Here is a 225,005-nt window from a genome sequence, read left to right on the forward strand (position 1 = left end):
GTCCTCATTGCCGCCGCTCTCTTGGGCTGGAGCCAGTCGGGCACCTACTGGTTGCTTGCCGGCGCGGTGATCTATCTGGTCGGCAACCCTATCGTGACCATGGTCTTCAACGTGCCGCTCAACGATGCGCTCGCCGCCGTCGATCCGGCCAGCAGCAACGGCGCCGCCGTGTGGGCAAACCACCTGAGCCAATGGGTGATGTGGAACCACGTCCGTACCATTACCGCCATCGTGGCGATGGCGTGCTTTATCTTCGCATTGCTCTGAAGAGGTCTAACGAGACGCAGAAAAACTCCGCTCAGGCGGGGTCTTTCTGCGTGTCACCCTTGTGGCCTTTGCGGTCGGCGTGACCGAGATCCCGATCCGGATCGATCACGTCGCGGACCAGCTGCTTGAGTTTCGCCGCGTCCGGAAAGCCGCCGTCGCGCTTGCGATCCCAGACCAGCACTTCATTGCAGGAGATGGTGAAGATGCCGCCGGTGCCCGGCACCAGCCTCACCTCGCCGAGATCGGTGCCGAAGGTGGAGAGCAGCTCCTGCGCCATCCAGCCGGCACGCAGCAGCCACTGGCACTGCGTGCAATAGGTGATGCGGACGGCCGGCAACTCAGCTTTGCTCATGTCGGACGACCTTCGCTCACGCCGCGCTGAGCTTGGCCATCGTCTCGTCGTCGACTTCGAAGTTGGCGTACACGCTTTGCACGTCGTCATCGTCCTCGAGCGTGGCAACCAGCTTCATCAGCGACTGCGCCCGCTCTTCGTCGACCGGGACATTGTTCTGCGGCTTCCAGATCGCCTTGACCGATTCGGCCTCGCCGAGCGAGGTTTCAAGCGCCTTGGACACCTCGCCGAGAGTCTCGAAGGCGCAATAGATCGTGTGGCCTTCCTCGTCCGATTCGACATCGTCGGCGCCGGCTTCGATCGCCGCATCCATGATCTTGTCGGCGCTGCCGGCCGAGGCCGGATAGTAGATTTCGCCGGCGCGGTCCCACATGAACGACACCGATCCGGTTTCGCCGAGCGCGCCGCCGGCCTTGGTGAAGGCGGCGCGCACATTGGACGCCGAACGGTTGCGGTTGTCGGTCAGCGCCTCGACGATCACGGCGACGCCACCAGGCCCATACCCTTCGTAGCGCACCGCTTCGTAGTTTTCGGCGTCGCCCATCGAGGCCTTGTTGATGGCGCGCTGGATGTTGTCCTTGGGCATCGACACCGCCTTGGCGTTCTGGATCGCCAGGCGCAGGCGCGGGTTCATCGATGGGTCCGGCGTTCCGCTCTTGGCGGCGACGGTGATTTCGCGCGCCAGCTTGGAAAACATTTTCGACCGCACCGCGTCCTGACGGCCCTTGCGGTGCATGATGTTCTTGAACTGTGAATGGCCAGCCATGGCACCCCTGTCGTGTTCGGCTAGAGCGTCTTGCCGCGAGATGCGTCATCTCGCCTTTGCAAAAGGCTCGAATTCAATTTCAGAGCGTCCCGATGCGTCCGGGTGAACGTACGGCGCCCTGTGTCGGAATGGCCGGCTTATAGATAAATCGGCTCAATTCGTCCAGCCGCGCCGCGTTGCCGGGCACTCGGCATGCGGCGGCCCGGCAAGCAGGCTTTGCCCGGCCTTTGTCCTACCCTTAGAGATCGGAGTCCTACCCTTCCAGATCGGACTTCAGCCGGTCGATGATGCTGAGCGCATGGCCGGCATACTGGCTGATCCAGCGGTCGTGTATCTGCTTGATCGGCAACGCATTGAGACGGTTCCAGCGCTCGCGTCCGTCGCGGCGCGCGACGATCAGGTCCGCCTCCTCCAGCACCTTGAGATGCAGCATGACCGTGCAGCGGTCGATATCGGGAAAGGCTTCGCACAGCATGCCGGTGGTCTTTGGCTCGTCTTTCAACCGATCCAGCATTTCGCGCCGGCGCGGATGCGCCAGCGCCTTGAAAACATTGTCGTCCTGCGATCGGCTTGACATGTTATATTTCTATAACATAACGTTGGCTCGTTCAAGCAAGGAGCTGTGGATATGTCTCTTGGATTCAGCGTTTCAGGGCGCATCGGCAAACCGGTCGCCGAAGTCTTCGACGCGGTCGTCAACCCAAAGAAGCTGAGCGGCTATTTCACCACCATCGGCGGTGCCAGCGCGCCATTGGTGGCCGGTTCGGGTGTCGTTTGGTGGGGCAAGGTGCCGGTCGAGGTCGACGAAGTGGTCAAGGACAGCCGCATCGTGCTGCGCTGGGATGCCACCGACGCCGACGGCAAGCCCGCCTACAAACCCGCATCGAGATGAATTTCGAGCCGCTCGACGATGGCGGCACCTTCGTCACCATCGCCGAGAGCGGCTGGCAGGAAGGCGCGGTCGGCCTGAAGAAGTCCTACCTGAATTGCGAGGGCTGGTCGCAGATGCTGGCCTGCATGAAGGCCTATGTCGAATACGGCATCAATCTGCGCGACGGCTATTACCGCAGCGAGATGAAGGGCGAACCCGCCAGCGAAAACAACATTTGAAAAACGGAGCCCAGTCATGACCGCGAAGATCACCGGCGGCATCAACATCGCCATGAAGGTGCCATCGCACCAGTACGAAGCGACGATCGCCTTCTACCGCGATGTCGTCGGCCTCAAGCCGTTCACAGCCAAGGCGCCGGCCATCGGTTTCGAGTTCGGTCCCAACAGGCTTTGGATCGACGAGGCGCCGACGATGAGCCAGGCCGAGATCTGGCTGGAGCTTTTCACGCGGGATTTTCCGGACGCCGCGGATCATCTGGCCAAGGCGGGAATTGTGCGTTGCGATGCCGTCGAGCCCTTGGACGCGGGTTTCCGAGGTGGTTGGATCACCAATCCGGCCAACATCATCCATATGGTGCGCGAACCCGACGCCTGGTGAGGGCGTGTTCGAAAGGAGATCGCCATGGAAATCCGTGAGACACCGACGGCCGAAGCCGCCATGCTGATCCGGCGGCCGGTCGCTGAGGTTTTCGAAGCCGTCGTCGACCCGGCGATCACGACCAAATTCTGGTTCACCCATGGCAGCGGCCGGCTTGATGGCGGCAAACCGGTTCAGTGGGAGTGGCGCATGCATGGGGTCTCGACGACCGTCGAGGTCAGCGAGATCGTCAGGCACAAGAAGATCGTCATGACGTGGAGCGATCCGCCGACCACGGTGGTCTGGACCTTCACCGAAATGCTTGGCGAAGCGACATTCCTCGAGGTCCACAATTTCGGCTTTGCCGGCAATGGCGACGAGCAGGTGAAACAAGCGGTCGGCTCAACCGACGGCTTTGCGCTTGTGCTCGCCGGCGCCAAGGCCTGGCTGGAACAGGGCCTGACGCTGGGCTTGATGGGTGACCGCCATCCGAAGGGTGTTCCGGGGCACTAGGCTCGCCCCGGCCGACCAGTATCAGTGGCCGTCGCCGGTTTTCGCTTTCTTGCGCCGCCGCGCCAGCATGTTGAGCCCCTCGACCAGCGCCGAAAAACCCATCGCCGCATAGATGTAGCCCTTGGGCACATGATAGCCCATGCCGTCGGCGATCAGCGTCATGCCGATCATCAGCAGGAAGCCCAGCGCCAGCATGACGATGCTGGGGTTCTTGGCGATGAAGTCCGCCAGCGGTCCGGCCGCCAGCATCATCACGGTCACGGCCGCGATGACCGCGATATACATGATGGCGATCTCGTCGGTCATGCCGACGGCGGTGATGATGGAATCGATGGAGAAGACGAGGTCGAGCAGCAGGATCTGGAAGATCGCGCCGGCAAGCGAGATCTTGAGCGTTTCGCCCAGCATCGTGTCCTGATGGTCGTCGGGATCGACCGTGTGGTGGATCTCCTTGGTCGCCTTCCACACCAGGAACAGACCGCCGGCGATCAGGATCAGGTCGCGCCAGGAGAAGCCGTGGCCGAACGCCGTGAAGACCGGCGTCGTCAGTTGAACGATGATGGAAATGGTGGCGAGCAGCACCAGGCGCATGACCAGCGCCGCTGAGATGCCAAGACGCCGCGCGCGAGCTCTCTGCTCCACGGGCAGCTTGTTGGTGAGGATCGAGATGAAGATCAGGTTGTCGATGCCGAGCACGATCTCGAGCACCACCAGCGTCAGCAGCGCGACCCAGGCGGTCGGGTCCGAAACGAATTGAAAATGCGGCGCCAGGAATTCGATAAGCTGCATGGAGGTCGTCCCCTACGATCTAGAGCAGTGTCGCCGGCAATTAGGTACTGCGACCCCCTATATCAATGTCACGCCCAGAAGGACGGAGCCGTTTCTTCCAGCCTTGGCCCGCGACGAAACGGCGCGATCTTCTCGGTCAGCCCCGTGCGGTCGGAAATATCGACGCCGACGCCGCACAACGTCGCCGGTCCCGTCGCTGCCTCGAAACGCCCTTTCGGCACTTTCGACAGGAACCGGTTGAGCGGTTCTTCCTTGTCCATGCCGAGCGAGGAATCATAGTCACCGCACATGCCGGCATCCGACAGGTACCCGGTGCCGCCATTGAGGATCTGGTGGTCGGCGGTGGGCTGGTGCGTGTGGGTGCCGACGACGAGACTGGCGCGGCCATCGACAAAATGCGCGAAGCACATTTTTTCCGAGGTTGCCTCGGCATGGAAGTCGATCACCACCGCATCCGCCTGCTCGCCGAGCGGACAGGCGGCAAGCTCGCGTTCGCCAGCCTGGAAGGGATCGTCGAGTTCCGGGTGCATGAACACCCGGCCCATAATGTTGGCGACCAGCACGCGCGCGCCGTTTTTGGCGATGTAGACACCGGAGCCGCGCCCGGGCGTGCCTTTGGGGAAATTGGAAGGCCGCAGAAACCGCTGCTCGCGCGGCGCGAAGGCCAGCGCGTCGCGCTGGTCCCAGACATGGTTGCCGGTGGTCACGACATCGCAGCCCGCCGCGATCGTCTCACGCAAGATCTCTTCGGTGATGCCGAAGCCGCCGGCCGCGTTCTCGCCGTTGACGATGACGAAATCGAGTTTGAAGTCGAAGATCAGGCCAGGCAGTTGTTCCCACACCGCGGTGCGGCCCGTCTTGCCGACCATGTCCCCGAGGAAAAGAAGTCGCATCTATGCCTGATCCCGAAAAGTTGCATGACTTTTCGGCAAAGATCATGCGTTTCAAAGAACTATCTACAATTTTGGCGCAAAGCGGCGCAACCCGCTCTCGGTGAGTATTTCCGGGATGACCACGTCATGGGGCTCGTCTGGAACTTGCGAAACTTCTTGGCAGTCGAAGGCGATGCCGATCAGCCGGGGCGCGAGCCCCTGCTCGACGAGCTTCGCGATCGCCCGGTCGTAATAGCCGGCGCCATATCCGATGCGGTGACCGCGCGCATCGAAGGCGGCGAGCGGCACCAGCATGACCGAAGGATCGAGAACTTCGGCCTCGGCATGCGGCCCGACCGTGCCAAAGCCCATGTCGACCATCGGTGCGCCGCGAACCAGTTCGCGAAAGACGATGGTGGTCTTGTCGAGAATGGCAGGCAGGCAGAGCCGTGCGCCCTTCTCTCGCAAGGCGAACATCAGCGGCCTGACATCGACCTCCGAGCGCATCGGCCAGAAACCGGAGACGATCTGACCGGGCCCGATCTCCAGATGGTCGCGCGCCGTCTCCGCCATTTCGAGCGCAGCCTCCACCCGCCAGAATGCATCGAGACCGTCGCGGCGGGCGAGTGCCTCGAGACGCAGCTTTTTCTTCAAGTCTTTGGGAGAGGTCATGCGGCCAAGGTAGAAAAGGTCAGAGCTGTGCGGGGTCTCAAGTGCGACGTTTTCCACCGCATCATCCACCAGATGCGTGGATACGTTGCGACAAGTGACGATCCACACAACCGGTGGAGAGAGCGATCCCGGGAACCTACAAAGTAGGTGGGCGCCGTGTGAGAAAACCCACGGGTCTTCCCAGGGACAGCTCCCTAAGGATCGTTAAGGCCCCGGGGAAAATGTTCTCCTGCCGGGAAGCACAGACCGTCTTTTCCAATATAGGCTGCTGGTGGCTCAAGCGCCAGTGACGCAGGCAGTCTCGGCGGCTTTATTCGCCATCCGCACCGCACCCTTGCACAGCCGCGGCGGCGTCCTTACGGTCGCGACGACCAACCAAGGAGCAAAAATGCGTTTCGAAGGCACGGCGGCCTATGTCGCCGACAAGGATCTTATGGTGGCGGTCAACGCGGCGATCGCGCTGGAGCGGCCCTTGCTGGTCAAGGGCGAGCCCGGCACCGGCAAGACGGAACTCGCCCGCCAGGTGGCGGCGGCACTCGGCCTCGACCTGATCGAGTGGCACGTCAAATCGACGACGCGGGCGCAGCAAGGCCTCTACGAATACGATGCGGTGTCACGGCTGCGCGACAGCCAGCTCGGCGATGTCAGGTTCAACGACATCAAGAACTACATCAAGCGAGGCAAGCTTTGGGAGGCATTCGCGGCCGACAAGAAGGTCGTGCTTCTGATCGACGAGATCGACAAGGCCGACATCGAATTCCCCAACGACCTGCTGCAGGAACTCGATCGGATGGAGTTCTTCGTCTACGAGACCGGCGAGACCATCCGTGCCGCCGTTCGCCCGATCGTCATCATCACCTCCAACAACGAGAAGGAGTTGCCGGACGCTTTCCTGCGCCGCTGCTTCTTCCACTACATCCGCTTTCCCGACGTCGACACGCTGCACAGAATCGTTGACGTGCACTATCCTGGCATCAAGCAGAACCTGGTGCGCGCGGCCCTCACCCAGTTCTATGAAATCCGCGACGTGCCAGGCTTGAAGAAGAAGCCATCGACCTCCGAGGCGCTCGACTGGATCCGCCTGCTGGTCGCCGACGACATCGCGCCGGAGGATTTGCGCGCCGACCCCAAGAACGCATTGCCCAAACTGCATGGCGCCCTGTTGAAGAACGAGCAGGACGTGCATCTGTTCGAGCGGCTGGCATTCATGGCGAGAAGACAGCAATAGGGCAGCGCTTTCCCGGCTGTGGACCGTTGCCGCGGGCCAAAGAGAAGGTCAGCTTCGGCCAGAACCCTTCGGAGGAGATAAAAATGTCTGAGATCGTTGTCCGCCCGCTCGCGCAATCCGACCACGCCGACTGGCACCGCCTGTGGACCGATTATCTGACCTTCTACGAAACCAAGCTGCCGGAAGAGGTCTATGCCATCACCTGGAAGCGGTTATTCACCGAAGGCGAGTTCGAGCCGAAGGGTTTTATCGCCACATCGGACGGCAAGGCCGTGGGCCTCACCCATTATCTCTACCACCGCTCCGGCTGGTCCGAGAAAAACAACTGCTACCTGCAGGATCTGTTCGCCGACCCGGATGTGCGCGGAAAGGGCATCGGCGCGGCCCTCATCGAGGCGGTGAAGCAGGAAGCCGGCAAAATCGGCGTGAAGAACGTCTACTGGATGACGCACGAAGCCAATGCCACCGCCCGCAAGCTCTACGACCATGTCGCGCGCAGGACGGGCCTTATCGAGTATGATTTGCTGTAACCGGCCATGTTCATCTCCTTCTTCCTCGAGCTGAAGGCAGCGCGCGTTCCCGTCTCGCTCAGGGAATATCTCTCTCTGCTGGAGGGGCTGGACGCCGGGCTGGTCGATTACGACGTCGAGGGTTTTTATTATCTCGCCCGTGCCGCTTTGGTGAAGGACGAACGCCATATCGACCGCTTCGACCAGGTCTTCGCGCATGTCTTCAAGGGCGTCGAGGCACTGGGCGGGCCGGATGCGGTCGACGTCGCCAATATTCCCGAGGAATGGCTGCGCCGGCTCGCCGAAAAGCACCTGACCGAGGAAGAGAAAAAGCTGGTCGAGACGCTGGGCGGTTTCGACAGGCTGATGGAGACGCTGAAGCAGCGGCTCGAGGAACAGAAGGGCCGCCACCAGGGCGGTTCGAAATGGATCGGCACCGGCGGCACCTCTCCCTTCGGCGCCTATGGCTACAACCCCGAAGGCGTGCGCATCGGCCAGAACGAAAGCCGCAACCGTCGGGCGGTGAAAGTCTGGGACAAGCGCGAGTTCCGGAATTTCGACGATGCCGTCGAACTCGGCACCCGCAACATCAAGATCGCGCTGAAGCGCCTGCGCCGCTGGGTGCGCGAGGGCGCCGAGGAAGAATTCGACCTGCCCGGTACCATCCACGCCACCGCCGAGCACGGCTATCTCGACGTCCAGACACGGCCCGAGCGCCGCAATGCGGTGAAGCTCCTGATGTTCTTCGATGTCGGCGGCTCGATGGACGATCATATCAAGAGCGTCGAGGAGCTGTTTTCCGCGGCCCGCGCCGAATTCCGCCAGCTCGAATATTCTATTTCCACAACTGCCTCTACGAAGGCGTGTGGAAGGACAATCGCCGCCGCCATGCCGAGACGATCTCGACCTTCGATCTCATCCACAAATATGGCCCCGACTATAAGGTCATCGTCGTCGGTGATGCCTCGATGAGCCCATACGAGATCGCCCACCCAGGCGGCTCGGTGGAACACTGGAACCCCGAGGCCGGAGCCGTCTGGCTCGGCCGGCTGCTGCGGCAATGGCCGAACGCGGTGTGGCTTAACCCCGAGAACGAGAAGAACTGGGGCTTTACCCATTCGATCGCGATAATCCGTGACATCTTCGACGGCCGCATGTTCCCGTTGACTCTGGCCGGACTGGAAGGCGCCACGAGGCAATTGTCGCGCAAACATTGAGATATCCGGAGCGGTCGGACTGGGCAGGTCTGTAACAAACCCCTATCTTGTTGCGAATATCCGGTTGCAACCAAGAACGAGCCGCCAAGGCTGAGGAGATCAAATGGACACCCACACTTACCCCGTCACCCGCACCGACGCCGAATGGCGCGCCCGGCTGACGCCGGAGCAATACGCCGTCATGCGCAACCATGGCACCGAGCGGCCGGGAAGCTGTGCCCTGCTCTACGAGAAGCGTGCCGGTACTTTTTCCTGCGTCGGCTGCGACCAGCCGCTGTTCCAATCCACGCTGAAATTCGAGAGCGGCACCGGCTGGCCGAGCTTCAACGATCCCGTGCCGGGCTCGGTCGAGAACACCGTCGACCGCAGCTACGGCATGGTCCGCACCGAATGCCATTGCGCCCGTTGCGGCAGCCATCTCGGCCATGTTTTCGAGGATGGCCCGCCGCCGACCGGCCTGCGCTACTGCATCAATGGCGTAGCGCTGAAATTCGAGCCGGCCGCCTGAACAAGGCGTCATGCTTGCCAAGGGCGGCTCCGGCCGCCCTTTTTCGTACGGGCAGCTTCGTCAGACGACGATCGTGGCGATCAGCCAGAGTGCTGATCCCAGCATGAAGAGCGAAGCCTTGGCACCACCGGCCTTTTCAGCCGTGCGCCAGACCGCCAAAGCCAGGAAGATGCTGTAGGGCACCGGTGCGAAATGCACCGCCAGGACGAGGCCGAGCGGCATCTTCAGCCCAAGCAAGATCAGCGCCGCGGCAGACGACCCAATATTGATCGCGGTTCCGACAAGCATCATGTCGCGCCAGAACAGCCGGTCGATCGGCACCTCGCCAAGCCAACGCGAGCGGAAGAAATCCGCGATCACTTACCCCTGCCTCAGCACTTCGGTCACGGCGCACTCGACCCGCGAGCATTCCGTCACCAGCCAGTCGGTCATGGCAGGCCAGTTGTCCTCGGCAAAGCAATTGACGCGCCACATCGAATTGATGCCAAGGCCCTCGCAGCTTTGTTCCGGCCTGAGCTTCAGCCTGTCTTCGATCGCCGGCCGGAACGGCTCCAGCCGCGACCAGCTTTGCGTGGCGCCGAACTTCTCGTTGCGGCCGAAGAAGACGCCGACATGGTTCTGCGCCGGCGCGACATACATGGAAAGCACCAGAGCGAAATCGGGCAGTCCACGCTGCCAGAACCAGGGCCCGCGCCGCGCCAGCCGGGCTCTTTCTTCCGGATGCCGTTCGGCAAACAGCGACCAGAAGCCGCGATGGCGGAATTCCGAGGCGCGGCGGCCGCCGAAGTCGAATTCGCTCATGGTTCGAACCGTATCACCGGCAACCGCGTCGGGCACCGGCCGGTTAGCCTTACACCATGCCGAGGGCGGCCATGTACAGATCGAGGATGGCGTCCTCCTCCTGGCGCTCGGCCTGGTCCTTCTTGCGCAGACGGATGATGGTGCGGATTGCCTTGGTGTCGAAGCCGGTGCCCTTGGCTTCGGCAAAGACTTCCTTGATGTCGTCGGAGATCGTCTTCTTTTCTTCCTCGAGCCGCTCGATGCGCTCGATCAAGGCACGCAGCTGGCCGGCGGCAACAGTCTGGCTGGTCTCGGTGATATCGTCGGCCATGTTTTCTCCAAATCGGTTCCGCGCCGCGACTCGGGGAACGTGCCGCGACGAATTTCAGCGGTTCGATGCCCGACCGGAGCCGGCGGGTCAAGCCGTTATCGAACAGCTCGCCAAGGCCTGCCGTCATGAGCCGACAGCCTGCCCGTTCCTTGCGAGCCCTCAGTTGAAGGCGATCAGGAGATCCTTCGCATCGATCTGGTCGCCGGCCTTCACCAGCACCTCGGCGACGGTGCCGTCGCGCTCGGCGTGCAGCGCCGTCTCCATCTTCATCGCTTCGATGGAAAGCAGCACGTCGCCGGCCTTGACCGCCTGGCCGGCGGCGACCGAAAGTGCGGAGACCACACCCGGCATCGGCGCCCCGACATGCGCCTCGTTGCCGGGCTCCGCCTTGCGACGCGCCTTGGCCGCCGACGCGCCATGTGCGCGATCGGGCACCTTCACGCGCCGCGGCTGGCCGTTGAGCTCGAAGAACACCGTGACCATGCCCTTGTCGTCGACATCGCCGAACGCCTGGCAGCGCACGACCAAGGTCTTGCCCCTTTCGATATCGACGAAAATCTCGTCTTCCGATTTCATGCCGTAGAAATAGGTCGGCGTCGGCAGAACGCTGACCGGGCCGTAGGTCTCCTGCGCGGCGACGAAGTCGGAAAACACCTTCGGATACATCAGCCACGAGGCAAACTCGTATTCCGACAGCTTGCGCTCGAGCTTGTCCTCGATCTCCTTGCGGCTCTTCTCGAGGTCGGCCGGCTTGAGCAACGAGCCGGGCCGCGCCGTGATCGGCTTGTCGCCCTTGAGTGCCTTCTTCTGCAACGCCTGCGGCCAGCCGCCAGGGGATTGGCCAAGATCGCCGCGCAGCATCGAAACCACCGAGTCCGGGAAGGCGATGTCGCGGGCCGGGTTCTCGACATCGGCAACGGTCAGATCCTGGCTCACCATCATCAGCGCCATGTCGCCCACGACCTTGGAGGACGGCGTCACCTTGACGATGTCGCCGAACATCAGGTTGACGTCGTGATAGGTCTGCGCCACCTCGTGCCAGCGTGTCTCCAGCCCCAGCGAACGCGCCTGTTCCTTCAAATTGGTGAACTGCCCCCCCGGCATTTCGTGCAGGTAGACCTCGGAAGCCGGGCCTTTCAGGTCGCTCTCGAAAGCAGCGTACTGATTGCGAACGGCTTCCCAGTAGAACGAGATCTTTCGGATCCATTGCGGGTCGAGGCCTGGATCGCGCTCGGTGCCTTTCAGCGCTTCGACGATTGAACCCAGGCACGGCTGCGAGGTGTTGCCGGAGAAGGCGTCCATCGCCGCGTCGATGGCGTCGACACCGCTTTCCACGGCCGCCAGCACGGTTGCCGCCGACAGACCCGATGTGTCGTGGGTGTGAAAATGGATCGGCAGGTCGGTCGCCTCGCGCAGCGCCTTGAACAGCACGCGGGCAGCGCTCGGCTTCAATAGGCCGGCCATGTCCTTGACGGCGATGATATGGGCGCCGGCGGCCTGCAATTCCCTGGCGAGCCCGACATAGTATTTCAGGTCGTACTTGGCCCTCGCCGGATCGAGGATGTCGCCGGTATAGCACATCGCCGCTTCGATCAGCTTGCCCTCGGCGCCGACCGCGTCCATGGCGACGCGCATGTTCTCGACCCAGTTCAGGCAGTCGAAGACGCGGAACAGGTCGACGCCGCCCGACGCCGCCTGCTTGACGAAATGCTGCACGACATTGTCGGGATAATTGGTATAGCCGACGCCGTTGGCGCCGCGCAGCAGCATCTGCAGCAACAGGTTGGGGGCGGCTTCCCGCACCAGCGACAGCCGCTCCCATGGATCCTCGGTGAGGAAGCGCATGGCGACGTCGAAAGTGGCCCCACCCCAGCATTCGAGCGACAGCAACTGCGGCAAGGCGCGCGCATAGGTGCCGGCGATGCCGGCAATGTCATGCGTGCGCACACGGGTGGCGAGCAGCGACTGGTGGCCGTCGCGCATCGTCGTGTCGGTGACCAGCACTTCCTTCTGCTCGCGCATCCAGGCGGCGAACTTTTCCGGCCCGAGCACGTCGAGCTTCTGCTTGCTGCCGCTCGGCACATTGCCGTTGAGATAGGGCACCACGGGCGGAGCCGCGTCGGCCTTTGGCGTCGGTCGGCCGCGCGTTTCGGGATGGCCGTTGACGCTGACGTCGGCCAGGTAATTGAGCAGCTTGGTGGCGCGGTCCTGGCGCTTGACCTGCTGGAACAGCTCCGGCGTCGTGTCGATGAACCTGGTCGTATAGGAATTGTCGGCGAAGCTCGGGTGATTGATGATCGCTTCGAGGAAGGTGAGGTTGGTGGCGACGCCGCGGATGCGGAACTCGCGCAGAGCGCGGTTCATGCGGGCGATCGTCTCGGCCGGCGTCGGCGCCCAGGCCGTGACCTTCTCCAGCAGCGGATCGTAGAAGCGGGTGATGACCGCGCCGGAATAGGCCGTGCCGCCATCGAGGCGGATGCCGAAGCCGGTGGCGCCGCGATAGGCGGTGATGCGGCCGTAGTCCGGAATGAAATTGTGTTCGGGATCTTCCGTGGTGATGCGGCACTGCAAGGCATGGCCGTTCAGCCGGATGTCCCTCTGCGCCGGCACACCCGATTCCGGCGTGCCGATGGCGAAACCGTCGAGGATGTGGATCTGCGCCTTCACAATGTCGATGCCGGTCACCATTTCGGTGACGGTGTGCTCGACCTGGATCCGCGGATTGACCTCGATGAAGTAGAACTTGCCGGTATCCGCGTCCTGCAGGAATTCGACGGTGCCAGCGCCGATATAGCTGGTCTCGCGCGCGATCTTCAGCGCGTAGCCGCAAAGTTCCTGGCGCAGGTCCTCGCTAAGATAGGGCGCCGGCGCGCGCTCGACGACCTTCTGGTTGCGGCGCTGGATCGAGCAGTCGCGCTCGAACAGGTGCACTGCATTGCCGTGTGTGTCGCCAAGCACCTGCACCTCGACATGGCGGGCGCGCTCGATCAGCTTTTCGAGATAGACCTCGTCCTTTCCGAAGGCGGCCTTCGCCTCGCGCTTGCCTTCCATGACCTCGCGGGCGAGGTCGGCCTCGGAGCGAATGGCGCGCATGCCGCGGCCACCGCCACCCCACGAGGCTTTCAGCATGACCGGATAACCGACCGTCTTCGCGAGTTCCTTGACCGCCTCCATATCGTCCGGCAACGGATCGGTCGCCGGCACCACGGGCACGCCGACCTCGATGGCCAGATTGCGCGCCGCGACCTTGTTGCCCAGCCGGCGCATCGTGGCGGGCTTCGGACCGATGAAGGTGATGCCTGCTTGAGCGCAGGCTTCGGCGAATTCGGGGCTTTCCGACAGCAGCCCGTAGCCGGGGTGGATGGCATCGGCGCCTGAAAGTCTGGCGACGCGGATCACCTCCTCGATCGACAGATAGCTCTCGATCGGACCCATGTCCTTGCCGAGATGCGGGCCGCGCCCGACCTGGTAGCTCTCATCGGCCTTGAAGCGGTGCAGCGAGTATTTGTCTTCCTCGGCCCAGATCGCCACGGTTTTGAGGCCCAGCTCGTTGGCCGCGCGAAAGACGCGGATGGCGATTTCTGACCGGTTGGCGACGAGGATCTTCGTGATGGCCAAGGACTGGGCTCCAGCAGCGGAAGGAACGGGAAATCGGGGCAATGATTAGCGCGAAAATGCTGCAGTGCAAACAAAATCGACGCTGATTTAAACCGATTTAGATCGATTATCCGGCCAACACTCGCACGCATCGGTTCGAACGGACGGAACAATGGCGACAATTTCGATCCTGGATGCGATCTTCGTAAGGAAGGCTCGCCGTGACGTAACCCGGCTGCCGGGGCGCATCAAAAGAAAATGCCCGGCGCGAGACGCCGGGCATCGTTGGTTTCGGATCCGAATGAATTACGACTTCGGGAACCAGGAATACTTCCCGTCGTCCTTCTTCTTCCATTCGTACATGATGTAGCCCGGCAGCTTCGGATCGCCCTTGGCGTCATAGGCGAGATCGCCCAGAACGGTCGGGAACGGTCCGCTTTCATGCATCGCCTTGGCGACGGCCTGCGGATCGTTCGTCTTGGCGGCAGCGGCCGCCTCGGCGACCACCTGCACGGCGGCATAGGCGTAGAGCGTGTAGGCTTCCGGCTCGAAACCCTGCGCGCGGAACTTCTCGACGAGTTCCTTATTGGCCGGGATCAGACGCGGGTCGGGGCCGAACGTGTTGAGGGTGCCGGCGACAGCGTCGCCCGCGATGGCGGCGAGTTCGTCCGTCACGATGCCGTCACCCGACATCATCGGCGCCTTGAGGCCCTGGTCCGCCGATTGACGGATGATCAGACCGGCTTCGGTGTGCAGGCCACCCCAGTAGATCAGGGTGACGCCGGCTTCCTTCATCTTGGCGATCAGCGCCGAGAAGTCCTTGTCGCCGACATTGACGCCTTCATACATCACTTCCTTGATGCCGGCGGCGTTCATCGCCTTCTTGGTTTCGTCCGCGAGGCCCTGGCCATAAGGGGTCTTGTCATGGATCACGGCGACTTTGGCATCCTTGAAGTTCGCGGCGATATAGGCGCCAGCGATGCTGCCCTGCTGGTCGTCGCGTCCGCAGGTACGGAACACATTCCACAAGCCGCGCTCGGTAAACTTCGGGTTGGTTGCGGCCGGCGTGATTTCGACGATGTTGTTTTCGGCGTACACTTCGGAGGCCGGGATCGACACGCCCGAGTTGAAGTGGCCGATCACGAACTTGACGCCGTCGCCGACGAACTTGTTGGCGACCGAGATGCCCTGCTTCGGATCGGAGACATCGTCGCCGACTTCGAGCTTGATCTGCTCGCCATTGATGCCGCCCTTGGCATTGATCTCGGCGACCGCCGCTTCGGCGCCCTTCTGCAACTGTGCGCCGAAGGCCGCGTTCGGACCGGTGATCGGCCCGGCGACGGCGAACATTACATCAGCCCACGCGTTGCCGCCGAACGCGACGAGCGCGGTCAGGGCCACGGCGGACAAAAGTGACTTTTTCATTTAAACGCTCCCATTAACGGAGTGGGCGTGGATGAAGCTTTCATGCGATGCCCACCCTTATCGCAGAAAGCATAGTTTGCCGATTTTCAGGCACTTGTCACGCCGATTCATCCCTGACGCGGCGTTAATGATGAACGTCAACCTTTCGGTTTCCAGCTCAAGATTGAAGCTCTTTCGTAGAGCCAATTATACTGTGTGACCATCTGGTTGGTTCGTGTGTATTGATAGCCGACGAAGCCCAGTATCATCAGCACGATGGTGTCAACGATATAGTAATGCAGCGAGAACATCGTGCCGTCGAACAGCGCGTGATGGATGAAGCGGATTCCAATGCCGAGCCCGAGCAGATAGGCAAACAGCTGGATGAAGCTGCGCCATGTCTGGGCACTGGCCTTGCCGGTCATCCATGCCGCCCATCCGCCGAGCAGGCAGGTGACGAAGAAGAACTGCCAGATCGACGGTTCCTCGTAGAGAATGCCTTGCATGGGAAGTCTCCTGAACTCAGTGATGTCCGCCTTCGAGATAGGCGGCGCGCACTTCCGGATTGGCGAGCAGCTCCTTGCCGGTGCCGCTCATCGTCACATTGCCGTTGACCATCACATAGCCGCGCGTGGCGAGCTTGAGCGCGCCGAACGCGTTCTGCTCGACCAGGAACACGGTCAGCCCTTGGGTGCGGTTCAACTCACGAATGGCATCGAAGATCTGCTTGACGATCAGCGGCGCCAGACCCAGCGACGGCTCGTCGAGCAGAAGCAGTTTCGGCCGCGCCATCAGTGCGCGTCCGATCGACAGCATCTGCTGTTCGCCGCCCGACAGCGTACCGCCACGCTGGGCGATACGCTCCTTCAGCCTGGGGAACAGCGTGAACACCTTCTCGACGTCCTCGCCATAATATTTGAGGTTGTCGAGGCTGGCGCCCATCTGCAGGTTTTCCATCACCGTCATGCGCGGAAAGATGCGCCGGCCCTCCGGTGACTGAGCAATGCGCATGCGCGCGATTTCGTGTGTCGGCAACTGGGTGATATCGGTCCCGTTGAAAGTGATGGCGCCCGTGCGGGCGCGTGGAGCCCCGAAGATGGTCATCATCAGCGTCGACTTGCCGGCGCCGTTGGCGCCGATCAGCGCCACGATCTCACCTTGCTTGACGCTGACATTGACGCCGTTCAGCGCACGGATGTTGCCGTAATAAGTCTCCACGCCCTTGATATCGAGCAGCGTTGTCGTGGCCATCACTTGCCCCCTCCACGCTTGCCCTGAACGGGCTTGGCTGTGCTCGCCTTGGCTTTGCCGGACACATGACTGGTCGCCACCTTGCCTGCATCGACGCGGCGCGAGAATTCCGTATCCTTGCCTTGGCCGAGCAGCTTGGCCTGCTTGACCCACTCCTCGCGCGCGATGCGTCCGTCAAAGGCGAGATAGGCCTCGACCGCCTCGACATCTGCCTTCTTCCAGGCGCCGATCTGGTCGAAGTGGAAGATGCCGTGTTCGTTGAGCTTCTTCTCGTTGACCGTGCCGATGCCCTTGATGCGGGTCAGATTGTCGGCCTTGCCGCCACGGGGGGCAGCGAGGCGGTTCGAAACGCCTTCGGCCTTCGCGGCGGGCGCCTTGGCGGCCGTTTTCCTTGGTGCCGCTTTCTTCGCGGCGGGCTTGGCCGGCGCCGGTGTCGGGGCAACAGGCCTGCTTGCCACGCTGGCGCCGCGGGCATCGACCTGCGCTGCCTTCGAGGCGCCTTTCGACACGGTTACGCGTTCGCCTTGGCTATGGCCGACGGTGTCGCTCACCGGCCCGGCCAGATACGACGACGATGTCCCCGGGCCATGCGCGGAATCGGGGCCGATGTCGAGCTGTTCGATGACGTCCTCGTCGCCGACTTCGGTAAGTACGGTCTCCACCTCCTCGTCGTCGACGCCAAGATAGGCAGCGATGACGCGCGGGTCGGTGCGCACCGACTGCGGATTGCCGTCGGAGATCTTGCGGCCATATTCCAGCACCACGACATGGTCGGAGATCTGCATGACCACCGACATATCGTGCTCGATCAGGAGGATCGAGGTGCCTGTCGTGTGCTTGATCCCCATCAGCAGTTCGTTGAGAGCCGCCGATTCCTTCGGGTTGAGGCCGGCCGCCGGTTCGTCGAGGCACAGAAGCTCGGGACCGGTGCACATGGCGCGCGCGATCTCGAGCCGCCGCTGTGCGCCGTAGGGCAAGTCGCCGGCCGGATCGTCGGCGCGATCAACGAGATCGGCCTTTTCCAGCCAGTGCTTGGCAAGCTCCACCGATTCGGCCGAGGCCTTGCGGTAGCCGCTGAAGCCAAACAGGCCCAGGATCGTATACCCGGACGCCTTCATCAGCTTGTTGTGCTGGGCGACGAGCAGGTTCTCCAGCAGCGTCATGCCCGAGAACAGGCGGATGTTCTGGAAGGTGCGCGCCACCTTGGCGCGCGCCGGGATCTCATGGTTGGGCAGCCGTTCCAGCAGGTAGCTGGAGCCATCGGCCCGGTTGAGCGTGATCATGCCTTCCGACGGCTTGTAGAAGCCGGTGATGCAATTGAACACGGTGGTCTTGCCGGCGCCGTTGGGGCCGATCAGCGCGGTGATTTCGCCGCGCCTGGCAGTGAAGGACAGGTCGCCGATGGCGACCAGGCCGCCGAACTTCATCGACAGATGATCGACCTGCAGGATGGCGTCGTTCATTTGTGCGTTCGCATTCATCAGCCGTGACCCTCCTTGGTGAAGGAGCTTGAGACAGCCCTTCGCTCCTTGAGGAAGGCTGTCGGTTCACGACTGCCGACAAAGCCCCGCGGCTTCCACAGCATGACGATGACCATGGCCATGCCGAACAGAAGCATGCGGTAGAGTTCGGGGGTGAAATCTTGCCCGAAGACCTGTTTGAGGAAGTCGAGCTCGCGCAGCGCCTCGGTGCCGCCGATCATCACCATCGCGGCGACGGCGATGCCGACCAGCGACCCCATGCCGCCAAGGACGACGATGGCCAGGATGATGGCCGATTCCAGGAAGACGAAGGATTCCGGGCTGACGAAGCCTTGCCGCGCGGCGAAAAATGCCCCGGCAAAACCGCCGAACATGGCACCGGTGGCAAAGGCCGTCAGCTTGGTCGTGGTGGTGTTGATGCCGAGCGAGCGGCAGGCGATCTCGTCCTCGCGCAGCGCTTCCCAGGCACGCCCGACGGGCATGCGCCTCAGCCTGATGGTGACGAAGGCGGTGAGCATGCAAAGCGCCAGGATCAGGTAATAGAGGAAGATCTTGTAGTAGGCGCTCGAGGTCGCGAGGTGCAGGACCTTGGCGATGTAGTTGGGGTCCGAGACGTTGAAGGTCATCAAGCCGAAAAAGGTGACTTTCGGGATGCCGGAGATACCGGCCGAACCGTTGGTCACATCGCGCCAGTTGATCAGCACCAGGCGGATGATCTCCCCGAAGGCAAGGGTGACGATCGCCAGGTAATCGCCGCGCAGGCGCAGCACCGGAAAGCCGAGCAGCACGCCCCAGAAGGCGGCCATGGCGCCGGCCGCCGGAAGCAGTATCCAGAACGACAGGCCGTAGGTTGTGCCAAGCAGCGCATAGGCGTAGGCCCCGACGGCGTAGAAGGCGACGTAGCCCAGATCGAGCAGACCGGCGAGGCCGACGACGATGTTCAGCCCCCAGGCCAGCATCACGTAGATCAGGATCTGGATGCCGAAATTGTCGACCCATTTCAGCGAGCCCTGCAATCCGGTGGCGACCGACCACGACATCAGCGACAGCACGACGATGACAAGGATCGGATAGAGCACCAGCGCGGCAATGCCGAGCTTGGTGAAGTTGGCGTGGATGAAGCCGCGGTAATAGTAGATCACGCAGGCCAGCGCATAGATGATTGCGAGCGCGCGCAGGAACTGCAGATAGCCGGCCGCCTCTGCTCCTATCCATCCGGGAAGCGAGCCGTTGAACACGAACAGCAGCACCACCGCGATGATCGCCACGACAAACGCCGGCAACAGGAAGAAGCGCGACGCCGCACTGGCCGGCAACAGGCCGGTGGCGACATCGGCGATCTTCTGGTTGGCCATGAAGGGTTGACCATAGGCGACATAAAGGAAACGGCCGATAGCCGTGGCGATCACCACGGCGGCCAAGAGGCCCCAGCGCTTCACCAGGACCAGTTCATTGGAGATGTTCTGGTCTGTCTTGAGGCCGATGAACAGCACGAACAGGCCAAGCGAGATGGCGCCGGCATAGAAGCCCTCGCGCAGCGCGCGCTGCATGGGGCTGGCGACGGTGTCGCGCTCTGGAGATACGGTCACGGCCATGGTCTCAGACCTTTTCGACTTCTGGCCGGCCCAATATGCCGGAAGGCAGGAAGATCAGCACGATTGCCAGGATCGAGAACGCGGCGACGTCCTTGTAGTCGATCGAGAAATAGGCCGACCACATGCTCTCGATGAAGCCGATCAGGAGGCCGCCCAGCACCGCACCTGGCAATGAGCCGATGCCGCCAAGAACCGCCGCCGTGAATGCTTTGACCCCGGGGGTAAAGCCGTCCGAGAAGGCGATGACGCCGTAGTACATCAGGAACAGCGTGCCGGCGACAGCGGCAAGAGCGGCGCCCATGATGAACGTGATCGAGATGGTGCGGTCGACGTCGATGCCCAGCAGTGCGGCCATCTTGCGGTCCTGCTCGCAGGCGCGTTGCGCCCGGCCAAGCGAGGTCTTGTTGACCAGGTACCAGAACAGCGCCAACAGCAAAGCCGTGACGATGACGATGATGATCTGCTTCAGCGAAACGCTGACGCCGTTGATGTTGTAGACTTGGCTGACCATCGGCGGGATCGGCTTGTTGCGCGGGCCTTGCGTCACCTGGACGAAGTTCGACAGCGCGATCGACATGCCGATGGCGGTGATCAGCGGCGCCAGCCGGAACGAACCGCGCAGCGGCCGGTAGGCCACTTTCTCGATCGTCCAATTGTAGAGGCTGGTGAGCAGCATCGCCACGATCATCATGACCAGCAGCGCGATGACCACGGGCACCGAATAAAACAGCGCTCCGAGGATGAGGAAGACGATCAGCGCCGTGAAAGCGCCCACCATGAAGATGTCGCCATGGGCGAAATTGATCATGCCGATGATGCCGTAGACCATCGTGTAGCCGATCGCGATCAGCCCATAGATCGATCCCAGCGTCAGCCCATTGATAAGCTGCTGGACAAAGTACTGCATGTGTACATGGCTCCCCTGGAATGTCGCCCATGCAGACGCATTCCTTTTCGTATTTCCCCTAGTCGTAAAGTTTCGAGCCCGGATTGCAACGTGATTTTTTTGACCGCTCCGCGTGTTTGCAAGTCACGTCTTCCCGATCGCCCGCTTTTCGCACCCAGCCCCTGGACTATCGCGGACCCTATCATTGGCATAACGCAATGTCTTTGACGATTGAGCCGCATCATGCGCTCCGTTTCGAAGAAATCACCGTCAAAATTAGGTGATGAGAGGAATCGTTGCATTCCTGACACGGTTCGTTTTTTCGTCACACTCCTTTCCGCAGGGTCAGGATTCTCCTACTTGACCACGAAACCGTGCGCGAACGGATCGCGGTCGTCGATGAAGATCGTGTTCAGTCCAGTCATGCGGGCCCAGCCGCCGATCGAAGGGATGATGGCCGGCTTGCCGGCGACGGTGACGTCCTTTTCAACCTTGCCCTTGAACAGCGAGCCGATGATCGATTCATGGACGAACGCATCCCCCGCCTTGAGCTTGCCCTTGGCATGGAGTTGCGCCATGCGTGCCGAGGTGCCGGTGCCGCAGGGCGAGCGGTCGATCGCCTTGTCGCCGTAGAAGACGGCATTGCGGGCATCGGCTCCCTCGACCGTCGGCTTGCCGGTCCACAGCATGTGCGACAACCCGGTGATCCCGGGATTCTCCGGATGCACGAAGGAATACTTCTCGTTGAGCCGCTGCCGCACCACCGGGCTCCAGGCGATGAGGTCGCCGGCGGAATAGTCGGCCATATCGCGATAGTTCGCCTGCGGCTCCACGATGGCGTAGAAATTGCCGCCATAGGCGACATCGACGGTGATCTCGCCGAGCCCCGGACATTCAACCTTCAACCCTTCGGCATAAAGGAAGGACGGCACGTTGGTGATGCGCACCTCCTCGACATACTCGCCGACCTGCTTGTATTCCGCGATGACCAGGCCGGCGGGCGTGTCGAGCCGCAGAACACCTGGCGTCTTCGGCTTGATCAGCCCATGCTCGATCGCCATCGTCACCGTGCCGATGGTGCCGTGACCGCACATCGGCAGGCAGCCGGACGTCTCGATGAACAGGATGGCGATGTCGCAATCCTCGCGCGTCGGCGGGTAGAGGATCGAGCCTGACATCACGTCATGGCCGCGCGGTTCGAACATCAGGCCGGTGCGGATCCAGTCGTATTCGGCCAGGAAATGTGCCCGTCGCTCCATCATGGTCGAGCCCTGCAGCAGCGGGCCGCCGCCGGCGACCAGCCGCACCGGGTTGCCGCAAGTGTGGCCGTCGATGCAGAAGAAGGATTTCTTGGCCATGTCGCTCCTCGAGATCAAAACCGTTGTGGACTGAAGGGGGCCAGATCAACGGATGAAGTCTGCCCCAGAACGAATTCCCTGATCAACCGCCCGGTTGCCGCGGCCTGCGTCAGGCCGAGATGGCCGTGGCCGAAGGCGTAGATCACGGACTGGCTTCGCGCCGCCTTGCCGACGACGGGCACCGAATCCGGCAGGGAGGGCCGGAACCCCATCCATTCGCGCCCGCCCGAGGGATCGAGCCCCGGCAGGAATTCCCGCGCTTTCCGCAAGAGCGCCTTCGACCTGTTGAAATTGGGCGGCCGCTCGATGCCGCCGAGTTCCACGGCACCGCCGACACGCAGGCCGGTTTCGAGCGGGGTGATGACGAAGCCATGGCCGGAAAAGATCAACTGTCGCCTCACGTCGAAGGCGCTCGTCGGCAGCGTCGTGTTGTAGCCGCGTTCGGTCTCCAGCGGAATGCGATCGCCGAGTTGCCGCGCCAGCAGATGCGACCAGGCGCCCGCGGCAATGACTATGTGACCGGCTTGCCTGCTCGTGCCGTCGGCCAGCGTCAGTGTCGCGCCATACTGATCCGCGGCGACGCGGTCGATGCGGGCCATCTCGAAGCGGGCGCCCTTGGACTGCGCGTACGCCCACACCGCCTTGCCGAGCAGTTTTGGATCGGCGACCGTCTTCCATCCAGGCACGAAAGTGCCCTTGACGAAGCGCGGTGACAGCCCCGGCTGCAGGTCCGCCAGGATCTCGCCCTCGACATGGCGGAAGCCGATGCCGAAGCGCTCGCGCGCCGCCCAGCCCGACAGCGAGGCGCGGAACTCGGCCTCGCCTTCGTAGAGTTCGAGCGAACCGTCCTCGCGCAGCATCGGCCGGGTGCCGGAACGATCGAGCAGATCCATCCATTCGGCCTCGGCAAGCTTCATCATGCCGGCCTGCGCGGTCAGGCTCGCCTCGTATTTCCCAGGCGCGCCGGCGCGCCAGAACCGGATCAGCCAAGGCAGCAGCTTCGGCAGGTAGGCGGGCGGAATGCTGAGCGGGCCGAGTGGATCGGCGAGCCATTTTGGCAGCTGCCGGATCACGCCCTTGTGCGCCAGCGGCAACACGTCGGAGAAGGCAAAGGCGGCGGCATTGCCGGAACTCGTCTCCTCGCAGATACCCGTGCGGTCGAAGAGCGTGACGTCCAGTCCCGCCTCGGCAAGGAAGGCAGCCGCGCAAATGCCGATGATGCCGCCACCGACGATGGCGATGTCTCTCCCTTCTCCCCGTTCACGGGGAGAAGGTGCCCGCAGGGCGGATGAGGAGCGCCGCCCCTTGTCTGTCGATTTGGACTTTCCTTGCACCTGGGCGCTGCCTCTCATCTGGCTGCCGCCACCCTCTTTAGAACTGCGGCAGTGTCGGCCGCGCCGCCAGCGCATCCTTGATGATCTTCTCGACAGCCTTGCGGCGTTCGCCCGACAGCGGCATGCGCGGCATGCGCACGCGGTCATTGGTGTTGATTGCGAACACTTCGGCAAGCTTGATGTTCTGCACAAGATAGGTCGAGACATCGAGGTCGAGCAGCGGCCGGAACCAGCGGTAGATGGCGAGCGCCTCTTCGCGGCGCCCCTGCTTCATAAGCTGGTAGATGGCGACGGTCTCGCGCGGGAAGGCGGTGACCAGACCGGCCACCCAGCCGATGGCACCCACGGAGAGCGCCTCGAAGGCCAGGTTGTCGACGCCGGTGAACAGGTCGTAGCGGCTGCCCAGGCGGTTGATGATCTCGGTCGAGCGGCGGATGTCGTCAGAGGATTCCTTGATGGCGACGAAGCGCTTGTCCGACGCCAGCTCCTCCATTTGGTCGACGCTTACATCGACGCGGTAGGCGAGTCGGTTGGAATAGATCATGACCGGCAAGTCGCCGGCTTCCGCCACTGCGCGCAGCGCCGCCACCGTCTCTTCCGCGTTGGTGTGGTAGATCGGGCTCGGCACCACCATCAGCCCATTGGCGCCTTCCTTGGCGGCGCGCTTGGCGATACTGGCGGCCTCGCGGGTGCCGGCCTCGTTGACCGTCAGCAGCACCGGCTTCTTGCCAGCGATCTTCTGCGCGGTCTTCAGCACCTCGATCTTCTCGTCAGGCGACAGCATCGGTCCCTCGCCCAGCGAGCCGCAGACGATGATGCCATCGCAGCCGGCATCCATTTGCAGGCCGAAGCAGCGCTCCATCTCGGCGTGATCGAGCCGGTCGTCGGCGGTGAATTTGGTCGTGACGGCGGGTAAAACTCCGGTCCACATAGCTATCTCTCCATCTGATATATCAGCCGTATATCTGTTAGGAAAGCTGCTGTCAATGCGGAATCTGTTATGATATATTCTAGATATATCAGGAGAGAGCCTTTGATATCCATGGAAGCAAGCATCGTGTCGGAGCCCGCGGCGACCAAGGCCTATCGCGTCCTCGAAAACATGATCGTCACGCTCGAACTGGCCCCGGCGAGTTTTGTTACCGAGGGGTCCCTGATCGAGCGGCTGGCGCTCGGCCGCACGCCGGTGCGCGAGGCGATCCAGCGGCTGGCCTGGGAGGGATTGCTAGACGTCAGGCCCCGCGCCGGCATCGCGATCGCGCCCCTGCACCCCGGCGACTGGCTGCGCGTGCTCGACGCAAGGCGCGGCGTCGAGGTGGTGCTCGCCCGTTCGGCCGCACGCTTCGTTACCCGCGAGGCCGCCGACCTGTTCCACGAGGCGGCGCTCGCCATGCAGAAAGCAGTGATATCAGGCAATGTGCTCGCCTTCATCCAGGCCGACAAGGCGCTTGACGAGGCGCTGGCGCTGGCCGCCGACAACCCGTTCGCCGCCCGGCTGGCCGCCCCCCTGCAGACCCACAGCCGCCGCTTCTGGTTCCGCTACAAGGCCGACACCGGGCTGGCGGAGTCCGCCGAGCACCATGTTGCATTGATCCGCTCGATCCTGGACGGCGATGAGGAAGGCGCCGCCAAGGACGCCAAGAAACTGATGGCACTGCTGCGCGGCCATGCCGAGGTCGCCGCCACGCGCTAGTTGCAAGAGCGCGAAGGCAAATCGCTCAGGCGCCCGGCAAGGCCGCCTTGAGTGTCGGGCTGTCCCAGCCTTCGCCAACCGACAGGATACAACTCTGGCCTTTCGTATCGGAAGCCAAGACCGTCCAGCTGCCTTGTTCCGAAACGAAGACCTCGAGGACCACATTGGGGTTGATCAGGCCGCGCCCGGCTTCGCTTTCGTGGAAGTTCTCGCCGAGCGCCTTCACGATATCGGCGCGTGGCGCGCATTGCCCAGCTGCATTTGCCTGAGCAGCGCACGAGCACATCGCCATCGCCGCAACGAACATTGTCGCCGTAAGACGTCGTGTCATTTGACACCTCCTTGCGCCGGACGATGCAATGCCACCGGCCCGCCGTCGGCGCCCTGGTTGTCTGCCGCGCCTCCTCCACGGCAGGATTGCAGCCCTAAGTCGCGCAATCCCCCACCGGTTCCATCACATTAGCGTTTGCAAAAACAAAAGGCCTAAGTCCGGGGACTTAGGCCTCAGGTTCAATCGATCTTCTCATCCGCCCTGCAGCGAGGAAGACCAGATAAAAAAGCGTCCGGTCAATTCATCGTCGGGATAACGAACTCGGCGCCGTCCTTGATGCCGGACGGCCAGCGCGAGGTAACCGTCTTGGTCTTGGTGTAGAAGCGGAACGCGTCCGGGCCATGCTGGTTGAGGTCGCCGAAGGAAGACGCCTTCCAGCCGCCGAAAGTGTAATAGGCGATCGGCACCGGGATCGGTACGTTGACGCCGACCATGCCGACCTGGACACGGCTGGCGAAGTCGCGCGCGGCGTCGCCATCGCGGGTGAAGATGGCGACGCCATTGCCCATCTCATGGTCGTTGGCGAGCTTGATGGCGTTCTCATAGGTCGGCGCGCGCACCACCGAGAGCACCGGCCCAAAGATCTCTTCCTTGTAGATGCGCATATCGGCCGTGACATTGTCGAAAAGGCAACCGCCCATATAGTAGCCGTCCTCATAGCCCTGCATCTTGAAGCCGCGGCCATCGACGACAAGCTTGGCGCCTTCCTTGACACCGGTGTCGACGTAGCCCTTGACGCGCTCCAGCGCCTGGGCGGTAACCAGCGGGCCGAAATCCGCTGCCGAATCCGTCGAGGGACCGACCTTCAGGCTTTCGACGCGCGGGATCAGCTTTTCCATCAGCCGGTTGGCGGTGTCGTTGCCGACCGGAACAGCCACCGAGATAGCCATGCAGCGCTCGCCGGCCGAGCCGTAGCCGGCGCCGATCAGTGCGTCGACGGTCTGGTCCATGTCGGCGTCGGGCATGATGATCATGTGGTTCTTGGCGCCGCCGAAGCACTGCACGCGCTTGCCGGCCGCCGTGCCGCGCGAATAGATGTAGTGCGCGATCGGCGTCGAGCCGACAAAACCGATGGCCTTGATGTCGGGATCGTCGAGGATGGCGTCGACGACATCCTTGTCGCCGTTGACGACATTGAGGATGCCGGCCGGCAGACCGGCCTCGATGAACAGTTCGGCAATGCGCATCGGCACACCCGGATCACGCTCCGAAGGCTTCAGGATGAAGGCGTTGCCGCAGGCGATCGCCGGCGCGATCTTCCAAAGCGGGATCATCGCCGGGAAATTGAACGGCGTGATGCCGGCGACGACGCCGAGCGGCTGGCGCATCGAATAGACATCGATGCCGGGGCCGGCGCCGTCGGTGAACTCGCCCTTCATCATGTGCGGAGCGCCGATGCAGACCTCGACCACTTCCAGGCCGCGCTGGATGTCGCCCTTGGCGTCGGCGATGGTCTTGCCATGTTCGCGCGCAAGGATCTCGGCCAGTTCGTCATAGTCGCGGGCAACCAGTTCGAGGAACTTCATCAGCACGCGCACGCGGCGCTGCGGATTGGTCGCGGCCCATTTGGGCTGTGCGGCCTTGGCGTTCTCGACCGCCGCGCGCAATTCCGCCTGCGAGGCCAGCGCCACCGTGCCGCGCACCGTGCCGTCCATCGGCTGCATGACGTCCTGCTTGCGGCCGCTGGTGCCGGCGACACGCTTGCCGCCGATGAAATGACCGTAGTCGATCATGATTTCTCTCCCTGGGTTGTGATGTCGCATTGTCCGCCTTTGGGCGGCCGATGGCAACGCGAGGGAGAACGCAACCGTTGTGCGCAAAATAGATATCGATTGACGCGCGAGCATCAATTCTCGCAATACTCGCCCGAGATCGCCATCAGGGGAACGCCATGAACTGGGATGACGTCCGCATCTTCCTCGCCGTGGCGCGGGCCGGCCAGATCCTTGGCGCCGCCAGGCGGTTGGAGCTGAACCACGCCACGGTCTCGCGCCGCATCGCGGCCCTTGAAGACGCGTTACGCACGAAACTCTTCCGCCGGCTGACCACCGGCAGCGAACTGACCCCGGCCGGCGAGCGCTTCCTCGACATCGCCGAGCGCATGGAGGGCGACATGATCGCCGCCCGCTCGACCATATCGGGCGAAGGCGACGACGTGTCCGGAACCGTGCGCATCGGCGCGCCTGACGGCTTCGGCGTCGCTTTCCTGGCCAAGCGGCTGGGCGAACTCACCGCCCAGCACCGCGAACTCACCATCCAGCTCGTCCCGGTGCCGCGCTCCTTCTCCCTGTCGCGACGCGAGGCCGACATTGCCATAACCGTCGAGCGGCCGACCGAAGGCCGGCTGGTGGCGGGAAAACTGGTCGACTACTCGCTCGGGCTGTTTGCCTCCCGCGGCTATGTCGACGCGCATGGCCTGCCCAAAACCGCCGCCGAACTTGGCCAGCACACCCTCATCGGCTATGTGCCTGACCTGATCGTCAGCCCGTCGCTCGACTACGCCGCCGAATTCAGCGCCGATTGGCGGACCAGCTTTGCCATCTCCTCCGCACTTGGTCAGGCCGAAGCGGTGCGCTCGAGCGCCGGCATCGGCATCCTGCACACCTTCGTCGCCCGCTCGATGCCGGAGTTGGTCGCCGTCGATGTGGTCGCGCCCATCCGCCGCGCCTACTGGCTGGTCTATCACGAATCGGTGAGACCGCTGCGCCGCGTCCAGATCGTTGCCTCCTTCATCACCAAGGCGGTGGAACGGGAGCGGGGGTTGTTTACCTGATTTCGCCCAGATGCCTGCGGGTTTCGCGCCCTTCAGGCAGGGTGCCGACATCACAATAACGCGGGCCTGGATCACGCACGCCGCCTTTTCCTTGCCACAAAACCGACCAGTGTGGCATCAGGCGTGCGGTCGCCGGCCATGGGACAGGTCGGGTGGGGAAATCTTTCAGAAAGCTGGCGCGGATAGACATGCGAGCCGTTCTTGCCATCCTGCCGCTGCTGTTCGTCTCCGCATGCGCCAACCCGTGGACAAAAGTGCCGGAAGCCGAATTGCCGAAACCGATCCGCTACGCCATGGCGCGTCCCTCGCCTTTCGTCATCGGCAATTACTGCGGTCCCGGCACCCGCACCGGCGATCTGTCGGCCCGGCCTGTCGATCGCCTCGACGCCGTTTGCCGAACCCATGATGCCTGCTACATCGCCCGCCGCAACCATTGCGACTGCGACGGCGCCCTTGTCGCCTCGGCGAGGGCGATCCGCGATGACATGACGGCGCCCCGCAAGATGCGCGGCGAGGCGGAACTGCTGATCGCCACCTTCGCCATCCCTGTCTGCAAGGTTTTCCCGCAAGGTTTCATGCCGCCCCGCGACCCGGCGCAGTTGAGCGTCATGAAGGCCGGGGCGACGGGGTGAACATCCGCACGGCCATCCTCGCCCTGTTCGGGCTGGCCGCCCTTGCCGGCTGCGGTGCGGGCCGCAATGCCTGCGACCTATCGGCCGGGCAGGAGGCTTGCGCACGGCCCTCGCTGTCGGCTGGCACGCCCGGGTCGCGGGTCGCGACTGAGCAGTTCTTCGGCAATGACGGCGGCAGCGACTATGAAAGACGGTTCCTGGCACTGCTCGCCCACCACCAGCTCGGCGCCATGGACCGCGCCAACGGCACGGGCCCCTTCGGGCGCAACCGCCTCGATGTCCAGAACCGCGATTTCCAGGCGACCTATTCGACGCTCCAGCACCTGGCCGGACCAGTCGCCAACGCTCATCTGCCGCCGACCGGTGGGGGCAGCGGCGACGGTTATTTCGACGGCCGCTGGCGGGTGTCGCGGCAGACGCTCTATATCGATGCGGCAGCGCGGCCCTCGGCCCCCAGGATTTTCGATTTCTCCGGCTTGCAGGCACGCAGCACCGAAATCGTCGTACGCCAGGCGGGCAAACAGCCGGCCGACATCGAAGGCAGTTGCGACGGCGCATTGGCGCTCCGCGCTGGCGGAGCCTCACGCACCATCGCCGCCGGTGCGGCATTCGGCTTTCACCTCTCCGGCGGGGACGACACGGTCAGCCTGTTCCCGGGCGACGGCCTGAACCGGTGCACTGCGAGGATCCGCTCCAGCCTTGCGCCCACCGGTACACCGCTCACCATCCGGCGCGAAGAAACCGCGGATCCGGCGCTTGCCAGCTTGGACAGCCGCTACCAGCGCTGCCCAGTCCCCGGCGATGCAGGCCTCGATGCGCTCGAGCGCGCCTTCTATGCCAGCCGCTGGCTGTCGCAGACCTGCGCCATGCCGATCGGCGAGCCCAGGCTGCTGCGCAAGTCGCGCGACGGCTTCAACGCCAAGGTCGAGGCGCTGATGGGCGCGCCGCTGTCCAATGCGGCAATAGACAAGGGCGATCCGGAACTGCCGCTCGATTTCTCGAAGGCGCCAAGGCTGAAGCTGATCTATCTGTCCTCGCTGGAATTCAAGGCCGACTTTTCCGGGCGCGTCATCGAACGGCTGATCCGCCATCATGCAGCGCTTGGCACCAAGGTGCGCATCATGGTCACCGACGTGCTGGAGCGCGAAAAGGACGACGCCATGCTGCACCGGCTGGCCGCCGAATTCCCCAATGTGGAGCTGCAGGAATATCGCTGGCGGGCGGACCACGGCGCGCCGATCGACGAGCAGATTTCACAACTGCACAAGGTCCATCATGTCAAGATGCTGGCCACGCTGGCGCAGGACCCCGCGCGCTCGCGCGTCATCATCGGCGGCCGCAACATCCATGACGGTTTCCTGTTCCACCAGCCGATCGATCTGTCGCGCTATCCGGACCTCGAGCAATACGGCAAGACCGACGGGTTTTCGCTGAATTACTACTCGAACTGGAGCGACTTCGACATCGAGTTCGCCGACCGGGCGACGGTCGAGACGCTCGCCGCGCAGCTGTCGACGATATGGCTGCGCGACGCCGACACCAACCTGGCGCGCCCCTTCTCCATCCCGGTCCGCGGAGATGGCCCCCGGGGCAATGCCCGGCATTTCATCTCGATGCCCTATGAGGATGACCATGCGCTGGAGGCCTATTTCGTCGAACTGGTCGATGCCGCCCGGCACCATATCCAGATCGTCAACCCCTACCTCAATCTGACGCCGAGCCTCGCCAAGGCTTTTGACCGGGCGCTCGCCCGCGGCGTCAGGATCGACGTTGTCGGCCGCATCGACCTCAAGGGCGATATCGGGGGCAGGTTTCTCACCGCGCTCAACAAGCTGTTCGTCGAGAAATATGGCGACCGTATCGATATCCGCGAGTTCAAGGCGCCTGACGTGGTGCTGCATTCCAAAATCATGATGATCGATGAAAGGCTGGTTGCCATCTCCTCGGTCAACCTCAACAACCGCAGCTTCTTCCACGATTCGGAGAACGGCATGATGGTGCTCGACCCCGCCTTCTACGCCAGGATGAAGCCGGTCTATGACGACTACCTCGTCCACTCGAACCCGGTCGCCACCAATGTGACGATCCCGTGGGCCTACCGGCTGCTGTTCGACGAGGCGTGGGTCAGGCAGGCGTTCTGATATCGCCCCGGTTCCGGGGCAACGACATAAGCAAAGAATAAAGCGCGAGACGCGCGGCGGCTATTTCAGGTAACGCTCCTGGGCCAAGGCACGCACGTCGATATCGGGCACCCGGTTGGAGATGATGTCGGCCAGAACCTTGGCCGAGCCGCAGGCCATGGTCCAGCCGAGCGTGCCATGGCCGGTGTTGAGATAGAGGTTGGACAGCTCCGTGCGGCCGATCAACGGCGGTCCGTCAGGCGTCATCGGCCGCAGCCCGCACCAGAACGTCGCATCGCGCATCGCGCCGGCTCCCGGAAACAGGTCGCCGACCGAGTGTTCGAGCGTGCGCCGGCGCGATTCATGCAGCCTGAGGTCGAAGCCGGAAATCTCGGCCGTGCCGCCGACGCGAATGCGGTCGCCGAGCCGGGTGATCGCGACCTTGTAGGTTTCGTCCATCACGGTCGACACGGGCGCGGCGGCGGCGTCCTTGATCGGCACCGTGATCGAATAGCCCTTGACCGGATAGACCGGGATCGGTCGCTTCATCCGGCGCATGAAACCAGCCGAATAGCTGCCCAGCGCCATCACATAGGCGTCGGCGGTCAGCCAGCCCTTGCTGGTGCTCATATTGTTGACGCGGTTGCGGCTGCGGATGACGCGCCATATCGTCGTGTCGTATTCGAACTTGACGCCGCGCGCCACGCAGAGCTCGGCCAGCCTGTCGGTGAACATCTTGCAGTCGCCGGTCTCGTCGCCCGGCAGTCTCAGGCCGCCGACGAATTTTTCACGCACCCCCGCCAGCGCCGGTTCCGCCGCGATGCAGCCGTTGGGATCAAGGACCTCATAGGGCACGCCATATTTCTTCAGCACCTCGACATCGCCTCCGGTGCCGTCGAGCTGCTTTTGCGTCCGGAACAGCTGCAGCGTGCCCTGCGTCCGCTCGTCATAGGCGATGCCGGTCGCCTCGCGCAGCGCCTTCAGCGTGTCGCGGCTGTATTCCGCCAGCGGCACCATGCGCGATTTGTTGATCGCGTAGCGCTCGGCGGTGCAGTTGCGCAGCATCTTGACCAGCCACGTCCACATGTGCGGATCGAAGGCCGGCCGCACCACCAGCGGACCATGCTTCATCAAGAGCCACTTGATCGCCTTGAGCGGGATGCCGGGGCCGGCCCAGGGCGAGGCATAGCCGGGCGAAATCTCGCCGGCATTGGCAAAGCTGGTTTCCAGCCCCGGCCCTTTCTGGCGGTCGATCACCGTCACCTCGTGGCCGGCCTCGGCGAGATAGTAGGCCGTGGTCACCCCGATCACGCCACTGCCCAGCACCATGATTTTCATCATTCACTCCTTGCCGCGCCGAGCGTCCTCAGGACGCCCGTGGACGCAGCCGTATTTTTCGATTTGCGCATGATCCCGAGCGAAAATCGATGCCGATCTTCGAGACCACGCGCTGTTGCCCATTCACGCCGCCGAGGGACCGGGGTCGTCGTCTTCTGTCTGCCGCATTCCGGCCGTCTCGCCAAGAGGCCTCCAATCGGCTGCGGCACTGTAGACGAGCCTGAGCCCGTGCGGTCGCTGCGCGTCAGCCTGGTGTTTCTGCCTGACCGTGCGCCGGGCAGCCTCCGGCTGGTAAAGCACGGCCCGGATCAGGATCGACTCCCGCCGGCCGTCGGCGTGTTCGACCATTGCAGTCTGGCCTTGCGCCATGCCAAGCATGCAGAGCCCGCGCCTCGTTGCGACCGACAGGCTGGAGCCGACCGGCCCGCGCACCTCGTGCTGCACCAGGGTTCGCGTCTCCGCGGGACCGGTATCGACGCCGAACACCACCCTGCTGTTCAGCGTGACGATGTCGGGGCCGACCGAATCGATCGGCACGACATCGGCGCGTGAAAGCTTGTGTTCGAGCATGCGCACGATCGGATCCGCGAATGCCCGCCGGCGCTCCAGCATGACTTCGAGAACGGCAAAGTCCTTCGTCGTCAGGCAGCAATTCGTGCTCGTCATCACCGCCTCCGCCATCAAGCTCGTTGCGGGCCGGAAGCCGGCGTATCGACGGCTTCGACGGTCACGGACAGTTCCCGACCACCACGACCGTTCCAGCAAACCGCCTGCCCAACGCTCGCGCCGATGAGCGCGGTTCCCATCGGCGTCAGCACCGAGATCCGGTTCTCGGCTATGTCGGCCTCGCCCGGGTAGACCAGCATGATGCGCTGGGTGTCCCCGCTTTCGCCGCGCACCATAACCGTCGAGCCCATTCGCACCACACCGGCCGGCATCGCCGCCGCGTTCGTGACGACGGCCCGGTCCATTTCCGAAAGCAGCTCCTCGGCCCTCTCGGGCGCGCGATCGAGCAACGCCCTCGCCAGGCCGGTCAGCCTGTCATGGTCGGCTTCGCTGATCAGAATATGGCTGTTTGGACGCAGTTCTTTTGCATGTTGCATGGCAAACCTCATGGATCGGCGCATCGAACGGATGCGCGCCTGCCGCCGCACTGGCGGCGGCGTGATGAAAGGCCGGCAGCCGCGAAGGGCTGTTCGGCTTGCGCTTGTGGATGTATGGATGCCCCGGTACGGACGGACGCCAGAAGGCGGCCGCGCCGGGGCTACGATCCCGCGATCGGGCAGACCCTGAACAAAGTTGTGCTATAAGCGAGGTTGCTCATGCGCCGAACCTTGCCGACAGGCGTCCGCTTGTCAAGCGCGGCCAAACCGCTCAGCCGCCGACATAGCGCCGATGAAACCGCGTCCCAAAGCTGGCCAGGATTTCGTAGCCGATGGTGCCGGCATGGCCGGCGGCATCGTCGACGCTCTGTGAAGGGCCGAGCAGTTCGACGAGATCCCCTTCGCGGAGCCTGCCGGGCGGCAAGGCCGAGATGTCGAGAATGATCGAATCCATCGACACGCGTCCGAGGAAGGGCAGGCGCGCGCCCTCGAACCAGGCGGCCGACGCGGACCGGCGCAGCCAGCCATCCGCGTAGCCGAACGAGATCGTCGCCAGGCTGAGCGGCCCTTCCGCGTGGTAGGTGTGGCCATAGCCGATGCCGGTGCCCTTTTCGACGCCGCGCGTCTGCGCCACCTTGGCCTGCAGCCGCGCCACGGGCAGCATCGGGTTGGGTTCGGCAGGCGTCGGATTGATGCCGTAGAGCGCGGCGCCAGGGCGGGCGAGATCATAATGGTAGGACGGTCCCAGAAAGATGCCGGAGGAATTGGCGAGCGAGGCGGGCGCCCCGGGCAGCATGGCACGCAACCGCTCGAAGGCCCGCCGCTGCTGTTCGTTGGCGGGATGGTGCGGCTCGTCGGCGCAGGCCAGGTGGCTCATTACATACCTGATGGCGATGCCATCGAACGCGGCGGTGTCGCCGGCCATGGCCTCGACTTCGGGCGGCGCCATGCCAAGTCGCGACATGCCGCTGTCGACCTGGATGGCGGCCGGAAGTCTTTGGCCAACGCGATGTGCCGCCGCGCGCCAGGCTCTCAACTGTGCGCCACTGTTGATGACCGCGCAGAGACCATACGCGACCGCTTCCCCCTCGGAGCCTGGCGGCAGACCGTTCAGCACATAGATCGCGGGTCCGGCCCCGATCGCCTTGCGGAGCGCGATTCCTTCGTCCAGCAGAGCGACGAAGAAGATGTCGCAGCCTTCTTTCATCAGCGCCGATGCCACTTGGCTCGCACCCAGACCGTAGCCGTCGGCCTTGACCACGCCCGCGCAGCGCACGCCGCCCAGCCGCGCCTTCAGTCGCCGGTAATTTTCACGGATCGCGCCAAGATCGATGGTGAGGATTGCCCCGGCAGCAGCCTCGCTCGGGGCGTCGGCTTCCTCGGGCAGTGATCTTTTGGGGGCGTCGTACATGGCGGCCCTTCTTGTGACGGACAGACATCAAATCAATACGGCGGTCGAACCGGCGCGGCAACCGCGGGCGTTTGAACCGCGGCCGGAGCCCGTCCAGCTATGGCACAAGGTGACGGAACGCCCCCACCACCTCTTCATAGACCTTGCGCTTGAACGGCACGATCAGGTCGGGCAGGTCTTGCATCGGCCGCCATGACCATTTGTCGAATTCGGCTGTGTGGCCGCCCGGCGGCGGATTGATCTGGATCTCGCTGGCATCGCCATGGAAGCGGAAGGCGTACCATTTCTGCGTCTGGCCGCGATACCGCCCCTTGAAGGCGATACCGACCAGATGGTCCGGCAGGTCATAGTTGATCCAGTCCGGCGCTTCTGCCAACAGCGAGACGCTGCGCATGCCGGTCTCCTCGTAGAGCTCGCGCTCGGCGGCCTGCAACGGCTCCTCGCCCTTGTCGATGCCGCCTTGCGGCATCTGCCAGAGCTGCGTCGTGCCGGCGAACTCGCTGTCGGGTTCGGCAATGCGATGCCCGACCCAAACCAGCCCCTCGCCATTGAGGATCATCAGCCCGACACAGGGTCGGTAGGGCAGCGTTTCGCGGTCGACTTTTTTCGTCTGCGGCATCACTTAGTCTCTCCAGTCGCCTTCCGAAGGCCTTGGCTAACCCCTTTGCGGATCGACGGCCACCGCTGAAATCGGCACGATCTCGATGCCGCGCTTCTTGGCCTCGGCCACCCATGACGAGACCGTGTCGACCGTCAGGTCGAAAGCCGAGCCGATGCCGACGGCCGTGCCTTTGGCACGCGCGGTCGCTTCGAGACTGTCGAGCTTCTTCAGGATGGCGCCGCGATCCTGCACCGCATCGATCGCCGTGTCGCCGGCGACGAAAGGGACGCCATTCCTCAGCGCCATGTCCGGAGCCAAGCTGCGCGCCGACGAGCCGTCGTCGATATAGGCGAGGCCCCTTTTGCCAAGTTCGGCCATGAACGGCTCCATCGCCGCGGAGTCGGCGGAAAACCGCGCGCCCATATAGTTCATGACACCGGTATAGTTCGTCGTCCGCGACAGCGCCCAGTGCAGGTTCTTCAGGTTTTCTTCCGCGCTCGCCGCCACCGTCAGCGTGTTGCGGCCGGGGTTGACCTTGGGATAGTCGAACGGCTCGAGCGGCACCTGCATGACGACCTCGTGGCCGCTCTGCCTTGCGGCCTGCATCCAGCGGCCGATGCTGTTGCCCTGTGGCGCGAAGGCCAGCGTCACTTCCGCCGGCAGCTTGGCGATCGCCGCCTGGGTACCAGTCTGTGAAACCGCGAGCCCGCCGATGATGATCGCCACACGCGCGCCACGCGTGCCGGACCATGGCCGCGCATAGACGTCGAACGGTCGCCTTCCGTCGGCGGAGCGCATCGGCAAGGGCCCGGTTTCACTGGTTTCGATCAGCGCATTGTCGGGAATATGCGCGATCTTGAGGTTCTGGCCGACGGTCGATGGATCGCGAATGACGATTGCCGCCTTGGGCGGGCCATCGCCTTCTTCGGTCTGCACATGAATGATCTGCGGACCGCCCGTCTTGGCCGGCATCTCCACCTTTGGCGCCGCCGCCGGGGCCAATGCGGGAGGCGACGCGGCGGGCTCGGCCGCCGCGGTCACTTTCGGCGTCGAGACGGCGACTTCCTGCGGCTTTCGAAACGGCTTTTCCCTGAACGCGATCGCGGCCGAGACGCCGACCACGGCAAGCACGATCGCGCTCGCCGCGATCACACCGACGCTGATCTTGCCGGCGCCGCGAGGCGCCCGGACGGCCTGTCCAAGCGGGCGTTCGATGTCCTTGCCGATATCAGCCAAGCCCTATCCCCGATGCACGGTTCCGAAGGCGACCTCCTTCGGCAACACATGCACGAATTCATCAATCCTGGCGCCTGGGCGCCATATCTGGAGGCCTGGTCCTGCCCCCCGAATCAAACTGCCGGAACCTTTCGGTCCCGGCAGCATCGCATTGCTTCGTTCAACCGGCCAGACCGGTTGCCTTACTGGTTGAGCACGGCCTTTTCCGGATTGGGCGGGAAGGCCGGATCGGTCTTCTGGCCGCGCAGCAACTGCTCGGCATAGATGAGCTGCAGGTCGTCCTTCGGATCCGGTGGCACATAGGCCGCGGAGCCCGAGCCGGTCTTGCTCTCGTCGGCGCCCTTGATATGGCCCTTGAGATCGGATTCGCCGCGCGTCAGGTCCCTGCCCTGCAGTTCGGGCGGCAGGGGCTGGTCGACCTTGATGTCGGGCGTGATGCCCTTGCCCTGGATCGATTTGCCCGATGGCGTGTAATAGAGCGCCGTCGTCAGCCTGAGCGCGCCATTCTCGCCGAGCGGGATGATGGTCTGGACCGAGCCCTTGCCGAAGGACTGCGTGCCGACCACCGTGACGCGGCGCAGGTCCTGCAGCGCGCCGGCGACGATTTCCGAAGCGCTGGCCGAGCCGCCATTGACGAGCACGATCATCGGCTTGCCGTTGATATCGTCGGTCTGCTTGGGCTTGGCGTCGAAGCGGGTGACGTCCTTTGGATCGCGTCCGCGCGTCGAGACGATCTCGCCGCGCTTGAGGAAGGCGTCCGACACGCTCACCGCCTGGTCGAGCAGGCCACCCGGATTGAGGCGCAGGTCGAGCACATAGCCCTTCAGCTTGTCGTCCGGCACCTGCTTCTTGATGGTCTCGATAGCGTTCTCGAGGTCGTCATAGGTCTTTTCGGTAAAGGAGGTGATCTTCATGTAGCCGATATCGTTCTCGACCCGGAACTTGACCGCCTTGACCTTGATGATGTCGCGCACCACCGTCAGCTCGATCGGCTTGTCGGCGCCCTGGCGCAGGATGGTCAGCTTGATCGGCGTGTTGACCAGGCCGCGCATCTTGTCGACCGCGTCGTTGAGCGTCAGGCCGCGAACCTCCTCGCCGTCGATCTTGGCGATATAGTCGCCGGCCAGCACGCCAGCCTTGGCGGCCGGCGTGTCGTCGATCGGCGTGATCACCTTGACCAGGTCGTTCTCCATGGTGACCTCGATGCCGAGGCCGCCGAACTCGCCCTTGGTCTGCACGCGCATGTCCTGCGCCTGTTCGGCGTTCATGTAGGAGGAGTGCGGGTCGAGCGAGGAAAGCATGCCGTTAATGGCGTTCTCGACCAGCGACTTGTCGTCGGGCGGGGTCACATACTGCGCCCGCACCCGCTCGAAGATGTCGCCGAAGATCGCCAGTTGCTTGTAAGTCTCCGACCCCGCAGCGTTCGCCGCCGAGCCGGGTGCGCCATAGACAAGGCTCATGGCGGACGCGCCCATCAGCGCACCGGCAAACAGAAGCGACAGTTTCCGCATCATTTCACGTCCTTCCAGAAAAACGGTCCGCCCACCATGGGGCCGGATCGACGGGTTTTCCATCCTTGCGGAACTCGACATAGAGCTCCGGCGTGGCATTTCCATTCTTCGAAACCGAGGTGCTTGCCACCCGGGCTTCTCCCATCGCGCCGACCGGCTCTCCTGCAAGCACCGACTGGCCAGTCGCGACGCTGATTCTGCTCATCCCAGCCAAGACGACATGATAACCGTCGCCGGCATTGAGGATCAAGAGTTGACCGTAGGAGCGAAACGGCCCCGCATAAAGCACATTCCCATCCGCCGGCGCGGTAACGATGGCTCCCGATTGTGTCGCAACCATGTCCCCAAGCATCAAGGCGCCGTTACCGTCGTCGGCGCCAAACCTGAGTTTGATGCGGCCGGTGACCGGCAGGGCGACCTGTCCTTGCAGTGCCGAGAAAGGCGCCGCGGCGGTCAACCTGTTGCCTTCGGGAACCGGCAGCGATGCCGTCTGGTCGCCACCGGGCTCGGTGCCGCCGGCCTGGCCAGCGGCGGCTGCCTTTGCGGCATCCGCCGCCTTGCGGTTCTTGTCCGCCTGCGCTTCGAGCGAGGCGATCAGATCCTTCAGGCTGCTGGCTTTGGCCGCCAATTGCTCGGAACGCTGCTGTTCGGCCGCCATCTGCGCCTTCGTGTCGGTCTCGAGCTTCTGCTTGGCTTCGAGCAGCATGCCGAGCCGCTTCTTCTCCGCCGTCTGATCGCCGACCGCCGCCGTCAGCCGCGCCCGTTCGGCCTCGATCGAAGCCGTCACCCGGGTCTGCTCCTTGAGATCGGCCAGCAGGCTGTCGGTCTGCTGGCGCAATTCAGGCACCACGGCGCCGAGCAGGATGGCGCTGCGCACCGACGACAGCGCATCTTCCGGCTTGACCAGGATCGCCGGCGGCGGGTTGAGCCCCATGCGCTGCAGGGCGCCCAGCACTTCGGCCAGCACATCGCGTCGCGCCGCCAACGAAGTACGGATCTTCTGTTGCTGGCCCTTCAGCCCTTCCAGCTTGGCGCCGATGTCCTCGATGTCCTGGCCGAGCTTCTGCTCGGTCATCGCCGACTGGATGAGTGCCGCGGTGATCGAGGCGTGGTCCTTCTTGACCGCGGCGATATCGGCGGCGAGCTTGGCCAGCCGTTCGGACGACAGCGTTATTTCCTTCGAAACCTGCTCGTATTCGGCACGGCTCTGGTCCGGATCGGGCGCCATGTCGAGCGTGTTTTCGGCCCGCACAGCATGCAGCGACAGAAGCGCCGCCGCCGCGGCGATACCGCAGCGCACGCGCCAGGAGCCCCCCGTCGATGGGCCCGTCGTCGATTTCCAGCCTTCAGACATTCGCGATCGATTCTATCCGCGCCTTCGTTAACGAATCATCAACCATGTTAGCGCCTGTCGCCCAAAGGGTCGCAATAACGCAATGCAACGGAAAAACAGGCCCACGTCGAATCTTGCGCGGCATTTGGGGCCAAATTCGGTGCGATCCGGCGGCTTTCAGGACCTGTGGTAGGGATGACCCGACAGGATCGTCGCCACCCTGTAGAGTTGTTCACCCAGCATCACCCGCACCAGCTGATGCGGCCAGGTGAGCGCCCCGAACGACATCACCAGCTCGGCCTGGCCGCGCAGCGACGGATCGTGGCCGTCGGCGCCACCAATGGCGAGGACCAGCGCCTTGCGTCCGCCGTCGCGCAACTGTCCCAGACGGCCGGCGAAATCCTGTGAAGACAGGCTCTTGCCTCGCTCGTCGAGCAGGATGAGGGCCGTGCCTGGCTGCAGCTGTGCCTGCAGCCGCGAACCTTCGTCGCGCTGGCGCTCGGCGGCGCTCTGCGCGCGGCCCTCGACGATCTCGGTGATTCCGGCGAATTCGAGCCCCACGCCGGGTCCGCTCTTGGCGAACCGCTCGAAATAGCGGTCGGCCAACTCCCGCTCGGGGCCGGCTTTCATTCGGCCCACGGCATGAACTGAAATCTTCATCCTCGCCTCTATAAGCCCCGCGAAAGGCTTAGTGGAGGGTCTCTTCCTCGAGATCCGGCGCCTGCCACATCTTTTCGAGATTGTAGAATTCGCGGACTTCGGGGCGGAAGACATGGACGATGATATCGCCAGAATCGATCAGGACCCAGTCGGCGCCTGACAGTCCCTCGACGCGCGCGGTGCCGAGACCGGCATCCTTGAGCGCCTTGAGGAGATGGTCGGCGACAGCCGCGACATGACGGTGCGATCGGCCCGACGCAACGACCATGTAGTCGCCGAGGCTCGATTTTCCCTGAATGTCGATTGAGACAATGTTTTCGGCCTTGGAGTCTTCCAGACTGGCAAGGACTGTCTTGATGGCACGGGACACGGCGTCGTCTACGCTGATCCTGGCCGGCGAAGGCACGATGTCGGCCTTCTTCCGCAGTGCTGTTCTCAGTGTATTTCCTTTCGCAGCAAGAACAACCAAATCACCCCTTGAAGCAGGTGACACCACTTAGATAGGCAGAGTTCCGTTGCAGTTTCAAGACGGAGCCCCGATGGACGCGAACTCGCCGAGTGGAATGTTGTTCCACGGGTGACGCAAAAACATCGGAACCCAGGCCTTCCACAGCGGTTACCGGCTGACCGACCAACCGGAATCCCGCCATGCCGATCGACCCGCAAGACACCCTTCTCACCGTCCAGACCGGCCTCGCGCAGCTGAGTACGCTGATCGTCTCCTATTCCTTTTCCGCCATCGGCGCCGTCATCCTCCTGGTGGTCGGCTACATCGTTGCCAACCTTGCCGAGCGCTCGATCTCGGCTGGCCTCGGCCATATCCATGGTTTCGACGCGACGCTGCGGCATTTCTTTTCAAAGATCGCGCGCTACGCCATTCTGATCCTCGTGGCCATCATGGTGCTCGGCCAGTTCGGCGTGCAGACTGCATCGATCATCGCCGCGATCGGCGCCATCGGCCTCGCCATCGGTCTCGCCCTGCAAGGCACGCTGCAGAACATCGCCGCCGGCATCATGCTGCTCGCGTTGCGGCCATTCCGCATTGGCGAGTCCGTTGAGGTCGGTTCCATTGCCGGTTCGGTCGAGGAAATCGGCCTTTTCGCCACCAAGCTCAGGACCGCCGACGGCATCTACATATTGGCGCCGAATTCGACGCTGTGGAATCAGCCGGTGCGCAATTTCACCCGCAACGGCGTGCGCCGCACCGACATCACGCTCAGCATCGGCTCCTGGAACGACATAGACGGCGCCCAGAAGACATTGCTTGCCATTGCCGGTGCCGAGAAGCGCATCCGCCGCGAACCGGCGCCGATCGCCTTCGTGGCCGGGCTCGGCGATACGACCGTTTCGCTCACCTTGCGCTACTGGATCGCGGCGGCGGACCATTTCGCCACCCAGATCGACATGACGAAACGCGCCAAGCAGGCCTTCGACAGCGAGGGCATCTCGATCCCGCAGCCGCCTCCGCAGGCACCGCCACCCGAGGCCCGCAAGCAGTAAAATCAGTCGCCCCTGTGGCGGATCACTTCGTCCGGCGCGAAGGCGAGTTCGACCGGCAAGGGCGCTTGCGCCGACATCGGCGCGAAACTGCCCGTGGCGGCCGCCGGAACGCGGCCCGCCGCGATCACCCGCCACAGCACGAAAAGGCAGAATACCGAGGCGATGACGATGCCGACGTAGATGAAGGTTGCCGTGCCGAAGACGGCGGAAAGCGCCGTGACAATGCCCGGCACAATGAAGCCGGCGAGCGACCAGGCAAACAGCATCGAGCTCGACAGCGCCAGCAGTTCATCCTTCCTGGCGCGGTCGGCGGCATGCGCGCTGGAGAGCGCGTAGATCGATTCCGCCGCCCCGTCCCAGATCAGATAGATCACCACCAGCACCATCAGCGCACCGCCGTCGAAGGCGATGGCGAGCACGCTGGCAACGACCGCCAGCGCCGCGGCGCCGGCAAGCACGTAGCGCCGATCAGTACGGTCGGAGAGCCAGCCGAGCGGTATCTGCAGAATCAGCGTGCCGACCGGCATTGCCGACAGCAGCAGCGCGACATCGGCTTGGCTGTAGCCCTTGGCCGTGGCGTGGATGGGCGCGAAGCCGGAAATGATCATCGACAGGCCGCCGACCGCCAGCATGCCCGCGACGCCGACCGGCGAAATTCGCCAGGCTTGGCGCAGAGCCACCGAAGCCGCCTGCGGCGCCGGCGGCTGGGCAAGGCGTGTCATGCCGACAGGCAGGATCGACAGAGCGGTAAAGGCGATGCCGATCAGCGACGCGGCGGCCGTGTGGATGTCGATCACGGCAAGCGTCGCATAACCAACGCCAAGACCGGCAATGTAGGCGACATAGAACACGGCCATCACCCGGCCGCGTACGGCGTTCGGCAGCGCGTCGTTGAGCCAGCTTTGCGCGACGATGAACAGGCCGCATATGGCAAAGCCGTAAAGCGCGCGCGCCACGATCCACAGCAGCGGGTGCGGTCCGGCGCCGATGGCGGCATTGGACAGCGCGATCAGCGCCGACAGCACCATGAAGGCACGGGCGTGGCCGACCCTGCGCACCAGCGGGCCGGTCAGAATACAGCCGGCGAGGCCGCCGGCCGACAGGCCGGTGACGATCAGCCCTGCCCAGACCGGATCGAACCCTTCGACGCCGAGCCGGACGGGGATATAGGCGAACATCAGCCCGTTGCCGATGGCAATCAGCGCCATCGACACGATGACACTGGCAATCGCGATCAGCGGCGCAGGCGTGCTGCCCTGGTCGGGATCGATCGTGGGACGGGTTTTCTTGTGAATCGCCATGGCTGATCAGCATCGCCCATGGGTCAGGCGGACGCCGCTGTAAAAACGACATGGCCGGATGGACGAGACGCTCAACCCTTCGCCATTTTCCGGATCGCGCTCGACGACAGCAAGGAACGCGGACCGTGGATGAAGGTCCAGGCCGGCGCCTTCATCCGCGCAAGCCTTGGCGCGTCGCCTTCGTCGATGCGGGCGTAATCGAAGGTCTTGGCGACAACCGACGACAGAAAGGACAGCGTCGCGCCCGGGCGGTCGATGACAGCGATCGGAAAGGTCATGACGATCTCGCGCCAGCGCTGCCAGCGATGGAAGTCCCGCAGGGAATCGGCGCCCATGATCCAGACGAAGTCGACGCCGGGATTGCGCGCCTTGACCAGCGCCAGCGTGTCGGCGGTGTAGCGCACATTGTGTGCCGCCTCGAAGGCGGTGACCTTAATCTTCGGGTTCTTGGCGATCTTCTCGGAAAGCACGATGCGCTCGCCCAGCGGCGCCAGCTCGCGCGTGCTCTTCAGCGGATTGCCTGGGGTCACCATCCACCAAAGCTGGTCCAGCGCCAGACGCCGCAAAGCGATTTCGGCGACCAATGCGTGGCCGGCATGCGGCGGGTTGAACGAACCGCCGAACAGTCCGACGGCCAGCCCTTTCTCGGCATGCGGCATCTTCAGATAGCTGGAGGGTATCGCCGGTTCGGAAGAGGCCAGCATCGCTTCAGGCTCTGGCGACGAAAAGCTTCAAGGCCTCACCTGTCCCGACCCGCGCACGCGATATTTGAACGAGGTCAACTGCTCGACGCCGACCGGCCCGCGCGCGTGCATCTTGCCGGTGGCGATGCCGATCTCGGCACCCATGCCGAACTCGCCGCCATCGGCGAACTGCGTCGAGGCGTTGTGCAGCAGGATCGCCGAATCGATCTCGTTGAAGAACCGTTCGACCGCCTTCGCGTCCTCGGCGACGATCGCCTCGGTGTGGTGCGAGGAGAAAGTCTCGATATGCTCGATTGCGCCATCGACGCCGTCAACCAGCTTCACCGCGATGACGGCGTCGAGATATTCGGTCACCCAGTCGGCATCGGTCGCTGGCTTGGCGTCGAAGAACATTTTCATCACTTCTTGATCGGCATGGATCTCGCAGCCGGCGGCGCGCAGCGCGTCGAGGATCGGCACCAGATGGGTGGCGGCGACCGCACGGTCGACCAGCAGCGTTTCGGCGGCACCGCAGACGCCGGTGCGCCGCATCTTGGCGTTGACGGCGATCCGCACCGCCATGTCGAGCTCGGCGGAGCGGTCGATATAAAGATGGCAGATGCCTTCGAGATGGGCGAAGACCGGCACCCGCGCCTCGCTCTGCACCCGCCCGACCAGGCTTTTGCCGCCGCGCGGGATGATGACGTCCAGATTGCCGCCAAGCCCCTTGAGCATCTCGCCGACCGCGGCGCGGTCGGTGGTCGGCACCAGCTGGATGGCATCCGCGGGCAGACCGGCCGCCTTCAGTCCCTCGACCAGGCAGGCATGGATCGCCGAGGAGGAATTGAGCGAATCCGAGCCGCCGCGCAAGATGACCGGATTGCCGGCCTTGAGGCAGAGAGCGCCGGCATCCGCCGTCACGTTCGGTCGGCTTTCATAGATGACGCCGACGACACCGAGCGGCGTACGCACGCGCTCTATGTGCAGACCGTTCGGCCGCTCCCACGCGGCGATGACATCACCGACTGGATCGGGCAGGGCAGCGATTTCGCGAATACCGTCCGCCATGGCGCGGATGCGTGCCGGATCGAGCTTCAGCCGATCCATGAAAGAGCCGGAAAGCCCGGATTCGTGGCCATTCGAAACATCGATGGCGTTGGCGTCGAGAATGTCCCGCTCGCGAGAAATGATCGCGTCGGCCATAGCGACAAGCGCGGCGTTCTTGGCGGCGGCGGTGGCGATGGCCAGCGGTCGGGCGGCAGCGCGGGCGCGGCGCCCGATATCGGCCATCAGCGCCACGGTGTCGTCCCCGGATTTTTCATGCAGCTTCAGCATGGCTCATCCTCCGCTTGTGTCGCTTCCGGCGTGACTTACGACGAGATCGTCGCGGTGGATCATCGCCGAACGCGCCTCGTAACCGAGCACCGTCTCGATCTCGGCCGTCTTCAGGCCTGCGATCCTTACGGCATCGGCGGCATCGTAGGCAACCAGCCCGCGTGCGATCTCGCGGCCCTCGGGCGACAGGATCGCCACCGTGTCGCCGCGGGAGAAATTGCCGCTGACCAGCTTGACGCCGGCCGGCAGCAGCGACTTGCCCGAAACGAGCGCGCCGATGGCGCCGGCATCGACGGTCAGCCGCCCCGCCGGTTCGAGCTGGCCGGCGATCCAGGTCTTGTAGCCTTTCACCGGATTGGCGCTGGGCTTGAAGAATGTCGCGCGCTCGCCGCGCTCGATAGCCATCAGCGGCGACAGCCTTGTGCCGGAGGTGATGATCATCGCCGTGCCCGCCGCATTGGCGATCTTGCCCGCGTCGAGCTTGGTACGCATGCCGCCGCGCGACAACTCGGACGCGGCGGCTCCCGCCATCGCTTCGATGTCTGGCGTGATGCGGTCGACCACCGGAATGAACTTGGCACCGGGGTCCGAAGCTGGCGGCGCGGTGTAGAGCCCGTCAATGTCGGAGAGCAGCACCAGCAGGTCCGCGCCCATCATGGTGGCGACGCGGGCCGCCAGCCGGTCATTGTCGCCATAGCGGATTTCGGAGGTGGCCACCGTGTCGTTCTCGTTGATGACCGGCACCGCCTTCATCTTGAGCAGCGTCGATATGGTGGCCCGCGCGTTGAGATAACGCCGGCGCTCCTCGGTATCGCCGAGCGTCAAAAGGATCTGGCCCGATTTCAAGGCACCCTTGCCGAGCGCGTCAGACCATGCGCCGGCGAGCGCGATCTGCCCGACGGCGGCGGCGGCCTGGCTCTCCTCGAGCTTCAGGGCGCGCTTGCCAAGGCCAAGGATGGTGCGGCCGAGCGCGATGGCGCCCGACGACACGACGAGGATTTCGGCTCCTCCCTGGGCAAGCACCGCGATGTCGTCGGCGAGCGAGGCCAGCCAGTCGCGCTTCAGGCCGCTCGCGCGGTCGACGAGCAATGCCGAGCCGATCTTGACGGTGATGCGCCGGTATTTCCTGAGCGGCTGCATGGCCTTACTTTTCCCAGCGCGACTCGACCGGCGCGGCGATCCGCGCACGCGCCTCCGCGATGACAGCCATCAACGCCCGCTGCACCGCCTCGACGCCCTCGCCGGTGACCGCCGACAGCAGCATCGGCGCGCGGCCGGCGGCACGCTTCAGCGAGGCAACCTTCTTCTTGCGCGCGTCTGCGTCGAGCGTGTCGACCTGGCTCAGCGCCAGGATCTCGGCCTTGTCGGTCAAGCCGTGGCCATAGGCCTCGAGCTCGGCCCGCACGGTCTTGTAGGCCTTGCCCGGGTTCTCTTCCTGCGCGGAGACCAGGTGCAGCAGCACGCGCGTGCGCTCGACATGGCCGAGGAAGCGGTCGCCGATGCCGACGCCTTCATGCGCGCCTTCGATCAGACCTGGAATGTCGGCGATGACGAATTCGCGCGCATCGATGCGGGCGACGCCGAGGCCCGGATGCAGCGTCGTGAACGGATAGTCGGCGATCTTCGGCTTGGCCGCGGTGACGGCGGCAAGGAATGTCGACTTGCCGGCATTCGGCAGCCCGACCAGCCCGGCGTCGGCGATCAGCTTCAGCCTGAGCCAGATATTGAGTTCTTCGCCGGGAAGGCCGGGATTGGCGCGTCGCGGCGCCTGGTTGGTCGAGGTCTTGAAATGCTGGTTGCCGAAGCCGCCATTGCCGCCCTTGGCCAGGAGAAAGCGCTGGCCGACGACGGTGAGGTCGCAGATCAGCGTCTCATTGTCCTCTTCGAAGACCTGCGTTCCGGCCGGCACTTTCAGCGTCACATCGGCGCCCTTGGCGCCGGTCATGTTGCGGCCCATGCCGTGGACTCCGGTCTTGGCCTTGAAATGCTGCTGGTAGCGATAGTCGATCAGTGTGTTCAGCCCGTCGACCGCTTCCAGCCAGACATCGCCGCCGCGGCCGCCATCGCCGCCATCCGGGCCACCGAACTCGATGAACTTCTCGCGCCGGAACGACACCGAACCGGCGCCCCCGTCACCCGAGCGGACATAGACCTTGGCTTGATCGAGAAATTTCATGGGACTGCAGTTTCTTTTATTGGCCTTGCGGCATTGCTCTAAACCTTGGGCCTTGCTCTAAACCAAGGCGCGGCGAAGGGCGAGGCCGTTTTGTGACGATGGCCGCGCGGGGTTGGCCGGAGAGACGTCGGAATGAAGCTTGTAACCTACAACATCCAGTACGGCATCGGTCTCGATGGACGCTACGATCTCGGGCGCATCGCCGACGCGGTGCGCGGCGCCGACGTAATCGCGCTGCAGGAGGTCACCCGCAACAATCCCCGGAACGGCAGCCGCGACATGGTGGCCGAGATCGGCGAGGCGCTGCCCGATTATTTCGCCGTCTATGGCAGCAATTTCGAGGCCAATATCGGCTCGCGCATCGAGGACGGCCGCGCCATCACCACGACCTTCCAGCTCGGCAACATGGTCTTGTCGAAAACACCCATTCATCTGTCGCGCAACCTGCTTCTGCCGCGCAGCCGCAGCTTCGAGATGATGAACTTCCAGCGCGGCGCGCTGGAAGCCCTGATCGAGACGCCGCTTGGTTTCATCCGCTTCTATTCCATCCATCTCGATCACCGCAGCCCGGTCGAACGCGCCAGCCAGATCCAGTTCCTGCGCCAGCGCCTGTTGAATTATGCGCTCGAAGGCGGTGCGCTGTCCGGCGTCGCCGAGATCGGCCTGCCGGAACTGCCGCATCCGGAAGCCTTTGTCGGCATGGGCGATTTCAACATGCTGGCCGGCTCGCCCGAATATGTCGAACTGGCCGGCCGGCCGGACCATGAATTCGGCATGCCGCTGACCGCCGACTTCGCCGTCGATGCCGCCCTGCGCCTCGATGTCGCCGGCGACGATCTCGTCTCCTGGGTCGATCCCAAGGACCCCACCAACGCCAGCCGCCACAAGCGCATCGACTACGTCTTCACCAGCGCGTCGCTTGCCCGGACGCTGAAGCGCCTGTGGGTCGATAGACAGTCAGTCGGTTCCGACCACCGGCCGGTCTGGGTCGAACTGGGCTAGGCCCAAGTCTGGTCCCCAGCTGATTTGTCCTGTTCCGCCCCACGCGCCAAGGTGTGCCGATATTCAGGTCAGGCCGGCCCCACCTGAACATCGACGCACCTAGAAGTGGATCCAATTGCGCAGGCTCGTCCAGGTTTTCCTGTCGAGCCGGTAACGCTCGACCGGCACCTGGCCGGCAACGATCGAATTCAGCATGCCCTGGCCGGCATATTGGAAACCGCATTTGTGGATGACGCGGCGTGAAGCCGGATTGATGACCCTCGTCGAGGCCTGCAGCACCTGGATCGACGTCTTCTGGAAGGCGAGGTCGACCAGTGCGTGCGCTGCTTCCGTCGCGTAGCCCTTCTTCCAGTGGGGTTCGCCGATCCAGTAGCCGAGCTCAAGGCCGCGATCGGTGGCGTTCAGCCCGGCGCAGCCGACGAAAGTGTCGGTGCCTGCCAACGTCAGCGCATAGGCGATGCCGGCGCGGCGCGCCTTGGTCATGGCGAGGAAAGCACGTCCCTCGGCCTCGCCATAGGGGTGCGGCATGCGCGCCAGCATCTCGGCAACGTGACGGTTGTCGGCAAGTTCGACCAGTTGCGCGATATCCCGCTCATCGGGAGCGCGCATCACCAGCCGCTCGGTGACCAGCACCGGGCAGTCTATCGCATAACTTTCGTCTTCACTGTCTTCCGCTTCGGCAACCATTTCAAAGTCCTCCAGGCACAAGAAAAAGGGGAGATGGAAACCCATCTCCCCTGATCCTTTTCCTGGTTTTGCCAGACACCGGTCCCGAGATGGGCGCCGGTGTTCTAGTGCGGAACCGGCTACTCCGCGGCTTTGGTAATCGGGTTGACCGATACGTAGGTTCGGCCGTTGGCTTTTTTGTTGAACGTCACGGCGCCGGTTTCGAGCGCGAAAAGGGTGTGGTCCGTGCCCATGCCGACATTGACGCCGGGATGCCAGGTGGTGCCGCGTTGACGAATGATGATGTTGCCCGGGATGACGGCTTCGCCGCCGAACTTCTTCACGCCCAGACGCTTGGAATGCGAGTCGCGACCGTTGCGCGACGAGCCGCCAGCTTTCTTGTGTGCCATCTAACTAACTCCGATGCGCCCATGGGCGCTTGAATGGTCTTATGAACGCGTTCGCGTTCCGTTTCAAGTCCGATCCGGCGACGTTTCGCGCCGGTTCGCCTTACTTCTTAGCCAGTTCCTTCGCCTGCTCGCGCCAGTCCTTGATCTGGTCGGCGCTGAACGGCATGTTCTCGTCGATCTTGGCAACGTCCTTCTCGGTCAGCTTGGCGAGCTGCGCGAAGGTGATGATGCCCTGCTCGGCGAGATCCTTGGCGGCGACCGGGCCGATGCCCTTGATCACGGTCAGGTCGTCCGGCTCGCCCTTCGGCGCCTTGAACAGCGGCGCGGCGACGGCCTCGGCCCTCGCGTCTTCCTTGGGGGCGGCGTCCTTCTTGGCCTTGGCTTCCTTCGGCGCGGCCTCGGGAGCGACCTCAGCCTTGGCTTCCGCCTTGACGGCCGCCTTCTTGGCGGGCTTGGCGCCACCCAGCAGGATCTCGGAGATCCGCACGGTGGTCAAAAGCTGGCGATGGCCGATCTTGCGGCGCGAATTCTGGCGGCGACGCTTCTTGAAAGCGATGACCGTGCGGTTCTTGCCCTGCTCGACGACTTCGGCGGTCACCAGGGCGCCATCGACGAACGGCGCGCCGAACGTGACATTCTCGCCCTCGCCATGAGCGAGCACGTGGCCGATCTCGACGATGTCGCCGACATTGGCTTCGACTTTTTCGATCTTCAGGAGATCGTTGGCGGCAACGCGATACTGCTTACCGCCCGTTTTAATGACTGCGAACATTTTTTGCCTTTCGCTGTTCGGTCGGCCTTGATGAACCGCCTCTGGCGGTTCGGCCGTCTTTTTGTCAGTCTGCGGGTTCAAAAAACAAGCGGCGTGGAAGAACCCTCCACGCCGATTGCGCGCTGTCCCTAACCGAAGGTTGCGTGGGAGTCAAGGCAAACGGGCGGGGTTCCCTGCCATGCGGGCCAGACTCCTGCCGAGGACGGAGCGTGGCACTCCGAACGAGGCCCGTACAGGAAGCTGAATTTCCGGTGGATTTGGCCTTGTAACCTGCCCGTTCAGCCGTTATCTAGTGCGCCGCGCCGGCAACGGCCGACCATGACCGCGGAGAGGTGGCAGAGTGGTCGAATGCACCGCACTCGAAATGCGGCATGGGTGCAAGCCCATCGGGGGTTCGAATCCCTCCCTCTCCGCCATTCCCCCAAATTGAAAATGCCGGCGGCATCGGCTCACGCCAATTCGCTGGCTCGGCTCCAATTGGAGAGGCGCTGACATGCGTGCGGCGGGACGCGACCGGCTGTCGCGGGTCGGAAAATAAGAAGCGATGCCGAGGAACCAAAGCATGTCCCTCAAGTTCGATATCCGTTTCCAGGGGAGATCGAGTTCAGCATGCAAGGTCGAGGGCCAATCAAGGCAGCACTTCGAGCACAGGCCGATGAGGTACGCATCCGCATCGGCATCCTCCAGCAGGAGTTGACCACCAACCGCAAAAGCATGGGAGGCACATTGCGGTTGGGGTACGAGATAAAGTCGAGGAAAGTCCTTCTGGCGCGTCTGGAAAGGGTATTGGCGCAGTACTCGCCGGGCTGCCTGCTTGACGACGTCCCGACGCTGCGGCGCTCCGAGACAGGCCCGCGATCGCAAGGCTCCCATTGCAGCCTCTGACGCAGCAGCCGTTCGAGACAACGCCCAACCCAGACGGATGGTCAGGGCCTGACGGCGCTTTCTGCAGACAACTGTGCCGCACGGCAGCCTTCGCCGACGCGCTCGCGGGAACCTGCGTTACCGTGGAAAGTTCCTGCTGATGGCAAATCACCCCATTACCGGCGCGCTCACCTCGATCGGCACGTGGACCTCTCGTCCGGCAGCATTCCTGGTCCTGCTGGCCTATGCGATCTTCTGGATCGTTTTCGACCGGCAAAGCTTGAACTGGCATGGCGCGGCTACGCTCCTCACCTGGGCCATGACGCTCTTCATTCAGCGGGCTGAACATCGCGATACCCAGGCCATTCATGCCAAGTTGGACGAAATGCTGAGATCAAACAGTTCGGCTTCGACCATCACCCGCATCGACGATGAAGAGCCCGAGGACATCGAGAAACATCGCGATCGCAAGCAGCAGGGCGACTAACATGCGCGCTGCCGGTCTCGTGGCGTTCCTGAGGGGCGCGAAGCCAACGCGGTTGGATCGAAAATTCAGCCCGCTGCTCAAGGGATTAAGCTATGTGGCCGTTGCGGTTGTCGCCGGTCTGGCCACGTTGGCGGCCATAAACCTGACCCCTGAACCGCGGGTTTTGCGGACGATTGTCCCGCATCGCTTCGACGCATCGGATCCGCAGTTCGCGAGGTCGATGAGCAGCTACTCGCTGGGACAGATGTCAAACGCGAACGCGGTGCAGACCCTTGTGAACGGCGACGAGATTTTTCCTTCGATGCTCCAGGCGATCGGCGCGGCCCGGTCCACCATCGATTTTGAGACCTATATCTATTGGTCTGGGGCCGTTGGATATGAATTCGCACAAGCCTTGGCGGCCAAGGCGCGGCAAGGTGTGGAGGTCCGCGTGCTTGTCGACTGGGTCGGCAGCCTGCCTTTCGACGAAAACCTGATCCACATCATGACAGGAGCCGGCGTGAGGTTCCACCGCTACCGGCCGATCCATTGGTATACGTTGGACCGTGTGAACAACCGGACCCATCGCAAACTGCTCATTGTCGACGGACGAGTGGCCTTTACGGGCGGCGTCGGCATCGCCGACAAATGGCGGGGAGACGCCCGCAATCCGGATGAATGGCGCGAAACGCACTATCGGATCGAAGGGACCGCCGTACCTGCTTTCCAGGCAGCCTTTGCCGAAAATTGGTTGGAGACGACCGGTGAGACATTGCAGGGTCGGAAGTTCTACCCTCCGCCCGAACCGGCGGGGTCGCTCGGCGCCCAGCTGATACTTTCTTCGCAGCCAAATGGCTCGGAGAACATGGAATTGATGATGCTGGCCGCGATAGCCGCCGCGAGGGATCACCTGCGAATCGGAATGGCCTATTTCGTCCCCGACGATATCGCCCTCCAGCAGATCCTGGACGCCAGGAAGCGAGGCGTGTCTGTCGATGTGATCGTTCCGAACGCGCTCACCGACGTGCCTTTGGTTCGGAAGGGCTCGCGCTATTTCTGGGGCGACTTGCTTAGAGCTGGAGTGCGTATCTACGAGTTTCAACCCACCATGTATCATCCCAAGCTGCTGATCGTTGACGACATCTGGACGAGCTTTGGTTCCACCAATCTGGACGAACGCTCCTTACGGCTGAACGATGAAGCCAGTCTGAACGTCTACGGCAGGGATTTCGCGAACACGCAGATCGACCTGTTCAACCAGGACCTTGGGAGGTCCCGGCAAATCACCCTGGCCGAATGGGAAGCGCGTCCCCTGCGGGAAAAAATTTCGGACTGGCTGGCCAGCAGGCTGCGCTCCCAACTTTGATGACCTGGCTTTTACTGCTCATTCGACCAGCCTGATCAGCCCTACCGCTCGCCATCAAGCTTTCAATCAGGCTGTTGCGCGGCGATCGCGGCCAGGAAAACCGCGCCGAACTCCTTGAGCTTGGCCCCTCCCACGCCATTCACTTCGGCAAAGGCGTCGAGGTCGCGCGGGCGGCGGTCGGCCATGTCGATGAGCGTGCGGTCGGAAAACACCACATAGGCCGGGACCTGTCGCTCCTTGGCGAGCCGTAGCCGCAGCGACTTGAGCGCCGCCAGCAACGAAGCATCGACGCCCTCGGCTCCGGCGGCGGCGCCTTCCCCGGAACGCTTCCTGCCGCGCGCCAGAGGGTCCCGCGTCTCGACGCGATACTGGAATGCAATCTCGCCACGGCCGAGCGCGCGGCCGCTTTCGGAGATGGCGAGACCGCCATGGCCCTCGGGATCCGGCATCAGGAACCCGCCGGCCACCAGTTGCCGGACCAGCGACAGCCACACTGTCTTTCTGTGCGCGGCGCCGGTGCCGAAACTGCTGAGTGTTTGATGAGCTCTCGCCAGCACCTTCTCGGTCTCGTGGCCAAGCAGGATATCGATGACATGGGCCGCGCCGAAGCGCTCGCCGCTCTCTGTGACCGCCGCCAGGATCTTCCGCGCTTCGGCACTGCCATCGGCGCGCGGCGCCTGGTCGAGGCAGTTGTCGCAATTGCCGCAGGCCTGGGCCTCTTCGCCGAAATAGCCGAGCAGCACCTGGCGGCGGCATTGCGCCGTCTCGCAATAGCCGATCAGCGTGTCGAGCCGGCGGTGTGACCGCCTCTTGTGCTCTGACGAGGCATCCTCGTCGTCGATGAACAGCCGGCGCATGCGGATGTCGCCAAGGCCGTAAAGCATATGCGCCTCGGCCTCGCGTCCGTCGCGGCCGGCACGGCCGATTTCCTGATAATAGGCTTCCAGGCTGCCCGGCATATCGGTGTGGAAGACAAAGGCGACATCAGGCTTGTCGATGCCCATGCCGAACGCGATGGTTGCCACCATGACGACGCCGGACAAGGTCATGAAGGCGTTTTGATTGGCTTCACGCGCCTCCTTGCTCATGCCGGCGTGGTAAGCGAGCGCGGTGACGCCGTTGCGCTTCAGAAAGGCCGCGATCTCTTCCGTTTTGTTGCGCGACAAGCAATAGATGATGCCGCTCTTGCCCGCATGGCGCTCGATGAAGCCGAGCAGCTGGCGCTTGCTGTCCTGCTTGGGCGCGATGGCCAGCTTGATGTTGGGCCGGTCGAAACCGAGCACCAGCGTTTCGACCTGCTCGGCGAACAGGCGGGCGGCGATGTCGGTACGCGTGCTCTCATCGGCAGTCGCCGTCACCGCGATGATCGGCACATTGGCAAAGATACCGCGCAACCGGGACAGATCCTCATATTCGGGCCGGAACGCCGGACCCCATTGCGAGATGCAATGAGCCTCGTCGATGGCGATCAGGCTGACGTGGAGCCTGGAAAGGGCGTCCAGCATGCGCTCGGTCATCAGCCGCTCCGGCGCCAGATAGAGCAGCCGCGTCTGGCCAGATGCCACACGGCGCCAGGCCGCGACATTGGCCTCGCGGTCGAGCGAGGAATTGATCGTATCGGCCGCCACGCCGGCAAGCCGCAGCGCCGCGACCTGGTCCTGCATCAGAGCCACCAGCGGCGAGACGACGAGGGTGAGCCCGCCCAGAACTAGCGCCGGAACCTGGTAGCAGAGCGATTTGCCCGCGCCCGTCGGCATGACGGCCAGCACATGGCGCCCGCCAAGCAGTGTATCCATCACGTCGGCCTGGCCGGGGCGAAAATCGTCGAAGCCGAACACCTCCTTCAGGACGCGCCGCTTGGGATCCCCGGCCCTGATACCCGCCGCCTGCGCCGGCATCAGACAGCCGCCTGGCGGCAAGCGATGTTTCGCGTACGGGAGAGATCGGGCAAGATGGTCAAGGGCCACTCCTTGTGAGGCCTTGGAGTAGCCCACCGCTCATCCCATCACAACCGCCCTGTCAATACCCTCGGCAACACCGTCGGCGACGCCTTCCCCAGCGGCACACGCATCCCTGATGGATTCCGCCGCGTTGCGATGTAAGCTTGCCTCGCCGACACGCCACGGAGGGCGCGATGCTGCAGGTGAGACAGGATTTGCTGGGCGAACGGTTCCGGCTGCAGCGCGCCGCCTTCAAGGCACAACACTTTCCAGACCTTGGCGCCCGCAGGGATCGGCTGAGGCGCCTGCTGGCGCTGACCGAGCGGCACGAGACCGAAATCTGCGCTTCGATCGACGCCGACTTCGGCGGCCGCTCGGCGCATGAAACCCGTCTGGCCGAACTGTTCGTCGTGCGCGCCGGCATTCGCCATGCGCTCGCCCATGTCGGCGCCTGGATGCGGGAGCGCCGCGTTGCCACCACCTTGCCGTTCCTGCCGGGCCGGAATCGCCTCGTCCCGCAGCCGCTCGGCGTCGTCGGCATCGTCTCGCCCTGGAACTACCCTTTTCAGCTCGCCGTCGCGCCGGTTACGGCCGCGCTTGCCGCCGGCAACCGCGTGCTGGTCAAGCCTTCCGAACTGACGCCGGCTTTTTCCGGGCTGCTGACCAGGCTGGCTGGCGAACATTTCGCCCCGGATGAACTCAGCGTCATCGCCGGCGATGCCGATACGGGGAAAGCCTTCGTCTCGATGCCGTTCGATCATCTGCTGTTCACCGGTTCGACGGCGGTCGGACGCCAGGTTGCGATCGCCGCCGCCGCCAACCTGACCCCGGTCACGCTCGAACTCGGCGGGAAGTCGCCGGCGATCCTCGACCCCTCCTGCGATCTTGACACCGCGGTTGCCAGCGTCGCCTATGGCAAGCTGTTGAATGCCGGGCAGACCTGCATCGCGCCGGACTATTTGCTGGTGCCGAAGGGACAAGCAGGTACGGTCGCCGCGAAGCTCGCAATCGCCATGGCGCGGCTCTACCCCTCGCTGCGCGACAACCCCGACTATACCGCCATCATCAGCGATCGGCATTACCAGCGTCTGCGCGCCATGATCGCGGAAGCGCGCGACACGGGTGCCGATGTCACCGAGATCAACCCGGCCGGCGAGGACCTCGGCAATGCGGGCCGGAAGCTTCCGCCGACCCTGGTCAGCAACGCAGGCTCGGACCTGAAGCTGATGCGCGAGGAGATTTTCGGCCCGGTGCTGCCGATCGTCGAATACGCCACGCTCGACGACGCGATCGCTTATGTGAACCAGGCCGACCGGCCGCTGGCGCTCTACTGGTTCGGCAACGACGGCGGCAACCGCCAGCGCATCCTGCGCGAGACGGTCGCCGGCGGCGTCACCATCAACGACTGCATGCTGCATCTGGTGCAGGAGAACCAGCCCTTCGGCGGCGTCGGCGCCAGCGGCATGGGCGCCTATCACGGCGAATGGGGTTTCCGCACCTTCAGCAAGGAGAAACCGGTCTTCCTGCAGTCGCGCTTGAGCGCAGGGAGCCTTCTGCGGCCGCCCTACGGCAAGACGTTCGAACGGCTTTTCGGCCTGCTCAGGCGCATCACCTGACGCGCATTAAGTCTATCTTCACCATGATGCGGCAGCTTTCGCACTCTGCGGTGATGTTTTGAGTACCGCGGCGCCATTGGCGCCCAGGCAACAACCCGCGCTTGCCTGGAGGCGCGGGTTTTTCGTTGGCCGAGAAATCGTCGGCGACCCGGTCAGGCGAGGAAATCGGCGCGGTGCGGCGTAAAACTGTCGACCAGCCGCCCCGCCTCGAGCGCCTTGACGCCGTGCACCAGGCCGGACGGCACGATGAAGCTGCCGCCGGTCTCGACGATTTCGGTCCGGCCGCCGATGGTCACCTCAAAACGGCCTTCGGCGACATAGCTCGCCTGCACATGCGGATGCGAGTGCAAGGCGCCGACACCACCCTTGTCGAAACCGAATTCGACCATCATCAGTTCGTCGGTGGAGAGGAGAACCCGCCGGCGATTGCCATCCGGGGTCGGCGTCCAGGCACCCTGGCCGGCATGCGCGAAAATCTTCGGCTCGGTCATCGTCTTCTCCTCATCGCGCCAGCCATCCCCCATCCACCGGCACCACCGCGCCATGCATATAGTTCGAGGCCGGCGCCAGCAGGAAGACGGCAGCATCGCCAATGTCTCCGGGCTCGCCCCAGCGGCCGGCGGGAATGCGCCCGAGGATGGCCGCGCTGCGGTCGGGATCGGCGCGCAGCGCCTGCGTGTTGTTGGTGTCGATATAGCCCGGCGCTATGCCATTGACGTTGATGCCCTTCGCCCCCCACTCGCAGGCGAGCAGCCTGGTGATGCCGAGCACGCCATGCTTGGACGCCGTGTAGGACGCGACGCGGATGCCGCCCTGGAAACTCAGCACCGAGGCGATGTTGACGATCTTGCCCTGGCGTCCACCGGCAAGGACGCGCCGCGCAAAGGACTGACACAGCAGGAAGACGGACTTCAAATTGACGTCGATCACGTCGTCCCAGTCGGCTTCGCCGAGATCGATGGCATCGGCGCGCCGGATGATGCCGGCATTGTTGACCAGCCCGTCGATCGGACCGTTTTGATCCCAGACGAGGTCCAGCATCGGTCCGACTGCTGCCGTGTCGGCAAGATCGATGCTCACCGCCTCGAATTGGCCGCCCACAGCGCCGACCTTGCTCGCGGTATCGTCCATCGATGAGCGGCCGACGCCGATCACGGCGCCACCGGCGCGCGCGATCGAGATGGCAATGCCTTGGCCGATGCCGGTGTTGGCGCCGGTCACCAGGATGCGCTTGCCGGCCAGGCTGAAGGTGGAGAGGTCGCTCACCGCAGCATGTCCATCGCCACCGGATCGACATCGGTGTAGTCGACATTGTCGCCGGCCATCGCCCAGATGAAGGCATAGTTGGACGTGCCGGCGCCAGAGTGGATCGACCAGCCCGGCGACAGCACCGCCTCCTCGTTGCGCATGACGATGTGACGTGTCTCGTCCGGCTCGCCCATGAAGTGAAAGACGCGGGCCGCCTCGGGCAGGTCGAAATAGAGGTAGGCCTCCATGCGCCGGTCATGCACATGGCATGGCATGGTGTTCCAGATCGAGCCCGGCGCCAGCTGCGTCATGCCGACGACGAGCTGGCAGGTTTTTGTTCCCCCGGCATGAATGAACTGGAAGATCGAGCGCTCGTTGCAGGCCTCCTTGCTGCCGAGATCGAGGCGCTTGGCGTCATCGAGGCGGATCAGCCGGCTGGGATGAGCCTGATGCGCCGGCGCACTGAGCAGATAGAACTTGGCGGGGCCGTTCCTATCGGCAGAAGCGAAGGAAACCGTGTCGGTGCCCATGCCGAGATAGAGCATGTCGCGCGCCCGCAGGTCGAAGGACTGGCCGCCGGCTTCGATCGTGCCGGCGCCGCCGATGTTGACGGCGATCAATTCGCGCCGGTCGAGAAAACCCTTGGTGCCGGTCGGCTTGATCGCTTCCAATGGCAATGCCGTTGCCACAGGCACGGCGCCGCCGACGATCATGCGGTCGTAGTGCGTGTAGGTCAGGCTGATGCGGCCGGGCTGGAAGAGGTCCTCGATGTGGAAATTATGGCGCAGCTCATCCGTTCCCATGGCGGCGGCGGCCGCCGGGTCGATGGCGAAGCGCGATGTGTAGTCGGTGTGGTTCTGGCTCATTTCTGTCCTGGCTTTCGGTGGATCATTCGCCCGCGGCCGCCTTGACCGAGCTGGCGTAGTAGGCCTGCCGCGCCTGCAGCCGCTCGCGGTAACGCTGCTGGCTGGCGCCGAGATGGGTGCGCATCGCCTCGCGCGCGGCTTCGGCATCGCCCGCCGTGATCGCGTTCAGGATCACCAGATGCTCGCGCTGCAGCCCGCGCTGGTAGCTGTCGGACTGCGCCAGTTCGGTCGACCAGGGCGAGGTCACGTCGCACGGAATGGCGCGCCGGCCGAGCACGTCGAGCATCTCGACATAGAAAGGGTTGTTGGTGGCGCTGGCGATGGCGCGATGGAAGGCGAGGTCGGCCGGACCGGTCGGCTGGCTGTCGAGCAGCAGCCGCTCGAACTCGAAGAAGGCTTCCTGGATCGCCGCCTCCTGCGCGGCGTTGCGACGGATGGCAGCGAGCCCAGCCGATTCGATCTCGATCGCCAGCCGCACCTCGAGCACGTTGAGCGCGACCGAATCCTTGGCTCCCATGTCGGCGGCGAGCGCCCCGAACATGGTCGAAATATGCTCTGTGACGAACACCCCGGCGCCCTGTCGCGGCTCGACCAGACCGTCGGCGGCAAGCTTGGCCAGCGCCTCGCGGATGACGGTTCGGCTGACGCCGAAGGTTTCGGTCAGCTGGCCCTCGGTCGGCAGCTTGTGGCCGGGCAGGATCTCGCCCGCCTGCAACTGCTTGCGGATCGCCCCCACGACGGTTTCCGACAGCTTGGGTTTTCTCTCGACCCTGAGGTCGTTTGCGGTATCGGACACCTCGGTAACCTCCTAGTGCAATTCCACGAAAAGTGCGTAGCGGCTTTCCGCGTGGAATTGCGTAAACACAAAGAGTTAGAGCGGTTCAACGATTCCAACGATCGCCGAACCGCTCTAATGGAACAGGCCCGGCAGCCACAATGAGATTTCCGGCACGTAGGTGACAAGCATCAGCACGGCGAAGGCGGCGCCGTAGAATGGCCAGATCGAGCGCATCGCGGTCCAGATCGGAATGCGCCCGATGGCGCAGCTGACGAACAGAACAGCGCCGACCGGTGGCGTGCAAAGCCCGATGCCGAGATTGAGGATGAGGATCACGCCGAAATGCACGGGATCGACCCCATAGGCCATGACGACAGGCAGGAAGATCGGCGTCGTGATGATGATCAGCGGCGACATGTCCATGAAGGTGCCGAGAATGAGCAGGACGACGTTGATCAGCAGCAGGATCACCAGCTTGTTGTCGGACACCGACTGCAGAAAGGCGACCAGTGCCGCCGGTACCCTGAGATAGGCGAGCAACCAGCCGAAGGCCGCCGCGCAGCCGATGATCATCAGCACCATGGCCGTGGTGCGCACCGACGCCGTCGTCGCCGCGACGAAGTCGCCCCAGCTCATCGAGCGGTAGATGATCAGCGTCACCAGGAAGGCGTAGACGATGGCGATGCAGGAGCTCTCGGTCGCGGTGAAGACACCGGACCTGACGCCGCCGAAGATGATGGCGATCAGGATGAGCCCGGGAATGGCGGCGACAAGCAGCTGCAGGGCCCGGCCGAAGCCGGCGAAGGGCTCCGTCGGATATCCCCGGCGGCTGGCGACCCAATAGGCCGTTGTCATCAGCGACAGCGCCAGCAGCAGACCGGGCAGCACGCCAGCCGTGAACAGGTCGGCGATCGAGATACGGCCGCCGGCGGAGATCGAATAGATGATCATGTTGTGGGACGGTGGAATGAGAAGCGCGATGATGGCCCCGACCGAGGTGATGTTGACGGCATAGTCGACGCCGTAGCCGCGCGCCTTCATCTGCGGGATCATCAGCCCGCCGACCGCCGACGCATCCGCCACCGCCGAGCCGGAGATGCCACCGAACATGGTCGATGCGGCGATGTTGACCTGCCCCAGGCCGCCGCGCAAATGACCGACCAGGGAGCCTGCCAGCGCGACCAGCCGCGCGGCGATACCACCGCGCACCATCAGGTCTCCGGCGAAGATGAAGAACGGGATGGCCATCAGCGAAAAGACGCTGACGCCGGAATTCAGCCGCTGGAACACCACGACCGGCGGCAAGCCAAGCGTGAGGATCGTGGCAAAGCTGGCAACGCCGAGACAGAAGGCGATCGGCGTGCCGATGACCAGCAGGAACACGAAGGTGCCGAAGAGGACGATCAGGGCCATGGTTCACGGCTCCTCGCCGGTTGCATGTATATCGGCGTCGACGGGCAGGCCGGCAAAGCGCCCGGCCAGCCGTTCCAGCGAAAACAGGCAGACCAGCGCCCCACCCAGGATGACCGGCAGGAAGCTGACGCCGCCCGGCAGGGCAAGTGACGGCATGACCGTGTTCCAGGTCAGCCTGGCCAATTGCACGCCATAGACGATCATGCCGGCGCCGAAGGCCAGCACGACAAGGTCGGAAATGCTGCGCAGTACCGCCTTGGCCGAAACAGGCAGGACATAGAGCAGCACGTCGAAGCCGAGATGGGTGCGTTCGCGCACGCCGACGGCGGCGCCGAGAAAAATGAACCAGCCCATCAGCAGAACCGAGAAGGATTCCGTCCAGCTCGGCGAACGGTTCAGCACATAACGCGAGAAGACCTGCCAGAAGATGATGATCGTCATCAGCGTCAGGCCGGCGCCGCTGATCCAAAGCGCCAGCCTGGCAAGCCCTGACAGGACCCGCTCCGCACCCAGCCAGAATCCTCGCATGGCCGACACGTCCGAAGGCAGCGCGGGGGCCTCCGCGCTGCTCGATCCATTGCCCTTGCTGTTCATTTCTCGGCCTGTATGCGGGCGGCCAGATCCTTCAGTTCGGGCGTCGACAAGTACTTGTCGTAGACGGGCTTCATCGCGTCGATCAGCGGCTGTTTGTCGATCTCGCTGACCTTGACGCCCGCGGCCTCGACGATGCCGCGCGACTTCTTCTCCTGCGCGTCCCACAGTTCGCGCATCTTGACGACGCTGTCCTTGGCTGCCTGGCGCACGATCGCCTGGTCTTCCGGCGAGAGCTTGTCCCAGCTTGCCTTCGACATGACCAGCACTTCCGGCACGATCTGGTGTTCGTCCATCGTGTAATGCTTGGCCACTTCGTAGTGCTTGGCGGATTCGAAGCTCGGCCAGTTGTTTTCGGCGCCGTCGATGACGCCGGTCTGCAGCGCCGAATAGACTTCGCCATAGGCCATCGGCGTGGCGTTGGCGCCAAGCGCGTTGACCATGTCGACGAACACATCGGACTGGATGACGCGGAACTTCATGCCTTTCATGTCCGCCATCGAGGTAATGTCCTTCTTGGTGTTGTAGAAGGACCGAGCACCGGAATCGTAGAAGGCGAGGCCGACGAGATCATGCGCCTCGAACGCCTTCAGGATCTGGTCGCCGACAGCGCCGTCCATGACGTGGCGCATGTGCTCGACGGAGCGGAACATGTAGGGCAGCGACGGCACGGCGGTCTCCGGCACGATGCCGTTGAACGGTCCCATCGAGACGCGGTCGAGGTCGATGACGCCGGCCTGGGTCTGCTCGATTGTGTCCTTTTCCTCGCCGAGCTGCGCCGAGTGATAGACCTCGATCGAATAGCGGCCGGCGGTGCGCTGCTTGATCAGGTCGCCCATGTACTTGACCGCCTCGACGGTCGGGTAGCCGTCCGGATGGGTATCCGAGGATCGCAGCACGGTTTCGGCGTTGGCAGCGCCGATCAGCAGCGAACCGATGGCGAATGTCGCCGCCGTCAATTTCGAAAAATGCAACATGACTTCCTCCCTTTGAAAATCGAAACGCCCGGCTCAGAGCCGGTACGCATTCTTGGCAAGCGTGTAGGCAAGCTCCTTCGCGAGTTCATGCGCCTCGTCCTCACGCAGCCTGTGCTCGGCGACGAGACGCGCCAGGAACGCACAGTCGACCCGCCGCGCCACGTCGTGGCGGGCCGGTATCGACGGAAAGGCGCGCGTGTCGTCGTTGAAGCCGACCGTGTTGTAGAAGCCGGCGGTCTCGGTGGTCATCTCGCGGAACCGGCGCATGCCTTCCGGGCTGTCGTGGAACCACCAGGCCGGCCCGAGCTTCAGCGCCGGATAGACGCCGGCCAGCGGCGCCAGTTCGCGCGCGTAGCTGGTTTCATCCAGCGTGAACAGGATGACGGTCAGGTCGCGCTCCAGCCCGACGCAGTCCAGTAATGGCTTCAATGCCGTGACATAGTCGGTCCGGGTCGGGATATCGAAACCCTTGTCCCTGCCGAATTTCTGGAAAGCGGAAGCCGAATGATTGCGCATGGAGCCGGGATGGATCTGCATGACCAGCCCGTCGTCCCGGCTCATCTTGGCCATCTCGGTCAGCATCTGCGCGCGAAACAATTTTCGCTCGCGCTCATCCTGCGAGCCGGCGCGGACCCGGTTGAACAGCTCCTGCGCCGCCGCGTTGGAAAGATTGGCGGTCTCCGCCGTCGGATGCCCGTGATCCGACGAAGTCGCGCCGAAGCTCTTGAAGAAGGCGCGCCGCTGGCGATGTGCGTCGAGATAACCAGCCCAGATCCCGGTGTCGCAGCCGGTGATCTCGCCGAGCCGATCGAGATTGGCCGAAAAGCCTTCGAAATCGGGATCGACGACGGCGTCTGGCCGATAGGCAGTGACGACACGGCCCTCCCAGCCACTGTCGCGGATCATCTGGTGCCATTTGAGATCGTCGAGCGCGCCTTCGGTCGTCGCGATGACCTCGATGTTGAAGCGCTCGAACAGCGCGCGAGGGCGGAAATTCTCCCACTGCAGCAGCGTTGCGATCGTGTCGTAATGGCGGTCGGCGGTCGCGGCGCTCAACGGCTCTTCGATGCCGAACAGATGCGCAAGGACATGGTCGAACCACAATCGGGTCGGCGTGCCACGAAAGAGGTAATAGTGTTCGGCGAACAACCGCCAGATCGCCCTGCCGTCGGTCTCGACGGGCTCACCATCGAGGGTCGGCACGCCGAGAGCCTCCAGCCGCACGCCCTGACTGAACAGCATGCGAAAAATATAGTGGTCCGGCACGATGAGCAGTTGCGCGGGATCGGGGAACGGCTCGTTCAGCGCATACCAGCGCGGGTCGGTATGGCCGTGCGGGCTGATAATGGGCAGGTCCTTGATGCCGGCATAGAGAGCGCGGGCGATCGACAGCGGACGCGCCTCGGCTGAAAACAGCAAATCCGCATTGGTCAGTGCCACGGCCATCCTCCGGCTCCATGGGTAGGATCGGTCAGAAATAATGTCAACATACAAAAATCGGATTGTTGTATGATGACTCCTAGGCAAAGCTGAGCATTGTCGGCGGACGCCGTCAGTGTTACCCCGCAAATCGTTCCACGAGATGAGTGCCGAACCGATGACAGACCGCCGCCTTTCCAACCGCACGGCGCAGGCATTGCCGGCCAAGGTCGCCGCGCCTCGATATGATCGTGGCGCAATCACGCCGGGCATCGTGCATCTGGGCGTCGGCGCCTTTCACCGCGCCCACCAGGCCGCTTATATCGATGAATGCCTGGCGGCCGGAGAAACGGACTGGGGCATATCAGGCGTGTCGCTGCGCAGCGCCGATACGCGCGACGCGCTGGCGCCGCAGGACGGGCTCTACACCTTGGCGGTGCGTGGCAGCGGCGGCGAGAAGCTGCATGTCATCGGCTCGATCGGCTCGCTGCTGGTGGCGCCGGAAGACCCGGAAGCGGTTCTGGCGGTGCTGGCCGATCCGCGTACCCGCATCGTGACGCTGACGATCACCGAGAAAGCCTATTTGCGGGCGGCCGGCGGCGGATTGGACGCAGCGCATGCCGACATCGTCCACGACCTGGCCAATGCGCGAACACCGAAGACGGCGCATGGTTTTCTGACCGAAGCGCTCGCCCGGAGGCGGGGCGCTGGCACCCCGCCCTTTACCGTGCTTTGTTGCGATAACCTGCCGGCCAACGGCGCCACCTTGCACCGGCTGCTGATCGAATTCGCCACGCTGCGCGATGCAAGTGCCAGTTCGGCGGGCAATGCCGGAATGGCCGACCACATCGCCAGTCACGTCGCATTTCCCTCAAGCATGGTCGACCGCATTGTGCCAGCCACGACCGACGCCGACAGGGCGCGGATAGCGGGCGAACTTGGTATTGAGGACGCGTGGCCCGTGATGACGGAACCCTTCCGCCAGTGGGTGATCGAGGACGATTTCCCCATGGGCCGTCCCACCTGGGAAAAATTCGGCGTCACCATGGTTGGGGATGTCGCTCCCTTCGAGGACATGAAGCTGAGGCTGCTCAACGGCGCGCATTCGGGCATCGCCTATCTCGGCCTGCTCTGCGGCCACGCGACGGTCGACAGTGCCTTCGCCGATCCGGCGATCCGGCGGTTCGTCGACGCGCTATGGCAAGAGGCCATAACAACATTGCCGGACGACGCCGGCCTCGACCCATCAGCCTATACCGCCGAGCTTGCCGAGCGTTTTTCGAACACGGCACTTGCCCACCGTACGGCGCAGATCGCCAATGACGGCAGCCAGAAACTGCCGCAGCGCATTATCGCCTCGGCTGTCGAGTGCCTCGAAGCCGGCACCGAGCTGGTCCATCTCACGCTGGTGGTGGCTGCCTGGATCGCCGCCTGCGCGGCGCGCGGAAAGACGTTGCCGGAAGGCCATTTCACCGATCCGCTCGATGCGCCGATGACCGCGCTTTTGGACCAGCAGCTGCCGGCGAACGAAACCGTGACGGCGGTGTTTGACATGGCCGGCTTCGCCCGGGATCACGCCGAGCGCCAGACGCTGATCGAACTCGTGGCCGTCCATCTCGTCCACCTGCGACGAGACGGCCCGACGCTGGCCTTCGCCGCGCTCGGCATAGAAGCCGAAGGACAGTAAGGCGCGAGCGGTACGGAACTTGATGTCGCCGGGGCAGCGCCCCCTCTGTCCTGCCGATGTCGCGCAACTCCGGCACCGCCGCCACATCAACTCTCACGCCATAATGTCCCGACAAATAAAAAAGCGGGGCAATGCCCCGCTTTCAATCCGTTGTCCCGCGACGCGTTTCAGGCCGGCAGGATCGCGCCTTCCAGCGTGGTGAGCTGGCTAAGGAATTGTTCGGCCTTGCTGCGCGCCTGGTCGTCCTTGGCGTCGGCAGCATCTTCCCTGGCTTCCTGGATGCGGCGGGCGAGATCGGCGCGGTCGACGTCCTTCACCGCGACAGCGGATTCCGCCAGCAGCGTGCAGCCGGCCGGGACGATGTCGGCGAAGCCACCGAACACGACATAGCGTTCCTCGCTGCCCGAGGCGCTCTTCACCGTGACGACACCCGGCTTGATCGTGGTCATGACCGGCGCGTGATGAGCCATGACGGTCATCTCGCCTTCGGCGCCCGGGATGACGACCGACTCGACCTCGGCGGAAACCAGCAGGCGTTCCGGGGAAACCAGTTCGAACTTGAAAGCTTCAGCCATGTCAATTTAGCGAGTAGGGAATAGTGACTAGGGAGTAGGGCGAGAGAAATTATCCGACTCGCCCAACTGCTATTCACTACCGACTACTGACTACTCCCTATTCGCTTGATTTACGCCGCTTCTGCCGCGAGGCGCTGTGCCTTCTCGACCGCTTCCTCGATGCCGCCGACCATGTAGAAGGCGGCTTCCGGCAGGTGATCGTAATCGCCGTTGCAAAGGCCCTTGAAGCCCTTGATGGTGTCGGCGAGGTCGACCAGCTTGCCCGGCGCGCCGGTGAACACTTCGGCGACGAAGAACGGCTGCGACAGGAAGCGCTCGATCTTGCGGGCGCGGGCCACGGTCTGCTTGTCCTCTTCCGAGAGCTCGTCCATGCCCAGGATGGCGATGATGTCCTGCAGCGACTTGTAGCGCTGGAGGATCGACTGCACCTGGCGGGCGACGCCATAATGCTCGTCGCCGACGACCAGCGGGTCGAGCATGCGCGAGGTCGAGTCCAGCGGATCGACGGCCGGATAGATGCCCTTCTCTGCGATCGAACGGTTGAGCGTCGTCGTCGCGTCAAGGTGAGCGAACGAGGTCGCCGGCGCCGGATCGGTCAAGTCGTCGGCCGGCACGTAGATCGCCTGCACCGAGGTGATCGAGCCCTTGGTGGTGGTGGTGATGCGTTCCTGCAGCGCGCCCATGTCGGTGGCGAGCGTCGGCTGGTAGCCCACGGCCGACGGGATGCGGCCGAGCAGAGCCGACACTTCGGAACCCGCCTGCGTGAAGCGGAAGATGTTGTCGACGAAGAACAGCACGTCCTGGCCCTGGTCGCGGAAATATTCGGCGACCGTCAGGCCGGTCAGGCCGACACGGGCGCGCGCGCCCGGCGGCTCGTTCATCTGGCCGTACACCAGCGCTGCCTTGGAGCCTTCGCCGCCGCCCTTCTTGTTGACGCCGGATTCGATGAACTCGTGATAGAGATCGTTGCCTTCGCGGGTGCGCTCGCCGACGCCGGCGAACACCGAATAGCCGCCATGTGCCTTGGCGATGTTGTTGATCAGTTCCTGGATCAGCACGGTCTTGCCGACGCCGGCGCCGCCGAACAGGCCGATCTTGCCGCCCTTGGCGTAAGGCGCCAAGAGGTCGAGCACCTTGATGCCGGTGATCAGGATCTGGGCTTCCGTCGACTGCTCGACATAGGTCGGAGCCGGCTGATGGATCGAGCGCATTTCGATTGCGTCGACCGGGCCTTCTTCGTCGACCGGCTCGCCGATGACGTTGATGATGCGGCCGAGCATGCCTGGGCCGACCGGCACGGTGATCGGAGCGCCGGTGTCGCGCACTTCCTGGCCGCGCACCAGGCCTTCGGTGGAGTCCATGGCAATGCAGCGCACGGTGTTTTCACCCAGATGCTGGGCAACTTCGAGCACCAGGCGGTTGCCGACATTGGTCGTCTCGAGCGCGTTCAGGATCGCCGGCAGGTGATCGCCGAACTGCACGTCGACAACGGCGCCGATGACCTGGCGAACCTTGCCGACAACGCCGGTGGCTTTCGTGGCCATGGCCTGCGTCTTGGCGGCCACGGCCTTGGCCGGCGCCGCTGCTGCCTTGGCCGGAGCAGCCTTTGCCGCCGCTGCCGGAGCCCTGGCCGCTTTCACTGGGGCTGCTGCCTTGGGGGCTGCCGCCTTCGGAGTTGCCTTCTGGGGGGTCGCTGCTTTCGCCATCGTCTTTACCCTTTTCGTCCTTTGTTTCTCACGCGGTCCGGTTCGCGGGACAGTCACCCGCGGACCGCGCCTAGAGCGCCTCGGCGCCCGAAATGATTTCGATCAGTTCCTTGGTGATCTGCGCCTGCCGCTGGCGGTTGTAGGTGATCGATAGCTTGTTGATCATCTCGCCGGCGTTGCGCGTCGCATTGTCCATGGCGCTCATCTTGGCGCCCATTTCGCCGGCGGCGTTTTCGAGCAGCGCCCGGAAAACCTGCACGGAGATGTTGCGCGGGATGAGGTCGGAGAGGATTTCGCCCGGCTCCGGCTCATATTCATAGACGGCGCTGCCGCCATCCACCGCCGCGGCCGGAGCCGAAGCGGTGCTGGCCGGGATGATCTGCTGCGCGGTCGGGATCTGGCTGATCACCGACCTGAACTGCGAGTAGAACAGCGTGCAGATGTCGAAGGCGCCCTCGTTGAAGAGATGGATGACCTTCTTGGCGATCGCATCGGCATTGACGAAGCCGAGCGTCTTGACCTCGCGCAGATCGACACGGTCGATGATCATCGATGCATAGTCGCGGCGCAGGATGTCGAAGCCCTTCTTGCCGACGCAGATGATCTTGACCTGCTTGCCGTCGGTCAGAAGCCGGCGGATGTGATCGCGGGCAAGACGGGCGATCTGCGAATTGAAGCCGCCGCACAGGCCGCGCTCGGCGGTGCAGACCACGAGCAGATGCACGGCGTCCTTGCCGGTGCCCGTCATCAGCGCCGGGGCATCGCCGCCACCGCCGATCGCCTGGGTGATGTTGGCCAGCACGGAACCCATGCGCTCCGAATAGGGGCGCGCCGCTTCCGCCGCCTCTTGCGCACGGCGCAGCTTCGCCGCGGCGACCATCTGCATCGCCTTGGTGATCTTCTGCGTCGCCTTGACCGAGGCGATACGGTTACGAAGGTCTTTTAATGAAGGCATGCTTCAAACCTGATCCCGTCTTGTCTCATCCGGACTGGCGCTTCGCTCAGGCGAAGGTCTTGGCGAAGGCGTCGATCTCGGCCTTGAGCTTGGCGCGCAGATCGTCCGAAAGCGCCTTTTCCTTGCGGATGGCGTCGAGAACGTCCTTGCCCGCCGCACGCATGTGGCTGAGCAGGCCGTGCTCGAACTTGCCGACCTGGTTGACCGGCAGCTTGTCGAGATAGCCGTTGACGCCGGCGAAAATCACCGCGACCTGCTCTTCCGTCTTCAGCGGCGAGAACTGCGGCTGCTTCAGGAGTTCGGTCAGGCGCGATCCGCGGTTGAGCAGGCGCTGCGTGGCGGCGTCGAGATCCGAGCCGAACTGCGCGAAGGCAGCCATTTCGCGGTACTGCGCGAGCTCGCCCTTGATCGAGCCGGCGACCTGCTTCATCGCCTTGATCTGCGCGGCCGAGCCGACGCGGCTGACCGACAGGCCGACGTTGACGGCCGGACGGATGCCCTGGAAGAACAGGTTGGTTTCGAGGAATATCTGGCCGTCGGTGATCGAGATCACGTTGGTCGGGATATAGGCCGACACGTCGTTGGCCTGCGTCTCGATGATCGGCAGGGCGGTCAGCGATCCGCCACCCAGATCGTCGTTGAGCTTGGCGGCGCGCTCGAGCAGGCGCGAGTGCAGGTAGAAGACGTCGCCGGGATAGGCTTCGCGGCCCGGCGGGCGGCGCAGCAACAGCGACATCTGGCGATAGGCGACAGCCTGCTTCGACAGATCGTCATAGCTGATCAGCGCATGCATGCCGTTGTCGCGGAAATATTCGCCCATGGTGCAGCCGGCGAACGGCGCCAGGAACTGCATCGGCGCCGGGTCGGAAGCGGTGGCGGCGATGATGATCGAGTATTCGAGCGCGCCGCGCTCTTCCAGAACCTTGACGAACTGCGCGACGGTCGAACGCTTCTGGCCGACGGCGACGTAGACGCAGTAGAGCTTTTCCTTTTCCGGGCCGTTGTCGTGCACCGACTTCTGGTTGAGCATCGTATCGAGGATGATGGCGGTCTTGCCGGTCTGGCGGTCACCGATGACCAGCTCGCGCTGGCCGCGGCCGACCGGGATCAGCGCGTCGATGGCCTTGAGACCGGTCGACATCGGCTCGTTGACCGATTTGCGCGGAATGATGCCCGGTGCCTTCACGTCGACACGCTTGCGTTCGGTCGCCTTGATCGGCCCCTTGCCGTCGATCGGGTTGCCGAGCGCGTCGACGACGCGGCCGAGCAGGCCGGGGCCGACGGGAACGTCGACGATGGCGCCGGTGCGCTTGACGATGTCGCCTTCCTTGATGTCGCGGTCGGCGCCGAAGATGACGACGCCGACATTGTCGGCTTCGAGGTTGAGCGCCATGCCGCGGATGCCGCCGGGGAACTCGACCATTTCGCCGGCCTGGACATTGTCGAGGCCATAGACGCGGGCGATACCGTCACCGACGGACAGCACCTGTCCGACTTCGGAGACCTCGGCCTCCTTGCCGAAATTCTTGATCTGGTCTTTCAGAATTGCGGAAATTTCCGCGGCGCGGATGTCCATCAGCCGACCTCTTTCAGTGCAAGCTTGAGCGAATTGAGTTTGGTTTTGAGCGACGTATCGATCTGGCGCGAGCCCATCTTGACCACCAGCCCGCCGAGCAGCGACGGATCGACGGTGACGGAAATGGTCACGTCCTTGCCGGCAACGCCCTTCAGCGCCGCCTTGAGTTCGGTCTGCTGGGCCGCGGTCAGCTCATGAGCCGACGTCACGTCGGCGGCGGCCTCGCCACGGTGTTCAGCGGCGATCTGGCGGAATGCCTTGATCATGCCGGGCACCGCGAACAGGCGGCGGTTCTTGGCGACGACGCGCAGGAAATTGCCGGTCAGGCCGGTGATGCCGGCCTTGTCGGCGATCGCCCCGATGGCCTTGGCCTGGTCCTCGCTGGAGAATACCGGGCTGTTGATCAGCCGGGTCAGGTCGGCACTGCCCGCGAGCATGGCCTCGAAACTGGTGAGGTCGGCCTCGACCTTGGCCACGGAATTTGCCTGCGATGCCAGTTCGAACAGCGAACCGGCATAGCGTTCTGCGACACCTGAGATTGGCGATGACGATTGAGCCACGGACCGTCTTTTCTCTTGTCTGACAGGCCGCAGATTGTTGGCGCGAGCAAAAACTCTGGCTAAATCTTTGACCTTACTGCATTTTTTCAAGCACGGAGGCGCGGCTTCCGCTATCCCCGGCCGAAAGTCGATTGCCGTCTAGCACAGGCATTTTAAGACCGCAATGCGTCGTTCCGCATGGTTTTCAGGCACTATTGTCGCATCCGGCGAAAGATCAGCGTCCTGCGCGCCTGAATACCCCAGGATTCAGGGCACAAAGCCGAAGGCAAAGGCGAGCGGCAAGGCCGCGAGCGCCAATTCCACCACAATGGAAACCCAATTGAAAGGTGTATTGGCGCCGTCCGACATCATCGACAGCAGCCGGCCGAAGGCGGTGAACAGCCAGGAAAATCCGAGCGCCATGTAGACCAGCGGCTGCGCGAGCAGGATGCAGCACAGGCCGACTCCGAGATAGAAGCCCGACATGCGGCCGCGCCCCTCGGCGATCGCCGCCGCCTTCTCGGGTTTCGCCTGCAGGCGCAGGAAACGGAACGCCAGCCCCGGCGCCAGGAAAAACAGAAGACCGAGCAGCACGGTGAAGACCGCGCTCGACCAGGCCAGCCATTCGCCCTGGCTCGTCGGCCATGGAAGCGCAAAATCCATCGTGTCCCCTCGAAATGCCTGTTTTGAAAATCGCCGACATTCTAGCGAAGGAAAGAGCCGGCGCCAGATGGCTTCAGCCATTTTAGGAGACGCGCATCAACCGAGTGCGAATTCCACCGCCGCCTCGGCATGGATGCGCGTCGTGTCGAAAACCGGAATGTCGAAATCATCCTGGCCGATGAGCATGGTGATCTCGGTGCAGCCCATGATCAGGCTGTCGGCGGCTTCGTCGCGGCGCAAGCGGTTTGCCTCGGCGACATAGGCCGCCTTCGAGGCTTCGGTGACGATGCCCTGACAGAGTTCCTCGTAGATGACGCGATGCACCATGTCGCGCCCGGCCGAATCCGGCACCACTGGCGACAGGCCATATTTGTCGGCAAGCCGGCCCTTGTAGAAGTCCTGCTCCATGGTGAACCGCGTTGCCAGCAGCGCCGGCCGCCGCAGGCCGGCCTGCCTGACCGTGGCCGCGGTGGCGTCGGCGATATGGATCAGCGGGATCGACACAGCCGCCTGCACCTGGTCGGCCAGTCTGTGCATGGTGTTGGTGCACAGAAGCAGGCCCTCCGCACCGCCGGCCTCAAGTTTGTGTGCGGCATCGATCAGCAGTGCACGGGCACCGTCCCAGTCGCCATCATGCTGCCGGTCGGCGATCTCGGCGAAATCGAACGACCAGAGCAGCAGCTTCGCCGAATGCAGACCGCCCAGCCGCTCGCGCACGATCTCGTTGAGCAGGCGGTAGTAGATGGCGGTCGATTCCCAGCTCATACCGCCGAGCAGGCCTAAGGTTTTCATGAGATCTTCCGTTTCTCTCGTCGAGGCAGCTGTAGCTGAATTTGTGTTCCTACAAAAAGCTCTGCGGGTCGATGTCGACTTGCACCCGAACCGAGCCGCGCTGTTTCGGCCCGTTGGCCAGCATGGTGCGGATGAACCCCTGCATGTCGGCGCGCCGTTCGCCCTGGATCAGCAGGCGGAAGCGATGACGACCGCCGAGCAACGATAATGGCGCTTCCGCCGGCCCGAGCACGAACAGATCCGGCGCCTCCGGTGCGGAGCGGCGCAGGCCGCGTGCATGGCCTTCCGCTTCCGCCCGCGTCACCGCGCTGACGATGACGCCTGCCAGCCGGCCGAAGGGCGGCAAGGCAGCGCGTTCGCGCTCTGAAATCTCGCGCTGGTAGAAAGACTCGGCATTGCCGGAGACGATCGCCCGCATCACCGGATGGTCGGGCTGGAAGGTCTGCAGCAGGCCAAGGCTCTTCTTGCCGGTGCGGCCGGCACGGCCGGTCACCTGGCTGAGCAGCTGGAAGGTGCGCTCGGCGGCGCGCGGATCGCCATTGGCAAGGCCCAGATCGGCATCGACGACGCCGACCAGCGTCATGTTCGGGAAATTGTGACCCTTGGCGACCAGTTGCGTGCCGATGACGATATCGGCCTCGCCGTTGGCGATAGCCTCCAGTTCCAGCCGCAACCGTCGTACACCCCCCATTATATCCGACGACAGCACGATGGTACGCGCGTCCGGGAAATGCGTGACGACCTCTTCGGCGATGCGCTCGACTCCCGGCCCGCAAGCGACCAGATGGTCGAGCGTGCCGCATTCGGGGCAGGCTTCCGGACGGCGCTCATTGTGACCGCAGTGATGACACACCAACTGGCCGCGAAAGCGGTGTTCGACCAGCCAGGCCGAGCACACCGGGCAGCCGAAGCGATGGCCGCAGACCCGGCACAGCGTCAGCGGCGCATAGCCGCGCCGGTTGAGGAACAGCAGCGACTGTTCCTGCTTCTCCAGCGTCTTGCGCATATGGTCGATCAGCACCGGCGACAGGAAGCCGCCACGGGCCGGCGGCGCGCGGCGCATGTCGATCGACTTGAGATCGGGAAGTGCCGCCTCAGCGAAGCGGGCGGAAAGAACAGCCCTGGCATAGCGGCCCTGGCTTGCGTTGACCCGGCTTTCGACCGACGGCGTCGCCGACGCCAGGACCACCGGAAAGCTGCCAATATGCCCGCGCACGACAGCCATGTCGCGCGCATTGTAGAAGACACGGTCTTCCTGCTTGTAGGCCGGGTCGTGCTCCTCGTCGACCACGATCAGGCCAAGTTCCTTGAACGGCAGGAACAGCGCCGAGCGTGCGCCGGCGACGACACGCACGCCCCCTTCCGCCACTTGCCGCCAGACTTTTTCGCGCATCCTGGGCGGCAGATCGGAATGCCATTCCCCCGGCTTGGCGCCGAAGCGCTGCTGGAAGCGTTCGAGGAAAGCATGCGTCAGCGCGATTTCCGGCAGCAGGATCAGCACCTGTTTTCCCTGATCGAGCGCGGCCGCCACCGCCTCGAAATAGACCTCCGTCTTGCCGGATCCGGTGACGCCGTCGAGCAGCGCGACGTTGAACGTGCCGGCCGCCACATTGGCGCGCAGCATCGACGCGGCGTCGTTCTGGTCCGGCATCAGATCCGGCACGGCATAGCTTGGGTCGGGTGCGGCCACCACCGGGCGCGGCGGGATCATCACCGTTTCGAACACGCCTTGCGCTTTCAGCCCCTCGATCACCGTCGACGACACGCCGGCGGCATGCGCCAGCCCCGAGCGCGTCCAGGCCAGCCCGCCTTCGGCTGTCTCCAGCACCCGCGTCCTCGCATCCGTCATCCGATCGGGCATGACGAGCGTCCGCTGCAGCCCTTCGATCCAGGGTTCGGGATCGAAGGCTTCCGGCGCACGCAACAGCATGCGCGCCACCATGCCCGGCGCCGACAGCGTGTATTGCGCCACCCAGTCGACGAAGCGGCGCATGGCGCGATCGATCGGCGGACAGTCGAAAACCTGTTCGATCGGGCGCAATTTCTTCGCATCGACCTGCTCGACCACGCCGTCCCAGACGATGCCCGCGACCTGGCGCGGCCCGAGCGGCACGCGCACGATCGAACCCGGCACCACCCACATGCCGGCCGGCACGGCATAGGTGTAGGGGCGTTCGGCCGGCATCGGCACCAGCACCGGTGCGGCTGCGACAAAGGGCGAATCTTCGATCATGAGGCGTGACCTTGCCCCGACTTTGCTCTAGATCAAAGGGCAACGCTGAACGTGCCTTCGCAGGCGCCACGAAATCGTCAGGAGACCGCCATGAAATTTTTTGCCGACACAGCCGATATCAAGGAAATCCGTGAACTGATCGATCTGGGGTTGCTCGACGGCGTCACCACCAACCCGTCGCTGATCCTGAAATCGGGCGGCAAAATCGCCGAGGTCACCAAGCAGATCTGCGACATCGTCGAAGGCCCGGTTTCCGCGGAAGTCGTGGCGACCGAATACAAGCAGATGATGGCCGAGGCCGAGGTGCTGGCCAAGATCGCACCGAATGTCGCCATCAAGGTGCCGTTGACGCTGGACGGATTGAAGGCCTGCAAGACGATCCGCACCGAGATGAACCGCATGGTCAACGTCACGCTGTGCTTCTCGGCCAACCAGGCGCTGCTCGCCGCCAAGGCAGGCGCCTCCTTCATCTCGCCCTTCGTCGGCCGCATCGACGATACCGGCTCTGACGGCATGGAAGTGATCCAGGAGATCCGTCAGATCTACGACAATTACGATTTCCAGACCGAGATCCTGACCGCTTCCGTGCGCACAGTGAACCACGTGAAGCAGGCGGCGCTCATCGGCGCCGATATCGTCACCGCGCCACCCGCGACCCTGAAGGCGCTGGTCAATCACCCGCTGACCGACAAGGGCCTTGCCGCCTTCCTCGCCGACTGGGCAAAGACCGGCCAGAAAATCGGCTGAGCGAGCTTATGCCCGATACGAAAAAGGCCGGGCAACCGGCCTTTTTATGCGTTGCGGATCAAGGGGCCGATCGATCCGTGCCGTCATCCCCAGGGATGGTTACCGGTGGGCGCTTGCCCGCCATGATCTCGCGCTTGCCGACATGGTTCGGTGCGCCGACCAGACCCTCCTTCTCCATCCGCTCGACCAGTGAAGCGGCGCGGTTGTAGCCGATGCCAAGGCGGCGCTGGATGTAGGACGTCGAACATTTCTTGTCGCGCAACACCACCTTGACCGCCTCGTCATAGCTGGAATCGCCGTCCTCGGCGGCAACGGCTCCCTTGTCGAAGACCGCTCCCTGGTCGTCTTCCTCTTCCTCTTCATCCTCGTCGGCCGTTACGGTCTCCAGATATTCGGGGCGGCCCTGCGCCTTCAGATGCGCCACGACATGCTCGACCTCGGCGTCGGACACAAAGGGGCCGTGCACGCGGGCGATGCGCCCGCCGCCCATCATGTGCAGCATGTCGCCCTGGCCGAGCAGTTGCTCGGCACCCTGCTCGCCCAAAATGGTGCGGCTGTCGATCTTCGAGGTGACCTGGAAGGAGATGCGGGTCGGGAAGTTGGCCTTGATCGTGCCGGTGATGACGTCGACAGAGGGCCGCTGCGTTGCCATGATCAGGTGGATCCCGGCGGCGCGCGCCATCTGCGCCAGGCGCTGGATTGCGCCTTCGATCTCCTTGCCGGCGACCATCATCAGGTCGGCCATCTCGTCGACGATGACGACGATGTAGGGCATCGGCGCTAGGTCGATCTCCTGCTGTTCGAACAGCGGTTCGCCGGTGCCCTTCTCGAAGCCGGCTTGCACGGTCATGACGACCGTCTCGCCCTTGTCGCGGGCAGTGGCGGCACGCTCATTGTAGCCGTCGATATTGCGCACGCCGAGCCGCGCCATCTTGCGATAGCGGTCTTCCATCTCGCGCACCGCCCATTTGAGCGCGGTAACCGCCTTCTTGGGATCGGTGACGACGGGCGTCAGAAGGTGCGGGATACCGTCATAGACTGATAGTTCGAGCATCTTCGGGTCGACCATGATCAGCCGGCATTCTTCCGGTTTCAGCCGGTAGAGCAGCGACAGGATCATGGTGTTGATGGCGACCGACTTGCCGGACCCGGTGGTGCCGGCGACGAGCAGATGCGGCATTTTCGCCAGCTCGGCGATGACAGGTTCGCCGCCGATCGTCTTGCCAAGGCAAAGCGCCAGCTTGCAGCTGGTCTTGCGGAAGCCCTGCGATTCGATCAGTTCACGGAAATAGACGGTCTCGCGTGTCTCGTTCGGCAACTCGATGCCGATGACATTGCGGCCGGGCACCACGGCGACGCGCGCCGAGACCGCCGACATGGAGCGAGCGATATCGTCGGCGAGACCAATCACGCGGGAGGATTTGACGCCGGGCGCCGGTTCGAACTCGTAAAGGGTAACGACCGGGCCGGGGCGAACATGGATGATCTCGCCGCGCACGCCGAAATCCTCCAGCACGCTTTCCAGGAGATCGGCATTCTGCTCGAGCCGCTCCTGCGACATGTAGAAGCCCTGCCCTTCCGGCGGCTGCTGCAGCAGCTCCTCCGAGGGAAGCGCGTAGCCTTCGCCCGTCACCGGCTGCACAACCTTTCCGGCCATGGGCAGCGACGGCGAACGCACGGCGGGAACGGTTTCCTCCACGCGTTGCAAAAGTGGCGCCGGGGCGGCGCTGGTTGCGGCAGGCGCCGTCGCGGCCGTTGTCCGAGCCAGCCGGGCGGCTCTGCCCGCCGGGACGGCCGGCTCGACCACCACCTTGTTGGAGTTGGCCGGAAAGACGTCCGGCAGGGCAGGTGGAACCTGGCCAGGAAGGCATTCGATGACACGGAACAAGGCGGTGACATCGGCCACCGCCGGTCCTGAGACATCGGCCCGGGCGGCGGCAACCGGCGGAGCCGGCACCGGTGCACGCGGGACCGGGCTGACTTGGCGGGCGGGCGTCACGTCGACCAGAAGCGGCGCCAAGCCCTCGAAGAAGGCGTGATCCGAAAGATAGGGCCGCCGCGCTTTTTCAGCGGGGGCTGCTTTGGCCGGCGCGCCATTCCCGACAACGGGCGCCGGGCGCGTGGCCGCCCGTGCCGTTGCTGGCACCTTTAGAGCCGCCGGCGCAACGCCTTGCGCCGTCTCGCCGCTACGCGCCGGCTGAGCGGGCCCGGCCGGTGCCGGTCCGCGATGCATGACGGTGCCAGGACCGACCTGCTGCGTCGGGAGCGCCTGCCGTGCGTCCTGCTCGGCAACGTCGTCCTGCGGTTGGCGGTGCTTTGGCTCATAGTCCGGCGTGCGTGTAAAACGCACATTGGGCGCAAGGAAAAAATACTCTTGCCAGGCCGGGCTTTCGGTGTCGCCACCCTGCGGGAAAGAAGCGCCGGACTGGCGGACATCGACCTTGCCGCGCGGGCCGCCGGAACGCTCTCCTTGGGGGTCATCGGGCGCAGCTGTGTGCAACGAATTGATCCGAGAAAAACGCCTGGCTTCCATGCTCAAGACTCACTGTGAAACGACTGCCGAGCAATAGGGAGCGAGTGGTTAACAGTTGCTTCCCGTCAGCGTCGCTGGAGCGATCGAGACGCATCTTTCGCGGCGAAGCGCTGGGCTGGAAAGCGGGGCGAACCTTGGTCACGGGAAAAACCCGCGGACAGCATTCACATGGCGCCAAAAGCCCAGCTGCCGGCGCGTTTCCGTCACCCGGACACAGGATCGGGACATCGAGAGAATGAAAGAGGGCGTTCGGCCCTCTTTGAGACGGCGAACGCGCTAGCTGGCCGCCTTGCCGTGCCGGGCCAGATCCTGGGCGATCGACAGCTGCAGGGCTTCAGCCAGTTCGCGCGCGGCGCGGTTCTCGGCGTCGATCTGCGCCCGGTAGGAGGCAAACTCCTGACGTGGCCTGTCGAAGGACGAGGTGATCGCCCGCTTGCCGACGGCGATCACCGCGCCGGTTTTCACATCGGTCAGCGTGTAGCCCGCGGTCAGCGTCACCGAACCGGCGGTCGGCTCGTCCTGATCAGTTCCATTCTGTACCAGCGCCGAGGATTCAACGCCTTCGCTCACGCCGAGGTCGAGCGAATAAAGCGGCGAGGCGGGCTCGCCGGCGCCGCGCCCGAACCCGAAGATCAGATTGTTACGCACCTGCTGGGCATAGCGCGTCCGGACCGGCTTGACGGCGATCGATGCCATCTCGGCATTGGCGGTCGAGCCCGTCGACAACGGCGCGCTCGAATAGAGCGGCCGCACCTGACAGGCCGAAATGAGCGCCAGCGAACCGACGAGGCCGGCAAGCGCGATGCGGCGCAGCAGACGGCCCAGCTCTGTCTTTTCCCGATCAGGCAACGACATTGACGATCCTCTGCGGCACGATGATCACCTTGCGCGGAGCCTTACCTTCAAGTGCTTTCTGCACGAAGTCGAGAGCCAAGACCGCTTTTTCGACCGCACCTTGGTCCGCGTCGCGGGCAATTGTCAAATCCCCCCGCTTCTTGCCGTTGACCTGCACCGGATAGGTGACTTCGTTGTCGACGACCAGTGCCGGATCGAAGACCGGCCACGGCCGTTCGGCCACCAGATCGACGCCGCCCAGCGTCTCCCAGCACTCTTCAGCCAGGTGCGGCATCACGGGCGCGATCAGATGCACCATGATCTCGACCGCCTCGCGGCAGGCGCTTTTCAGCGCCGGAACGGCCTTGCCTTCCGCCACTTCGTTGAGCGGGGCTGTCAACGCGTTGGTAAGTTCATAGATGCGAGCAATGGCGCGGTTGAAGGCGAGCTTCTCGATGTCTTCGCCAACCGCCTTCAGGATCTTGTGCGCGGCCTTGGAAACCGCCCCGGCCTCGCCGTCATCGGCCGCCTTGGGCGTGACCCCTGCCAACGTCTCGGCCGCCGTCGACACCAGCCGCCAGATGCGCTGCATGAAGCGATGCGCGCCGGCGGCACCGTCGTCGGTCCACTCGACGTCGCGCTCGGGCGGCGAATCCGACAGCATGAACCAGCGCGCCGTGTCGGCGCCGTAGCCATCGGTGATGTCTTCCGGGCTCACCGTGTTCTTCTTCGACTTCGACATCTTCTCGAGCGGGCCGATGGTGACCGCCTCGCCGGTGGCGACGTCGATGGCGCGGCGCTTGCCGTCGACGTCCTCCAGACGAACCTCGGTCGGCGCCAGCCAGCGCCCATTCGACGCCGAGCCGACACGGTAGGTTTCGTGAACCACCATGCCTTGCGTGAACAGGCCTTTGAACGGCTCGGCCAGGGCAACATGGCCGGTCTCGCGCATGGCGCGGGTGAAGAAGCGCGAATAGAGCAGATGCAGGATCGCATGCTCGATGCCGCCGATATATTGGTCGACCGCCAGCCACTCGTTCGCTGCCTTGGGATCGGTCGGTTCATGCGCCCAGGGCGCGGTGAAGCGGGCGAAATACCAGGACGAATCCACGAACGTGTCCATCGTGTCGGTTTCGCGCCGCGCGTCCTTGCCGCATTGCGGGCACTTCACATGCCGCCAGGTCGGGTGACGGTCGAGCGGATTGCCTGGCCGGTCGAAATCGACATCGTCGGGCAGCTTGACCGGCAGATCGGCCTTCGGCACCGGCACCACGCCGCAATCCTCGCAATGGATCATCGGGATCGGGCAGCCCCAGTAGCGCTGGCGCGAAATGCCCCAGTCGCGCAGGCGGAAATTCACCTTGCGCTCGGCCATTGGCCGGTTGCCGATGGTCTTTTGCTCCAGCAGCCTGGCGACTTCATCGAAAGCGCTGTCCGGCGCCATGCCGTCGAGGAACCGCGAATTGATCATCGCGCCATCGTCGACATAGGCCTCGTCGACGATCTGGAACGTCTTGGGATCGGCGCCGTCAGGCATCACCACCGGCACCACCGGCAGGCCGTATTTGTTGGCGAAGTCGAGGTCGCGCTGGTCATGCGCCGGACAGCCGAAGATGGCGCCAGTGCCGTACTCCATCAGCACGAAATTGGCGACGTAGACAGGCAGCGTCCAGCTGTCGTCGAAGGGATGGACGACGCGGATGCCGGTGTCGAAGCCCTTCTTCTCGGCCGTCTCGAGCGCCGCCACCGAAGTGCCCATATGGCGCACTTCGTCGATGAACTTCGCCAGGGCCGGATTGGTCGCCGCGGCCTTCTTGGCCAGCGGATGATCGGCGGCGATTGCCATGAACGAGGCGCCGAAAATGGTGTCCGGCCTTGTCGTGTAGACTTCCAGCTCATGCTCGCCGGCGATTTCCGAGGCCAGCGGCCAGCGGATCAGCAGGCCTTCCGAACGGCCGATCCAGTTCTGCTGCATCAGCTTCACTTTTTCGGGCCACTCGTCGAGACCGTCCAACGAATCCAGCAAATCCTGGGCAAAGTCGGTGATCTTGAAGAACCATTGCGTCAGCTCGCGCTGTTCAACCAGCGCGCCGGAGCGCCAGCCGCGCCCGTCGATGACCTGCTCGTTGGCGAGCACCGTCATGTCCTCCGGATCCCAGTTGACCTTGGAGGATTTGCGCGTCACCAGCCCCTTCTCGACGAAGTCGAGGAACAGCATCTGCTGGCGGTGGTAGTAATCGACGTCGCAGGTGGCGAATTCGCGCGCCCAGTCCAGCGACAGGCCCATTACCTTGAGCTGCTCGCGCATGGCGGCGATGTTCTGGTAGGTCCATTCCTTGGGATGCACCTTGTTCTGCATCGCGGCGTTCTCAGCCGGCATGCCGAAGGCATCCCAGCCCATCGGATGCAGCACGTTGAAACCCTTGGCGCGCTTGTAGCGGGCCACCACGTCGCCCATCGTGTAATTGCGGGTATGGCCGATATGGATGCGCCCCGACGGATAGGGGAACATTTCCAGCACGTAGTATTTCGGACGCGGATCGTCATTGTGCGCTTCGAAAAGCTTCTTCTCGGCCCAGGCCTTCTGCCATTTGGGTTCTGACGCGCGCGGGTTGTATCGTTCGGTTGCCATGGGACGTTTTTCACTTAAAAGCATGCGGACTGCGGGCAAGAGCCCGGCAGTTCATGAAATGTGGTCCGGGTGTTCACCATGGTTTGGCAAACCCGTCAACCATATGGGCATCGCGGCTGACAAAAACGCGGGTCAAAACAGCGGGATTTGCATATGGGCGACACCGTTCAGCAGTTTTTCGCGGTCAAGGCGAAGATCGCCGCCGCCGAGCGGGAGGCCGGCCGTGAAGCCGGCGCGGTGACGCTGGTGGCGGTCTCCAAGACCTTCGACGCCGCCGACATAGGCCCGGTGATCGAGGCCGGCCAGCGCGTCTTCGGCGAAAACCGCGTGCAGGAAGCGCAAGGCAAATGGCCTGACCTGAAGGAAGCTTTCCCCGACATCGAACTGCATTTGATCGGCCCGCTGCAGTCGAACAAGGCGAGGGAAGCGGTGGCGCTGTTCGAGGTCATCGAGACGGTCGACCGCGACAAGATCGCCGCGGAGCTCGCCAAGGAAATTGTCCGGCAAGGCCGTGCGCCAAAACTCTATATCCAGGTGAACACCGGTTCCGAACCGCAGAAAGCCGGGATCGAACCGAGCGAGGCGGTCGCCTTCGTCAGACGCTGCCGGGAAGTGCATGGCCTCGGCATCGAAGGCCTGATGTGCATCCCGCCGGCGGACGAGAACCCCGGCCCCCACTTCGCCTTGTTGGAGAAACTCGGCAAGGAAGCCGGGGTCGCCAAACTGTCGATGGGCATGTCCGGCGACTTCGAGACCGCGATCGCCTTTGGCGCCACCAGCGTCAGGGTCGGTTCGGCGATTTTTGGAAGCCGGTAGTCCGAATTTCCAGCTTGCCGTGCATATCGCTGGGCCTGATCCACAAGCACCATTATACCAGTGCTTGAAACGAAACGTGCCGTTCCTATTTGCCTTGATGTCACCGCACATCTTCCTGGAGTCTCACGATGCGTTACAATCAGCTTGGAAACACGGGGCTATTCGTCTCCGAACTTTGCCTCGGCACCATGACCTTCGGCGCCGCCGGCCAGAACGCCCAATGGGGCCTGATCGCCAGCCTCGACCAGAAGGGCGTCAACGAGATCGTCGGCCGCTCGATCGCCGCCGGCGTCAACTTCTTCGACACGGCCGACGTCTATTCCGTCGGCGAGTCCGAACGCCTGCTTGGTCAGTCGCTTAGGGATCTCGGTGTTGCCCGGTCAAACGTGGTCATCGCCACCAAGGTCCACGGCGCCATGGGTGAGGGACCAAACCAGCGCGGCTCCTCGCGCGGCCATATCATGGATTCGGTCGACGCCAGCTTGGAGCGGCTGCAGCTCGACCATATCGATCTCTATCAGTTGCACGGCACCGATGCGGTGACGCCGATCGACGAGACGCTGCGGGCACTTGATGACCTCGTCTCCAGCGGCAAGGTCCGCTATGTCGGTGTCTCCAACTGGCAGGCTTGGCGCATCGCCAAGGCGCTCGGCATCGCCGACCGCAAGGGCTTTGCCCGCTTCGAGACCGTCCAGTCCTATTATTCGATCGCCGGCCGCGACCTCGAACGCGAGATCGTGCCGCTGATCAACGAGGAGAAGCTCGGCCTGATGGTGTGGTCGCCGATGGCTGGCGGGCTGCTGTCCGGCAAATATGGGCCCGGCGCGCCGGGCAATGGCGAGGGCCGCCGCGCGTCCTTCAACTTCCCGCCGGTCAACGAGGACCGTGCCTGGGCGGCGGTCGCCGTCATGCGGGAGGTCGCCGAGAAGCATGATGTCGGCGTCGCGACCGTGGCGCTCGGCTATGTCCTGGCAAAGCCTTTCGTGATGAGCGTGATTATCGGCGCCAGCCGCATGGACCAGCTCGAGCAGAACCTTGCCGCCACCAGCCTCAAGCTCGATGCCGACGATCTCGCCAGGCTTGACGAAGTGAGCGCACTGCCCGCCGAATATCCCGGCTGGATGGTCGAACGCCAGGGCGCCGGCCGTCGTCCGGGGCCTTTCGTGCCGAAGGCATAGCGCGTACCGCTGGCAAGTCGGTCCTTCAACGCCGCGCGTCTCATCGACGCGCGGCGTTGATTACAGCCGAACGGTCTCGGCAAGAAAGTCGAGAAAGGCCCGCACACGTGCCGGCAGGTGTTTGCCCTGGCCGACATAGACGGCATGCGTCGGCTCTTCGTCGCCGGGGTTGAAATCTTCCAGCAGCGGCACCAGCCGGCCGGCGGCAATGTCGGGTTCGACATGCCAGCGCGCCAGTCGGGCGATGCCGGCCCCGGCGACGGTCGTTTGGCGCATCGCCTCGCCATCGGTCAATGCCAGGTTTCCGACAACCGGGGTGATCACCGGCGCGCCTGCCGTATCGATAAAAGGCCAGCCGTCGATATGCCGCGCGAAACTGAAGGCGAGCATGTTGTGACGCCCGAGATCGGACAGCGTGCGCGGCGTGCCATGTGCTTCGAGATAGGAAGGTGCCGCGACCACCACCATTCGGCTTTGACCGAGCTTGCGCGCCACCAGCCTCGATTCGCGCAGCGGCCCGGCGCGGATCGCGACATCGGCCCGCTCTTCCAGCAGGTCGATCACGCTGTCGGTCAGCACAGCCTCGACGAAAATTTCGGGATAGCGCTCCAGAAAGCGCGGCAGCAGTTCCATCAGCCGGTGTTGGCCGAACGGCACGTAGCTGTTAACTCTCAGCCTGCCGCGCGGCGCGGCTCCTGCCGCCGCTTCACGCTCGGCCTTATCCATGTCGGCGAGCACGCGCACGCCGCTGTCGTAGAACGCCGTCCCTTCCGGCGTGAGCTGGAGCTTGCGCGTCGAGCGGCTGACAAGCCGCGCCCCAAGCCGGGTTTCGAGCCGTGCTATCAGCTTGCTCACCGCCGATGGCGTCATCCGCAGCCGCCGCGCCGCGGCCGAAAAACTACCGGCCTCGACGACGCGCACGAAGACTTCGATCTCGCCGGAACGGTTGATGTCGGGCCTGGCCATCTGTGAATCTATTTCACAAGAAGTATGCCTTGGGCAAGTCTGGTTCACAACATCGCGGATCACGATCTTCCGGGCCGGGGCGCGGACTGAGCGTCCTTCGCCGACAGATGGGACCATCGCCATGCCTCTTGCTCTTTATGCCCTCGCCGCCGGTGCTTTTGGCATCGGTGTTACCGAATTCGTCATCATGGGCCTGCTTATCGATGTCAGCAAAGACCTCGGCGTGTCGATCTCCGCCGCCGGCCAATTGATCTCTGCCTATGCGCTCGGTGTCGTCATCGGTGCACCCTTGTTGACCATCGCCACGGGCAACTGGCCGCGCAAAACCGTGCTGCTGGCGCTGATGGCGATCTTCACGATTGGCAACCTCGCTTGTGCGCTGGCGCCCGATTACTGGACGCTGATGGGTGCCCGCATCATCACCGCCTTCGCCCACGGCACCTTCTTTGGCGTCGGCTCGGTCGTCGCCACTGGTCTGGTCGCGCCCAACAGGAAGGCTTCGGCGATCGCGCTGATGTTCACCGGCCTGGCCATCGCCAACATCCTAGGCGTGCCCTTCGGCACCTGGCTCGGCCAAGCCTTTAGCTGGCGTGCGACCTTCTGGGCGGTGACCGCCGTCGGCCTGGCGGCCTTCGCCGTCATCCTCGCCCTGGTGCCGCGCGGCCAGGCAGCGCCCGAGAAGAGCGATCTGCGCGCCGATCTCGCCGTTCTGCGCCGCACGCCCGTCCTGCTCGGCCTCGCCACCACGGTGCTCGGCTATGCCGGCGTCTTCGCCGTCTTCACCTACATCGCCCCGTTGCTCACCGAGATCAGCGGCTTCAGCGAAGCCGCTGTATCGCCGATCCTGCTCGTCTTTGGCGGCGGCCTCATCGCCGGCAATCTCGCCGGCGGCAAGATCGCCGATCGCTGGCTGGTGCCGGCGGTGCTCGGCAGCCTCATGGTGCTGGCGCTGGTGCTTGCCACGATGAGCTTCGCCATCCACAGCCAGGTCATGGCCGTGATCTATGTCGGCCTGCTCGGCGCCGCCGCCTTCGCCACAGTGGCGCCGCTGCAGATGTGGGTGCTGGAAAAGGCGCAAGGCGCCGGCCAGAGCCTGGCCTCATCGTTCAACATCGCCGCCTTCAATCTCGGCAATGCGGCCGGCGCCTGGCTTGGCGGCGCGGTCATCGCCCATGGCCTTGGACTGGGTTCGCTCACCTGGGTCGCCGCGCTGCTGCCGCTCGCGGCACTCGCCGTGGCCGGACTGGCGCTCCGCCTTGATGGTGGCGCCGCATCAGGTGCGCCTGTCTCCGTCCGGTCGTGACGCCAGCCGGCACCCGAATCCTCTCGACCTCTTCACAAACCACCAGGAGCAAGAAAATGGACTATCGACGTCTCGGCGCATCGGGCCTGAAAGTCCCGGCGCTTTCATTCGGCGCGGGCACCTTCGGTGGCTCCGGCCCGCTGTTCGGCGCCTGGGGCAACAGCGATGCGCAGGAAGCGCGGCGGCTGATCGACATCTGTCTCGAGGCCGGCGTCAACCTGTTCGACACGGCGGACGTCTATTCGAATGGCGCCTCGGAGGAGGTGCTCGGCGAAGCGATCAAGGGCCGTCGCGATGCGGTACTAATCTCGACCAAGACAGCGCTGCCGATGGGCGACGGGCCGGGCGACTACGGCTCCTCGCGCTCGCGGTTGATCAAGTCGGTCGACGCCGCGCTGAAGCGCCTCGGCACCGACTATATCGACCTTCTACAACTGCACGCCTTCGATGCCGGCACGCCGATCGAGGAAGTGCTGTCGACGCTGGATGACCTCGTTCGCTCCGGCAAGCTGCGCTATGTCGGCGCCTCCAACTTCTCCGGCTGGCAAGTGATGAAGTCGCTCGGCCTGGCGGAGAAGCTCGGCTATCCCCGCTATACTGCGCATCAGGTATACTATTCGCTGCTCGGCCGCGACTATGAATGGGAGCTGATGCCGCTTGCCCTCGACCAGGGCGTCGGCGCGCTGGTCTGGAGCCCGCTCGGCTGGGGCCGCCTGACCGGCAAGATCCGCCGTGGCCAGCCTCTGCCGGAAAAGAGCCGGCTGCACGAGACGGCTGATTTCGGGCCGCCGGTCGGGGACGAGCATCTCTATCGGGTCATGGATGAGCTCGACGCGGTGGCGCAGGAAACCGGCAAGACCGTGCCGCAGATCGCCATCAACTGGCTGCTGCGGCGCCCGACCGTTTCCTCCGTCATCATCGGCGCCCGCAATGAAGAGCAGCTGCGCCAGAACCTCGGCGCCGTCGGCTGGACGCTAACGCCGGAGCAGGTGAAGAAACTCGATGCCGCAAGCGAAGTCACCGCGCCCTATCCGTACTTTCCCTATCGCCGCCAGGAAGGCTTCGCCCGCCTCAACCCGCCGGCGGTTTGAGCCGCGCTGGCGTTGAAGCTGCCATCTCCCCCCTTGCGGGGGAGATGTCCGGCAGGACAGAGAGGGGTGTGAAGGAACGCGGCGTTGACTAGAACCACTAGCGGCGAACGGCCCCATGGATAATTGCTGAGATGTCGACGGGACAGCACCCCCCTCTGCCCTGCCGGGCATCTCCCCAGCAAGGGGGGAGATCAGCTGTATCACCGCTCAATGCAGCACGAACTCGCCATCCACCTTGCGCCATTCATTCGGCGCGATCAGCTTCTGGTGCGTGTAGACCACCGAATGCAGTGGCCCGTCGAGCTTGGCTTTCCAGAATTCGATGAACCGGATCAGCACCGGAAACCTCGGAGCGATGTCGTAGTCCTGCCAGACGAAGCTCTGCAGGAGATGCGGGTGGTCGGGGAAATGATAAAGAATCTTGGCCGTGGTCAGGCCGTAGCCTTTGAGCATCAGGTCCATTTCAAGATGGTGGTGCATTATGGTCCCCTTGGGCGGTCCCCTGGTTGATTCTCCTTTCCTCCCAGCTGCCAATTGTGCGCGCCGTTACTTAACTGTCTATTGATTTTTGTTGATCTCAAAGGGGACTTTTCGCGTAAAAACATGCGGTTAGCAGCGAACCGCGTCGAGTGCTGACAGTTCCGGAAAGCGCCCCTGCGGCATCCCGCCGCGCGAATCCAACGTCTAATGTTGCCGTCGCGACGGAACTGGTAATAATGCCGCCGAATTCGCGGCTGCGTCGCCGCGATCCCGCGGGCGTTTCAAGCCGGCGGACTGGTTCGGGAGGAAAGCCAAGAAATGTCCGAGGTTCATGTCCATCGCGTCCAGCCGGCGTGGAAGAAGAACGCCCTGATCGACAATGACACCTACCTCAAATGGTATGCCGACAGCGTGAAGAACCCGGACAAGTTCTGGGGCAAGCACGGCAAGCGCATCGACTGGTTCAAGCCCTTCTCCAAGGTCAAGAACACCTCCTTCGACGGCAAGGTCTCGATCAAGTGGTTCGAGGATGGCCAGACCAATGTCTCCTACAATTGCATCGACCGCCACCTCAAGAAGCGCGGCGACCAGACCGCCATCATCTGGGAAGGCGACAACCCCTACGACGACAAGAAAATCACCTACAACGAACTCTACGGGCACGTCTGCCGGCTCGCAAATGTGATGAAGAAGCACGGCGTCAGGAAAGGCGACCGCGTCACCATCTACATGCCGATGATCCCGGAGGCGGCCTACGCGATGCTGGCCTGCACGCGTATCGGCGCTATCCATTCGGTCGTCTTCGGCGGCTTTTCGCCGGACGCCTTGGCCGGTCGCATCGTCGATTGCGAATCGACCTTCGTCATCACCGCCGATGAGGGTCTGCGCGGCGGCAAACCTATTCCGCTCAAGGAAAACACCGACAAGGCGATCGACATCGCCGCCAAGCACCATGTCAAGGTCAAGACCGTTGTGGTCGTGCGCCGCACCGGCGGCAAGATCGGCTGGGCGCCGGGACGCGATGTCTGGTATCACGACGAAGTCGCGACGGTTAAGTCTGATTGCAAGCCGGAGAAGATGAAGGCGGAGGATCCGCTGTTCATCCTCTACACGTCGGGCTCGACCGGCAAGCCGAAAGGCGTGCTGCACACCACCGCCGGCTACCTCGTCTATGTGTCGATGACGCACCAATATGTCTTCGACTATCATGACGGCGACATCTATTGGTGCACCGCAGATGTCGGCTGGGTGACCGGCCACAGCTACATCGTCTACGGGCCGCTCGCCAACGGCGCCACCACGCTGATGTTCGAGGGCGTGCCGAACTACCCCTCTCAGTCGCGCTTCTGGGAAGTCATCGACAAGCACAAGGTCAACATCTTCTACACCGCGCCGACGGCGCTGCGCGCGCTGATGGGTGCCGGCGACGCGCATGTGAAGAAGACCTCTCGCAAGTCGCTGCGCGTGCTGGGCTCGGTCGGCGAGCCGATCAACCCGGAAGCCTGGGAGTGGTATTTCAACGTCGTCGGCGACGGCAGGGTGCCGATCGTCGATACATGGTGGCAGACCGAGACCGGCGGCATCCTGATCACGCCGCTGCCGGGCGCCACCGACCTCAAGGCGGGTTCGGCGACACGGCCCTTCTTCGGCATCAAGCCGCAGCTGGTCGATAGCGAGGGCAAGGTGGTGGACGGTGCGGCCGACGGCAACCTCTGCATCACCGATTCCTGGCCCGGCCAGATGCGCACCGTTTATGGCGATCACGACCGTTTCGTGCAGACCTATTTCTCCGCCTACAAAGGAAAATACTTCACCGGTGACGGCTGCCGCCGCGACGCCGATGGCTACTACTGGATCACCGGCCGCGTCGACGACGTCATCAACGTCTCCGGCCACCGCATGGGCACGGCCGAGGTCGAATCGGCCCTGGTCAGCCATGACAAGGTTTCCGAGGCCGCCGTCGTCGGCTATCCCCATGATATCAAGGGCCAAGGCATCTATTGCTACGTCACCCTGATGGCCGGCGGGCAGCCGAGCGAGGATCTGCGCAAGGAGCTTGTCGCCCATGTCCGCAAGGAGATTGGCGCCATCGCCACGCCGGACAAGATCCAGTTCGCGCCCGGCCTGCCCAAGACGCGTTCGGGCAAGATCATGCGCCGCATCCTGCGCAAGATCGCCGAGGATGATTTTTCCGCGCTCGGCGACACCTCGACGCTTGCCGATCCGGCCGTGGTCGACGACCTCGTTGCCAACAGGCAGAACAAGAAGGGCTGATGCGGGAAGACGCGGTATTGGGCACCGTCACCCAGTTGTGGCGCTATCCGGCAAGTTCGCTCGCCGGCGAGCGCCGGGACACCATCCTGGTTGGACCGGTTGGCGTCGAGGGCGACCGCCTGTTCGGCCTCGTCGATGCCTCGGACAATGAGATCGCCCGGCCGGATCGCGACGTGAAATGGCACAAGGTGCCGCGCATCCGCACCCGGCTGAGCCGCGACAGCGAACTGGAAATCGCCGTCCCCGATGGCGACTGGCTCGCCGCCCCCGGCGCCGAATGCGACCGCGTCGTGTCGGCCTATCTCGGCTTCCGCGCCTCGATCCGGCCGTTCCGCGGGGAGAACGCGGCCGGCTATGCCGGGCCGCTGACCGCGGAGCGCTACCGCAAGGCGCCGATCCATCTCCTGACCACGGCCTCGCTGGCACGGCTGCAGGCGCTCCATCCGGAAGGGGCCTCCGATCCGCGCCGCTTCCGTCCCAACGTCGTCGTCGAAATGGCTCCGGTCGAGGGCTCGTTTCCTGAAACCGAATGGATCGGCAAGAAGCTCGCCATCGGCGACCTCGTCCTGACCATCTCGGAGCCGTGCCGCCGCTGCGGCTTCACCATCATCGCCCAGGATGGTTTCGACCATGACCCCGCCATCCTGCGCAATCTGGTCCGCCACAACGCCCACAATCTCGGCGTCTACTGCACCGTCGACCGGCCCGGTCGTGTCGAGACCGGCGCGCCGATGCGGTTCGTCTGACCTTCCGGCCCAAGCCTATCGATAAAGATCCGCCCGCGTCGGTGGCAGGCCGCTCGGGCCTCGCGCGCGTTTGGTGGCGACAGTCTGGAATATCTGCGCCGAGGCGCGTTCGAAGGTGATGGAGCAGCCGCTCAGGTAAAGCAGCCACAGCCGCGCCTTGGCTTCGCCGACCTCGGCGATCGCCTCGTCGAACCGCGCCTGCAGACGCTCGGCCCACAGCCTGCAGGTGCGGGCATAGTGCTCGCGCAAATTCTCGACGTCATAGACGAGGAAGCCGTGTGCTTCGAGATTGCCTGATGTCATGCCGATCGTGTCGAGTTCGCCACCCGGGAAGATGTATTTGATCAGCGCCTTGTATTCCGGCCCCTTGCGCAGGGTCTTCTTGACGTCGCCCTTGCTGCGCCTGGTGATGGCATGATGCAGATAGATGCCACCCGGTTTCAGCAGCCGGTGGACGGCGGAGAAATAAGCGGCATGGTTTGCCAGACCCAGATGCTCGAACATGCCGATGGACGATATCTTGTCGAAGGTACCGGTGAGCTCCGCGTAGGACTTTATCTCGATGGTGATCTTGTCCTCCAGACCCTCGGCGCGAATGCGCTCGCGCGCTAGTGAGGTCTGGGCTTGCGACAGCGAGACGCCGTGTCCGACGACTCCATAATGTTTTGCCGCGTGGATCAGCATCGCGCCCCAGCCGCAGCCGATGTCGAGCAATCTTTCGCCGGGTTTCAGCCGAAGCTTGCGGCAGATATGGTCGAGCTTGTCGACCTGCGCCTCGTCAATGCCGTTTGCGAAATCCTGGAAATACCCGCAGCTATAGACCATGCGCTCGTCGAGAAAGAGCCCGTAGAAGGCGTTCGAGATATCATAGTGATGCTGGATCGCCTCCTTGCTGGAGCCGCTGACGAACGGGTTGCGCCCTGCGAGATCAACCCGCGACGCCATCTGCTTTCTCGAAAACAGCACCGCCGGCAAGTCACGCAGAAGCGCCCGTTTCGGCAGCGCCTTCAGCTTCGACCGCAGCTTGCCCGTCGAAGGCAGGGCATAGAAATCGAACAGCGATCCGTCCTCGATGTCGACTGCCTTGGATATCCACATCTCGATAAGGGTCGACAGGGACGGTCGGCGAACGATCTGCCAGACAATATCGTGGTCGTTGATGACCAGCACGGGGCCGGTGGCGGGGCCGATCCGCTCGCCGGTCCACAGCCTGACCGCGAAGCCGGGCTTGATCGCCTCGACTACCGTTCGAACGATGCGCGCAGCTCTTTCGGTGGCGTCCATGCCCTTCCCCGCGGTCGATGACGCGATGTTGTCCTTTTGGGCCGCGGATCGCAAGCACGTCACGCTTTTTCCACCCGGCATCTTGTCATTTGCTGCAACGCACCCCATCATGAGTGTGTGTTCAACAAATCGAAAGGAGGTGATCCGATGTCGAGTGATTTCGTTTTCCAGAACGTGGGCTCAGCGGATTGCACTTTCGGGAAGCAGTCTTCCCGTTAAGGCGCGAGATGCGCGGTTGGTGACGTAAGCGTCACCACCATTGAGCCGCGCCATGGACGGAAACACGGAAGGCCGCCGGCTTCGAAAGAAGCGGCGGCCTTTTCCTTTTTACGTCTATTGGGTCAGTACGACCTTTTCGGTGTTGCGGATGATTTCCTGAAAGGCATTATCCAATTCCAGCCCGGTGGACACCTCGAAATAATGTCTCTCGGCGGCGGAGGCGTCTTTCGAAGAACAATCCTTTAGCACCGCCTTTGCCTGATCCCTCTCGGTTGCCGACATATCCTTATCGTTGAGGTCGAAGCCGATGGTGAAAATCTCGATGTCGTCATTTTTCATATTGTCGCACAGCGTTTCAGCATTGCCGCGCGCAAGATTGCCCTGGCTGTTGTATCTCCCAGCAACACCCGCGAAGGCGGTATTGAACTGGCCATCGGTCATCAGGATCGCAACCTTGGCGACCTTCTTCGCATCGGCGTTCGAAGCGCCGTTGCCGAGACCGGCATTCTCGATCGCAGCGCGCCATTGCGGCGACAGCATGTAATAGGTCCACTGAATGGCGATCGCGCCGGCCGTATAACCATCGGCCTGGAAGTCGTCGATCGAATCAAGCAATGCCTCCGAATCCGCGGTCAGCGGGATCACTTGCGCGTCAGGACACTTGTTCATTCCCTGGTCGCTGAGATGATCGTCCCGATTCACCAGGGCATAATATTTCTTGCCGTTCCTGTCTGTGCGAACCGTGTCAGGGCCATCGGCGCTCAAGTCGGCATCGCCGTTCTTATTCTTGCGCTCTGTGGCGCAATTATCCGGGTGTGGCATGGCCGCCCCAACAATGGAGACGTAGTCGCTGAAGGACGGCAGCAGATTTTTGCCCGTCTTGGCAACGAGAAGCGAACTGCCGGCGACGGGTGGTAGTTCAGAACTCCCTTGCTTCTCGGCATAGACGTTTTCGGCCAGTTTTCCGGCGTTCACGCCAGATGCATAGGGCACAATCGCGACACGGACGCGGGGGTTCTTCGGGTCTTGGTTCTCGAGCATCGTCTTGACGGCGTTCGTCGCAGCGACTTTCAGATCGCCGATCTTGTTGACGTTGCCCCGCCTGGCCATCGATCCCGTTATGTCGAGCATCATGGCCACCTCTATCTGCTTGTCGGAATAGAGCGCTTTGGTGGAAGCGCCGACGCGCTGCATGTCACCGGTGCTGAACAACGGGAAATAGAGGCCGACATCGACGTGGGCATCCGCCTGGACCGTGTTGGCGGTCCTGTCGACGATCAGCTTGTCGAGCACGATCTGGCCAGCGTGCAGAATGCCCCCCGTGCCGTTGGCGTCGAGAAAGGCCTGCACGGATTTGTTTGCGTCGGCCTCCTTGATGGCGCCGGTGGTCAGGTCACGTGCCGTCGATGTCACTGCCGCGTCGAGCACGCCCTGCAGGCTCGATCTGGCGTTGTAGAGCTGCGTGATATTGACCGAGAAGCCTGCGGCCAGCGCCAAGACCGAGGCGGTAAAGCCGAACAGGATCGCGAAATTTCCACTGCGGTCCCTGGCGAAGCCGCCGACCGCGTGAACAAGACCCCCGTAATTCCGCATCCAACAGCCTCCACTTGCCTCGGCCTCGTCGCCGCGTCGGGGGCAATGCAGGATTCCGGCCGGAACGAGAGGAGACCCGATCCGCGATCGTGAACTCGCCAGCAGAAGATTGCTTTTATTGGATTTTCACGGGGCAAGAAGGTGAACGGCCGGTAAACGTCAGCGTGTATCCGCGCGCGTCTTTACCGGACGCTTACCATGCCCATAGCGAAGTGCTGGTCCGGTGTCCGGCGACGTCTTGTTGCGGCACAGCATCTCTGTCCCGAAGCGGGCCAACTGTCGCAGGATGCGAAGCATGTCGAGGCACAAACCCGGCCAGGTGTCTTGAGATTCAGATCAGGCCAAGCCATTGCCAGGCCGGCCTCACCTGAAGCTAGGCTAGCATCCGCGCGCTGACCGTCCTGTCGATGCCGTGATAGGGTGGATTGAACAGCCTGCCTTCCTGTTCGTAGGTCCATACCTTGAACAAGCTGAGCCGGTGCGGGCCGAAACTGTGCAGCAAGGGAACGTCGGTGGCGTCGCGGCCGCGCGCAATGACGACGCGACCGGTCCTCGGCCGGTTGTGGCGCGGGTCGAACGTATACCACTTGCCGTCCAGGAAGGCTTCCATCCAGGCCGAGAAATCCATCGGCGCGGGATCCGCCGGCACGCCGATATCGCCGAGGTAGCCGTTCACGTAGCGCGCCGGAATGTTCATGCAGCGGCAGAGCGTGATCGCCAGATGGGCAAAGTCTCGGCACACCCCGACACGTTCCTCGTGCGCTTGCGCGGCGGTGCGGGTCGAACGGGCATAGCCGTAGCCGAAGGACAGGCGGTTATGGACATAGTCGACGATCGCCTGCACCCGCGCCCAGCCGGAAGGAAGATGGCCGAAGAGCTGCCAGGCAAGGTTACTCAGATGATCCGTCTCGCAATAGCGGCTGCCCAGGAGATAGAACAGCACCTCGTCGGGCAGCTCGGCGACGGGCATTTCCCGGGCCAGCGTATTGACCTCATCCGTCTCGCCGCTGTCCTCCACGACCGCGTCATAAAGGATGCGAAAGCCGCCGGCCGGCGCCGTGAAGCGGCGGCAGGCATTGCCGTGCAGGTCATGATAGAGTCTGGTCGGCACCGAAGGCGAGGTCAGGACACGCGTCTGCCGCTTGATGTCGGCCTGCCTGTCCTTGTGAATCTCGAGCAGCGAAATCACCGGAGTGGCCTCGGCGCATTCGATGGCAATCTCATAGCCGAGGCGTATCAGCATGGGCGTCGTCCCTTGGTTCGCGTGGTGGGAATTGTACGTTTGAAACGTTGCAAGGTGACGGTGGTTCCCTGGATCGCGCCCCAAATGCGCTCGCGCGCCTTTCCATGTCACCGCCTTGGGGTTACGGTTGCGTCCTCCCTCGACCCCTCCCCCGCACTTCAAGGAAAATCATGTTTGCTGGCAGAAAATTCGCCGCCTTCCTCTTCGATATGGACGGCACGCTCATCAATTCCATCGCCTCGGCGGAGCGGGTCTGGGGCGATTGGGCGCGGCGCCACGGCCTCGACGTCGCGGCCTTCCTGCCGACGATCCACGGCGTACGGGCGATCGAGACCATTACCGCCCTGGCGCTCCCGGGCGTCGACCCGAGACACGAAGCGGATCTGCTGCTGAAGGCCGAGGCCGACGATCTCGACGGCATCGTCCAGATCGCCGGCGCCGTGGCATTCCTCAATTCCCTGCCGCCGGAGCGCTGGGCGATCGTAACCTCGGCGCCACGCTCCTTGGCGCTTGCACGCATGAAGGTCGCCGGCATTCCCGTCCCCGCGGTCCTCGTCGCGGCGGAGGACGTTTCCCGCGGCAAGCCGGCGCCAGATTGCTTCCAGCTCGGCGCAAGACGGCTTGGCTTCGACGCGCACGATTGCCTGGTGTTCGAGGACGCCCCGGCCGGCATCGCGGCGGCGGAGGCGGCGGGCGCTTCGGTCATGGTGATCAACGCCACGCACCAGCATCCCCTGGCAACACAGCACGCCGCGATATCAGGTTATGACGCAATCGGCATCACCGTCGACGAGCGAGGCTGGGTTGCGCTCGAGCCGCAGCGCAACGCTGCTTGAGATCAGTCGCTAGAAATCACTGGTCAGGCCTTTGACCTCCCAGTCACCATAGCGGCCGGGCTCCTTGCCGCCACGGCCGCCGATCTCCCGCGGAAGTGCTGCTTCCTTGCGGCGGTAGTCCTGCCGCCTTGCCTCGGCTTCCTGCAGCGCGCGGCGGGCGGCGGGCGTCAGCTCCTGTTGCGGCGTGCCATCGTCCGGGCCGGGCAGCGTTTTACTGGTTTCGTCGTTCATGCGATATTTCCAGTGGATTGAAACGGGAACGGGCGTTTCCCATCATATAGCGATGACCTCACGAGGATCGAGCCTTTTTCACCACCATCCGGACAGGAGCAGACGATGAACACCATTCGCACCGCCATGCTTCTCGCCGCCATGACGGCGCTGTTCATGGGCGTCGGTTTTTTGATCGGCGGTTCGGGCGGCATGATGATCGCGTTGGTCATTGCCGCCGGCACCAATTTGTTCAGCTACTGGAACGCCGACAAGATGGTGCTGTCGATGAATCGCGCCGTCGAGGTCGACGAGAAAAACGCGCCGGAATATTACGCCATCGTCCAGGCGCTGGCCAAGCAGGCCGGCCTGCCGATGCCCAGGACCTATCTGATCGACAATCCGCAACCGAATGCCTTTGCCACCGGCCGCAATCCGCAGAACGCGGCGGTCGCCGCCTCCACCGGCCTGCTGCAGCGGCTGACCCATGAGGAGGTCGCCGCCGTGATGGCGCATGAGCTCGCCCATGTCCAGCACCGCGACACGCTGACCATGACCATCGTGGCCACCTTTGCCGGCGCCATCTCGATGCTCGGCAATTTCGCCTTTTTCCTCGGCGGCAGCCGCGAAAACAACAATCCATTCGGCTTTGTCGGCGTGCTGGCGGCGATGATCGTGGCGCCCTTCGCCGCCATGATCGTGCAGATGGCGGTCAGCCGTACTCGCGAGTACGAGGCCGACCGGCGCGGCGCCGAAATCTGTGGACATCCGCTGTGGCTGGCCTCCGCGCTTGACAAGATCGCCCGCGGGGCCGAACGCATTCCCAATCCCGATGCCGAGCGCAATCCGGCGATGGCGCATCTCTTCATCATCAACCCCCTGCATGGCGAGCGCATGGACAGTCTGTTCTCCACCCATCCGAGCACCGACAACCGCATCGCCGCGCTGCAGGCGATGGCACAGCGGATGGGCGAAGGCGCTCCGCCAGCCACGCAGCGCCAAGCGCCGATGTCAACGCAGGCTGACGAGCCGGAGATGACCGGACCGTGGGGCAAGCCAACCGCGCCAGAACCGGCGACCGGGCCGGCCAGCCCAAAATCCAATCCGTGGGGTCGCAATCCGACCGGGCCCAAGGGCCGGTGGTCGTGAGCGTCGCGGGCAGGGCACCTCGACGCACGGTTCCAGGCGATCAGGATCACAATGCCGGCGGCGAATTCGTTGCCGGCCTTGCCGCGCGCAAGGCGGCGGCGCGACTGCTGGCCGCCGTCATCGACGCCCGCACGCCGCTCGACGGCCTGACCGATCACGAGAACGGCCATCCGCAATACAAGGCGCTCGATCTGCGCGACCGTGGCCTGGTACGCGCCATACTGGTCACCGCGCTGCGCTACCGCATGGCCATAGCGGGGCTCCTGGCGCGGCGCCTGGAAAAGCCGCTGCCGCCCAACGCAACCGCCTTGTCCCATATCCTGCATGTGGCGGCGGCGCAGATCCTGTTCCTCGATATTCCCGACAGCGCCGCCGTCGACCTCGCGGTGACCCACGCCAAGTCCGATCCTCGCACGCAGCGCTTTTCCGGCCTGGTCAACGGTGTGCTGCGCACGCTCGCGCGGGCCAAGGAATCCGAGCTTCCGGCCGCGCTTGCCGCCACCGACGAAGCGCCGAAATGGTTTTCCGACCGGCTGAAGGCCGCTTACGGCGCCGAGAAGGCCCGGCGGATCCTGGCTGCCCACCGCCACGAGGCGCCGGTCGATTTCTCGGTCAAGGCCGATCCCGAACTCTGGGCCGAAAAGCTTGGCGGCATTGTCCTGCCGACGGGCACGGTTCGGGTGGAGAAGCTTGCCGGCGCCGTCACCGAATTGCCGGGCTTCGCGGAGGGTGCATGGTGGGTCCAGGACGCGGCCGCCAGCTTGCCGGCAAGACTGTTCGGCGATGTCAGCGGATTGCGCGTCGCCGATCTCTGCGCCGCGCCCGGCGGCAAGACCGCGCAGCTCATTCTCGCCGGTGCCAAGGTCACCGCCGTCGACACTTCGAAGAACCGGCTGGCGCGGTTGACGCAGAACCTTGCGCGCCTCGGCCTCTCCGCCGAAATCGTCCAGGCCGATCTGCTCAAATACGAGCCGGCGGAGTTGTTCGACGCCGTGCTTCTCGACGCGCCATGTTCCTCGACCGGTACCGTTCGGCGACATCCCGACGTGCCGTGGACCAAGACGGCGGCGGACGTCGAAAAACTCGCCGACCTGCAACGCAGGCTGCTCGCCCGCGCCGTGATGCTGGTCAGGCCCGGCGGCCGGATCGTCTTTTCCAATTGTTCGCTCGATCCGCGGGAAGGCGAGGAACTCTACCGCGCCTTCCTGGTCGACAATCCGGGGGTGACCACCGATCCGATCCGGCCGGGTGAATTTGCCTGTCTCGACCCGTTCCTCACATCCGATGGCGCGCTGCGCACCACGCCCGCCGACATGGTGCAGGGCGCACCCGCGATTTCCGGCCTCGACGGCTTCTACGCGGCCCGCATGCGGCGTGCCGGCTAAAGCAATCCCAGGAAAAGCGTGTAACGGTTTCCGTCCGGAATTGCGTGAAGACAAAGAGTTAGAGCGGGCGGCGATCCCATCGAGCGCTGAACGCTCTAAAGCATGTCATCAAGGCTCCAATGACTGCCCCAGCGGGCATCGATTTCGTCGTCGACATTCTGGTAGCGGATATCCGTCGACAGCCGGATCAGCCCATCGAGGCTCTGGTTGGTCGTCGAGGCATGGATCATGTAGGGCGAGTGAAGGACGATGTCGCCCGCTTCGAAATCCGCCATCAGCCAGCGCGTGTCGAACCGCTCCGCCATATCGGGCAGGTCCTTCGACACCCAGCCGCCCTCACTCATGTTGCGATTATAGGCACTGATGCGCTCCTGCGGACTGAGAGCGGAATTGTCCTTGTTGAACTGTCTCTCCAGGGCGGCGCCGACGGCGTGTGATCCCTCCAGGTAGACCAGGCCGCCCATGTCGATGGTCGTGTCGCCGATCGGTATCCAGGTCGTCACCACCCGGTTGGTGCCTCCGCGCAGATAAACGAGATCGTAATGCGCCGGCGTCGCGGTGGCCGTTCCAGGCAAGGTGAAGCGCATGATCTTGCGTTTGTGCAGATAGGATAGGCCGCCCACGAAACCATCCATCAAGCGCGACAGGCGCGGCTGCGCGCAGAAGCCTTCATAACCGGTTGACCGGACCACCGACATCAGCCGGCGCTCGGCGAGCTGACGGTCGATGGCACGATCCGAAGCGATGCCGAGCGAGGGATCCGTCCCGGGTTCCAAAAGCCCGCTCTCGGCAAGATGGGAAAGCACCCAGCCACGAAAATCGATCACTTCCCTGCGGGGCAAAAGGCCCTTCAGCCAGACATAGCCTTGGGTCGCATAAAGATGCCGGATGGCTTCAATGCCGACGGACGGGTCGGTCGCGGAAAGGTATCCGAGCCTGTTCGGCATTGTCGACAGCAGCTTGCCGTCAGCTGTGAGGGCAACCGGCGGGGTGTCCGGAAATGCCTGCTCATCCGTTGATACCGACATTTCAATCACCTGGATCGGTTCGACCTTGGCCGGAGAATAGCTTATCATTCGGCCCCTTCTATGGATAGGAAACCGACCTCCATCTGCTCACGCCGTTTCAGCCGCGCATCCTGTTCGCGAGGCAATTGCGGCGGCTACCGATTCGATCTAACGGTCGCGACGAGGGTCCATATCGGCGATGCCTTCCGCGTTCCGCGGCCCTTTCGGGACCGCGAAAACTGCTGGCCCAGCGCGTTTGGCCGCCGCCGCAAGAAGACATAAGTCGCAGGAAAACCGGCTGTATGGCCCGGAAAAGACGTGACTTTTTTAGGGGCGACCCGGCCACGGCCCCGTTGCGCGCCTTACCGAGGCGAAATCCGCCTTCGCATAAGTTCTTGAATCATATAAGCTTGTGCTTGGGATAGAGGACGACCAGGAGGGGTTTTGGCACTTGCTGCCGGCAACACGACGCGTCTGTGGACGCTGGTCGCGAAGGAGTTCTGGCGCAAGACGCGCCGGCGCCTGCGCGCCGGGCCGATCTATCGCTGGCGCTATTCGGGCCGCACGCCCGAACGTGTCCTGATCGCACCGCCGGACCTGCGCCTCGCCGATCCGCAGATCGCGCTCGAGATCTACTACGGCCGTTATCCCCTGTCCGGCCACCTGGTCGAGACCGGCGGCAAATCCCCTTTCCAGATCAATGTCCCCAATCACGGTTGGCAGAAAACGCTGCATGGCTTCCGCTGGCTGCGCCATATGCGCGCCGCCGGCACCGAGCTTGCCGCCGCCAACGCCCGTGCCCTGGTTTCGGACTGGATCGCCATGCATGGCAATCATATTTCGGGCGTTGCCTGGGAGCCAGGCACGACCGCCAAACGCATCATTGCCTGGCTGCAGCACTCCTCCATCGTGCTGCAGGGTGCCGAGTTCCCCTTCTACCGCGCTTTCCTGAAATCGCTGGCCATGCAAATCCGCTATCTCAGGTCGATGGCGCGCGAAATGCCCGACGGCAAGGACCGGCTGCGCGCCCGCATCGCGCTGGCCTTCGCGGCGCTGTCCCTCCCGGCGCCGGCCTCGGCGCTGCGCGGCGCCACCCGCAACCTCGCCGGGGAACTCAATCGCCAGATCCTTGCCGACGGCGGTCACATCTCGCGCAATCCAATGGCGGTGCTGGAAATCCTCGCCGACCTCCTGCCGCTGCGCCAGACCTATGCCAACCAGGCCGAAGCGCCGCCGCAGGCGCTGATCGGTGCCATAGACCGCATGTTGCCGGCACTGCGTTTCTTCCGCCACCAGGACGGCAGCCTCGCCCGCTTCAACGGCATGGGCGCCACCATCCATGACCGTATCGCCACCATCCTGCGCCATGACGACACCGCCGGCGCACCGCTGCTGCATGCGCCGCATTCGGGCTATGAGCGGCTGGCGATGGGCGGCACCACCGTCATAGCCGATACCGGCCTGCCGCCACCGGTCGACGTGTCCAATGCAGCGCATGCCGGCTGCCTTGCCTTTGAACTGTCGTCGGGCCGCCAGCACTACATCGTCAATGCCGGCATCGACACCTACGGCGCCGCCGAGTTCCGGCCGCTGGCCCGCGCCACCGCCGCGCATTCGACGGCCACCATCAACGACACGTCTTCGGCGCGTTTCACCCACGCGCTGCGGGTAAACGACCAGTTGGGTTCACCGCTGATCGGCGGCCCGCAGCAAGTGCAGTGCAAGCGCATCGACCAGAAGGGCGTCCACGGCTTCATCGCCCGTCACGACGGCTATCTCCAGCGTTTCGGCTTCCTGCATGAGCGCGAGCTGAAACTCTCCTCGGACGGCAATGTGCTGGCGGGCCGGGACCGGTTCCAGCGGCCGGGCAGCACAGCGATCCGCAACAATGGCCGCGATTTCATCACCGTGCGCTTTCACATCCACCCCGACATCAATCTGCTGCAGGACGAGCAGGAGCGGCTGGTCCTGACCGGCGACCAGGCCGATACCTGGGTGTTCACCTCCAGCGAAGTGGTGCCCGAAGTTGAGGAATCGATCTATTTCGCCGGTCTTGGCGGTCCGCGCCGCAGCCGCCAGATCGTGCTCGCCTTCAAGGCGTCGGAAATTGCCGATGTCCACTGGCAGCTGACCCGCACAAAGATCGCCGGTTATCCCGAAACAATTGAGCTTGCGGCGGCAATGGCATGCCGCGAAAAAGCCAACGCTTGATTTCCGAGCCTCATGTGCTACGGCGCGGGCACGCTCCTCCAGACATGAAAGGCCGCCCGCCATGGCCGTTCCTGCCAAGAACATTCCCGCCCCGGACCTCGTTCCGGTCCGCCGTGCGCTGCTCTCCGTCTTCGACAAGACGGGCTTGATCGACTTTGCCAGGGCACTGGCCGCGGCCGGCGTCGAGCTGGTCTCCACCGGCGGCACGGTAAAAGCGATCGCCGAGGCCGGCATGGCGGTGCGCGACGTCTCCGAGCTCACCGGCTTCCCCGAGATCATGGATGGCCGCGTTAAGACGCTGCACCCGTCCGTGCATGGCGCGCTGCTTGGCGTGCGCGATGACCCCGAGCACGCATTGGCGATGCGCAAATACGGCATCGAGCCGATCGATCTCGTCGTCTCCAATCTTTACCCGTTCGAGGAAGTCCGCCGCTCCGGCGCCGACTACGCGGCGATCGTCGAGAACATCGACATTGGCGGCCCGGCGATGATCCGCGCCTCGGCCAAGAACCACGCCTATGTCGCCATCGTCACCGATCCCGGCGATTACGCCGCTGTGCTCAACGCGCTGGAGATGAACATCGGCTCTCTGTCGTTGGATTTCCGCAAGAAGCTGGCGGCGAAGGCCTTCGCCCGCACCGCCACCTACGATGCGGCGATCTCGGGCTGGTTCGCCGAGGCGCTGGAGATCGAGCATCCAACCTGGCGCGCTTTCGGCGGCAGGCTGGCCGAGGTGATGCGCTACGGCGAGAACCCGCACCAGGGCGCCGGCTTCTACGTCAATGGCGACAAACGGCCGGGCGTCGCCACGGCGCGGCAGTTGCAGGGCAGGCAGCTATCCTACAACAACATCAACGACACCGACGCCGCCTTCGAACTGGCCGGCGAATTCGATCCCAATCGCTCGGCCGCCGTCGCCATCATCAAGCACGCCAATCCGTGCGGCGTAGCCGAAGGCACATCGCTGAAAGCGGCCTACGCCAAGGCGCTCGCCTGCGACCCGGTCTCGGCCTTCGGCGGCATCGTCGCCTTGAACCGCACCCTTGACGCCGAGGCGGCCGAGGAAATCGTGAAAACCTTCACCGAGGTGATCATCGCGCCCGACGCGACCGACGAGGCTGCTGCAATCATAGCTGCCAAGAAGAATTTGCGCCTGCTGGTCACCAGCGGCCTGCCGGACCCGCGCACGGCCGGCACGACGGTCAAGTCGGTTTCAGGCGGCCTGCTGGTCCAAGGCCGCGACAATGCCGTGGTCGACGACCTCGAACTGAAGGTGGTGACGAAGCGCGCGCCGACGCCTAGTGAAATGGCCGATCTCAAATTCGCCTTCCGCGTCGCCAAGCACGTCAAGTCGAACGCCATCGTCTACGCCAAGGACGGCGCCACGGTCGGCATCGGCGCCGGCCAGATGAGCCGGGTCGATTCCTCGCGCATCGCCGCGCGAAAGGCGATCGACGCGGCGGAGGCGGCAGGCATGGCCGAGCCGTTGACCAAGGGCTCGGTGGTCGCGTCGGATGCCTTCTTCCCCTTCGCCGACGGCCTGCTGTCGGCCATCGAAGCCGGTGCCACCGCCGTGATCCAGCCGGGCGGTTCGATGCGCGACGACGATGTCATCGCCGCCGCCGACGAACATGGCATTGCCATGGTGTTCACAGGCATTAGGCATTTCAGGCACTAACCTGCCGCTCGGCGGCCAGTGGGGTGAATTATCGAAGCATCTACTCCGGCCGATCCGCCGGATATGGCGTGCGAACCAGGATCGCCATGCCAATGGCCAGGAACAAAATAATCGCCGCCATGCCAAGCCGGGCCGAGCCGCCGGTGGCGGTAATCGTCGCCACCATGAACGGCGCCAGGAAACTGGTTGCCCGACCGGCCAGCGCATAGATGCCGAAATAGCGACCGGATTCGGCTGCGCTCACGCTGCGCGCCATGTAGGAGCGCGACGAGGCCTGCACCGGCCCGAAGGCCAGGCCGATCAGCAGGCCGTACATGATGTAGGCCTTTTCGGCCGCCGTACCGAACAGGCCGCCTGAATCGGAGGTCGAAAGCTGGATCAGCCCGAGCAGCGTGAATCCAGGCCCGGTCGAGACCACGCCGATAGTGGCGATGGACAGCATGACCAGCGAAATCATCACCACCGCCTTGGAGCCCAGCGCGGTGTCCAGGCGGGCGGCGACCCAGCAGCCGAAGATGGCGACGATATTGAGGATGATGCCGAACATCCCGATCTCGGTGATCGACCAGTGGAACATGCCCGCCGCGAAGGTGCCGCCCAGCGCCAGCAAGGCATTGACGCCATCCTGGTAGATCATGCGGGCGACGAGAAAGCGGAAGATGCCGCCGCGCTTGCGCACCTCGGCCAGCGTCGATTTCAGCTCCGACAGGCCCTCGCGCACCGCCGGCCCGATCGGGATGCCCTTGATGGCGTCGGGCGTAAAGAAAAACATCGGCAGGATGAACAGGAAATACCAGCCGGCCGACAGCGGCCCTGTGGCGCGAGCATCCTCGCCCAGCTGCGGATCGAGCCCGAACAGCGGGGTGATGCCGATGATCGTCTTGCCGGTCTCCGGCGAGCCGGCCAGGCAGGTGACGACGAAGATCAGTGCGATCATGCCGCCGAGATAGCCGAGGCCCCAGGCCATGTTGGAGATGCGGCCGATCTCGCTCTTCGGCACCAGCCGCGGCATCATGGAATCGTTGAAGACAGTGGAGAACTCCGCTGCCACCGAGGCCAGCGAGAACAGCGCCACGACCAGGAACAGGTTGGAACCCGGCGCGGCGAACCAGAGCAAGGTGAGACTGGTGATCTTGATCGCCGCGAAAAACGCGATCCACGGCTTGCGCGGCCCGGTCTGGTCGGCGATCGATCCGAGGATCGGCGATAGCACCGCGATGACCAGCCCGGCTGCGGCGATGCCATAACCCCAGACGGCCTGGCCAGTGGTTGGATCGCCCGCCATGCGCGAAACGAAATAGGGGCCGAAGATGAAGGTGGTGACGACCGTGAAGAACGGCTGCGCCGCCCAGTCGAAGAACATCCAACCCCAGATGCCGCGCCCGGATGCCCGCTGCACTGTCTCTACCGCCATAGTGATTCCCCCGGCGTCCGCTCCGCCCATTTCGGGCGCCATGTCTGCATGTTTCGAATGATCATGCAAACGGACAACCGCTGGCTCACATGCCCGTCAGATCGCTCATCAGCCCCGACGCAACCGACAGCCGCGACACGGTGATGTCGCCGCCCTCCGTCAACGCCTGCAGCCGTTCGCGGATGCGCGCCACCCGCTCGCCACCAGCTTCGAGCCAGGCCGCCACCGGATCGGCCGCCTCGGCATGGCCGGTAAGCGCGGCGATAGCGATACCGCGCCGCGCCGCGCCGATCGTGTCGGTGGCGCGGGACAGAGCGAGCTGGTCATAATAGTCCGATGGCGTGATCGAGCGCGCCGCATCCTCGACGCGCGGGATGCGGAAGGCATCGCTGACGGCGAAGAACGCCTTGGCCGCCGCGACGATATCGGCGCCGGCGGTGCGGGCCGTCAGCGCGACGTCGGGGATGAGCTCCGCCGCCTCGCTCATCGCCAGCTGCTCGGCCAGCTTTTCCGGTGCGCCCGCCTTGAACAGCCCGTGCCGCTTCTCCTCGATCCGCTCGCGCGAAAAAGCCGGCAGCAGCGAAACGAGCTTGGGCTCCAGCGCCTTGCGCGCATCCTGCAGTTCGGCGATGCGCTGGCCGAGCGGTGCCGTCCCGGCATCGTTCTTCAGATACCAGCCGCTGCTCATGTAGATAAGCCGGCTCACCATCTGATAGAGATCGAGTTGCACCTGGCCGTCGACCTGGTTGTCGAGCGCGTCGATCTCGCGATAGAGCGCAGGCAGCGCAAAGCCATCGCGCACCACGGCGAAGGTGCGCACTACATCTGCTGCGGTGCGCCCCGTCGCCTCCTGAAGCCGGTTGACGAAGGATGGCCCACCGCGATTGACCAGATCGTTGGTCACGACACGCGCGATGATCTCGCGGCGCAGCCGGTGGCCATGGATCTCGGAAGCGTATTTCTTCGCCATCCGGTCCGGGAAATAGCCCATCAGGTCGCGGTCGAAATGCGCATCGTCAGGCACGTCGCTGGCGACGATGTCGGAAAACAGCACGATCTTGGCATAGGCGAGCAGCACGCCGAGCTCGGCCCGGGTCAACGGCTCGCCGCGCGCCTCGCGCTCGGCAAGCGCTGCCGGCGACGGCAGTGTTTCCACGACACGATCGAGCAGGCCGCGTGCCTCCAGCGCCGTCATGAAGCGGCTCTGATGCGCGATGTCGGCGAGGCCGCGCTTGCGGGCAATCGAAAGCGCCAGCGTCTGCTGGTAGTTGTTGGACAGCACCAGCCCGCCGACCTCGTCGGTCATCTCGGCCAGCAGCTTGTTGCGCGCCGGCCGCGTCAGCGATCCCTTGCGCATTGCCGACGCCAGCGCGATCTTGATGTTGACCTCGACGTCGGAGCAGTTGACGCCGCCCGAATTGTCGATCGCGTCGGAGTTGCAGCGGCCGCCATTCATGCCGAACTCGATGCGCGCCCGCTGCGTCACACCCAGGTTAGCGCCCTCGCCGATCACCTTGGCGCGCACCTCGAGCGCCGTGATGCGGATGGCATCGTTGGCACGGTCGCCGACCTCGGCATTGGTCTCGGTCGATCCCCTGAGATACGTGCCGATGCCGCCGAACCACAAGAGGTCGACCGGCGCCTTGAGGATGGCGGTCATGATCTCGACCGGCGTGGCGGTCGTCTTGGCAAGTCCGATCGCCGCCGCCGCGGCAGCCGGCAAGGTGATCGATTTCTGGCTGCGCGAAACGATGACGCCGCCGTCCGACAGCTTGGTCTTGTCATAGTCCTGCCAGCTCGAACGCGGCAGCGCGAACATGCGCTCGCGCTCTGCCATCGAAGTCGCCATGTCGGGATCGGGATCGATGAAGATGTCGCGATGGTCGAAAGCGGCGATCAGCCGCGTTTTCGGCGACAACAGCATGCCGTTGCCGAACACGTCGCCCGACATGTCGCCGACGCCCACGACAGAGAAGGGCGAGGTCTGGATGTCTCGGTTCATCTCGCGGAAATGCCGCTTGACCGCTTCCCAGGCGCCCTTGGCGGTGATGCCCATCTTCTTGTGGTCGTAGCCGGCCGAACCACCGCTGGCGAAGGCATCGTCGAGCCAGAAGCCGTGCTTTTCGGAGATGGCGTTGGCGGTGTCGGAGAAGGTTGCCGTGCCCTTGTCGGCGGCGACGACGAAATAAGGATCGTCCTGGTCGCGGCGCACGACACCTGCCGGTGGAATGACGCCGTCCAGGCCGATATTGTCCGTGATCGAGAGCAGGCTGGAAACGAAGTTCTTGTAAGCCGATGTGCCGGCCTCGAAGATCGCGTCGCGTCCGGCGCTCATCGGCAGTTTCTTGGGATAGAAGCCGCCCTTGGCGCCGACCGGCACGATGACGGCGTTCTTGACCTGTTGCGCCTTGACCAGGCCGAGCACCTCGGTGCGATAGTCCTGGGCGCGGTCGGACCAGCGCAAGCCGCCACGCGCAACCGGGCCGAAGCGCAGGTGCAGGCCTTCGACCTCCGAGCCGTAGACGAAAATTTCGCGCCATGGCCGCGGCGCCGGCAATCCCTCGACCGCCTGCGACTCGAGCTTGATCGCCAGCGACTGGCCTTTCTCTTTCGTATCGGCAACGAAATGATTGGTGCGCAGCGAGGCTTCGATCAAATTGAGGTAGCGGCGGATGATGGTGTCGTCGTCAATGTTAGGCACATCCTCCAGCGCATCCTTGATCTTGGCCTTGAGGTGCTTTGCCGCCACCACGCCTTGGGTTTCGGCCGTCGGGCCGAGCCGGGCGATGAACAGCGCGTGCAGGCCGCGCGCGATCTCGGGATAGCGGTTGAGTGCGGCGGCGATGAAATCCTGGCTCTGCGGGATGCCGACCTGCTGCAGGTAACGGCCATAGGCACGCAGGATGGTGATCTCGCCCGACCACAGGCCGGCGGTCTGGGCGAGGCCGTTATAGCCGTCATTGTCGACGTCGCCCCGCCACACCGACAGGAAAGCGTCCTCGAACAGCGCACCGCCGTCGGCGAGGTCGATCGGCTTGCCGTAGCTGTTCTCCAGTTCCATGTCGTGGATGAAGACCATGCCCGACTGGTCGTCGCCGACTTCGAAAGTCCGCTCGCTGATGACGCGGAAGCCGATGTTCTCCAGCACCGGAACGCGCCGCGACAGTGCCACCGGGCTGCCATGGTGATAGATCTTCAGCGCCGCCTGGTGCGGCTTCTGCTCGGCATGGCGGTAATAATCGATGGCGATCGGATTGCCGGCGCTGATCTTGGCGATTCGTCCGGCATCGGCCAGCGCCACGCCAGCGCTGAACGTATCCCGGTAGCTCTCTGGCAGCCGCGCGGCGATGGCTTTCAACGCCGGGTCGCTGCCGCTGGCTTCGGCCGCATCGGCAAGCGCATCTTCCCAGGTGCGCACGATGTCGCGGATCGCCGCCTCTATCGTTGCCTGCTCGACCTTCGGCGTCTTGCCGCCGGAGCGGCCGATGATGAAGTGCACGCGCGCCAGCCCGCCTTCCGGGAAAGCCGGGTAATAGGCCGACAGCCGGCCCTCGAACGCGGTTTTCAGATAGGTGCCGATCTTCTCGCGCACGACGCTGTCGTAGCGGTCGCGCGGCACGAAGACGAGGATCGAGACGAAACGGTCGAACTGGTCGACGCGCACCAGCGCCCGCACGCGCGGCCGCTCGACCAGGCCCAGAATGGCAGCGGCATGCTTGCGCAGGATCGGCACCGGAACCTGGAACAGCTCGTCGCGCGGATAGCTTTCCAGCACGTTGATCAGCGCCTTGCCGGAGTGGTCGTGGCGGTCGAACCCCGACTTGGCGATAATGGTTTCGGCCTTGGACCTGAGATACGGGATCTTCATCACCGAGCGCGTGTATGCGGTCGAGGTGAACAGGCCGACGATGCGCAGTTCGCCCGCCAACGCACCTTTGGCGCTGTAGGTCTTGACGCCGATGTAATCGAGATAGATGCGCCGGTGCACCAGCGACTTGGCATTGGCCTTGGTGACGATCAGCGGCTCCGGTCCGTGCAGGAAAGCGCGGATTTCCGGCGTCGTCGTCACCGCCTCGGTGCCGCGTCTCAGCACCAGCACGTCCGGGTCGGTCAGGATGCCGAGGCCGGGTTTTTCGGCCCGCTCCAGATTGCCGCTTTCCTCGCCGCCGGTGTACTTGAATTCACGCATGCCAAGGAAAGTGAAATTGTCGTCGCGCAGCCACTCCAGGAAGGCGATCGCCTCGGCGACGCTCTTCTTGTCGAGCGGCACCGCCGAATAGCGGAATTCGGAGATGGCCTGATCGAGCCGGGCTAGCATCGGCCGCCAGTCGTTGACGGCGGCATGGACCTGGCCGAGCATCTTGCGCAGCCGCTCGGCCAGGCCATTTGCTTGTTCGGGCGTCAGCCGGGGAATATGGACATGGATCACGCTGAGCCGGTCGTGGCTGCCGTCATCCCTGGCGAAATTGCCATCGCCGAGGATTTCGTCGACACCCGTCTTGCCATGGCGGACCGTAATCACCGGATGGGTGACCAGGGTCGGTTCGCCGGCGGTTTCTGTAACCTCGCCGAGGATGGAATCGAACAGGAATGGCATGTTGTCGTTGACCACCGTGATGACGGTCACCGGACGGCCTTCGCGAACCACGCCCGAATCGGCGTCGACGGCGACGACGCACTCACCCTTTTTGTGGGCGGCGACCGCCTGGCCGGCGAGATCGGCGGCACGCTCGAGGTCGGCCACGTCATAGGCGGCGATATCCTCCGCCGGCGCGCGGGCGAGCAGGTAATCGGCGAGCCTGGCCGGTCTGTCATCGGCCTTTGCCGCAGGTGCCTTCTTCTTCGACTTAGCTGCGGATTTTACGCTAGCCATGACGCTTCTTCCCTCCCGTCGCATGCTTTTGCGACTATGGTAGCAGATGACCGCTGTTTGGCGACAAAGGTTTGACGGCTTGCCAAGAATTCTCGGAATTCGGCGGCAAGGCTTCGCATGACGAGGAGAAATGACACGATGACGGGCAAAATCACCGCGCTAGACCTGGCCGCCGGAGAGCTGAGCGAGCCGACAAAAGCCTATTTCACCAAATGCGAGGAAAAGCTCGGCCTCGTCCCCAACGTGCTCAAGGCCTATGCCTTCGACGACAAGAAACTGCGCGCCTTCACCGACATGTACAATGATTTGATGCTGGGCGAGTCCGGCCTGTCGAAGCTGGAACGCGAGATGATCGCGGTCGCCGTCTCCTCCATCAACCACTGCTACTACTGCTTGACCGCGCATGGCGCGGCGGTCCGCCAGCTCTCGGGCGATCCCCTGCTTGGTGAGATGATGGTGATGAATTTCCGCGCCGCCGACCTTTCGCCGAAGCAAACGGCAATGCTCGAATTCGCCGTCAAGCTGACCGAGGAGCCGGCCAGGATCGTCGAGGCCGATCGCGCGGCCCTGCGCCAGGCAGGCTTCAGCGATCGCGACATCTGGGATATCGCCTCGACCGCGGCCTTCTTCAACATGTCGAACCGTGTCGCGGCCGCGATCGACATGCGGCCGAACGACGAATACCACGCCATGGCGCGATAGGGCCACGCGCGTTCCACCATCGGTCCTACTTCGCATCAAGCGTTGACAGGCGAATGCCGCCGGCTAGTTTTCCGGGAAACAAAATTTCCGAGGGGTGAACTTGATGCCCGAGGCCAACGCTTCGTGAATGGGAGTCCCCCTATGCTTGATGCAATTGCCAAACCCGGGGTTTTTCTCCGCGCCCTGACCATGACGCTGGCGCTTGCCACTCCACCCGCCCACGCCTTCGAGGCCGTGACAGCCTACCAGCCCATTTTCGAGACAGCCGCGGCCAAGACGATAACGCTGACTGGCCATGACCTGACCGTCGAACAGGTCATCGACATCGCTCGCAACGGCGCCAAGGTCGAGCTCAGCCCCGAGGCGCTGCAACGTTCGGCGGACGCTTATGGCCTGCTGCTCGAAGGTGCTGCCGAAGGTGTCACCATCTACTGGTTCAACCGTGGCGCCGGCGACCAGCGCGAGACGGTGATCTTCTCGGGCGATCCGACGACGCCGGAAAACAGTAAGCTGCTCAAGGATCAGCAGCTCGCCCGCTTCAAGGGCGGCGTCAACAGAGGCTACGGGCCGGAGCTGCAGGAAGAAGCGCTGGTGCGCGCCATCATGGCGATCCGCGCCAACACCATGTCCTACGAGGCTGCCAGCCCGCAGCTGACGCATATGCTGGTCGACATGCTGAACAAGCGGGTGACGCCGGTCGTGCAATCGCGCGGCACGCTCGGCGAAGGCGACCTCGCGACGCTTGGCAATATCGGCGCGGCCATGGTCGGCGAAGGCGAAGCCTATCTCGATGGCGTCCGCATGCCGGCCACACAGGCCCTTTCGCAGGCCGGTCTGAAGCCTCTCGAGCCTTTCGCCGCCGACCAGGCCGCGCTGATCAGCACCAATGCCTACGCACAGGCACAGGCCGTGCTTTTGCTGGAGGACGCGCGAAAATTGCTGGAGTGGACCGACCTCAGCTACGCCATGGGGCTGAACGGCATGAATTCCAGCGTGACGCCGATTTCCGCACCCGTGCAATCCATGCGGCCTTACCCATGGCTAACATGGGATGCCGCGCGGGTCATGGACATGATCAAGGGCAGCTATCTCTTCGACGAGGATCAGGCCCGCATCATCCAGGATCCGGAAAGCATGCGCGCCTCCAGCCAGCGCCAGGGCTCGGCCTGGCAGGCCTGGGCGGATCTGCGCCAATCCGTGCTGCTCTCCATCAATTCGTCGGATCACAATCCGGCCGTGCTGCCGGGCCTGACGCCGCAGAGCTCGCCGGAGCTGAGCACGCCGCAATTCATGAAATATTATATCAAGGGCGGGCCGCTGAGCGGCGGCAAGTCCGGCTATATCTTCTCCAACGCCAACTGGGATCCCTATCCCATGGCCAATCAGGTCGAGGCTTTCACCATCTCTCTCACCAATCTCGGTGTCGCGGTGGCGCAGCGCATCGAGCGCTTCCGCAATCCCTTCTTCACCGTGATCAAGCCGACCGATGCGCTGAAGCCCGACGAGCGCAAGGACATCCCGACCTTCGACGGCTATCTGCCGACCGATCTCTGGCAGGAACTGGCCGACCTCGGCACGCCGGTGACGCCGAATGGCCAGGCGATCGTCGCCACCGTCGAAGACCTGGAAGGGCAGACCCGCGTCCAGACGCAACGCGCCCGCGAGGCGGTCGACATATCCTTCCATCTCTTGGCGCAGGACCTGTTGACGGCAAGCAATTGGATGGAAATCCGCAAGGCGCAGAACCCGCAGCGGAAATTCGGCGAGGCGCCAACCGCGGCGCTCGAGGCGCTGCGCCAGGTGATCCCCTGGCACCAGGCGGCATCGGAACGGCAAAAGCGGCCGCTCGGCATGGTCGCCTACGATTTCATGCAGGAGAACCCGGCCTCGAAATTCTATTCCGGCGGACCGCAGGCGCCGAAGGCGGCCGCCATGCCTGCGGCCGGCGTCTTGCCCAGATAGCCTTACCGCGCCGCGATGGCCGCCGCCGCACCGGCCATCGTCGTGGCGCTGACGCGGTTGGCGATCTTCATGGCGCGCTTGCTCCTGAGGAGCTTGCGCGCCTGCGAGGCGGCGAGCACCCAGGCGAGATCGATGGCGATCAGCACCACCGCCATGGTCGCCGTCAGTTCGACCCAGCCGACGAGACTGACCGAAGCGAGGTCGATGATGGTCGGCAACAGCGCCAGGTAAAACATCATGATCTTGGGATTGCCGAGCGTGACGGCCATGCCGGCGAAAAAAAGCTTGCCGGCCGAATCCTCACGCGGCATCTCGCCCTCCTTGGCGTCGACAGGCGCCGTCCACATCTTCCAGGCGAGATAGGCCAGGTAGAGAACGCCGATCCATTTCACGACGACGAAAGCGAGATGGAAGGTCTGCGCCACCACGGCCAGCCCAAACACCGCCAGCGACAGCCAGATGCCTTCGCCAATCCACATGGCAAGCAGGAACGGAAACACATCGCGAAACCCCTTCGAGATAACGCGCGCGACAAGCGCCGCGATCGATGGGCCAGGCGAACCGGCGGCCACGAACAAGGCGGCGGCGAAAATCAGCAGCGAGGCGAGGTGCATGGCGAGGGTCTCCGCGTCAGGGCTTCACCAACCACAATAACCCAACAGCTGCGTCTCTGGCAAAGGCAAGACAATATGGGCCATGGGCGCCGACCCCTACGGCGTGACTTGCGGAGCCCCTTGCAGCCCCAGCGTCACGCCGCTAGAAGGGCCGCCGCGAAACAATTTCGAGCTTCACTTTGCCCCAGTAACCACCGGTCTCGTCAACTCCCCCGACACACCTGCATGGCGCCGCATCAGCGGTGCCTGTTTGTTTTTTTGATGTGTTCCTCTGGGCGGCGGTTCGAGACCGGTTTGGCACTGCTGAACCGCTGTCGCTCGGCTTACCGCCAGCGACACCTGACGTCACAATCTCCGCAGCCGCCCGCCACGCCGCGCCCGCATGGGCATCTCGATAGCGCCGACCGGATGAACTTCCCAACGGGAAGGACTTACCGGCATGTCATCGGCCCTGCGCGTCCACTGGACGATCGCGCCTGAAATCGCACCACGACCCCTGATCAACTGCAATCGCTGTGGCTTCGTGAAAGCCTACCGCTGCAGCGAGAAATTCCGCGTCAACGCCAACGGCAAGCGCATCGACGTGTGGCTGATCTATCGCTGCGTCGACTGCGACAATTCCTGGAATTTCGGCATTTTCGAGCGCTGCAACCGGCGCGATATCGCGCCGGCACTGCTGGCGGCGCTCGAAAGCAATGATCCGGCACTGGTCCGGAGCCATGCCTTCGACATCGTCGCCCTGCGCAACCAGGTGGGACGCGTCGAAGAGTTCCCTGACGCCGTCGTGCGCAAGCAGGTGATCGGCGGGATTAAGCAAGGCGCGACGGTGCTGGATCTTCGGCTTGGTCTGGAAATACCGGTATCGTTGAGGCTCGACCGGCTGCTTGCCAACGAACTCGGCATCTCGCGGTCGCGCCTTCGGGCGCTGGACGAGCGGAGGCTGCTGACCATCGAGCCGGATGGAGCAAAGGCCCTGCGCAAACCGGTCCGAGAGGGAGCGACAATCCGCATCGATCTCGCCAGCGAGCCCGACCGGCGGACCATCATCTCGGCCGCTGGTGGATGAACGAAAGAGGGCGGAGAACAAGTGCTCCGCCCTCTCAAACTCTCGGAAAGGGAAACTTTACGCCGCGCCGACCGCCTTCGACGACTTCTCGAAACGCTTGCGCTCGTTCGGGTCGAGATAGAGTTTGCGCAGGCGAATGGTCTTCGGCGTCACCTCGACCAGTTCGTCGTCCTGGATCCAGGCCAGCGCGCGCTCCAGCGTCATGCGGATCGGCGGGGTGAGCTTGACCGCCTCGTCCTTGCCGGCGGCGCGGATGTTGGTCAGCTTCTTGCCCTTCAGCACGTTCACTTCGAGATCGTTGTCCCGGCTGTGGATACCGATGATCATGCCCTGATAGACCTTGACGCCGGGATCGATGACCATCGGACCGCGATCTTCAAGGTTCCACATGGCGTAAGCCACCGACTCGCCCTGTTCGTTGGAGATCAGCACGCCGTTGGTGCGGCCAGGCAACTCGCCCTTGTAGGGCTCGTAGGCATGGAACAGCCGGTTCATCACGGCGGTGCCGCGCGTATCGGTCAACAGTTCCGACTGGTAGCCGATCAGGCCGCGCGTCGGCGCATGGAAGACGATGCGCTGGCGGTTGCCGCCCGAGGGACGCAGCTCGACCATTTCGGCCTTGCGTTCCGACATCTTCTGCACGACGACACCGGCATGCTCCTCGTCGACGTCGATGACGACTTCCTCGACCGGCTCCAGCAATTCGCCATTCTCGCCCTTCTGCATGACGACGCGCGGACGCGAGACGGCGATCTCGAAACCTTCGCGGCGCATGGTCTCGATCAGGACGGCGAGCTGCAATTCGCCGCGGCCGGAAACGAAGAACGAATCCTTGTCGGGCGATTCTTCGATTTTCAGCGCGACATTGCCTTCGGCCTCGCGCAGCAGACGGTCACGGATGACGCGACTGGTCACCTTGTCGCCTTCGGTGCCGGCCAACGGGCTGTCGTTGACGAGGAAGGACATGGTCACGGTCGGCGGATCGATAGGCTGTGCATGCAGCGCCTCGGTCACCGCCAGGTCGCAGAACGTGTCGGCGACGGTGCCCTTGGACAGGCCGGCGATGGCGACGATGTCACCCGCCTGCGCTTCTTCGATCGGCTGACGCTCGAGGCCGCGGAAAGCGAGAATCTTTGAAATGCGGCCGGTCTCGATCTGGGTGCCGTCATTGTGCAGCACCTTGACCGCCTGGTTGGACTTCAGCGTGCCGCTCTCGATGCGGCCGGTGATGATGCGGCCGAGGAACGGGTTTGCTTCCAGGATGGTGCCGATCATCCGGAACGGGCCGGGATGAACGGTCGGCGCCGGCACATGCTTGATGACGAGGTCGAACAGCGGCGCAAGCTGCTGGTCCTTCGGGCCTTCCGGATTTTCCGACACCCAGCCGTCGCGGCCCGAACCATAAAGGATCGGGAAGTCGAGCTGCTCGTCGGTGGCGTCGAGCGCGGCGAACAGGTCGAACACCTCGTTGACCACCTCGACATGGCGCGCGTCCGGCCGGTCGATCTTGTTGATGACGACGATCGGTCTCAAGCCGACCTTGAGCGCCTTGCCGACGACGAACTTGGTCTGCGGCATCGGGCCTTCGGCGGCGTCGACCAGCACGATGGCGGAATCCACCATCGACAGGATGCGCTCGACCTCACCACCGAAATCGGCGTGGCCGGGCGTGTCGACGATGTTGATGCGCGTGTCCTTCCAGTCGACCGAGGTCGCCTTGGCCAGGATGGTGATGCCGCGTTCCTTTTCGAGATCGTTGGAATCCATGGCGCGCTCGGCGACGCGCTGGTTGTCGCGGAAGGAGCCGGACTGTTTCAAAAGCTGGTCGACCAGGGTGGTCTTTCCATGGTCGACGTGCGCGATGATCGCGATATTACGGAGGTTCATGATTCTGGTCTCGGAAGCGTTGCAGGCAGCAGGCCAAGGGCGCTGCCTCTTTCGGTTGCGCGGCTCATACAGGGTTTTTCGCAGTTGCGAAAGGGGACGCGCGACACCAAATACTCATCAAATCTTAAGCATCTGCGTGTGAAATGATTTTGTTAACCAAGGCGGGAACCTTTTCAGGGCCCGGACAGTTCGAACGTGATGACCGATAGACTCAACCGATTTTGGCCACTTATCGCGTCCGCCGCCTTTGCGATGCTGCTGGCGGCCAACGCCGCGCAGTCGGCCGCGACGCTGAAGGAAACGCGGCCTGCCCTGCCGACCGATGCGCCTTCCGCGCAACAGGCCTTTGCCGACGCGCCCGACGGCGTCGACCCCGTGGTGACCGGGCCGGTCAGTGCCGCCTTCAAGCAGAGACAGGCGAGCGCCAACTGCGACGCGGCGGTCTGGCCCAACATTCCAATGGTCTGCTACCCCGACTGACCGTTCGCGCCCGTTCTTACACGCTGAGGTGTGTTGAGATTCAGGTCAGGCCGGGCCGAAAATAATGGTTTTCGAGAGTCCGAGCGGAGCGTACATTTTGTACGTGAGCTCCGTTCTACTGCGACGCAGTAGAACGGAGAAGCGCAGGAATCCGCCGTTTGCAGGCCGGCCTCACCTGAATTATCGACGCGCCTCAAGCCGCCTGCGGTTCGGGATCGAAGGCCGGCCGGCTGGTGTTGATCAGGAGCGAAATACAAGCCGCCGCGATCGCCGTCATGCCGGCAATCAGGAACGCCAGTTCGTAGTTGCCCTGCAGTTCGCGCATGGTGCCGCCGAAGGCAGCAGCGGTGGCGGCACCCACCTGATGGCCGGCCACGATCCAGCCGAACACGATCGGCCCGCTGCGGTCGCCGAAGGCTTCGTTGGCGAGCCTTAAAGTCGGCGGCACGGTGGCGATCCAGTCGAGGCCATAGAGCACCGCGAAGATGATCAGGCTGGTTGCCGAGAAGCCGGAATAGGGCAAATAGATCAGCGACAGGCCACGAATGGCATAGTAGACGCCGAGCAGCTTGCGCGGGTCGTAGCGGTCGGTGAGCCAGCCGGACAGCGTGGTGCCGATCAGGTCGAAAATGCCCATCATCGACAACAGGCCGGCGGCCTGCACCTCGCCGATACCCATGTCGCCGCAGAAGGCGATCAAATGCGTGCCGACCAGCCCGTTGGTGGTGAAGCCACAGACGAAGAAAGTGGCGAACAGGTACCAGAAAACCCGCGTGCCGGCGGCGCGGCGCAGCGTGCTGAGCGTATGCGCCAGGAAATTGCCTTGTGATGCGGGCGAAGTCGGCGGCACATCATCCGCCTCGGCCCCATAACGCACCATTCCGATCGAGGCCGGGCGCTCCGGCACCAGCAACCAGACCAGAGGGATCAACGCCGCGGTGGCGATCGCGACAGCGATGACGACAGGCTGCCAGCCGCCTGACTGGGCGAGCGAGGCGATGAGCGGCAGGAAAATCAGCATGCCGGTGGCGCTGGAGGCCGACATCAGCCCCATGACAAGACCGCGATTGGTCTTGAACCAGCGGTTGACGATGGTGGCGCCAAGGACGCTGGCGACAGCGCCGGATCCGATGCCGGAAAAAACGCCCCAGGTGATGAACAGATGCCATGGCTTGGTCATCAGCAGGCTGAGCGTGGTCGAAGCCGACATCACCACCAGCGACGCCAGCAGCGTGCGGCGCAGCCCGATGCGTTCCATGAGCGCCGCGGCGAACGGACCGGTCAGCCCATAGAGCAGGATGCCGACGCCCGCGGCCAGCGAAATGACGTCGCGCCGCCAGCCGAAGCTGTTTTCGAGCGGCAGCATCATGACTGAAGGCGCCGAGCGCAGGCCGGCCGCGATCAGCAGGCAGAGGAAGATGACGCCCACCACCACGAAAGCGTAGCGCTGGCCAAAGGGACGGGATTGAGCTATCATGTTACTGACCGGTACGTTGCAAAGTAGGAGCATGTATACGTACCGATCGGTAACATTGTCAATCGAGTCCCATGATGCCAAGCGACAAAAATATTGAACTGACCATCAGCGACGGTCATGCGTCGGCGCCACCGAAGGCCGCCAAGAAGATCCTCGACGTGGCCTATGACCTGTTCTACCGGCGCGGTATCCGGGCGATCGGCGTCGACGAAATCGTCAAGCGTGCCGGCGTCACCAAGCCAAGCCTCTATCGCAGCTTTCCCTCCAAGGACGAGCTGGCCGCCTCCTACCTCAGGCAATACGATCTTGAATATTGGGAGCGTTTCGACGAGGCCGTCGCCGCCAACCCCGGCGACCCGCGCGCTCAGATCAAGGCTTTCCTGACCCGTATCGGCAAGCGAACGCAAGTGGCGGACTATCGCGGCTGCGGCATGACCAATGCGGCGGTCGAATATCCCGACCACAGCCATCCGGCTCGCGTCGTCAGCGAGGCCAACAAGCAGGAATTGCGCCGCCGCCTGCGCGCCATGGCGGCTGCGATGGGCGCGCAAGACCCCGACACGCTGGGCGACGGGTTGCTGCTGCTTATCGAAGGCGCCTATATCAGCGGCCAACTGTTCGGCCTCGGCGGCCCCGCGCAGTCGGTTGCCCGCAACGCCGACCTGCTGATCGAAGCCAGCTTGAAGAAATAGCGATTGGCGATACGCTGGGACGACCTCCAACTGAGATCTCCGCCATGCGCAGCCTGTTGATCCCGCTCACCTTGGCCGGCCTTTGCCAGGCGGCACAGGCCGGCGACATTTCCAGCACCTACACCGACCTCGACTGGAAGAAGGACTGCGTGACCTATGCGCAGGCCGAGCAGGGCGACGGCGACTGGGCCGACCTCGCCTGCTCCGGCTATCGCGGCTATCCAGTGCTGGTCGGATATGACGACGCCCGCGAATCGCTGTTCTATGGTTTTCCGCCCGGCGGCGACATGACGTCCGCCTGGGAAAGTTTTTCCGCCTTCAATTCGTCCGGAGCCAAGGTCGAGTGGCGCGTCGAAACCAATGGCGACAAAGTCGTGCCGTTCGCGGTCATCCACCGCCGGTCGATCAGCAATGGCGAGGACGAGACCAAGAAGACCGAGGTGCTGCTCGTCGCCAAGGTCGCCCAGATGGACGCCCGTGACGGCTGCACCGTCGGCCTGGTGTTGGCCACCGGTAACCCCGCCGCCAACGACCAGGCGCGCAAGATCGCCGACGAGAAGGCGAAAGGCTTCGCCTGCGGCAAGGACAAGCGCGTGGTGATTGGCGATGTGCCGGCTTTCGGCCGGGTCGATAACTGACCGCTCGAGCTACTTGCTCGCGTTCGCCCGGTCGATCGCGTCCATGATCATCTTCTTGGCGTATTTGGAATCATGCCAGCCCTCGATCTTGACCCATTTGCCGGGTTCCAGATCCTTGTAGTGCTCGAAGAAGTGCTGCACCTGCTGGCGCGTGATGTCGGGCAGCTGCGTGTATTCGGTGACGTTCTCGTAGCGCAGTGTCAGCTTCGGTGACGGCACCGCGATGATCTTTTCGTCCTGGCCGGCATTGTCTTCCATGATCAGCACACCGATCGGCCGCACGTTGATCACGCAGCCCGGCACCAAAGCGCGCGTGTTGCAGATCAGCACGTCAATCGGGTCGCCGTCGCCCGACAGCGTGTGCGGCACGAAACCGTAATTGCCGGGGTAGCGCATCGAGGTGTGCAGGAAGCGGTCGACGAACAGCGTGCCGGCCTCCTTGTCCATCTCGTACTTGATCGGCTCGCCGCCGATCGGCACCTCGATGATGACATTGACGTCCTCAGGCGGATTCTTTCCGGTGGCTATAGCTTCGATGCGCATGTCTTTTGTCCCTCTCTCGGTCGGCAGGAGATAGCGGGCGGCGCAAAATGGTGCAATGCGGCGAATGGTGCTTACAGGCGTCCGGCGAGACGCGATGGCGGTCGACCCGTTCAATCATCGGCACAAGATGTTTCAAGGTCGTGATGTGCGTGAGCCCGGGACCACACCTTCCGCGATTATCCCCAGGCGGTCACTCCCAGACGAAGGCGACCTTCTTCAGCGCCTTCTGCTCGAAAATCTCGACCCCCTCGGCGATGTCGCGGCCGCCGGCCCCGGCATAGAAGGCAAGTGCGTTCTGATTGTCTTCCAGCGCCCACACCACCATGCCTTTCAGCCCATGGTCGGCGAGACGTGCCCTGGCCGCCGAAAACAGCCGCCTGCCGAGCCCGATGCCCTGATATTCCGGGCGCAGGTACAATTCGTAGATCTCGCCCTGCTGCTTGAGTTCCTTGGCGCGGTTCTTGCCGACCGTCGCGTAGCCGGCGATCGTGCCGCCGATCTCGACGACCAGGACGGTGGCGGCGCGGCGGATGGCGTTGGCCCACCAGTCGCTTCCCCGACGGTTGATCATAGATGTCAGCGTGCGGTGCGGAATGATTCCGCTATACGCGCCGCGCCAAGCCTCGAGGTGCACTTCGGCGATGGCGCCGGCATCGCGCGGGTCTGCCTTCCGAATGTCGATCGTCAGCGTATTCATGATTTGTTAACCATAAACCCGCATCGCCCGATTGCAAGAGTCCCGGCGGCCGATGGTCCGCTTTCGCACAGACGATCATGACACTGCCGACATTGGCCAAAGCCTGCCTGAAAACGCGCTCAGCCGAGGCGGATGGCGTGGCTTTCGAGTACCGAAACCCAGCGGACTTCTAGGTCCGTGGGCATCGGAAGCGCAGAAAGCCGCGTCAGGCGTCCGGCTGAGTATGCAGGTAGGTCTTTTCAGATTTCGACCAGATGGTCGTCGAGCTCGTTGGTATCGCCCGAAGTAACCGGAAAGTGCTCGGCCAGCACGGCCCCGACCCGCTCGATCGCCTTGACGAAACCGTCCGCAAGCCGATCGTCGCCGGCATGCGCGGTCAGATCGCGCACCACGCCGTCCCAGACATGCTGGCCGACCTTGGCGTCGATGCCCGAATCGGCGACCACTTCGGCGTAGCGCTCGGCGATCGAGACGAAGATCAGCACGCCGGTGCGCGCCGTGGTGCGGTGGACGTTGCGGGCGAGGAACTGCTTGACCGCATTGGCGTGCGCGGCCTGATAGCGCAGCCGACGCGGCACCATATGGATGCGCAGGCCGGGCAGCGTCCACAACAGGGCCAGCACGCAGGCCATGGCCAGCAGCTCAGCTATGACGAAATGTGGCAGGCGGATGGTGAGCCACCAGGCCTCCAGCCCATAGGCGACCGCGAGACTGACGACCAGCATGCCGAGGGTCGCCATCAAGGCTGCGGGAGCGAAGTAGCCGTCGCTGGCATGCGCCACGACGCAGTAGATCTCGCCGTCGGTTTGCGCTTCGGCGGCGCGGATCGCAGCGGCGATGCGCTCATGATCCTGCGGGCTGATCGGTCGTGTCGCCATGATCTTGTCTCACCAGCTTCCTGAAGAACCGCCACCGCCGGACGAGCCGCCGCCACCGGAAAACCCGCCGCCACTGCTTGATCCCGACGACCAGCCACTGCCGGAACCACCCGAGGACCAGTCGCCGCCCGACGACCTTGTCGTCCAGCCGCTGGTTCCAGATGATCCGCCCGCACCCTGGCCATAACGAAACGTCATGCCCAGCCATCGATACACGCCCGGCGACAGCTTTGTGCCGAACATCGGCGGCAGGAAGGCCATTGCCAGGCCACCGAAGAACATCGTCGCCCACAGGATCAGGAACACCGCGACGACCGGATCCATGGGGGTGCTGCTGTCGGCGGGATTGCGCCGGCCGCGCGCCTCCAACTCCTCCGGATCGCCGTTCAGCACCATGATCATGTCGTCGACGGCCTTGGAGATGCCGCCCGGGAAATCGCCGGCGCGGAAGGCCGGCACCATGTCGTTCTCGATGATCAACTTGGTGTGCAGGTCGGTCAGCGTGCCTTCCAGCCCATAGCCGACTTCGATGCGCATCTTGCGGTCGTTTGGCGCGACCAAAAGCAGGACACCGTTATTCTCCTTGGCCTGGCCGAGCTTCCAGAAGCGGAACAGCCGGTTGGCGTAGGGCTCGATCTCCTCGCCGCCGAGGCTGGGAATGGTGGCGACGACGATCTGGTCGGAGCCCTTGGTTTCGAAGTCCGCCAGCTTCTGCGTCAGCGCGGCACGTGTGCCGGCATCGATGATGCCGGCATTGTCGACCACGCGGCCGGTGAGAGCCGGAAGGTCGGCGGCCACGGCGGCGATCGAGGCAAGCAGCAGAGACGCCAGGATGATTAAGGCCAGGCGCAGCCGCGAAGCGCATTGGCCGGGCATTGAAGGGACGGCAGCTCTGGCCATGGCCTTACCAGCCTCCCGAGGAGCCGCCGCCGCCGGACGAACCGCCGCCGCCCGAAAAACCGCCACCGGAGGACCCTCCGCCGGAGGACCAACCGCCGCCGCCGGACGACCAGCCGCCGGACGATGATCGCCGGTGCGGCTCGAAGGTCATGCCGAGCCAGCGATAGCGTCCGGGCCCGAGTTTCTGGCCGAAGATCGGCGGCAGGACCGAGGCCGCGATGCTGCCGAAGAAAATGATCGCCCAGATGCCGATAAAAATGGCGAAGAACAGGTCGTCGGAATTGAATGGTGCCTGCTCGTTGCGCTTGCCGCGCGCTTCCAGTTCTTCCGGATTGCCCTCCAGCACCATGATCATGTCGTCGACGGCCTTGGAGATGCCGCCCGGGAAATCGCCGGCGCGGAAGGCCGGCACCATGTCGTTCTCGATGATCAGCTTGGTGTGCAGGTCGGTCAGCGTGCCTTCCAACCCGTACCCGACCTCGATGCGCATCTTGCGGTCGTTTGGCGCGACCAAAAGCAGGACGCCGTTGTTCTCCTTGGCCTGGCCGAGCTTCCAGAAGCGGAACAGCCGGTTGGCGTAGGGCTCGATCTCCTCGCCGCCGAGGCTGGGAATGGTGGCGACGACGATCTGGTCCGAGCCCTTGGTCTCGAAGTCGGCGAGTTTTTGGGTCAGCGCCGCACGTGTGCCGGCATCGATGATGCCGGCATTGTCGACGACGCGGCCGGTCAGCGCCGGAAGATCGGCGGCGAAGGCGGCGAACGGGAGAAAGAGGATGCCGGCAAGAAGGCCAAGAAAGGAAAGGTGGGCGTTCCGTAGCGCCCCCCTTGAGGAGGAGATGTCCGGCAGGACAGAGGGGAGTGTTTGCACGCCGGCGGTCCGTCTTTTCGGGAATTCGTTCCGAGGACAGTCGCCGTTCACCCGCCCTGCTTCGTGCCGAAATCGACCTTCGGCGGCTGCATCTTGTCTTCGTCGACGGTGAAGTTGGCGAAGGGCTCGTTGCCGCGGAACCAGAATGTCGCCCACAGTACCGACGGGAAGGTCTTCAGCGTCAAATTGTAGTCCCTGACCGCCTGGATGTAGTCGCGCCGCGCCACCGCGATGCGGTTCTCCGTGCCTTCGAGCTGCGCCTGCAGCGCCAGGAAATTCTGGTTGGCCTTGAGGTCGGGATAGGCTTCCGACACCGCGATCAGCCGCGACAGCGCGCTGGTCAGCCCGGCCTGGGCATCCTGAAACTTCTTGAGGGCTTCCGGATCCTTCAGCGTTTCGGGCGTCACCGTGATCTGCGTCGCCTTGGCGCGCGCTTGGACAACCGCGTCGAGCGTGTCCTTTTCATGCGAGGCATAGCCCTTGACCGTCTCGACCAGATTGGGAATGAGGTCGGCGCGGCGCTGATACTGGTTCAACACCTCGCTCCATGCCGCCCTGGCGTTTTCTTCCGCCGTCGGGATCGTGTTGTAGCCGCAGCCGGCAAGCAGCGGCAGCACGATTGCCATCATCAGGAAGGCGGGCAACGTGCGAAATGTCGATGGTCGAGCAAGGCGCTGGGCAAGCATGAAGGGATCCCTCGATAGAAGTTGCATCCGAAGCATTACCACAATCGGCGCGCAAGAAAACGGCCTCGGCCTCTGAAGCAGGCTCGGCATGAATTGTGCCCGCGCAAGGCCCTGTGATTGGCCCGGTGAACGCGATAAGGTTCGATCAGAACGGGATATCATCATGGCGAAACGCCAGGACAGCGACAGCGAATCGCGCCGTATCCTCCAGCGCGTCGCGCAGGAGACCGATCCGGCCGGCAATTCTTTCGTGGCACGGACGACGAAAGGCATGCGCGACCACGTCTCCGCGGCCGATGCCGATCGCACGGATCCGATCGAAGTCTGGGGTACGCGTGTTGGCAGGATACTCGGCCTGCTTCTGGCGCTGGGCCTGATGGTCTGGCTCGTGCTTTTCCTCACCCGGGGCAGCTAGGAATCAAGAGACAATGAGCGCCGAAAAAGCCGACGCGCCGCGCGCGGTCATCGTCATATCCAGCCATGTCGCCCGCGGCTCCGTCGGCAACCGCGCGGCCGTCTTCGCGCTGGAGACACTGGGCTTTCCGGTCTGGGCCGTACCTACGGTCACCCTGCCCTGGCATCCCGGCCATGGCCGCGCGACCCGCATCGTGCCGCCGCTCGACCAGTTCAAGGCGCTGATGGCCGATCTGGAGCGCGCGCCGTGGCTGGGTGAGGTCGGGGCCGTGCTGTCGGGTTATCTCGGCGAGGCCGGCCAGGCCGAGGCGGTCGCCTCGCTGGTCGCCGCGGTCAAGGCGAGGACGCCCGATGCCGTCTATATCTGCGATCCGGTGATGGGTGATTCCGGCGGCCTCTACGTGCCCGAGCCCACCGCCGCCGCGATGCGCGACCGGCTGATGCCGATCGCCGACATCGCCACGCCCAACCGCTATGAGCTGGAATGGATGGCCGGCGCGCCGCTGCCCGACCTGAAATCGGTGATCTCGGCCGCACTCCACGCCGGACCGTCGACCATGCTGGTCACCTCGGCTCCGTCGATGATGTCAGGCGGCACCGGCAATCTGCTGCTTGACGGCACCCAGGCACTGCTGGCCGAACACCGCCTGATCGACAAGCCGCCGAACGGCCTTGGCGACTTGACGGCAGCGGTCTACCTGGCGCGCATCCTGTCCGGCCAGCCGGCGATCAAGGCGCTGCAGTCGACGACGGCGGCGGTCTACGAAATCCTGGCGCGCACCGCAAAACGCGGCGGCGACGAACTGCAGCTCGAAACCGACGCGCAGAGCCTGTCGCACCCGATGGCCATGGTCCAGCTTCGCCACCTCACGCATCCGGGGCGGGATCGCCGGGCGTGACCCCGGCCAAGGTCGTGCTCGTCGGCGCCGATGGCTGCAAGGCCGGCTGGATCGCCGTGCGGAGCGAACCCGGTTCGACACGTCGTGACCCAGATACGGCGCCTTCGGTCGATGTCTTCCCTTCGTTCGCCGCCCTGCTGGCGGCGATCCCCGATGACGCGATCGTCGCCGTCGACATGCCGATCGGTCTACCGGAATTTTCGCAAAAGGGCGGACGCGGGCCGGAAGCGCTGGTGCGGCCGCTGCTTGGCGCTCGCCAGTCCAGCGTCTTCTCGATTCCGTCCCGTGCCGCGCTCTATGCCGACACCAGCGGCTTCACCACGATCGAAGCCTGGTACGCGGCGCATATCAGGGCAAGCGAAGCGGCCAAGGCCACATCCAACCCGCCGCGCGGCGTTTCCATCCAGGCCTTCGGCATCTTTTCGAAAATCCGCGAGATCGACACATTGCTGATCGCGCGGCCCGAACTGCGCGGCCGCATCTTCGAATCGCATCCGGAAGTCGCCTTCTGTCGCCTGAACGGCGATCAGGCCATGCGGTTGCCGAAGAAGATCAAGGGCAGCGTCAATCTGGCCGGCATGGCGGAGCGCAAGGCGCTGCTTTGCCGGCACGGCTATGACATGGATTTCCTCGACCAGCTGCCGCCACGTGGTGCGGCCGCCGACGATTTCCTCGATGCGGCGGCCATGATGCTGATTGCCGGCCGCATCGCCAGCGGCGACGCGAAGCCGTTTCCCGACCCGCCTCGCGCTGACGGTTTTGGCATACCGGTCGCCATTTGGGCGTGACAATGTCGGCGGGCGTCCCGCTCTGGCGCATGGCATTTATAGCTAGCCCCTACAATTCTGCATTGCTCGTAACGGGTTTTTGCCGTTAGAGGCTTTCCTCGACCGCAACGAGCTGCCGCCTCCAACCCGGAAAGGCCTTAGCCGCCCATGCCTCATCTTCCCGAACACCTCCTCGCCGGCTACCGCAATTTCATGAACGGCCGCTACCTCACCGAGAGCGGCCGCTATCGCGAGCTCGCCCGCGAAGGCCAGGCGCCCGAGACCATGATCGTCGCCTGTTGCGACTCGCGATCCGCGCCCGAGGCGATCTTCGACGCCGGCCCCGGCGAACTCTTCGTCTTGCGCAATGTCGGCAATCTGGTGCCGCCTTACGAGCCGGATGGCGAGTTCCATTCAACCTCGGCCGCGCTCGAATTCGCGGTGCAGAGCCTCAAGGTCAAGAATATCGTGGTCATGGGCCACGGCCGCTGCGGCGGCATCCGGGCCGCGCTCGACACCAACTCCGCGCCGCTCTCTCCCGGCGACTTCATCGGCAAGTGGATGAGCCTGATCGCGCCGGCCGCCGAGACGGTGTCGGCCAGCACCTTCATGACGGCGACGGAACGCCAGACGGCCCTGGAGCGCATCTCGATCCGCTACTCCCTCGCCAATCTCAGGACCTTTCCCTGCGTCTCGATCCTCGAGGGCAAGGGGCGGCTGTCATTGCACGGAGCCTGGTTCGACATTTCGACCGGCGAGCTCTGGGTGATGAACAAGGAGACCGGCGATTTCGAGCGGCCGGTGCTGGAATGAAGGGTAGGGCGCGCCAGGCGATGAGCGTCCGGCCGGTCGTTTTCTCGGCGGCCGCGCTGATGATAGCGATCGTTGCCGCTCGCGCCGATGACCGCGCCATCATAAGCCGCTGGTATTCGGCGCTGCTGGTCGCCGATCGCACCGAGCTGGCGGACCTGCTCGCCGACGACGTCCGCATCAAGCTCGACGACCTCGGCGTTGTCCAGAGCAAGCAGGAATTCATCGCCTCGCTCGACGAATGGAAAGGTGCGGTTGCGGGAGCTGCGATCCGCCACCGCATCGAGAAGACCGAAGGTGGGGTCACCACCGTGATCGCCTGCTACGACTTCCCCGACAATGACATGCTGATGCAGGAGACCTTCGCGGTGAGCGACAACCGCATCACCGCCAGTTCGCAGGCGGCAATCGCTGAAAACTGCGAGGGCTACTGAGCGGAGCGGCCAACTGGCATATTGCGGGCCCGCGGACCGCGCCCTACATCGGTGACACCCTCCTTCCTGACGCCAGCGAAAGACCCTCCATGCCCTCTCCGAAAGCCGTCGATCTCGCCGCCCATCCGTTGACCGCGTGGCGAGGGCCGCTCGGCCTGCCCGATTTCGCCCATATCGGCGACGGTGATTTTTCTCCCGTCTTCGACGCCGCGCTGAAGGCGCATGAGGCCGAGATCGACGCGATATCAAGCAACAAGGATACGCCGAGCGTCGAGAACACGCTTGCCGCGCTTGAACTCGGCGGCGAGGCGCTGGATCATGTCTCGTCGATCTTCTGGTGCCGCGCCGGCGCCCACACCAACGAGACCATCCAGGCCCTGGAGCGTGATATTTCGCCGAAGATGTCGCGGCACTTCTCGGCCATCTCTATGAACGAGAAGCTGTTTGCCCGCATCGACGATCTCTACCGGCGCCGCGAGAGCCTTGACCTCGATCCCGAGACGCTGCGCGTCCTGGAGAAGACCTGGAAAGGCTTCGTCCGTTCCGGCGCCAAGCTCGACGCGGACGGCAAGACGCGGCTGGCCAAAATCAACGAGGAGCTGTCGTCGCTCGGCACGACTTTCGGTCAGAACGTGCTGGCCGACGAGCGCGACTGGGCACTGTTCCTCGACGAGGCCGATCTCGCCGGCCTGCCGGATTTCGTGAAAAGCTCGATGGCCGAGGCCGCCGAGATGCGCGGCCAGAAGGGCCGCTACGCCGTCACCCTGTCGCGCTCGATCTATGAGCCCTTCACGACCTTCTCCGAACGCCGAGACCTGCGCGAGATCGCCTATCGTGCCTTCACCATGCGCGGCCAGAACGGCGGTGCGTCCGACAACACGTCCGTGGTGCGCGACATGCTGAAGCTGCGCGCCGAAAAGGCGAAGCTGCTCGGCTACGCCTCCTTCGCCGCGCTGAAGCTCGACGACACCATGGCCAAGACACCGAAGGCGGTGCATGCGCTGCTCGACCCGGTTTGGGAAAGGGCACTGGAAAAAGCCGCCGCCGACCAGAAAGAGCTGGAGCGTCTGGCGGCCGAGGCCGGCAGCAACGAAAAATTCGCCGCCTGGGACTGGCGCTTCTACCAGGAGAAGCTGCGCGCCGAGAAGTTCGCTTTCGACGAAGCGGAGCTGAAACCCTATCTGCAGCTCGACCGCGTCATTGACGCCTGCTTCGACGTCGCGACACGGTTGTTCGGCATCACGTTCGAAGAGAAGAAAGGCATCGCCGCCTGGCATCCGGACGCGCGCGTCTTCGTGGTCAAAAATGCCGACGGCAGTGAGCGCGGCCTGTTCCTCGCCGACTATTTCGCGCGGCCGTCAAAACGCTCCGGCGCCTGGATGAGCGCACTGAAGTCCGGTTACAAGCTTGGCCAGGGCTCGAAGCCGGTGATCTACAACATCATGAACTTCGCCAAGCCGCCAGCGGGCGAACCGGCCCTGCTGTCGGTCGACGAAGCGAAGACCTTGTTCCACGAATTCGGCCATGCGCTGCATGGCATGCTGACCGACGTCACCTGGCCGTCGGTGTCAGGCACCTCGGTCAGCCGCGACTTTGTCGAACTGCCCTCGCAGCTCTACGAGCACTGGCTGACGGTGCCGGCGGTTCTGGAAAAGCACGCGCTGCATGTCAAGACCGGCAAGCCGATGCCGAAGGCGCTGCTCGACAAGATGCTGGCCACGCGCACCTTCGGCGCCGGCTTCGCCACCGTCGAGTTCACCGCCTCTGCCTTGATGGACATGGCCTACCATGCACGGCCAGAGGCGCCGGAAGAGCCGCTTCGTTTCGAGGCCGAAACGCTTGCGACGCTGCATATGCCGGATACGATCGCCATGCGCCATCGCACCCCGCATTTTGGCCATGTCTTCGCCGGCGAGGGCTATTCGGCCGGCTACTATTCCTACATGTGGTCGGAGGTGCTGGACGCCGATGCTTTCGCCGCCTTCGAGGAAACCGGAGACCCGTTCAACCCGGCGCTGGCCGAGCGGCTGAGGAAGAACATCTACGCCGCCGGCGGCTCGAAGGATCCGGAAGAGCTCTACACGGCGTTTCGCGGCAAAATGCCGTCGCCGGAAGCGATGATGGTCAAGCGCGGATTGGTGTAGGCAATCGCCGAAGTCGGCGCCGACGTTAACCTCGTTATCCTTGGCTGCCGACCCAAGGATCCCTTACCCTTGGCCACACCGGCCGCGTCAGCTTGGTGTAATTCGTCGTCGCCGGATTGCTGGGATAGGAACTCGGCGCCGCGACATAGATGATCTCGGCGGCGATCGGCTCGAAGCCGGCGTAAAAATGGTTTGTCGACTTGATCAGCAATATGTCCTTCGACAGCGGATCGATGCCGATGTTGGAGAAGACATCCGGCTCGAAGGTCTGGGTGCGGTTGGTGTTCAGGATCACATCGACTTCGGTGCCCTCGATGCGCACCACCGCTGATGGTCCCAATGTCACCCGGCTCGGGCCAAAACTCTGCCAGCCCTCGGCAACCGCTTTCAGTACCTTGACGCGTGCATCGATCGGTTCGCCGGCCTGCGGGCCGGCTTTGCCGCCGAAACGCAGGTCGATGACGGCACCCTCGCCGGCAGCCTGGCAGAAAGTCACCGCGATCGGATCCCAGATCGTCGCCACGCCGAACTTGTCCAGGCCCCGCGCCAGCATCTGGCGCAGCACGAAGGTGCCGTCGCCGGGAACGCCGCCGCCGGGATTGTCCCAGATATCGGCAATGACCACCGGCTTGCCCGGTCTTTCCTTGCGCACGGCCAGCGCCCGATCGATGCCGTCGGCCGTACTCAGCATCGTCATCGCGGTCGTTTCGCGCATGGCATAGAGCTCGCGTCCAAGCCGCTCCGCCAGCGCATCGCCCTTGGCCTTGTCATTGTCGGTAACGACAAGGATGCGCGTGCCCATTTCGGGCACGTCGGCGGCCATGAAGCCGTGGATGACCGAGACAGACAGCACGCCGTCCTTGCCGTGCAGCGCCTTGATGCGGTCGACGAAGGAGCGCATCGGTTCGCGGCTGGTCGGCAGCACCTGGATCATGCGGCAGTCGAAAGTTGAGATGACCGGCTTGATCTCGCCGCGCGCCGCGGCCAGGCCAAGCGCGACCACATGTTCGCCGCGCTCGTAGAAATCGGTGTGCGGGAATTCGAGAAAATAGGCCATGATGTCGGACGCCGCCACGCGCTTCGGCGTCAGATGGCTGTGCGGATCGAACTCGCAGGCAATCACCACGCTTGGCCCGACAATGCCACGCACGCGCTCCAGCAGGTCGCCCTCGCAGTCGTCATAGCCTTGCGCCACCATGGCACCGTGCAGGCCCAGAATGACGGCATCGACCGGCAAGGCGGCCTTGAGCTGGCCGAGGATTTCGTCGCGGAGCGCCTCATAGGTCTGCCGCTGCACGAGGCCGCCGGGCTCTGCCCAGGTGGCGGTGCCTTCGATCACGGTCAGGCCTTCGGCGGCCGCGCGGCGGCGCAGCGCCACCATCGGCGAGGAGCACAGGGTCGGCGTTTCCGGATGCTTGCCCGGCCCGGCATAGAACGCCATCTCGAAAGAGGCCCGGTCGGTTGGCACCGGCGAGAAGGTGTTGGTTTCCGTCGCCAGCGAGGCGGTGAAGATACGCATGAAAACTCCGTGGACTTCTTGTTTTCGCAATTCCGGACGGATAACCGCTGGGCACTTTTCCTGGAATTGCTGGGATTGCTATTTGACAGCCCCGAGCGCCAAGCCCCGGACAAGATAGCGCTGCAGCCAGATGAACAGGATCGCCACCGGCAGCGTCGCCAGCAGCGTCGCCGCCATGACATGGTGCCATTCGATCGTGTACCGCCCGGCAACCAGCGAGAACACCTGGATCGGCAGCGTATAGCTCTCCTGGCTGCGCAGCATGGTGAGCGCCACGACGAATTCGTTCCAGGCATTGATGAAGGTGAAGATCGCCGTCACCGCGATCGCCGGCAGGCAGAGCGGCAGGAACACTTTTCGCAGCGTCAGCCAGCGGCCGGCGCCTTCCATCCAGGCGGCTTCCTCGAGATCGCGCGGAATGGTGTCGAAATAGCTCTGCAGCATCCACACGGTGAAGGCGACGTTGAAGGCCATGTAGATGAAGCCGAGCGCGGTGGTCGATTCGACCAGTCCCCAGGCAGCCATCAGCCGGAACAGGCCGAGCACCAGCACGATCGGCGAGATCATCTGTGAGATCAGCAGGAACTGGCGGAACGCTCCATATCCGGCAAAGCGGAAGCGCGACATGGCATAGGCCGCCGGGACGGAGATGAGGATGGCGCCAACGGTGGCGATGACAGACACGTAGAGCGAATTGGCCAGCGCCCGGCCGAAGCCGGTCGCCACCCACATGTCGGCAAAATTCGACCACCGGAACTCGCTCGGCCACCAGGTCGGCGTCAGCACTTCGGTACGCGGCTTGACCGCAGTCAGGAACATCACCGCGAAGGGAAAGATCGTCACCACGATCAAGGGCGCCAGCAGCAGCCAGGCGATGATGGTGCGCTTCAGCTTGGCCTTCATGCGCGTTGCTCCCGCATGGCAAGGCGCACATAGATCATGGTGAAGATCAGCAATATGGCGAACATCACCAGCGAGACCGCCGACGCCTCGCCGAGTTTGCCGATACGGAATGCCAGCTTGTAGAGGTGGGTGACCAGTATGTCGGTCGAGTTGGCCGGCCCGCCCTGCGTCATCACCCAGATGATCGGGAACGAGTTGAAGACGTAGATGGTGTTGAGCACGATGGCGATGTTGATGAAGGGTTTCAGGAGCGGAAAGGTGATCTCGCGGAACTGCTGCAGCGGCGTTGCCCCTTCGAGCGCCGCCGCCTCGTAGAGATCGTCCGGGATCGACGACAGGCCGCCGAGAAAGATCGTCGTGGTGAACGGCACCGTCACCAATATGCCGATCAGCACCTGCATCGGAAACGCCGTCTCGGCGCTCGCAAGCCACTGGATGTTGTGGTCGATCAGGCCAAGTCCGATCAGCGCCGAATTCAGCATGCCGCTTTCACCGCTCAGCGCCCAGCGCCAGACCACGGCCGTCATGGTCAGCGACACTGCCCATGGCAGCATGATGATGACGCGGGCAAGGCCACGGCCATAGAAATCGGTGTTGAGGATCATCGCCACCGGGACCGAGAGGAGCAGCGCGCCGCCGACCACCAGCACCGTCCACAGCCCCGTGCGCCAGAGCGCGGCGACGAAGTCGGGATCGGCGGCCAGTGCGGCGAAATTGACAAGACCGCTGAACTCGCGCAGCTGACCAAAGCGATTGACGTCATGCGTGGCGATCTGGATCAGGTCCCAGACCGGCCAGAAGATGACCACCGCCGCCAGGAACAGACTGGGCAAGGTCAGGAGGTAGGGCAGGAAGCGATTTTGCATCGGCTGATTTTACACCGCGTTGCGAGGCATCAGTAGCACTGGTTGGCCAGTTGACCTGTTCTTCCCAGGCGCTCGGTTTCGAACTCTTCCCCGGCGTCGGCGCCGCCCCTCACCTGCCTGCCGGCATCCTCTCCCGTATAGAGACGGGGAGAGGGGCGCTTTCATCACCGCTTTCGCCAGTCACCAGCGTCCAGAAAGGGCTCCGAGATGCCGGCCGCCCTTTCTCCCCGTCTCTATACGGGGAGAAATGCCCGGCAGGGCAATGAGGGGCGGCGCTGACGTCGACAATTCGTCCAAAGTGGTTGCTTGTCAGTCTTCGTTATTTACGTGGAGCGCAGCCAAATGTCTGTTTGGAATGTGGCGCGCCCCACCTGAGTCGGGGGCGCGCCACGGGCGCAGGGAGATACGCCCTATTTGTGGGGCGCGGCCCCTACTTCTTCAGCACTGCGTTGGCCTTCGCCGCCGCTTCCTTCAAGCCTGCCTCGGGATCGCCGCCGAGATAGATCTTCTGCATGGCATCCGACGTGATCTGGGCAACTTCTTCCCAGCCTGGGATGACCGGCGCGAAACGGGCATCCGGCAGCAGGGCGGTAAAGGCGGCCAGGTCGGCGTTGTTGACGTAATAGTCCATCTTGGCCTCTTCCTTGTTCACCGGCAGGAAGCCTTCGCCCTGCGTGAACTTGGCGCGCTGTTCCGTGGTGAACAGGAAGTCCATCAGCTTCCAGGCCTCGTCCTTGTTCTTGGAGTTCTTGAACATGATCATGGAGTCTGTGACGCCATAGGTGCCGCGCGCACCGGTCGGACCGGCCGGAATGGCGGCAACGCCATATTTGAGGCTCGGCGCCTCGTCCTTGATCTGGTTGGACAGGAAGGGCGCCGTGATCATCATGCCGACCTTGCCCTGCTTGAACAGGTTCTGCACGTCCTCGCGATTGTTGGAGGTGACGCCGGGCTCCGTCAGCCCCTCGTCGATCATCGACTTGTAGAGCTTGGCCGCTTCGAGCGCGCCCGGCGTGCTCAGGCCCGACGTGCCGTCCTTGTTGAGGATCTCGGTGCCCTGCGACCACATCGCGTAGTAGTAATAGACGTCGGTCTCGATCTCCTTGCCCTGAAGGCCGAAACCGAAGGCACCCTGCGCCTTGATCTTGCGAGCATCCTCCTGCAATTCGGTCCAGGTTGCCGGTGGCTTGGCGATGCCGGCCTTCTCGAACAGCTCCTTGTTGTAATACATGGCGCGCGCCGAGGCGGCGATCGGCAGGCCGTAGGTCTTGCCGCCCATGATCGAGGGCGACAGGAAGGTGTCGATGAAGCGACCCTTGAATTCGGGCGTGATGTAGCTGTCGAGCGGCTCGGCGACGTCCTGCTGGACGAAGTCGATCAGCCAGCGCGTGCCTATGATGGAGAGATCGGCGTTGGTGCCGGCGGTGATGTCGGTGGTCAGCTTCTGCAAGAGCACATCCCACGGCACCACCTCGAACTTGACCGTGATGCCAGGGTTCTTCGCCTCGAATTCCTTCTTGACCTGCTCGAAATACGGACCGGTCTTGGCGCTGTATTCGGCGACGGTAACCCGCACTTCGCCGGCCTCTGCCTGCGCCGCGAAGGCCAGAATGCCCATTCCGGCCATCAGGCCGGCAGTCCATTTCGCAAGGTTCATCCGATCTCTCCCATTTGTTTCGCGCATTCGCGCTCCTTGAGCCGGTGCCGGCACAAGATTTATGTGACTTTCCTACATTATCGATGAATTCGCCGCGCGCAAGCGGATTAATATGTTGCTTAATTACATCCTGTTCTTTAGCCTCTCCGGCATCTGCCTGACCTGCGGGAGGAGCAAGCGCCGTGGTTTCGAGAGCCGAATTCGAAGGCAGGACCGCCGTCGTCACCGGCGCCGGTGGCGGCCTTGGCTCGGCGATCGTCACACTGCTGGCCGGCAGGGGCGCGCGGGTGGTCGGCTGCGACCAATCAGAGGAGGCGCTGGCGAGCCCGCACCTTGCCTCGCGCCATGTCTTCGACCTTCTCGACCGGGCTTCCATCGAGGCGGGGATCGCCGCCGTTCTCGATCGGGACGGCGTGCCAGATATCCTGGTCAACAATGCCGGCTGGACGCGCGCCGAAACGCTCGATGCGCTGACGGCGGACACGATCGAACATGAGCTCGACCTCAACCTGACCGGTGTGATGACTTTCGCCGACCCGCTGGTTAAGGCGATGGCTGCACGCGGTTCGGGCAGCGTCGTCTTCATTTCTTCCGTCAACGCCATCGCGCATTTCGGCAATCCGGCCTACGCCGCCGCCAAGGCCGGCATCAACGCCTATGCCAAGTCGATCGCCGTCGAGCTCGGCCGTAGCGGCGTGCGCGCCAATGTCGTCTGCCCCGGATCGATTCGCACCGCCGCCTGGGACCATCGCCTTGCCAAGAACCCTGACATAATCGGCAAGCTGCAGCGGCTCTATCCGCTCGGCCGCATCGTCAACGCCTCGGAAGTCGCCGAAGCGGTGGCTTTCCTTGCCTCGGACCGCGCCTCGGGCGTAACAGGCGTGGTGATGCCCGTGGATGCGGGACTGACCGCCGGCTGCCTGCCGTTCATCGACGACATACTGGGAGCGTGACCATGACCGACGTCGAGTTTCGCAACCTCTCGAAATCCTTCGGCCAGCACAAGATCCTCGAGGAGATCAGCCTCGACATCAAGAGCGGCGAGTTCGTCGTGCTCGTCGGCCCGTCCGGCTGCGGCAAGTCGACCTTGCTGCGCATGCTGGCGGGCCTGGAGACCATCAGTTCCGGTGACCTCCTGATCGGTGGCACGCGCGCCAACGACCTGCCGCCACAGCAGCGCAACATCGCCATGGTGTTCCAATCCTACGCGCTGTTCCCGCACCTGAAGGCTTCCGACAATATCGGCTTCGGTCCGAAAATCCGGGGCGAGAGCCGCGCCGCCATCGACCAGAAGGTCAAGAAGGCGTCCGGCGTCCTCAACCTGTTCTCCTATCTCGACCGGTATCCCCGCCAGCTCTCGGGCGGCCAGCGCCAGCGTGTCGCCATGGGCCGCGCCATCGTTCGCGAACCCTCGGTGTTCCTGTTCGACGAGCCGCTCAGCAATCTCGACGCGCAGTTGCGCGTGCAGATGCGCACCGAGATCAAGGCACTGCACCAGCGGTTGAAATCCACCATAGTTTACGTCACCCACGACCAGATCGAGGCCATGACCATGGCCGACCGCATCGTCGTGATGGACCGCGGCAGGATTCAGCAGGTCGGGCCGCCGCTGGAGCTCTATGACAGGCCGGCCAACAAGTTCGTCGCCGGCTTCCTAGGCTCGCCGTCCATGAGTTTTGTATCCGGGGCACTGAAGACGACGCCCGGGACGACCTGGTTCGAGTCGGTCGGCGGCGGCCGGCTTGCCCTTGCCGGCGACCCGGTGCCGGCAGGCAGTGCCGTTGAGGCGGGGATCCGGCCGGAGCATTTCATCGTCGGTGAAGCCACCGACGCCATGACGCTCAAGGTTGACGTGGTCGAGCCGACCGGCTCCGAAACCCATGTCTACGGCGCCATTGGCACCGATACGGTGCGCGCCGTGTTCCGCGACCGGGTGCCGGTGCGGCCAGGCGACCTGCTGCCGGTCTCGGTCGACCCCGGCAACATCCATCTGTTCGACACGGCGACGGGCCTGCCGCTGAGATGACGACGGAAACGCGGATATGAAGACGCCGGCCGATATCATCACGCGGCTGCAGCTGATGTCGCAGGACGGCACCAAGTCGGATCGCCGGCTGGCGAGCCTCGTCCTGTCCGACCTCGACTTCGCCTCCAAGGCCGCGATCTCCGAGATCGCCGCGCGGGTCGGCGTCAGCGAACCGACGGTCACCCGCTTCTGCCGCAATCTCGGCTGCGAGGGGTTGCGCGACTTCAAGTTCTACCTGGCCCAGGCCATCGCCATCGGCGGCCAGTATCTGTCGCCGGAGCCACTGAGCCGCGACGCCCGCGAACAGCGCATTGCCTCGACCATCACCGAAGCGGCGGTTACAGCCATCCAGCGCGCCAGCGAGAACCTCGACATGACGACGCTGGTCGACGTCGCCGCGCGCCTTGCGGCATCAGGCAATGTGCTGTGCATAGGTTCGGGTGGCATTTCCTCGATGATGGCGACCGAAATGCAGAACCGGCTGTTCAGGCTCGGCCTGCCGGTTCTGGCACAGATCGACGGACAGTTGCAGCGCATGTATGCCGCCGTTGCCACGCCAGACACCACGGTGGTCGCCTTCTCGGTCTCCGGCTATGCGCGCTCGGTCATCGAGGCGGTGCAGGTCGCCCAACAATATGGCGCCGCCACGGTGGCGGTCACCGCGCCCGACTCCGCACTGGCCAAGGTCGCCGACACTGTCATCCACCTGCAGCCGTTCGAGGACGGCAACATCTACAAGCCGACATCGTCACGTTACGCGTTGCTGGCGATCGTCGACATGATCGTGACCTCGGTCGCCGAGACACGCGGACCGAAGGTGCTGGAGAACCTGCGCCGCATCAAGCAGAGCGTGAACACGCTGAAGGTCGACGACCCGCGTTTGCCGCTGGGCGATTGACGAGCCGGCGCCGAAACCGCCAATTTCTCCCCAAGCGGGGATAAGGAGTGGTCCGCGCGGCGGACGGGAAGCCAATTGCTTGGCTTTCCGAACGACGACCACCCGGAGCGACAGCGCAGGACCGGGTCCGGCAGGACAGAGGGGAGCGCTGTCCTGCCTGCATCTCAATTTTGGAAAAGCGCTTCGACACCTGTTACCAGCGCCTCCGGATCACCCAATATTCGCAACGTCTTGAGGCGGGCTGTACCGCCGGCGACGACCGAAACGGCCGATGCCGGAACACCCAGCGCCTTGGCGACCAGCCTCTCCAGCGCTTGATTGGCGGCGCCATTTTCCGGCACGGCGCGGACCCGCGCCTTCACGTGACTTCGTCCGTCCGCCAATGTTTCGACAACGTCGAGCCGGTCCACGGAAGACTTCGGCGTCAGCCGCACGAACAGATCGACGCCGTTCTCGCGCATGCGGAACGGCGCGCTCATGCGATCGTCAGGCCAGCAGCAGCGGCGCGACCGTGGTGAGAATGAACTGCCTGAGGAAGAACAGGATCAGCAACAGGATGATCGGCGAGATGTCGATACCGCCAAGGTCGGGCATGAAGCGGCGGATCGGCCGCAGCGCCGGCTCGGTCAGGCGGTAGAGCATGTTCCCGATGCTGCCGACGAACTGGTTGCGCGAGTTGACGACATTGAAGGCGTAGAGCCAGGAAAAGATCGCCGAGGCGATGATCACCCACCAATAGAGGTCGAGCGCCATGACGATGGTTTGTATGAGGGCGAGCATGCCGGACTCCGATTGTTGCCGACATGTAGCCATTACGCGCCAAACCGGCAAGGGCAGGGTTCCGCCACGCGACCGGCAGCCGGTTTTCGGTGAAGCGCCGCCTTGACAGGAAACCGCGGCGCCCGATAAATGCGCCATCCGCTGGACGGGGCTGTAGCTCAGCTGGGAGAGCGCGTCGTTCGCAATGACGAGGTCAGGAGTTCGATCCTCCTCAGCTCCACCAGCGGAATAATCGTCGCGCTTTTGGCCCTTCCTGCAAGGCGCGACCGGCATCCGCCACGGCGCGATGCAAGGCGTAGCCCCGATCCCCCCAAAAATGGCCAAATGGCATTTCGCCGTTTCCAAGGCGAAATGGTTGTCAATTGGACTTATGGCGATGGCCGGTGTCCGGTTGGCGCTATTTTTTTTGGAAGCCGTCCCATTAGAGTGGCGTTCTCAAATCAGTTTTTTCTGTGTGTTGTGACAGGGCGTTTCGGCGGGGGCGACCGAAAGCGCTATACGGATTCCGAGTCGAAATGAAGTATCCGCCTGCGAAAGCAAACTAGTGTCCATTCGCCAGAATCTTGCTGCAAATCTCAGGCGGCTCTGCAAGGACCATGCTTCTGTCAGCGCGGTATGCCGCGAGCTTGGCATCAACCGCACACAATTCGAGCGTTACCTGCAAGCGCAGACCGTGCCCAACAAGGCCACCGCCAAGCTGATCTGCGATTATTTCCGCGTCGACGAAGCCGAGCTGTACCGGGACCCCGGCGCCCCCTCGCCCGCGGCTCCCGGTCTGCCGCCGATCTCCGAAAGCCTGTTCACCCAGATGATCCGGCCGCCCGCTCCGTCGATTGCGGGCGGCACCTATTTCACCTATTTTTCGATCCCCGGCAGATCCGATCTGCTGGTGCGGGCGATCACCTTCGTGCGTCGCGAAGCCGAGCTGGTCACGTTCCGCAGGGTCACCGGATGGTCGGAGCATCATGGCTCGACATGGGCGCGGGCACGCGGCAATCATTATGGCGTGGCGATCTCGCGCCTTAACTGGATCTATTTCAGCGGCGTCAACCGCCGCCAGACAGGCGAGCCGTCGCTGATCTCGGTGCAATGGGCGCCTATCTCCGAACCGGTGCTGACAGGCAAGGCCATGCTTCTGACCGAAGCCGGGCCGGCATTCGTGTCGGTCATCATGCGGCAGGATAGGTCCAATATCCGGCCCAGGCATGCGATCCGCATGGCGCATGTCGTCAGGCTCGATGATCCCAGCCTCGACCAGCTCGTCGTCAGCCTCGCTCGGGACGGGCTGGGTTAGCCGCTTGCTTACGCTGAATAAGAACAAGAATATCCCGAAAAAGCGTATGCCAGCGACTGCCTACTCCATATCCGAGTAAAATCGATTTTTTAGACTTTCTAGCCAAGAAAGATATTTTAGCTCATAGCTGTTTTACTACAGTTTTAACAAACCAGTAACTCTTCCGACCTTACCTTTCTTCCCGCGGATCCCTTTCCGGGATCTTTCAACAGATCCCTGGGGGTCGGGACGAAAATGACCAAGAAAGTGAACATTGGCCAGAACATGATGTTGGCGGCAACCAGGTACGGCTTGTCGGCCTGCCCCACGGCGGCGCTGAGCCATTCGGCGATCAAGCGCCTTCTGGGCGTCGACCGCCTCACCGACGCGCCCATCTATGCGTTGACCCTCTCAATCCCGGAACTTGATCCGCATTCGGCCGGTCGATCGATCAATTAGCCGGCGTAGTACATCTAGTGCAGCCAGTACGCATTCCCTAAAGTTCATTCGATGACAGGAGCAGAACATGTCAAATCAGGCCTTACGTCAGTCAGAGCTCGACAGTCTCCAATATATCGCGACGATGACCAATGAGCTGGTGCAGATGGCCGAAGCGAGCCGCTTCCCCATGATCTCCTATCTGCTCGGTATGGCCTATGCCGAAGCCTTCGACGTCTTGCGCGGCGCACGGCCGGCACGACACGCGCAGCTCAGCGGCAATCCGATGCACCCCAAGGCACACCCGAAAGACAACCACGCTCAGCCAAGAACAGCGTAGCGCGATGCAATTGTCGGGCTTGCGGGACGGCTGGCACGGATTTGAGGGGCATTAGTCCCGCAAACTGAACACGAATGGCGCTGTACGGCTGACGCGCGGGCCGAGTTCCGCCGGTGGCGCCGGCACGGTCGCGCCCTGCAGCACCGCAAGTGCTGCTCGGTCGAGTTCGGCATCGCCGGACGAACGGGCGACCCGGGCCGACAGGACCCGGCCGGATGGGTCCATTGTAAAAGTCACGTTCACATTGCCCTGCGCGCGCCGGGATTTCGCGGCGCTCGGATAGCGCTTGTGGCGATTGATCCACGCCGTCAGCCGCGATTCCCATTTGGCCGGGCTGACACCCGAGAACCCGGCCGCCGATCTCGGCGCCGCCGCCTTGGCGGCAGGCTTGGCCTCGGCTCTCGCGGCACTTGCCGTCTTCGGTGGCTCGGCCTTTTCCTTCTTCGGCCTTGGCTTGGGCTTGTCGACCGGCTTTTTAACCTTGGCTTCGGCCGGTTTCTTTTCCTTGCGCCGTTCCGTCGGCTTTGCCCGCGGCAGCGGAACGACAGCCTCCGGCGCGACGGTCTCGACAATATCGGGGACGACCTGTTCCAGCGGCGGCTGTTCGACCGGTTCGGCCTTCGTCATCTCCGTAGGCTCGTTCGGCGGCACCATCACGGCCTCGGTAACAGGCTCCGCTTGCTCGACCATCTTGTCAGGCTCGGCCTCGGCGGCCTTCTCGGTCTGTTCGACTGGCTCGGCCCGGTCGGGAATGGCCGCGTCGGGCATCGCGGCCTGTTCGGGCACCGACGGCGTCACCATCATCGGCGCCATCTCGACCACTAGGGCCGGCGGCGGTCCGCCATCCGACAGGTCGACTGGATTGAAATTCTGCACGGCATACGTGACCGCGACATGAGCCCCAAGCATCAGCACCGCCGCGCATGCCCATAGGCCAAGGTCGCGCCAGTCGAAGCGCGACAGCACCACCGTGGGCGAGGCGGCGGATGGCGTCATGGAGCGGCCGCTTTGCCTGGCGCCGGTGCGGCGATATCACCTGCCGGCGCGGCCTCCAGGCCGACCAGCGCGATCTTCAGATAGCCGGCGGCCCGCAGCAGGTTCATCGCCTCCATCAGCTCGCCATAGGCGACCGCCTTGTCGGCTCGCAGGAATATCCGCGTCTGCTTGTCGCCCTTGGTGCGGCTGTCGAGCGTGGCGGCAAAAGCCGGGCGCGGCACCGTGTCGTTGCCGATCGCCAGGCTGAGATCGTTCTTCAGCGTCAGGAACAGCGGCGTCTCCGGTCGCGGCGCCGGCGTCGCGGTCGAACCGGGCAGGTCGACATTGACATCCACCGTCGCCAGCGGTGCGGCGACCATGAAGATGATCAGGAGCACAAGGATGACATCGATGAAGGGCGTGACGTTGATCTCGTGGCTTTCCTCGAGGTCGTCGTCCAGGGTCTGTCGAATTCTGCTCCCCATGGCGTCGCTCCCGCTACTCCGCCGCCAAGGCTGTCGCCGGCGCTATCGTGCGGAAATCGAGGTCGCGGCTGACCAGCCGTTCGACGCCGGCCGAGGCGTCGGCGAGGATCTGCCGGTAGCCGGCTATCGAGCGGGCGAAAACGTTGTAGATCACCACCGCTGGGATTGCCGCGACCAGACCCATCGCGGTGGCCAGCAGCGCTTCGGCGATGCCCGGCGCGACCACGGCGAGATTGGTGGTCTGAGCCTGCGAGATGCCGATGAAGGCGTTCATGATGCCCCAGACGGTGCCGAACAGGCCGACGAAAGGCGCGGTGGAACCAATCGTCGCCAGCAGGCCGGTGCCGCGCGACATGCGCCGCGACGCAGCCGCCTCGATGCGCGACAGGCGCGAGCTGACCCGTTCCTTCAGTCCGTCGCCGCCGACGTGGTCGAGCGCATTGGCCGAAAGCGCGGCCTCTTCTTCCGCTGCCCGCACCAGGAGCGCGCCGGGATCGCCACAGCGGTCGAGCGCGCGGCTCGCCTGCTTCAGCGTGGCGGCATCGCCGATCGCGCGGACGGCACGGCGGAGGCGCAGCTTTCCGCCGAAAATCTCCAGCGATTTGGCCAGCCATATCGTCCAGGTAACGAGCGACGCGAAAGCCAATCCAGTCATCACCGCCTTCACGATGATGTCGGCGGCCCTGAACATGCCCCATGGCGACAGGTCATTCGGCAGGTTCAGGTCCATCGTCCCGGCAGGCGCGACCTCGGCCGGCGTTGTCGCGCTCGGCTGGCCGGCTGGCTGCACGGGCGCCATGGCAGCCGGTGCAGCTTGTGCCGGCGCGGCAGGGGCCTCAACCGCTGGAGAAGAGCCGGCCGGTTGCTCCTGGGCCGTGGCGCCTGTCGCCCCCAGGACAAGCGATGCGACCAACGCCGCCAACAAACCATATCTCGACATGAGCTTCTTCCTTGTTCTCACGGCGGCCAGCCGCTTGCCGGTTCCTGCAACCGCCGGCGACGACTTCACTGCACATAGCCGACGGGTTGGCCGGTGACGGGATGCGCGAACACACCCATCTCGACGCCGAAAATGTCCTTGAGCACATCGCTCAGCATGATCTCGCTCGGTGTGCCGCGCGTCAGCAGCCTGCCGTCCTTCAGCGCGATCAGCTCATCGCAGTAGCGCGCCGCCATGTTGGGGTCGTGCAGCACCACGACGACGCACAGGTCGCGCTTGCGGCTGAGGTCCCTGACCAGGCCCAGCACCTCGACCTGATGCGCGATGTCGAGCGCCGAGATTGGCTCGTCGAGCAGCATGACGCCGGCATTCTGCGCCACCAGCATGGCCAGCCAGGCGCGCTGGCGCTCGCCGCCGGATAATTCATCCACCAGCCGCTCAGTGAACCCTTCCATGTCGGTCAGCATAAGGGCCTGCTCGACATGGCGCCTGTCCTCGGCGCCGAAACGGCCAAGCGCGCCATGCCATGGATAGCGTCCGAGCGTTGCCAGCTCGCGCACGGTCAAGCCCGTCGCCGCCGGCGTCGTCTGCGGCAGATAGGCAAGAGCCCGCGCCAGCTCGCGCGCGCCCCATTGCGATAGCGGCCGTGCGGCGAAAGTGATGGCGCCGGAGCTTGCCGGCTGCTGGCGCGCCAAAAGCTTGATCAGCGTCGATTTGCCCGAACCGTTATGGCCGATCAGCCCGTAGACGCGCGCGCGCCGCAATTCGAGCGAGACCGGACCGAGCAGCGTCCGTTCGCCGACGGCGAAACGCACGGCATCGATATCGAATGCGGTCTGGCTATCGGCTTCGGCCATGGTCACGGCATTTCTCCAGCCCCGCCGCCGCATTCCGATCCTGTCTGCGGAGGCAGGTCCCCGGTTGACTATGAAACTTGATATTACTAGTCAAGATTTAAGATAGGAATGCACCGCAAAACCTGAAACGCTCCGGGGCCGGTGCCATTGTTGCCGCGTACGGGCCCTCACCCGCGCAGCCGGCCGATCCGCGCCGGCGATCTCGGTCCCGGGCCACACGATGTCGGCATCCGGTGTCGCCGCATCGATGCGGACACGCTAGGGTGAGCCGGCGGCAAGGAGCTCCGGATGATCAAGGCGACACCCTTCGACTACCCCTATGACGGCAGGCTGGTTGCCGAAAACACCGCGCTCGTCGTCATCGACCTGCAACAGGATTTCCTGTCGACATCGGGCTATTTCGCCAGGAAGGGGTATGACCCCTCGCCGCTGCGGGCGATCCTGCCCGCCGTGAACCGCCTGATCGCGGCCGCGCGCAAAGCCGGCGTCACGGTCATCCACACAAGACAGGGTTACCGCGCCGACATGGCGGACATGACGCCCTACGAGAAATGGCGCCGCAAGCGTTCCGGCCTCGACGGCACCGACGTCCTGCTGCGCTCAGGCGCTGGGTTCCAGATCGTCCCGGAGATCGACGTCGCGCCGCACGACATCATCGTCGACAAGACCTGCAACAGCGCCTTCACCTATACGGATTTCGAGCTTGTGCTGCGGGCGCAAGGCATCACGCATCTGATGTTTTCCGGATGCACGACGGATGTCTGCGTTCACACCACGCTGCGCGAGGCCTGTGACCGCAATTTCCAGTGTCTGACGATTTCGGACGCCTGCGCCAGCGGCGACAGACAAGCGCATGAAGCGGCGTTGCACATGGTGACGGTCGAGGACGGCGTCTTCGGCGTGCTGGCCGATTCGGACGCCGTCATTGAAGGCCTGTCGCGGCTTGGCGACAGCCTGAAGCAGCAGACGATTGATGGGCTTCACCCCGCTGCTCGCGTCTCCAATCCTGGGCGAGGCGCATAAGCTCCAGGCTGGAACTCGCTGGCCTCCCGGCGCGCCAGGGAGTTGCGCAGCAGCGCCAATGTTTCCCGGCCGGCCGTCGCGATCTCGCGCGGCGTGTCGACGCCGACGATCATGAACTCATCGATCCCGAGCCCGGCATAGGCGAGCAGCGACAGCGCGGCCTGAGCAGGCGGGCCGGATAGGTCGACCGCCTTGTGGCCGGCGGCGGAAACACCCTGGTGGATCCTGACCGGAAGCGCGAAGCGCAGTTTGCCCGCACGGCCATGTTCGGCCGCGGCGCCACGTGCCCGCTCCATCAATTGCCTGATATCGTCGATCGGCCCCGGCGCCAGTTCGAAGACATCGGCATGCCGGCCGGCCACCTTCAGCGCCGTTCCGGATTGCCCGCCCATGCGGACCACGAGGTCGGCGCCATGCGGGCCCTTGCGCGGCACATAACCGCTTTTGATGCTGTAGAACGCGCCTTCGTGATCGAAGGGCCGGTCGTTCGACCACAGCCGCTTCAACAGCACCAGATATTCGTCGATGCGCTGCCAGACGACGCCATGTCCGACCGGCCGTGTCTCGGCATCGTCGTCGTTCAAGGGCTCGCTGATCATCCTGAGCGTCAGCCGTCCGCCGCTCTCCCTGTCGATGGACGCCAGCTGGCGGGCAGCGACCGTGGGTTCGATCACGCCGGCCCAGTGGGTGAGCACCACTTCCAGCGAAGCGGTGCGGTTGAGCACCTGCGAGGCCAGATCCATGTTGGTCAGCAGCCCGGCCGAATCGTCGACGACGATCTTCTGGAAACCGCCGTCCTCGATCAGCCCGAGCTTGGTCGAGGTCTCGGCGAAGTCATAGAAAAAGGGAACCGCCGCGTCGGCGGTCTTGCCGGGTACATGCGTGAATTCGATCGGCATTGTCATCTCCTCCATCACTGGAATCACTGATGCTGTGAAATGCGAATCCTCAGGCGCGCGAAAACGCCCCGGGATTCGGTTCAACTCCGATTGCCTGAAAGCTGTGGGGCAGCAGCCCCTGTCGATCCCGCGCCTTAGGGAATAAGGCCCAGCACGACTGCCCCGGTGAACACGAACGCAAGGGCAAAGACGAGATAGGCGAAAGCGCCGGCATAGGCCGGGCGAAAGCCCTGCGCATTGGCCACTCGCTGGCCGTTGCTGTCGGTCTGGGCGTTCTGGAAATAGGACATGTCGACCTCCGTCTCGCCGCTTAATCTATAAAACTTGTAGACTTTGTCGATTGCTATTTTTGTGCAAGTGGCAGAATTATTTTCTCATAAATGGCCAAAAATTGGTGTGAAGTTGCTGTTGGCATAGGCCCCGGCCACCGATCGGAAGAGCGCGGCGGCATCGATGTGAGGCGTCCCAAGGTCAAGCTTCTTCATTCCGGGACAGCTTGACGCCCTTCCTCTCCTGTCCCGGAGGGATAGGAAGGGCACCAAATCCTACTCGTCTATCGCTCCTCCCGCCGAAACGGCTTGAGCAGCGCCGAGGGCGCCACCGCGTTGCGCGACATGACGGCCATGGCGACGATGGTGAAGATGAACGGCAGCATCAGGAACGCCTCGTAGGGGATGTGGCCAAGCCCACTCGCCTGCATGCGCAATTGCAAGGCATCGACGAAGGCGAACAGCAGCGCGGCCCCTGCCGAGCGCCAGGGATCCCAACGGCCGAAGACGACCAGCGCGATCGCCACCCAGCCGCGGCCGGAAACGACGCCGAAGGTGAAGGCGTTGAACTGCGCCATCGACAGGAAAGCACCAGCGAGCCCCATCAGGGCGCCGCCGAGAATGACGGCCTGGAAGCGCGTGGCGATGACGCTGACGCCGGCGGAGTCGGCCGCGCGCGGGTTCTCGCCGACCATGCGCACCGACAACCCCCACGGGGTGCGGTAAAGGATGAAGGCCGCCAGAGGAATGGCCAGGATGGCCATGTAGACCAGCGCGAACTGGTTGAACACCGCAGGACCCAGCACGGGAATGTCCGAGAGAACCGGGATCGGCAGCGTCTGAAAACCCTTGATGCTCGGCGGCACCGATTGCTGGCCGAAGATCAGCCGGTAGAGGAAATAGGCCAGCCCCGACGAGAACAGGGTGACGCCGATACCGCAGACATGCTGGCTGAGGCCGAGCACTACCGTGAACAGCGCATGCAGCGCGCCCATCAGCATGCCGGTCAGCACCGCCACCAGGACACCCAGCCACAGGCTTCCACTGAGGCTGGTGGCGGTGAAGCCGGTCATGGCGCAAAGCAGCATGATGCCTTCGATGCCGAGATTGAGCACGCCGGCCCGTTCGGAGAACATCTCGCCGAGCGTGGCAAAGGCCAGCGGCGTGGCGATGCGGATGATGGCGGCGAGAAAGCCGACCTGAAAAATCTGCTCGAACACCGCGCTCATCCGGCGGCTCCGACGCGGCGGATGCGATAGGCCGTGAACAGCAGCGCCACCAGCATGGCGAGCAGCGCCGTGCCCTGGATGACGTCGCTGAGGAAGGCCGGCACGCCGGTCGCGCGCGACATCGCCTCGGCGCCGGTCATCACGGCTGCAAGGAAGATCGCCGCCGGCACGACGCCGAGCGGGTTGAGCCGCGCCAGCATGGCGACGACTATGCCGGAATAGCCGTAGCCCGGCGAGATATCGCTCATCACCTGGAAATGCACGCCGCCGACCTCGCCGACGCCGGCCAGCCCCGCCAACGCGCCCGACAGCAGCGCCGTCGACAGCAGCACGCGCTCGACATGGATGCCGCCATAGCGTGCCGCTTCCGGGTTTTCGCCGGTGACCCTGATCCGGAAGCCCAGCGTCGTGCGCACGATCAGGAACCAGATCAGCGGGGCCGCGATCAGCGCCGCGACGACACCGAGATGCAGCCGCGTGCCTTCGATCAGCACCGGAAAGTTCGCTGTATCCTCGATCGGCGGCGAGATCGGATAGCCGCTGAAGCTGTCCTTCCACGGTCCCTCGATCAGCGCCATCAGGGCATAATAGATGACCGAGTTGAGCAGCAAGGAGCTCACGACATCGTCGACCTTGAACTTTACCCGCAGCGTCGCAGGCACCAGCGCGACCGCCGCGCCCGCGGCCGCCCCCGCCAGCGCCATGAAAAGCATGGCGAGCGGTCCTGGCATCGGGATCGCACCGACGAAACAGCTCGCCACCGCGCCGGCCAGCAATTGTCCTTCCGCGCCGATGTTCCAGAACTTTGCGCGGAAGGCGACCGCCACCGCCAGCCCGGTAAAGATCATCGGGGCGGCGCGGACCAGCGTTTCGGTGATGGCGTAGCTGTCGCCAAGCGAGGCCGTGAACATCACGCCGTAGGATTCGAACACCCCGGCCCCGGCCAGCGCGATCAGGCCGCTGCACAGGATGAGCGTGGCGACAATCGCCAGCAACGGCAGCGCGAGGTTGAACCAGGCGGGCGTGGACGTGCGGACTTCGAGGCGGAACATCAGTGGCCCTCCGCGCCGGTCATCAGCAGGCCGAGCCGGGCGACGGTCGCATCGGCACTGTCCAGCGTGCCGACGATGCGGCCCTCATACATCACCGCGATGCGGTCGCAGAGCACCAGCAGTTCCTCCAGATCCTCGCCGATGACGATGATGCCGCAGCCCTTGGCGCGCATGTCGAGGAATTTTTCATGGATGAAGCGCGCCGCACCGATGTCGAGGCCACGTGTCGGCTGTGAAACGATCAGCACCTTCGGATCGAAAGCAAGCTCGCGCGCCAGAAGCGCTTTCTGCAGATTGCCACCGGACAGCGCGCCGGCGCGCGTCATCGGCCCGGGACATCTGATGTCATAGGCCTTGATCTGTTCCTCGGCGAAAGCGCGGATCGCATCCGGCTTGAGCAGGCCCTTGGCGGAGAAGGCTGAAGTGCCGATGCGCGGCAGCACCATTGAATCGGCGAGCGGCAAATTGGTGACCAGCCCCGTCGTCATGCGATCTTCCGGGATGCGGCCAAGGCCGAGCGCCTGCACCTCGCGCGGCGAGAATTTTGCCACCTGTTTGCCGGCTATCGTCATTCGGCCCGTCTCGGGCGCCAGCACGCCGGAGATCACCTCCGCCAGCGCCCGCTGGCCATTGCCGGAGACGCCGGCGATGCCGAGGATTTCGCCTGCACGAACCGCAAGCGACACGTCGCGCAACGCCCGGCCGGAATGCTTCGAGGTTGAAATGCCGTCGAGCGTCAGCACATCGGCGCCGGGCGTCGACGATCCCCTTGCCGGCGGCACGATCTCATGGCCGCACATCAGTTCAGCCATTGCAGCCGACGTCGTGTTGGCGGGGTCGTCGACGCGGCCCGCGACGCGGCCGTGCCTCAGCACGGTGCAGCGATGCGTCAGCGCCCGCACCTCGTTGAGCTTGTGCGAGATGAAGATGATGCCCAGGCCTTGCACCGCCATCGAGCGCAGGGCCGAAAACAGTCCGTCCACCTCGCTCGGTGCCAGCACCGCCGTCGGCTCGTCAAGGATCAAGAGCTTGGCACCGCGAAACAGCGCCTTGACGATCTCCAGCCGCTGTTGCTCGCCGACCGACAGCGCCGAGACCGGCAGATTGGGATCGAGCGTCAGCCCGTGCCGACTGCTGATTTCAGCAAGCCGCGCCAGCCCGCCGCTGTGGTCGATCCGTCCCGATTTGCCCGGAATGCCAATGAGCAGATTTTCCAGCACGGTGAGCCGTGGTGCCAGATGAAAATGCTGATGCACCATGCCGATGCCCGCGGCCAGGGCATCGGCCGAGCTCCTGATCCTGACTGGCTGGCCCTGGATCAGGATCTCACCGGCATCCGGCGCGTAGGCACCGAACAGCACGTTCATCAATGTCGTCTTGCCGGCGCCGTTCTCGCCGAGCAGCCCGAGGATTTCCCCCGGCGCCACGCTGAGATCCACAGCCTCGTTCGCCTTGACGGCGCCGAAGGTCTTGGTGATGCCGCGCATTTCGATGAGAGGGGCGGACAAGAATGCTCCTGATTTTTCCGATCCGGCCTTAGCTGCGGAGGGCGGCGCTGCACCCCCCTCTGTCCTGCCGGACATCTCCCCCTCAAGTGGGGAGATTGGCAGCTTCGCCGACTTCGCTTATGTTTCAAGGTCGGCGATTGGCGAAGCCGAAGTGACATCTAATCTCCCCCCTTGAGGGGGAGATGGCCGGCAGGCCAGAGGGGGGCGCCACGCGCCAGCCCCTCAATCATGGCGTCAATCCGAGACCGGCGTATTCTCGTCCACATCCACCCGGAAATTGCCTTCCAGGATCTCGGCCTTCTTCTTCTCGACCAGATCCTTGACCTCGGCGGGCAAAGTCTTGTCGAACTTGTGGAAGGGCGCCAGATACGAACCGCCCTTGGCCATGCGCGAGAAATCGCCATAGTCCTGCGCGGTGTAGACCCCGGCCTTGACCAGCTTGATCGCCTGCTCGACCGTCGGATACATGTCCCAGACCGGACCGGTGATGACGGTATCGGGGCCGAGGCTCGACTGGTCGGACATGTTGGAGATGGCGAAGATCTTCTTTTCCACCGCCGCCTCGATGACGCCGAAGCGTTCGGCATAGATGACATCGACGCCGGCATCGATCTGCGCCACCGCGGCTTCCTTGGCCTTGGGCGGATCGAAAAAGGAGCCGATGAAGGCGACCTTCTTCTTGACGTTCGGGTTGACCTCCTTGGCGCCGGCGAAGAAGGCGTTGACCAGCCGGTTCACTTCCGGAATGCCCATCGCCGCCACCGCGCCGACCGTGCCCGATTTCGACATCTTGCCTGCGATCATGCCGGAGAGATAGGCGGGCTCGTGGATCCAGTTGTCGAACACGCCGAAATTCGGCTCGGCCGGCCCGGCGCCAGAGCCGAACAGCCAGGCTGTCTTGGGGAACTGCTTGGCCGTGCGGCGCGATTCACGCTCGGCGGCGAAGGCATCGCCCAGCACCAGCTGATAGCCGCCCTGCGCATATTCGCGCATGACGCGGCTGAAGTCGGCGGTCTGGACCTTCTCCGACCATTTATATTCTATGCCCAGTTCCTTCTCGGCCTTCTGCAGGGCGACGTGGATCTGGTTGTCCCAGGGTTCCTCGATCGGCGTGGCGAAGATCGCCGCCACCTTCAGTTTTTTGCCCGCCGCGAAGGCCGCGCCCGGCAGCATCGTCGCGGCCAGGCCAAGCGCGCCCAGCTCCAGCACGTTGCGTCGCGACAGCCCTTCGCGCGTCGAATGAGATCTGTTCTTCCGGTCTTCCATTGAAGTGCCCCTCTGTTTGACAGCCGTGTCGAGCCGGCCGTTCCTGAAATCAGACGGGGAACTATGGAACGGGTCCGGACTTTTGTCCACATGGTCAAATTTGGCAGGATCGAGCATATCCACTCTCCTGGCCTGCCAGGAAGAGCGATTGCTCAGGCCCGTTCGAGCGCGATGGCAATGCCCTGGCCGACGCCGATGCACATGGTGGCCAGCGCATAGCGGCCGCCGCGCTCGCGCAGCTCCAGCACCGCCGTGCCGGAGATGCGCGCGCCCGACATGCCCAGGGGATGGCCAAGTGCGATGGCACCGCCATTCGGGTTCACGTGCGGCGCATCCTCGGCAATGCCGAGTTGGCGCAGCACGGCGATGCCTTGCGAGGCAAAGGCTTCGTTGAGTTCGATGACATCGAATTGTTGCGGCGTCAGGCCAAGCCGCGCACAAAGTTTCTGCGTCGCCGGCGCCGGACCGATGCCCATGATGCGCGGCGCGACCCCGGCGGCGGCCCCACCCAGAATACGGGCGATCGGCGTCAGCCCGTATGTCTTCACCGCCGCTTCCGAGGCAACAATGAGCGCCGCAGCGCCGTCATTGACACCAGACGCATTGCCGGCCGTCACCGTGCCACCTTGCCGGAACGGCGTCGGCAATTTGGCCAGCGCCTCGACGGTTGTGCCGGCGCGAGGATGTTCGTCCTTGCTGATAGTGACCGCATCTCCCTTGCGCTGTGGGATGGTCACCGGGGTGATCTCCTTCGCCAGCCGGCCATTGGCTTGGGCCGCGACCGCCTTGTCCTGGCTGCGCACGGCAAAGGCATCTTGGTCCGAGCGGGAAACAGCGAAGTCTTCCGCCACATTCTCGCCGGTCTCCGGCATGGAATCGACGCCGTATTGCTTCTTCATCAGCGGGTTGACGAAGCGCCAGCCGATGGTGGTGTCATAGATCTCGGCATTGCGCGAGAACGCCGTGTCGGCCTTGGGCATGACGAAAGGCGCGCGGCTCATCGATTCGACACCACCCGCGATCATCAGTTCCGCCTCGCCGGCCTTGATGGCACGCGCCGCGATGGTCAGCGCGTCCATGCCCGAGCCGCACAGACGATTGACCGTCGAGCCTGGTATCTCCTTCGGCAGCCCAGCTAGCAGCAAGGCCATGCGCGCCACGTTGCGGTTGTCCTCGCCGGCCTGGTTGGCGCAGCCATAGACGACGTCGTCGATCCGCTGCCAGTCGATGCCGGGATTCCGCTCAAGCAAAGCCTTCAACGGGATGGCGGCAAGGTCGTCGGCCCGAACCGAAGACAACGAACCGCCGAAGCGGCCGATCGGCGTGCGGATGTAGTCGCAGATATAGGCCTCGGCCATTTTATGCAGCCTTTGTTTTTCCGGTTCCCTCATGCGCCGCCTTGGTGCGGGCCTGCAGGTCGCGCAATGTCTTCAGTTCGAGTTCGCTTGGCGCGGGTGTTTCGTCAAGCGCCTCGGCGAACTTAACAACCCAGCCACAGCGCTCCTGCACCTGCTGACGGGTGACGCCCGGATGCAGCGACACGACCGTGAATTCCTTGGTCACCGGATCCGGCTTCCAGAGGGCGAGATCGGTGACCAGCAATGTCGGGCCGGATGTATGGATGCCCAACCGCTGTCGGTGATCGCCGCCCTCGCCATGGCCGAAGGAGGTGACAAAGTCGATCTTCTCGACCATGCCGCGCTTGGTCTGCGCCATGGTGATGTAGATCTCCTTCGACGACGTCGCGATCTCCGGCGCGCCGCCGCCGCCGGGCAGTCGGGTCTTGGGATGGAAATAGTCGCCTATGACAGTGGTGTTGATGTTGCCGAACTTGTCGAGCTGCGCCGCACCGAGGAACCCGATGGAAATGCGGCCGCCCTGCAGCCAGTAGCGGAACATCTCCGGTACGGCGACGGTGGTGACGGCGGTTTCGCACAATTCGCCATCGCCGATCGACAGCGGCAGCACGTCGGGCGCCGTACCGATCGTGCCGCTCTCATAGATCAAGGTGATGTCGGGCGCATGCGTCAGCCGCGCGACGTTGCAGGCCGCGGACGGCGCGCCGATGCCGACGAAGCAGACATCGTCATTCCTCAGCGCCCGGCTCGCGGCGATCGTCATCATCTCGTTGGGGGTGAAGCCCAGCTGATTCTCGCTCATGCCGCGTTCCGCAGATGCGAGACCCGGGCCGCGAAATCGTCGGGACTTTTCTCGATCACGTTTGCCTGCATCCAGGCCCGGAATTTCTCGCGGTCGGCCGCGACCTCGTCCCATTCGAGATAGGCGGCATTGTCGCGCGCATAATAGCCATGGGCATAGGAGGGGTGCGAGCCGCCGGGCACGACCGAGATCGCCGCGATCGTCCAGCGGGGCAGCACAGTCAGATTGGGGTGAAGATCGTCAAAATTGTCGACCACCTCCTCCACCGTCACCACCGCGCGCGTCGCCGCCAATACCGCCTCCCTCTGGACGCCGATGATGCCTTCGACCAGCACATTGCCTTTCCGGTCGGCTTTCTGCGCATGGATGAAAGTGACATCGGGCCGGATGGAAGGCACGGCCGCCAGCATCTCGCCGGTGAACGGACAGGTCACCGCTTTGATGTTCGGATTGACATCAGCCAGCCCCGTGCCGCGATAGCCGCGGAACACCGCGCAGGGCAGGCCGGCCGCACCCGCCTCATAGCCATTGGCCATGCCGGCATGGCTGTGTTCCTCGACCGCGATCGAGCGGGGAAAACCGTTCTCGATCGCATCGCGGGCGCGCCGCAGCAGGCCGACACCGGGATTGCCGACATAGGAGAAGACGATTTTCTGGGCCATGCCCATGCCGATCATCTGGTCGTAGATCAGGTCCGGCGTCATGCGGATCAGGGTCAGGTCGCGATATCCCTGGCGGATCGCCTCATGCGCGGCGGCCGTCGGGATCAGGTGGGTGAAACCTTCGAAGGCAGCGGTGTCGCCATCGTTCAGGTTCTCCGCCACGGCCTGTTTGAGCGGCAGGAACTTGACCATTGCGGCGACTCCCAGAGTCCAAAAGTTCGTATTGCGAACATATGTATTGAATGCGATACTTTCTAAACTCCGTTGAGCCGGGGTGTCAATCGTAGCGAGATCGCCCGGACCGAGAGATGAGATGCACGACGAGACCGTTTCCCGTGATCACGTCGGCTCGCTCGAGCGCGGACTCGGCGTGATGGAGATATTGGCCCGCCATCCCTCCGGCATGACCCTGACCGAAATGGCCGAACAAGCCGGCCTGACCCGTGCCGGCGCCCGGCGATTCCTGCTGACGCTCACCGCTACCGGCTATGCGACGCAATCCGGGCGTCTATTCTCCCTGTCCCCGCGCCTGCTGACCGTTGCCCGCACCTGGCTCGGCGGCGCCTCGCTGTGGAGCTTCGCCGCGCCGATCATGCGCGCCATCGCCGCGCAACTGAACGAGGCCTGCTCTGCAGCGATCCTGTCGGGCCAAGATGTCGTCTATGTCGCCCGCGTTCCCGGCCGGCGGATCCTGAGCGTATCGCTCGATGTCGGCACCAGGCTACCCGCTTATTGCACCTCGATGGGGCGGATGCTGCTGGCGGGGCTGACACCGGCGGAATTGGACGCCTTCTTCCGTAAGGCAACGGTCGAGCGGCGGACGCCGAAGACAATTGTTGAAAGACCGTTGCTGGCAAAGGCCATTGCCAAAGCCAGAATGGATGGCTTCGCCATCGTCGACGAAGAGCTGGAACTCGGCCTGCGCTCCATCGCCGTGCCGATCCGCGACCGCGCTGGGCGCACGGTCGCGGCGATCAATGTCTCGACCCAGTCGGCACGGTTTTCCGTCGCGGATATGGAGCGGGAGATCTTGCCTGCGCTGCTTGAGGCCAGACAGCGTGTCGAGGATTTCTTTGTCGTCTGATAGAGGCCTGTTAGGCTTCCCTGGCGTTGGCCCGCCAGCGTCTAAATAGCGCCCTCAATGCTTGATCCGGTCCCGCATAGCGTACCACAGCATGCCCAGCACATAGAGCGGCCCGCGCAGCGCCGTGCCGCCCGGGAACGGCATTGGTGTCAGCGTCGAGAACAGGTCGAGCCGTGAGGCATCGCCGGTGATCGCCTCGGCCAAAAGCTTGCCCGACAGCGTCGACAGGATGACGCCCTTGCCTGAATAGCCGTGCGCGAAATAGACCTCGCCATAGTGCCCGACATGCGGCAGCCGCGACGTCGTTACCGACACCAGCCCGCCCCAGGCATGGTCGATGCGGCAGCCCTTGAGTTGCGGAAAGGTGCTCTCCATGTGCGGCCGCACGAAGCCGGCAATGTCGGCCGGCGGTGACGGCGTGTAGCGCTCGCCGCCGCCGAACAGCAGGCGTCCATCGGCGGACATCCGGTAATAGTTGACGACGAAGCGTGTGTCGGACACCGCGACATTGGCCGGGATGACGTTGCGCGCGCCCTCCAGCGGCTCGGTGGCGACAATGTAGTTACCGACCGGCATGATGCGACTGTTGACGCGCGGCTCCAGCCCGTTGAGCAGCGCGTCGCCCGCCAGCACGACATGTCTGGCCCGCACCGATCCCTTTGCCGTCGAGACCCGGATCGAGGGTTCGCGCTCCAGCTTCACGGCCAGCGAGTTTTCGTGGATGACCACGCCGGCCGCGACAGCCGCGCGGGCAAGCCCAAGCGTGTAGTTGAGCGGATGCATGTGGCCGCCGAGCGGCTCATACATGGCGCCATGATAAGGCGTGTCGACCTTGGCCCGAGCCGCCGCCGCCGAGAGTATCTCGACATCGCGGAATTTCATCACGCTCTCGAGGCACTTGGCCTCTTCTTCCAGATCCTTGAGGTCGGATCCGTTGACCGCGCCGACCAGATGGCCGGTCAGCCTGAGATCGCACTCGATGGCATTGCGTTCGATGATGTCGAGCACCAGGCCGCGCGCCTCGAAAGCGAGGTCGAACAGCACCTTGGCCCGCTCGGCTCCGTAGAGCTTGACCAGACCCTTGGCGCCCTTGCGCAGGCCGGGGATCATCTGGCCGCCATTTCGGCCCGATGCGCCCCAGCCGATCTTGCCGCCTTCGAGCAGCACCACCTTCAGCCCGCGTTCGGCGGCGTGAAGGGCGGCCGACAGCCCGGTGCAGCCGCCGCCGACGACGACCAGGTCGGTTTCGGCATCGCCGACGAGCGCTGGATGGTCCGGCGCCGGATTGGCGGTGGCGACGTAGTAGGATTTGCCGATGTCGAGACCGGAATTGAAACCCGTTGAAGATGCCATGATCACACCTTCAGCAAGAGATGGTCGCGTTCCCAGCTCGTCACCACGCTTTGGAATAGGTCGAGTTCGACGCTCTTGACGCGCAGATAGGTCTGGAAGAAGTCCTCGCCGAGCAGCTCTCGCACCGGGGCACAAGCCTCGAAACGATCCAGCGCCTCCTCCATGGTCTTAGGCAGCGTGCTCCTGATCTTGTAGGCATTGCCCGACGCCTCGGCCGAGCGCGCCAATTTCTGCTCGACGCCCAGATAGCCGGCAAGCAGCGACCCGGCGATCGCCAGATAGGGATTGCAATCCGCCCCAGGCAGCCGGTTCTCCACCCGCCGCGCTGCGCGTCCCCCCGCCGGCACGCGGAGGCCGCAGGAGCGGTTGTCATGCGACCACTCGATATTGGCGGGTGCGCTGTGGTTGGGCCTTATGCGGCGGAAAGAGTTCACGTTTGGCGCGAACAGCGGCATGATTTCCGGAACATATTTCTGCAATCCGCCGATGAAGTGGCCGAACATCCCGGTGTCGGCATCGTCGCCGCTGGCGAAAAGCGCATTGCCGGCCTCGTCGACGACCGACATGTGCAGATGCATCGAGCTGCCGGCCTGGGCCGCGATCGGCTTGGCCATGAAGGTCGCATGCATGCCGCATTGCTGCGCGGCCTGGCGCGTAAACCGCTTGAACAAAAGCACCTGGTCGGCCAGCGGCAGGGCGTCACCATGCAGCAGGTTGATTTCCAGCTGCGCCGTGCCCGATTCATGGATCAGCGTATCGAGCGGCAGACCGGCCGCCGCTGAATAGTCGTAGATGCGCCGGATCACCGGCTCGAATTCTTCCAGCGCGGCCATGTCATAGGGATGCTGCACACCCTCGGCGCGGCCATTGGCGCCGACCGGGGCGGTGAGGGGCTTGTCCGGATCGGGATTCGGTGCGGTCAGATAGAATTCAAGTTCCGGCGCCACCACCGCGCCCCAGCCGCGCTGGCGATAGAGATCGAGCACGGCGCGCAGCACATGGCGTGGCGAGGCCATCCATGGCCTGCCGTCCATGTGGAAGGCGTCGGCGAAGACATAGGCCTTGCCCGCCCCCGCACCCGGCGCCAGGCACAGCGTCGAGACATCGGGCACCATGCGCATGTCGGGGTCCGAATAAGCAAAACCCTCGTCGATAGAGCCGGAATAGCGACCGTCGATGCTGACCAGGAAGGCGCTGCTCGGCAGGTAGAGCGCGCGGTCTTCCAGCGCCTTGAGGAGTTTGGCGGTCGGCAGCGCCTTGCCGCGCAACACGCCGTTCATGTCGGGCACCAGGCACTCGACCTCGGTGATGCCGTGCTGCGTGAGCCAGGCCTTGGGGTCGTTGATTGCGGTATTCGTGTTCTTATCAAGCATTTCGTTCATGTCCGTATCGGGGAGAGAATGGCTTGCGCGGCCACGTCCGTTCCGGATTTCAGCGCCATCTCGGCTGAATTGTCCCTGAGGCGGGCGGGCGTGACGTCATCGGCCAGCAGGCCGAGAATGGCTCTCTTCAATCCCCCTTCGGTCCAGCCGTCGCGGCCAATATGATCGCCGGTCTCTCCGGCGCGTTGCGCATTGTCGTCCCAGCAATAGAGCATGATCAGCGACGGCACGCCGAAGCGCAGCGCCTCGCAAAAGCTTTTATTGCCGCCGTGGTGGATGAAGGCTGGGCGCCCCGGGTGGGCAAGGCCTGTGCGATGCCAATGCAGTTTAGCGCGGCGCCAGAGCCCGCCTTGGAAAACAGCGCGATGGTCGGGCTGGCTTTACGCGTCAATTCATCCTCTTCAATCCGGCCGGCTGATCACGCCGAACAGTGCGGCTCCTTGCCTGGCCGCCTGCGGCCGCCGGCTGCGGGAGAGGCGCAGGTGGATGCGAAACAGATCGGCACCCATTTCATATCGCCGGTTGTCGAGATGGTCGAGTGTATTGAGGTGCTCGCGCAACGATTGCTTCGGCCGGAAGACGTTGATGCATGACCCGGAACGGCTCATTGGTACTGCCGCGCTCGCCGGTCCGGTCTTGTCGCCGCATTTCCAGCCTCTCGGCAGGCCCGCCCTGATGCGCTCACCACCGGTCTTGTTGGCCACCAGCCAGTCGACAAGCCGCGCTCGGCTTTTTTCGCCGACAATCAGGTCGAAGCGAGAAGCGGTTCTGCGTTGTCGTTGAACGGGAACGGCTCCAGGAGGAAAACGATGCCGCCAGGCCAAGCCCAGCGGCATCTCCTCTGGTGACTACGGGCCTTTTCAGCGACGAACCGCTACGGCGTCGTTCCCGCCTGAAGCTTGGCCGCCGTCTGGTCGATCTTGCCGGCAAGAACACCTTGGGCCCAGGCCGTGACCTCGGCGTCGACCGGCTTGTTGGCCATGTCGGTCAGCGCCGCATCGAGCGATGCATCATCGGTGCCGACCGCTGCCGCCGCAGCCGCGGCCGCAGCCTCATCGGCCGCAGTATTGTCGGCGTCGACCACCGCCTGCTGGGCAGTGATGTCAGCCTGCAGAGCCGATATCTGGCCGGGCAGGGCCGCCTGCTGTTCGGCTGTCATGGCGTCGATTTCGGCCTGAGACAGCGACGTCAGTGCGCTCAACTGCGAATTCAGCGTATCCAGTTGAGCCTGGGCCGCGGCAGCTGTGGCAGCGGCCGCCGCAGCCGCGGTCTGCGCGTTCTTGGCTTTCGCCGACTGCGTCACGAATGCCTGAACGGCGGCGAACTTCTTGCTCTTGGAGTTCATATAGGCGTTGACGTTGCGCTGCAGCGAGTTCAGCCGGCCAAGCTTGGCGTGGATATTCTTCTCCTTGGGCACGGACGAGACCTTTGTGTTCGTATCGACCGTGGCGTCGGCCGTTGTGTCCGTGTCCGTCTTGGCTGCCCGTCCCGGTGCCGACGACTTGCCGTGCGAAGCACCGCTGTTGCCGTTGCCATTCCCATGGGTGCCGCCATTGCCGTTGCCGCCGCCATTGCCTCCAGCATTGCCGCCGCCATTGCCATGCCCATTGCCGGCGAGCGCCGGAGACGCCAGAAGCGCCAATGCGGCCACGGCCGCGAACAGTGTTTTCCGGTTTGTCATGCTAATCTCCTCGGGAATCGCCGCACTCGCCCACCGCTGAACCACCTGCGTATGAGAAATCACTAATCATACCCGGTAAACTTTAGACAAATGCGGTCTCAATCCGAGAGCGCGCGCTGCATCGGATCAATAACCAATTGAAAAGAAAAGGAAATACACAGCTTTGACCTGGCTTGGCACTGAAGTCCCATACCCGCCAGACCATGGTCTTGTGCCGTCCGGCATCCCGCGAAACGACAGAAAAAGCGGGGCTGAACTGGGAAAGGTCGATCGATGAAAGCAGCGTCAGCCGATGCTCTCGCCGCCATCGATCACCAGCGCTTGCCCGGTCATGAAGGATGAACGGTCCGAGACGAGGAACAGGATCGCCTCGGCGATCTCTTCGGCCACCGCCCAGCGCCCCATCGGGATCTTGGTGCGGACATAGGTTTCGATCGCCTCGCGTCCGCCCATCTGGGCGATGAACGGCTCATTGAATGGGGTGTCGACCCAGCCCGGGCAAAGCGCGTTGACGCGCACATTGTGCCGGGCATAGTCGAGCGACATCTGCCTGGTCATCGCCACCACGGCATGTTTCGACGTCGCATAGGCGATCATCTCGCGGTCGTAGAACACACCCGAATTCGAAGCCGTGTTGAGGATGACGCCACCGCCTTGCGCGATCATCGACGGCATCACGATCCTCGCCGCGAGGAATTGCGCCCGCACATTGACCCGCCAGGATGCGTCCATGCCGGCGGTCTCGACCTCGGTCAGCGTGCCGCCGACCTGGATGCCGGCATGATTATGCAGGATATCGATGCGCTGATGTCTGTCGAGCGTGCCGACGATGAGTTGGTCGATCGCATTGTCGTTCGAGACGTCGGTCGCGATCGCCTCGGCCCGGCCGCCCGCCGCCCGGATATCCGCGGCCGTTGCCTCGCCGGCGGTCCCGTCCCTGTCGGCGATGACGACCACCGCGCCTTCCCTGGCCATGATCATGGCGCCGGCACGTCCGATGCCGGAGCCGGCGCCTGTCACCACGGCGATGCGGTCTTTGAGGATCATGGAGCGGCTTTCAGTTTGACGGCTTGCGCTGGCGCAGTTGCCATTGGGCAAGCACCACGAGCAGGACGGAGGCGACGAGCACGATCGTCGCGATGGCGTTGATCTCCGGCGTTACGCCGCGCCGGATAGAGGCAAAGACATAGATCGGCAGCGTCGTCTGCGCGCCGGCGACGAAGAAGGCGACGATGAAGTCGTCGAAGGAGAAGGTGAAAGCGAGCAGGAAACCGGCGACCACCGCCGGCATGATCTGCGGCAGGACGATCGAGCGGAAGGTCGTCAACGGCGTGGCGTATAGATCGCTGGAGGCCTCGACCAGATTGCGATCGAGGCTGCCGAGCCGCGTGCCGACGATCATCGTTACCAGCGCCATCGAGAACAGGCCATGCGCGGCGATGATCGAGCCGTAGCCAAGCGACAGGCGCGGCGGCTGGTCGCCCGGCCAGACCGAGGCGAGGAACGGATTGACGACCGCGAACAGCTGAACGAGCGCGACCAGCGTCGAGATGCCGATGACGACGCCCGGAACGACGATCGCCGCGCCAAGCAGGCCGTCGAAGACGGCGCGGGTTCTGGCGCCGACACGCGCCAGGCCAAGCGCCGCCGCGGTGCCGAACACCGCCGCCAGCAGGGCGCTGGTGGTGGCGATGAACAGGCTGTTCTTCAGCGCCTCGACCAGGAACGGGTTGGACAGGGCCTTGCCATACCATTGCACCGAGAAACCGGTGAACTCGCTGGCATGGTGGCCAGCGTTGAAGGAAAACAGCACGACCAGCACGATCGGCAGATAAAGGAACGCAAAGACGGCAATGACGAAGGCGCGCATCAGATGAGGTCCACCCGGCGAGCGCCCGCAACGCGGTTCGAAATGCGGTTGGCGACAATCAGCACCACCACCGAGACCAGCACCAGCGTGATCGCGATGGCCGACCCGAACGGCCAGTTGCGCGATTGCAGGAAGAGGTCGACCAGCGCGTTGCCGATGAAGAACACCTTGCCACCGCCAAGCAGCGTCGGGATCAGGTATTCGCCGAGCAGCAGGATCATGACCAGCGAGAAGCCGGTCATCACGCCCGGCAGCGACAGCTTCAGGGTCACGCCGAGAAAGGTCGACAACGGCCTCGCGCCGAGATCGGCGGAGGCCTCCAGCAGCCTTCGGTCGAGCCGTTCGAGGCTGACATAGATCGGCAGGATCATCAGCGGCAGATAGCCGTAGACGATGCCGAGCAGGACCGCGCCCGGCGTGTTGATCAACCTGACATCCTCGATGCCGGCAAAGGCGAGCAGCGCCGGGATGCCGCGTCCACCCAGAATGTACATCCACGCATAGGTCCGCATCAGAAGGCTGGTCCAGAACGGAATGACGACCAGCGCGAGCAGGATCAGCCGCCAGCGCTGCGGCGCCTGCAAGGCGAGGTAATAGGCGACCGGATAGGCGACGAGCAGGCAGGCGAGCGCGCCCACTGGCGCCAGCACCATCGTGTTCCAGAACGCGGTCGCCCGTGCCGGGAGATTGGCATATTGCGCCAGCGTGAAGGCTGCCTGGTAGCCGCCCTCGGGCGCCCGCTCGCCGACGCTGAACACGGCGATGGCGATGAATGGCAGCACCAGGAACACCACCAGCCATGCCGTCGCCGGCGCAAGCAGCAAGGCGGTCAGGAAATTACGCCGAAATCTGTTGCCGTGCATCGAAACCGCCCCGGTACCGGCGGGCATGGGCCCGCCGGTCGATTGTCTTTATCCAGGCCAGTCTCAAGCCGATTTGAAGCGCGCCATCAGTTCGGCACGGCCCGGGTCGGTCAGCGTTGCCGCCGCGCCGAATTCGAGCGGCGTCAACAGCTCCGCCGCCGGATAGAGAATCGGATTGTCGAGCACTTCCTTGGGCAGCAGCTTGTTGACGCGCGCATCCGTCGAAGGCGCGCCGTTGGCGAGGTGCTCCTTCACCGCGACCTGCGGGTTCATCAGATAGTTGAGCAGCGCGTAACCGGCGGGCTTGTTCGGCGCATCCTTCGGGATGGCATAAAAATCGGTCCAGATCTCGCCGCCTTCCTTGCCCAGCACGTAGGCGATCTCGGGAATGTCGCGATGCAGCTGCGCACCGTCATTGGTCCAGCACATCGTCATCCAAGCATCGCCCGCACGCATACCCGGCTGGTAATCGGACGAGACGGCGAACAGATGCGGCTTGACCTTCAGCAGCAGTTCCTCTGCTTTGGCGAGCTCGTCCTGCTTAAGCGAATTGAACGAATAGCCGTAATATTTCAGCGCGTTGCCGATGGTGGTGAGCTGGTAGTCGTGCACCATGGTGCGGCCATCGCCCTCGGCCATGGCGGTATCCCAGAACTCCTTCCAGCTCGTCATCGGCTTGGTCAGCTTCTTGGTGTTCACTGCAAAGCCCGTGGTGCCCCAGTTCTTCGGCACGGCGTAGATCACCTTGTCGATCGTGCCCTCGGAGGTGAAGCGCGGATCTTCCTGGGTGCCGTCGAAATTCGGCAGCTTCGCCATCTCCAGCGGCTCGATGATGCCGAGCTTCTTGTAGGTCGAGATCGTATAATTGGTTGGCACGAACAGGCTCCAGCCCGAGGCGCCGGCCTGCAGCTTGGCCAGCATCTCCTCATTGGAGCCGAACACGTTGACCTCGACGGCGACGCCGGTGTCCTTCTTGAAGTTCTCGAAGGTCTGCGGGTCATGGTAATTCGGCCAGGTGGCGATCGACATGCGGTCGCCAAGGCTTTCGGCGGCGAAGGCAGGGGTCGGCATGATGCCGATCTCGCGCGCCATCACCGCCGTTGCGATGCCAAGGCCGGTGAGGCCAAGGAAGTCGCGGCGGCCGATCGAGCCGCGCTTCAGGCGCATCAGCTGGTCGACGAAATTCTCTGGGCTTATCGGCAGTCCGTCACGATATGATTTCGACATGTTTGTTTACCCTCTGGTGGTCCCGTTGTTCTTGGTTTCCGGAAACGCCAGCGGCGTTCCCATGGCATAGCCGATGGCGACGGGTTCACCCGGCTTGAAGAGATTGCCTTGGCCGATCAGGTGATCGGCCTTGGCGAGCAAAGTGCCGATGCCCTGCACTTCGATCGCGTATTCCGCGGTCGAGCCGAGGAATATCCGGTTGCGGACGATGCCCTTGAGCGGACCGCTTTCGGGAGCGCCAAGGCTGAGTGATTCGGGGCGCAGACTGACCGAGACGGTCTCGCCTTGTCGAAGCGCGGTTCGCTTGCGCGCCGCGACCACAGTGCCGTCCGCCAGCGCCACGTCCACCAGGTCGCCCGTGTGCCCGGCGACGGTGCCGCTCAACAGATTGGTCTTGCCGACGAAATCGGCGACGAACAGGTCGGCCGGCTCGTCATAGATCTCGCTCGGCTGGCCGAGCTGGACGATGCGCCCGCCATTCATGACGCAGACGAAATCGCTCATCGACAGCGCTTCCTCCTGGTCGTGGGTCACCAGCACGAAGGTGATGCCGATCTCGCGCTGCAGGTTCTGCAGCTCGATCTGCATGTCGGTGCGCAGCTTCTTGTCGAGCGCCGCCAGCGGTTCGTCGAGCAGCAGCACCGCCGGCTTGTTGACCAATGCACGCGCCAGCGCGACACGCTGCTGCTGGCCGCCGGACAGTTCGTGGATCTTGCGGCCGCCATAGCCGGCGAGCCGCACCATTTCGAGCGCTTCGCCGGCCCGCCGGCCGATATCGCGCGACGACAGCCGTGGCCTTGCCTGGCGCAGCCCGTAGGAAACGTTGGCTTCGACATCGAGATGCGGAAACAGCGCGTATTGCTGGAACACCATGTTGACCGGCCGTCGGTAGGGCGGCGTGCCGGCCATGTCCCGGCCACGGATGAACACCTGGCCTTCGCTCGGCTGTTCGAACCCGCCGATCATGCGCAGGCAGGTGGTCTTGCCGCAGCCGGACGGTCCAAGCAGCGCAACGAAGGCGGAGGGCGGCACGGCAAGGTCGATGCCGCTAACCGCGGTCACCGCGCCATAGCGCTTGGCGACGCCGCGAAATTCGATGTCGGGCACTGCGGTCAAGGCTGCGGGCTCCAAGACGATGCGATTTCAAGACGCTACCAGAGCCAATGGCAGCTAGTATATACCTCGCAGGTGGTATATCTGATCTATTTTCCCGTTTAGGGGGGTACTGGATTGAGCGCTTCCCGCAGCGACGAATACCGCCGGCTCGCCACGCTTGTCGCGGCGACGCGGGAGACGAGCGGGAATCTCTTCGGCCAAGCGATGGTCGATTGGCTGCGGCAGCATGTCGGCTTCGACCATTGCGTGATCTTCGGCTATCGGGGTGCCGCGCGCCCGCCACTGCTGTTCGAGACCTTCACGCCGGCCGAAAGCCACGTCTTCGTCGCGCTCTATCAGGAAGGCCCCTACCTGCTCGACCCCTTCCACCACGCGGCGGTCGAGCGCAAGGAAGGGTTCTGGCGCATGCGCGAACTGGCTCCTGATCGTTTCTACGCCAGCGAATATTTTCGCTCCTATTACAGCCAGACCAGGCTCGCCGAGGAAGTCGGCTTCTTCGTGCCGCTGCCGGGCAAGGACGCGCTGGTGCTGTCGCTGATGCGGCTCAGCGCTTCCGGTCCGTTCGGCACCGCCGATGCCAGGCTGCTGCGCGACATGGCGCCGGCGGTGATCAGCTTCACCAGGTTGCGCTGGCCAACTCTTCCCGCCGACGAACCGGCCGAGACGAAGCAGGACGAGGAAATCACCGAGGTCAACGAGTTCGACCGCGCCCATATCTGGAAAAGCCTGTCGCTGACGCCGCGCGAAAAACACGTCGTCGACCTGGTGCTGCAGGGCCATTCGACGGAATCGATCGCCAGGGCCATGCGCATCGTGCCGGGAACCGTGAAGGTCCATCGCCGCAACATCTACCGCAAGCTCAACATCAAGTCGCAGGCCGGCCTTTTCGCCCGCTTTGTCGAGATCATCGACGCGCGGATCCGGTGATTCCCACAGGCCGCTGACTACGCTGGATCAGGCTTCCCATGAGCCGGTTTCGGCCATCCGCCCGAGCAAGGGCGCCGGTTTGAAGACATCCTTGCCCGTCCGCTCATGCCAATACCTGAGTCGCCCGACGATCCTGGCCGCGCCTTCGAGGCCGGCCCAGAACATCGGGCCGCCCTTGCCGATGGGAAAGCCGTAGCCATTGACCCAGACGACATCGATGTCGGACGCACGGGCCGCGATGCCCTCCTCCAGAATCTTCGCGCCTTCGTTGACCAGGGGATAGAGTGTGCGCTCGATGATTTCGTCGGCGCCTATCGTGCGCGGCACGATGCCCTTTTCCGCCGCCTTGTCGCGGATCAGCGCCTCGACCTCTGGATCGGGCACCGGCGTGCGCGAGCCGTTCTCGTAGAGATAGAAGCCGCGGCCGGTTTTCTGGCCGAAACGCCCCTGTTGGCAGAGCGTGTCGGCGATGGGGGCCGTGAGGCCCCGCGCCTTGCGGTTACGCCAGCCGATGTCGAGACCGGCAAGGTCGCCCATCTGGAACGGACCCATCGGCCAGCCAAAATCGGTGAACGCCTTGTCGATCTGGCTGGGGGTTGCGCCTTCGAGCAGCAGCGCTTCGGATTCCGAGCCGCGCGCGGCCAGCATACGGTTGCCGACGAAGCCGTGGCAGACGCCGACGACGACAGCCACCTTGCCGATCCGGCGCGCAAGGTCGATCACGGTCGCCAGCGCATCAGGCGCCGTTTTTTCGGCGCGCACGATCTCCAGCAGTTTCATGACGTTGGCCGGCGAGAAGAAATGCAGGCCGAGCACATCCTGCGGCCGCGAGGTCGAGGCGGCGATTTCGTCGATGTCGAGATAAGAGGTGTTGGTGGCGAGGATGGCGCCCGGCCTCGCCGCTGCGTCGAGCTTCCCGAAGATTTCTTTCTTGACCGCCATGTCCTCGAACGCCGCCTCGACGATCAGGTCGCACTCGGCGAGATCGGCATGGTCGATCGTGCCTTTGAACTGGGCGAGCCGCTGCCGCTTGGCATCCTCGCTCAAGGAGCCGCGTGCAACCGAGACGGTGTAATTCTTCTCGATCGTCGCCAGCCCGCGCCGCAGCGCCTCCTGGCTGGTTTCCAGCAAGGTGACGGGAAAGCCGCCATTGGCGAAGGCCACGGCAATGCCGCCGCCCATCGTGCCGGCGCCGATGACGCCGACGCGGGCGATCCTGCGCTTGACGACATCCTTGCCGGGAAGCTTGGCCGCCTCGCGTTCGGCGAAAAACAGATGCCGTTGGGCGCGCGACTGATCGCTGGCGACAAGCTTGACGAACAGCGCCCGCTCCTCCGCCAGCGCCTCGTCGAAGGGCAGCGTGACGGCATTGCGCACCGCCTGCGCACAGGCGATTGGCGCTTCGAGGCCACGCGCTTTGCGGGCAAGATCCGCGGCCTCCGCATCGAAGGCGGCAAGGTCGGTCTCCTTCAGGACGTCGTCGCGGTCGCGCACCGGCGGGAACGGACCGCCCTTGCGGGCCATTTCGCGGGCGAAATTCACGGCGTGGGTGGTCAGATCGCCTTCGAAAACGGCATCCACCAGGCCGGCGCCGTAAGCCTCATCGGCACCGATCGGTGTACCGGAAACGATCATCTTCAATGCCTTGGCTGCGCCAACCAAGCGTGGCAGCCGCACCGTGCCGCCGCCACCGGGCAGGATGCCGAGCTTCACCTCGGGCAGGCCGAGCTTTGCGCCTTGATCGGCAACGCGGAAATGGCAGCCGAGCGCCAATTCCAGCCCGCCGCCGAGCGCGGTACCGTGGATGGCGGCGACCGTTGGCCTGGCGATGGCTTCCAGCACAGCCACGATGGCGCGCAATTCCGGCTGCTGCATCGGCTTGCCGAATTCGGTGATGTCGGCGCCGGCAACGAAGGTCCGGCCGGCGCAAGCGATGACGATGGCCGCGACCGATGCGTCATCGCGCAAAGCGACCAGAGCCTGCATCAGCGGTTCGCGGACGTGGAAACTCAGCGCGTTTACCGGCGGATTGTCGATGGTGACGATGGCGACGCCACCCTCGTTCGCGACGCTGACAGAACTGGACAAGTGGAGGCCTCCCAAGACCGGCTGAGATTGGGGACCGGTTTACAAGGCCACGCCGCGAATGGGAACCGGCTGGTCCAATGGTTGGCGGACAGGCTGCGGTCACGCCGGAGACGTTGCGGTCAGCGCACCGCCTTCTCGCCGCCCGCAGCCGTGATCACCCCTACGATGATAAGCCCGGTCAGCAGGAGACGCACCCCGGCGCTGACGCCGAATGTGTTAAGCATGGTGAGCAGCAGAACCAGGAACAGCGCCGCGCCCCAGACGCCGGGCACATTCGCCTTGCCGCCCGCCACCGACGTGCCGCCGATAACGACCACGGCGATCGAAGCGAGCAGGTATTCGTTGCCGATGTCGACATTGGCGCCGCGGAAATAACCGGCGAGCAGCGCGCCGTCGATGCCGCCGAGCGCGCCCGACAGCGTATAGGTGAGAAAACGGATGCGCCCGACATTGACGCCGGCGAGCCAGGCGGCGCGGATGTTCTGGCCGATCGCCAGCACCGAGCGGCCATAGATCATGCGCTGCAAGGCGATGGCCGCTGCGATGGTGAACAGCACGGTGAGGATCGCCAGCACGGGCACGCCCAGCACCTGCCAGTTGGTGAAATCGGCGAAGCCAGGCGGCGGCTTGATCTGCAGTCCGCGCCCATAGCTGATGTCGACCGACTGGATGATGAAGCTCGCCGACAGCGTGGCGATGATCGGCGGAATGCGCAGCGCCCAGATCAAGAGATAGTTGATGGCGCCGATCGCTGCGCCACAGGCGAGCGCCGCCAGCAATCCGACCAGGATCATGGCATCGCTGCCGCCCATCACCTTCATGGCGACCGCGCTGGCGAGGCCGATATTGGCCGGCAGCGACAGGTCGACATTGCCGGGTCCAAGCGTAATGACGAACATCTGGCCGACGCCGACGATGACGGTAAACACGGCAAGCGACAATGCCGCCGTGACCATGCCGCCGCCGCCATAGCCCCCGGTGAAGGCGATCGTCGCCAACCACACCAGCAGCGCACCGACAAACGACCAGATCCAGGGTTTTGTGAGCAGGGTTTTCAGCGAAGCCATCGCTCACCTTTCCTGCGGCTGATCAGCACCCGCGCCGCAAGCACGATGATCAGGATGGCGCCGTTGGCGGCCACCTGCCAGTCGGGCGGAATGTGCATGAAGGTGAGCAGCGGCGAGGCGGCCAGCGCCAGCGTCAGCGCGCCGATGACGGCGCCGATCGGCGAGACCCGGCCGCCGACGAACTCGCCGCCGCCGAGGATGACGCCGGCGATGGCCAGCAGCGTGTAACCATTGCCGATATTGGCGTCAGCCGAGGTGGTGATGCCGATCAGCGCCATGCCCGACAGCACGCCGAACAGGCCGGCCAGCGCAAACAGCACGATCTTGGTCTTGAGCAGCGACCAGCCGGCGCGCTTGAGCGCCGCCGGATTGCCGCCCGAGCCGCGCAGGATCACCCCATAGGAGGTACGCATCAGGCCGAAATGCACGACCGCCGCGATCAGCAGCGCGGCGATGATCGGAAACGGAATGAAAGGCGGCTTGAACGACATGATCGCCAGCAGCCAGTCCGGCGCCTTGCCGCCCGGTTTTGGCAGGACGAGAATGGCGAGGCCCTGCCAGACGAAGCTCATGCCGAGCGTCACCACGATGGAGGGCAGGTTGCGCAGATGGATCAGCGCGCCGAGCAGCGCATAGATGCCGATCGATCCGGCGAGAATAAGGACTCCAACGAGCGGCGCATCCTTCAGCCAGGTCGCGGTGACGCAACCGACAAAACCGACAAAGGTGCCGATCGAGAGATCAAGCTCGTTGCCGGCGATGACGAACATCTGCGCGATCGTCGCCAGCGCGATCGGAATCGCCAGGTTCAACATCAGACTGAAGCCGAAATAGCTGATGGCGCGCGGATTGAGCCAGGCGATCGCGAGCAACACCAGCGCCAGCGATAGAGCGGGCAGCAGGCCGCGCAACAGCCGCGCCCGCGCCGCCGCATTGCGTGCCGCCGATCCCTTGAAGCCATTGTCGATTGGCGTCGCCGTCATCTCAGGCCGCATCGCCGAAGGAGGACTGGATGATCTTCTCTTCGGTCAGCTCGTCGCGCGTCAGATTGGCGACGATGCGGCCGTTCTTGAAGACATAGATGTGGTCGCAATTGTCGAGCTCTTCGGTTTCGGTCGTGTACCAGAGGAAGGTGCGTCCGCGGCCCGCCTCCTCGCGCACGAGATCGTAGACCTCCAGCTTGGTACCGATGTCGACGCCGCGCATCGGGTCGTCCATCAGCACGATCTGGGCATCGGAGCCGAGCGCCCTGGCGAACAGCGCTTTCTGCTGGTTGCCGCCCGACAGCGAGAAAATATTGTTGTTCATGTCAGGCGTGCGGATGCCGATCTTCTTCTGCCAGAACGCGGCCAATTCGGCCTCACGCTGGGGTGAAATCAACAGCCCGTTGCGCAAGCGCGCCAGCGAGCGGATGCCAATGTTTTCGGCAATCGACCATTGCGGGAAAATGCCATCGGACTGGCGGTCGCCTGCCACCAAGGCCACCGGCGCCGTCACCTCGATGCCGGTCTTGGCGCGTGCGGCGGCGTCAAAGATGCGCAGCAGCAAGTCGGTCTGTCCGTGACCGGCCAGCCCGGCAAGGCCGATGATCTCGCCCGCGCGCGCGACGAGGTCCTTGCCATCCGCCTGTCCGGCGGGCCGCGCCCGGACGCGCAGCGGATTGGCGTCTGTGTTGGCGGCGGCGGCCTGCGCGGCGGTCTTCGCACGCGCCTCGGCTCCGCCCATCACGGTCACCAGCCGGTCGCGATCAAAGTCACCAGCCGCGTCCGACGCCACCACCTTGCCGTCGCGCATCACCACGATCCGGTCGGCGTTCCGCAGCACCTCGCCCAGCACGTGCGAGATCAGGATGCAGCTTTTGCCACCAGCGACGAAGCGGCGCACGAAGGCCAGCAACTGGCCTGATGTGTGCGCGTCGAGCGACGAGGTCGGTTCGTCGAGGATGACCAGGTCGAGCCGGTCCTGCGTCACGGTGAAGGCACGCGCCACCTCAACCATCTGGCGCCGGCCGATCGACAGGTCACCGACAATGTCCCAGGCCGAGATGCCATGGTCCGGAAAGATTTCGTCCAGCTTGGCGGCGATCAGCTCTGCCGCCTTGCGCCGCCAGCCGAAGCCGGTGAGCGAAGCATGGTTGATGCGCGTGTTTTCGGCGACGCTGAGATTGGGGCACAGCGACAGTTCCTGGAACACGCAGCGTATGCCGAGCTGCTGCGCCCGCGACACCGAGTAGTTGTCCTCGATGCCGCCATGCACGGTGATCGTGCCGCTGTCGGGCGTCGAGGTCCCGGCCACCATGTGCATCAGCGTCGACTTGCCGGCGCCGTTATGGCCGACGAGGCCGACGCACTCGCCGGGCCCGACATGAAAATCCACCCCGCCCAGCGCCCTGACGGCGCCGAAATGCTTTTCGGCACCGTCAAGTCTTACGATGTCAACACTGGCGGCGCCGAATTGGTTTTCGGCGCCGTCCGGTCTGATGATGTCCGTGTCGCCTGCAGCCATGCTCAACGATATCCGCTCGGTGATGCCTGCGGCAACGCGTCTGCGACTTTCACTTGATATTGGCTTTGATCGCCGCGATGGCATCTTCCTGCGTGTATTCGTGGGTGGCGACACCGCCCTCCTTGATCTTGGGCAGGGCCGCCTCGAAATCGTCCTGGGTGAAGGCCAGATACGGCACCAGCAGATCGTGCGGAATGTCCTTGCGGCCATCGAGCACCTGCTGCGCCACCCAGAAGGCGAGCGTCGATACGCCCGGCGCGATCGAAGCCGACCAGGTCTGGTAGCCGTCCTTGTCCTTCTGTTCCTTCCACCACTTCAATTCATCTTGCCGGTTGCCCATGATGATGGTCGGGCGCGGCTTGCCGGCGGCGGCGAAGGCTTGCGCGGCGCCATAGCCGTCACCGCCCTGGTCGACGATGCCGACGACGTCGGGCAGCGACGGCAGGATGGTCGCCACCGCCTTCTGAGCCGTGGTCTGGTCCCAGTCGCCGGTGACAGAACCGACGATCTTGAATTCGGGATGCGCGGCCACGCCTTCGAGGATGCCTGCATGGATGGCATCATCGATCGAGGTGCCGGCAAGCCCCCGGATTTCAAGCAGATTGCCGCCCTTGGGCTGGAACTTGGCCATCTGCTCGACTTCCTGCTTGCCCATGTCCTTGAAGTCGACGACGACGCGGTAGGCGCAGGGCTCGGTGACGGTGCCGTCGAAGGAGACGACGGTGATGCCGGCATCGCAGGCCTGCTTGATGGCACCGTTGAGCGCATCCGGCGAGGCGGCGTTGATGACGATGGCGTCATAGCCCTGCAGGATCAGGTTCTGCACCTGGGCGGCCTGGGTCGGCACCTCCTTGTCGGCAGTGGTGAAGACATCAGCCGCGCCGACGATCTTGTCGTCGACGGCCTTCTTGGTGACGATGCCATAGCTGTCGAGCATCGCCTGCCGCCACGAATTGCCGGCATAATTGTTGGAGAACGCGATCTTCTTGCCGCTGGTGTCGGCAAAAGCCGTACCGGCCGCGAGCACCGCCGCAAGCGTGCTGAGAACCAATAGTTTCTTCATGTGATACTCCTCCCGAGAGTTGCTGATCAGTTTGATTGTCGACGAATTTCGCGATTGCGATCCTGTTTTTTATCTATTGTCAGACAAAAGTGCAGAAGGCCGGCGGGCTGTCAACTGCAATCCGATGTGCGCCGCCGATCAACTTGAGGTGCGCTGATTGAAATGGCTTCGTTTGATGGCTAGGCATGCGGGCCAGGAGAACGAACAAGCATGGCAGTGACGCCGATTGTGCCGCCGGGCGCGCCGGGAATTCCCGCGCGCTGGACCTCAAGCGCCAAGAGCGGAGTCGGCTCGGCGCTTTCGCCGTCCAGCCGCGTCTGGTTCACCACCAGCCACGGCATCCTGAACGAGGTGTACTATCCGCGCGTCGACAGCGCCTGCACGCGCGACCTCGGCCTGATCGTCACCGGCATGGATGGCTATTTCTCCGAGGAGAAGCGCGATGCCTCGCACGGCATAGAGCCGTTCGAGGACGGCGTGCCCGCCTACAGGCTGGTCAATACAGCCGACGACGGCGCCTACCGGATCGAGAAGCGCATCGTGGCCGATCCGGCGCGACCGACCTTGCTGCAGGAAATCACCTTCAGTCCGCTCAAGGGCTCCGCGGCCGACTACCGCGTCTACGCGCTTCTGGCGCCGCATCTGGTCAATGCCGGCATGGGCAACACCGCCTGGATCGGCGAGTACCAGGGAAAACCCGTCCTGTTTGCCTCGGGGCGCGGCACCTGCCTGGCGCTGGCCTCGTCCCTGCCCTGGCGGGATTGCTCGGCCGGCTATGTCGGCTTCTCCGACGGCTGGCAGCAACTCAACAGCGCCGGCAAGCTCGATACGGCTTGCCGGCGTGCCGAGGACGGCAATGTCGCGCTGACCGGCGAGATCGGCTTCACCGCCGCCAACACAAAAACCATGCTGGCGCTGGGTTTTGGGACGACACCGGACGAAGCCGCCGAAAACGCCTTCGCCAGCCTGAAGCGGGGTTTTGAACCGGCGGCGAAATCCTACGTCGAACAATGGCGCGAATGGCAGGCGGGGCTGCTGCCACTGGACCGCCACGCGGTCCCCGGAGTGAACAGCTACCGCGTCTCCACCGCGGTGCTGGCCACCCACCGGTCGTCGGCAATGCCCGGCGCGGCGGTGGCCAGCCTGTCGATCCCATGGGGATTCAACAAGGGCGACGATGATCTCGGCGGCTATCATCTTGTCTGGCCACGCGACCTGGTCGAAACAGCGGGCGGCTTTCTCGCCGCCGGCGATGCCGCCTCGGCACTGCGGATCCTGGAATATCTCCGCTCCATCCAGCAGCCGGACGGCCATTGGCCGCAGAACGCCTGGCTCGACGGCTCCGCCTATTGGCCCGGCATCCAGATGGACGAATGCGCCTTTCCCTTGCTGCTGGTGGATGCCCTGCATCGCGCTGGCCACTTGCCGCGTGCCAGGCTGAAGGCCTTCCTGCCGATGATCGAGCGCGCCGCCCCCTATGTCGTGCGCAATGGTCCGGTCACTGGCGAGGACCGCTGGGAAGAAGACGCCGGCTACAGCCCGTTCACGATGGCCGTCGAGATCGCGGCACTGCTTGCCGGCGCCGACCTGCTCGATGCCTGCGGCAAAGCGGCGGAGGCGGCCTACCTGCGCGAAACAGCCGACTGCTGGAACGACCAGGTCGAGCGCTGGACCTATGTCAGCGGCACCGCCATCTGCAAGGCCGTCGGCGTCGGCGGCTATTACGTCCGCATTGCGCCGCCAGACGACCCCGAAGCCGGCTCGCCGAAGGACGGCTATGTCCCGATCAAGAACCGGCCACCAGGCGACACCGACCGACCGGCCGAGGAAATCGTCAGCCCTGACGCGCTGGCCCTGGTGCGCTTTGGCCTGAGAGCCGCCGACGATCCGCGCATCGTCGACACCGTCAAGATCATCGACGCGCAGCTGCGCTGCGAACTGCCGCAAGGGCCGCTCTGGTACCGCTATAACAGCGACGGCTATGGCGAGCACGAGGATGGCACGCCCTTCGACGGCACCGGCCAGGGCCGGCCGTGGCCCCTGCTGGCCGGCGAAAGGGCGCATTACGAGCTGGCCGCCGGGCGCAAGGACAAGGCGGCCAGCTTGCTCGATGCGCTGGAGCGGTCGGCCGGGCCTGGCGGCCTGCTGCCCGAACAGGTGTGGGACGGCGCCGATATTCCCGAACGCGAGCTTCTGCATGGCAAGCCATCGGGGAGCGCCATGCCACTGGTCTGGGCGCATTCCGAACACATCAAGCTGCTGCGCTCGCTACGCGACGGCGCCGTCTTCGATATGCCGCCGCAAGGCGTGAAGCGCTACATCCAGGACAAGACCGTATCGTCGTTCAGGGCATGGCGCTTCAACAACAAGATCCGCGCACTGCCCGAGGGCAAGACATTGCGCGTCGAGCTGCTGACGGCGGCCACCATCCACTGGAGCACGGACAATTGGGCAACCGCCCACGACAGCCGGACAGCGGAAAACGCTTTCGGCCTTCATCTTGTCGATCTGCCCACGGCCAGCCTCCCCAACGGAAGCACGCTGATCTTCACTTTTTTCTGGCCCGGAACCGGCGATTGGGAGAATGTCGACTTCTCCATCATGTCAGGCACTCAGGACAGCCAGTAGATCCTTCCTCGACAACCCCAGAAAATCTCTAGGAACAGGGACGAAACCATGCAGATCGGAATGATGGGACTGGGCCGGATGGGCGCCAACATGGTGCGGCGGCTGATGCGCGACGGCCACGAATGCGTCGTCTATGACATCAACCCGGCCAGCGTCGCGGCGCTTGTGAGCGACGGCGCCTTGGGGGCGGCATCCCTGGAGGAATTCGTCGGCAAGCTGGCCAAGCCGCGCTGTGTCTGGCTGATGCTGCCGGCGGCGATCACCGGCAGGATCATCGATCAGGTCGCGGCGCTGATGGAGCCCGGCGACATCGTCATCGACGGCGGCAATTCCTACTATCACGACGCCGTCGACCAGGCCGCGAAACTGGCCACCAAGGGCATGCATCTTGTCGATGTCGGCACCAGTGGCGGCGTCTGGGGGCTGGAGCGCGGCTACTGCCTGATGATCGGCGGTCCCGACGTGGCCGTGCAGCACCTCGATTCGGTCTTTGCCACGCTGGCGCCTGGCGCTGATGCCGGAGCGCCCACCCCGGACAAGACCGCCGGCACCGCGCCCTATGGCTACCTGCATTGCGGACCGAGCGGCGCCGGCCATTTCGTCAAGATGGTGCACAACGGCATCGAATACGGCGTCATGGCCGCCTATGCCGAAGGCATGAACATCCTGAAGTCGGCCAATGCCGGCAAACGGCAGCGGACGGCGGACGCCGAGACAAGCCCGCTGGAAAACCCGCAATACTACCAGTTCGACATCGACCTTCCGCAGGTGGCCGAGGTGTGGCGGCATGGCAGCGTCATCGGCTCCTGGCTGCTCGATCTCACCGCCGGTGCGCTGAAGAGCGATCCGGGTCTGGCGCAATTCGGCGGCCGGGTCTCGGATTCCGGCGAGGGCCGCTGGACGCTGAAGGCGGCGATCGACACCGGCGTGCCGGCACCGGTGCTGTCGTCGGCCCTGTTCGACCGCTTCTCCTCGCAAGGCGAATCCGAATTCGCCGACAAGCTGTTGTCTGCCATGCGCTATGCCTTTGGCGGGCACATCGAAAAGCCGAAGGGCGGCAAGTGACGGCGACAGGGGAGACGCACGCATGAGCCAGGAACGGTCCGATACGCTGGTGCTCTTCGGAGCGACCGGCGACCTCGCCCACAAGAAGATATTTCCAGCGCTTTACCAGATGGTCGCCAAGGGCACGCTCACCGAACCGGTGATCGGCGTCGCCTTCGACGCCTGGGATTTGAAGCAGTTGCAGGACCGCGCCCGCGACGGCATCGTCCATGCCCTGGGCGCCGTCGATGAGAAGGTCTTCGCCAAGTTCGCGTCGCTGCTGCGCTATGTCAGCGGCGACTATCGCGATCCCACGACCTTCGAGAAGCTGAAGACGGCACTCGGCAGCGCCCAGCGGCCGCTGTATTACATGGCGGTGCCGCCGTCCATGTTCGAGACCGTCGTGCAAGGGCTGGAGCAATCCGGCACCGCGCATGGCGCGCGACTGATGGTCGAAAAGCCGTTCGGCCACGATCTCCAGTCGGCGCGCTGGCTGAACCGAGTGCTGCACCTGGTGTTCGACGAGCAGTCGATCTTCCGCATCGACCATTATCTCGGCAAGGAGGCGATCCAGAACCTGCTCTATTTCCGCTTCGCCAACTCCCTGCTGGAGCCGATCTGGAACCGCAATTACGTCGAGAGCGTGCAGATCACCATGGCCGAGGATTTCGGCGTCGAGGGGCGCGGGCGGTTCTATGACGATGTCGGCGCCATCCGCGACGTCATCGAGAACCATCTGCTCAACATCCTGCTGCTCCTGGCCATGGAGCCGCCGGTCGGCCGCTCCGCCGACGACCTGATCGACGAGAAGGTGCAGGTGTTGCGCGCCATCCGGACATTGACGAAAGACGATGTCGTGCGCGGCCAGTTCACCGGCTATCTCGCCGAGCCCGGCGTGGCGCCGAACTCGCCGGTGGAGACCTTCGCGGCGGTGCGCTTCTTCGTCGACACCTGGCGCTGGCAGGACGTGCCGTTCTTCATCCGCGCCGGCAAGAACATGCCGGTGCATGTCACCGAGGTGGTGGTGCGGCTGAAACGGCCGCCGCTCGACGTCTTCGACCCGATCAAGCCCGCCGACCAGAATTACGTCCGCTTCCGCATCGACCCGCAGGTGATGATCGCCATCGGCGCCCAGCGCAAGGCGCCGGGCGACGACATGATTGGCGAGCAGGTGGAACTCACCGCGCTCGACGATTCGAAGGGCGACATGCCGCCCTATGAACGGCTGATCGGCGACGCCATGAACGGCAACGGCCAGCTCTTCACCCGCCAAGACGCCGCCGAACTCGCCTGGCGCATCGTCGGTCCGGTGCTCGGCGACACCACGCCGCCGCATCTTTACGAGCCGAAGACGTGGGGGCCAGCGGACGCCATGGCCGGCTTCGGGCCGCCCAATGGCTGGATCGACCCGGTCGCATGAGTGGAGGGGACGAGATGACCAAGGTGGTTAAGAAGGCTGCGTCGGACACCGGGCAGGTAGTCCTTTCGATCGACATTGGCGGGTCGCACGTCAAGATCCTGACCAGCGACGGTGGCACCGAGCGCCGGACCGATTCCGGGCCTGACCTGACGCCAAGGCAGATGATCGACAAGGTGAAGAAGCTCGCCGACGGCCTGTCCTACGACGTCATTTCGATGGGCTATCCGGGCCCCGTGCGACAAAACAAGCCGGTGCTCGATCCCAGAATCTCGGCAAGGGCTGGGCCGGCTTCGATTTCACCGCTGAGTTCGGCAAGCCGGTCAAGGTGGTCAATGACGCGCTGATGCAGGCCCTCGGCAGCTATGAGGGCGGGCGCATGCTGTTCCTCGGCCTCGGAACCGGCCTCGGTGCCGCGATGGTCCTCGACAATGTCGGCCAGCCGATGGAACTCGCCCACCTTCCCTACAGAAAAGGCCAGAGTTTCGAGGACTATGTCGGTGAACGCGGCCTCGTAAAGCGCGGCAAGAAGAAGTGGCGCGGTCATGTCTTCGACGTCGTCAACCGGCTGCGCGCCGCCCTGCAGCCAGACTATGTCGTCATCGGCGGCGGCAATGTCGACAAGCTCGACGAATTGCCCCCCGACTCCAGGCGCGGTGACAACACACGCGCCTTTGAAGGCGGATTTCGTCTGTGGCGCGACAAGGCCCTGATCGTCTGATATTATTACAGCTTAGTATAGTTGTTCAAAATGCCGTGTTATGTCGCGGCGATAGATTGCATTGCGCAGGTTTGCCGACTAGGAAGTCAGCCCCACTACATCGCGTCGCGCGCGACGCACGAAGACGACCCACTTTAATTTTGCGCATCATCCTTTTTGAAAACGGCCCCATTTTCGAGGTTATGCGCCATGGATGGAGGAAATAGATTGACCGACGAAAACAGCCACGCCAGCAAGACACTCGACCTTCTCGAGCTGACGGCCCATATCGTATCGGCCTATGTCGAGAAGAATCGCCTGCCTGCGTCCGGCCTTCCCGAGCTGATCGCCAGCGTCAGCGCCTCGATCAGCGGGCTCGGCCAGCCGGTCGCCCCGGTGGCGGCACCGCTGGTCCCGGCCGTCAACCCGAAGAAGTCGGTGACGCCGGATTTCATCATCTGCCTCGAGGACGGCAAGAAATTCAAATCGCTGAAGCGTCATCTCGGCGTGCATTTCGGCCTGACGCCGGACGCCTATCGCGCCAAATGGGGCCTGCCTTCCGACTATCCGATGGTTGCCCCCAACTACGCGGCTTCGCGCTCCGAACTGGCGAAGTCGATCGGCCTCGGCCGCAAGGCCGCCGTGGTCACCGCCGTCAAAGGCAAGGGCCGAAAGGCCAAAGTCCCGGCCTGAGGCGATTTGGACGCTGAGCCAATTGTTAGGACGACTGGAATAGAAGCCTGCCGGCGAATTCGCCTTGGCAGGCTTCGTGCTTTTGTGGCTTGGATACCCTGGGACAAGACGATCTGGGGGAAGCCATGAATTACACCAGGATGGTGATCGAGAAAGAAGCGCCGGAGGAGTACGGTTACGACCGCATCCGTTACAACCTCTCCGAAAGTTCGATCGCCGATCAGAAACTCTCCGACATCGGCCTCTCGCTGCCTGATCTGACCCTCTTCTATGGCGAGCATCGCGGCGACAGGGAATTGCGCGCGCTGATCGCCGCGCAGGATGCCGGCATCGCACCCGACGACGTGCTGGTCACGGCCGGTGCGGCCGGCGCGTTGTTCATCATCTCCACCTCGCTGCTCTCGGCCAGCGATCACCTCGTCGTCATCAGGCCCAACTACGCCACCAACATCGAAACACCGCGGGCGATCGGCTGCGCCATCAGCTTTGTCGACCTCGCCTTCGACGAAGGCTTCGCCATCGACGTCGAGCGCGTCAGGGCCGCGATGCGGCAGAACACGAAGCTGATCAGCGTTACTTGCCCGCACAATCCGACCGGCACCATGATGAGCCGTGCCGAATTGGACGCGCTGGTCGCGCTCGCCGAGGCCAGCGGCTGCCATCTGCTGGTCGACGAAACCTATCGCGATCTCTCCTATGGCAGGCGCCTGCCTTCCACGGCCTCGCTGAGCAAAAAGGCCATCAGCGTCTCGTCGCTGTCGAAAGCATTCGGCATTCCCGGCATCCGCATCGGCTGGCTGATCACCAGGGATGCGGCCCTTCAGGAGACATTTCTGGCCGCCAAGGAGCAGATCGGCATCTGCGGCAGCGTCATCGACGAAGGCATAGCGCGCGGCATGCTGGAGGGCCGGGACGCTTTCCTGGCAAGGCTGCTGCCCGAAATGGCCAGGCGCCGGGACATCGTCCAGGCCTGGATCGACCGCGAGCCGCTGGTCGACTGGGTGCGGCCCGAAGGCGGTGTCGTTGGCTTCCCGCGCCTCGATGTCGAGCCCGGCTTCGACCTCGACCGCTTCTATGTCAGGCTGCTGGAAGATCACGGCACCTATGTTGGGCCCGGCCACTGGTTCGAAATGGAAAAGCGCTTCTTCCGCGTCGGCTTCGGCTGGCCGAGGGAGGCCGAGTTGAAAGGCGGGCTGGACGCGATTTCAGCTGCGCTGCGGCAGTAAATTCCACGTGCTATCGGTGGTGCGGATCGAAAGTCCCTTGATCCGAATCTGATTTTAAAGCATATCCGCCCCGAACTTTACCAAGTTCCATTGGTCGAACAGCGCCCATTCGGGAAGTGCCCCGCGAGCCGATGCCCACCGCAACGGGGCCTCACTTCATGATACCAGAACAAACCTTGCCGGAGCAGCGCTATGCAGCTTTCCGGCACAGAGCCTTCCTGAGCTACTGGACGGCGCGCTTTCTCACCACTTTCGCGACCATGATCGTTTCGGTGGCCGTCGGCTGGCAGGTCTATGATCTGACGCGCGATCCGTTCGATCTTGGCATTGTCGGCATCGTCCAGTTCCTGCCGTCGCTGCTTCTGGTGCTGGTTACAGGTGTCGTCGCCGACCGTTTCGGCCGCCGGCTGATCATGACCTTGGCGACCTTGGTCGAAGGCGCCTGCGCGCTGGCTCTGCTGTTTCTGACCCTGCGCGGCCTTACGACGCCGCTGCCGATCTTCGCCGTGCTGGTCATGTTCGGCATCGCCCGCGCCTTCTACGGGCCGGCTTCGTCTTCCCTGTTCGCCAATCTCGTGCCGCAGCGCGATTTCGCCAATGCCATCGCCTGGAACTCCTCCGCCTGGCAAACCGCGACGATTGTCGGCCCCGTCGCCGGCGGCTTGCTCTATGGCGTGTCGGCGGAAGTGGCCTATGCGACGGCCGCAGTCCTGATGCTCGCCGCCGCGTTGCTGATCTTCACCATTCCCAAGCCCGCGCAACAGACCGCCACCGACAAGCCGACGATCGAGACGCTGTTTGCCGGCTTCCGCTACATCTGGAGCGAGAAGATCGTGCTCGGCGCCATCTCGCTCGACCTCTTCGCCGTGCTTCTGTCCGGCGCCTCGGCGCTGCTGCCGGTCTATGCGCGTGACATTCTGCAGCTTGGACCTTGGGGCCTCGGCTTGCTGCGCTCGGCACCGGGGATCGGCGCCATCTGCGTCGCCGTCTGGCTTGCGGGCCATCCGATCCGCGACCGTGCTGGCAAGATCATGCTGAGTTTCGTGGCGGCGTTCGGCGCCTGCACCGTGCTGTTCGGCCTGTCGACGCTCACCTGGCTCTCGATCGTGGCACTTGCCCTGCTCGGAGCCACCGACATGTTCAGTGTCTACATCAGGGAGACGCTGATCCAGCTGTGGACGCCCGACGAGGTGCGCGGCCGCGTCAACGCCGTCAATCAGGTCTTCGTCGGCGCCTCCAACGAGGTCGGCGAATTTCGCGCCGGCACCATGGCGGCGCTGATCGGCACGGTTCCGGCGGTGGTCATCGGCGGCATCGGCGCCGTCGCGGTTGCCGGCCTGTGGGCCTATCTGTTCCCGGCGCTGCGCAAGGTGAGGCACCTCAAAGGACGAAACTGACGGGGCAGCGAATCTATGCTAAGCCGCCGCCGAACCAACCAAAGGACGACACAAGTGAGTGAACCGACCGTGGCCGAAGCGACCGAAAATATCTACGCGTCGCTGCGGGCGGACAATGCCGACATCGATGCCCATATCGCGACGCTCAAGGCAGCGCTGGCGCGAGAGGGGATAAAACAGGCGGTGTTCGATCCTGCCAGATTGGCGCAGAGCAACCGCTCGGGCCGCAAGTTGATGCAGGCTTATTTTCGGCAGCGCGGCGTGAGCGTGACGTTTTCGGACTAGTTTTTAGAGCGGTTCATCGCTTGATAAAATCGGAAGGGATTCCCGCTCGGTTGGATTTGTGATTCAAGATGCTGGCTGGATTGGAGGCCAGCATCAGATGGTTCGACCTCTTTCCGAGGATCTTCGCGAGCGGGTTGTGGCGGCGGTTTTGAGTGGCGAGAGCCGCCGGTCGGCCGCCAAGCGGTTCGGTATCGCGAATTCGACGGCAGTGAAGTTGTTGCAGCGCCATCAGGCGACCGGTTCGATAGCGCCTGGCAAGATGGGTGGACATCGCAAGAGAGTGCTGGAGCCACACCGTGCCTTCATAGAGGCGCGCATGCGTGAGACGCCGCATCTGACGTTGCACGGCCTTAAGGATGAACTGGCCGGTCGCGGGGTCACGGTTTCGCACAACGCAGTGTGGCAGTTCCTGCGCCGCGAGGGGCTGAGCTTCAAAAAAAACGCTGTTCGCCCTTGAGCAGGCGCGCGCTGATGTTGCCCGCAGGCGACAGCGGTGGCGAGCCTGGCAGCCTGGCCTGGATCCGCAGTGCCTCGTCTTCATCGACGAGACCTGGATCAAGACCAACATGGCCCCGCTGCGCGGTTGGGGGGCCAAGGGCAAGCGACTGCGCGGCCTGGCTCCGCATGGCCACTGGCGCACGCTGACTTTCCTCGGTGCGCTGCGCTGGGATCGGCTCGCGGCACCTTGCGTCTTCGACGGACCGGTCAACGGCCAATGCTTCCGCGCCTATGTCGAGCAGCAACTCATCAGTGTGCTCAAGCCCGGCGATATCGTCATCATGGACAATCTTGGAAGCCATAAGTCGGCGGCCATCAGGCAGATGATCAAGGCTGCAGGCGCAAGGCTTTGGTACCTGCCGCCCTACTCCCCGGATCTCAATCCCATCGAGCAGGCCTTCGCCAAGATCAAACACTGGATGCGCCAAGCGCAGAAACGAACCGTCGAGGACACGTGGCGCCACATCGGCCACCTCGTCGCAACGATCGAGCCTGAAGAATGCGGCAACTACTTCGCGAATGCTGGATACGCTGCCATCAAAACATGAAAGACTCTAGGCTCCGAAAGCCGGTCGTCAGAAGCCGGCGGGTCGGAGCACCGGCCAGGCTCTAACGCGCCACAGGCTCGCCAAAAATCGCGCGCAAAAACTCGTCGAGCCAGCGCTTCAAATGCATGTCCCAGATCAGGCGGCCGCCGAGATGGTCGCGGCCGGGCTGCGCACCGGGCAGATCGAAGCGATGGGCGCCGCGCACCACCCAGCGCTGCATCATCACTCGGGTCAGTTCGCCGTGGAACTGGATGCCCCAGGCATTATCGCCATAGCGGAAGGCCTGGTTGGGATAGGTCTCGTTCGTGGCCAGCAGCGTCGCGTCGCTCGGCAGCGAAAAGCCTTCACGATGGAACTGGTAGACCATCTCTGGCCAGTGCATCAGTTTCTTGCCGGCCTCGGTCGCTTTCAGCGGATACCAGCCGATCTCGACCAGCCCTTCGCCATGGCCCTCGACCTTGCCGCCGAGATGATTGGCCAGCATCTGCGCCCCAAGACAGATGCCGAGCAGTGGCCGGTTCTCCCTGAGTGGAATCTGCAGCCAGTTGGTCTCGCGACGGACGAACTCGTCCTCGTCATTGGCGCTCATCGGACCGCCGAAGACGACCGTGCCGGCGTGGCCATCCAGCGTTTCCGGCAAGGCGTCGCCGAGCGGCGGGCGGCGGATGTCGAGATCGAAGCCCTCTTCGAGCAGCATGTGGCCGACGCGTCCGGGGCTCGAATTCTCCTGATGCAGCACGATCAGGACTTTTGGTTTCGACCTCGTCTGGCGCGGCATGGACGGCGAAAATCCTATTCGTCCGAGGATGTTCCAGTGGCGCCCGGAGCGTGCGCCGCCGCCTTGCGGCGCGCCTCGACGCGGTCGTGGCGTTCGACGCCGATCAGCTCGGCGACACGCCACACCGTGTTGTCCTCCAGCTCATGCAGCTCGCCATCGGCATAGACGATCTCCCACATCAGGCCGATGAACGCCTTGCGCCCCTCCGCGTCGAGGTGGCGCTTGAGCACGCTGGTGAAGGCGTAGAGGTCGATTGCCTCGTTGTCGGCCCGCTCGCCGGCGGCGGCGAGTGCTTCGAGTTCGGCACCGCTGATCGAATAGCTTTGCGCCAGCACCGCCTTGAACCGCTCCCATTCGACATCCTGGCGCACGCCGTCGGCATTCATCACATGATAGAGCAGCGCCGAGGCCGCGACGCGCGGATCGTCCGTGCTGGCATGGCTCCCGGAGCCGGCCGGCAAATCCCTGAGAAACGACAGAACGCGCTCGAACATCAATTCATTCCCAAACGGCCCAACGGCCTGCCCAAATCAAAACAGCCGGAACCGGCGTGTCGACTTTTCCGCCTCGTCGTCCGGATCGACGCCTGGATCGTCCGGCAGCCGCGCCAGTTCTTCCGCCGGCTCGACCGCCTCGGCGTCGGCGGGCACCGCGGCAAAGGCGGCGGCCGTGACCGGGGTGACATGATCCTCGCGGCTTTCGGCGTCTTTGCCCGTCGCCTCGTCGCCCGGTGCGGCGTGATCGATCACCTCGACCGGCCTTTCCGGCCTGCCCGGCGCCTCGATGGCCACTGCCGGGGCGTCCGGCTCATCGTGGCTGTCGATCAGCTGGCCAAGCCGCTCCATCGGGGCGCGCCATTCGAAGGCGTCGAGCCGGCCGGTGACCGGCGAGACCGGCGCCCAGCGCTCGGAGATGACGCCGTCGGCGACCCAGGCCGGATCGCGCGGGGCTCGCACCGCCTTGGACAGCAGTTGCCGCACCTTGCCCTGGTCGCCGGTCTCGGCCTCCTCGATGTCGGCGAGCAGCAGATAGGCGCCCTCGCGTCGGTCCATCCGGATCGCGGCCTCCGCCTCGCGGCGGGCGGTTGAAAAATCCTGCGCGTCGAGCGCGGCACGCGCCACCGTCATCGACGATTCAGCGTGGTTCTTCTTCATCTCCTGCAGCTTCTTTGCCCGGTTGAGCCGATCGAGCACGGCGTCACCCGGCCTCGCATGGGTGTAGAGCTCGGCAATCTCGGGATGCGGGTCGGCCTTCCACGCCGCTTCGAGGATCCTCGAACCCTTGCGCACGTCGTTCTGCTTGAACAGCGCCGCGGCGGCGGCAACGGCGGCGGGGGCAAAATCCGGCTGCAATCTGTTGGCCTCGATCGCCGCTGTCCTGGCAGCCGCGGGATCGCTGTCCGCAAGCGACTGCGCCTTGGCGGTCAACAGCACCGCGCGGCGGCGGTTGGCGGCGTCACGCTCGATCTGCCGCGTCGACTTCTGCGCGTCGACCAGTTTCAGCGCGCCGTCCCAGTCGCCGCGCGCGGTCAGCTCCTCCAACGTCGATTCCGCCGCCCAGGCCAGTTGCGGCGCCACTGCGGCGGCACGGCCGGCATAGTGCCGGGCGGCGTTGCGGTCGCCCAGGCGTTCGGCTTCCAGGTAAAGCCCACGCAGGCCAAGCAGCCGCATCTCGGGATCGTCGAGCATGCTCTCGAATTTTTGGCGCGCGCCTTCATGGTCGCCTTCGAGCAGCGATGCCTGTGCCTCGAGCAGATGGATCAGCGGCTCCTGGTCGGAGCGGATCAGCTTGGCTGCTTCCTTGGTCTTCTTGCGGGCGAGCGCCCCGTCGCCGGCGCCGGCGGCGATCATGCCGGTCGACAGCGCCTGATAGCCACGGTCGCGGCGGCGCACGCGAAAATAGCGCGAGATGGTGTAGGGACTGTTCCACAGCGACTTGATGAGCCACCAGACAATCATCACCGCGGCGACGACAGCGACGACGGCAACCGCCGCCACCATGAGGCTCACCTGGTACTGATAGCCATTGAAGGTAACGACCATGTCGCCCGGCCGATCAGCCAGCCAGGCAAAGCCCAGCCCGAGCGCGAAGACGACGATGAGGAAGGCGAGCAGGCGGATCATCGTGTTGCCCTCATGCCTTCATCGCGCCGGAGATCAGCGCGTCGACCTGGGTTTCGACCTCGATGCGCGCCTTCAGTTTGCCGGCAAAATCGGCGCCCGCGGCCTTCGCGGCTTCCGGCAGCGTGTCATATTCGCTGAGTGCCTTGGCATAGTCGCCCTGCGTGACCGCAAACTCCATGCGCGCCACGGTTTCCGGTGCGCCGGGGCCTTCGACGGCACCGATCGGCCGGACCTTGACCAGCGATTCAGCGCTCGACATCAGGTTCTGAAGGAAGCCGGCATTCTGATCGACCGGCGTCGCGGCGGCGACCATGGCATTGGCGGCGGCATCCATCTGCGATGCGATCTCGGTACGGGTCGGCACGCCCTTTTCGGCATAGGGCCGCAAGGTCGCGAGTTCAGGTGCATCAGGCGAAATCGCGGCCAGCGTATCGAGTTCGGCTGAAAACGGCGCGCCGCGGTCGAGCGCCGCCTTCAGCGCCGAGGCCGCGATGGCGAGTGCGATCTTTGGCTGCGACGCCTGCGCATCGACCTTGCCGGAAAGCTGCGACACCGACTGCTCCAGCGCGGAGAGACGGCCTTCCTGTGCCTTCGCCGCCTCGCCCGTCGACTTCACCAGCGCATCGAGACCCGCCAGCTTTTCGTTGAGCGGGCCGAGATCGACAGGCGCCGCGCCGCCGGCCTTGCCGAGGGCGGCCACCGTGGTTTCGATCTGCTTGACTTTGTCGCCCATCGCGGCAAGCCCGGCATTGTCGCCCGCGCCACCCTGTTCGACCGCTGATTTCAGCGCCGCGACATCGCTCTTGACCTGATTCAGCGCCGACGACAGGCCGTCGACCTTGGCCGATGCACCGCCGCTGGCTTCCCTCATATCCGCGATTTCGCTCTTCAACGAGGCGATCTCGCCATTGACGCCGTCGAGCGAGGCACCGGGAGCGGCACCCGGCGCACCGAGCACGCCGGCAAATTGCAGGCCACCGGCGCCGACCAGGGCGATGACACCACCGATGATGCCGGCTGCGATGCCGTTGAAGCCGCCCCGCTTCGGCTGCGTGGCCATCGGTTCGCTCCTTGCGTCGGTTTTACTGGAAGCCGTCTTGGTCTCGGCGGTTTTGGCGGTTGCATCCTCAAAATTGTAGTCGGAAGCCTTGGCGCGGTTGGGGGGTGTATCCGAACCGGGATAAGGCATTTCCGGCTCAGTGGATTTGGCCTCGGCTTGCGGTGGCGCGTCGGTGCCAAGCTGCCCGGCGGCGGCATCGCCATGCTCCCAAGGTTCGAGATCCGCCTGATCGGCATGTACCGGCTCGTCCGGCGGCTCTGGCCGCGAGGCGTTCGCCGCTTCCTCGGCCTTCGCCTCGTCGGTCTGGGCGGTATTCTTGGCGGCATCCTCGTCGACGATGCGTGAGGCGGCGCCCGGATCGAGATCGATGGTCACCGGCTCGCGGCGTCCTTTCGAGTGTCGCATCTTCGGCGTCTTGACCATGCAGGGGCTCCGCAAATTCGCTTCGTCTCAACGCCTGGCGGCGCGTGATGGTTCAGAAAGGGTCTAGCACATCACCAAGCGGTGAAAAGGGGCGGTGTGATGACGCGGGTCAGGGCCGTGCCCGCAAATGTGCCAGCAGCGCCTCCTCGTCGGGCCGCGCGGCAACGTGCATTGCTTTGCCGGTGCCGTCGCGGAAAGCGGCGGCAATGCGCGCGGAAAGAGCGAAAAAACGGGTCTTTTCAAAGGCCCGCCGCAGGGCAGGTCGCCTGACCAGTATCTGCATTTCGGCAGCGGCCATGGCCGAATAGAGCAGCACCGCATCGACGGATTGGCCTGATATCAGAGGAAGGATCGCTTCGTCCGAATAGCTCACCGCAAGCGTGTCATAAGTCTCGACGGCATGGACCTGGGCGTGAGCTGCTTCCAGCTTCTGCTCGAAGGCGGGAAATCGCACGCGCCCGCAGAGATAGACGATTGTTTTGCCGGAAAACGCGATTGCCATGCCGTCGGCCAGCGCCTCGGCATCGCCGGGCCCCTCGTTGACCGAGAGAAAGCCGGCTTTGCGCGCGGCCTCCGCGGTCCTCCTGCCGACAGCATGACAAGGCAGATTGGACAGCACCGCAATCAGATCTCTGGGGGCGTGGCGCACCGCATTAGCGCTGGTGATGGCGACGACTGCCACGTCTTCCGGAATCGCCTTGGCATCGACCGGCAACGCCTTCGTCTCCGTCAAGGGCAGGAGAAGAGGCTCAAAACCCATCTCCTCCAGCTTTCGCGCGGTGCGCGACGCACCCGGCTCCGGTCTGGTGACCAGCACGCGGAGCATCTTCAGAGCCAGCCGTGGAAGAACTTTTCGCCGGCCTTGGCACGCACCGTCCGCGCCGCTTCATCACCGATGCGGGCGGCGTCCTGTGCCAGCCCTTGTAGCTCGACCGCGTGCGACTGCGTGCCGTCGGGGGAGATGATCAGCCCGGCGAAAGAGAGCTTTCCGGCCTTGATCGCGGCATAGCCGGCGATAGGCGTGCGGCAGGAGCCATCGAGCGCCGCCAGGAAAGCGCGCTCGCAGGCGAGTGCTTGCCCTGTCGCCACATCGTGGATCGCCACCAGCATCTTCTCGACATCGCGGTCGCCGATCCGTGTCTCGATGCCGATCGCACCCTGGCCTGGTGCCGGCGGGAAGCTGTCCAGCGGCATCAAATCGGTGGTAACATCTTCCAGGCCCAGCCGCTTCAGGCCGGCATAGGCAAGGATGGTGCCGCTCGCGACCTCTTCGTCCAGCTTGCGCAGCCGCGTCTGCACATTGCCGCGGAACATCACCACGTCGAGGTCCGGCCGCATGCGGCGGATCAACGCCTGCCGCCGCAGCGACGAGGAGCCGACTTTCGCCCCTTGCGGCAGTTCCGCGATCGTCTTCGCCGCCCTGCCCACAAAGGCATCGCGCGCATCCTCGCGCGGCAGGAAGGCGGAGAGTTCCAGGCCGGGCGGCAATTGCGTCGGCATGTCCTTCGACGAATGCACGGCGATGTCGATCGCGCCGGCGAGCAGGGCTTCCTCGATTTCCTTGGTGAACAGGCCTTTGCCGCCAGCCTCCGACAGCGGCCGGTCCTGGATGCGGTCGCCGCTGGTCGAGATAACGACAACCTCGAACGCCTCCGCCGGCATGCGGTGCGCGGCCATCAGCCGCGCCTGTGTTTCATGCGCCTGCGCCAATGCCAGCGGGCTGCCGCGTGTTCCGATTTTCAAGATTGTTTGCATGGCGCGCGGTCCGTGATAACCCCCGGCTGGCTTTGCGTTTCCGGGCACTCTCCTAACGAGGAACGCCCTGACATACAATCTCTGGAGAGAGCGACGAATTGATCCGCGTTCTGGGCATTGAGACGAGTTGCGATGAGACCGCCGCCAGCGTCGTGGCGCTGGAGGGCGATGCCGCGCCGAAAATCCTGTCCAACATCGTGCTCTCCCAGATCGAGGAACATGCCGCCTTCGGCGGCGTCGTGCCGGAGATCGCCGCGCGCGCCCACGTCGAGGCACTGGACGGCATTATCGAGGCCGCACTCGCCGATGCGGGCATGGCGCTGGCCGAGCTCGATGCGATCGCCGCGACCGCCGGACCAGGCCTCGTCGGCGGACTGATCGTCGGGTTGATGACGGCCAAGGCGATCGCCGCGGCGGCCGGCAAGCCGCTGATCGCCGTCAATCACCTCGAAGGCCACGCCTTGACGGCGCGGCTGACCGACGGGCTCGAATTCCCTTATCTCTTGCTGCTGGTCTCCGGCGGCCATACGCAGATTTTGGCCGTGCGCGGCGTTGGCGACTACCAGCGCTGGGCCACCACGATCGATGACGCGCTCGGCGAAGCCTTCGACAAGACCGCCAAAATGCTCGGCCTGCCCTATCCCGGCGGTCCCAATGTCGAGAAGGCAGCGCTGTCAGGCAATGCATCGCGTTTTGCCTTCCCACGGCCGATGAAAGGCTCGGCACAGCCCGATTTCTCCTTCTCCGGCCTGAAGACCGCGGTGCGCCAGGCGGCGACCGCGATCGAGCCCTTGAGCGACCAGGATGTCGCCGACATCTGCGCCTCGTTCCAGGCGGCCGTCGCCGATGCGCTCGCCGACCGTGTTTCTCGCTCGCTGGAACGCTTTCGCGAAACATTCCCTGGCACCAAAAACCCGGCGCTGGTCGTCGCCGGCGGCGTCGCCGCCAACCGCACGGTCAAGACAACGCTGGAGCGGCTTTGCACCGACGCCGGTTTCAGCTTCGTCGCGCCACCCCTGAAGCTTTGCACCGACAACGCGGCGATGATCGCCTGGGCCGGTATCGAACGTCTGCGAGAAGGCATGGCGCAGGAGAACGGCTTCGATTTCGTGCCGCGCTCGCGCTGGCCGCTGGACAGCGTCTCGGCGCCAATGGTCGGCTCCGGCCGTCGCGGAGCCAAAGCATGACCGATCGAGCCACGAACAGCGAGGGTCCGGACAAAAGCGGCTGGCATGTCGCCGTGCTCGGCGGCGGCGCCTGGGGCACGGCGCTGGCGCTGGCCATGCTGCGCGCCGGCCATACGGTGCGGCTGTTCGCGCGTGACCCTGAAACCGTGGCTGCGATCGGCCGGGGCGAGAACCCACGCTATCTCCCGGGCATCGCCATCGCGCCCGGCATCAAGGCGACGAGCGACATGGAGGCAGCCCTCACTGGGGCCGATTGCGTGCTGACGGTGACGCCGGCTCAGGCGTTGCGGGCCACGCTGGCCGCCGCCAGGGATCATATGCCGGCCGGCATTCCGCTCGTGCTCTGCGCCAAGGGCATCGAGCGCGACACCGGCGCCTTGCTGTCGGCAATCGCTGCGGAAATCTTGCCGCCAAACCCGGTCGCAGCGCTGTCAGGGCCGAGCTTTGCCAGCGATGTCGCCCGCGGCCTGCCGACGGCGGTGGTGGTGGCCGCCGGCGACGAGGCGCTTGCCGCCAACCTTGCCGCCCGATTTTCGGCTGAAAACCTGCGCTGCTATTCGAGCGACGACTTGATCGGCGTCGAGATCGGCGGCGCCTTGAAGAACGTCTTCGCCATCGCCGCCGGCGCTGTCACCGGGGCCGGGCTCGGCGCCAGCGCACAGGCGGCCATGGTGACGCGCGGCTTTGTCGAACTGCGCCGCATCGGTGCCGCCTTCGGCGCCAGGCCCGAGACCCTGATGGGGCTTTCCGGGCTTGGCGACCTGCTGCTTACCTGCTCGTCGGCGCAGTCGCGCAATTTCGCCTATGGGCTGGCGCTCGGACAGGGCAAGGCACTTTCCGGATTGCCGCTGGCCGAGGGCGTGCCGACCGCGGCGATCGCCGCCCGCATCGCCGCTGAGCGCGAAATCGATGCGCCGATCATCGCCGCGGTCGCCGCCATACTGGATGGCACCATCACCATCGGGCAGGCCGTGACGGCGCTGATGACCCGGCCGCTGAAGACCGAAACCAACGATTGATCCCACACTCTGATCCAACCACCCAGGAGAAAGACCATGCTGTTTGCTCTGATCTGCAAGGACAAGCCCGGAGGCCTGCAGGTGCGCCTCGACACGCGGCCCGAGCATGTCGCCTTTCTCGAAGGGCTGAACGGCGACAAGAAATTGGCCTTTGCCGGTCCGTTCCTCGACGCCGACGGCAAGCCCAATGGCAGCCTCGTGGTGGTCGAGGCCCCCGATCTGCCCAGCGCGCAGGCTCTGTCGGCCGCCGACCCCTACGCCAAGGCCGGCCTGTTCGAAAGCGTCGAAATCTGCCAGTGGAACTGGACGTTCAACAAGCCGGCGGCTAGTTAATTCGCGGCGCCCGCGACTGGGCCGCAAGGAGGAGAGAAAATGAACTACTGGCTGTTCAAATCCGAACCCTCGGTTTTCTCCTTCGAGGCGTTGAAGGCCAAGGGCAAGGCCGGCACCCAATGGGACGGCGTGCGCAACTACGCCGCCCGCAACAACATGAAGGCCATGCAGGTCGGCGATCTCGGCTTCTTCTACCATTCCAACGACGGCCTGAACGTGGTCGGCATTGCCGAGGTCTGCGCGCTGGCCCATCCCGACACCACGTCGGATGACCCGCGCTGGGAGTGTGTCGACATCCGCGCCGTCAGGGACATGCCGAACCCGCCGACGCTGGAAGAAGTCAAAGCCAATCCGAAACTGGCCGAGATGGCGCTGGTGCGGCTCGGACGGCTTTCCGTGCAGCCGGTGACCCCGGCCGAATGGAAGGAAGTCTGCCGCATGGGCGGCCTGATGCCTGCGCCGTGACGGCACTTACACCCGATAGCGCCAAGCAATTCATTCTCGACAACACGGCGCTGATGGCGCCGCCGCATGTGCCAGAAATTCGCCTTCACCTCGCCGACGAAGCGCATGATCTCTGGCAGCGAACAGAGGACGAACTTGTCGAGATCGGCCTGCCGCCGCCCTTTTGGGCGTTTGCCTGGGCGGGCGGCCAGGGCCTCGCCCGCTATGTCATCGACAATCCCGATATGGTCCGAGGCAAGCGCGTGCTCGATTTCGCTTCGGGCTCCGGACTCGTCGCCATCGCCGCCGTCAAGGCGGGCGCTGCCGAGGTAACCGCCGCCGACATCGACCCGTTCTGCGCCACCGCGATCCGCCTCAACAGCGAGGCCAACGGCGTCGGCATCGCGTTCCTCGGCACGGACTGTGTGGGCACCGATGCGGGCTGGGACGTGGTCCTGGCAGGCGACGTCTTCTACGACAAACCCTTCGCCGACCGGCTGATGCCGTGGTTTTCGACGCTCAAACGGCGTGGCGCCGACATTCTGGTCGGCGATCCCGGCCGGTCCTATCTGCCGCGATCGGGGCTGGAGCCGCTTGCCGTCTATCAGGTGCCGGTGACAAGGGCGCTGGAGGATGCCGAAGTCAAACGCACCACGGTATGGCGACTGCTTGACGCCATCGCCGAACAGGCGTTTCCATAAAATCGCACAGGAGGGGAACGCATGGATTTTTCAGCGGTGAATTGGCTGGCGGTGATCGCCGCCGCCGTCGTGGCCTGGCTGTTCGGCGCCGCCTGGTACATGGCGTTGAGCAAGCCCTGGCTGAAGGCCGCCAGGCTCGATCCGGCGACGATGAAGAAATCGCCTCTGCCCTTCGTCATCTCCTTCATCGCCGAACTGCTGATGGCCTACATCATGGCCCTGGTCGTCGGCGCGATGACGGGTGGTGAGCCGACCTGGCTGGCCGGACTGATCTTCGGTTTCGTGCTTTGGCTGGGTTTTGTCGCCACGACGCTGTCGGTCAACCATCGCTACGAGAATTTCGGCTGGGACCTGACTGTCATTGACGGCGGTCACTGGCTTGGCGTGCTGTTGATCATCGGCGCGGTGATCGGCTGGTTCGGCGCCGCTGCAAGCTGACGGTGCGTTGACGATGGCGGATAAGTCCGGATTTCCCCGCGACCTGGTGTTCACCAGGATCTGTCACGTCAAGCAGGGCTATGACGACCGGCGCCGGCACATCGTGCGCGAGTTCGACCGGCGCGGCGTGCCGGTCACCTTCTACACCGACTGGGACAGGGCGGATATCACCCCGGAAATCCGTGCTGAATTGGTCGCTCCCGATTTTGTCCACCCGGCGCAGGTCTCGCTGGCGCTGAAGCATGTCGGCATCTGGCGCGACTTCCTCGAAACCGACCTGCCCTATTGCCTGGTCTTCGAGGATGACGTCTTCCTCGCGCGCGACTTCGTCGCCAAATTCCGGCAAGGGCTGGCCGAACTCGGCAGCCCGATGCGCAAGGCCGTCATCTATTTCGGCAACGGCAGCAACTACTACACGCCGAGCTGGAAATTGCGCAGGGGCCAGAGGCTCTACCCGGCACTGCATGCCAGGTGCGCGGATTCCTATCTCATCACCCGTTCGGTCGCCGAAGCCCGTTGTGCCTGGATCGATCAACACAAGATCTACACCGTGATCGACCACCAGATCGAACAGATGGACGAAAAGCTGGGCGTTGAGATGCTGTGGTTCGAGCGGCCAATCGTCGAGCAAGGCAGCGAAAACGGTGCGTTCCAGACTTCCGTCGCCGGCAAGATGCAGCCGCTGCTCTACAAGAAGCTGAAATGGAACGTGAAGAAATACCGACGCATGATCTTCGGCCACAACGCCCGGTCCTGAGGGACTACACCTTGTCCGCTGTCCGCGTCCTGGAAACTTCCTCTAGGATCCATTCGCGGAAGGCGACAATGCGGGGATCGTCGGCCATGGCCTGGGGATAAACCAGGAAATAAGCGTATTCCGGCGCAACCCTGATGCTGAGCTCAAAGGGCCGCACCAGCCGGCCCTCGGACAGGTCGTTTGCCACCATGGCGAAATCGGCGAGCGCGACGGCATTGCCGTCGAGCGCTGCCTGCACCGCATCCGTCGATGTGCCGAAGACCACGGTGCGGCTGTCGTCGAAATCGTTGATGCCGGCCGCCGCCATCCACATGCGCCAGTTCGGCCATGTCACGCCCTGGCGGGCCCATTCGATATGGGCAAGCGTGTGGTTAAACAAGTCGCGCGGCTCGCGCAGGGGCGGCCCCGATGTCAGGAGGCCCGGACTGCACACCGGAATGATGATGTTGTCGAACAGGCGGTGTGCGCTGAGCCCCGGATATTTGCCGGCGCCGAAGCGGATGCCGACATCGACGTCGTCGAGATCGAAATCGCGCAAGCCATAGGCGATGTCGAACCTGAGTTCGATGCCCGGCCGCTGCTGGCGGAAATTCTCGACGCGCCGCATCAGCCATTTCGCCGCGAACTGCGCATCCAGCGTCACCTTCAGGAATTCGGTGCCGCGCGCCATCTTGCGCGCCCGCATCACGGCGCGGCCAAGCAGGTCGAGCGTGTCGGTCGCCGCCTCGTAAAGCACCGTGCCCGCCTCCGTCAGCCGGATGGTGCGGCTGGTGCGGGTGAACAGCACGATGCCGAGCTGATCCTCGATTTCCTTGATCTGGTGGCTGACGGCGGCAGGCGTCAGGCCGAGCTCGTCGGCGGCGCGGGTGAAATTGAGGTGCCGGGCCGCCGCCTCCAGCGTCCTGAGCGCCCGCGTTCCCGGCAAGAGCGCTGCCATCAGCGTGCGACCTGATCGAAGCGGTCCATGGAGCCTCAATCCTCAAATAAAACTTGATGATGAGACAAGAACTACTCGTTTCCCGTTTGTTTTTCAATACGGCATGATTGCAGCATCAATGACACCATCAAACCGGATTTGATGTCCGGGGAATACGGATGACCTCATGTCTCACATTGCTCTTCGCCCCGCATACATCGCCCGGCCAGACTGGCTGTCGGCTGCCCGTACCTGGCTGCGGCAGGCCAGGGTCGCGGTCAACCTTCCTCACCAGAACGTCGAGGATCTCTCCGATCGCCAGTTGCGCGATATCGGGGCCGGCCGCAGGGACATCGCCCGGGCCATGGACCGCGAGACAGGCCGGTTGGGCCTTCTCGACATCGGCTGGCAGCGGAACAGGAAGGGATAAGCGAGCAGGGGAATAGGATGATACAGTTTGAGCGTGTCTGCTGCCGCTGAAGACTTCCCTATTCCCTATTCCCTATTCCCTATTCCCTATTCCCTATTCCCTATTCCCTATTCCCTATTCCCTATTCCCTATCCCCCCTATCTCACCACCCTTACCACTGTCCGGTCCGACAGCAGCGGCAAAAGCCGCGCCATCGTGCGCGCGGTCACCGCCACGCAACCTTCCGTCGGCGCGAAGCCGGGACGCGCCAGATGGAAGAAGATGGCGCTGCCGCGCCCGCGCCGGCGCGGCGCGATGTTCCAGTCGAGCACCAGGCAGGCGTCATAGAGCCGGTCGTCGCGCCGCATGCGTTCGTGGCTGGCGCCGTAGGGAATCTTGACCGGCCTGTTATAGTTGCGGTCGTCAGGCACTTCGCACCAGCCGAGGTCCGGCCCGATCGGCGCCATCGCCAGCCGCGTTCTGCGCCCGGCGGCAAACTGATCTCCCCGGAAATAGCCCGTCAGTATGCGCATCGAAGCGAGCGGCGTGGCGCCGTCGCCTTCGCGCTTGCCGGCCGAGATGCCGCCACGCCCCAGCGCGCACGCAAACACCGTTTTGCCGGCCTGCAGCAGGCCCTGGCATGGATGGCCGGGCCGAGCCCGCACGGTCAGCACGCGCAGCCGTTTTGCCAAAATTGCGCCGGCTGCATTGCGATCGCGTTTTTTCTTGTATGATCGTGCCACGGAACAAATCACTGTGATCGGCTATTGTGCCGGCCAGCTTCCGCATAAATACGCAGCGGTCAACTGAATTCACTTTTCAAAACAACGGATTGATCCATGACCTCACGTACCATCCTGATCGTCGATGACGATGACGACCTGCGCGGCACACTGGTCGAGCAACTGTCCCTCTACGAGGAATTCGATGTGCTGCAGGAAGCGACTGCGGCAAAAGGCGTCACCGCTGCGCGCGGCGGGCTCATCGACCTGCTCATCATGGATGTCGGTCTGCCCGACATGGACGGCCGGGAGGCGGTGAAGATCCTGCGCAAGGGCGGCTACAAGGCGCCCATCATCATGCTGACCGGCCACGATACCGATTCGGACACGATTCTGGGTCTCGAGGCCGGCGCCAACGACTATGTGACCAAGCCGTTCCGCTTCGCGGTGCTGCTTGCCCGTATCCGGGCGCAACTGCGCCAGCATGAGCAGAGCGAGGACGCGACCTTCTCGGTCGGCCCCTACACCTTCAAGCCCAGCCAGAAACTGCTCATCGATCAGCGCGGCGGCAAGGTGCGGCTGACGGAAAAGGAAGCCTCGATCATCAAGTATCTCTATCGCGCCGACCAGAAGGTGGTGACCCGCGACGTGCTGCTGGAGGAAGTGTGGGGATACAATTCCGGCGTCACCACGCATACCCTGGAAACCCATGTCTACCGTCTGCGCCAGAAGATCGAGCGTGATCCTTCCAATGCTGAAATTCTTGTGACAGAAAGCGGCGGCTACAAGCTGGTTCCTTAAACATTTCACCATTCAAATGAGCGGTTCGGGCGGGGCCGCTTTCGGGTACGATCCTGTTGGAGGGGGATTCTGGGATCGTACCGCAGAGGAGGGATTGGACTGACCGTTCGGGGACACAGCTAGATGGCGCTGGATGACGACATCCGCATCCTGTCCGCCGTGAGGCTTTTCGAGGGCTTCACGCAGGAACAGTTGCGCCTGCTCGCCTTCGGTGCCGAGACCACTTTGGTGCAGGCCGACCACAAGCTTTATCGCGAGGACGATGTGGCCGACTCGGCCTATGTCGTGGTCAGCGGGCGCATCGTGCTCTATCGCGAGCAGGATGGCGAGCGCATCCCGATCGGCAAGGTCGGCCCAGGCACGATGCTTAGCGAGCTGGCGCTGATCGCCGATACCAACCGGCTGACCAGCGCCTCGGCCGAAATCGACTCGGAAGTGATAAGGCTGAGCCGCAAGATGTTCCGGCGCATCCTGGAGGAATACCCGGAATTGGCGGTGAAGCTGCATCAGCGCATCTCCGAGGAATTCCACGACATGATCCGCCGCATCGAGGAATTGGCACCACGATTTTCGGGTTGACCTGGCATTTGACGCCGCAGGTGTCGAGGTCAGGCCGAGGCGAAAACGGCGGATTCCGAGAAGCGTACTTAAAGTACGTGAGCACAGTTCTACTGCGACGTAGTAGAACTGGGAAGCGCAGGAAGCCGTCGTTTGCAGGCCGGTTTCACCTGAATATCGATAAACTTAATCCAGGGCGAACCGGGCAATCACTGGCACATGGTCCGACGGCCGGTCCCAGCCACGGGCGGCTCTAAGGATCTCATAGCCGGCAAAACTGGGCAGCAGGTTTGGCGACGACCAGACATGGTCGAGCCGCCGGCCGCGATTGGACGCCTCCCAATCCTGCGCCCGGTAGCTCCACCAGGTATAGAGCTTCTGTTCCGGTGGCACGTTGTGCCGCATCAGGTCGACCCAGCCCCCGGCGCGCCGCATCGCCTCGAAGTTTTCGGTCTCGACCGGCGTGTGGCTGACCACGTTGAGCAGTTGCTTGTGCGACCAGACATCATGCTCCAGCGGCGCGATGTTGAGGTCCCCGACCAGCACCGACGCCGACACCTCGCCGTGTTCGGCCCGGATGGCGTTCATCTCGGCGACGAAATCGAGCTTGTGCCTGAACTTCCTGTTGATCTCGGGATCCGGCTCGTCGCCACCTGCGGGCACGTAGAAATTGTGCACCAGGATGGTCTTGCCGCCGGCCTGTACCGTCACCGACAGGTGGCGGCTGTCCTCGATGTCGCAGAAGCGGCGCTTTTCGACCACCTCGATCGGCCGCCGCGCCACCGTCGCCACGCCGTGATAGCCCTTCTGGCCATGGAACGCGATGTAGGGATAGCCGACCTTGCGAAAGGCTTTTTCGGGAAAGAGCTCGTCCGAGACCTTGGTTTCCTGCAGGCAGAGCACATCGGGCGCGTACTCATCGAGCAGGCGTTCGACGATCGGCATGCGTAGGCGCACGGAGTTGATGTTCCAGGTGGCGATCGAAAAGGGCATGCGGAGGGTCCGGCAGGAGATCGCCATTCTACTGCCAGCCGCGCGCCGCAAAAACAAGCCAGCCCGCTCCGCTAACGGGCCTGGCTATATCGGCGGGCCTACCGCGTCTTGGTGTTCAGCTCGCGATTGGCCGTATAGTCGATGGCGAACGTGTCGGGCGCGAAGCTGACGCCTTCCTTGGTGTTGAAGATCATCACCGTCGTGTCCTTGCCCTGCGCGTCGGTGATCGTCCACTGCCGCAGATCATACGTTTTCGGGTCGAACATCATGGTGATCCGCGCATTGCCGAAAACCGACTTGTCGGAAAGCTGGATGGTGGTGAGGTCGTCTTCTTCCTTGACGCTCTTGACGCGGTTGCCGGAGAGGTCGATGCGGTCGTCGAGCAGCAGTTTCAGCGGCGTCTTCGACAGCGGATAAAGGTCCGACGTGTTCAGTTTCTTGTTGAGTATGGCAACCGATCTGCCGTCGGAAATCACCCGGAAATTCGAAGACCCGTCATAGTTGAAGCGGATCTTGCCCGGCCGTTCCAGGAAGAATTTTCCGCCGGTCTGCTCGCCCTTGGGGCCGAACTGGACGAATTCGCCGCTCATCGATTTGACCGCCGAGAAATGGTCGGCGATCTTCTGTGCCGCCGCGGGCACGGCCGCCTGCGCCGAGGCCAGCAACTCGAATCCGGGCACCACGTTGAGTGCGGCGGCACCCGCGAATACCAGGCCCAGGCCAACCAATTGGCGGCGTGTCGGGGCAAAATCGCTGAGCGCTGAAAGATCGTTTTTCATATCGGTCACTCTCGTCCGGTTCCTGATTTGGTCGCTGTCGTGAACCCCCAGTTGGGCTGAAGTTTGGCGAGGCGATCGCTGCTCAGTCGGTGAACGCGCCAGAAGGTTCAAAGTTGCCGCGAACTCTGCGCTATCAGAACTTGTCGTCTTCTGTCGGCACCAGGATTTCGCGTTTTCCGGCATGGTTGGCCGGGCCGACAATGCCTTCCTTTTCCATCTTCTCGATAATCGAGGCGGCTCTGTTATAGCCGATGCCCAGACGCCGCTGGATGTAGCTGGTCGAGGCCTTGCCGTCGCGCAGCACCACCGAAACCGCCTGATCGTAAGGGTCGTCGGAATCCTCGAAATTGCCACCGCCGCCGCCGCCGCCCGAACCGCCCTTGCCGGACGACTCGTCGTCGTCCTCGCCGTCGTCCTCGGTGATGGCGTCGAGATATTCCGGCACGCCCTGCAGCTTCAGGTGCCCGACGATCTTCTCGACCTCGTCATCGGAGACGAACGGCCCGTGCACGCGCTGGATGCGGCCGCCGCCGGCCATGTAGAGCATGTCGCCCATGCCGAGCAGCTGCTCGGCGCCCTGCTCGCCCAGAATGGTGCGGCTGTCGATCTTGGACGTCACCTGGAAGGAGATGCGGGTCGGGAAATTGGCCTTGATGGTGCCGGTGATGACGTCGACCGAGGGACGTTGCGTGGCCATGATGACGTGGATGCCGGCGGCACGCGCCATCTGCGCCAGGCGCTGGACGGCTCCTTCGATGTCCTTGCCGGCGACCATCATCAGGTCGGCCATTTCGTCGATGATGACGACGATATAGGGCATCGGCTCGAGATCGAGATCCTCGGTCTCGTAGATCGCCTCGCCTGTCTGGCGGTCGAAGCCGGTCTGCACGGTGCGCGAGATCTTTTCGCCCTTCTTCTCGGCCTGCTGCACGCGTGCGTTGAAGCCGTCGATGTTGCGCACGCCGACCTTGGACATCTTGCGGTAGCGGTCCTCCATCTCGCGCACGGTCCATTTCAGCGCCACCACCGCCTTCTTCGGGTCGGTGACCACGGGCGTCAGCAGATGCGGAATGCCGTCATAGACGGAGAGTTCGAGCATTTTCGGATCGATCATGATCAGCCGGCACTCCTGCGGGGTGAGGCGGTAGAGCAGCGACAGGATCATGGTGTTGATGGCGACCGACTTGCCCGAACCGGTGGTGCCGGCGACCAGCACGTGCGGCATCTTGGCGATGTCGACGATGACGGCTTCGCCATTGATGGTCTTGCCCAGCGCCAGCGCCAGCTTGGCCTTGGTCGTCTCGAAGTCGCGGCTGGCCATGATCTCGCGGAGGTAAACCGTTTCGCGCTTGGCGTTGGGCAGTTCGATGCCGATGGCGTTGCGGCCCGGCACCACGGCGACGCGGCAGGCGATCGCGCTCATCGAACGGGCGATGTCGTCGGAAAGGCCGATGACGCGCGACGACTTGATGCCCGGTGCGGGTTCGAGTTCGTAAAGGGTGACGACCGGACCAGGGCGAACGGCAATGATCTCGCCCTTGACGCCGAAATCCTCCAGCACGCCTTCGAGCAGGCGCGCGTTCTGTTCCAGCGCGTCCTTGGAAAGACTTGGGTCGCGCGCGACATTCTTCGGTTCGGACAGGAAATGCAGCGACGGCATTTCGAACGTGTCGGAGCCGATCAGCGAGGTTTGCGCCTCGCGCTGGACGCGGGCGCCCGGCACGGGTCGCGCCGCCGGCGCCTCCACCCGGGTGGCGGCATCGGAACGGAACTGCTGGACCTTGGCCGTGGGAGCACGCCGCTGCGCGACGGACTCGTCATCGAAATCCATATCCGCGTCGTCGCGGCTGAAGACATCGTCGTCGTCCGGGTCGACGGAGACGCTGCGGTCGTTGACCATGGCGGCGAAGAATTCCGGTTCGACACGGGCGCGGCCGTCATGGCTCATGCGCTGCTCGGCGTACTCGGCCGACTCGACGCGTTCGGCGGCGCGGCGCCAGGCGCTGGCGCGCGGCTCCATCTCAGGTTCGAACTCGTCGCGCTCCTGCCTGCGGCGCACCGCGCGGCGATGCATCCACGCGCGGAAAGAAAGCCACCAATGGGTGATTGCGCCGAGCGCCAGTATGCCCTCGTCGCCCTCGTCCTCGTCATTGTCGAACAGAAGCTCGTCCTCGCGCGGGTCCGCGGCGGCCGGCTCTTCCATCACGGCGAAGCCGTTCTTGCGCCCGAGCAGCGCCGCGCCATGGGCGAACAGCCAGAGCGCGGGCGCAGCCAGCACTATGGCGAGCACGCTGGCCACCAGCCCGGTCGGATAGCCGCCGATGAGGACACCGGGGATCTTGAGCACCATGTCGCCGAAGACGCCGCCGAGGCCGGTGGGCAGCGGCCAGGTCTTGGGCGGAACGATGCAGCCGGCGATGGCGGCGGCGAGCAGCGCGAAACCGAACCAGAACAGCCCGCGCCTGGGCAGCCGGTCGACGCCGCGCGCCGAAAACAGGAGGTATCCCCAGATCACTGCCGGAACCAGCGCGGCGACCGCGGCAAGGCCGAAGAACTGCATGGCGAGGTCGGAGAACACCGCGCCGGCATAGCCCATGGCGTTGGTGACGATGTTGGCGGTGGCATGCGAGAAGCTTGGATCGGCGACGTTCCAGGTCGCGAGGCTGGCGACGGCGAAGGCCGTGAACGCGAACAGGCCGGTGCCGATCAGCCGGCCGACCTGGCGCCGCGCGAATGCCTGGATGCCGTGCCCCGTATCGGTCAGCGCGAGCGGTGCTGAAGCCCCTGAACGCATGCTCTTCCCCGTCAGTGATTGCCTGGCCGCAGCGCATGACGCACTCCGGCAGATTCGGATGCCAGACTAGGCGTGGGAAGGTTAAGGGCGCATTAACTATAAGACCGTGGGGGCCGTCCTTTTGGCACCGACATCTACCAGTGATCGCACCATAAGAAAAATGGCGGGCGCCCTGGCCCGCCATCCATTCGTTGGGCCGAGCAGCGTGCTACTTGCTGGCGCCGCCGAGCATCTTCACATTGGCGCAGAACTCGGCGTGCGGCTTGCTCATCGCCGCGTCCTGGCATTCCTTCATCATGGCGTCCTGCTTCTCCTTCGGCATGGCCATGAAAGCTGCCTTGAATTCCTCCATCGGCTTCATGGTCTTCATGCTGGAATCGGTGAAGAACGGCGCCATGTTGTCCGGCTCGTCCAGTGCGCCGGCAAATGCAAAGCCGCTGACCATGGAAAGTGCGAGTGCCCCGAGGCAGATATTCTTGAGGTTCATGAGAAAATTCCTTCCCTGTTTCAAAATCACGAGCGTCAGAACGACGATCGCCTCCTGAGTTCGGCGACAGAGCGGTCGATGTTTCCTCGAAAAGCTTCTTCACGCGAACGTGATTGCGCGGACTCGGACGAAGCGAGAACGAATTTGCAAAAAAAGAGGCCCGGAGCGATCCGGGCCTCAAGGCGTGACCTCCTTGCGGGAGCATCACGACGGGATGCTTTCAAAGCAATTCCAGCAGAAGGGATTCGCGGTTTTCCCTCCGGAATTGCGCGGCAAACATGGGGCCGGCGGGAGGAGGGTTCCGCCGGCCCGTTGGCAAGGATGCCTTACGGCACCACTTCGCCATGCTGGGAGATGTCGAGGCCTTCGACTTCTTCCTGGGTCGTCGGACGCAGGCCGACCAGCGCCTTGACGACGTAAAGGATGACGAAGGTGGCAACCGCCGTCCAGACAATGGTGACGGCGACACCGTAGATCTGCTTGCCGAGAGAAGCGCCCGACGAGAGGCTGTTGATCGCCGGGTCGGCAAGCACGCCGGTCAGCAGGGCGCCGACCACGCCGCCGACGCCATGCACGCCGAAGGCATCGAGCGAGTCGTCATAGCCGAACATGTGCTTCACCTTGACCGCCGAGAGGTAGCAGACGACGCCGGCGACGATCCCGACGATGAAGGCGCCGGTCGGGTTGACGAAACCGGAAGCCGGCGTCACCGCGACGAGGCCCGCGACGGCGCCCGAGATGATGCCGAGCACGGAAGGCTTCTTGGCGATGATCCATTCGGCGAACATCCAGGCCAGTGCCGCGGCGGCGGTGGCAACCTGGGTGTTGAGCATGGCGGCACCGGCAAGGCCGTCGGCCGCCAGTTCCGAACCGGCGTTGAAGCCGAACCAGCCGACCCACAGCAGCGATGCGCCGATGACCGAATAGACGAGGTTGTGCGGCGCCATGTTGGTGGTGCCATAGCCTTCGCGCTTGCCGAGAACCAGTGCACAGACGAGGCCCGCGACACCGGCATTGATGTGAACGACCGTGCCGCCGGCGAAGTCGAGCACGCCAGCCGTACCGAGGAAGCCGCCACCCCAGACCCAATGCGCGATCGGCACATAGACGATCAGCAGCCACAGTGCCATGAAGATCAGCAGTGCCGAGAACTTGAAGCGTTCGGCGAAGGCGCCGGCAATCAGCGCCGGCGTGATGATGGCGAAGGTCATCTGAAACGTCGAGAAGACGAATTCAGGGATGTTGGCCACACCGGGCAGCCACAGGCTGGCGGTGGTGATGCCGTGGTGGAAGAATTTCGAGGTGCCGCCGAGATAGGCATTCATGCCGCCGCCGTCGGAAAAGGCCAGCGAATAGCCGAACATGAACCATAGCACCGTCACCAGGCAGGTGATGGCGAAACTCTGCATGACGGTGGCGAGCACGTTCTTCTTGCGCACCATGCCGCCGTAGAACAGCGCCAGGCCCGGGATGGTCATCATCAGCACCAGCGCCGTGGAGGTCAGCATCCAGGCGGTGTTGCCGGTATCGAGCACCGGGGTGGGCGCGGCGGCAGGTGCCGCGGCAGCGGCAGCGGGTGCGGCTTCCTGCGCGAAGGCGGCGACGCTGCCCAGCGCTGCGAGAGCGAGCGTGCCCAGAAGGGCCGCCCGTCCCGTCGTCTTCAAGGTGGAAGGAATATTCATTGAACTCTCCATTGGAATACGTGTTCGCCGCTCAGAGCGCGTCGCTGTCTGTTTCGCCGGTGCGGATGCGCACCGCCTGGTCGATGCCGAAAACGAAGATCTTGCCGTCGCCGATCTGGCCGGTCTTGGCCGCGGCGGTGATGGCTTCGACGGCCTTGTCGACCATGTCGGCCGCGACCGCGACCTCGATCTTGATCTTCGGCAGGAAAGAGACCGCGTATTCCGCCCCCCGATAGATTTCCGTATGCCCCTTCTGACGCCCGTAGCCTTTGACTTCGGTGACGGTCAGGCCCTGGATGCCGACGGCGGTAAGCGCTTCGCGTACCTCGTCCAGCTTGAACGGCTTGATGATTGCCATCACGATTTTCATAAGGTTCACCCTTTGCTGTTGCGGTGCCCCGCGTTTGCACGACTTCACCGATCCCAAAGAGCCGGAGAGTGCCCCCCAAGGATTCAAGCTCCGTGCCAAGTGCCGAAGCAGGGCGTTAACCTATTGGAAACAAAGGGAATGGAGCGCCCGCCGCCAATTGCTGTATGCATGTGCGGCACGCCGCATGCTCAAAATTTAAGCAATTTTGTGAAATTGCCTAATTTGCCGGCTTTGAGCATGATCAGGAAAAGTGGAATCGGCTTTCGCAAAGAATCTTGCTCAAACAAGACTCGCGAATGCTCAACGCTTGAGCCGGATCAACCCTTCCTGTGCCATCGAGGCGATCAGCGTGCCGTCACGGGCATAGAGCGTGCCGCGGCTGAAACCGCGCGATCCCGAACTCGAGGGGCTGTCCTGCGCATAAAGCAGCCAGCCGTCGAGCGAATGCGGCCGATGGAACCACATCGAATGGTCGAGGCTGGCGGCCTGGATGTCGGGATCGAACAGGCCGCGCCCATGGGCGAAGGTCGAGGTGTCGAGCAGCGTCATATCGGAGAGGTAGGCGAGCAGCACCGACTGCAGCGCGCGGTCGTCGGGAACCGGCCCGGCAAGGCGGATCCAGACGTTCTGCCGGGGCGGCAGCTTGTCGCGGCTTTCATAGTGCTGGAGGTTGACCGGCCGCAACTCCAGCGGCCGCTCGCGCGCCCAGAAACGGCGAACCGCCTCCGGCACCCGGTCGGCCGTTTCGAGCAGCTGGCGCTGCGTCTTCAGCCCTTCCGGCGGCGGCACGTCGTCAGGTAGCGCGAACTGGTGCTCGAGCCCCTTCTCGTCGACCTGGAACGAGGCTTCCAGCGAAAAGATCGCCTGTCCGTGCTGGATTGCCAGCACCCTCCGCGTGGTGAAGGAACCGCCGTCGCGGATGCGATCGACCTCGTAGATGATCGGCACCTTGATGTCGCCCGGGCGCATGAAATAGCCATGCAGCGAATGCACGAAACGGTCGGGCTCCACCGTTCGCTGCGCCGCCACCAGCGCCTGCGCGATGGTCTGGCCGCCGAACACGCGCTGCCACTCCACCTGGGGGCTGCGACCACGATACAGATTGTGTTCCAGCTTCTCGAGGTCGAGAATGCGCAGAAGCTCGTCGATCGCCGCCGTCATGTTTTGTGACCTCGCCGCAAAATTGCTATGGCGGTTTCCGACAGGAAGAACGAGCCGTCAAGGGCGCAAGCCCCGTAGCCGCGCAAGGAGCCAAGACAATGGAACGCAAGGCGGACGCCAAGGCCAGATCCGGGATCGATGTTCTCGTCGCGGGTGCCGGCTATGTCGGCCTGGCCGCCGCGGTCTCGCTGAAACAGGCTCGCCCGGGCCTCGCCGTGGCGCTGGTCGACGCGGCGCCCGCCGGTTCCTGGCAAAGGGATGGCCGCGCTTCCGCCATCGCCGCGGCGGCCTGCCGCATGCTCGACCAGCTCGGCGTCTGGGCCGAGATCGCGCCGAAGGCGCAGGCGATCACTGAGATGATCATCACCGATTCACGCAGCGCCGATCCGGTGCGCCCGGTCTTCCTGACCTTCGGCGGCGAGGTGGCGCCGGGTGAGCCTTTCGCGCATATGGTCGCCAACAGGGCGTTGAACGGCGCCTTGCGGGCCAAAGCCGAACAGCTCGGCATCGACATCATCGAAGGCGTGGCGGTGCAAGGTTTTGAGACCAATGGAGCCGGCATGTCAGTGCATCTGGCGGACGGCGCCACGTTGGCGGCGCGGCTGCTGGTCGCCGCCGACGGCGTCAATTCGAAGCTGCGTGACATGGCTGGCATCAAGACGGTGAAGTGGGACTATGGCCAATCGGGCATCGTCTGCACCGTGGCGCATGAACGCCCGCACAATGGCCGCGCCGAAGAGCATTTCCTGCCCGCCGGCCCGTTCGCCACGCTGCCGCTGATACCCGACGAGGACGGCACCAACCGCTCTTCGATCGTCTGGGTCGAACGGGCGGAAGATGCGAAAACGCTCGTCGAAGGCGACGATCTCGTCTTCGAACACGAACTTGAACAACGTTTTGGGCTGAAACTTGGAGAAATCCGCGTCGCCGACAAGCCGCGCGCCTGGCCGCTTGGTCTCACCATCGCGCGCGCCTTCGTGGCACCGCGCATCGCGCTTGCCGGCGATGCCGCCCACGGCATCCATCCGATCGCCGGCCAGGGGCTCAATCTCGGCTTCAAGGATGTGGCCGCCCTTGCCGAGGTGATCGTCGAGGCCGACCGGCTCGGCCAGGACATCGGCGCGCTCGACGTGCTGGAACGCTATCAGCAATGGCGCCGTTTCGACACGGTGCAGATGGGCATCACGACCGATGTGCTGAACCGGCTGTTTTCCAACGACATCACCCCGCTGCGCACCGTCCGCGACATCGGCCTCGGTCTCGTCGAGCGTATACCGCGGCTGAAGGAGTTCTTCATCCGCCAGGCATCGGGACTATCCGCGGGCACGCCGCGCCTGCTGAAGGGCGAGGCGATCTGATCGTCTCGCTGACTTGACGTCGCGGCCTGTGGGCTGCGCCGCGTCGCTTCGCTCCTTGCTCCGCCATGGGATGAGGATGCAGCGGGAGTTTCGCGCCAATCGCCGAGGCCGGCGATCTCAGTTCACTTCAAAACCAAGCTTCTGGCGCAGCCGCAGCATGCGCTGGTCGGGTATCTTCAGGCTCTGCTCTCCGCCCTGAGCCACCCGGTTCAGCATTTGCAGCAGATCGTCCCGTTCGTTCGGGTCGAGGCGTTCGCGCAGGAAGGGCGCCAGCTTGTCGATGACGATGGTGGTGTCGTCTATCTGGGTCGCGGCCCACCTGGCATAGACAACCGCCTCGTCGGTCTTCTTCGGCCCGGCTGCGATCTGCGAAATCACCTCGCGAATGACGGCCTCGCGCCGCGGCAGAACAGGGCCATCTTCCGAAACGATCGCGGTGATCAGCGTCGCTGCCGCCACCACCGGATCATCGATCGCCGTCAGCGGCGAAAGCGCGGCCTGCTTGCGCAGCTTCTTGCGCCTGATGTTGCCTTGAACGCGCCCGACGACTTCGGCGACCTCGCGCGCGGCGTCGTTCATTGCCTTCATCCGGTACCACCACAATGCCGCCGCTCCGAGCACGCCAAGGACAGCAATCAGGAAAGGCATGTCCAAATCCCCCAAAGTCTTGGGCGACGATAGGAGAACTCGTGGCTTGCTTCAACACGCAAGAACTGGGCCGCGGCAAGACGGGACATTCACTCAACCGAACGCCCAGGTTTCCAAGGGAGCGCAACGCATGACAGGGAATTATGACCCCGGCACGTTGTAGATCGCGCGCACCTCGATCGTGCCGATTTCGGCCAGCGGAATCTCGCCGGCGATGTCCAGCGCCTCGTCGAGATCCTTCGCTTCGATCATGACGAACCCGAGCAACTGCTCCTTCGTTTCTGCGAACGGGCCGTCGGTGATCAGCTGCTTGCCCTTGCGCCGCCGTACGGTCTTCGACGTCTTCACCGATTGCAGTGCCTGCGCGATGATCAGCTTGCCTTGTTGATCCAATGACCTGTCATAGGCCAGCGAGTCGGCATCGAGCTTGGCGGCACCCTCGGCGGTCAGCGCATGGAGGTCTTTTTCCTCACCATAGACCAGGCAGACATATTTCATTTCGAGCTCCCTTCTTGTGACAAACCATAGGCTGCGGCGACAACCATGTCAGCCTTGCCCGCGACCGTTGCCGCATGGTCGAGAAGGCATGCCGCGACCGTGATGATGGCAAGCGCCGCCAGCAGCCTGCCGAGGCCGGACGCCGGCGGGTCCAGCCAGAAGTCCTCCTGTCGCTCAGGCCCGTGGCCCGGCCTCTTCCACAGCGCGAAAAACAGATTGTCCATGTCAACCTCCATCCGGCCACAAATCCCGTGGCCGCCCGCAGGACGGCCGGCCCGCATGGAGGCCGACATTTTTGCATGGTATTTTTTTAGGCCGAAATGGCCGTCACCGTGCCGTGGTCCAAACAGCGCAGTGGTCTTCGCCCACGTGCGCGCTATAGTTGGCCGGACGCTGGCTCACCCAGGACAAGTTCACGACAACCCAGGAGGACTTCATGGACCGCACCGCAAACGCCGTCTGGAAAGGCAATTTGAAAGAGGGCAAGGGCACGCTCGACACGCAGAGCGGGACCCTGAAGGGTACGCCCTATTCGTTCAAGGCGCGCTTCGAGGACGAAAGCGGCAAATCCGGCACCAATCCGGAAGAACTGATCGCGGCCGCCCATGCCGGCTGCTACGCCATGCAGCTCTCGCATTTCCTCGCCGAAAACGGCACGCCGGCGCAAGAACTCGACGCCAAGGCCGTGGTCACGCTGGTTCCCGGCACCGGCATCACCGGCAGCGCCATCACCCTGGTCGGCAAAGTGCCCGGCATCGATGCGGCGAAGTTCAAGGAATTGGCCGAGAAGGCCAAGGCCGAATGCCCGGTCTCTCAAGCGCTTGGCGCGATCAAGGTTTCGCTCGACGCCAGGCTTGGCTGAAGGGCTTGGCCTGAAGTGACAAACGCCGGCTCCAGGGCCGGCGTTTCTGCATCGGAGATTGGCGAAAGTGGTCGCAGCATCCAATCTCCCCTCAAGGGACTCTCGTGGGGTCTCGGATTGGCGGCCTCAACCGCCCAGCGCATCAAGCCGGGCGCGAAGGGCCGCGACTTCCTGCTCCAGCGCCTCCAACCTCGCTTCCAGATCGGAGGCAGGCGCGGCCGGCGCACTGCGCTGAGCCGAGAGGGCGGCAGCATCCACCGGACCGGCGAGCAGATGCACGTAGCGGTCCTCGCGCTGGCCCGGCCCGCGTGGGATTTCCTGGACCAATGGCGGCCGGCGGCCGATCAGCATGTCGAGTTCCCCGCGCAGGTCTTCGATCGATGAAAACCGCGCCATGCGCTCAGCTCGCGCCAGGAGTTCATGTGCCGTCTGTGGTCCGCGCAGCAAGAGCAGACCGAGCAACGCGGTCTGCGGCGTGGTCAGCGAGAAACGCTGCGCCATCTGATGTTCGTAGCGCTCGACGCGCGAACCGAACATCTGCCGCACAAGTCCCTTCTGCTCAAGCAGCTTCAGCGCCCTGTGCACCTCCGTCTGTTCCAGCGCCATGACAGGCTCGCGCGCCGTCTTCTGGTTGGCCGCGGCAAGTGCCGCGTTGAGCGTCAGCGGATAGACGTCCGGCGTCAGCTCCTTCTTCTCGATCAGGCAGCCGAGCACGCGGGCTTCGGCGGGAGAGAGGATGGGAAGGTCTTCGCTCATTGGATTGGTTATTTTCTACCGATTCTTGGACAGCATGATTTTGACAGACATCCGAGAAGCGCGACAGAGCAGAACTCTTGTCTCGGCGATCGCCTTGATCGGGTTGAGGCCTCGGCCAGGTAGGCGCTATCTAGCGGCGAACAAACGCAGGCGCGCATTAACGCGACTCAGCCTCGGACGCCACGGCGGTCCGTGTCGGTTTCAACTGCCAGAATGACCTGACGAGCACATCCTCGGCATAGATAGCGTCATCGAACTGGTCCTGTCCAAGTGCCCGGCTCAGCGTCGGTCGATCCCCAAGCAGCGAAACGCCAAGGGCAGCCTGGTCATTCGAGAGCGGCACCCCCAGCGCGTCAAGAATGGTGGGAAATATGTCAATCGTGCCCGCAAGCCCGGTATAGGTTTTGGAAGGAATGCCATCGCCCGACAGCGAGAAGAAGTTGCGGCGTTCATAATTGTTCAAGCGATCCGTTACCGTGCTCGGCGCGCTGAGGTGGTCGCTTTGCAAGGCCAGGACAGTGTTCCTCATCAGACCCGCGGCTTCGGCTTTGTGAATGAAGTCCGCGATGAGCATGTTCGTGCATTTCACGGCATGGAGAATGTTGGGGGTCTGCGGAGGAAGTCCCGTCTTGCCGATGCATTTGTCGGTCAGGTAGCCGTCCATCGCATGCCCGCCGCTGACGGCGATCGTGAGCGAGAACGGTTTGCCGTCCCGCTGCACTCGGCGCAAGACGCCGAAGCTCATATCCAGAACTTCGGCGTCGTCGGCGCCAAAAGCGTTGCCGCGCCCCGCGATGGCGGCCACCACTTCGGATCCCCCAAAAAGCGATGAGTAGCCATGGGTGGAATAGAATGTGCCCTGACCGGTGAAGTTGAGCGGCCAACCGGTAATAAAGTTCTGCTGATAGCCCCGCGCCTTCAGAACGTCGCCCAGGCAGGTCAGTCCTGGCAGGAATTGCGAATTCTCCTCCAGGTACTGGCGCGTCGTGAAGAACGATATCAGCAGCGGCGTTCCACAGTTCGCAGCGACCATCCCTGAGATGGAGTTGTTGGTATAGGCAAGTTGCACCATGTTGATCGCCGAAACGCCACGCCTGTCGAATTCGAGCAGCGGACCCATGACGTCGCCGAACTCCGCCTCGTTCATGTAGGTGCGCTCGGCGCTCTCAATGAAAATATGAATGAGGTTCTTTGGCGCGGCGGTCGCCGACGCTGTTTCAGCCGGCTTTGTCAAAGAAGTGACATCGACGAACTGCTTGGACAGGAAATCATGCAGCGGGTTGGGATGGATCGCTGCCGCGATCGGACGTGTCAGCATCGGGTTTGCCGCCAGGAAGAATGCCATCAAGGCAACGTCCAATCCTCTTGTCAGCGTGCCGCGCGCCTTCAGTGCGCCAAGACCGAAAAGACCGGCGGCAATGATCAGGATCGTGCTTCCAGTATTCATCAAATACTCAAGAACGACACTGGGGGTGAGAACTCCGGCGTCGACATGCATGAACATCGCTGCCCAATCGAAATAGCCGAAAACATTTTCGAGGTAGACATAGACAAGGAAGAAAAAGCACGGAACGAGCGATAAATAGGCTCTGAACCACCCGCTTCCTGGCTGATCCGTCCTTGCCCCCTGGAGGCGATCCAGCAAGACAAGCGCGATCAAAGCCACTAGGCCGACGACCAGGATCAGCCTCTTCTCCTGAAAATAGACCTGCGAGGTGAGCCAGGTGAGCGATCCCACCGTCGCGGCGCTAACCAACGGTCCTATTGGCCAGTAACGAACCGCAGGAAATCCACTCATACTCTGTACTCGAGCGACGACTTCCGAAGTATCTATCGAGAATCTCTTAACGCTATACTAAGGTAACGTCACGTCATAGTGTATAGATGACAGCTGATTAATGAGGTTTCTCTAATGTAAGTCGTCCCGAAAATCACCTCGGTTTTGGGCAAGCAACGTGTATGAAAACAATGATGGGCGCGCCACATATCCAGGCCGTGCCGTGGCGCCTGGTAGCCGCTTCGACGGCGCTGAGGGATCCTTGATCTCAGCGCATTGTTGGTGAGGATGGCCGCCGTGTATTTCAGGCGAGTACCGATTCTCGATCAGCCGGCCGGCTTGTCCTCCGCCGAACCTAAACCCTTCTCTCCACCATCATCTTCTTGATCTCGGCGATCGCCTTCGCGGGATTGAGCCCCTTCGGGCAGGTCTGCGCGCAGTTCATGATGGTGTGGCAGCGATAGAGCCGGAACGGGTCTTCGAGATTGTCGAGCCGTTCCCCCTTGGCCTCGTCGCGGCTGTCGATCAGCCAGCGATAGGCCTGCAGCAGCGTCGCCGGGCCGAGATAGCGGTCGCCGTTCCACCAGTAGCTCGGGCACGAGGTCGAGCAGCAGGCGCACAATATGCACTCGTAAAGCCCGTCGAGCTTTTCGCGGTCCTCGTGGCTCTGCAGCCATTCCTTGGCCGGCGTTGGCGACACCGTCTTCAGCCATGGCTCGATGGAGGCGTGCTGGGCGTAGAAATTGGTAAGATCGGGCACCAGATCCTTGATCACGGGCATATGCGGAAGCGGATAGATCTTGATCGCGCCCGATATGTCGTCGCAGCCCTTGGTGCAGGCGAGCGTGTTCGAGCCGTCGATGTTCATGGCGCAGGAACCGCAAATGCCTTCGCGGCAGGAGCGGCGCAAGGTCAGTGTCGGGTCGATCTTGTTCTTGATCCACAGCAGCGCGTCGAGCACCATCGGCCCGCAATCGTCCATATCGACGAAGTAGGTGTCCATGCGCGGGTTCTCGTCGTCGTCCGGCGACCAGCGATAGATGCGGTATTCCCTGAGATTGGTGGCACCCTCCGGCTTCGGCCAGGTCTTGCCCTGCTGGACCTTCGAGTTCTTTGGGAGCGTGAGTTCGACCATTACCTCAGGTCCTTTCGGATGACGAGCTTCAGCCCGGACCAGATTTCGTTCACGGCGGCGACCTTGACGTCGACAAGGTCGAGCTTGAGCGCTTCAGCACGGACAACGCCCTCGGTGACGTCGGTGGCCACTTTCGAGGCCTTCTTTGGCCAGGAGACCCAGACCATGCCGTCGCGCTTGATCGCCGCCTCGAGTGCGCCGAGGCGCTCCTCGATCTCGGCGCGCTGTCTGGTGAAGGCGTGGACGGCGTCGTATTTCAACACCACGCCCGAAATGTCGGACCATTCGGCCAAGCGGTCGGCCTCGGCGAAATCGACGGCCTCGGCGAGGTCCGTGAGTTCCGGCGGCAGGGCGATGAAGGCAGCCATCATCCCATCCTTCAGGCCGAGCTTGGCCGGAAGGGACGTACCGGAATATCCCGCCGCCGTCGCCATCCTCAGTACACCCTGGCCTTCGGCGCTATCTTGGCCAGACTGATGCCGCCGTCCTTTTCGGCCAAAAGCGGCTCGGTGTGCACCGGCCTATAGGTCAGCGTCACCGCGCCGTCCTCGCTGAGATGGGCGAGCGTATGCTTGCGCCAGTTGGCGTCGTCGCGGGCGGAAAAATCTTCCCGAGCATGCGCGCCTCGGCTCTCCTTGCGCGCCTCGGCGCCGTAGACGGTGGTGATGGCGTTGGCCATCAGGTTTTCCAGTTCCAGAGTCTCGACCAGGTCCGAGTTCCAGATCATCGAGCGGTCGAAGACTTTGACATCCTTGAGCTCGGTCCAGATTTCCGAAATACGCTTGCAGCCGTTTTCGAGCGATTCCTGCGTGCGGAACACCGCGGCGTCTTCCTGCATCGCCTTTTGCATCTTTTCACGAAGGACAGCCGTCGGCGTCGAGCCGTTGGCGTGGCGGAGCCGGTCGAAGCGATCCATGATCTTGTCGACCGAAGCCTGGTTGGGCGACGGGATCGCCGCCTTGCGGTCGATGACCTGGCCAGCTCGGATCGCCGCGGCGCGGCCGAACACCACCAGGTCGATCAGCGAGTTCGAGCCAAGCCGGTTGGCGCCGTGCACGGAAGCGCAACCGGCCTCGCCGACCGCCATCAGGCCGGGCGAGACCCGGTCGGGGTTGTCCGCGGTTGGATTGAGCACCTCGCCCCAGTAATTGGTCGGCACGCCGCCCATATTGTAGTGCACCGTCGGCAGCACCGGGATCGGCTCCTTGGTCAGGTCGACGCCGGCGAAGATTTTCGCCGACTCCGAAATGCCTGGAAGCCTTTCGTGCAAGACCGCCGGATCGAGATGATCGAGGTGCAGGAAGATGTGGTCCTTGGCCTTGCCGACGCCGCGGCCTTCGCGAATTTCCAGCGTCATGCAGCGCGAAACGACATCGCGCGAGGCGAGGTCCTTGGCCGACGGTGCGTAGCGCTCCATGAAGCGTTCGCCCTCGGAGTTGACGAGATAGCCGCCCTCGCCGCGCGCGCCCTCGGTAATCAGGCAGCCGGCGCCATAGATTCCGGTCGGGTGAAACTGCACGAACTCCATGTCCTGCAACGGGAACCCCGCCCGCGCCGCCATGCCGCCACCGTCGCCGGTGCAAGTGTGCGCCGAGGTCGCCGAAAAATAGGCGCGTCCATAGCCGCCGGTCGCCAGCACCACCATCTTGGCCGAGAAGCGGTGGATGGTGCCGTCGTCCAGATTCCACGCCACGACGCCGGTGCAGGTGCCGTCCGGTTCCATGATCAGATCGAGCGCGAAATACTCGATGAAGAACTGCGCGTTGTTCTTCAGCGACTGGCCGTAGAGCGTGTGCAGGATGGCATGGCCGGTGCGGTCGGCGGCCGCACAGGTGCGCTGCACCGGCGGCCCGTCGCCATAGTTCATCATGTGGCCGCCGAACGGCCGCTGGTAGATCTTGCCCTCTTCGGTGCGCGAGAACGGCACGCCGTAATGTTCGAGTTCGTAAACGGCGGCCGGGGCTTCGCGCACCAGATATTCCATGGCGTCGACGTCGCCCAGCCAGTCCGAGCCCTTGACGGTGTCGTACATGTGCCACTGCCAGGAATCCGGGCCCATGTTGGACAGCGACGCGGCGATGCCGCCTTGCGCGGCAACCGTGTGCGAGCGGGTCGGGAACACCTTGGTGATGCAGGCGGTGCGCAGGCCCTGTTCGGCCATGCCAAGCGTGGCGCGCAGCCCGGCGCCGCCGGCGCCGACGACGACCACGTCGAACTTGTGATCGACAAAGGTGTAGCCTGCCGCGTTGGCTGATTTCGTGTCCTGGGCCAAGACTTCAGCCTCCGAATGCCAGTTTCAGCAGGGCGAAGAGCGAAGCGACGCCGACTGCTATGGTGAAGAATGTGTTGAGGGCGATCAGCGCCAGCTTCATGCCTTCGCCATGCACATAGTCCTCGATGATCACCTGCATGCCGATCCGCATATGATAGAGCGGCGAGATGAGCACCAGGGCCATCACCAGCGCCACGAACGGGTTGGCGAGCGCTGCCCGCACCTGTGCATAGCCGGCGCCGTTGAGCGCGATCAGGAACCCAGTGAAAAACAGGATCAGCGGGATGTTGGCGATCGCCGTCAATCGCTGGCGCCAGAAATGCCCGGTGCCTTCGCGGGCAGAGCCCAGGCCGCGCACCCTGGCCAGCGGGGTGCGCATGTCGGTGTTCTTCGCACTCATCACAAGGCTCCCCGCGCCATGGTGCCGGCGACCCAGATCAGCAGCGTGAGCAGAACCGAGCCGGCAAGCGTCGCCCAGGCGATCTTCGAGGCCGTGTGTTTTTCCAGCCCGGCGCCGGTGTCCCAGATCAGATGGCGGACACCGCCCAGCATGTGATGCATCAGCGCCCAGGTATAGCCGAACAGGATCAGCCGCCCGAGCCAGGTGCCGAAGGCCCAGTTCACCCAATCGAAAGCCGGCTGCGAGGATGCCGCCGCCATCAGCCAGACGGCAACCAGCAGCGTGCCGAAGTAAAGCGCGCCCCCGGTGATGCGATGGATAATCGACATCGTCATGGTGATCGGCGGCCGGTACACGCTCAGGTGCGGCGAAAGCGGCCTTTCGCGTCTGGCTTGGGTGGCTGGTGATTTGCTCATGGCTGCCCCAGTTCGGCGTCTGCCGCCTCAGGTGGAAATGCGGCAATGCCGCTTCCGGTTGCGACTTCGGACAGCCGGTTTCTAATGCTCTTTTTGCACCGCGTCAAAGCCAGAAAACCGTTTCGAAAACGTAATTTAGTCTGACTAAAAGCCCGGATGCGGCTTCAATCGATTAGCGGGCGAACGGCCGAAGCCGGCTCGATATCGCTGCAGTGCAGCATGTCTGGCTAGGGGCGCTGCCGTGTCGAGATTTGGCTCACCGGGTGCAGGTCTGCGGCGTCGAGCCCCTCTTCATCACCAGCGCCTCGCGTCCGTCGATCACGATTGCGTCATGCGTGACCGCCTGGTAGCGGCTGCTCTGGTTTGCCGGTGACGCCGCGAACTCCTCGGTGGCGCCTTCCTGGCCGACCACGCGCAGCGACGTGCCGAGGTTCTGAATGGTGATCATGCCGCCATTGCCGCATCTGTAGGTGGCCGTGCCCGTGGTGAAGCGCGGGGCGGTGAGGTCGGTGGTGATCTTGGTCGATGGTCGCGCGGACTGTGGCTGGACGGGAGCAGCAGGCGCCACCACGGGTATCGCTGTGTTGGCGGCCTTGGGCGCGCCGTCCTCCGGCACACAGGCGCCGGCCGCCAGAAGCAGCGGAATAGCGAACGACATCCGAAGCGTTCGGTCAAACATCATGTGCTGCCCCCTCATGGCCGGGCACGCTAGCCACGCGGCGCGCCAAGATCAAGTTCACCCCGGATTAGACCGGCCATGTCGATCCATTGGGACGTCGCGGCGACCGCGAAATTAACCATGTTCATTAAGAAACGGCCGTTGGACCGCTCCTCCCCTTAACAAAGGTTAAGAAAGGGTTAATTTCCGATTCGGACCAGATCGGGGCGCGATCTCTCTCGCGCCGACAAAGGGAGAGCGACATGCGTTCTAAATCAGTGCTCGCCAAATCAGTGCGGACAAGCCTCGCGGCCCTCACGCTGGCAGCGCTTGCCGTCACGGTGGCCGCGCCGGCCGAAGCCGGCTTGCGCCATCATGACCGCGTCTACGCCGATTCGTTCGGCAATCTCGTCATCGACAGCGCAGCCGGCTACAAGCGCATCATCGTCGGCGAAGGCAAGCTGGCCAGGCAATTGTCCGACTACACCAGCGCCGGCCAGCCCAAGGTGATCTACCAGAACGAATCCGACGACATATCGGGCGAAGGCGACTGCTATCGCCCGCCGGTGTTCGTCAAGGGCCGCTCCTATATGTACGGCCTGTCCGACGGCGAAATGCCTGAGCTCAGCCCCTGCCGTTGATGCGGGCCTGGCCGATTTTGAACACGGCCAGCCCATCGGCCGGCCCGGTGGAGACACGCACGCAGTCGCGCCCGGCATTCTTTGCCAGGTAGAGCGCTTCATCCGCGCGCCGCATCAGGTCGGAAAACCCCTCGCTCACGTGGAGCTCGGCAATGCCGAAGCTCGACGTGCAGCGGTTGTCGGCCGGCAACCCGCTGATGGGCAATGCGCCGAACGCGTGGCGGGTGCCTTCCGCGAACAGCCGGGCGGCTGCAAGGTTGGCGCCTGTCAGGATAACGGCGAACTCCTCGCCGCCGATGCGGCCAACCACGTGATGGTCCTCGGCCGCTTCTCGCAGCAGACCGGCAAAGGCCTCGATCACCCGGTCGCCGGACGCATGGCCGAAGCTGTCGTTGACGGACTTGAAATGATCGAGATCGGCAATGACCATCGCCACCGGCACGCCCAGGCGCGTGGCGTCGTGTACGGCCAGCTCCGCATGACGCGTGAAGCCGCCACGGTTGAGCAGGCCCGACAGCGTGTCCACCTCCGACTTCGACGTCACTTCGGCAAGCACATCGCGAACGAGAATGCCCAGCGTCAGCAGCGCCAGTGCCAGGGCAAAGACAGTGCCCAGCGACTGCGACACAAGCGCGTAGCTGCTTTGCAGATAGGCCTGCGGATTGGCGCCCCAGCCGCCGAGCGCATGCGCGATGAACGGCTTTGAGGCAAACTGCAGGCCGCTGGCCGCCAGCACCGCCATCAGGATCAGATCGAGGCGACCGCGGCTTTGCCTAGACGCCCAGACGATGCCAAGGCCAACGAACTGCATGGCGGCGTAGGGAAGCTGGTAGGCCATGATGCGGGTGAGCGACTGGCGCGGCAGATCCTGCACGAAATAGACCGCGATGGTGGTTGCGGCCAGGAAGAACAGCATCGGCGTCCATGGCGGCGCCACGCCATATTTGCGGGCAAGTCCGCCGTTGAAGGCAATGGTGGCGCCGAGGAAAACGGCAAAGGCCGTAACCACAGGAAGCCGCGCATCGTTGAAGGCCGGAATGCTGAATTCGATCGCTGAATAGACCACGCCCAGGACATAAGCGGACGCCATCCAGCGCGCCGGCGCGCGGCCGGCATCATGGAACGAGACAGCCATGAAGGATACCGCCAGCAGGCTGGCAACCGCCAGATTGATCAACAGGATGAAGTTGGCGCCGCTCATCTATCCTCAAACCCCCTCCGACAGCTAAACATCGACGGGCGAAAAAGACGTTAACGCGAAGCGCGGACGCGGCGGTCAGCTGGCCCTGAGCGGCTCAGGCACGAACACCGTCTCCGGTCGCTCGTAGGAGAGGCGCACGCTGTTGCGACCATTTTTCTTAGCCTTGTAAAGCGCCTCGTCGGCCCGTCGCATCAACGGTTCCAGCGTCTCGTCGCCGCTGCGGGCCGCCACGCCGAAGCTGGCGGTAACCTTGGTGCCGGCGGGAAGCCCGTCGACGCCGCCGGCCGAATAGAGTGTGCGCACCGCCTCGGCGAAGAGCCGCGCCGCGGCGAGATCGGTCAGCGGCAAAAGCACGGCGAATTCCTCGCCGCCGATGCGCCCCGCGGCACCTCGCGCTCCCGTGGCCGAGCGCAGCTTCCCGGCGAAATCCGCGATCACGCGGTCGCCGGCGGCATGCCCGTGCATATCGTTGAGCGCCTTGAAATGGTCGAGGTCCGCCAGCACCAGCGCCACCGGGAATTTGGCCACGGCGCAACGCTGCAGCAGCATGGCGGCCCGCTCCTCGAAACCCCGGCGGTTGAGCAGCCCCGAAAGCGGATCGGTGTGGGTTTCCGTCTTAAGCGCCTTCATCACGTCGAGCGCGGCGGCGGTGAAGAGGCAAAGCGCGATCAGCAGCGACAGCAGCGCGTGCGACAGCAGCGCCGTCGTCCAGTAGGACGAGCCGTAGAAGCCGTCATAACCGGCGAAGGGCCCGTGCGCGATGACGACCGCCAGGGTGCGCACGAAGAAATTGACGCTGGACAGCAGCGACAGCACGAACAGGATCTTTTCCGTCGGGCCGTTGTTGCGCACCGGGCGCAGTTCGGCGGCGACGAGCAGGCTGACGCCGCCGAAACCGAAATTCATCGCCAGGATGCGCCAGGTGAGATCCGGGGTGACGAACAGGAACCACGCGAATGCCGCAAGGCCGCCGCCCGCCAGCACGGCGATCCCGACGCCGGGCACCTTCCGGCCGTAGCGGGCGATGATGGCGCCGGACAGGCAGCAGGCGGCGATGGTGAAGCAGATGTTCGACACCAGCTTGGTCAGCGTCACACCGATGGGCAAGGTGAAATATTGGAACAGGAAGCCGGGCGCCGAGACGCAGTAGCTGAGCGCCAGCACCGCCAGATAGGGGCGATGGCGCTGATGGAACCACAGCATGAGGAAGGCCGCGCCGAGCGCCAGCGCGATCGTCGGGTTGAGCAACGCAATGAACAGGCCGGTGTCCAAAGGACTGTGACTTCCCCTCTGTTGACGTCGCGGAAGACCTTAGAGGGCAAGCCCAAACAAGCCGTTAAGCCTGGGCTGTCGGCGCCGTATGTTTGCGGGAACCCGGTGCTGTCGGAAGCGTTCCTGAATTCACAATCCAGGAGCAGGCCATGGCCGACACGATCACATTGACCGACCACGATGCAATCCGTTCATGGGCTGCCGGGCGTGCCGGCTTTCCCGCGATCGTCGACATATCGCCAGAGGCTGGGACGCAGCCCATGCTTAGGCTGGTCTTCGGCCAGCACGCCTATCAGGATCAGGACCAGCCGGAACGGCCCGTCAACGCCGGCGGCTATGAGCTTGTCGAATGGGACGAGTGGTTCAAGCTCTTCGACGAAGAGCAGCTGGCGCTCGTGGTCGCGGCGGACGAACCTGGGCGCCGCGAGGAATTCCATGAACTCATCCGGCGCGACAGGAAGGCTTGACCCAAGCCCTGCAAAGGCTCGGGTCAACTCCAGCCTGGCTTATTTCCAGTCCCGAATGTCGACGAAGTGGCCGGCAATCGCCGCGGCGGCCGCCATGGCCGGCGACACAAGGTGGGTGCGGCCCTTGAAGCCCTGGCGGCCTTCGAAATTGCGGTTCGAGGTCGAGGCGCAGCGCTCATGCGGCTTCAGCCGGTCGTCGTTCATGGCCAGGCACATCGAACAGCCCGGCTCGCGCCAGTCGAACCCGGCGGCGCGGAAGATCTTGTCCAGCCCCTCGGCTTCGGCCTGCTCCTTGACCAGGCCGGAGCCCGGCACGATCATGGCATCGACATGCGGGCTGACTGTCTTGCCCTCGACCACCTTGGCGACGGCGCGCAGATCCTCGATGCGGCCGTTGGTGCAGGAGCCGATGAAGACGCGGTCGAGCGTGATGTCGGTGATCTTCGTCCCCGGCGTCAGGCCCATATAGTCGAGCGCGCGCAGCTTGGAGGTGCGCTTGTTCTCGTCGGTGATGTCTTCCGGGTTCGGCACGATGCCCTGCACGGAGACGACGTCCTCGGGCGAGGAGCCCCAGGAGACGATCGGCGGCAGCTTGGCCGCGTCGAGCACGATCACCTTGTCGAAATGCGCGCCTTCGTCGGTCTGCAGCGTCTTCCAGTATTCGAGGGCCGCGTCCCAGGCAGCGCCCTTCGGCGCGCGCGGCTTGTCCTTGACATAGGCGAAGGTGGTCTCGTCGGCCGCGATCAGGCCGGCGCGCGCGCCGCCCTCGATCGACATGTTGCAGATTGTCATGCGGCCTTCCATCGACAGCGCACGGATCGCCTCGCCGGCATATTCGATGACATAGCCGGTGCCGCCGGCGGTGCCGATCTCGCCGATGATGGCAAGGATGATGTCCTTGGCGGTGACGCCTTCCGGCAGCTGGCCGTCGACGCGCACCAGCATGTTCTTGGCCTTGCGCTGGATCAGCGTCTGCGTCGCCAGCACGTGCTCGACCTCGGAGGTGCCGATGCCGTGCGCCAGCGCGCCGAAAGCACCATGGGTGGAGGTGTGGCTGTCGCCGCAGACGATGGTCATGCCGGGCAAGGTAAAGCCCTGCTCGGGGCCGATGATGTGGACGATGCCCTGGCGGATATCGTTCTCCGAATAATATTCGACGCCGAAATCCCTGGCGTTCCTGGCCAGCGCTTCGACCTGGATGCGGCTTTCCTCGTTCTTGATGCCGAACTTGCGCTCGGGCGAGGTCGAGACGTTGTGGTCGACCACGGCCAGCGTCTTTTCCGGATGACGGACTTTCCGGCCGCTCATGCGCAGGCCTTCGAAGGCCTGTGGGCTGGTCACCTCATGGACGAGGTGGCGGTCGATGTAGAGCAGGCAGGTGCCGTCGTCCTGGCGGTCGACGACATGGTCGTCGAAAATCTTGTCGTAGAGGGTGCGCGGTGCGCTCATGTGCGTAAATCCGTCGATATGAGAATGGGAAAGAGCTGATGCCGCAAGCCCGCGGCCGGCCGGCAGGGATCAGCGAAGTCGGCTGGTCAGGGCGCCGGACACGCGCGCGGAAAAGCGCGACGGCAGGCGTTTTCTGTCCTGCAGCACGAACCCCTTGTAGGCCGGATCGCTGAAAAGCTTTTCCATGGCGGGCTAGATAGCAATGTTTTGGCTTTTCGGCAATTGCGGCGTGGCGCCAGCACTTCTCCCTCGGCTTACATCACCTCGAACACAAAAGTCTTCACCAGTGCGTCGGGCTCGGCGATGGCGTAACAGCGAAACCACGGGCTTGCCTCAACCGCCCGCCATTTCGCTGCCTGTTCCAATTCGTCGAACACGGCCTGAAAACCGCCGCTGTCGAACACCTGGTCGCGCACGGTGAAGATGGCGTGGCCGCCCTTTTTCGTGATGCGCACCAGTTCGTGCAGGCCGGTGGCCGGCGCGTGGCTGATGGTGAACACACCGGTGGAGAAGAAGGCGCGGAAATACCCGTCCGGCCATGGCAGCGGCCCGCCCAGCATTGCCTGCTTCAGCTCGCTGTAGGCTCTGCGGCTGCCGGCGATCTTGAGCATGTCGTCCGACAGGTCGAGTCCGGCAATGTCGCTATAGCCGAGCGCCTTCAGCGACGGTCCCGACAGGCCCGTGCCGCAGCCGGCGTCGAGCAGCGGCCCTTCTCCCGCAGGCACGTGGCGGGTAACCCAGGCGGTGATCAGGAACGGCAGGAGATACCCGAGCGAGGCGGTTTCGCCATCATAGGTCGCGGCCCATGCGGCATAGGCCCGCGCCAGCGTTTCGGGCGTATCGGCCGTGTAGACCGAATCCAGCGCCGCATTGGCCTTGTCGATGTTCACTGGCAGCTCCTCCTCCGGCAAGCACCGAGCGTAACGCTGTCCCGGCCCAAAAACTATTCCTCGTGCTGGCGGCGCAAACGCCGCTCCAGCGCCCTGAGCGCCAGCGACAGGCCGACGGTGAGGATGAGATAGATATAGGCTGTTATCGAATAGGTCTCGAAGAAGCGGAACGAGCCGGCGGCATACACTTTGCCCATCTGCGTGATGTCGGCGACGCCGAGCACCGAGACCAGCGAGGAATCCTTGACCAGGGCGACAAAATCATTGCCGAGCGGCGGCAGGATGGTGCGGATCGCCTGTGGGAACACGACCAGCCGGAAGCGCTGCGCACGGCTCAGCCCCAAGGCCTTCGCTGCCTCGATCTGTCCTTTCTCGACCGACTGGATGCCGGCGCGAAAAACCTCGGAGATGAAGGCCGAATAGCCGATGGTCAGCGCCATGATGGCACGCCACAGCAACGACACGTCACGCACCAGCAATTCGCCGAGGATGCCGGCATTCTGCAATGGCGCGGTCAGCCCGTTCCAGGCCACGACGAAGGCCGGCGCGCCGGCAAAGGCTATCCAGAACAGCAGCACCAGGATCGGCACGCCGCGAATGATCTCGACATAGAAGCGCGCGATCTGCCGCAGCCAGGCCGAACCCGACAGTCCCATCAAAGCGATGCCGAGGCCGATCACCGACGCCAGGACAAAGGCGATCACGGTGACGAAGACGGTGATGCCGATGCCCTTGGCGACAGTGGCGAAGACCTGCGCATAGAGATCGCTGGCGGCGATGGCGAGGGCGGCCGCCAGCGCAAGGACACCGGCAACGGCGAGCCACCAGGGGAAGTCTGGTTTGGAAATGGTGGGGGCTGCCATTAGCAGAGGTCGGCGACGCAAGAACTGCGAGAGGGACGCGCCAACGCAAATCCCTGCCCATCAGACCACGCCCTCAACAAGATTGGCTCACTGCCCCATCTTGTAATCAAGGAACCACTTCTTGTTCAGGGCATCGAAGGTGCCATCCGCCTTCAGCGCTGCGATCGCCGCGTTGACCGGCTTCACGAGGTCGGAGCCCTTGGGGAAGATGAAGCCGAAATCCTCGGTGCCGAGCGGGCCGCCGATCAGCTTCAGCTTGCCCTCCGAAGCATCGACATAACCCTTGCCGGCGGTGCCGTCGGTCAGCACGACATCGACGTCGCCGGACTTCAGTGCCTGGACGGTGGCGCCAAACGTCTCGAACAGTTTGATGCGCGGGTTCTGCTCATTGCCGTCGAGCACACTGTAGACGGCGGTGTAGAAAGGCGTGGTGCCGGCCTGTGCGCCGATCAGTCCGTCCTTGAAGGCGCCGAAGGTCTTGGCGTCGGTGAAGCGGCTTTCATCGCCGCGCACCAGCATGAACTGTTCCGAGCGCATATAGGGGTCGGAGAAATCCACCTTCTGCTTGCGGTCGTCCTTGATGGTGATGCCGGTCATGCCGATGTTGTACTGGTTGTCGGAGACCGCCTGGATCATTGCATCCCAGGATGTGTTCTGGTATTCGACCTTGAAATTGAGCCGCTTGGCGATCTCGTTCATCGCGTCATATTCCCAGCCGATCTGTTTTCCCGTCTTGGCATCGATGAACTGCAGCGGCGGATAGGCGTTTTCAGTCACCACCACCACTTGTCTGCCGCCGAGATCGGGCAGCGCCTGCGCGAAGGCGGCAACGGGCGCCAGGACCAGGGCCAACAGGCCGGCCAGCAGCAATTTCGATTTGGTCATGACACACTCCCCGAAATGATTGGCCGCGCGATGCTTGCGCGGCAGAGAAATCCGGCGCCGACTTTAGCTTTCCGCAAGCGCCTTGCAAGACGGGTCCACCGCGACCTTGCGCGTTAACGTGGATTCCAGTGCGTCCGGGAGGCGGTTTTTGAGGACAGTCCTTGCCTCGATCAATCTTGCTCGGTCGCGGCTTCGCGCAATCCCGCGACAAGGCGGGTGAGCGTGCCGTGAAGGGTTTTGAGCTCAGCCCGCTCCAGCGGCATGCCGCAATCGAGCGCCGCCTGCACATCCTTCATGTTCGCGCGCAGCGCCTGGCCCTTGGCCGTCGGCTCGACCAGCACCCGGCGCTCGTCGTCGGCATCGCGCCGGCGGGTGACGAGGCCGCCCGCTTCCATTCGCTTGAGCAGCGGGGTCAGCGTCGCTGAATCCAGGCCGAGCGCTTCGCCAAGGTCGCCGACCGTGCTCGGCGCGCGTTCCCACAGCGCCAGCATCACCAGATATTGCGGATAGGTCAGGCCGAGCGGATCGAGCAACGGCCGGTAAAGCTTGGTCATCAATCCGCTCGCCGAATAGAGCGCGAAACAGAGCTGTTGATCGAGCCGTGGCACCGGGTGCGCCCGGGCGGCCTCCGCCGGGGCTTCTCTGGCTTTCGTTTCGACTTTTGTCGTCATGCCACCTTTACCGAAAGCGCCACCTCGACATTGCCCCTGATGGCATTCGAATAGGGGCAAATCTGATGCGCCGCCGATACAAGCGCTTCAGCCGCCGCCTGATCAAGGCCTTTCGTCTCCGCTGCCAACGCGACGCCGAGCTTGAAGCCTTCGCCATTGGGGAGCAGGCTGACGGTGGCCGCTACCGCTGCATCCTCGAGCGGCAGCTTCTGCTTGCGCGCCACGAAGCGGATCGCGCTTTCGAAGCAGGCGGCATAGCCGATGGCGAAAAGCTGTTCGGGATTGGTCGCGCCACCTGGTCCGCCGAGCTCCTTGGGCATTGCCAGATCGACCTTGAGCAGGCCATCGCTGGTTTCGCCATGGCCGGCGCGACCGCCCGTCACGTGGGCCTGTGTGGTGTAGAGTGCCATCTTCCATTCTCCAATTAGATTGTGCACGATTAGTTAGTACACAATATGATTGGGCGTCAATTGCCGACCCCGATCTCCGAGGCTGAACCCGTTCACAGTTCGGTGAAACGAAAAAAAGGCGGCCGAAGCCGCCTTTTTCAAATTCCTTCGTCGAACTCTTATTCGGCCGGGGTCGCTTCGGCGGCAGCCTTGGCTGCTGCTTCAGCCTCGGCGGCTGCCTTCTTCTCGGCGGCTTCCTTGGCGGCCGTCTCGGCGGCCAGCGCCTGGGCGGCTGCGACCTTCTCGGCCTCGATGCGCGCCTTCTCGGCGTTCAGCGCGTCGCGCTCCTCATCATTGAGCTTGCGGGCGCGCACGCCGGTGTTTTCCGAAATACGGGCCGACTTGCCGCGACGATCGCGCAGGTAATAGAGCTTGGCGCGACGTACCTTGCCGCGGCGCACGATCTCGACGCCTTCGACCATCGGCGAGTAGACGGGGAACACGCGCTCGACGCCTTCGCCGTAGGAGATCTTGCGGACGGTGAAATTTTCCTGGAAGCCGGAACCGGCGCGGGCGATGACGACGCCCTCATAAGCCTGGACGCGGGTGCGGGTGCCTTCGGTCACGCGGACCTGGACGCGCACGGTGTCGCCGGGCTGGAATTCGGGAAGCTTGCGCTTGGCTTCGATCTTGGCGGCCTGTTCGGCCTCGAGCTGACGGATGAGATCCATCTAAAAATCCACTTCTTGTTCTTCCGACAGTCAGAGCGCCCTACGCTCGCCTTGCAGTTCCATTGACCGCTCGGCTATGTCCTTTGTCTCCAAGACATTTGTCTCCCAGACATCGGGCAGGGGCGACTACACCGTCATTGTTGACGGGTCCGGCAGATTTGTTCTTGCCGGTACGGGCGGGCACATACAGCTATTTCGGCGCTTTGTCACGCCTTGCCCATGCATTTTTTGCCGGCATGGCTCCCGGCATGGCACCATCTTAATCCTGCCGTGCCGGGTTGCGTCTGTCCACCAAGCTTCCTAAGCCAGAATAGCACACTTCTTCACGGCGGCCATCCATGTCTGTTTTCGACGCCATCCTGCTCTTCCTGGCGGGCTTTCTGTCAGGCGCCGCCAACGCGGTTGCCGGCGGCGGCACCTTCATCACCTTCGGCGCCATGACACTGGTCGGCGTCCCCCCGATCGTGGCCAACGCCACCTCCTCGGTGACGCAGTTCCCCGGCTACATCACCTCGACCCTCGCTTACTGGGCCGACATCAGGCACTTCTGGCGCGGCGCGCTGCTGCTCTGCCTGATCTCGGCCGTCGGCGCGCTAGCCGGCGCCCTGATCCTGCTGGCGCTCGACAATCCGTCCTTTCGCGTCCTGGTGCCGTGGCTGCTTTTGGGCGCGACGGCACTGTTTGCCGCCGGGCCCTGGCTGAAGCCGGCGCCGAAACCCGGACACGAAGCGGCTGTCGGCTCACTCGCCGGCTCCCTGGCGCAATTCGTCACCGCCATCTATGGCGGCTTCTTCGGCGCCGGCATGGGCGTGATGATGCTGGCCACCCTCGGCCTGACTCAAGCCGGCGACTACCACCGCCTGAACGCGCTGAAGAACATGCTGGCCGTGGTCATCGCGGCTGTCGCCATCGTCGTCTTCGTCTCGGGCGGCGTCGTCGCCTGGCCGGAGGCGATCGTCATGATCCCAGGCGGGGCGCTCGGCGGCTATGCCGGTGTCTGGATCGCCAAGCGCGTACCGCAGAACGTGGTGCGCGGCTTCGTCATCGCCGTCGGCCTGTTTCTGGCTTTTTACTATTTCGGCAAAGGCTGATCG

Annotated in this window: 218 protein-coding genes, 2 tRNA genes, 1 other RNA gene and 4 pseudogenes (2 of these 225 only partly in view); 77 read left to right on the forward strand and 148 right to left on the reverse strand. The window is 64.0% G+C overall.

Annotated elements, in window-relative coordinates; translation table 11 throughout:
• Nucleotides 1–267, forward strand: partial view of a DUF1772 domain-containing protein gene (locus LB571_RS01140; RefSeq protein ID WP_140662622.1) — the 3' portion only. 210 nt of this gene lie to the left of the window's left edge; only the last 267 of its 477 coding nucleotides appear in the window; its start codon lies off the left edge, out of view; it ends in the stop codon at nt 265–267.
• A 31-nt stretch (nt 268–298) separates the two neighbouring features.
• Here the strand turns inward: LB571_RS01140 and LB571_RS01145 are convergent, their stop codons facing one another.
• From LB571_RS01145 to LB571_RS01155, 3 genes are all read right to left on the reverse strand, one after another.
• Nucleotides 299–619: a SelT/SelW/SelH family protein gene (locus LB571_RS01145; RefSeq protein WP_140616622.1), complete on the reverse strand. Its 321-nt coding sequence runs from the start codon at nt 617–619 to the stop codon at nt 299–301.
• Between the two features lie 16 nt (nt 620–635).
• Nucleotides 636–1,385: a YebC/PmpR family DNA-binding transcriptional regulator gene (locus tag LB571_RS01150; protein WP_023771706.1), complete on the reverse strand. Its 750-nt coding sequence runs from the start codon at nt 1,383–1,385 to the stop codon at nt 636–638.
• A gap of 253 nt (nt 1,386–1,638) precedes the next feature.
• Nucleotides 1,639–1,962: an ArsR/SmtB family transcription factor gene (locus LB571_RS01155; RefSeq protein ID WP_224591691.1), complete on the reverse strand. Its 324-nt coding sequence runs from the start codon at nt 1,960–1,962 to the stop codon at nt 1,639–1,641.
• A 51-nt stretch (nt 1,963–2,013) separates the two neighbouring features.
• On the opposite strand from LB571_RS01155, the pseudogene LB571_RS01160 reads away from it, so the two are divergent.
• The 3 genes and pseudogenes from LB571_RS01160 (at nt 2,014) to LB571_RS01170 (ending at nt 3,366) form a co-directional block, all read left to right on the forward strand.
• Nucleotides 2,014–2,495 (forward strand): annotated as a pseudogene (locus LB571_RS01160) (SRPBCC domain-containing protein).
• Between the two features lie 16 nt (nt 2,496–2,511).
• Entirely contained in the window at nt 2,512–2,874 is a 363-nt protein-coding gene (locus tag LB571_RS01165) for a hypothetical protein (protein ID WP_140662616.1), read from the forward strand.
• Between the two features lie 24 nt (nt 2,875–2,898).
• Nucleotides 2,899–3,366, forward strand: a complete 468-nt coding sequence (locus LB571_RS01170; RefSeq protein WP_224591695.1) for an SRPBCC family protein — start codon at nt 2,899–2,901, stop codon at nt 3,364–3,366.
• A 21-nt stretch (nt 3,367–3,387) separates the two neighbouring features.
• On the opposite strand, the gene LB571_RS01175 is transcribed toward LB571_RS01170, so the two are convergent.
• The 4 genes from LB571_RS01175 to ssrS all read right to left on the reverse strand — a co-directional run bounded on the left by LB571_RS01175 (nt 3,388) and on the right by ssrS (nt 5,950).
• Nucleotides 3,388–4,155 carry a TerC family protein gene (locus LB571_RS01175; protein WP_015315232.1) on the reverse strand — a complete coding sequence of 256 codons (768 nt, stop codon included), beginning with the start codon at nt 4,153–4,155 and terminating at the stop codon, nt 3,388–3,390.
• Between the two features lie 68 nt (nt 4,156–4,223).
• Nucleotides 4,224–5,048 (reverse strand): YmdB family metallophosphoesterase, encoded by an 825-nt coding sequence (locus LB571_RS01180; protein ID WP_140874745.1) that lies wholly within the window; start codon nt 5,046–5,048, stop codon nt 4,224–4,226.
• 63 nt (nt 5,049–5,111) lie between these two features.
• The gene (locus LB571_RS01185) at nt 5,112–5,699 is read right to left on the reverse strand and encodes a 5-formyltetrahydrofolate cyclo-ligase (RefSeq protein ID WP_140875526.1); all 588 of its coding nucleotides are present in this window, start codon (nt 5,697–5,699) and stop codon (nt 5,112–5,114) included.
• A 95-nt stretch (nt 5,700–5,794) separates the two neighbouring features.
• A non-coding RNA gene (gene ssrS / locus LB571_RS01190) (6S RNA) lies at nt 5,795–5,950 on the reverse strand.
• A gap of 137 nt (nt 5,951–6,087) precedes the next feature.
• Between ssrS and LB571_RS01195 the strand changes: the two genes are divergently transcribed.
• From LB571_RS01195 to msrB, 4 genes and pseudogenes are all read left to right on the forward strand, one after another.
• Entirely contained in the window at nt 6,088–6,927 is an 840-nt protein-coding gene (locus LB571_RS01195) for an AAA family ATPase (protein ID WP_140719974.1), read from the forward strand.
• A gap of 83 nt (nt 6,928–7,010) precedes the next feature.
• A complete protein-coding gene (locus LB571_RS01200; protein WP_224591698.1) occupies nt 7,011–7,457 on the forward strand; it encodes a GNAT family N-acetyltransferase in 447 nt (148 codons plus the stop codon).
• A gap of 6 nt (nt 7,458–7,463) precedes the next feature.
• A pseudogene (locus LB571_RS01205) lies at nt 7,464–8,653 on the forward strand (vWA domain-containing protein).
• 103 nt (nt 8,654–8,756) lie between these two features.
• A complete protein-coding gene (gene msrB, locus LB571_RS01210; RefSeq protein WP_140793055.1) occupies nt 8,757–9,161 on the forward strand; it encodes a peptide-methionine (R)-S-oxide reductase MsrB in 405 nt (134 codons plus the stop codon).
• A gap of 60 nt (nt 9,162–9,221) precedes the next feature.
• Here the strand turns inward: msrB and LB571_RS01215 are convergent, their stop codons facing one another.
• From LB571_RS01215 to LB571_RS01275, 13 genes are all read right to left on the reverse strand, one after another.
• Nucleotides 9,222–9,521, reverse strand: a complete 300-nt coding sequence (locus tag LB571_RS01215) for a hypothetical protein (protein WP_224591701.1) — start codon at nt 9,519–9,521, stop codon at nt 9,222–9,224.
• A complete protein-coding gene (locus LB571_RS01220) occupies nt 9,522–9,962 on the reverse strand; it encodes a hypothetical protein (RefSeq protein WP_224591703.1) in 441 nt (146 codons plus the stop codon).
• 49 nt (nt 9,963–10,011) lie between these two features.
• Nucleotides 10,012–10,272: a DUF2312 domain-containing protein gene (locus LB571_RS01225; RefSeq protein WP_015315223.1), complete on the reverse strand. Its 261-nt coding sequence runs from the start codon at nt 10,270–10,272 to the stop codon at nt 10,012–10,014.
• A gap of 159 nt (nt 10,273–10,431) precedes the next feature.
• Entirely contained in the window at nt 10,432–13,890 is a 3,459-nt protein-coding gene (gene pyc, locus LB571_RS01230; RefSeq protein ID WP_224591706.1) for a pyruvate carboxylase, read from the reverse strand.
• A gap of 285 nt (nt 13,891–14,175) precedes the next feature.
• Complete coding sequence (locus LB571_RS01235; RefSeq protein WP_015315221.1) at nt 14,176–15,294, reverse strand: branched-chain amino acid ABC transporter substrate-binding protein; 1,119 nt, start codon at nt 15,292–15,294, stop codon at nt 14,176–14,178.
• A gap of 137 nt (nt 15,295–15,431) precedes the next feature.
• The gene (locus LB571_RS01240; protein WP_013892487.1) at nt 15,432–15,779 is read right to left on the reverse strand and encodes a DUF6867 family protein; all 348 of its coding nucleotides are present in this window, start codon (nt 15,777–15,779) and stop codon (nt 15,432–15,434) included.
• Between the two features lie 16 nt (nt 15,780–15,795).
• Nucleotides 15,796–16,524, reverse strand: a complete 729-nt coding sequence (locus tag LB571_RS01245; protein WP_224591710.1) for an ABC transporter ATP-binding protein — start codon at nt 16,522–16,524, stop codon at nt 15,796–15,798.
• Nucleotides 16,524–18,005 (reverse strand): ATP-binding cassette domain-containing protein, encoded by a 1,482-nt coding sequence (locus LB571_RS01250; protein WP_015315219.1) that lies wholly within the window; start codon nt 18,003–18,005, stop codon nt 16,524–16,526. Before LB571_RS01250 ends, LB571_RS01245 begins: the two co-directional genes overlap by 1 nt.
• Nucleotides 18,005–19,600, reverse strand: coding sequence for a high-affinity branched-chain amino acid ABC transporter permease LivM (livM, locus tag LB571_RS01255; protein WP_015315218.1), 1,596 nt, complete (start codon nt 19,598–19,600; stop codon nt 18,005–18,007). Before livM ends, LB571_RS01250 begins: the two co-directional genes overlap by 1 nt.
• A gap of 4 nt (nt 19,601–19,604) precedes the next feature.
• On the reverse strand, nt 19,605–20,507 hold the full coding sequence (locus tag LB571_RS01260) for a branched-chain amino acid ABC transporter permease (RefSeq protein WP_015315217.1): 903 nt from the start codon (nt 20,505–20,507) through the stop codon (nt 19,605–19,607).
• A gap of 335 nt (nt 20,508–20,842) precedes the next feature.
• The gene (locus LB571_RS01265; protein WP_224591713.1) at nt 20,843–21,844 is read right to left on the reverse strand and encodes a 4-hydroxyproline epimerase; all 1,002 of its coding nucleotides are present in this window, start codon (nt 21,842–21,844) and stop codon (nt 20,843–20,845) included.
• A 14-nt stretch (nt 21,845–21,858) separates the two neighbouring features.
• The gene (locus LB571_RS01270) at nt 21,859–23,196 is read right to left on the reverse strand and encodes an NAD(P)/FAD-dependent oxidoreductase (protein WP_181173948.1); all 1,338 of its coding nucleotides are present in this window, start codon (nt 23,194–23,196) and stop codon (nt 21,859–21,861) included.
• 19 nt (nt 23,197–23,215) lie between these two features.
• Nucleotides 23,216–24,109: a dihydrodipicolinate synthase family protein gene (locus LB571_RS01275; RefSeq protein WP_140712543.1), complete on the reverse strand. Its 894-nt coding sequence runs from the start codon at nt 24,107–24,109 to the stop codon at nt 23,216–23,218.
• Nucleotides 24,110–24,178: 69 nt separating this feature from the next.
• Between LB571_RS01275 and LB571_RS01280 the strand changes: the two genes are divergently transcribed.
• A complete protein-coding gene (locus LB571_RS01280; RefSeq protein WP_051041241.1) occupies nt 24,179–24,871 on the forward strand; it encodes a GntR family transcriptional regulator in 693 nt (230 codons plus the stop codon).
• A 25-nt stretch (nt 24,872–24,896) separates the two neighbouring features.
• On the opposite strand, the gene LB571_RS01285 is transcribed toward LB571_RS01280, so the two are convergent.
• Both LB571_RS01285 and LB571_RS01290 read right to left on the reverse strand, forming a co-directional pair.
• Nucleotides 24,897–25,202: a hypothetical protein gene (locus tag LB571_RS01285; RefSeq protein WP_015315212.1), complete on the reverse strand. Its 306-nt coding sequence runs from the start codon at nt 25,200–25,202 to the stop codon at nt 24,897–24,899.
• Nucleotides 25,203–25,438: 236 nt separating this feature from the next.
• Nucleotides 25,439–26,935: a CoA-acylating methylmalonate-semialdehyde dehydrogenase gene (locus tag LB571_RS01290; RefSeq protein ID WP_027141740.1), complete on the reverse strand. Its 1,497-nt coding sequence runs from the start codon at nt 26,933–26,935 to the stop codon at nt 25,439–25,441.
• A gap of 158 nt (nt 26,936–27,093) precedes the next feature.
• On the opposite strand from LB571_RS01290, the gene LB571_RS01295 reads away from it, so the two are divergent.
• From LB571_RS01295 to LB571_RS01305, 3 genes are all read left to right on the forward strand, one after another.
• Complete coding sequence (locus LB571_RS01295) at nt 27,094–27,975, forward strand: LysR family transcriptional regulator (RefSeq protein ID WP_140662594.1); 882 nt, start codon at nt 27,094–27,096, stop codon at nt 27,973–27,975.
• Nucleotides 27,976–28,163: 188 nt separating this feature from the next.
• Nucleotides 28,164–28,607: a hypothetical protein gene (locus tag LB571_RS01300; protein WP_224591716.1), complete on the forward strand. Its 444-nt coding sequence runs from the start codon at nt 28,164–28,166 to the stop codon at nt 28,605–28,607.
• A complete protein-coding gene (locus tag LB571_RS01305; RefSeq protein ID WP_224591719.1) occupies nt 28,604–30,748 on the forward strand; it encodes a phospholipase D-like domain-containing protein in 2,145 nt (714 codons plus the stop codon). Before LB571_RS01300 ends, LB571_RS01305 begins: the two co-directional genes overlap by 4 nt.
• Nucleotides 30,749–30,808: 60 nt before the next feature.
• On the opposite strand, the gene LB571_RS01310 is transcribed toward LB571_RS01305, so the two are convergent.
• The 10 genes from LB571_RS01310 to rsfS all read right to left on the reverse strand — a co-directional run bounded on the left by LB571_RS01310 (nt 30,809) and on the right by rsfS (nt 40,326).
• Nucleotides 30,809–32,065, reverse strand: a complete 1,257-nt coding sequence (locus LB571_RS01310) for a D-amino acid dehydrogenase (RefSeq protein WP_140662589.1) — start codon at nt 32,063–32,065, stop codon at nt 30,809–30,811.
• A 123-nt stretch (nt 32,066–32,188) separates the two neighbouring features.
• On the reverse strand, nt 32,189–32,731 hold the full coding sequence (locus LB571_RS01315; protein WP_140790032.1) for a nucleoside-diphosphate kinase: 543 nt from the start codon (nt 32,729–32,731) through the stop codon (nt 32,189–32,191).
• A 14-nt stretch (nt 32,732–32,745) separates the two neighbouring features.
• On the reverse strand, nt 32,746–33,168 hold the full coding sequence (gene rnk, locus LB571_RS01320) for a nucleoside diphosphate kinase regulator (protein WP_224591724.1): 423 nt from the start codon (nt 33,166–33,168) through the stop codon (nt 32,746–32,748).
• A 271-nt stretch (nt 33,169–33,439) separates the two neighbouring features.
• The gene (gene alr, locus LB571_RS01325; RefSeq protein WP_224591726.1) at nt 33,440–34,579 is read right to left on the reverse strand and encodes an alanine racemase; all 1,140 of its coding nucleotides are present in this window, start codon (nt 34,577–34,579) and stop codon (nt 33,440–33,442) included.
• A 97-nt stretch (nt 34,580–34,676) separates the two neighbouring features.
• On the reverse strand, nt 34,677–35,198 hold the full coding sequence (locus tag LB571_RS01330; protein ID WP_140662582.1) for an RNA pyrophosphohydrolase: 522 nt from the start codon (nt 35,196–35,198) through the stop codon (nt 34,677–34,679).
• Nucleotides 35,199–35,234: 36 nt separating this feature from the next.
• The gene (locus LB571_RS01335) at nt 35,235–36,416 is read right to left on the reverse strand and encodes a divergent polysaccharide deacetylase family protein (RefSeq protein ID WP_224591729.1); all 1,182 of its coding nucleotides are present in this window, start codon (nt 36,414–36,416) and stop codon (nt 35,235–35,237) included.
• A 182-nt stretch (nt 36,417–36,598) separates the two neighbouring features.
• Complete coding sequence (locus tag LB571_RS01340; protein ID WP_015315201.1) at nt 36,599–37,930, reverse strand: S41 family peptidase; 1,332 nt, start codon at nt 37,928–37,930, stop codon at nt 36,599–36,601.
• Nucleotide 37,931: 1 nt separating this feature from the next.
• Entirely contained in the window at nt 37,932–39,281 is a 1,350-nt protein-coding gene (locus tag LB571_RS01345) for a murein hydrolase activator EnvC family protein (RefSeq protein WP_224587611.1), read from the reverse strand.
• A 156-nt stretch (nt 39,282–39,437) separates the two neighbouring features.
• Nucleotides 39,438–39,920, reverse strand: coding sequence for a 23S rRNA (pseudouridine(1915)-N(3))-methyltransferase RlmH (gene rlmH / locus LB571_RS01350; RefSeq protein WP_140616598.1), 483 nt, complete (start codon nt 39,918–39,920; stop codon nt 39,438–39,440).
• A 28-nt stretch (nt 39,921–39,948) separates the two neighbouring features.
• On the reverse strand, nt 39,949–40,326 hold the full coding sequence (rsfS, locus tag LB571_RS01355; protein WP_015315198.1) for a ribosome silencing factor: 378 nt from the start codon (nt 40,324–40,326) through the stop codon (nt 39,949–39,951).
• Nucleotides 40,327–40,568: 242 nt separating this feature from the next.
• Here rsfS and LB571_RS01360 point away from each other — a divergent pair, with 242 nt between their 5' ends.
• The gene (locus tag LB571_RS01360) at nt 40,569–41,420 is read left to right on the forward strand and encodes a mechanosensitive ion channel family protein (protein WP_224591732.1); all 852 of its coding nucleotides are present in this window, start codon (nt 40,569–40,571) and stop codon (nt 41,418–41,420) included.
• 2 nt (nt 41,421–41,422) lie between these two features.
• Here LB571_RS01360 and LB571_RS01365 read toward each other — a convergent pair whose 3' ends face one another.
• From LB571_RS01365 to obgE, 5 genes are all read right to left on the reverse strand, one after another.
• The gene (locus LB571_RS01365; protein ID WP_224591734.1) at nt 41,423–42,721 is read right to left on the reverse strand and encodes an MFS transporter; all 1,299 of its coding nucleotides are present in this window, start codon (nt 42,719–42,721) and stop codon (nt 41,423–41,425) included.
• A 71-nt stretch (nt 42,722–42,792) separates the two neighbouring features.
• Entirely contained in the window at nt 42,793–43,380 is a 588-nt protein-coding gene (locus LB571_RS01370; RefSeq protein ID WP_140662744.1) for a nicotinate-nucleotide adenylyltransferase, read from the reverse strand.
• 72 nt (nt 43,381–43,452) lie between these two features.
• Nucleotides 43,453–44,739 carry a glutamate-5-semialdehyde dehydrogenase gene (locus tag LB571_RS01375; protein ID WP_224591738.1) on the reverse strand — a complete coding sequence of 429 codons (1,287 nt, stop codon included), beginning with the start codon at nt 44,737–44,739 and terminating at the stop codon, nt 43,453–43,455.
• Nucleotides 44,740–44,742: 3 nt separating this feature from the next.
• The gene (gene proB / locus LB571_RS01380) at nt 44,743–45,879 is read right to left on the reverse strand and encodes a glutamate 5-kinase (protein ID WP_224591739.1); all 1,137 of its coding nucleotides are present in this window, start codon (nt 45,877–45,879) and stop codon (nt 44,743–44,745) included.
• A 4-nt stretch (nt 45,880–45,883) separates the two neighbouring features.
• Nucleotides 45,884–46,915 (reverse strand): GTPase ObgE, encoded by a 1,032-nt coding sequence (obgE, locus tag LB571_RS01385; protein WP_140822653.1) that lies wholly within the window; start codon nt 46,913–46,915, stop codon nt 45,884–45,886.
• Between the two features lie 132 nt (nt 46,916–47,047).
• On the opposite strand from obgE, the gene LB571_RS01390 reads away from it, so the two are divergent.
• The gene (locus LB571_RS01390) at nt 47,048–47,917 is read left to right on the forward strand and encodes an endonuclease/exonuclease/phosphatase family protein (protein ID WP_224587623.1); all 870 of its coding nucleotides are present in this window, start codon (nt 47,048–47,050) and stop codon (nt 47,915–47,917) included.
• Between the two features lie 99 nt (nt 47,918–48,016).
• Here the strand turns inward: LB571_RS01390 and LB571_RS01395 are convergent, their stop codons facing one another.
• The 3 genes from LB571_RS01395 to LB571_RS01405 form a co-directional block, all read right to left on the reverse strand.
• Nucleotides 48,017–48,604 carry a GNAT family N-acetyltransferase gene (locus LB571_RS01395; RefSeq protein ID WP_140662567.1) on the reverse strand — a complete coding sequence of 196 codons (588 nt, stop codon included), beginning with the start codon at nt 48,602–48,604 and terminating at the stop codon, nt 48,017–48,019.
• Nucleotides 48,605–48,723: 119 nt separating this feature from the next.
• Nucleotides 48,724–48,993: a 50S ribosomal protein L27 gene (gene rpmA / locus LB571_RS01400; RefSeq protein WP_015315190.1), complete on the reverse strand. Its 270-nt coding sequence runs from the start codon at nt 48,991–48,993 to the stop codon at nt 48,724–48,726.
• A gap of 100 nt (nt 48,994–49,093) precedes the next feature.
• Nucleotides 49,094–49,765 carry a 50S ribosomal protein L21 gene (locus LB571_RS01405; protein WP_015315189.1) on the reverse strand — a complete coding sequence of 224 codons (672 nt, stop codon included), beginning with the start codon at nt 49,763–49,765 and terminating at the stop codon, nt 49,094–49,096.
• A gap of 326 nt (nt 49,766–50,091) precedes the next feature.
• On the opposite strand from LB571_RS01405, the gene LB571_RS01410 reads away from it, so the two are divergent.
• From LB571_RS01410 to LB571_RS01420, 3 genes are all read left to right on the forward strand, one after another.
• Nucleotides 50,092–50,181 (forward strand) — tRNA-Ser (locus LB571_RS01410).
• A gap of 608 nt (nt 50,182–50,789) precedes the next feature.
• Nucleotides 50,790–51,116 (forward strand): low affinity iron permease family protein, encoded by a 327-nt coding sequence (locus tag LB571_RS01415; protein ID WP_015315187.1) that lies wholly within the window; start codon nt 50,790–50,792, stop codon nt 51,114–51,116.
• Nucleotide 51,117: 1 nt separating this feature from the next.
• Nucleotides 51,118–52,461, forward strand: coding sequence for a phospholipase D-like domain-containing protein (locus tag LB571_RS01420; RefSeq protein ID WP_224591742.1), 1,344 nt, complete (start codon nt 51,118–51,120; stop codon nt 52,459–52,461).
• Between the two features lie 62 nt (nt 52,462–52,523).
• Here the strand turns inward: LB571_RS01420 and recQ are convergent, their stop codons facing one another.
• The gene (gene recQ / locus LB571_RS01425; protein WP_224591744.1) at nt 52,524–54,359 is read right to left on the reverse strand and encodes a DNA helicase RecQ; all 1,836 of its coding nucleotides are present in this window, start codon (nt 54,357–54,359) and stop codon (nt 52,524–52,526) included.
• 236 nt (nt 54,360–54,595) lie between these two features.
• Between recQ and LB571_RS01430 the strand changes: the two genes are divergently transcribed.
• Nucleotides 54,596–56,017, forward strand: a complete 1,422-nt coding sequence (locus LB571_RS01430; RefSeq protein ID WP_224591746.1) for a coniferyl aldehyde dehydrogenase — start codon at nt 54,596–54,598, stop codon at nt 56,015–56,017.
• A 152-nt stretch (nt 56,018–56,169) separates the two neighbouring features.
• Here the strand turns inward: LB571_RS01430 and LB571_RS01435 are convergent, their stop codons facing one another.
• The 8 genes from LB571_RS01435 to uxaC all read right to left on the reverse strand — a co-directional run bounded on the left by LB571_RS01435 (nt 56,170) and on the right by uxaC (nt 63,336).
• Nucleotides 56,170–56,508: a cupin domain-containing protein gene (locus LB571_RS01435; protein ID WP_140712433.1), complete on the reverse strand. Its 339-nt coding sequence runs from the start codon at nt 56,506–56,508 to the stop codon at nt 56,170–56,172.
• Nucleotides 56,509–56,518: 10 nt separating this feature from the next.
• The gene (kduD, locus tag LB571_RS01440; RefSeq protein WP_224591748.1) at nt 56,519–57,283 is read right to left on the reverse strand and encodes a 2-dehydro-3-deoxy-D-gluconate 5-dehydrogenase KduD; all 765 of its coding nucleotides are present in this window, start codon (nt 57,281–57,283) and stop codon (nt 56,519–56,521) included.
• A complete protein-coding gene (gene kduI, locus LB571_RS01445; protein WP_224591751.1) occupies nt 57,280–58,131 on the reverse strand; it encodes a 5-dehydro-4-deoxy-D-glucuronate isomerase in 852 nt (283 codons plus the stop codon). Before kduI ends, kduD begins: the two co-directional genes overlap by 4 nt.
• A 22-nt stretch (nt 58,132–58,153) precedes the next feature.
• Nucleotides 58,154–58,927, reverse strand: a complete 774-nt coding sequence (locus LB571_RS01450) for a FadR/GntR family transcriptional regulator (RefSeq protein WP_140874708.1) — start codon at nt 58,925–58,927, stop codon at nt 58,154–58,156.
• A 114-nt stretch (nt 58,928–59,041) separates the two neighbouring features.
• Complete coding sequence (locus LB571_RS01455) at nt 59,042–60,322, reverse strand: TRAP transporter large permease (RefSeq protein WP_140822662.1); 1,281 nt, start codon at nt 60,320–60,322, stop codon at nt 59,042–59,044.
• A gap of 3 nt (nt 60,323–60,325) precedes the next feature.
• Complete coding sequence (locus LB571_RS01460) at nt 60,326–60,850, reverse strand: TRAP transporter small permease (protein WP_041163297.1); 525 nt, start codon at nt 60,848–60,850, stop codon at nt 60,326–60,328.
• Between the two features lie 62 nt (nt 60,851–60,912).
• Nucleotides 60,913–61,890, reverse strand: a complete 978-nt coding sequence (locus LB571_RS01465; RefSeq protein ID WP_140719894.1) for a TRAP transporter substrate-binding protein — start codon at nt 61,888–61,890, stop codon at nt 60,913–60,915.
• 33 nt (nt 61,891–61,923) lie between these two features.
• Nucleotides 61,924–63,336, reverse strand: coding sequence for a glucuronate isomerase (gene uxaC, locus LB571_RS01470; RefSeq protein WP_224591754.1), 1,413 nt, complete (start codon nt 63,334–63,336; stop codon nt 61,924–61,926).
• Nucleotides 63,337–63,487: 151 nt separating this feature from the next.
• Between uxaC and LB571_RS01475 the strand changes: the two genes are divergently transcribed.
• Nucleotides 63,488–64,996, forward strand: coding sequence for a mannitol dehydrogenase family protein (locus tag LB571_RS01475; protein WP_224591757.1), 1,509 nt, complete (start codon nt 63,488–63,490; stop codon nt 64,994–64,996).
• 167 nt (nt 64,997–65,163) lie between these two features.
• Here LB571_RS01475 and LB571_RS01480 read toward each other — a convergent pair whose 3' ends face one another.
• From LB571_RS01480 to LB571_RS01515, 8 genes are all read right to left on the reverse strand, one after another.
• Nucleotides 65,164–65,571: a F0F1 ATP synthase subunit epsilon gene (locus tag LB571_RS01480; RefSeq protein ID WP_015315174.1), complete on the reverse strand. Its 408-nt coding sequence runs from the start codon at nt 65,569–65,571 to the stop codon at nt 65,164–65,166.
• A gap of 110 nt (nt 65,572–65,681) precedes the next feature.
• A complete protein-coding gene (gene atpD, locus LB571_RS01485) occupies nt 65,682–67,277 on the reverse strand; it encodes a F0F1 ATP synthase subunit beta (protein ID WP_015315173.1) in 1,596 nt (531 codons plus the stop codon).
• 70 nt (nt 67,278–67,347) lie between these two features.
• Nucleotides 67,348–68,232 (reverse strand): F0F1 ATP synthase subunit gamma, encoded by an 885-nt coding sequence (locus LB571_RS01490; protein ID WP_015315172.1) that lies wholly within the window; start codon nt 68,230–68,232, stop codon nt 67,348–67,350.
• A 46-nt stretch (nt 68,233–68,278) separates the two neighbouring features.
• The gene (gene atpA, locus LB571_RS01495) at nt 68,279–69,808 is read right to left on the reverse strand and encodes a F0F1 ATP synthase subunit alpha (protein WP_015315171.1); all 1,530 of its coding nucleotides are present in this window, start codon (nt 69,806–69,808) and stop codon (nt 68,279–68,281) included.
• On the reverse strand, nt 69,808–70,368 hold the full coding sequence (locus tag LB571_RS01500; RefSeq protein ID WP_015315170.1) for a F0F1 ATP synthase subunit delta: 561 nt from the start codon (nt 70,366–70,368) through the stop codon (nt 69,808–69,810). Before LB571_RS01500 ends, atpA begins: the two co-directional genes overlap by 1 nt.
• Before the next feature lie 246 nt (nt 70,369–70,614).
• The gene (locus tag LB571_RS01505; protein WP_224591760.1) at nt 70,615–71,010 is read right to left on the reverse strand and encodes a DUF4345 family protein; all 396 of its coding nucleotides are present in this window, start codon (nt 71,008–71,010) and stop codon (nt 70,615–70,617) included.
• 96 nt (nt 71,011–71,106) lie between these two features.
• Nucleotides 71,107–71,802 (reverse strand): aspartate/glutamate racemase family protein, encoded by a 696-nt coding sequence (locus tag LB571_RS01510; RefSeq protein WP_224591762.1) that lies wholly within the window; start codon nt 71,800–71,802, stop codon nt 71,107–71,109.
• Between the two features lie 49 nt (nt 71,803–71,851).
• On the reverse strand, nt 71,852–74,035 hold the full coding sequence (locus LB571_RS01515; protein ID WP_224591765.1) for a primosomal protein N': 2,184 nt from the start codon (nt 74,033–74,035) through the stop codon (nt 71,852–71,854).
• 90 nt (nt 74,036–74,125) lie between these two features.
• Here LB571_RS01515 and fsa point away from each other — a divergent pair, with 90 nt between their 5' ends.
• Nucleotides 74,126–74,782: a fructose-6-phosphate aldolase gene (gene fsa / locus LB571_RS01520; protein ID WP_015315164.1), complete on the forward strand. Its 657-nt coding sequence runs from the start codon at nt 74,126–74,128 to the stop codon at nt 74,780–74,782.
• Nucleotides 74,783–74,840: 58 nt separating this feature from the next.
• Here fsa and LB571_RS01525 read toward each other — a convergent pair whose 3' ends face one another.
• From LB571_RS01525 to leuS, 3 genes are all read right to left on the reverse strand, one after another.
• Nucleotides 74,841–77,315 carry a DNA translocase FtsK gene (locus LB571_RS01525; protein WP_224591768.1) on the reverse strand — a complete coding sequence of 825 codons (2,475 nt, stop codon included), beginning with the start codon at nt 77,313–77,315 and terminating at the stop codon, nt 74,841–74,843.
• 276 nt (nt 77,316–77,591) lie between these two features.
• Nucleotides 77,592–78,170 carry an LPS assembly lipoprotein LptE gene (locus LB571_RS01530; protein ID WP_015315162.1) on the reverse strand — a complete coding sequence of 193 codons (579 nt, stop codon included), beginning with the start codon at nt 78,168–78,170 and terminating at the stop codon, nt 77,592–77,594.
• Complete coding sequence (gene leuS / locus LB571_RS01535; RefSeq protein WP_224591771.1) at nt 78,157–80,781, reverse strand: leucine--tRNA ligase; 2,625 nt, start codon at nt 80,779–80,781, stop codon at nt 78,157–78,159. Before leuS ends, LB571_RS01530 begins: the two co-directional genes overlap by 14 nt.
• A 153-nt stretch (nt 80,782–80,934) precedes the next feature.
• Here leuS and LB571_RS01540 point away from each other — a divergent pair, with 153 nt between their 5' ends.
• Entirely contained in the window at nt 80,935–81,597 is a 663-nt protein-coding gene (locus tag LB571_RS01540) for a YggS family pyridoxal phosphate-dependent enzyme (protein ID WP_224591772.1), read from the forward strand.
• Between the two features lie 128 nt (nt 81,598–81,725).
• The gene (locus LB571_RS01545; RefSeq protein ID WP_015315159.1) at nt 81,726–82,775 is read left to right on the forward strand and encodes an aldo/keto reductase; all 1,050 of its coding nucleotides are present in this window, start codon (nt 81,726–81,728) and stop codon (nt 82,773–82,775) included.
• A gap of 60 nt (nt 82,776–82,835) precedes the next feature.
• On the opposite strand, the gene LB571_RS01550 is transcribed toward LB571_RS01545, so the two are convergent.
• On the reverse strand, nt 82,836–83,741 hold the full coding sequence (locus LB571_RS01550; protein ID WP_140616571.1) for a LysR family transcriptional regulator: 906 nt from the start codon (nt 83,739–83,741) through the stop codon (nt 82,836–82,838).
• Nucleotides 83,742–83,862: 121 nt separating this feature from the next.
• Here LB571_RS01550 and LB571_RS01555 point away from each other — a divergent pair, with 121 nt between their 5' ends.
• Entirely contained in the window at nt 83,863–85,044 is a 1,182-nt protein-coding gene (locus LB571_RS01555; RefSeq protein ID WP_224591777.1) for an MFS transporter, read from the forward strand.
• Between the two features lie 56 nt (nt 85,045–85,100).
• Entirely contained in the window at nt 85,101–86,135 is a 1,035-nt protein-coding gene (locus LB571_RS01560; RefSeq protein ID WP_224591780.1) for an aldo/keto reductase, read from the forward strand.
• Nucleotides 86,136–86,342: 207 nt separating this feature from the next.
• Here LB571_RS01560 and LB571_RS01565 read toward each other — a convergent pair whose 3' ends face one another.
• A complete protein-coding gene (locus LB571_RS01565; protein WP_140874681.1) occupies nt 86,343–86,615 on the reverse strand; it encodes an usg protein in 273 nt (90 codons plus the stop codon).
• Between the two features lie 318 nt (nt 86,616–86,933).
• On the opposite strand from LB571_RS01565, the gene acs reads away from it, so the two are divergent.
• Nucleotides 86,934–88,889: an acetate--CoA ligase gene (gene acs, locus LB571_RS01570; RefSeq protein WP_224591783.1), complete on the forward strand. Its 1,956-nt coding sequence runs from the start codon at nt 86,934–86,936 to the stop codon at nt 88,887–88,889.
• Nucleotides 88,889–89,635 carry an MOSC domain-containing protein gene (locus tag LB571_RS01575; protein WP_224591786.1) on the forward strand — a complete coding sequence of 249 codons (747 nt, stop codon included), beginning with the start codon at nt 88,889–88,891 and terminating at the stop codon, nt 89,633–89,635. Before acs ends, LB571_RS01575 begins: the two co-directional genes overlap by 1 nt.
• A gap of 15 nt (nt 89,636–89,650) precedes the next feature.
• Here the strand turns inward: LB571_RS01575 and LB571_RS01580 are convergent, their stop codons facing one another.
• From LB571_RS01580 to LB571_RS01590, 3 genes are all read right to left on the reverse strand, one after another.
• Nucleotides 89,651–90,919, reverse strand: a complete 1,269-nt coding sequence (locus tag LB571_RS01580; protein ID WP_224591788.1) for an SAM-dependent methyltransferase — start codon at nt 90,917–90,919, stop codon at nt 89,651–89,653.
• A gap of 333 nt (nt 90,920–91,252) precedes the next feature.
• Complete coding sequence (locus LB571_RS01585) at nt 91,253–92,731, reverse strand: TadE/TadG family type IV pilus assembly protein (protein ID WP_224591792.1); 1,479 nt, start codon at nt 92,729–92,731, stop codon at nt 91,253–91,255.
• 373 nt (nt 92,732–93,104) lie between these two features.
• Nucleotides 93,105–93,974, reverse strand: coding sequence for a transglutaminase-like domain-containing protein (locus tag LB571_RS01590; RefSeq protein ID WP_015315150.1), 870 nt, complete (start codon nt 93,972–93,974; stop codon nt 93,105–93,107).
• Between the two features lie 170 nt (nt 93,975–94,144).
• Between LB571_RS01590 and LB571_RS01595 the strand changes: the two genes are divergently transcribed.
• On the forward strand, nt 94,145–94,810 hold the full coding sequence (locus LB571_RS01595; protein ID WP_224591795.1) for an HAD-IA family hydrolase: 666 nt from the start codon (nt 94,145–94,147) through the stop codon (nt 94,808–94,810).
• A 9-nt stretch (nt 94,811–94,819) separates the two neighbouring features.
• Here the strand turns inward: LB571_RS01595 and LB571_RS01600 are convergent, their stop codons facing one another.
• Nucleotides 94,820–95,041 (reverse strand): DUF1674 domain-containing protein, encoded by a 222-nt coding sequence (locus LB571_RS01600; RefSeq protein WP_140874673.1) that lies wholly within the window; start codon nt 95,039–95,041, stop codon nt 94,820–94,822.
• A 105-nt stretch (nt 95,042–95,146) separates the two neighbouring features.
• Between LB571_RS01600 and htpX the strand changes: the two genes are divergently transcribed.
• A complete protein-coding gene (htpX, locus tag LB571_RS01605) occupies nt 95,147–96,169 on the forward strand; it encodes a zinc metalloprotease HtpX (RefSeq protein WP_015315147.1) in 1,023 nt (340 codons plus the stop codon).
• On the forward strand, nt 96,166–97,554 hold the full coding sequence (locus LB571_RS01610; RefSeq protein WP_224591798.1) for an RsmB/NOP family class I SAM-dependent RNA methyltransferase: 1,389 nt from the start codon (nt 96,166–96,168) through the stop codon (nt 97,552–97,554). Before htpX ends, LB571_RS01610 begins: the two co-directional genes overlap by 4 nt.
• Nucleotides 97,555–97,649: 95 nt before the next feature.
• On the opposite strand, the gene LB571_RS01615 is transcribed toward LB571_RS01610, so the two are convergent.
• Nucleotides 97,650–98,582, reverse strand: coding sequence for a phytanoyl-CoA dioxygenase family protein (locus LB571_RS01615; RefSeq protein WP_224586455.1), 933 nt, complete (start codon nt 98,580–98,582; stop codon nt 97,650–97,652).
• Nucleotides 98,583–99,005: 423 nt separating this feature from the next.
• Here LB571_RS01615 and LB571_RS01620 point away from each other — a divergent pair, with 423 nt between their 5' ends.
• Both LB571_RS01620 and purH read left to right on the forward strand, forming a co-directional pair.
• Complete coding sequence (locus tag LB571_RS01620; RefSeq protein ID WP_224586340.1) at nt 99,006–100,772, forward strand: heparinase II/III family protein; 1,767 nt, start codon at nt 99,006–99,008, stop codon at nt 100,770–100,772.
• Between the two features lie 61 nt (nt 100,773–100,833).
• On the forward strand, nt 100,834–102,450 hold the full coding sequence (gene purH / locus LB571_RS01625) for a bifunctional phosphoribosylaminoimidazolecarboxamide formyltransferase/IMP cyclohydrolase (RefSeq protein WP_224591800.1): 1,617 nt from the start codon (nt 100,834–100,836) through the stop codon (nt 102,448–102,450).
• 40 nt (nt 102,451–102,490) lie between these two features.
• Here purH and LB571_RS01630 read toward each other — a convergent pair whose 3' ends face one another.
• Together LB571_RS01630 and LB571_RS01635 are read right to left on the reverse strand one after the other, a co-directional pair.
• A complete protein-coding gene (locus LB571_RS01630; RefSeq protein ID WP_224591803.1) occupies nt 102,491–103,864 on the reverse strand; it encodes an MFS transporter in 1,374 nt (457 codons plus the stop codon).
• 85 nt (nt 103,865–103,949) lie between these two features.
• Entirely contained in the window at nt 103,950–108,737 is a 4,788-nt protein-coding gene (locus LB571_RS01635) for an NAD-glutamate dehydrogenase (RefSeq protein ID WP_224591818.1), read from the reverse strand.
• 138 nt (nt 108,738–108,875) lie between these two features.
• Here LB571_RS01635 and LB571_RS01640 point away from each other — a divergent pair, with 138 nt between their 5' ends.
• A complete protein-coding gene (locus LB571_RS01640; protein WP_224591820.1) occupies nt 108,876–109,439 on the forward strand; it encodes a peroxidase-related enzyme in 564 nt (187 codons plus the stop codon).
• Between the two features lie 141 nt (nt 109,440–109,580).
• Nucleotides 109,581–111,401 carry an aromatic amino acid ammonia-lyase gene (locus LB571_RS01645; RefSeq protein ID WP_224591821.1) on the forward strand — a complete coding sequence of 607 codons (1,821 nt, stop codon included), beginning with the start codon at nt 109,581–109,583 and terminating at the stop codon, nt 111,399–111,401.
• Nucleotides 111,402–111,403: 2 nt separating this feature from the next.
• On the opposite strand, the gene LB571_RS01650 is transcribed toward LB571_RS01645, so the two are convergent.
• On the reverse strand, nt 111,404–112,015 hold the full coding sequence (locus LB571_RS01650; RefSeq protein WP_015315138.1) for a LysE family translocator: 612 nt from the start codon (nt 112,013–112,015) through the stop codon (nt 111,404–111,406).
• A 439-nt stretch (nt 112,016–112,454) separates the two neighbouring features.
• Here LB571_RS01650 and LB571_RS01655 point away from each other — a divergent pair, with 439 nt between their 5' ends.
• Nucleotides 112,455–113,081 carry a DUF1062 domain-containing protein gene (locus LB571_RS01655; protein ID WP_224591824.1) on the forward strand — a complete coding sequence of 209 codons (627 nt, stop codon included), beginning with the start codon at nt 112,455–112,457 and terminating at the stop codon, nt 113,079–113,081.
• A 57-nt stretch (nt 113,082–113,138) separates the two neighbouring features.
• On the opposite strand, the gene typA is transcribed toward LB571_RS01655, so the two are convergent.
• Entirely contained in the window at nt 113,139–114,968 is a 1,830-nt protein-coding gene (typA, locus tag LB571_RS01660; protein WP_015315136.1) for a translational GTPase TypA, read from the reverse strand.
• A gap of 198 nt (nt 114,969–115,166) precedes the next feature.
• Here typA and LB571_RS01665 point away from each other — a divergent pair, with 198 nt between their 5' ends.
• The gene (locus LB571_RS01665; protein ID WP_140712377.1) at nt 115,167–115,448 is read left to right on the forward strand and encodes a hypothetical protein; all 282 of its coding nucleotides are present in this window, start codon (nt 115,167–115,169) and stop codon (nt 115,446–115,448) included.
• Between the two features lie 193 nt (nt 115,449–115,641).
• On the opposite strand, the gene LB571_RS01670 is transcribed toward LB571_RS01665, so the two are convergent.
• Complete coding sequence (locus LB571_RS01670) at nt 115,642–116,925, reverse strand: MFS transporter (RefSeq protein ID WP_224591829.1); 1,284 nt, start codon at nt 116,923–116,925, stop codon at nt 115,642–115,644.
• Between the two features lie 74 nt (nt 116,926–116,999).
• Between LB571_RS01670 and LB571_RS01675 the strand changes: the two genes are divergently transcribed.
• Both LB571_RS01675 and LB571_RS01680 read left to right on the forward strand, forming a co-directional pair.
• Nucleotides 117,000–117,617 (forward strand): TetR/AcrR family transcriptional regulator, encoded by a 618-nt coding sequence (locus LB571_RS01675; RefSeq protein ID WP_015315134.1) that lies wholly within the window; start codon nt 117,000–117,002, stop codon nt 117,615–117,617.
• A gap of 44 nt (nt 117,618–117,661) precedes the next feature.
• On the forward strand, nt 117,662–118,255 hold the full coding sequence (locus tag LB571_RS01680) for a hypothetical protein (RefSeq protein ID WP_224591831.1): 594 nt from the start codon (nt 117,662–117,664) through the stop codon (nt 118,253–118,255).
• 9 nt (nt 118,256–118,264) lie between these two features.
• On the opposite strand, the gene ppa is transcribed toward LB571_RS01680, so the two are convergent.
• From ppa to LB571_RS01710, 6 genes are all read right to left on the reverse strand, one after another.
• Complete coding sequence (gene ppa, locus LB571_RS01685) at nt 118,265–118,798, reverse strand: inorganic diphosphatase (RefSeq protein ID WP_140822719.1); 534 nt, start codon at nt 118,796–118,798, stop codon at nt 118,265–118,267.
• 190 nt (nt 118,799–118,988) lie between these two features.
• Nucleotides 118,989–119,495, reverse strand: a complete 507-nt coding sequence (locus LB571_RS01690; protein WP_224591834.1) for a GNAT family N-acetyltransferase — start codon at nt 119,493–119,495, stop codon at nt 118,989–118,991.
• A 239-nt stretch (nt 119,496–119,734) separates the two neighbouring features.
• Entirely contained in the window at nt 119,735–120,373 is a 639-nt protein-coding gene (locus LB571_RS01695) for a TPM domain-containing protein (RefSeq protein ID WP_224591837.1), read from the reverse strand.
• A gap of 9 nt (nt 120,374–120,382) precedes the next feature.
• Entirely contained in the window at nt 120,383–121,273 is an 891-nt protein-coding gene (locus LB571_RS01700; RefSeq protein WP_224591839.1) for a TPM domain-containing protein, read from the reverse strand.
• Between the two features lie 4 nt (nt 121,274–121,277).
• Nucleotides 121,278–122,111 carry a TPM domain-containing protein gene (locus LB571_RS01705; RefSeq protein ID WP_411908826.1) on the reverse strand — a complete coding sequence of 278 codons (834 nt, stop codon included), beginning with the start codon at nt 122,109–122,111 and terminating at the stop codon, nt 121,278–121,280.
• Nucleotides 122,112–122,188: 77 nt separating this feature from the next.
• On the reverse strand, nt 122,189–122,827 hold the full coding sequence (locus LB571_RS01710) for a LemA family protein (protein WP_015315127.1): 639 nt from the start codon (nt 122,825–122,827) through the stop codon (nt 122,189–122,191).
• Nucleotides 122,828–122,990: 163 nt separating this feature from the next.
• Between LB571_RS01710 and LB571_RS01715 the strand changes: the two genes are divergently transcribed.
• The 6 genes from LB571_RS01715 to LB571_RS01740 all read left to right on the forward strand — a co-directional run bounded on the left by LB571_RS01715 (nt 122,991) and on the right by LB571_RS01740 (nt 128,295).
• A complete protein-coding gene (locus LB571_RS01715) occupies nt 122,991–123,242 on the forward strand; it encodes a hypothetical protein (protein ID WP_015315126.1) in 252 nt (83 codons plus the stop codon).
• 13 nt (nt 123,243–123,255) lie between these two features.
• Nucleotides 123,256–124,140, forward strand: a complete 885-nt coding sequence (gene pdxY / locus LB571_RS01720; RefSeq protein ID WP_015315125.1) for a pyridoxal kinase PdxY — start codon at nt 123,256–123,258, stop codon at nt 124,138–124,140.
• The gene (locus LB571_RS01725) at nt 124,137–124,928 is read left to right on the forward strand and encodes a DUF429 domain-containing protein (protein ID WP_140822725.1); all 792 of its coding nucleotides are present in this window, start codon (nt 124,137–124,139) and stop codon (nt 124,926–124,928) included. Before pdxY ends, LB571_RS01725 begins: the two co-directional genes overlap by 4 nt.
• Nucleotides 124,929–125,075: 147 nt before the next feature.
• Nucleotides 125,076–125,720, forward strand: a complete 645-nt coding sequence (locus tag LB571_RS01730) for a carbonic anhydrase (protein ID WP_140616544.1) — start codon at nt 125,076–125,078, stop codon at nt 125,718–125,720.
• Nucleotides 125,717–126,151, forward strand: a complete 435-nt coding sequence (locus LB571_RS01735; protein WP_140712363.1) for a nuclear transport factor 2 family protein — start codon at nt 125,717–125,719, stop codon at nt 126,149–126,151. The genes LB571_RS01730 and LB571_RS01735 overlap by 4 nt, the downstream gene beginning before the upstream one ends.
• An 89-nt stretch (nt 126,152–126,240) precedes the next feature.
• Entirely contained in the window at nt 126,241–128,295 is a 2,055-nt protein-coding gene (locus tag LB571_RS01740; protein WP_224591842.1) for a M3 family metallopeptidase, read from the forward strand.
• A 34-nt stretch (nt 128,296–128,329) separates the two neighbouring features.
• Here the strand turns inward: LB571_RS01740 and LB571_RS01745 are convergent, their stop codons facing one another.
• The 4 genes from LB571_RS01745 to LB571_RS01760 all read right to left on the reverse strand — a co-directional run bounded on the left by LB571_RS01745 (nt 128,330) and on the right by LB571_RS01760 (nt 133,240).
• Nucleotides 128,330–129,814 (reverse strand): M81 family metallopeptidase, encoded by a 1,485-nt coding sequence (locus LB571_RS01745; RefSeq protein WP_224591846.1) that lies wholly within the window; start codon nt 129,812–129,814, stop codon nt 128,330–128,332.
• Between the two features lie 78 nt (nt 129,815–129,892).
• Complete coding sequence (locus LB571_RS01750) at nt 129,893–130,717, reverse strand: carbohydrate ABC transporter permease (RefSeq protein ID WP_015315119.1); 825 nt, start codon at nt 130,715–130,717, stop codon at nt 129,893–129,895.
• The gene (locus LB571_RS01755) at nt 130,714–131,583 is read right to left on the reverse strand and encodes a carbohydrate ABC transporter permease (RefSeq protein WP_224591849.1); all 870 of its coding nucleotides are present in this window, start codon (nt 131,581–131,583) and stop codon (nt 130,714–130,716) included. Before LB571_RS01755 ends, LB571_RS01750 begins: the two co-directional genes overlap by 4 nt.
• 430 nt (nt 131,584–132,013) lie before the next feature.
• A complete protein-coding gene (locus LB571_RS01760) occupies nt 132,014–133,240 on the reverse strand; it encodes an ABC transporter substrate-binding protein (protein ID WP_140662496.1) in 1,227 nt (408 codons plus the stop codon).
• A gap of 182 nt (nt 133,241–133,422) precedes the next feature.
• Here LB571_RS01760 and LB571_RS01765 point away from each other — a divergent pair, with 182 nt between their 5' ends.
• The 3 genes from LB571_RS01765 to LB571_RS01775 are packed head-to-tail and all read left to right on the forward strand — an operon-like array spanning nt 133,423 to nt 136,164.
• A complete protein-coding gene (locus LB571_RS01765) occupies nt 133,423–134,193 on the forward strand; it encodes an SDR family NAD(P)-dependent oxidoreductase (RefSeq protein ID WP_140874646.1) in 771 nt (256 codons plus the stop codon).
• A 2-nt stretch (nt 134,194–134,195) separates the two neighbouring features.
• Nucleotides 134,196–135,266 carry an ABC transporter ATP-binding protein gene (locus LB571_RS01770; protein WP_140616538.1) on the forward strand — a complete coding sequence of 357 codons (1,071 nt, stop codon included), beginning with the start codon at nt 134,196–134,198 and terminating at the stop codon, nt 135,264–135,266.
• Between the two features lie 16 nt (nt 135,267–135,282).
• On the forward strand, nt 135,283–136,164 hold the full coding sequence (locus tag LB571_RS01775) for a MurR/RpiR family transcriptional regulator (protein WP_140662492.1): 882 nt from the start codon (nt 135,283–135,285) through the stop codon (nt 136,162–136,164).
• Nucleotides 136,165–136,328: 164 nt separating this feature from the next.
• Here the strand turns inward: LB571_RS01775 and LB571_RS01780 are convergent, their stop codons facing one another.
• Together LB571_RS01780 and LB571_RS01785 are read right to left on the reverse strand one after the other, a co-directional pair.
• Nucleotides 136,329–136,643: a DUF167 domain-containing protein gene (locus LB571_RS01780; RefSeq protein WP_015315113.1), complete on the reverse strand. Its 315-nt coding sequence runs from the start codon at nt 136,641–136,643 to the stop codon at nt 136,329–136,331.
• Nucleotides 136,644–136,650: 7 nt separating this feature from the next.
• A complete protein-coding gene (locus tag LB571_RS01785; RefSeq protein ID WP_015315112.1) occupies nt 136,651–136,944 on the reverse strand; it encodes a YggT family protein in 294 nt (97 codons plus the stop codon).
• A gap of 147 nt (nt 136,945–137,091) precedes the next feature.
• Between LB571_RS01785 and LB571_RS01790 the strand changes: the two genes are divergently transcribed.
• The 4 genes from LB571_RS01790 (at nt 137,092) to LB571_RS01805 (ending at nt 138,995) form a co-directional block, all read left to right on the forward strand.
• Nucleotides 137,092–137,167 (forward strand) — tRNA-Ala (locus LB571_RS01790).
• Between the two features lie 321 nt (nt 137,168–137,488).
• Nucleotides 137,489–138,238 (forward strand): helix-turn-helix domain-containing protein, encoded by a 750-nt coding sequence (locus LB571_RS01795; RefSeq protein WP_224591852.1) that lies wholly within the window; start codon nt 137,489–137,491, stop codon nt 138,236–138,238.
• A 234-nt stretch (nt 138,239–138,472) separates the two neighbouring features.
• Nucleotides 138,473–138,676, forward strand: coding sequence for a nitroreductase family protein (locus LB571_RS01800; protein ID WP_224591854.1), 204 nt, complete (start codon nt 138,473–138,475; stop codon nt 138,674–138,676).
• Nucleotides 138,677–138,743: 67 nt separating this feature from the next.
• Nucleotides 138,744–138,995 carry a hypothetical protein gene (locus tag LB571_RS01805; protein WP_015315110.1) on the forward strand — a complete coding sequence of 84 codons (252 nt, stop codon included), beginning with the start codon at nt 138,744–138,746 and terminating at the stop codon, nt 138,993–138,995.
• Nucleotides 138,996–139,046: 51 nt separating this feature from the next.
• Here LB571_RS01805 and LB571_RS01810 read toward each other — a convergent pair whose 3' ends face one another.
• The 4 genes from LB571_RS01810 to LB571_RS01825 all read right to left on the reverse strand — a co-directional run bounded on the left by LB571_RS01810 (nt 139,047) and on the right by LB571_RS01825 (nt 142,252).
• The gene (locus LB571_RS01810; protein WP_224591857.1) at nt 139,047–139,991 is read right to left on the reverse strand and encodes an energy transducer TonB; all 945 of its coding nucleotides are present in this window, start codon (nt 139,989–139,991) and stop codon (nt 139,047–139,049) included.
• Nucleotides 139,988–140,455 (reverse strand): TonB system transport protein ExbD, encoded by a 468-nt coding sequence (gene exbD, locus LB571_RS01815; protein WP_140616534.1) that lies wholly within the window; start codon nt 140,453–140,455, stop codon nt 139,988–139,990. The genes LB571_RS01810 and exbD overlap by 4 nt, the downstream gene beginning before the upstream one ends.
• Nucleotides 140,456–140,468: 13 nt before the next feature.
• On the reverse strand, nt 140,469–141,395 hold the full coding sequence (gene exbB / locus LB571_RS01820; protein WP_224591860.1) for a tonB-system energizer ExbB: 927 nt from the start codon (nt 141,393–141,395) through the stop codon (nt 140,469–140,471).
• Nucleotides 141,396–141,460: 65 nt separating this feature from the next.
• Nucleotides 141,461–142,252 carry an ATP-binding cassette domain-containing protein gene (locus LB571_RS01825; RefSeq protein ID WP_224592214.1) on the reverse strand — a complete coding sequence of 264 codons (792 nt, stop codon included), beginning with the start codon at nt 142,250–142,252 and terminating at the stop codon, nt 141,461–141,463.
• 288 nt (nt 142,253–142,540) lie between these two features.
• Here LB571_RS01825 and LB571_RS01830 point away from each other — a divergent pair, with 288 nt between their 5' ends.
• Nucleotides 142,541–143,275 (forward strand): cysteine hydrolase family protein, encoded by a 735-nt coding sequence (locus tag LB571_RS01830; protein ID WP_140616531.1) that lies wholly within the window; start codon nt 142,541–142,543, stop codon nt 143,273–143,275.
• Here the strand turns inward: LB571_RS01830 and LB571_RS01835 are convergent.
• The 9 genes and pseudogenes from LB571_RS01835 to LB571_RS01875 all read right to left on the reverse strand — a co-directional run bounded on the left by LB571_RS01835 (nt 143,233) and on the right by LB571_RS01875 (nt 152,512).
• Nucleotides 143,233–144,174 carry an LLM class flavin-dependent oxidoreductase gene (locus tag LB571_RS01835; RefSeq protein ID WP_140874637.1) on the reverse strand — a complete coding sequence of 314 codons (942 nt, stop codon included), beginning with the start codon at nt 144,172–144,174 and terminating at the stop codon, nt 143,233–143,235. The genes LB571_RS01830 and LB571_RS01835 overlap by 43 nt on opposite strands.
• 134 nt (nt 144,175–144,308) lie before the next feature.
• Nucleotides 144,309–144,464 (reverse strand): hypothetical protein, encoded by a 156-nt coding sequence (locus LB571_RS01840; protein WP_015315103.1) that lies wholly within the window; start codon nt 144,462–144,464, stop codon nt 144,309–144,311.
• Nucleotides 144,465–144,727: 263 nt separating this feature from the next.
• A complete protein-coding gene (locus LB571_RS01845) occupies nt 144,728–145,672 on the reverse strand; it encodes an ABC transporter permease (protein WP_140662481.1) in 945 nt (314 codons plus the stop codon).
• A complete protein-coding gene (locus LB571_RS01850; RefSeq protein ID WP_224591863.1) occupies nt 145,669–146,724 on the reverse strand; it encodes an ABC transporter permease in 1,056 nt (351 codons plus the stop codon). The genes LB571_RS01845 and LB571_RS01850 overlap by 4 nt, the downstream gene beginning before the upstream one ends.
• A gap of 236 nt (nt 146,725–146,960) precedes the next feature.
• Nucleotides 146,961–148,307 (reverse strand): annotated as a pseudogene (locus LB571_RS01855) (ABC transporter ATP-binding protein); the annotation flags it as partial.
• A 159-nt stretch (nt 148,308–148,466) separates the two neighbouring features.
• On the reverse strand, nt 148,467–149,498 hold the full coding sequence (locus LB571_RS01860) for a BMP family protein (protein ID WP_224591882.1): 1,032 nt from the start codon (nt 149,496–149,498) through the stop codon (nt 148,467–148,469).
• 152 nt (nt 149,499–149,650) lie between these two features.
• Nucleotides 149,651–150,856, reverse strand: coding sequence for a 3-oxoadipyl-CoA thiolase (pcaF, locus tag LB571_RS01865; protein WP_224591884.1), 1,206 nt, complete (start codon nt 150,854–150,856; stop codon nt 149,651–149,653).
• Nucleotide 150,857: 1 nt separating this feature from the next.
• Nucleotides 150,858–151,658, reverse strand: coding sequence for a CoA-transferase subunit beta (locus LB571_RS01870; RefSeq protein ID WP_140712329.1), 801 nt, complete (start codon nt 151,656–151,658; stop codon nt 150,858–150,860).
• Nucleotides 151,655–152,512 carry a CoA transferase subunit A gene (locus LB571_RS01875; protein ID WP_224529582.1) on the reverse strand — a complete coding sequence of 286 codons (858 nt, stop codon included), beginning with the start codon at nt 152,510–152,512 and terminating at the stop codon, nt 151,655–151,657. Before LB571_RS01875 ends, LB571_RS01870 begins: the two co-directional genes overlap by 4 nt.
• 121 nt (nt 152,513–152,633) lie before the next feature.
• Here LB571_RS01875 and LB571_RS01880 point away from each other — a divergent pair, with 121 nt between their 5' ends.
• Entirely contained in the window at nt 152,634–153,404 is a 771-nt protein-coding gene (locus tag LB571_RS01880; protein WP_224591886.1) for an IclR family transcriptional regulator C-terminal domain-containing protein, read from the forward strand.
• A 54-nt stretch (nt 153,405–153,458) separates the two neighbouring features.
• On the opposite strand, the gene LB571_RS01885 is transcribed toward LB571_RS01880, so the two are convergent.
• The 10 genes from LB571_RS01885 to LB571_RS01930 form a co-directional block, all read right to left on the reverse strand.
• On the reverse strand, nt 153,459–154,757 hold the full coding sequence (locus LB571_RS01885) for an NAD(P)/FAD-dependent oxidoreductase (RefSeq protein ID WP_224591888.1): 1,299 nt from the start codon (nt 154,755–154,757) through the stop codon (nt 153,459–153,461).
• Between the two features lie 2 nt (nt 154,758–154,759).
• Complete coding sequence (locus LB571_RS01890; protein ID WP_140875507.1) at nt 154,760–156,130, reverse strand: glutamine synthetase family protein; 1,371 nt, start codon at nt 156,128–156,130, stop codon at nt 154,760–154,762.
• 5 nt (nt 156,131–156,135) lie between these two features.
• Nucleotides 156,136–156,369 (reverse strand): hypothetical protein, encoded by a 234-nt coding sequence (locus LB571_RS01895; RefSeq protein ID WP_224591894.1) that lies wholly within the window; start codon nt 156,367–156,369, stop codon nt 156,136–156,138.
• Between the two features lie 171 nt (nt 156,370–156,540).
• Nucleotides 156,541–156,963, reverse strand: a complete 423-nt coding sequence (locus LB571_RS01900) for a hypothetical protein (protein WP_224591895.1) — start codon at nt 156,961–156,963, stop codon at nt 156,541–156,543.
• A 50-nt stretch (nt 156,964–157,013) separates the two neighbouring features.
• Nucleotides 157,014–157,820: a hypothetical protein gene (locus LB571_RS01905; RefSeq protein ID WP_224591897.1), complete on the reverse strand. Its 807-nt coding sequence runs from the start codon at nt 157,818–157,820 to the stop codon at nt 157,014–157,016.
• Between the two features lie 285 nt (nt 157,821–158,105).
• The gene (locus tag LB571_RS01910; protein WP_015315091.1) at nt 158,106–158,867 is read right to left on the reverse strand and encodes an SDR family NAD(P)-dependent oxidoreductase; all 762 of its coding nucleotides are present in this window, start codon (nt 158,865–158,867) and stop codon (nt 158,106–158,108) included.
• A gap of 10 nt (nt 158,868–158,877) precedes the next feature.
• The gene (locus LB571_RS01915) at nt 158,878–159,690 is read right to left on the reverse strand and encodes an ABC transporter permease (protein ID WP_023771844.1); all 813 of its coding nucleotides are present in this window, start codon (nt 159,688–159,690) and stop codon (nt 158,878–158,880) included.
• Nucleotides 159,690–160,553, reverse strand: coding sequence for an ABC transporter permease (locus LB571_RS01920; RefSeq protein ID WP_140660488.1), 864 nt, complete (start codon nt 160,551–160,553; stop codon nt 159,690–159,692). The genes LB571_RS01915 and LB571_RS01920 overlap by 1 nt, the downstream gene beginning before the upstream one ends.
• 63 nt (nt 160,554–160,616) lie before the next feature.
• Entirely contained in the window at nt 160,617–161,780 is a 1,164-nt protein-coding gene (locus tag LB571_RS01925; RefSeq protein WP_015315088.1) for a PotD/PotF family extracellular solute-binding protein, read from the reverse strand.
• Between the two features lie 6 nt (nt 161,781–161,786).
• Nucleotides 161,787–162,896, reverse strand: coding sequence for an ABC transporter ATP-binding protein (locus tag LB571_RS01930; RefSeq protein ID WP_224591899.1), 1,110 nt, complete (start codon nt 162,894–162,896; stop codon nt 161,787–161,789).
• Nucleotides 162,897–163,010: 114 nt separating this feature from the next.
• Here LB571_RS01930 and LB571_RS01935 point away from each other — a divergent pair, with 114 nt between their 5' ends.
• Nucleotides 163,011–163,823 (forward strand): response regulator transcription factor, encoded by an 813-nt coding sequence (locus tag LB571_RS01935; RefSeq protein WP_224591900.1) that lies wholly within the window; start codon nt 163,011–163,013, stop codon nt 163,821–163,823.
• Between the two features lie 27 nt (nt 163,824–163,850).
• Here LB571_RS01935 and LB571_RS01940 read toward each other — a convergent pair whose 3' ends face one another.
• The 5 genes from LB571_RS01940 to LB571_RS01960 all read right to left on the reverse strand — a co-directional run bounded on the left by LB571_RS01940 (nt 163,851) and on the right by LB571_RS01960 (nt 170,546).
• Nucleotides 163,851–165,911, reverse strand: a complete 2,061-nt coding sequence (locus LB571_RS01940; protein WP_224591902.1) for a 3-hydroxyacyl-CoA dehydrogenase NAD-binding domain-containing protein — start codon at nt 165,909–165,911, stop codon at nt 163,851–163,853.
• Nucleotides 165,912–166,030: 119 nt separating this feature from the next.
• A complete protein-coding gene (locus LB571_RS01945; RefSeq protein WP_023771850.1) occupies nt 166,031–166,978 on the reverse strand; it encodes an ABC transporter permease in 948 nt (315 codons plus the stop codon).
• Nucleotides 166,966–167,961: an ABC transporter permease gene (locus LB571_RS01950; protein ID WP_181177736.1), complete on the reverse strand. Its 996-nt coding sequence runs from the start codon at nt 167,959–167,961 to the stop codon at nt 166,966–166,968. The genes LB571_RS01945 and LB571_RS01950 overlap by 13 nt, the downstream gene beginning before the upstream one ends.
• A 1-nt stretch (nt 167,962) precedes the next feature.
• Nucleotides 167,963–169,483 carry a sugar ABC transporter ATP-binding protein gene (locus LB571_RS01955; RefSeq protein WP_224591904.1) on the reverse strand — a complete coding sequence of 507 codons (1,521 nt, stop codon included), beginning with the start codon at nt 169,481–169,483 and terminating at the stop codon, nt 167,963–167,965.
• A 49-nt stretch (nt 169,484–169,532) separates the two neighbouring features.
• Nucleotides 169,533–170,546: an ABC transporter substrate-binding protein gene (locus LB571_RS01960; RefSeq protein WP_015315081.1), complete on the reverse strand. Its 1,014-nt coding sequence runs from the start codon at nt 170,544–170,546 to the stop codon at nt 169,533–169,535.
• Between the two features lie 210 nt (nt 170,547–170,756).
• Between LB571_RS01960 and LB571_RS01965 the strand changes: the two genes are divergently transcribed.
• The 9 genes and pseudogenes from LB571_RS01965 (at nt 170,757) to LB571_RS02005 (ending at nt 180,982) form a co-directional block, all read left to right on the forward strand.
• Nucleotides 170,757–173,174, forward strand: coding sequence for a glucan 1,4-alpha-glucosidase (locus LB571_RS01965; RefSeq protein ID WP_224591907.1), 2,418 nt, complete (start codon nt 170,757–170,759; stop codon nt 173,172–173,174).
• Nucleotides 173,175–173,222: 48 nt separating this feature from the next.
• The gene (gnd, locus tag LB571_RS01970; RefSeq protein WP_140618400.1) at nt 173,223–174,239 is read left to right on the forward strand and encodes a phosphogluconate dehydrogenase (NAD(+)-dependent, decarboxylating); all 1,017 of its coding nucleotides are present in this window, start codon (nt 173,223–173,225) and stop codon (nt 174,237–174,239) included.
• 22 nt (nt 174,240–174,261) lie between these two features.
• Complete coding sequence (gene zwf, locus LB571_RS01975) at nt 174,262–175,638, forward strand: glucose-6-phosphate dehydrogenase (RefSeq protein WP_224591910.1); 1,377 nt, start codon at nt 174,262–174,264, stop codon at nt 175,636–175,638.
• A gap of 14 nt (nt 175,639–175,652) precedes the next feature.
• Nucleotides 175,653–176,356, forward strand: a pseudogene (locus LB571_RS01980) (ROK family protein).
• Nucleotides 176,357–176,545: 189 nt separating this feature from the next.
• The gene (locus tag LB571_RS01985; RefSeq protein WP_224591913.1) at nt 176,546–177,028 is read left to right on the forward strand and encodes a MucR family transcriptional regulator; all 483 of its coding nucleotides are present in this window, start codon (nt 176,546–176,548) and stop codon (nt 177,026–177,028) included.
• Nucleotides 177,029–177,153: 125 nt separating this feature from the next.
• Nucleotides 177,154–178,254 carry an aminotransferase class I/II-fold pyridoxal phosphate-dependent enzyme gene (locus LB571_RS01990; RefSeq protein WP_224591916.1) on the forward strand — a complete coding sequence of 367 codons (1,101 nt, stop codon included), beginning with the start codon at nt 177,154–177,156 and terminating at the stop codon, nt 178,252–178,254.
• Nucleotides 178,255–178,412: 158 nt separating this feature from the next.
• Nucleotides 178,413–179,651 (forward strand): MFS transporter, encoded by a 1,239-nt coding sequence (locus LB571_RS01995; RefSeq protein WP_224591920.1) that lies wholly within the window; start codon nt 178,413–178,415, stop codon nt 179,649–179,651.
• 15 nt (nt 179,652–179,666) lie between these two features.
• On the forward strand, nt 179,667–179,936 hold the full coding sequence (locus LB571_RS02000) for a hypothetical protein (RefSeq protein ID WP_224586424.1): 270 nt from the start codon (nt 179,667–179,669) through the stop codon (nt 179,934–179,936).
• Between the two features lie 97 nt (nt 179,937–180,033).
• Nucleotides 180,034–180,982, forward strand: a protein-coding gene (locus LB571_RS02005; RefSeq protein WP_263484403.1) for an IS630 family transposase whose coding sequence is annotated in 2 segments (ribosomal slippage) — nt 180,034–180,369 and nt 180,371–180,982 — 948 coding nt in all. Because the reading frame shifts where the segments join, the coding sequence is not laid out codon by codon here.
• A gap of 61 nt (nt 180,983–181,043) precedes the next feature.
• On the opposite strand, the gene LB571_RS02010 is transcribed toward LB571_RS02005, so the two are convergent.
• The 6 genes from LB571_RS02010 to hemC form a co-directional block, all read right to left on the reverse strand.
• Entirely contained in the window at nt 181,044–181,760 is a 717-nt protein-coding gene (locus LB571_RS02010; protein ID WP_224591927.1) for a glutamine amidotransferase, read from the reverse strand.
• A gap of 14 nt (nt 181,761–181,774) precedes the next feature.
• On the reverse strand, nt 181,775–182,254 hold the full coding sequence (locus LB571_RS02015) for a TerB family tellurite resistance protein (protein ID WP_015315071.1): 480 nt from the start codon (nt 182,252–182,254) through the stop codon (nt 181,775–181,777).
• 36 nt (nt 182,255–182,290) lie between these two features.
• The gene (locus LB571_RS02020) at nt 182,291–183,883 is read right to left on the reverse strand and encodes a heme biosynthesis protein HemY (RefSeq protein ID WP_224591930.1); all 1,593 of its coding nucleotides are present in this window, start codon (nt 183,881–183,883) and stop codon (nt 182,291–182,293) included.
• A 10-nt stretch (nt 183,884–183,893) separates the two neighbouring features.
• Nucleotides 183,894–185,366 carry a COG4223 family protein gene (locus LB571_RS02025; protein ID WP_224591933.1) on the reverse strand — a complete coding sequence of 491 codons (1,473 nt, stop codon included), beginning with the start codon at nt 185,364–185,366 and terminating at the stop codon, nt 183,894–183,896.
• Between the two features lie 109 nt (nt 185,367–185,475).
• Nucleotides 185,476–186,192, reverse strand: coding sequence for a uroporphyrinogen-III synthase (locus LB571_RS02030; protein ID WP_224591935.1), 717 nt, complete (start codon nt 186,190–186,192; stop codon nt 185,476–185,478).
• Nucleotides 186,193–186,194: 2 nt separating this feature from the next.
• Nucleotides 186,195–187,121, reverse strand: a complete 927-nt coding sequence (gene hemC, locus LB571_RS02035) for a hydroxymethylbilane synthase (protein WP_224591938.1) — start codon at nt 187,119–187,121, stop codon at nt 186,195–186,197.
• Between the two features lie 101 nt (nt 187,122–187,222).
• Between hemC and tsaD the strand changes: the two genes are divergently transcribed.
• From tsaD to LB571_RS02070, 7 genes are read left to right on the forward strand one after another with little or no spacing between them, the layout of a single operon-like run.
• Nucleotides 187,223–188,308, forward strand: a complete 1,086-nt coding sequence (gene tsaD, locus LB571_RS02040) for a tRNA (adenosine(37)-N6)-threonylcarbamoyltransferase complex transferase subunit TsaD (RefSeq protein WP_224529798.1) — start codon at nt 187,223–187,225, stop codon at nt 188,306–188,308.
• A complete protein-coding gene (locus LB571_RS02045; protein ID WP_224529612.1) occupies nt 188,305–189,327 on the forward strand; it encodes an NAD(P)H-dependent glycerol-3-phosphate dehydrogenase in 1,023 nt (340 codons plus the stop codon). The genes tsaD and LB571_RS02045 overlap by 4 nt, the downstream gene beginning before the upstream one ends.
• A 36-nt stretch (nt 189,328–189,363) precedes the next feature.
• A complete protein-coding gene (locus tag LB571_RS02050) occupies nt 189,364–189,660 on the forward strand; it encodes a YciI-like protein (protein ID WP_224591941.1) in 297 nt (98 codons plus the stop codon).
• A gap of 39 nt (nt 189,661–189,699) precedes the next feature.
• On the forward strand, nt 189,700–190,125 hold the full coding sequence (locus LB571_RS02055; protein ID WP_015315063.1) for an EVE domain-containing protein: 426 nt from the start codon (nt 189,700–189,702) through the stop codon (nt 190,123–190,125).
• Nucleotides 190,080–190,805: a class I SAM-dependent methyltransferase gene (locus LB571_RS02060; RefSeq protein WP_174361965.1), complete on the forward strand. Its 726-nt coding sequence runs from the start codon at nt 190,080–190,082 to the stop codon at nt 190,803–190,805. Before LB571_RS02055 ends, LB571_RS02060 begins: the two co-directional genes overlap by 46 nt.
• A gap of 21 nt (nt 190,806–190,826) precedes the next feature.
• On the forward strand, nt 190,827–191,243 hold the full coding sequence (locus LB571_RS02065) for a DUF1761 domain-containing protein (protein ID WP_015315061.1): 417 nt from the start codon (nt 190,827–190,829) through the stop codon (nt 191,241–191,243).
• Between the two features lie 13 nt (nt 191,244–191,256).
• Nucleotides 191,257–192,000 carry a glycosyltransferase family 25 protein gene (locus LB571_RS02070; protein WP_015315060.1) on the forward strand — a complete coding sequence of 248 codons (744 nt, stop codon included), beginning with the start codon at nt 191,257–191,259 and terminating at the stop codon, nt 191,998–192,000.
• 4 nt (nt 192,001–192,004) lie between these two features.
• Here LB571_RS02070 and gcvA read toward each other — a convergent pair whose 3' ends face one another.
• Nucleotides 192,005–192,937, reverse strand: coding sequence for a transcriptional regulator GcvA (gene gcvA, locus LB571_RS02075; RefSeq protein WP_015315059.1), 933 nt, complete (start codon nt 192,935–192,937; stop codon nt 192,005–192,007).
• 166 nt (nt 192,938–193,103) lie between these two features.
• Between gcvA and LB571_RS02080 the strand changes: the two genes are divergently transcribed.
• Nucleotides 193,104–193,346 carry a hypothetical protein gene (locus tag LB571_RS02080; protein ID WP_140618370.1) on the forward strand — a complete coding sequence of 81 codons (243 nt, stop codon included), beginning with the start codon at nt 193,104–193,106 and terminating at the stop codon, nt 193,344–193,346.
• A gap of 137 nt (nt 193,347–193,483) precedes the next feature.
• On the opposite strand, the gene LB571_RS02085 is transcribed toward LB571_RS02080, so the two are convergent.
• Complete coding sequence (locus tag LB571_RS02085; RefSeq protein WP_224592217.1) at nt 193,484–194,020, reverse strand: L,D-transpeptidase; 537 nt, start codon at nt 194,018–194,020, stop codon at nt 193,484–193,486.
• Nucleotides 194,021–194,164: 144 nt separating this feature from the next.
• Here LB571_RS02085 and LB571_RS02090 point away from each other — a divergent pair, with 144 nt between their 5' ends.
• Both LB571_RS02090 and LB571_RS02095 read left to right on the forward strand, forming a co-directional pair.
• The gene (locus LB571_RS02090; protein WP_015315056.1) at nt 194,165–194,848 is read left to right on the forward strand and encodes a response regulator transcription factor; all 684 of its coding nucleotides are present in this window, start codon (nt 194,165–194,167) and stop codon (nt 194,846–194,848) included.
• 123 nt (nt 194,849–194,971) lie between these two features.
• Nucleotides 194,972–195,427 (forward strand): Crp/Fnr family transcriptional regulator, encoded by a 456-nt coding sequence (locus LB571_RS02095; RefSeq protein ID WP_015315055.1) that lies wholly within the window; start codon nt 194,972–194,974, stop codon nt 195,425–195,427.
• Nucleotides 195,428–195,592: 165 nt separating this feature from the next.
• On the opposite strand, the gene LB571_RS02100 is transcribed toward LB571_RS02095, so the two are convergent.
• The 7 genes from LB571_RS02100 to tesB form a co-directional block, all read right to left on the reverse strand.
• The gene (locus LB571_RS02100) at nt 195,593–196,399 is read right to left on the reverse strand and encodes an exodeoxyribonuclease III (protein ID WP_224591945.1); all 807 of its coding nucleotides are present in this window, start codon (nt 196,397–196,399) and stop codon (nt 195,593–195,595) included.
• Between the two features lie 98 nt (nt 196,400–196,497).
• Nucleotides 196,498–197,178 carry an outer-membrane lipoprotein carrier protein LolA gene (locus LB571_RS02105; protein WP_224592220.1) on the reverse strand — a complete coding sequence of 227 codons (681 nt, stop codon included), beginning with the start codon at nt 197,176–197,178 and terminating at the stop codon, nt 196,498–196,500.
• 133 nt (nt 197,179–197,311) lie between these two features.
• Nucleotides 197,312–199,972: a DNA translocase FtsK gene (locus LB571_RS02110; RefSeq protein ID WP_224591948.1), complete on the reverse strand. Its 2,661-nt coding sequence runs from the start codon at nt 199,970–199,972 to the stop codon at nt 197,312–197,314.
• 208 nt (nt 199,973–200,180) lie between these two features.
• The gene (locus LB571_RS02115; RefSeq protein WP_015315051.1) at nt 200,181–200,459 is read right to left on the reverse strand and encodes a hypothetical protein; all 279 of its coding nucleotides are present in this window, start codon (nt 200,457–200,459) and stop codon (nt 200,181–200,183) included.
• A 326-nt stretch (nt 200,460–200,785) separates the two neighbouring features.
• Nucleotides 200,786–202,141 (reverse strand): ammonium transporter, encoded by a 1,356-nt coding sequence (locus LB571_RS02120; RefSeq protein WP_224591950.1) that lies wholly within the window; start codon nt 202,139–202,141, stop codon nt 200,786–200,788.
• Between the two features lie 31 nt (nt 202,142–202,172).
• Nucleotides 202,173–202,511, reverse strand: coding sequence for a P-II family nitrogen regulator (locus LB571_RS02125; protein WP_015315049.1), 339 nt, complete (start codon nt 202,509–202,511; stop codon nt 202,173–202,175).
• A gap of 300 nt (nt 202,512–202,811) precedes the next feature.
• Nucleotides 202,812–203,672, reverse strand: a complete 861-nt coding sequence (gene tesB, locus LB571_RS02130) for an acyl-CoA thioesterase II (protein WP_015315048.1) — start codon at nt 203,670–203,672, stop codon at nt 202,812–202,814.
• Between the two features lie 98 nt (nt 203,673–203,770).
• Here tesB and LB571_RS02135 point away from each other — a divergent pair, with 98 nt between their 5' ends.
• The gene (locus LB571_RS02135) at nt 203,771–205,030 is read left to right on the forward strand and encodes a ubiquinone biosynthesis hydroxylase (protein WP_224591952.1); all 1,260 of its coding nucleotides are present in this window, start codon (nt 203,771–203,773) and stop codon (nt 205,028–205,030) included.
• Between the two features lie 117 nt (nt 205,031–205,147).
• Here the strand turns inward: LB571_RS02135 and LB571_RS02140 are convergent, their stop codons facing one another.
• The 3 genes from LB571_RS02140 to LB571_RS02150 all read right to left on the reverse strand — a co-directional run bounded on the left by LB571_RS02140 (nt 205,148) and on the right by LB571_RS02150 (nt 206,400).
• Nucleotides 205,148–205,678: a hypothetical protein gene (locus LB571_RS02140; protein ID WP_224591955.1), complete on the reverse strand. Its 531-nt coding sequence runs from the start codon at nt 205,676–205,678 to the stop codon at nt 205,148–205,150.
• A gap of 141 nt (nt 205,679–205,819) precedes the next feature.
• Nucleotides 205,820–206,176 carry a YciI family protein gene (locus LB571_RS02145; RefSeq protein WP_140618362.1) on the reverse strand — a complete coding sequence of 119 codons (357 nt, stop codon included), beginning with the start codon at nt 206,174–206,176 and terminating at the stop codon, nt 205,820–205,822.
• Nucleotides 206,173–206,400 carry a hypothetical protein gene (locus tag LB571_RS02150; RefSeq protein ID WP_224586450.1) on the reverse strand — a complete coding sequence of 76 codons (228 nt, stop codon included), beginning with the start codon at nt 206,398–206,400 and terminating at the stop codon, nt 206,173–206,175. The genes LB571_RS02145 and LB571_RS02150 overlap by 4 nt, the downstream gene beginning before the upstream one ends.
• Before the next feature lie 212 nt (nt 206,401–206,612).
• Here LB571_RS02150 and LB571_RS02155 point away from each other — a divergent pair, with 212 nt between their 5' ends.
• On the forward strand, nt 206,613–207,038 hold the full coding sequence (locus LB571_RS02155; protein ID WP_023771884.1) for an OsmC family protein: 426 nt from the start codon (nt 206,613–206,615) through the stop codon (nt 207,036–207,038).
• A gap of 126 nt (nt 207,039–207,164) precedes the next feature.
• Here the strand turns inward: LB571_RS02155 and LB571_RS02160 are convergent, their stop codons facing one another.
• The 8 genes from LB571_RS02160 to LB571_RS02195 form a co-directional block, all read right to left on the reverse strand.
• Entirely contained in the window at nt 207,165–207,794 is a 630-nt protein-coding gene (locus LB571_RS02160; RefSeq protein WP_140874585.1) for a YceH family protein, read from the reverse strand.
• Between the two features lie 157 nt (nt 207,795–207,951).
• Nucleotides 207,952–209,532: a sulfatase-like hydrolase/transferase gene (locus LB571_RS02165; RefSeq protein WP_224591958.1), complete on the reverse strand. Its 1,581-nt coding sequence runs from the start codon at nt 209,530–209,532 to the stop codon at nt 207,952–207,954.
• A gap of 394 nt (nt 209,533–209,926) precedes the next feature.
• Nucleotides 209,927–210,706, reverse strand: coding sequence for a succinate dehydrogenase iron-sulfur subunit (locus LB571_RS02170; RefSeq protein WP_140618356.1), 780 nt, complete (start codon nt 210,704–210,706; stop codon nt 209,927–209,929).
• Nucleotides 210,706–211,140, reverse strand: coding sequence for a DUF3052 domain-containing protein (locus LB571_RS02175; RefSeq protein WP_224591961.1), 435 nt, complete (start codon nt 211,138–211,140; stop codon nt 210,706–210,708). Before LB571_RS02175 ends, LB571_RS02170 begins: the two co-directional genes overlap by 1 nt.
• Before the next feature lie 2 nt (nt 211,141–211,142).
• Complete coding sequence (gene sdhA, locus LB571_RS02180; protein WP_015315038.1) at nt 211,143–212,978, reverse strand: succinate dehydrogenase flavoprotein subunit; 1,836 nt, start codon at nt 212,976–212,978, stop codon at nt 211,143–211,145.
• Nucleotides 212,979–212,982: 4 nt separating this feature from the next.
• Nucleotides 212,983–213,378, reverse strand: a complete 396-nt coding sequence (gene sdhD, locus LB571_RS02185) for a succinate dehydrogenase, hydrophobic membrane anchor protein (RefSeq protein ID WP_023771889.1) — start codon at nt 213,376–213,378, stop codon at nt 212,983–212,985.
• Complete coding sequence (gene sdhC / locus LB571_RS02190) at nt 213,378–213,794, reverse strand: succinate dehydrogenase, cytochrome b556 subunit (protein ID WP_140618350.1); 417 nt, start codon at nt 213,792–213,794, stop codon at nt 213,378–213,380. The genes sdhD and sdhC overlap by 1 nt, the downstream gene beginning before the upstream one ends.
• Before the next feature lie 256 nt (nt 213,795–214,050).
• Entirely contained in the window at nt 214,051–214,476 is a 426-nt protein-coding gene (locus LB571_RS02195) for a hypothetical protein (RefSeq protein WP_224591964.1), read from the reverse strand.
• Between the two features lie 239 nt (nt 214,477–214,715).
• Between LB571_RS02195 and LB571_RS02200 the strand changes: the two genes are divergently transcribed.
• On the forward strand, nt 214,716–215,093 hold the full coding sequence (locus tag LB571_RS02200) for a hypothetical protein (RefSeq protein WP_263484392.1): 378 nt from the start codon (nt 214,716–214,718) through the stop codon (nt 215,091–215,093).
• Here LB571_RS02200 and LB571_RS02205 read toward each other — a convergent pair.
• Together LB571_RS02205 and LB571_RS02210 are read right to left on the reverse strand one after the other, a co-directional pair.
• Nucleotides 215,077–216,294, reverse strand: coding sequence for a sensor domain-containing diguanylate cyclase (locus tag LB571_RS02205; RefSeq protein ID WP_224591966.1), 1,218 nt, complete (start codon nt 216,292–216,294; stop codon nt 215,077–215,079). The two genes, LB571_RS02200 and LB571_RS02205, sit on opposite strands and share 17 nt — an antisense overlap.
• A gap of 75 nt (nt 216,295–216,369) precedes the next feature.
• The gene (locus LB571_RS02210) at nt 216,370–217,566 is read right to left on the reverse strand and encodes a sensor domain-containing diguanylate cyclase (protein WP_140874576.1); all 1,197 of its coding nucleotides are present in this window, start codon (nt 217,564–217,566) and stop codon (nt 216,370–216,372) included.
• Nucleotides 217,567–217,715: 149 nt separating this feature from the next.
• On the opposite strand from LB571_RS02210, the gene LB571_RS02215 reads away from it, so the two are divergent.
• Nucleotides 217,716–218,033, forward strand: coding sequence for a hypothetical protein (locus LB571_RS02215; protein WP_015315031.1), 318 nt, complete (start codon nt 217,716–217,718; stop codon nt 218,031–218,033).
• A gap of 39 nt (nt 218,034–218,072) precedes the next feature.
• Here LB571_RS02215 and leuC read toward each other — a convergent pair whose 3' ends face one another.
• The 7 genes from leuC to rplS all read right to left on the reverse strand — a co-directional run bounded on the left by leuC (nt 218,073) and on the right by rplS (nt 223,911).
• A complete protein-coding gene (gene leuC / locus LB571_RS02220; RefSeq protein ID WP_140618342.1) occupies nt 218,073–219,482 on the reverse strand; it encodes a 3-isopropylmalate dehydratase large subunit in 1,410 nt (469 codons plus the stop codon).
• A 254-nt stretch (nt 219,483–219,736) separates the two neighbouring features.
• Nucleotides 219,737–220,372, reverse strand: a complete 636-nt coding sequence (locus LB571_RS02225; protein ID WP_140660460.1) for a class I SAM-dependent DNA methyltransferase — start codon at nt 220,370–220,372, stop codon at nt 219,737–219,739.
• A gap of 53 nt (nt 220,373–220,425) precedes the next feature.
• Complete coding sequence (locus tag LB571_RS02230) at nt 220,426–221,235, reverse strand: amino acid ABC transporter permease (protein WP_224591970.1); 810 nt, start codon at nt 221,233–221,235, stop codon at nt 220,426–220,428.
• 87 nt (nt 221,236–221,322) lie between these two features.
• A complete protein-coding gene (locus LB571_RS02235) occupies nt 221,323–222,120 on the reverse strand; it encodes a transporter substrate-binding domain-containing protein (RefSeq protein ID WP_015315026.1) in 798 nt (265 codons plus the stop codon).
• A gap of 170 nt (nt 222,121–222,290) precedes the next feature.
• Complete coding sequence (locus LB571_RS02240; protein WP_015315025.1) at nt 222,291–222,791, reverse strand: MarR family winged helix-turn-helix transcriptional regulator; 501 nt, start codon at nt 222,789–222,791, stop codon at nt 222,291–222,293.
• Nucleotides 222,788–223,201: an organic hydroperoxide resistance protein gene (locus LB571_RS02245; protein WP_140660458.1), complete on the reverse strand. Its 414-nt coding sequence runs from the start codon at nt 223,199–223,201 to the stop codon at nt 222,788–222,790. Before LB571_RS02245 ends, LB571_RS02240 begins: the two co-directional genes overlap by 4 nt.
• A gap of 158 nt (nt 223,202–223,359) precedes the next feature.
• Nucleotides 223,360–223,911 (reverse strand): 50S ribosomal protein L19, encoded by a 552-nt coding sequence (gene rplS, locus LB571_RS02250; RefSeq protein ID WP_013892267.1) that lies wholly within the window; start codon nt 223,909–223,911, stop codon nt 223,360–223,362.
• Between the two features lie 338 nt (nt 223,912–224,249).
• Between rplS and LB571_RS02255 the strand changes: the two genes are divergently transcribed.
• Nucleotides 224,250–225,002, forward strand: a complete 753-nt coding sequence (locus tag LB571_RS02255; RefSeq protein WP_015315023.1) for a sulfite exporter TauE/SafE family protein — start codon at nt 224,250–224,252, stop codon at nt 225,000–225,002.
• Here the strand turns inward: LB571_RS02255 and trmD are convergent.
• Nucleotides 224,984–225,005 carry the 3' end of a tRNA (guanosine(37)-N1)-methyltransferase TrmD gene (gene trmD, locus LB571_RS02260; protein ID WP_224591972.1) on the reverse strand. 677 nt of this gene lie beyond the right edge of the window, so only the last 22 of its 699 coding nucleotides appear in the window; the start codon falls outside the window, past its right edge; its stop codon occupies nt 224,984–224,986. The genes LB571_RS02255 and trmD overlap by 19 nt on opposite strands.

It is taken from the genome of Mesorhizobium sp. BR1-1-4, from assembly GCF_020165375.1.
GTDB classification, from domain to species: domain Bacteria; phylum Pseudomonadota; class Alphaproteobacteria; order Rhizobiales; family Rhizobiaceae; genus Mesorhizobium; species Mesorhizobium australicum.

Excerpts from the sequence above, each read along its gene's own strand:
- LB571_RS01145 (WP_140616622.1), bottom strand. The coding sequence starts at position 619 with ATGAGCAAAGCTGAGTTGCCGGCCGTCCGCATCACCTATTGCACGCAG.
- LB571_RS01150 (WP_023771706.1), bottom strand. The coding sequence starts at position 1,385 with ATGGCTGGCCATTCACAGTTCAAGAACATCATGCACCGCAAGGGCCGT.
- LB571_RS01155 (WP_224591691.1), bottom strand. The coding sequence starts at position 1,962 with ATGTCAAGCCGATCGCAGGACGACAATGTTTTCAAGGCGCTGGCGCAT.
- LB571_RS01165 (WP_140662616.1), top strand. The coding sequence starts at position 2,512 with ATGACCGCGAAGATCACCGGCGGCATCAACATCGCCATGAAGGTGCCA.
- LB571_RS01170 (WP_224591695.1), top strand. The coding sequence starts at position 2,899 with ATGGAAATCCGTGAGACACCGACGGCCGAAGCCGCCATGCTGATCCGG.
- LB571_RS01175 (WP_015315232.1), bottom strand. The coding sequence starts at position 4,155 with ATGCAGCTTATCGAATTCCTGGCGCCGCATTTTCAATTCGTTTCGGAC.
- LB571_RS01180 (WP_140874745.1), bottom strand. The coding sequence starts at position 5,048 with ATGCGACTTCTTTTCCTCGGGGACATGGTCGGCAAGACGGGCCGCACC.
- LB571_RS01185 (WP_140875526.1), bottom strand. The coding sequence starts at position 5,699 with ATGACCTCTCCCAAAGACTTGAAGAAAAAGCTGCGTCTCGAGGCACTC.
- LB571_RS01195 (WP_140719974.1), top strand. The coding sequence starts at position 6,088 with ATGCGTTTCGAAGGCACGGCGGCCTATGTCGCCGACAAGGATCTTATG.
- LB571_RS01200 (WP_224591698.1), top strand. The coding sequence starts at position 7,011 with ATGTCTGAGATCGTTGTCCGCCCGCTCGCGCAATCCGACCACGCCGAC.
- msrB (WP_140793055.1), top strand. The coding sequence starts at position 8,757 with ATGGACACCCACACTTACCCCGTCACCCGCACCGACGCCGAATGGCGC.
- LB571_RS01220 (WP_224591703.1), bottom strand. The coding sequence starts at position 9,962 with ATGAGCGAATTCGACTTCGGCGGCCGCCGCGCCTCGGAATTCCGCCAT.
- LB571_RS01225 (WP_015315223.1), bottom strand. The coding sequence starts at position 10,272 with ATGGCCGACGATATCACCGAGACCAGCCAGACTGTTGCCGCCGGCCAG.
- LB571_RS01235 (WP_015315221.1), bottom strand. The coding sequence starts at position 15,294 with ATGAAAAAGTCACTTTTGTCCGCCGTGGCCCTGACCGCGCTCGTCGCG.
- LB571_RS01240 (WP_013892487.1), bottom strand. The coding sequence starts at position 15,779 with ATGCAAGGCATTCTCTACGAGGAACCGTCGATCTGGCAGTTCTTCTTC.
- LB571_RS01245 (WP_224591710.1), bottom strand. The coding sequence starts at position 16,524 with ATGGCCACGACAACGCTGCTCGATATCAAGGGCGTGGAGACTTATTAC.
- LB571_RS01250 (WP_015315219.1), bottom strand. The coding sequence starts at position 18,005 with ATGAATGCGAACGCACAAATGAACGACGCCATCCTGCAGGTCGATCAT.
- livM (WP_015315218.1), bottom strand. The coding sequence starts at position 19,600 with ATGGCCGTGACCGTATCTCCAGAGCGCGACACCGTCGCCAGCCCCATG.
- LB571_RS01260 (WP_015315217.1), bottom strand. The coding sequence starts at position 20,507 with ATGCAGTACTTTGTCCAGCAGCTTATCAATGGGCTGACGCTGGGATCG.
- LB571_RS01265 (WP_224591713.1), bottom strand. The coding sequence starts at position 21,844 with ATGGCCAAGAAATCCTTCTTCTGCATCGACGGCCACACTTGCGGCAAC.
- LB571_RS01270 (WP_181173948.1), bottom strand. The coding sequence starts at position 23,196 with ATGAGAGGCAGCGCCCAGGTGCAAGGAAAGTCCAAATCGACAGACAAG.
- LB571_RS01275 (WP_140712543.1), bottom strand. The coding sequence starts at position 24,109 with ATGTGGACCGGAGTTTTACCCGCCGTCACGACCAAATTCACCGCCGAC.
- LB571_RS01280 (WP_051041241.1), top strand. The coding sequence starts at position 24,179 with ATGATATATTCTAGATATATCAGGAGAGAGCCTTTGATATCCATGGAA.
- LB571_RS01285 (WP_015315212.1), bottom strand. The coding sequence starts at position 25,202 with ATGACACGACGTCTTACGGCGACAATGTTCGTTGCGGCGATGGCGATG.
- LB571_RS01290 (WP_027141740.1), bottom strand. The coding sequence starts at position 26,935 with ATGATCGACTACGGTCATTTCATCGGCGGCAAGCGTGTCGCCGGCACC.
- LB571_RS01295 (WP_140662594.1), top strand. The coding sequence starts at position 27,094 with ATGAACTGGGATGACGTCCGCATCTTCCTCGCCGTGGCGCGGGCCGGC.
- LB571_RS01300 (WP_224591716.1), top strand. The coding sequence starts at position 28,164 with ATGCGAGCCGTTCTTGCCATCCTGCCGCTGCTGTTCGTCTCCGCATGC.
- LB571_RS01310 (WP_140662589.1), bottom strand. The coding sequence starts at position 32,065 with ATGAAAATCATGGTGCTGGGCAGTGGCGTGATCGGGGTGACCACGGCC.
- LB571_RS01315 (WP_140790032.1), bottom strand. The coding sequence starts at position 32,731 with ATGACGAGCACGAATTGCTGCCTGACGACGAAGGACTTTGCCGTTCTC.
- rnk (WP_224591724.1), bottom strand. The coding sequence starts at position 33,168 with ATGCAACATGCAAAAGAACTGCGTCCAAACAGCCATATTCTGATCAGC.
- alr (WP_224591726.1), bottom strand. The coding sequence starts at position 34,579 with ATGTACGACGCCCCCAAAAGATCACTGCCCGAGGAAGCCGACGCCCCG.
- LB571_RS01330 (WP_140662582.1), bottom strand. The coding sequence starts at position 35,198 with ATGCCGCAGACGAAAAAAGTCGACCGCGAAACGCTGCCCTACCGACCC.
- LB571_RS01340 (WP_015315201.1), bottom strand. The coding sequence starts at position 37,930 with ATGATGCGGAAACTGTCGCTTCTGTTTGCCGGTGCGCTGATGGGCGCG.
- LB571_RS01345 (WP_224587611.1), bottom strand. The coding sequence starts at position 39,281 with ATGTCTGAAGGCTGGAAATCGACGACGGGCCCATCGACGGGGGGCTCC.
- rlmH (WP_140616598.1), bottom strand. The coding sequence starts at position 39,920 with ATGAAGATTTCAGTTCATGCCGTGGGCCGAATGAAAGCCGGCCCCGAG.
- LB571_RS01360 (WP_224591732.1), top strand. The coding sequence starts at position 40,569 with ATGCCGATCGACCCGCAAGACACCCTTCTCACCGTCCAGACCGGCCTC.
- LB571_RS01365 (WP_224591734.1), bottom strand. The coding sequence starts at position 42,721 with ATGGCGATTCACAAGAAAACCCGTCCCACGATCGATCCCGACCAGGGC.
- LB571_RS01370 (WP_140662744.1), bottom strand. The coding sequence starts at position 43,380 with ATGCCGCATGCCGAGAAAGGGCTGGCCGTCGGACTGTTCGGCGGTTCG.
- LB571_RS01375 (WP_224591738.1), bottom strand. The coding sequence starts at position 44,739 with ATGCTGAAGCTGCATGAAAAATCCGGGGACGACACCGTGGCGCTGATG.
- proB (WP_224591739.1), bottom strand. The coding sequence starts at position 45,879 with ATGCAGCCGCTCAGGAAATACCGGCGCATCACCGTCAAGATCGGCTCG.
- obgE (WP_140822653.1), bottom strand. The coding sequence starts at position 46,915 with ATGAAATTTCTCGATCAAGCCAAGGTCTATGTCCGCTCGGGTGACGGG.
- LB571_RS01390 (WP_224587623.1), top strand. The coding sequence starts at position 47,048 with ATGAAGCTTGTAACCTACAACATCCAGTACGGCATCGGTCTCGATGGA.
- LB571_RS01395 (WP_140662567.1), bottom strand. The coding sequence starts at position 48,604 with ATGGTTGCCGAAGCGGAAGACAGTGAAGACGAAAGTTATGCGATAGAC.
- rpmA (WP_015315190.1), bottom strand. The coding sequence starts at position 48,993 with ATGGCACACAAGAAAGCTGGCGGCTCGTCGCGCAACGGTCGCGACTCG.
- LB571_RS01405 (WP_015315189.1), bottom strand. The coding sequence starts at position 49,765 with ATGTTCGCAGTCATTAAAACGGGCGGTAAGCAGTATCGCGTTGCCGCC.
- LB571_RS01415 (WP_015315187.1), top strand. The coding sequence starts at position 50,790 with ATGGCAAATCACCCCATTACCGGCGCGCTCACCTCGATCGGCACGTGG.
- LB571_RS01420 (WP_224591742.1), top strand. The coding sequence starts at position 51,118 with ATGCGCGCTGCCGGTCTCGTGGCGTTCCTGAGGGGCGCGAAGCCAACG.
- recQ (WP_224591744.1), bottom strand. The coding sequence starts at position 54,359 with ATGCCGGCGCAGGCGGCGGGTATCAGGGCCGGGGATCCCAAGCGGCGC.
- LB571_RS01430 (WP_224591746.1), top strand. The coding sequence starts at position 54,596 with ATGCTGCAGGTGAGACAGGATTTGCTGGGCGAACGGTTCCGGCTGCAG.
- LB571_RS01435 (WP_140712433.1), bottom strand. The coding sequence starts at position 56,508 with ATGACCGAGCCGAAGATTTTCGCGCATGCCGGCCAGGGTGCCTGGACG.
- kduI (WP_224591751.1), bottom strand. The coding sequence starts at position 58,131 with ATGAGCCAGAACCACACCGACTACACATCGCGCTTCGCCATCGACCCG.
- LB571_RS01455 (WP_140822662.1), bottom strand. The coding sequence starts at position 60,322 with ATGGCCCTGATCGTCCTCTTCGGCACCTTCGTGTTCCTGCTGGTCATC.
- LB571_RS01460 (WP_041163297.1), bottom strand. The coding sequence starts at position 60,850 with ATGCGAGGATTCTGGCTGGGTGCGGAGCGGGTCCTGTCAGGGCTTGCC.
- LB571_RS01465 (WP_140719894.1), bottom strand. The coding sequence starts at position 61,890 with ATGTTGCATTTTTCGAAATTGACGGCGGCGACATTCGCCATCGGTTCG.
- uxaC (WP_224591754.1), bottom strand. The coding sequence starts at position 63,336 with ATGGCCGTGGCACTGACCAATGCGGATTTGCTGTTTTCAGCCGAGGCG.
- LB571_RS01475 (WP_224591757.1), top strand. The coding sequence starts at position 63,488 with ATGACAGACCGCCGCCTTTCCAACCGCACGGCGCAGGCATTGCCGGCC.
- LB571_RS01480 (WP_015315174.1), bottom strand. The coding sequence starts at position 65,571 with ATGGCTGAAGCTTTCAAGTTCGAACTGGTTTCCCCGGAACGCCTGCTG.
- atpD (WP_015315173.1), bottom strand. The coding sequence starts at position 67,277 with ATGGCGAAAGCAGCGACCCCCCAGAAGGCAACTCCGAAGGCGGCAGCC.
- LB571_RS01490 (WP_015315172.1), bottom strand. The coding sequence starts at position 68,232 with ATGCCTTCATTAAAAGACCTTCGTAACCGTATCGCCTCGGTCAAGGCG.
- atpA (WP_015315171.1), bottom strand. The coding sequence starts at position 69,808 with ATGGACATCCGCGCCGCGGAAATTTCCGCAATTCTGAAAGACCAGATC.
- LB571_RS01505 (WP_224591760.1), bottom strand. The coding sequence starts at position 71,010 with ATGGATTTTGCGCTTCCATGGCCGACGAGCCAGGGCGAATGGCTGGCC.
- LB571_RS01510 (WP_224591762.1), bottom strand. The coding sequence starts at position 71,802 with ATGAAAACCTTAGGCCTGCTCGGCGGTATGAGCTGGGAATCGACCGCC.
- LB571_RS01515 (WP_224591765.1), bottom strand. The coding sequence starts at position 74,035 with ATGATCGAAGATTCGCCCTTTGTCGCAGCCGCACCGGTGCTGGTGCCG.
- fsa (WP_015315164.1), top strand. The coding sequence starts at position 74,126 with ATGAAATTTTTTGCCGACACAGCCGATATCAAGGAAATCCGTGAACTG.
- LB571_RS01525 (WP_224591768.1), bottom strand. The coding sequence starts at position 77,315 with ATGGAAGCCAGGCGTTTTTCTCGGATCAATTCGTTGCACACAGCTGCG.
- LB571_RS01530 (WP_015315162.1), bottom strand. The coding sequence starts at position 78,170 with ATGTCGTTGCCTGATCGGGAAAAGACAGAGCTGGGCCGTCTGCTGCGC.
- leuS (WP_224591771.1), bottom strand. The coding sequence starts at position 80,781 with ATGGCAACCGAACGATACAACCCGCGCGCGTCAGAACCCAAATGGCAG.
- LB571_RS01540 (WP_224591772.1), top strand. The coding sequence starts at position 80,935 with ATGGGCGACACCGTTCAGCAGTTTTTCGCGGTCAAGGCGAAGATCGCC.
- LB571_RS01545 (WP_015315159.1), top strand. The coding sequence starts at position 81,726 with ATGCGTTACAATCAGCTTGGAAACACGGGGCTATTCGTCTCCGAACTT.
- LB571_RS01550 (WP_140616571.1), bottom strand. The coding sequence starts at position 83,741 with ATGGCCAGGCCCGACATCAACCGTTCCGGCGAGATCGAAGTCTTCGTG.
- LB571_RS01555 (WP_224591777.1), top strand. The coding sequence starts at position 83,863 with ATGCCTCTTGCTCTTTATGCCCTCGCCGCCGGTGCTTTTGGCATCGGT.
- LB571_RS01560 (WP_224591780.1), top strand. The coding sequence starts at position 85,101 with ATGGACTATCGACGTCTCGGCGCATCGGGCCTGAAAGTCCCGGCGCTT.
- LB571_RS01565 (WP_140874681.1), bottom strand. The coding sequence starts at position 86,615 with ATGCACCACCATCTTGAAATGGACCTGATGCTCAAAGGCTACGGCCTG.
- acs (WP_224591783.1), top strand. The coding sequence starts at position 86,934 with ATGTCCGAGGTTCATGTCCATCGCGTCCAGCCGGCGTGGAAGAAGAAC.
- LB571_RS01575 (WP_224591786.1), top strand. The coding sequence starts at position 88,889 with ATGCGGGAAGACGCGGTATTGGGCACCGTCACCCAGTTGTGGCGCTAT.
- LB571_RS01580 (WP_224591788.1), bottom strand. The coding sequence starts at position 90,919 with ATGGACGCCACCGAAAGAGCTGCGCGCATCGTTCGAACGGTAGTCGAG.
- LB571_RS01585 (WP_224591792.1), bottom strand. The coding sequence starts at position 92,731 with ATGCGGAATTACGGGGGTCTTGTTCACGCGGTCGGCGGCTTCGCCAGG.
- LB571_RS01590 (WP_015315150.1), bottom strand. The coding sequence starts at position 93,974 with ATGCTGATACGCCTCGGCTATGAGATTGCCATCGAATGCGCCGAGGCC.
- LB571_RS01595 (WP_224591795.1), top strand. The coding sequence starts at position 94,145 with ATGTTTGCTGGCAGAAAATTCGCCGCCTTCCTCTTCGATATGGACGGC.
- LB571_RS01600 (WP_140874673.1), bottom strand. The coding sequence starts at position 95,041 with ATGAACGACGAAACCAGTAAAACGCTGCCCGGCCCGGACGATGGCACG.
- htpX (WP_015315147.1), top strand. The coding sequence starts at position 95,147 with ATGAACACCATTCGCACCGCCATGCTTCTCGCCGCCATGACGGCGCTG.
- LB571_RS01615 (WP_224586455.1), bottom strand. The coding sequence starts at position 98,582 with ATGTCGGTATCAACGGATGAGCAGGCATTTCCGGACACCCCGCCGGTT.
- purH (WP_224591800.1), top strand. The coding sequence starts at position 100,834 with ATGGCCGTTCCTGCCAAGAACATTCCCGCCCCGGACCTCGTTCCGGTC.
- LB571_RS01630 (WP_224591803.1), bottom strand. The coding sequence starts at position 103,864 with ATGGCGGTAGAGACAGTGCAGCGGGCATCCGGGCGCGGCATCTGGGGT.
- LB571_RS01635 (WP_224591818.1), bottom strand. The coding sequence starts at position 108,737 with ATGGCTAGCGTAAAATCCGCAGCTAAGTCGAAGAAGAAGGCACCTGCG.
- LB571_RS01640 (WP_224591820.1), top strand. The coding sequence starts at position 108,876 with ATGACGGGCAAAATCACCGCGCTAGACCTGGCCGCCGGAGAGCTGAGC.
- LB571_RS01645 (WP_224591821.1), top strand. The coding sequence starts at position 109,581 with ATGCTTGATGCAATTGCCAAACCCGGGGTTTTTCTCCGCGCCCTGACC.
- LB571_RS01650 (WP_015315138.1), bottom strand. The coding sequence starts at position 112,015 with ATGCACCTCGCCTCGCTGCTGATTTTCGCCGCCGCCTTGTTCGTGGCC.
- LB571_RS01655 (WP_224591824.1), top strand. The coding sequence starts at position 112,455 with ATGTCATCGGCCCTGCGCGTCCACTGGACGATCGCGCCTGAAATCGCA.
- typA (WP_015315136.1), bottom strand. The coding sequence starts at position 114,968 with ATGAACCTCCGTAATATCGCGATCATCGCGCACGTCGACCATGGAAAG.
- LB571_RS01665 (WP_140712377.1), top strand. The coding sequence starts at position 115,167 with ATGACCGATAGACTCAACCGATTTTGGCCACTTATCGCGTCCGCCGCC.
- LB571_RS01670 (WP_224591829.1), bottom strand. The coding sequence starts at position 116,925 with ATGATAGCTCAATCCCGTCCCTTTGGCCAGCGCTACGCTTTCGTGGTG.
- LB571_RS01675 (WP_015315134.1), top strand. The coding sequence starts at position 117,000 with ATGCCAAGCGACAAAAATATTGAACTGACCATCAGCGACGGTCATGCG.
- LB571_RS01680 (WP_224591831.1), top strand. The coding sequence starts at position 117,662 with ATGCGCAGCCTGTTGATCCCGCTCACCTTGGCCGGCCTTTGCCAGGCG.
- ppa (WP_140822719.1), bottom strand. The coding sequence starts at position 118,798 with ATGCGCATCGAAGCTATAGCCACCGGAAAGAATCCGCCTGAGGACGTC.
- LB571_RS01690 (WP_224591834.1), bottom strand. The coding sequence starts at position 119,495 with ATGAATACGCTGACGATCGACATTCGGAAGGCAGACCCGCGCGATGCC.
- LB571_RS01695 (WP_224591837.1), bottom strand. The coding sequence starts at position 120,373 with ATGGCGACACGACCGATCAGCCCGCAGGATCATGAGCGCATCGCCGCT.
- LB571_RS01700 (WP_224591839.1), bottom strand. The coding sequence starts at position 121,273 with ATGGCCAGAGCTGCCGTCCCTTCAATGCCCGGCCAATGCGCTTCGCGG.
- LB571_RS01710 (WP_015315127.1), bottom strand. The coding sequence starts at position 122,827 with ATGCTTGCCCAGCGCCTTGCTCGACCATCGACATTTCGCACGTTGCCC.
- LB571_RS01715 (WP_015315126.1), top strand. The coding sequence starts at position 122,991 with ATGGCGAAACGCCAGGACAGCGACAGCGAATCGCGCCGTATCCTCCAG.
- pdxY (WP_015315125.1), top strand. The coding sequence starts at position 123,256 with ATGAGCGCCGAAAAAGCCGACGCGCCGCGCGCGGTCATCGTCATATCC.
- LB571_RS01730 (WP_140616544.1), top strand. The coding sequence starts at position 125,076 with ATGCCTCATCTTCCCGAACACCTCCTCGCCGGCTACCGCAATTTCATG.
- LB571_RS01735 (WP_140712363.1), top strand. The coding sequence starts at position 125,717 with ATGAAGGGTAGGGCGCGCCAGGCGATGAGCGTCCGGCCGGTCGTTTTC.
- LB571_RS01740 (WP_224591842.1), top strand. The coding sequence starts at position 126,241 with ATGCCCTCTCCGAAAGCCGTCGATCTCGCCGCCCATCCGTTGACCGCG.
- LB571_RS01745 (WP_224591846.1), bottom strand. The coding sequence starts at position 129,814 with ATGCGTATCTTCACCGCCTCGCTGGCGACGGAAACCAACACCTTCTCG.
- LB571_RS01750 (WP_015315119.1), bottom strand. The coding sequence starts at position 130,717 with ATGAAGGCCAAGCTGAAGCGCACCATCATCGCCTGGCTGCTGCTGGCG.
- LB571_RS01755 (WP_224591849.1), bottom strand. The coding sequence starts at position 131,583 with ATGCAAAATCGCTTCCTGCCCTACCTCCTGACCTTGCCCAGTCTGTTC.
- LB571_RS01760 (WP_140662496.1), bottom strand. The coding sequence starts at position 133,240 with ATGAACCTTGCGAAATGGACTGCCGGCCTGATGGCCGGAATGGGCATT.
- LB571_RS01770 (WP_140616538.1), top strand. The coding sequence starts at position 134,196 with ATGACCGACGTCGAGTTTCGCAACCTCTCGAAATCCTTCGGCCAGCAC.
- LB571_RS01775 (WP_140662492.1), top strand. The coding sequence starts at position 135,283 with ATGAAGACGCCGGCCGATATCATCACGCGGCTGCAGCTGATGTCGCAG.
- LB571_RS01780 (WP_015315113.1), bottom strand. The coding sequence starts at position 136,643 with ATGAGCGCGCCGTTCCGCATGCGCGAGAACGGCGTCGATCTGTTCGTG.
- LB571_RS01785 (WP_015315112.1), bottom strand. The coding sequence starts at position 136,944 with ATGCTCGCCCTCATACAAACCATCGTCATGGCGCTCGACCTCTATTGG.
- LB571_RS01800 (WP_224591854.1), top strand. The coding sequence starts at position 138,473 with ATGACCAAGAAAGTGAACATTGGCCAGAACATGATGTTGGCGGCAACC.
- LB571_RS01805 (WP_015315110.1), top strand. The coding sequence starts at position 138,744 with ATGTCAAATCAGGCCTTACGTCAGTCAGAGCTCGACAGTCTCCAATAT.
- LB571_RS01810 (WP_224591857.1), bottom strand. The coding sequence starts at position 139,991 with ATGACGCCATCCGCCGCCTCGCCCACGGTGGTGCTGTCGCGCTTCGAC.
- exbD (WP_140616534.1), bottom strand. The coding sequence starts at position 140,455 with ATGGGGAGCAGAATTCGACAGACCCTGGACGACGACCTCGAGGAAAGC.
- exbB (WP_224591860.1), bottom strand. The coding sequence starts at position 141,395 with ATGTCGAGATATGGTTTGTTGGCGGCGTTGGTCGCATCGCTTGTCCTG.
- LB571_RS01825 (WP_224592214.1), bottom strand. The coding sequence starts at position 142,252 with ATGGCCGAAGCCGATAGCCAGACCGCATTCGATATCGATGCCGTGCGT.
- LB571_RS01830 (WP_140616531.1), top strand. The coding sequence starts at position 142,541 with ATGATCAAGGCGACACCCTTCGACTACCCCTATGACGGCAGGCTGGTT.
- LB571_RS01835 (WP_140874637.1), bottom strand. The coding sequence starts at position 144,174 with ATGCCGATCGAATTCACGCATGTACCCGGCAAGACCGCCGACGCGGCG.
- LB571_RS01840 (WP_015315103.1), bottom strand. The coding sequence starts at position 144,464 with ATGTCCTATTTCCAGAACGCCCAGACCGACAGCAACGGCCAGCGAGTG.
- LB571_RS01845 (WP_140662481.1), bottom strand. The coding sequence starts at position 145,672 with ATGAGCGCGGTGTTCGAGCAGATTTTTCAGGTCGGCTTTCTCGCCGCC.
- LB571_RS01850 (WP_224591863.1), bottom strand. The coding sequence starts at position 146,724 with ATGTTCCGCCTCGAAGTCCGCACGTCCACGCCCGCCTGGTTCAACCTC.
- LB571_RS01860 (WP_224591882.1), bottom strand. The coding sequence starts at position 149,498 with ATGGAAGACCGGAAGAACAGATCTCATTCGACGCGCGAAGGGCTGTCG.
- pcaF (WP_224591884.1), bottom strand. The coding sequence starts at position 150,856 with ATGGCCGAGGCCTATATCTGCGACTACATCCGCACGCCGATCGGCCGC.
- LB571_RS01870 (WP_140712329.1), bottom strand. The coding sequence starts at position 151,658 with ATGAGCGAGAATCAGCTGGGCTTCACCCCCAACGAGATGATGACGATC.
- LB571_RS01875 (WP_224529582.1), bottom strand. The coding sequence starts at position 152,512 with ATGGTCAAGTTCCTGCCGCTCAAACAGGCCGTGGCGGAGAACCTGAAC.
- LB571_RS01880 (WP_224591886.1), top strand. The coding sequence starts at position 152,634 with ATGCACGACGAGACCGTTTCCCGTGATCACGTCGGCTCGCTCGAGCGC.
- LB571_RS01885 (WP_224591888.1), bottom strand. The coding sequence starts at position 154,757 with ATGGCATCTTCAACGGGTTTCAATTCCGGTCTCGACATCGGCAAATCC.
- LB571_RS01890 (WP_140875507.1), bottom strand. The coding sequence starts at position 156,130 with ATGCTTGATAAGAACACGAATACCGCAATCAACGACCCCAAGGCCTGG.
- LB571_RS01905 (WP_224591897.1), bottom strand. The coding sequence starts at position 157,820 with ATGACAAACCGGAAAACACTGTTCGCGGCCGTGGCCGCATTGGCGCTT.
- LB571_RS01910 (WP_015315091.1), bottom strand. The coding sequence starts at position 158,867 with ATGATCCTCAAAGACCGCATCGCCGTGGTGACAGGCGCCGGCTCCGGC.
- LB571_RS01915 (WP_023771844.1), bottom strand. The coding sequence starts at position 159,690 with ATGCGCGCCTTCGTCATTGCCGTCTTTGCGTTCCTTTATCTGCCGATC.
- LB571_RS01920 (WP_140660488.1), bottom strand. The coding sequence starts at position 160,553 with ATGCACGGCAACAGATTTCGGCGTAATTTCCTGACCGCCTTGCTGCTT.
- LB571_RS01925 (WP_015315088.1), bottom strand. The coding sequence starts at position 161,780 with ATGTCGAAATCATATCGTGACGGACTGCCGATAAGCCCAGAGAATTTC.
- LB571_RS01945 (WP_023771850.1), bottom strand. The coding sequence starts at position 166,978 with ATGGCTTCGCTGAAAACCCTGCTCACAAAACCCTGGATCTGGTCGTTT.
- LB571_RS01950 (WP_181177736.1), bottom strand. The coding sequence starts at position 167,961 with ATGACGGCGACGCCAATCGACAATGGCTTCAAGGGATCGGCGGCACGC.
- LB571_RS01955 (WP_224591904.1), bottom strand. The coding sequence starts at position 169,483 with ATGGCTGCAGGCGACACGGACATCATCAGACCGGACGGCGCCGAAAAC.
- LB571_RS01960 (WP_015315081.1), bottom strand. The coding sequence starts at position 170,546 with ATGAAGAAACTATTGGTTCTCAGCACGCTTGCGGCGGTGCTCGCGGCC.
- LB571_RS01965 (WP_224591907.1), top strand. The coding sequence starts at position 170,757 with ATGGCAGTGACGCCGATTGTGCCGCCGGGCGCGCCGGGAATTCCCGCG.
- gnd (WP_140618400.1), top strand. The coding sequence starts at position 173,223 with ATGCAGATCGGAATGATGGGACTGGGCCGGATGGGCGCCAACATGGTG.
- zwf (WP_224591910.1), top strand. The coding sequence starts at position 174,262 with ATGAGCCAGGAACGGTCCGATACGCTGGTGCTCTTCGGAGCGACCGGC.
- LB571_RS01985 (WP_224591913.1), top strand. The coding sequence starts at position 176,546 with ATGGATGGAGGAAATAGATTGACCGACGAAAACAGCCACGCCAGCAAG.
- LB571_RS01990 (WP_224591916.1), top strand. The coding sequence starts at position 177,154 with ATGAATTACACCAGGATGGTGATCGAGAAAGAAGCGCCGGAGGAGTAC.
- LB571_RS01995 (WP_224591920.1), top strand. The coding sequence starts at position 178,413 with ATGATACCAGAACAAACCTTGCCGGAGCAGCGCTATGCAGCTTTCCGG.
- LB571_RS02000 (WP_224586424.1), top strand. The coding sequence starts at position 179,667 with ATGCTAAGCCGCCGCCGAACCAACCAAAGGACGACACAAGTGAGTGAA.
- LB571_RS02010 (WP_224591927.1), bottom strand. The coding sequence starts at position 181,760 with ATGCCGCGCCAGACGAGGTCGAAACCAAAAGTCCTGATCGTGCTGCAT.
- LB571_RS02015 (WP_015315071.1), bottom strand. The coding sequence starts at position 182,254 with ATGTTCGAGCGCGTTCTGTCGTTTCTCAGGGATTTGCCGGCCGGCTCC.
- LB571_RS02020 (WP_224591930.1), bottom strand. The coding sequence starts at position 183,883 with ATGATCCGCCTGCTCGCCTTCCTCATCGTCGTCTTCGCGCTCGGGCTG.
- LB571_RS02025 (WP_224591933.1), bottom strand. The coding sequence starts at position 185,366 with ATGGTCAAGACGCCGAAGATGCGACACTCGAAAGGACGCCGCGAGCCG.
- LB571_RS02030 (WP_224591935.1), bottom strand. The coding sequence starts at position 186,192 with ATGCTCCGCGTGCTGGTCACCAGACCGGAGCCGGGTGCGTCGCGCACC.
- hemC (WP_224591938.1), bottom strand. The coding sequence starts at position 187,121 with ATGCAAACAATCTTGAAAATCGGAACACGCGGCAGCCCGCTGGCATTG.
- LB571_RS02045 (WP_224529612.1), top strand. The coding sequence starts at position 188,305 with ATGACCGATCGAGCCACGAACAGCGAGGGTCCGGACAAAAGCGGCTGG.
- LB571_RS02050 (WP_224591941.1), top strand. The coding sequence starts at position 189,364 with ATGCTGTTTGCTCTGATCTGCAAGGACAAGCCCGGAGGCCTGCAGGTG.
- LB571_RS02055 (WP_015315063.1), top strand. The coding sequence starts at position 189,700 with ATGAACTACTGGCTGTTCAAATCCGAACCCTCGGTTTTCTCCTTCGAG.
- LB571_RS02060 (WP_174361965.1), top strand. The coding sequence starts at position 190,080 with ATGGAAGGAAGTCTGCCGCATGGGCGGCCTGATGCCTGCGCCGTGACG.
- LB571_RS02065 (WP_015315061.1), top strand. The coding sequence starts at position 190,827 with ATGGATTTTTCAGCGGTGAATTGGCTGGCGGTGATCGCCGCCGCCGTC.
- LB571_RS02070 (WP_015315060.1), top strand. The coding sequence starts at position 191,257 with ATGGCGGATAAGTCCGGATTTCCCCGCGACCTGGTGTTCACCAGGATC.
- gcvA (WP_015315059.1), bottom strand. The coding sequence starts at position 192,937 with ATGGCAGCGCTCTTGCCGGGAACGCGGGCGCTCAGGACGCTGGAGGCG.
- LB571_RS02080 (WP_140618370.1), top strand. The coding sequence starts at position 193,104 with ATGTCTCACATTGCTCTTCGCCCCGCATACATCGCCCGGCCAGACTGG.
- LB571_RS02090 (WP_015315056.1), top strand. The coding sequence starts at position 194,165 with ATGACCTCACGTACCATCCTGATCGTCGATGACGATGACGACCTGCGC.
- LB571_RS02095 (WP_015315055.1), top strand. The coding sequence starts at position 194,972 with ATGGCGCTGGATGACGACATCCGCATCCTGTCCGCCGTGAGGCTTTTC.
- LB571_RS02100 (WP_224591945.1), bottom strand. The coding sequence starts at position 196,399 with ATGCCCTTTTCGATCGCCACCTGGAACATCAACTCCGTGCGCCTACGC.
- LB571_RS02105 (WP_224592220.1), bottom strand. The coding sequence starts at position 197,178 with ATGAAAAACGATCTTTCAGCGCTCAGCGATTTTGCCCCGACACGCCGC.
- LB571_RS02110 (WP_224591948.1), bottom strand. The coding sequence starts at position 199,972 with ATGCGTTCAGGGGCTTCAGCACCGCTCGCGCTGACCGATACGGGGCAC.
- LB571_RS02115 (WP_015315051.1), bottom strand. The coding sequence starts at position 200,459 with ATGAACCTCAAGAATATCTGCCTCGGGGCACTCGCACTTTCCATGGTC.
- LB571_RS02120 (WP_224591950.1), bottom strand. The coding sequence starts at position 202,141 with ATGAATATTCCTTCCACCTTGAAGACGACGGGACGGGCGGCCCTTCTG.
- LB571_RS02125 (WP_015315049.1), bottom strand. The coding sequence starts at position 202,511 with ATGAAAATCGTGATGGCAATCATCAAGCCGTTCAAGCTGGACGAGGTA.
- tesB (WP_015315048.1), bottom strand. The coding sequence starts at position 203,672 with ATGACGGCGGCGATCGACGAGCTTCTGCGCATTCTCGACCTCGAGAAG.
- LB571_RS02135 (WP_224591952.1), top strand. The coding sequence starts at position 203,771 with ATGGAACGCAAGGCGGACGCCAAGGCCAGATCCGGGATCGATGTTCTC.
- LB571_RS02140 (WP_224591955.1), bottom strand. The coding sequence starts at position 205,678 with ATGCCTTTCCTGATTGCTGTCCTTGGCGTGCTCGGAGCGGCGGCATTG.
- LB571_RS02145 (WP_140618362.1), bottom strand. The coding sequence starts at position 206,176 with ATGAAATATGTCTGCCTGGTCTATGGTGAGGAAAAAGACCTCCATGCG.
- LB571_RS02150 (WP_224586450.1), bottom strand. The coding sequence starts at position 206,400 with ATGGACAATCTGTTTTTCGCGCTGTGGAAGAGGCCGGGCCACGGGCCT.
- LB571_RS02155 (WP_023771884.1), top strand. The coding sequence starts at position 206,613 with ATGGACCGCACCGCAAACGCCGTCTGGAAAGGCAATTTGAAAGAGGGC.
- LB571_RS02160 (WP_140874585.1), bottom strand. The coding sequence starts at position 207,794 with ATGAGCGAAGACCTTCCCATCCTCTCTCCCGCCGAAGCCCGCGTGCTC.
- LB571_RS02170 (WP_140618356.1), bottom strand. The coding sequence starts at position 210,706 with ATGGTCGAACTCACGCTCCCAAAGAACTCGAAGGTCCAGCAGGGCAAG.
- LB571_RS02175 (WP_224591961.1), bottom strand. The coding sequence starts at position 211,140 with ATGGCGACGGCGGCGGGATATTCCGGTACGTCCCTTCCGGCCAAGCTC.
- sdhD (WP_023771889.1), bottom strand. The coding sequence starts at position 213,378 with ATGAGTGCGAAGAACACCGACATGCGCACCCCGCTGGCCAGGGTGCGC.
- sdhC (WP_140618350.1), bottom strand. The coding sequence starts at position 213,794 with ATGAGCAAATCACCAGCCACCCAAGCCAGACGCGAAAGGCCGCTTTCG.
- LB571_RS02195 (WP_224591964.1), bottom strand. The coding sequence starts at position 214,476 with ATGATGTTTGACCGAACGCTTCGGATGTCGTTCGCTATTCCGCTGCTT.
- LB571_RS02200 (WP_263484392.1), top strand. The coding sequence starts at position 214,716 with ATGCGTTCTAAATCAGTGCTCGCCAAATCAGTGCGGACAAGCCTCGCG.
- LB571_RS02205 (WP_224591966.1), bottom strand. The coding sequence starts at position 216,294 with ATGAGCGGCGCCAACTTCATCCTGTTGATCAATCTGGCGGTTGCCAGC.
- LB571_RS02215 (WP_015315031.1), top strand. The coding sequence starts at position 217,716 with ATGGCCGACACGATCACATTGACCGACCACGATGCAATCCGTTCATGG.
- leuC (WP_140618342.1), bottom strand. The coding sequence starts at position 219,482 with ATGAGCGCACCGCGCACCCTCTACGACAAGATTTTCGACGACCATGTC.
- LB571_RS02230 (WP_224591970.1), bottom strand. The coding sequence starts at position 221,235 with ATGGCAGCCCCCACCATTTCCAAACCAGACTTCCCCTGGTGGCTCGCC.
- LB571_RS02235 (WP_015315026.1), bottom strand. The coding sequence starts at position 222,120 with ATGACCAAATCGAAATTGCTGCTGGCCGGCCTGTTGGCCCTGGTCCTG.
- LB571_RS02240 (WP_015315025.1), bottom strand. The coding sequence starts at position 222,791 with ATGACGACAAAAGTCGAAACGAAAGCCAGAGAAGCCCCGGCGGAGGCC.
- LB571_RS02245 (WP_140660458.1), bottom strand. The coding sequence starts at position 223,201 with ATGGCACTCTACACCACACAGGCCCACGTGACGGGCGGTCGCGCCGGC.
- rplS (WP_013892267.1), bottom strand. The coding sequence starts at position 223,911 with ATGGATCTCATCCGTCAGCTCGAGGCCGAACAGGCCGCCAAGATCGAA.
- LB571_RS02255 (WP_015315023.1), top strand. The coding sequence starts at position 224,250 with ATGTCTGTTTTCGACGCCATCCTGCTCTTCCTGGCGGGCTTTCTGTCA.